Origin of the sequence: Rhizobium oryziradicis (genome assembly GCF_001939045.1) — a bacterium.
GTDB lineage: Bacteria > Pseudomonadota > Alphaproteobacteria > Rhizobiales > Rhizobiaceae > Allorhizobium > Allorhizobium oryziradicis.
The window spans coordinates 57,672-228,706 of sequence record NZ_MKIM01000020.1 but is presented as its reverse complement, the minus strand read 5'-3'; the positions used below and the strand labels follow the sequence as shown (position 1 = coordinate 228,706).

Annotated in this window: 151 protein-coding genes and 1 riboswitch (1 of these 152 only partly in view); of the genes, 76 read left to right on the top strand and 75 right to left on the bottom strand. The window is 55.5% G+C overall.

Annotated features, from left to right (window positions below; translation table 11 throughout):
- Window positions 1–172: 172 nt before the first annotated feature.
- The 7 genes from BJF95_RS02855 to efp form a co-directional block, all read right to left on the bottom strand.
- Window positions 173–1,627, bottom strand: coding sequence for an efflux transporter outer membrane subunit (locus tag BJF95_RS02855; RefSeq protein ID WP_075637916.1), 1,455 nt, complete (start codon window positions 1,625–1,627; stop codon window positions 173–175).
- A gap of 105 nt (window positions 1,628–1,732) precedes the next feature.
- On the bottom strand, window positions 1,733–4,873 hold the full coding sequence (locus BJF95_RS02850; RefSeq protein ID WP_075637915.1) for an efflux RND transporter permease subunit: 3,141 nt from the start codon (window positions 4,871–4,873) through the stop codon (window positions 1,733–1,735).
- 44 nt (window positions 4,874–4,917) lie between these two features.
- Window positions 4,918–6,120, bottom strand: a complete 1,203-nt coding sequence (locus tag BJF95_RS02845) for an efflux RND transporter periplasmic adaptor subunit (protein ID WP_083638668.1) — start codon at window positions 6,118–6,120, stop codon at window positions 4,918–4,920.
- A 177-nt stretch (window positions 6,121–6,297) separates the two neighbouring features.
- A complete protein-coding gene (locus tag BJF95_RS02840) occupies window positions 6,298–6,966 on the bottom strand; it encodes a TetR/AcrR family transcriptional regulator (RefSeq protein WP_083638667.1) in 669 nt (222 codons plus the stop codon).
- A 5-nt stretch (window positions 6,967–6,971) separates the two neighbouring features.
- Window positions 6,972–7,922, bottom strand: a complete 951-nt coding sequence (locus BJF95_RS02835; protein WP_075637951.1) for a phosphoribosylaminoimidazolesuccinocarboxamide synthase — start codon at window positions 7,920–7,922, stop codon at window positions 6,972–6,974.
- Between the two features lie 241 nt (window positions 7,923–8,163).
- Window positions 8,164–8,817, bottom strand: a complete 654-nt coding sequence (locus BJF95_RS02830) for an energy-coupling factor ABC transporter permease (RefSeq protein WP_075637914.1) — start codon at window positions 8,815–8,817, stop codon at window positions 8,164–8,166.
- A gap of 56 nt (window positions 8,818–8,873) precedes the next feature.
- Window positions 8,874–9,085: riboswitch (cobalamin riboswitch) on the bottom strand.
- A gap of 121 nt (window positions 9,086–9,206) precedes the next feature.
- Window positions 9,207–9,776 carry an elongation factor P gene (gene efp / locus BJF95_RS02825; protein WP_075637913.1) on the bottom strand — a complete coding sequence of 190 codons (570 nt, stop codon included), beginning with the start codon at window positions 9,774–9,776 and terminating at the stop codon, window positions 9,207–9,209.
- A gap of 173 nt (window positions 9,777–9,949) precedes the next feature.
- Between efp and epmA the strand changes: the two genes are divergently transcribed.
- From epmA to BJF95_RS02790, 7 genes are all read left to right on the top strand, one after another.
- Entirely contained in the window at window positions 9,950–11,014 is a 1,065-nt protein-coding gene (epmA, locus tag BJF95_RS02820) for an EF-P lysine aminoacylase EpmA (protein WP_075637950.1), read from the top strand.
- Complete coding sequence (locus BJF95_RS02815; RefSeq protein ID WP_075637912.1) at window positions 11,011–12,045, top strand: lysine-2,3-aminomutase-like protein; 1,035 nt, start codon at window positions 11,011–11,013, stop codon at window positions 12,043–12,045. The genes epmA and BJF95_RS02815 overlap by 4 nt, the downstream gene beginning before the upstream one ends.
- Window positions 12,046–12,515: 470 nt before the next feature.
- On the top strand, window positions 12,516–12,767 hold the full coding sequence (locus BJF95_RS02810; RefSeq protein WP_075637911.1) for an acyl carrier protein: 252 nt from the start codon (window positions 12,516–12,518) through the stop codon (window positions 12,765–12,767).
- Window positions 12,767–13,939: an acyl-CoA dehydrogenase family protein gene (locus tag BJF95_RS02805; RefSeq protein WP_075637910.1), complete on the top strand. Its 1,173-nt coding sequence runs from the start codon at window positions 12,767–12,769 to the stop codon at window positions 13,937–13,939. The genes BJF95_RS02810 and BJF95_RS02805 overlap by 1 nt, the downstream gene beginning before the upstream one ends.
- A gap of 4 nt (window positions 13,940–13,943) precedes the next feature.
- A complete protein-coding gene (locus BJF95_RS02800; protein WP_075637909.1) occupies window positions 13,944–14,852 on the top strand; it encodes an amino acid--[acyl-carrier-protein] ligase in 909 nt (302 codons plus the stop codon).
- Entirely contained in the window at window positions 14,816–15,820 is a 1,005-nt protein-coding gene (locus tag BJF95_RS02795; RefSeq protein WP_175577186.1) for a DUF1839 family protein, read from the top strand. Before BJF95_RS02800 ends, BJF95_RS02795 begins: the two co-directional genes overlap by 37 nt.
- 21 nt (window positions 15,821–15,841) lie before the next feature.
- Window positions 15,842–18,292, top strand: coding sequence for a glycosyl hydrolase 2 galactose-binding domain-containing protein (locus BJF95_RS02790; protein WP_075637908.1), 2,451 nt, complete (start codon window positions 15,842–15,844; stop codon window positions 18,290–18,292).
- On the opposite strand, the gene BJF95_RS02785 is transcribed toward BJF95_RS02790, so the two are convergent.
- Together BJF95_RS02785 and BJF95_RS02780 are read right to left on the bottom strand one after the other, a co-directional pair.
- A complete protein-coding gene (locus BJF95_RS02785; RefSeq protein WP_083638665.1) occupies window positions 18,282–20,144 on the bottom strand; it encodes an alpha/beta fold hydrolase in 1,863 nt (620 codons plus the stop codon). The two genes, BJF95_RS02790 and BJF95_RS02785, sit on opposite strands and share 11 nt — an antisense overlap.
- Before the next feature lie 219 nt (window positions 20,145–20,363).
- A complete protein-coding gene (locus tag BJF95_RS02780) occupies window positions 20,364–21,878 on the bottom strand; it encodes an oligosaccharide flippase family protein (protein ID WP_075637907.1) in 1,515 nt (504 codons plus the stop codon).
- Between the two features lie 170 nt (window positions 21,879–22,048).
- On the opposite strand from BJF95_RS02780, the gene BJF95_RS02775 reads away from it, so the two are divergent.
- A complete protein-coding gene (locus tag BJF95_RS02775) occupies window positions 22,049–22,885 on the top strand; it encodes a glycosyltransferase family 2 protein (protein WP_075637947.1) in 837 nt (278 codons plus the stop codon).
- On the opposite strand, the gene BJF95_RS02770 is transcribed toward BJF95_RS02775, so the two are convergent.
- Window positions 22,870–24,060 carry a glycosyltransferase family 4 protein gene (locus tag BJF95_RS02770; protein ID WP_075637906.1) on the bottom strand — a complete coding sequence of 397 codons (1,191 nt, stop codon included), beginning with the start codon at window positions 24,058–24,060 and terminating at the stop codon, window positions 22,870–22,872. The genes BJF95_RS02775 and BJF95_RS02770 overlap by 16 nt on opposite strands.
- Window positions 24,061–24,395: 335 nt before the next feature.
- Here BJF95_RS02770 and BJF95_RS02765 point away from each other — a divergent pair, with 335 nt between their 5' ends.
- On the top strand, window positions 24,396–26,666 hold the full coding sequence (locus tag BJF95_RS02765) for a GumC family protein (protein WP_175577185.1): 2,271 nt from the start codon (window positions 24,396–24,398) through the stop codon (window positions 26,664–26,666).
- Window positions 26,666–27,925, top strand: coding sequence for a hypothetical protein (locus BJF95_RS02760; protein WP_075637904.1), 1,260 nt, complete (start codon window positions 26,666–26,668; stop codon window positions 27,923–27,925). Before BJF95_RS02765 ends, BJF95_RS02760 begins: the two co-directional genes overlap by 1 nt.
- Here the strand turns inward: BJF95_RS02760 and BJF95_RS02755 are convergent.
- Window positions 27,873–28,949 (bottom strand): glycoside hydrolase family 5 protein, encoded by a 1,077-nt coding sequence (locus BJF95_RS02755; RefSeq protein ID WP_075637903.1) that lies wholly within the window; start codon window positions 28,947–28,949, stop codon window positions 27,873–27,875. The two genes, BJF95_RS02760 and BJF95_RS02755, sit on opposite strands and share 53 nt — an antisense overlap.
- A 569-nt stretch (window positions 28,950–29,518) precedes the next feature.
- Here BJF95_RS02755 and purU point away from each other — a divergent pair.
- Complete coding sequence (gene purU / locus BJF95_RS02745) at window positions 29,519–30,403, top strand: formyltetrahydrofolate deformylase (RefSeq protein ID WP_075637901.1); 885 nt, start codon at window positions 29,519–29,521, stop codon at window positions 30,401–30,403.
- A 291-nt stretch (window positions 30,404–30,694) separates the two neighbouring features.
- Window positions 30,695–33,619: an aminotransferase gene (locus BJF95_RS02740; protein ID WP_075637946.1), complete on the top strand. Its 2,925-nt coding sequence runs from the start codon at window positions 30,695–30,697 to the stop codon at window positions 33,617–33,619.
- An 86-nt stretch (window positions 33,620–33,705) separates the two neighbouring features.
- On the opposite strand, the gene BJF95_RS02735 is transcribed toward BJF95_RS02740, so the two are convergent.
- Both BJF95_RS02735 and BJF95_RS02730 read right to left on the bottom strand, forming a co-directional pair.
- Window positions 33,706–33,942: an Lrp/AsnC ligand binding domain-containing protein gene (locus BJF95_RS02735; protein WP_075637900.1), complete on the bottom strand. Its 237-nt coding sequence runs from the start codon at window positions 33,940–33,942 to the stop codon at window positions 33,706–33,708.
- A 550-nt stretch (window positions 33,943–34,492) separates the two neighbouring features.
- On the bottom strand, window positions 34,493–36,328 hold the full coding sequence (locus BJF95_RS02730; RefSeq protein ID WP_075637899.1) for a methyl-accepting chemotaxis protein: 1,836 nt from the start codon (window positions 36,326–36,328) through the stop codon (window positions 34,493–34,495).
- Window positions 36,329–36,665: 337 nt separating this feature from the next.
- Here BJF95_RS02730 and exbB point away from each other — a divergent pair, with 337 nt between their 5' ends.
- The 3 genes from exbB to BJF95_RS02715 are packed head-to-tail and all read left to right on the top strand — an operon-like array spanning window position 36,666 to window position 39,011.
- Complete coding sequence (exbB, locus tag BJF95_RS02725; RefSeq protein WP_425348669.1) at window positions 36,666–37,604, top strand: tonB-system energizer ExbB; 939 nt, start codon at window positions 36,666–36,668, stop codon at window positions 37,602–37,604.
- 4 nt (window positions 37,605–37,608) lie between these two features.
- On the top strand, window positions 37,609–38,082 hold the full coding sequence (gene exbD / locus BJF95_RS02720; RefSeq protein ID WP_075637898.1) for a TonB system transport protein ExbD: 474 nt from the start codon (window positions 37,609–37,611) through the stop codon (window positions 38,080–38,082).
- Window positions 38,079–39,011: an energy transducer TonB family protein gene (locus tag BJF95_RS02715; protein ID WP_075637897.1), complete on the top strand. Its 933-nt coding sequence runs from the start codon at window positions 38,079–38,081 to the stop codon at window positions 39,009–39,011. The genes exbD and BJF95_RS02715 overlap by 4 nt, the downstream gene beginning before the upstream one ends.
- A gap of 49 nt (window positions 39,012–39,060) precedes the next feature.
- Here the strand turns inward: BJF95_RS02715 and BJF95_RS02710 are convergent, their stop codons facing one another.
- The 6 genes from BJF95_RS02710 to BJF95_RS02685 are packed head-to-tail and all read right to left on the bottom strand — an operon-like array spanning window position 39,061 to window position 45,959.
- On the bottom strand, window positions 39,061–40,176 hold the full coding sequence (locus BJF95_RS02710; protein ID WP_075637896.1) for a glycoside hydrolase family 88/105 protein: 1,116 nt from the start codon (window positions 40,174–40,176) through the stop codon (window positions 39,061–39,063).
- Window positions 40,173–41,696, bottom strand: a complete 1,524-nt coding sequence (gene pglA / locus BJF95_RS02705; protein ID WP_083638663.1) for a polygalacturonase PglA — start codon at window positions 41,694–41,696, stop codon at window positions 40,173–40,175. Before pglA ends, BJF95_RS02710 begins: the two co-directional genes overlap by 4 nt.
- Before the next feature lie 56 nt (window positions 41,697–41,752).
- A complete protein-coding gene (locus tag BJF95_RS02700) occupies window positions 41,753–43,015 on the bottom strand; it encodes an ABC transporter substrate-binding protein (protein ID WP_075637894.1) in 1,263 nt (420 codons plus the stop codon).
- A 23-nt stretch (window positions 43,016–43,038) separates the two neighbouring features.
- Window positions 43,039–44,157 carry an ABC transporter ATP-binding protein gene (locus BJF95_RS02695; protein ID WP_075637893.1) on the bottom strand — a complete coding sequence of 373 codons (1,119 nt, stop codon included), beginning with the start codon at window positions 44,155–44,157 and terminating at the stop codon, window positions 43,039–43,041.
- A 4-nt stretch (window positions 44,158–44,161) separates the two neighbouring features.
- Window positions 44,162–45,070, bottom strand: a complete 909-nt coding sequence (locus BJF95_RS02690) for a carbohydrate ABC transporter permease (RefSeq protein WP_075637892.1) — start codon at window positions 45,068–45,070, stop codon at window positions 44,162–44,164.
- Window positions 45,071–45,074: 4 nt separating this feature from the next.
- Window positions 45,075–45,959 carry a carbohydrate ABC transporter permease gene (locus BJF95_RS02685; protein ID WP_075637891.1) on the bottom strand — a complete coding sequence of 295 codons (885 nt, stop codon included), beginning with the start codon at window positions 45,957–45,959 and terminating at the stop codon, window positions 45,075–45,077.
- A gap of 377 nt (window positions 45,960–46,336) precedes the next feature.
- Between BJF95_RS02685 and BJF95_RS02680 the strand changes: the two genes are divergently transcribed.
- Complete coding sequence (locus BJF95_RS02680) at window positions 46,337–47,254, top strand: helix-turn-helix transcriptional regulator (protein ID WP_075637890.1); 918 nt, start codon at window positions 46,337–46,339, stop codon at window positions 47,252–47,254.
- A gap of 18 nt (window positions 47,255–47,272) precedes the next feature.
- Here the strand turns inward: BJF95_RS02680 and BJF95_RS02675 are convergent, their stop codons facing one another.
- Both BJF95_RS02675 and rocF read right to left on the bottom strand, forming a co-directional pair.
- Complete coding sequence (locus BJF95_RS02675) at window positions 47,273–47,431, bottom strand: YqaE/Pmp3 family membrane protein (protein ID WP_075637889.1); 159 nt, start codon at window positions 47,429–47,431, stop codon at window positions 47,273–47,275.
- An 87-nt stretch (window positions 47,432–47,518) separates the two neighbouring features.
- Complete coding sequence (rocF, locus tag BJF95_RS02670) at window positions 47,519–48,454, bottom strand: arginase (protein WP_075637888.1); 936 nt, start codon at window positions 48,452–48,454, stop codon at window positions 47,519–47,521.
- Between the two features lie 257 nt (window positions 48,455–48,711).
- Here rocF and BJF95_RS02665 point away from each other — a divergent pair, with 257 nt between their 5' ends.
- The gene (locus tag BJF95_RS02665) at window positions 48,712–49,479 is read left to right on the top strand and encodes an SDR family NAD(P)-dependent oxidoreductase (RefSeq protein WP_075637945.1); all 768 of its coding nucleotides are present in this window, start codon (window positions 48,712–48,714) and stop codon (window positions 49,477–49,479) included.
- A 134-nt stretch (window positions 49,480–49,613) separates the two neighbouring features.
- Here BJF95_RS02665 and BJF95_RS02660 read toward each other — a convergent pair whose 3' ends face one another.
- Entirely contained in the window at window positions 49,614–50,042 is a 429-nt protein-coding gene (locus BJF95_RS02660; protein WP_075637887.1) for an RbsD/FucU family protein, read from the bottom strand.
- Window positions 50,042–51,271: an ROK family transcriptional regulator gene (locus tag BJF95_RS02655; protein ID WP_139317378.1), complete on the bottom strand. Its 1,230-nt coding sequence runs from the start codon at window positions 51,269–51,271 to the stop codon at window positions 50,042–50,044. The genes BJF95_RS02660 and BJF95_RS02655 overlap by 1 nt, the downstream gene beginning before the upstream one ends.
- Before the next feature lie 273 nt (window positions 51,272–51,544).
- On the opposite strand from BJF95_RS02655, the gene BJF95_RS02650 reads away from it, so the two are divergent.
- From BJF95_RS02650 to BJF95_RS02605, 10 genes are all read left to right on the top strand, one after another.
- A complete protein-coding gene (locus BJF95_RS02650) occupies window positions 51,545–52,570 on the top strand; it encodes a sugar ABC transporter substrate-binding protein (protein ID WP_075637885.1) in 1,026 nt (341 codons plus the stop codon).
- Window positions 52,571–52,767: 197 nt separating this feature from the next.
- Entirely contained in the window at window positions 52,768–53,850 is a 1,083-nt protein-coding gene (locus BJF95_RS02645; RefSeq protein WP_075637884.1) for an ABC transporter permease, read from the top strand.
- Window positions 53,850–54,632, top strand: a complete 783-nt coding sequence (locus BJF95_RS02640) for an ATP-binding cassette domain-containing protein (protein ID WP_075637883.1) — start codon at window positions 53,850–53,852, stop codon at window positions 54,630–54,632. The genes BJF95_RS02645 and BJF95_RS02640 overlap by 1 nt, the downstream gene beginning before the upstream one ends.
- Window positions 54,629–55,264, top strand: a complete 636-nt coding sequence (locus tag BJF95_RS02635; RefSeq protein WP_075637882.1) for a nucleoside triphosphate hydrolase — start codon at window positions 54,629–54,631, stop codon at window positions 55,262–55,264. Before BJF95_RS02640 ends, BJF95_RS02635 begins: the two co-directional genes overlap by 4 nt.
- A 196-nt stretch (window positions 55,265–55,460) precedes the next feature.
- Window positions 55,461–56,288, top strand: a complete 828-nt coding sequence (locus BJF95_RS02630; protein ID WP_075637944.1) for a transporter substrate-binding domain-containing protein — start codon at window positions 55,461–55,463, stop codon at window positions 56,286–56,288.
- 100 nt (window positions 56,289–56,388) lie between these two features.
- Window positions 56,389–57,030, top strand: coding sequence for an amino acid ABC transporter permease (locus BJF95_RS02625; RefSeq protein ID WP_075637881.1), 642 nt, complete (start codon window positions 56,389–56,391; stop codon window positions 57,028–57,030).
- Window positions 57,027–57,695, top strand: coding sequence for an amino acid ABC transporter permease (locus tag BJF95_RS02620; RefSeq protein ID WP_075637880.1), 669 nt, complete (start codon window positions 57,027–57,029; stop codon window positions 57,693–57,695). The genes BJF95_RS02625 and BJF95_RS02620 overlap by 4 nt, the downstream gene beginning before the upstream one ends.
- Window positions 57,692–58,483, top strand: coding sequence for an amino acid ABC transporter ATP-binding protein (locus tag BJF95_RS02615; protein WP_075637879.1), 792 nt, complete (start codon window positions 57,692–57,694; stop codon window positions 58,481–58,483). The genes BJF95_RS02620 and BJF95_RS02615 overlap by 4 nt, the downstream gene beginning before the upstream one ends.
- Window positions 58,480–59,229 (top strand): histidine utilization transcriptional repressor HutC, encoded by a 750-nt coding sequence (hutC, locus tag BJF95_RS02610; RefSeq protein ID WP_075637878.1) that lies wholly within the window; start codon window positions 58,480–58,482, stop codon window positions 59,227–59,229. The genes BJF95_RS02615 and hutC overlap by 4 nt, the downstream gene beginning before the upstream one ends.
- Before the next feature lie 19 nt (window positions 59,230–59,248).
- The gene (locus tag BJF95_RS02605; protein ID WP_075637877.1) at window positions 59,249–60,616 is read left to right on the top strand and encodes an LLM class flavin-dependent oxidoreductase; all 1,368 of its coding nucleotides are present in this window, start codon (window positions 59,249–59,251) and stop codon (window positions 60,614–60,616) included.
- Between the two features lie 104 nt (window positions 60,617–60,720).
- Here the strand turns inward: BJF95_RS02605 and BJF95_RS02600 are convergent, their stop codons facing one another.
- Window positions 60,721–62,070 carry a formimidoylglutamate deiminase gene (locus BJF95_RS02600; RefSeq protein WP_075637876.1) on the bottom strand — a complete coding sequence of 450 codons (1,350 nt, stop codon included), beginning with the start codon at window positions 62,068–62,070 and terminating at the stop codon, window positions 60,721–60,723.
- A gap of 125 nt (window positions 62,071–62,195) precedes the next feature.
- On the opposite strand from BJF95_RS02600, the gene hutI reads away from it, so the two are divergent.
- The 5 genes from hutI to BJF95_RS02575 are packed head-to-tail and all read left to right on the top strand — an operon-like array spanning window position 62,196 to window position 68,042.
- Window positions 62,196–63,443: an imidazolonepropionase gene (hutI, locus tag BJF95_RS02595; protein ID WP_075637943.1), complete on the top strand. Its 1,248-nt coding sequence runs from the start codon at window positions 62,196–62,198 to the stop codon at window positions 63,441–63,443.
- The gene (gene hutH / locus BJF95_RS02590; RefSeq protein ID WP_075637875.1) at window positions 63,440–64,975 is read left to right on the top strand and encodes a histidine ammonia-lyase; all 1,536 of its coding nucleotides are present in this window, start codon (window positions 63,440–63,442) and stop codon (window positions 64,973–64,975) included. Before hutI ends, hutH begins: the two co-directional genes overlap by 4 nt.
- 4 nt (window positions 64,976–64,979) lie before the next feature.
- Window positions 64,980–65,792: an N-formylglutamate deformylase gene (gene hutG / locus BJF95_RS02585; RefSeq protein WP_075637874.1), complete on the top strand. Its 813-nt coding sequence runs from the start codon at window positions 64,980–64,982 to the stop codon at window positions 65,790–65,792.
- Between the two features lie 2 nt (window positions 65,793–65,794).
- Entirely contained in the window at window positions 65,795–67,468 is a 1,674-nt protein-coding gene (gene hutU, locus BJF95_RS02580; RefSeq protein ID WP_075637942.1) for a urocanate hydratase, read from the top strand.
- Between the two features lies 1 nt (window position 67,469).
- A complete protein-coding gene (locus tag BJF95_RS02575; protein WP_075637873.1) occupies window positions 67,470–68,042 on the top strand; it encodes a HutD/Ves family protein in 573 nt (190 codons plus the stop codon).
- Window positions 68,043–68,100: 58 nt separating this feature from the next.
- Here the strand turns inward: BJF95_RS02575 and BJF95_RS02570 are convergent, their stop codons facing one another.
- Entirely contained in the window at window positions 68,101–69,207 is a 1,107-nt protein-coding gene (locus BJF95_RS02570; RefSeq protein WP_075637941.1) for a TRAP transporter substrate-binding protein, read from the bottom strand.
- 203 nt (window positions 69,208–69,410) lie between these two features.
- Between BJF95_RS02570 and BJF95_RS02565 the strand changes: the two genes are divergently transcribed.
- Window positions 69,411–70,175, top strand: coding sequence for a gamma-glutamyl-gamma-aminobutyrate hydrolase family protein (locus BJF95_RS02565; RefSeq protein ID WP_075637872.1), 765 nt, complete (start codon window positions 69,411–69,413; stop codon window positions 70,173–70,175).
- Here the strand turns inward: BJF95_RS02565 and BJF95_RS02560 are convergent.
- The 3 genes from BJF95_RS02560 to BJF95_RS02550 form a co-directional block, all read right to left on the bottom strand.
- Window positions 70,165–71,127: a 2-hydroxyacid dehydrogenase gene (locus BJF95_RS02560; protein WP_075637871.1), complete on the bottom strand. Its 963-nt coding sequence runs from the start codon at window positions 71,125–71,127 to the stop codon at window positions 70,165–70,167. The genes BJF95_RS02565 and BJF95_RS02560 overlap by 11 nt on opposite strands.
- 29 nt (window positions 71,128–71,156) lie before the next feature.
- The gene (locus tag BJF95_RS02555; protein ID WP_075637940.1) at window positions 71,157–72,179 is read right to left on the bottom strand and encodes a LacI family DNA-binding transcriptional regulator; all 1,023 of its coding nucleotides are present in this window, start codon (window positions 72,177–72,179) and stop codon (window positions 71,157–71,159) included.
- A gap of 220 nt (window positions 72,180–72,399) precedes the next feature.
- A complete protein-coding gene (locus BJF95_RS02550; protein ID WP_075637870.1) occupies window positions 72,400–72,936 on the bottom strand; it encodes a MarR family winged helix-turn-helix transcriptional regulator in 537 nt (178 codons plus the stop codon).
- A gap of 92 nt (window positions 72,937–73,028) precedes the next feature.
- Between BJF95_RS02550 and BJF95_RS02545 the strand changes: the two genes are divergently transcribed.
- The 4 genes from BJF95_RS02545 (at window position 73,029) to BJF95_RS02530 (ending at window position 78,092) form a co-directional block, all read left to right on the top strand.
- Entirely contained in the window at window positions 73,029–73,829 is an 801-nt protein-coding gene (locus BJF95_RS02545; RefSeq protein ID WP_075637869.1) for a creatininase family protein, read from the top strand.
- 69 nt (window positions 73,830–73,898) lie between these two features.
- Window positions 73,899–75,008 carry a CobW family GTP-binding protein gene (locus BJF95_RS02540; protein WP_075637868.1) on the top strand — a complete coding sequence of 370 codons (1,110 nt, stop codon included), beginning with the start codon at window positions 73,899–73,901 and terminating at the stop codon, window positions 75,006–75,008.
- Window positions 75,008–75,994 (top strand): WD40 repeat domain-containing protein, encoded by a 987-nt coding sequence (locus BJF95_RS02535; protein ID WP_075637867.1) that lies wholly within the window; start codon window positions 75,008–75,010, stop codon window positions 75,992–75,994. Before BJF95_RS02540 ends, BJF95_RS02535 begins: the two co-directional genes overlap by 1 nt.
- A 283-nt stretch (window positions 75,995–76,277) precedes the next feature.
- Window positions 76,278–78,092, top strand: a complete 1,815-nt coding sequence (locus tag BJF95_RS02530) for a methyl-accepting chemotaxis protein (RefSeq protein WP_075637939.1) — start codon at window positions 76,278–76,280, stop codon at window positions 78,090–78,092.
- 57 nt (window positions 78,093–78,149) lie between these two features.
- On the opposite strand, the gene BJF95_RS02525 is transcribed toward BJF95_RS02530, so the two are convergent.
- The gene (locus BJF95_RS02525; protein ID WP_075637866.1) at window positions 78,150–79,388 is read right to left on the bottom strand and encodes an MFS transporter; all 1,239 of its coding nucleotides are present in this window, start codon (window positions 79,386–79,388) and stop codon (window positions 78,150–78,152) included.
- Window positions 79,389–79,738: 350 nt separating this feature from the next.
- A complete protein-coding gene (locus tag BJF95_RS02520) occupies window positions 79,739–80,431 on the bottom strand; it encodes an OmpW/AlkL family protein (RefSeq protein WP_075637865.1) in 693 nt (230 codons plus the stop codon).
- A gap of 350 nt (window positions 80,432–80,781) precedes the next feature.
- On the opposite strand from BJF95_RS02520, the gene BJF95_RS02515 reads away from it, so the two are divergent.
- Window positions 80,782–82,428, top strand: a complete 1,647-nt coding sequence (locus tag BJF95_RS02515) for a phospholipase C (RefSeq protein WP_075637864.1) — start codon at window positions 80,782–80,784, stop codon at window positions 82,426–82,428.
- 23 nt (window positions 82,429–82,451) lie between these two features.
- The gene (locus tag BJF95_RS02510; protein WP_075637863.1) at window positions 82,452–83,801 is read left to right on the top strand and encodes a cytochrome-c peroxidase; all 1,350 of its coding nucleotides are present in this window, start codon (window positions 82,452–82,454) and stop codon (window positions 83,799–83,801) included.
- Window positions 83,802–83,883: 82 nt separating this feature from the next.
- Here BJF95_RS02510 and BJF95_RS02505 read toward each other — a convergent pair whose 3' ends face one another.
- Window positions 83,884–84,474, bottom strand: a complete 591-nt coding sequence (locus BJF95_RS02505) for a GNAT family N-acetyltransferase (RefSeq protein ID WP_075637862.1) — start codon at window positions 84,472–84,474, stop codon at window positions 83,884–83,886.
- A 75-nt stretch (window positions 84,475–84,549) separates the two neighbouring features.
- Window positions 84,550–85,683: an ornithine/lysine decarboxylase gene (gene odc2 / locus BJF95_RS02500; RefSeq protein ID WP_075637861.1), complete on the bottom strand. Its 1,134-nt coding sequence runs from the start codon at window positions 85,681–85,683 to the stop codon at window positions 84,550–84,552.
- A 566-nt stretch (window positions 85,684–86,249) separates the two neighbouring features.
- Between odc2 and BJF95_RS02495 the strand changes: the two genes are divergently transcribed.
- The 3 genes from BJF95_RS02495 (at window position 86,250) to BJF95_RS02485 (ending at window position 89,031) form a co-directional block, all read left to right on the top strand.
- Window positions 86,250–87,176 (top strand): LysR family transcriptional regulator, encoded by a 927-nt coding sequence (locus BJF95_RS02495; RefSeq protein WP_075637860.1) that lies wholly within the window; start codon window positions 86,250–86,252, stop codon window positions 87,174–87,176.
- A gap of 68 nt (window positions 87,177–87,244) precedes the next feature.
- Window positions 87,245–87,892, top strand: coding sequence for a DUF1007 family protein (locus tag BJF95_RS02490; protein WP_075637859.1), 648 nt, complete (start codon window positions 87,245–87,247; stop codon window positions 87,890–87,892).
- 98 nt (window positions 87,893–87,990) lie between these two features.
- Complete coding sequence (locus BJF95_RS02485) at window positions 87,991–89,031, top strand: nickel/cobalt transporter (RefSeq protein WP_075637858.1); 1,041 nt, start codon at window positions 87,991–87,993, stop codon at window positions 89,029–89,031.
- Here BJF95_RS02485 and BJF95_RS02480 read toward each other — a convergent pair.
- The 4 genes from BJF95_RS02480 to BJF95_RS02465 form a co-directional block, all read right to left on the bottom strand.
- Window positions 89,013–89,225 (bottom strand): hypothetical protein, encoded by a 213-nt coding sequence (locus BJF95_RS02480; protein ID WP_075637857.1) that lies wholly within the window; start codon window positions 89,223–89,225, stop codon window positions 89,013–89,015. The two genes, BJF95_RS02485 and BJF95_RS02480, sit on opposite strands and share 19 nt — an antisense overlap.
- Window positions 89,222–89,917 (bottom strand): GNAT family N-acetyltransferase, encoded by a 696-nt coding sequence (locus tag BJF95_RS02475; protein WP_075637856.1) that lies wholly within the window; start codon window positions 89,915–89,917, stop codon window positions 89,222–89,224. The genes BJF95_RS02480 and BJF95_RS02475 overlap by 4 nt, the downstream gene beginning before the upstream one ends.
- An 87-nt stretch (window positions 89,918–90,004) precedes the next feature.
- Complete coding sequence (locus tag BJF95_RS02470; RefSeq protein WP_075637938.1) at window positions 90,005–90,709, bottom strand: tellurite resistance TerB family protein; 705 nt, start codon at window positions 90,707–90,709, stop codon at window positions 90,005–90,007.
- 94 nt (window positions 90,710–90,803) lie between these two features.
- Window positions 90,804–91,442: a 2-dehydro-3-deoxy-phosphogluconate aldolase gene (locus tag BJF95_RS02465; protein ID WP_075637855.1), complete on the bottom strand. Its 639-nt coding sequence runs from the start codon at window positions 91,440–91,442 to the stop codon at window positions 90,804–90,806.
- Window positions 91,443–91,612: 170 nt separating this feature from the next.
- Between BJF95_RS02465 and BJF95_RS02460 the strand changes: the two genes are divergently transcribed.
- The 5 genes from BJF95_RS02460 to trhO all read left to right on the top strand — a co-directional run bounded on the left by BJF95_RS02460 (window position 91,613) and on the right by trhO (window position 95,182).
- Window positions 91,613–92,107 (top strand): CYTH domain-containing protein, encoded by a 495-nt coding sequence (locus BJF95_RS02460; RefSeq protein WP_075637854.1) that lies wholly within the window; start codon window positions 91,613–91,615, stop codon window positions 92,105–92,107.
- The gene (locus BJF95_RS02455; RefSeq protein WP_075637853.1) at window positions 92,085–93,002 is read left to right on the top strand and encodes a CHAD domain-containing protein; all 918 of its coding nucleotides are present in this window, start codon (window positions 92,085–92,087) and stop codon (window positions 93,000–93,002) included. Before BJF95_RS02460 ends, BJF95_RS02455 begins: the two co-directional genes overlap by 23 nt.
- Window positions 93,003–93,009: 7 nt before the next feature.
- Window positions 93,010–93,720: a helix-turn-helix transcriptional regulator gene (locus BJF95_RS02450; RefSeq protein ID WP_075637852.1), complete on the top strand. Its 711-nt coding sequence runs from the start codon at window positions 93,010–93,012 to the stop codon at window positions 93,718–93,720.
- A 65-nt stretch (window positions 93,721–93,785) separates the two neighbouring features.
- Window positions 93,786–94,151: a VOC family protein gene (locus tag BJF95_RS02445; protein WP_075637851.1), complete on the top strand. Its 366-nt coding sequence runs from the start codon at window positions 93,786–93,788 to the stop codon at window positions 94,149–94,151.
- 86 nt (window positions 94,152–94,237) lie between these two features.
- Window positions 94,238–95,182 carry an oxygen-dependent tRNA uridine(34) hydroxylase TrhO gene (trhO, locus tag BJF95_RS02440; protein WP_075637937.1) on the top strand — a complete coding sequence of 315 codons (945 nt, stop codon included), beginning with the start codon at window positions 94,238–94,240 and terminating at the stop codon, window positions 95,180–95,182.
- A gap of 23 nt (window positions 95,183–95,205) precedes the next feature.
- Here trhO and BJF95_RS02435 read toward each other — a convergent pair whose 3' ends face one another.
- The 12 genes from BJF95_RS02435 to BJF95_RS02380 all read right to left on the bottom strand — a co-directional run bounded on the left by BJF95_RS02435 (window position 95,206) and on the right by BJF95_RS02380 (window position 110,072).
- On the bottom strand, window positions 95,206–95,955 hold the full coding sequence (locus BJF95_RS02435) for an EAL domain-containing protein (RefSeq protein WP_075637850.1): 750 nt from the start codon (window positions 95,953–95,955) through the stop codon (window positions 95,206–95,208).
- Window positions 95,956–96,127: 172 nt separating this feature from the next.
- On the bottom strand, window positions 96,128–96,907 hold the full coding sequence (locus tag BJF95_RS02430) for a MetQ/NlpA family ABC transporter substrate-binding protein (RefSeq protein ID WP_075637849.1): 780 nt from the start codon (window positions 96,905–96,907) through the stop codon (window positions 96,128–96,130).
- 37 nt (window positions 96,908–96,944) lie between these two features.
- Entirely contained in the window at window positions 96,945–97,613 is a 669-nt protein-coding gene (locus BJF95_RS02425) for a methionine ABC transporter permease (protein ID WP_075637848.1), read from the bottom strand.
- Window positions 97,603–98,643, bottom strand: a complete 1,041-nt coding sequence (locus tag BJF95_RS02420; RefSeq protein WP_083638661.1) for a methionine ABC transporter ATP-binding protein — start codon at window positions 98,641–98,643, stop codon at window positions 97,603–97,605. Before BJF95_RS02420 ends, BJF95_RS02425 begins: the two co-directional genes overlap by 11 nt.
- Before the next feature lie 354 nt (window positions 98,644–98,997).
- Window positions 98,998–100,365, bottom strand: coding sequence for a GH1 family beta-glucosidase (locus tag BJF95_RS02415; RefSeq protein WP_075637846.1), 1,368 nt, complete (start codon window positions 100,363–100,365; stop codon window positions 98,998–99,000).
- Between the two features lie 234 nt (window positions 100,366–100,599).
- Complete coding sequence (locus tag BJF95_RS02410; RefSeq protein ID WP_075637845.1) at window positions 100,600–101,772, bottom strand: Gfo/Idh/MocA family protein; 1,173 nt, start codon at window positions 101,770–101,772, stop codon at window positions 100,600–100,602.
- 209 nt (window positions 101,773–101,981) lie between these two features.
- Window positions 101,982–103,034 carry a sugar phosphate isomerase/epimerase family protein gene (locus BJF95_RS02405; protein ID WP_075637844.1) on the bottom strand — a complete coding sequence of 351 codons (1,053 nt, stop codon included), beginning with the start codon at window positions 103,032–103,034 and terminating at the stop codon, window positions 101,982–101,984.
- Window positions 103,035–103,210: 176 nt separating this feature from the next.
- Complete coding sequence (gene xylA, locus BJF95_RS02400) at window positions 103,211–104,518, bottom strand: xylose isomerase (RefSeq protein ID WP_075637843.1); 1,308 nt, start codon at window positions 104,516–104,518, stop codon at window positions 103,211–103,213.
- 88 nt (window positions 104,519–104,606) lie between these two features.
- The gene (gene xylB, locus BJF95_RS02395; protein ID WP_075637842.1) at window positions 104,607–106,061 is read right to left on the bottom strand and encodes a xylulokinase; all 1,455 of its coding nucleotides are present in this window, start codon (window positions 106,059–106,061) and stop codon (window positions 104,607–104,609) included.
- Window positions 106,062–106,089: 28 nt separating this feature from the next.
- Window positions 106,090–107,112 (bottom strand): LacI family DNA-binding transcriptional regulator, encoded by a 1,023-nt coding sequence (locus tag BJF95_RS02390; protein ID WP_075637841.1) that lies wholly within the window; start codon window positions 107,110–107,112, stop codon window positions 106,090–106,092.
- Window positions 107,113–107,261: 149 nt separating this feature from the next.
- Window positions 107,262–108,839: a DHA2 family efflux MFS transporter permease subunit gene (locus BJF95_RS02385; protein ID WP_075637840.1), complete on the bottom strand. Its 1,578-nt coding sequence runs from the start codon at window positions 108,837–108,839 to the stop codon at window positions 107,262–107,264.
- Window positions 108,840–108,863: 24 nt separating this feature from the next.
- Window positions 108,864–110,072 carry an HlyD family secretion protein gene (locus BJF95_RS02380; RefSeq protein WP_075637936.1) on the bottom strand — a complete coding sequence of 403 codons (1,209 nt, stop codon included), beginning with the start codon at window positions 110,070–110,072 and terminating at the stop codon, window positions 108,864–108,866.
- A 138-nt stretch (window positions 110,073–110,210) separates the two neighbouring features.
- On the opposite strand from BJF95_RS02380, the gene BJF95_RS02375 reads away from it, so the two are divergent.
- The 5 genes from BJF95_RS02375 (at window position 110,211) to lysS (ending at window position 117,254) form a co-directional block, all read left to right on the top strand.
- Complete coding sequence (locus BJF95_RS02375; RefSeq protein WP_280950430.1) at window positions 110,211–110,903, top strand: TetR/AcrR family transcriptional regulator; 693 nt, start codon at window positions 110,211–110,213, stop codon at window positions 110,901–110,903.
- Window positions 110,904–110,998: 95 nt separating this feature from the next.
- Window positions 110,999–111,763, top strand: coding sequence for a TerC family protein (locus tag BJF95_RS02370; protein ID WP_075637839.1), 765 nt, complete (start codon window positions 110,999–111,001; stop codon window positions 111,761–111,763).
- 147 nt (window positions 111,764–111,910) lie between these two features.
- Entirely contained in the window at window positions 111,911–113,671 is a 1,761-nt protein-coding gene (locus BJF95_RS02365; RefSeq protein WP_075637838.1) for an SLC13 family permease, read from the top strand.
- A gap of 552 nt (window positions 113,672–114,223) precedes the next feature.
- Window positions 114,224–115,678 (top strand): glutamate--tRNA ligase, encoded by a 1,455-nt coding sequence (gene gltX / locus BJF95_RS02360; protein ID WP_075637837.1) that lies wholly within the window; start codon window positions 114,224–114,226, stop codon window positions 115,676–115,678.
- A gap of 79 nt (window positions 115,679–115,757) precedes the next feature.
- Entirely contained in the window at window positions 115,758–117,254 is a 1,497-nt protein-coding gene (gene lysS / locus BJF95_RS02355; RefSeq protein ID WP_075637836.1) for a lysine--tRNA ligase, read from the top strand.
- A 124-nt stretch (window positions 117,255–117,378) separates the two neighbouring features.
- Here the strand turns inward: lysS and BJF95_RS02350 are convergent, their stop codons facing one another.
- Entirely contained in the window at window positions 117,379–118,458 is a 1,080-nt protein-coding gene (locus tag BJF95_RS02350; protein ID WP_139317377.1) for a prolipoprotein diacylglyceryl transferase, read from the bottom strand.
- 179 nt (window positions 118,459–118,637) lie between these two features.
- Window positions 118,638–119,522: a DMT family transporter gene (locus BJF95_RS02345; protein ID WP_075637834.1), complete on the bottom strand. Its 885-nt coding sequence runs from the start codon at window positions 119,520–119,522 to the stop codon at window positions 118,638–118,640.
- On the opposite strand from BJF95_RS02345, the gene BJF95_RS24000 reads away from it, so the two are divergent.
- Both BJF95_RS24000 and BJF95_RS23995 read left to right on the top strand, forming a co-directional pair.
- Window positions 119,521–119,679: a hypothetical protein gene (locus BJF95_RS24000; RefSeq protein WP_175577184.1), complete on the top strand. Its 159-nt coding sequence runs from the start codon at window positions 119,521–119,523 to the stop codon at window positions 119,677–119,679. The genes BJF95_RS02345 and BJF95_RS24000 overlap by 2 nt on opposite strands.
- A 72-nt stretch (window positions 119,680–119,751) precedes the next feature.
- Window positions 119,752–120,273 (top strand): SH3 domain-containing protein, encoded by a 522-nt coding sequence (locus BJF95_RS23995; RefSeq protein WP_075637833.1) that lies wholly within the window; start codon window positions 119,752–119,754, stop codon window positions 120,271–120,273.
- Between the two features lie 57 nt (window positions 120,274–120,330).
- Here BJF95_RS23995 and tal read toward each other — a convergent pair whose 3' ends face one another.
- A complete protein-coding gene (gene tal, locus BJF95_RS02335; protein WP_075637832.1) occupies window positions 120,331–121,287 on the bottom strand; it encodes a transaldolase in 957 nt (318 codons plus the stop codon).
- A 193-nt stretch (window positions 121,288–121,480) separates the two neighbouring features.
- On the opposite strand from tal, the gene BJF95_RS02330 reads away from it, so the two are divergent.
- Window positions 121,481–122,458, top strand: a complete 978-nt coding sequence (locus BJF95_RS02330; protein ID WP_075637831.1) for a sugar-binding transcriptional regulator — start codon at window positions 121,481–121,483, stop codon at window positions 122,456–122,458.
- A gap of 113 nt (window positions 122,459–122,571) precedes the next feature.
- On the opposite strand, the gene BJF95_RS02325 is transcribed toward BJF95_RS02330, so the two are convergent.
- The 4 genes from BJF95_RS02325 to BJF95_RS02310 form a co-directional block, all read right to left on the bottom strand.
- Window positions 122,572–123,126, bottom strand: coding sequence for a TIR domain-containing protein (locus BJF95_RS02325; protein WP_075637830.1), 555 nt, complete (start codon window positions 123,124–123,126; stop codon window positions 122,572–122,574).
- A 66-nt stretch (window positions 123,127–123,192) separates the two neighbouring features.
- On the bottom strand, window positions 123,193–124,026 hold the full coding sequence (locus tag BJF95_RS02320) for a macro domain-containing protein (RefSeq protein WP_075637829.1): 834 nt from the start codon (window positions 124,024–124,026) through the stop codon (window positions 123,193–123,195).
- A gap of 276 nt (window positions 124,027–124,302) precedes the next feature.
- On the bottom strand, window positions 124,303–125,190 hold the full coding sequence (locus tag BJF95_RS02315; protein ID WP_075637934.1) for a methylated-DNA--[protein]-cysteine S-methyltransferase: 888 nt from the start codon (window positions 125,188–125,190) through the stop codon (window positions 124,303–124,305).
- A gap of 70 nt (window positions 125,191–125,260) precedes the next feature.
- Window positions 125,261–125,743: a DUF2244 domain-containing protein gene (locus BJF95_RS02310; RefSeq protein ID WP_075637828.1), complete on the bottom strand. Its 483-nt coding sequence runs from the start codon at window positions 125,741–125,743 to the stop codon at window positions 125,261–125,263.
- Between the two features lie 37 nt (window positions 125,744–125,780).
- Here BJF95_RS02310 and nth point away from each other — a divergent pair, with 37 nt between their 5' ends.
- Window positions 125,781–126,530, top strand: a complete 750-nt coding sequence (gene nth, locus BJF95_RS02305) for an endonuclease III (RefSeq protein WP_075637827.1) — start codon at window positions 125,781–125,783, stop codon at window positions 126,528–126,530.
- Here the strand turns inward: nth and BJF95_RS02300 are convergent.
- The 5 genes from BJF95_RS02300 to BJF95_RS02275 all read right to left on the bottom strand — a co-directional run bounded on the left by BJF95_RS02300 (window position 126,507) and on the right by BJF95_RS02275 (window position 133,093).
- Window positions 126,507–127,235 (bottom strand): sulfate transporter family protein, encoded by a 729-nt coding sequence (locus BJF95_RS02300; RefSeq protein WP_075637826.1) that lies wholly within the window; start codon window positions 127,233–127,235, stop codon window positions 126,507–126,509. The two genes, nth and BJF95_RS02300, sit on opposite strands and share 24 nt — an antisense overlap.
- Window positions 127,236–127,313: 78 nt before the next feature.
- Window positions 127,314–128,621, bottom strand: a complete 1,308-nt coding sequence (locus BJF95_RS02295) for an SEL1-like repeat protein (protein ID WP_075637825.1) — start codon at window positions 128,619–128,621, stop codon at window positions 127,314–127,316.
- Between the two features lie 504 nt (window positions 128,622–129,125).
- Entirely contained in the window at window positions 129,126–129,797 is a 672-nt protein-coding gene (locus tag BJF95_RS02285; protein ID WP_083638659.1) for an exopolysaccharide biosynthesis protein, read from the bottom strand.
- A 166-nt stretch (window positions 129,798–129,963) separates the two neighbouring features.
- The gene (locus tag BJF95_RS02280; RefSeq protein ID WP_075637823.1) at window positions 129,964–131,796 is read right to left on the bottom strand and encodes an ABC transporter ATP-binding protein; all 1,833 of its coding nucleotides are present in this window, start codon (window positions 131,794–131,796) and stop codon (window positions 129,964–129,966) included.
- Window positions 131,797–131,929: 133 nt separating this feature from the next.
- Window positions 131,930–133,093 carry a M20 aminoacylase family protein gene (locus BJF95_RS02275; protein ID WP_075637822.1) on the bottom strand — a complete coding sequence of 388 codons (1,164 nt, stop codon included), beginning with the start codon at window positions 133,091–133,093 and terminating at the stop codon, window positions 131,930–131,932.
- Window positions 133,094–133,367: 274 nt separating this feature from the next.
- Here BJF95_RS02275 and BJF95_RS02270 point away from each other — a divergent pair, with 274 nt between their 5' ends.
- From BJF95_RS02270 to BJF95_RS02240, 7 genes are all read left to right on the top strand, one after another.
- Complete coding sequence (locus tag BJF95_RS02270; protein ID WP_075637821.1) at window positions 133,368–135,074, top strand: peptide ABC transporter substrate-binding protein; 1,707 nt, start codon at window positions 133,368–133,370, stop codon at window positions 135,072–135,074.
- 438 nt (window positions 135,075–135,512) lie between these two features.
- Entirely contained in the window at window positions 135,513–137,222 is a 1,710-nt protein-coding gene (locus BJF95_RS02265; RefSeq protein WP_075637820.1) for a peptide ABC transporter substrate-binding protein, read from the top strand.
- Window positions 137,223–137,538: 316 nt separating this feature from the next.
- Window positions 137,539–138,549, top strand: a complete 1,011-nt coding sequence (locus BJF95_RS02260) for an ABC transporter permease (protein WP_075637819.1) — start codon at window positions 137,539–137,541, stop codon at window positions 138,547–138,549.
- Window positions 138,542–139,462 carry an ABC transporter permease gene (locus BJF95_RS02255; RefSeq protein ID WP_075637818.1) on the top strand — a complete coding sequence of 307 codons (921 nt, stop codon included), beginning with the start codon at window positions 138,542–138,544 and terminating at the stop codon, window positions 139,460–139,462. The genes BJF95_RS02260 and BJF95_RS02255 overlap by 8 nt, the downstream gene beginning before the upstream one ends.
- A gap of 58 nt (window positions 139,463–139,520) precedes the next feature.
- Window positions 139,521–140,519, top strand: coding sequence for a P1 family peptidase (locus tag BJF95_RS02250; protein WP_075637817.1), 999 nt, complete (start codon window positions 139,521–139,523; stop codon window positions 140,517–140,519).
- Between the two features lie 93 nt (window positions 140,520–140,612).
- A complete protein-coding gene (locus BJF95_RS02245) occupies window positions 140,613–141,770 on the top strand; it encodes an alpha-D-ribose 1-methylphosphonate 5-triphosphate diphosphatase (RefSeq protein ID WP_245297219.1) in 1,158 nt (385 codons plus the stop codon).
- On the top strand, window positions 141,767–142,225 hold the full coding sequence (locus tag BJF95_RS02240; protein WP_075637816.1) for a GNAT family N-acetyltransferase: 459 nt from the start codon (window positions 141,767–141,769) through the stop codon (window positions 142,223–142,225). Before BJF95_RS02245 ends, BJF95_RS02240 begins: the two co-directional genes overlap by 4 nt.
- 6 nt (window positions 142,226–142,231) lie before the next feature.
- Here BJF95_RS02240 and BJF95_RS02235 read toward each other — a convergent pair whose 3' ends face one another.
- From BJF95_RS02235 to BJF95_RS02200, 8 genes are all read right to left on the bottom strand, one after another.
- Window positions 142,232–142,981, bottom strand: coding sequence for an ABC transporter ATP-binding protein (locus BJF95_RS02235; protein ID WP_075637815.1), 750 nt, complete (start codon window positions 142,979–142,981; stop codon window positions 142,232–142,234).
- Window positions 142,978–143,811, bottom strand: coding sequence for an ABC transporter ATP-binding protein (locus BJF95_RS02230; RefSeq protein ID WP_075637814.1), 834 nt, complete (start codon window positions 143,809–143,811; stop codon window positions 142,978–142,980). Before BJF95_RS02230 ends, BJF95_RS02235 begins: the two co-directional genes overlap by 4 nt.
- Window positions 143,808–144,734 carry a nickel transporter permease gene (gene nikC / locus BJF95_RS02225; protein ID WP_075637813.1) on the bottom strand — a complete coding sequence of 309 codons (927 nt, stop codon included), beginning with the start codon at window positions 144,732–144,734 and terminating at the stop codon, window positions 143,808–143,810. Before nikC ends, BJF95_RS02230 begins: the two co-directional genes overlap by 4 nt.
- Window positions 144,731–145,798, bottom strand: a complete 1,068-nt coding sequence (locus BJF95_RS02220) for an ABC transporter permease (protein WP_075637812.1) — start codon at window positions 145,796–145,798, stop codon at window positions 144,731–144,733. Before BJF95_RS02220 ends, nikC begins: the two co-directional genes overlap by 4 nt.
- Before the next feature lie 16 nt (window positions 145,799–145,814).
- On the bottom strand, window positions 145,815–147,455 hold the full coding sequence (locus BJF95_RS02215; protein ID WP_075637811.1) for an ABC transporter substrate-binding protein: 1,641 nt from the start codon (window positions 147,453–147,455) through the stop codon (window positions 145,815–145,817).
- A 43-nt stretch (window positions 147,456–147,498) separates the two neighbouring features.
- A complete protein-coding gene (locus BJF95_RS02210; protein WP_075637810.1) occupies window positions 147,499–148,551 on the bottom strand; it encodes a dipeptidase in 1,053 nt (350 codons plus the stop codon).
- A 225-nt stretch (window positions 148,552–148,776) separates the two neighbouring features.
- Complete coding sequence (locus tag BJF95_RS02205; RefSeq protein ID WP_075637809.1) at window positions 148,777–149,685, bottom strand: sugar kinase; 909 nt, start codon at window positions 149,683–149,685, stop codon at window positions 148,777–148,779.
- A gap of 54 nt (window positions 149,686–149,739) precedes the next feature.
- Window positions 149,740–150,435, bottom strand: a complete 696-nt coding sequence (locus BJF95_RS02200; protein ID WP_075637808.1) for a GntR family transcriptional regulator — start codon at window positions 150,433–150,435, stop codon at window positions 149,740–149,742.
- 179 nt (window positions 150,436–150,614) lie between these two features.
- On the opposite strand from BJF95_RS02200, the gene uxaC reads away from it, so the two are divergent.
- From uxaC to BJF95_RS02150, 10 genes are all read left to right on the top strand, one after another.
- A complete protein-coding gene (gene uxaC, locus BJF95_RS02195; RefSeq protein ID WP_075637807.1) occupies window positions 150,615–152,015 on the top strand; it encodes a glucuronate isomerase in 1,401 nt (466 codons plus the stop codon).
- 64 nt (window positions 152,016–152,079) lie between these two features.
- Complete coding sequence (locus BJF95_RS02190) at window positions 152,080–153,039, top strand: TRAP transporter substrate-binding protein (RefSeq protein WP_075637931.1); 960 nt, start codon at window positions 152,080–152,082, stop codon at window positions 153,037–153,039.
- Window positions 153,040–153,114: 75 nt separating this feature from the next.
- Complete coding sequence (locus BJF95_RS02185; RefSeq protein WP_139317376.1) at window positions 153,115–153,621, top strand: TRAP transporter small permease; 507 nt, start codon at window positions 153,115–153,117, stop codon at window positions 153,619–153,621.
- Window positions 153,622–153,623: 2 nt separating this feature from the next.
- Entirely contained in the window at window positions 153,624–154,904 is a 1,281-nt protein-coding gene (locus tag BJF95_RS02180) for a TRAP transporter large permease (protein ID WP_075637805.1), read from the top strand.
- 8 nt (window positions 154,905–154,912) lie between these two features.
- Window positions 154,913–155,236 carry a cupin domain-containing protein gene (locus BJF95_RS02175; RefSeq protein ID WP_075637804.1) on the top strand — a complete coding sequence of 108 codons (324 nt, stop codon included), beginning with the start codon at window positions 154,913–154,915 and terminating at the stop codon, window positions 155,234–155,236.
- An 18-nt stretch (window positions 155,237–155,254) separates the two neighbouring features.
- Entirely contained in the window at window positions 155,255–156,076 is an 822-nt protein-coding gene (gene kduI / locus BJF95_RS02170; protein ID WP_075637803.1) for a 5-dehydro-4-deoxy-D-glucuronate isomerase, read from the top strand.
- Complete coding sequence (kduD, locus tag BJF95_RS02165; RefSeq protein ID WP_075637802.1) at window positions 156,073–156,819, top strand: 2-dehydro-3-deoxy-D-gluconate 5-dehydrogenase KduD; 747 nt, start codon at window positions 156,073–156,075, stop codon at window positions 156,817–156,819. The genes kduI and kduD overlap by 4 nt, the downstream gene beginning before the upstream one ends.
- Window positions 156,797–158,254 carry a mannitol dehydrogenase family protein gene (locus tag BJF95_RS02160; RefSeq protein WP_075637930.1) on the top strand — a complete coding sequence of 486 codons (1,458 nt, stop codon included), beginning with the start codon at window positions 156,797–156,799 and terminating at the stop codon, window positions 158,252–158,254. The genes kduD and BJF95_RS02160 overlap by 23 nt, the downstream gene beginning before the upstream one ends.
- The gene (gene uxuA / locus BJF95_RS02155; protein WP_075637801.1) at window positions 158,251–159,444 is read left to right on the top strand and encodes a mannonate dehydratase; all 1,194 of its coding nucleotides are present in this window, start codon (window positions 158,251–158,253) and stop codon (window positions 159,442–159,444) included. The genes BJF95_RS02160 and uxuA overlap by 4 nt, the downstream gene beginning before the upstream one ends.
- Complete coding sequence (locus BJF95_RS02150) at window positions 159,437–160,969, top strand: UxaA family hydrolase (protein ID WP_075637800.1); 1,533 nt, start codon at window positions 159,437–159,439, stop codon at window positions 160,967–160,969. The genes uxuA and BJF95_RS02150 overlap by 8 nt, the downstream gene beginning before the upstream one ends.
- A gap of 47 nt (window positions 160,970–161,016) precedes the next feature.
- Here BJF95_RS02150 and BJF95_RS02145 read toward each other — a convergent pair whose 3' ends face one another.
- Window positions 161,017–162,516, bottom strand: a complete 1,500-nt coding sequence (locus BJF95_RS02145) for an MFS transporter (protein ID WP_075637799.1) — start codon at window positions 162,514–162,516, stop codon at window positions 161,017–161,019.
- A gap of 80 nt (window positions 162,517–162,596) precedes the next feature.
- Here BJF95_RS02145 and BJF95_RS02140 point away from each other — a divergent pair, with 80 nt between their 5' ends.
- Window positions 162,597–163,151 carry a TetR/AcrR family transcriptional regulator gene (locus BJF95_RS02140; protein WP_075637798.1) on the top strand — a complete coding sequence of 185 codons (555 nt, stop codon included), beginning with the start codon at window positions 162,597–162,599 and terminating at the stop codon, window positions 163,149–163,151.
- A 146-nt stretch (window positions 163,152–163,297) separates the two neighbouring features.
- Here BJF95_RS02140 and BJF95_RS02135 read toward each other — a convergent pair whose 3' ends face one another.
- Window positions 163,298–163,918 (bottom strand): TetR/AcrR family transcriptional regulator, encoded by a 621-nt coding sequence (locus BJF95_RS02135; protein ID WP_342587937.1) that lies wholly within the window; start codon window positions 163,916–163,918, stop codon window positions 163,298–163,300.
- A gap of 68 nt (window positions 163,919–163,986) precedes the next feature.
- Between BJF95_RS02135 and BJF95_RS02130 the strand changes: the two genes are divergently transcribed.
- Window positions 163,987–164,508: a DinB family protein gene (locus tag BJF95_RS02130; protein WP_075637797.1), complete on the top strand. Its 522-nt coding sequence runs from the start codon at window positions 163,987–163,989 to the stop codon at window positions 164,506–164,508.
- 81 nt (window positions 164,509–164,589) lie between these two features.
- Here BJF95_RS02130 and BJF95_RS02125 read toward each other — a convergent pair whose 3' ends face one another.
- From BJF95_RS02125 to BJF95_RS02105, 5 genes are all read right to left on the bottom strand, one after another.
- The gene (locus tag BJF95_RS02125; protein WP_075637796.1) at window positions 164,590–165,102 is read right to left on the bottom strand and encodes a hypothetical protein; all 513 of its coding nucleotides are present in this window, start codon (window positions 165,100–165,102) and stop codon (window positions 164,590–164,592) included.
- Between the two features lie 67 nt (window positions 165,103–165,169).
- A complete protein-coding gene (locus BJF95_RS02120; RefSeq protein WP_075637795.1) occupies window positions 165,170–165,505 on the bottom strand; it encodes a hypothetical protein in 336 nt (111 codons plus the stop codon).
- Between the two features lie 221 nt (window positions 165,506–165,726).
- Window positions 165,727–167,160, bottom strand: a complete 1,434-nt coding sequence (locus BJF95_RS02115; protein ID WP_075637794.1) for an NAD(P)(+) transhydrogenase (Re/Si-specific) subunit beta — start codon at window positions 167,158–167,160, stop codon at window positions 165,727–165,729.
- A 16-nt stretch (window positions 167,161–167,176) separates the two neighbouring features.
- Complete coding sequence (locus BJF95_RS02110; protein WP_075637793.1) at window positions 167,177–168,778, bottom strand: Re/Si-specific NAD(P)(+) transhydrogenase subunit alpha; 1,602 nt, start codon at window positions 168,776–168,778, stop codon at window positions 167,177–167,179.
- A gap of 195 nt (window positions 168,779–168,973) precedes the next feature.
- Window positions 168,974–169,906: a LysR family transcriptional regulator gene (locus BJF95_RS02105; protein WP_075637792.1), complete on the bottom strand. Its 933-nt coding sequence runs from the start codon at window positions 169,904–169,906 to the stop codon at window positions 168,974–168,976.
- A 225-nt stretch (window positions 169,907–170,131) separates the two neighbouring features.
- Here BJF95_RS02105 and chvE point away from each other — a divergent pair, with 225 nt between their 5' ends.
- Window positions 170,132–171,035: the 5' portion of a multiple monosaccharide ABC transporter substrate-binding protein gene (chvE, locus tag BJF95_RS02100; protein ID WP_139317373.1), read on the top strand. It continues 164 nt past the right edge of the window; only the first 904 of its 1,068 coding nucleotides appear in the window; the start codon lies at window positions 170,132–170,134; the stop codon falls past the right edge of the window.

Below are 171,035 nucleotides of genomic sequence, written 5' to 3'. Positions count from 1 at the left end.
GCCCACCAACACAACAAGTCAACGCTCACCGTTATAAAATTATCATATTTTAGATAACTTACCGGTTTTACTCGAGAAAATTAGGATTCTTATCTGTGCGACAAGCACAAAACAAAAGCGCCCGGCAATCAAAGCTGATTGCCGGGAGCGCGCACGTTCAAAAAAATGCTGTTTAGTTTTTCTTGGCGAGCGTGGCTGGCATTTCGGCAGGCCGCACAGTTGCCGCAATGGCTTCGGCTTTGCCGTTAAAAGCATAGCCGCCGCCGATAGCAATATTGAGCGTCACATAATCGTTGGCCAATTGCTGGATTGCGGTTGCAAGACTTGCCTGCGCTGTTGTCAACTGGCGCTGCGCGTCAAGCACGTCGAGCAGCGAAGACGCACCATCCTTATAGGATGCGGTCGAAAGCTCCAGCGCTTCCTTATAGGACTTCACATAGGCACGGCTTGCTGCAACCGATCGCGCATCGCGATTGTAAGCAGCAAGGGCACTTTGAACTTCCTCAACACCGGTCAGCACGGTTTGCTTCCAGGCAAGGTATGCACCACGAGCAGCCGATTCCTTGCTCTTGACGTTGGCGCGCAGCGCTCCGCCATCAAAAATTGGCAGATTCAATGCGGGGCCAAATGACCATGTGTTCGATGTACCCGCACGGGCGCTGCTGCTGATGTAAGACGGAGAAATCGAACCGCTGAGCGTGATCGATGGGAACAACTGCGCCTTGGCCGTGCTGATGCTATAAACTGCGGAAGCAAGAGTACGCTCTGCCAGACGGATATCTGGACGGTTGCGAATCAAATCGGCAGGAACACCCGTCACGACGGCGCTACGCGGTGTTGGTTGAGCACCACCCTTCTCAAGATCGTGGATGAGTGTCGAGGCAGGCAGGCCCAAAAGGGTCGAAATATGATAAGCATTGGCGTAGAAGCTCGCCTCCAGCCCTGGAATATCGGCCAAAGTTGAGTTTACCAGACCTTCCGACTGCACAACGTCCAAACGCGATGCCGCACCGGCTTCAAGCTGAAGCTTGGTCAACGACAGTGTTTCGCGACGTGACTTTACCGCATCCCTCGCGATCGCCACACGCTTCTGATAATAGCGCGCATTGATGTAGGACTTTGTGAGATCGGAGAGATACGTCAAGCGTGCTGTATCGACACTATCATAGGCACCATCAAGCGAGGCTTTGGCACTGGCAGCAGAACTGCGATATTGCCCCCACAAGTCAACAAGCCATGATACGGAAAGACCGCCGCTGCTGGCCCAGCTTTCCGGCGAAGAATTGATGCTGCCATTTGTCTTGGAGCCTTTTTCGCTGGCAGTGCCCGTCAGACTTGGGAACAAGCTGGCTTGCGCGCTGGTAACGGCCGCCCTTGCCTGATCAATGCGCTCAAGCGACTGCAGAACGCCAAGGTTCTGGTCAATACCCTGTTTGACCAGTTTATTCAGCTGGGCATCGTGAAAGGCTGTCCACCATGCAACGCTTGTTGGATCGCCAGCAGACTTTTGTCCACCTTCGTTGAATTGAGCAGGTAGCGCGGTCTGCGGCGCTGTGTGGTCCGGGCCCATTACGCAGCCCGATAGTAAAAGCAATGCAAGGGGCGTTGCCACGCGAATGGAGAACATCATTTCTATCCCTGTTTAGCACCGAGTCGCGCTGCACATCATCATCATGTAACAACGCCGTTTCTTATGGATACCGCACCCAAAGCAGGGTGCGGTCATTATTTCTTAACTTATCGAGTCCGTCGTCTTTGCAACAGCGTTTCTTTTTGGTTTTGCACGGTTTGAAAACCGCCGCACAATCACGAAAAATGACGGAACGAAGAAAATTCCGAGCACTGTTGCCGCCAACATGCCGCCCAGAACCCCAACACCAATGGCGTTTTGAGCTGCCGATCCCGCACCTGTGGCAATCGCCAACGGCACAACACCGAGAATAAACGCAAGTGATGTCATGATGATTGGGCGCAGGCGCAATTTTGCGGCCTCAAGCGTCGCATCGAACAGGCTAAGCCCATGCTCTTGCCGCTCTTTGGCAAACTCCACAATCAGAATCGCGTTTTTCGCGGCAAGCCCGATTGTCGTCAGCAGGCCCACCTTGAAGTAAACGTCATTTGATTGTCCGAAGACGTGCGCGGCGGCCAGGGCCCCCAAAACGCCAACCGGAACGGCCATGATCACCGAGAACGGGATAGACCAGCTCTCATACAATGCCGACAGGCACAGAAACACGATCAGAATGGACAGGGCATACAGCAGGGGGGCCTGCGATCCGGACAGGCGCTCCTGATAGGAAATGCCCTGCCAGGCAACCGTGTAACCGCCACCCATTTGCGAAACGATGCGCTCGACTTCATTCATCGCATCGCCCGAACTGACGCCCGGTGCCGATGCGCCTTCCATGGAGAAAGCATTCACAGCATTATAGGCTGAGATCGACGGCAAGCCGGAGACCCATTTTGTCTCGGTGAAGGATGAGAAAGGCACCATCTCGTTTTTCGAGTTGCGTGCGTTCCAATACTTCAAATCCTCTGCCTGCATGCGGTACGGTGCATCCGCCTGCACATAGACCTTTTTGATCTTGTTGTTCAGTGTGAAATCGTTGACGTCCGTGCCAGCGAAAATTGTCGTCAGCATGGAGTTGGCCGACGCGATAGCCACACCCATGGCGCTCAATTTTTCCTGATCAAGCATGACCTTGATCTGGTTTTCCTCGTCGCGGTCATTGCTACGCATGGAACTGATGAGGTGGCCGCTGTTGGCCTCGCTGATCAGACGTTTTGATGCAGCAACCAGTGCTTCTGCCCCATGATTTCCGGTATCAACCAGATACATCGAGAAGCCGCTTGAAGTGCCAAGGCCCTGAATGGCCGGAGGCATGAGCGGAAACACCTGCGCTTCACGAATGGTGAAGAAATAACCCATTGCACGCTGAACAATGGCCGCAGCGGCAAGATTTTTTGCCTTGCGATCATCAAAATCTTTCAGTCGAGCGAAAACCAACGCATTGTTCTGGCCAGACCCACTGAAGCTGAAGCCATTGACGGCAAACACATCCTGAACGCCATCTTTTTCCTTATCAAGATAGTAATCTTCGACTTTCTTGATAACAGCGTCCGTTTGTGTCGCCGTCGCGCCATTGGGAAGCTGGATAATCGTCATCAACACGCCCTGATCTTCCTGAGGCAGGAAGGAGGATGGCATGCGCATGAAGAACCAGGCACACCCAACAACAACAATCGCAAACATCAGCAAAACACGCAACGGACGGCCAAGCAGATAGCCGACCGAGCTGACATAGCCCGACGTTGTGCGATCAAAATTGCGATTGAACCAGGCCGCAGGTCCCGTGGTTTTCTTATGGTCCTTGTTAATCGGCTTCAAAAGTGTTGCGCACAATGCAGGTGTCAGCACCAGAGCAACCAGCGCGGAAAGCAACATGGCCGAAACGATGGTCACCGAAAACTGACGGTAGATAATACCGGTTGAACCACCGAAAAACGCCATGGGGATAAACACAGCCGTCAAGACTAGCGCGATACCAACAATGGCACCGGTGATTTCGCCCATGGATTTCTCCGTGGCCTCCAATGGGTCAAGCCCCTCTTCGGACATGATGCGTTCGACGTTTTCAACCACAACAATGGCGTCATCCACCAGAAGGCCGATGGCCAGAACCATGGCGAACATGGTCAATGTGTTGATGGAATATCCGGTTGCGGACAAAATTCCGAATGTACCGAGCAAGACAACCGGCACCGCAATCATCGGGATCAGCGTGGCGCGGAAATTTTGCAGGAAGATCAACAGAACGAAGAACACCAGTACGATGGCTTCGATCAGCGTATGAACAACCTTCTCAATGGAAAGCGACACGAACGGTGTCGTATCATAAGGATAGATAATCTTGATGTCTTGCGGCAAGGATGGCGCAATGGATGCAAGCTTGGCCTTCACGCGGGCTGCCGTGTCCAGGGCGTTGGCACCGGTTGCCAGATTGACGGCAAAGCCTGCAGCGGGGTGGCGGTTGGAGCGCGAGCTTGCAGCATAGCTCTCCTGGCCGATTTCCACCCGGGCAACATCACTCAGGCGCACGGCCGCACCACTTGTATCCACCTTCAAGATGATGCGCTCAAAATCAGGCACCGTGCTCAACTGACTCTGCGCTGTCATGGTCACATTGAGCTGCTGGCCTTCAACGGAGGGCAAGGCACCCATGGAGCCGACAGACACCTGCGTGTTTTGCGCCTGAATGGCCGAGGTTACATCAGCGGGCGTCAGCTGAAACTTGTTGAGTTTGAAGGGATCAAGCCAAATGCGCATGGCATAGGCAGAACCGAACAGATTGATACTGCCAACACCCTCAAGCCGCTTGATCTGGTCTTCAATCTGCGTGGAAAACACATCACCGAGATCGGCAGAGGAGTATTTTTCATTCGAGCCGACCAATGCGCCCACCAGAAGGATACTGGAGGTGGAGCGCGATACGTTCAGCCCCAGAGCCTGCACAACGCTGGGCAGCTGCGATGTCACAAGCTGCAGCTTGTTCTGCACTTGCACCTGCGCAATATCCTTGTCGATATTGCTGTCAAACGTCAGCGACACTGTTGCCTGACCGGTGGACGACGAAGACGTCATATAGGTCAGACCATCAAGACCGGTCATGCCATCTTCAATGATCTGCGTGACCGATTTGCGCACGGTGTCCGCGCTGGCACCACTGTATGTTGCGGTGATGCGCACAGTGGTTGGCGCAATATCCGGATATTGCGAAACAGAGAGCGTGTTGATGGCGAGAATACCGCCGAGCATGATCACGATCGCGATCACCCATGCGAAAATCGGTCGCCTTATGAAAAACTTGGCCATTGTTTACTTCCCAATCACGATGTTGCTGAAGATGTCGTGCGACATCATGATTTTGGTGCTTCGGTCGCCGGGGCCTGGATGACCAGACCCTTGGCATTAACCTCGGAAGGAACAGGCTTGACGGTCGCGCCATCGCCAATCCACTGGAAACCGTCAACAATCAGCTTGTCGCCATCCTTGACATTGTCTGTCACCAGCCAATTGTTGCCGGAAAGCTTGCTGGTGGCGAATGTCCGCGTCTCAACCTTGTTATCAGCATTGACGAATTTGGCCGTAAGAAAGCCGTCTGCATTGCGCGAACCAGCGCGCTGGGGAATGGCAAAGCCATCCTCTTCACCAACCGTGATTGTGGCACGCACATACATGCCAGGCAGAATGAGGTTTTGAGGATTGTCGAACAGGGTACGAATTGAAACGGTGCCTGTTGTGGTGCTGACCGCCATTTCAGACATGTCGATCTTGCCAACGCTTGGGTATTCGGTGCCATCTTCCATCGTCAGACGAATATCGGCTTTATCCACATCGCCTGCGTTGTTTTTGAGATTGCCTGCCGCAATCGCCGCACGCAAGCGCAGCAGATTAACGCTGGATTCATTCAGCTTGATGTAAATCGGATTGATCTTGCGAAGTGTCATCAAGGCATCTGTCTGACCGGCGGTGACCAGATTGCCGATGGAATAATTGGTGGCGGATGTGACACCATCAAACGGCGCATGAATCTCGGTGAAGGCCAGATTGATTTCTGCCGTCTGCAGACTTGCGCGCGCCTGAGCAACAGATGCCTTGGCTTCGAGCAAGGTGGCCTGCGCGGTTTCATAATCTTTTTGCGAGGCACCCGTATTGGCCAGGCGCTCATAGCGTTGCATATTGGCTGTTGCCGATGGCACGCTTGCCTCTGCCTTTTCAAGGGCTGCCTTGGCTTCCTCGACAGCCGCAACATAGGTTGCATCATCGATCTTGTAGAGCAAATCGCCAGCCTTGACGAAGCCACCTTCCTTGAACGACACTTCCTTGATCACACCGCCAATGCGCGGACGAATATCGGCCGATTGCACGGCCTCAGCGCGACCTGACAAAATGGTTGTCAAAGGCTGCACCGACTTCTTCATAATCACGACGCTAACCGGGCTTGGCGGGCGCGCAGCCCCTGCCCCGCCTGCCGCTTGCTGCTTGTCCTGATCACTGCATCCCGCAACAGCAAGCGCCGCAACAAACAAGATGGATGACAGGGTGAAGTACTTCGCCATGCGCTGGTCCTAATTTTTTGCGTCCGGTCTGAGCATAAGAGTTTCAGCACGGAGGCAAGATCACAAGATGATAAACAAATTTTCCTGTGAAGCGCGGCAAGCTGGCGCGTGTGCGTGGCAGCAAAGTCACATTTCAGCAGTTTAATAAGACTGCTATGTGACGTAGTTCAAGAATCGTCACTTTGCAAGCGGATTTTGCAGCGCGGTATTGACCAGTTCGATCACATCGCGGCACCGCGTGTAGAGCGTCTCTGGCTTTTCGCTCGAGACCGACAAGGGGTTGATTACCCCTGCAAGAGCGGTGGTGACCACCGATGCGGTGTGGCGCGGATCACGAACAAAAAATTCGCCCGCTTCGACGCCTTCAAGAATAATCATTTCAAAAATAGCGGAAATGGTTGCCCGATACATATCGCCCGCCCGCAGTTCGAGATCTGCGGTCAGAACAATCATTTCGAACAGATGGCGGTTATCGCGCACATCTGCCAGCAGACTGGTCAGCAGCGCTTCGGCAACCCGCAAGAGCTTTGCCTGCGGCTCACGGGGCATTTCAAGGCCCTTCAGCTGCTCCATCATCTCTTGAACATGCGTACACGCGATCGCATCAACCAGCGCTGTCTTCGCATGAAAATGCTTGAACACGTTGGCGGGCGACATTCCAAGAGCGGCGGCCACATCGGCCATGGCAACCTGCTGATAGCCCCTTTCGCGAAACAGCGTATCCGCCGCAGAGAGAATTTCCCTGCGCGTTTCTGCAGCTGGCCTGCGCGAGCGGCGTTGACGGGGTGTGCACCCGCGGTCGCAGCCGCTTTCCATATCATTTTTGCCGCGTTTTGTGTCTGGCATCGCGTTCAGGGCCCTGCCAGATAAGCTGCAAGGTTTGCTTTCACCCGCGCGAGCGGTGTTTCGCCACTGTCATCTGGTTGAAACGTCAGGCCGGTAATCGCCTCATAGGCCTGAATATACACCTTGGAGGTTGCCGCAATCAGATCCTGCGGAATTTCCGGAATGGCATCCTTGTAGGGGTCACAACGCTCGACCACCCATGAACGGACAAAATCCTTATCGAAGCTTGCAGGACGGCTGCCCTTGGCAAAAGCTTCCTCATAGCTGTTGGCAATCCAGTAACGGCTGCTGTCTGGCGTATGAATTTCATCGGCCAGAATGATATTGCCGTGCTCGTCCGTGCCAAATTCATATTTGGTATCCACCAGAATCAACCCGCGCTCGGCGGCTTTTTGCTGGCCACGCGCAAACAGCGCCAGAGCATAGGCAGACAGCGTCTCCCACTGCGCTTGGGTCAGCAAGCCTTTTTCGATAATTTCCGCAGGCGTCAAAGGCTCATCATGGCCGCCATCAAACTCTTTGCTGGTGGGCGTGATAATCGCCTGTGGCAGCTTTTGATTGTCACGCAGGCCGTCTGGCAGGGTCATGCCATACATGGTGCGCTGGCCATTTTTGTAGAGTGTCAAAATCGACGTGCCGGTGGTGCCAGCAAGATAGCCGCGAACCACAATTTCAACCGGCAGAATATCAAGGCGCTTGCCCACGACCACAGCTGGATCGGGATAGGCAATCACATGATTCGGGCAAATGTCTGCGGTTTCTTCAAACCAGTAGCGGGCCGTCTGCGTCAGCACCTGACCCTTATAGGGTATGCAGGCCAGAATGCGGTCAAAGGCGCTGATACGGTCGGTGGAAATAATGATGCGGCGACCATCGGGCAGATCGTAATTTTCCCGCACCTTGCCACCATAGTAATTCGGCAGATCAGGAAAGAAAGCTTCTGTCAGAATACGCATCACACCAGTTTCCTTTGTGTTGCTCGCCCACACCGGCAAGCCATCTCCACCGCGCAGCCTCTGCATAGTTGATTGAATAGCGATTGATTCAATCAATTATGCAGAGGATTTACGGTGTTACACCGAACCTTTTCGCGCCCTACAGGGTGCAGGGCGCTGTAACGCATCGTTGCGAAAATTTCAAAGAAAAAGCGCGCGCAAGCCAACGCGCGCTCATTTATCGCATCAAATTGCGCTGGATTTACGCAAAGGTCAAACGATCAACATCCGTAAACCGAACCGCCAAGGGATGATTGTGAAAGCGTCGCACCAGATGCACGGCGGCAAATGTAATGCAGGCTTCCACCAAAAACACCGGGGCATAGGCCACAGCCCACTGCGCCCAATCGGCGACCGCAAAGGCATCATTGGAGATCGACAGCCAGAAGCCCACCATCAACGACACCCCGGCATAATAGGTGGCATCCAGCCGTAACACCTTGCCCAGCGTGAAGCGATCTTTCAGCCCGGCTGCAAACAACCGGCGACCAAAGGTGACATGCACCGCGATCATCGGGATCATCAGTGAGAGCGCGTTAACGCCAAGATGGGGAATGTCGCCTGGCTCGAACAGAAATGCCTGCAACACCAGCCCAAGCGCAAAGCCCAGCATGGCCGGGGCAAAGCCAAACAGCAGATAGACGGTGGTTGCGCCGATCAAATGCAGCTCCGATGGCCCGACCGGCAGATGCCACATTTGCATCATGGCGGAAAAGGCAATGGCAGACAGCAGGGTTTTGGCCACAATCATCGGATTGCGCACAACGGCTGGAAGTTGCGACGCCACCACGCTTAGCGCTGCCGCATCGGCAAACACCAGCCGCGCCGGATCAATAATACCGACTTCGATATGCATAGATATGTCCTTTCTTTTGCGCCCTCCGCGCAAAGATCCATAAAATGCCGCCCGTTAGGCGGTGTTATGCGCTGGCAGGTCTCCTGGCTCACGGGTCTTTGCGCCGTCCGCCTTATCGGCATCAGCCAATGGCATTTTGGACTTTGCTCTCCGTTTACAGTTGCGGGGGCAGCCACGGATTCGGTCCCGATTGGGTCGTCCTCACCGTATTCCCTTTTCATCCGCGGGCTTTTGTTGAGCCTGCGAAACCAACACACGAAAACTTTATTCTTTCAACTCTGCGTCTGTCCAGTCGCATCACAAGCGAAAAGCGGCCCCGCACAGAAAAAATCCATAAAAAAACCCGGTGCCTGAGGCACCGGGTTGATCGTTACGCATTGAAGAACCCATCAGTCCTTGGCGCGCTCAACGTAAGAATTGTCTTCCGTGGCAATCACCACGCGGGTGCCGGCATTGATATGCGGCGGAACCAGTGTGCGCAGACCGTTGGAAAGAATGGCTGGCTTGTAGGAAGACGACGCTGTCTGACCCTTCACAACCGGCTCGGTTTCGGTGATTTCCAGCGTCACATGGCGTGGCAATTCGATTGCCAAAGCATTGCCTTCGAAAATCGACAGCACGCAGGTCATGCCTTCCTGAAGATAGGCCTTCTGGTCGCCCATGGTGTCCACATCAACCACCAACTGGTCGTAGTTTTCGGGGTTCATGAAGTGGAAGCCTTCGCCATCTTCGTAGAGGAACTGGTGGTTCACATCTTCCACAAAGGCGCGCTCAACCTGCTCTGTCGTGCGCCAACGTTCCGACACCTTCACGCCATCCACGATGCGGCGCATGTCAACTTGCGTCACGGGCGTGCCCTTGCCTGGATGAAAGTTCTGCGCTGTCAGCACGACATATAGCTTGTTGTCAACTTCGAGAACATTGCCCTTGCGGACCGAAGAGGCGATTACCTTGACCATCGGAATTCCTTGTATCTCTCTAACGCACGTCGTAAAGGACGGCCCGCCGCCCAGAATTAAACGTGTCACAAATTTTCTTTTGGGGGCACCTAACCTAAATTTGTCAAAATAGCCAGCCCGTGTTGCACGCCAATTGTGCAAGGGTGGCAGAAACAAAAGCCGGAGATGCCGCAATGACGCAAGAGCGCAGCACCCCTTCGCCTTGGTGGACACCGACGGTGCATGCCGACCGGCGGCCGTTTTTGCTTGGCCGTAATGCCATTCAGGCAGCGCTACGCGGTTATTTTGCTGCCCGTGACTTTATCGAGGTTGATACCGCAACCTTGCAGATCTCTCCGGGCAATGAAGCCCATCTGCATGCCTTTGCCACGCTTGCCATTGGCAATGATGGCAGCCCGCAGCCGCTCTATCTGCATACATCGCCAGAATTTGCCTGCAAGAAACTGCTGGCGGCAGGCGAGCCGCGCATTGCCTGCTTTGCCCATGTCTATCGCAATCGCGAACGCGGCCCGCTGCATCACCCCGAATTCACCATGCTGGAATGGTATCGCGCCGGCGAAAGCTATGTGCAATTGATGAATGATTGCGCCGATATGCTAAAGCTTGCCGCACAGACGACGGGAACACAGCAGTTTTCTTATCGCGGTGGTGTGTGCGATCCATTTGCCGCCCCGGAAAGGGTAAGCGTTGCGGATGCTTTTCAGCGCTATGCGGGCATTGATCTTCTCGCCTCGGTGAGCGCCAATGGCGACACAGACCGTGATCATCTGGCGTCTGAGCTAACCCGCGCGGGCATCCGCATAGCCGATGATGATGGCTGGGCCGATCTGTTCAGCCGGGTGATTGTCGAAAAAGTCGAGCCAAATCTGGGTTTTGACCGTCCCACCATTCTGGATGAATACCCGGTCCCAGAAGCGGCCCTTGCGAGACCTTGCGCGCGTGATCCGCGTGTGGCCGAGCGGTTTGAGCTTTATGCCTGCGGGGTGGAACTGGCCAACGCCTTTGGCGAATTGACCGACGCCACCGAGCAGCGTCGCCGGTTTCAAATGGAAATGACGGAAAAAGCCCGTATTTATGGCGAGACCTATCCGCTGGATGAGGATTTTCTGAGCGCCCTTGCCATCATGCCACAAGCCTCCGGGGCTGCCCTTGGTTTTGATCGGCTGGTGCTGCTGGCAACCGGCGCCCAGCGCATAGAACAGGTGCTATGGGCACCGGTGGCGGAGCCACACGTATGACGTTGAAAACCGTGAGCGAATTGCTGGATGCCGGATTGATCAAACGTGAGGATGCTGACACGCTCACCCAGGTCGCCGCGCGCTATGCCATTGCCATCACCCCCGCCATGCAGGCTTTGGTGGATGTCCACGACCTCCAAGACCCCATTGCCGCACAATTTGTGCCCCACGCGGATGAGCTGATCCAGGTGCCGCAGGAGTTGGCAGACCCGATTGGCGACCACGCCCACAGCCCGGTTGAGGGCATTGTCCACCGCTATCCCGATCGGGTGTTGCTGAAAGCCGTGCACAGCTGTCCGGTTTATTGCCGCTTTTGTTTTCGCCGCGAAATGGTGGGGCCTGACGGCGATGGCCTTTTGAGTGGTGACGCGCTGGAAAAGGCCATCGACTATATTCGTACCCATGATGAAATCTGGGAGGTGATTTTCACCGGTGGCGACCCGCTGGTTTTGTCGCCACGCCGCCTGAAGGCTATTCTGGACCAATTGGCCCTCATCGACCATGTTAAAATCATCCGTTTTCACACCCGCGTGCCGGTGGTGGACCCGACCCGCATTGATGACGCTCTGTTGGATGCCCTCAAAGCCAGCGGCAAAACCACCTATATCGCCATTCACGCCAACCATGCCCGTGAGCTGACAGATGCGGCAAAAGTGGCGATTGATCGTTTGTTGAAGGATGGAATCGTGCTTGTCAGCCAGACCGTGCTGCTCAAGGGCGTGAATGATGATGCGGCTGTGCTGGCCGCATTGATGCGCAAATTTGTCGAGCTGCGCATTCGGCCCTATTATCTCCACCATCCGGATCTTGCCCCCGGCACCGGCCATTTTCGCCTCAGCCTCAAGCGTGGACAGGAGATTGTTTCGGCATTGCGCGGCCATGTTTCGGGCCTGTGTCAGCCAACCTATGTGCTCGACATTCCCGGTGGCCACGGCAAGGTGCCCATTGGGGCAAGCACCGTCAGCGATGATAGTGACGGCTATCAGATTACCGATTTTCGAGGTGCAAATCACCACTACAAAGATTTGTGAAACAATACTCCCAGTTTTGGTCGCTTTTCTTCATATCCCTTTAATAAATCACGCCATAATAGTCTAAAATGACTGGTGACGATGGTCAGATTGGCACAAAAGCCCATTCGATACCGCTGTTTACGGTATCCTGTCGAAAATGACGGCTGAGAGAGTGTGTCTTTCGTCCGCAATGTCAGCCTTGGCTGACATTGAGAGTTTGTCGTTTCGAGTTTGCCATTCCGAGTTTGTGAGGGAAAGTGGAACCCGGTTTTTCTGATCAGGCAAACTCAAACAAAGGAACGATTGAGTCTGTCGCCACTTTTTTCGAATAAACGCTCATGTGCTAAAATTTGAATACGTGATACACTCTTGGAAATCGACTTATAATTGTTATTCACCAGAGTGTAGTCAGTTTCTGATTGAATTTTCTGCGGTGGTGGAGGCACGGCTTCTGCGCCTTGCGACAGAAACAAAATGAGGGATAAGACATGATTGAAACAATTCGGACGATCCTTGGCAAGGTGGGCGGTTTGGGGACGGCACCTGCGGAGATCGCTACGGATGCCGACCTTTACGCACTGGGTCTGACGTCCTTTGCCTCGGTGCAGCTGATGCTGGCCATTGAAGAGGCTTTCGACATTGAATTTCCCGATCATTTGCTGAACCGCAAATCCTTTGCCAGCATTGACGCGATTGAACGCACCGTCAGCGACATTCTTAAAGATCAGAAAGTGGCGTGATGAACGCCCCCCTCGCCTTGACTTTAAGTGAGCGCGCCAGCTTGGTCGCCAAGGTTGCTGGTCAATTTGCCGATGATGTTGATCGCCAAGGCCGTTTTCCGCAAGAAGCCATAGATACCATGCGCGCGCAAAGGCTTCTGGGCATTCAGATTCCGCTCGATCTGGGCGGAGAAGCGGCAAGCTTTGCCCAAATTGCCGAAATCTGCACCACGCTGGGTCAGGCCTGCGCCTCCTCTGCGATGATTTTTGCCATGCACCACATCAAATGTTCCAGCCTTGTGGAACATGCCGAAGGCAATCCATGGCAAACCGCCTTTATGAAGCGCGTCGCAAGCGAACAATTGCTGCTGGCCTCGGCCACCACAGAGGGCGGCATTGGTGGCAATTTGCGCAATTCCATTTGCGCCATCGAGGTGGATGGCGAAAACTGCAGGCTTGAAAAAGACGCCACTGTTATTTCCTACGCGCAATACGCCGACGCCATCCTGATCACCTCGCGCGCCCACAAGGATGCCGCCCCTTCTGATCAGGTGATGACGGTGTTTGTCAAAGGCCAATATACGCTTGAGAAAACCCAGGATTGGGACACGCTGGGCATGCGCGGCACCCGCTCCGATGGCTTTATCTTCAAGGGCGAGGCTCCGGCCTGCCAGATCCTGCCCAAACCTTTTGCCGAAATTGCCGCCCATTCCATGCTGGCCGCCTCGCATATTTTGTGGAGCGGCGTGTGGTATGGCATCGCCGTGGATGCCGTGGTGCGCGCGCAAAGCTTTGTTCGCGCTGCTGCCCGGAAATCTGCAGGGCAAATGCCACCGGGCGCATTGCGCTTGGCGGAAGTGGCCAATCTGCTGCAATTGGTGCGCTCCAATGTGGTCGCAGCCTTGAGCGCCTATGAAGAGGCCAAACTGGATGGCGACAAGCTATCGAGCTTCGGTTTTTCGGTAACCATGAACAATGTCAAGATTGCCTCCTCCGAGACCATTATCGACATCATCAATCAGGCCATGCTGATCTGCGGCATCATGGGCTATAAAAATGGCACGCCCTACAGTCTGGGCCGCCACCTGCGCGATGCCCATTCGGCCCGGTTGATGATTTCCAATGACCGTATTCTTGGCAATACCTCGACCATGCTTCTCGTCCATAAACTCGACACACGCTTGCTGGGATAATCTGATGACCAATCAAACCAATTTTCTCGACCGGCTGTTTGATGCAGGCCTGTTGATCGACACCGGCGTGGACGGGCTTTATGGCCGAAGCGGCCAGTTTGAAGACGTGATTATTGCGTTTGAGCGCCTGATTGACCGCTTTGGCGGCGCAGATGGGGCCGAGGCCATTCGCTTTCCGCCGGGCATGAACCGCGCCTATTTTGAAACCAGCGGCTATATGAAAAGCTTTCCGCAGCTGGCAGGCACCGTGCACAGCTTTTGCGGCAATGAGCTGGACCATATGAGCCTGCTCAAATGCATGGATGCCGACGAAGACTGGTCGAAAGAGCAAAAGATCACCGATATCGTGCTGACCCCTGCCGCCTGCTATCCGCTCTATCCCACCATTGCCAAGCGCGGCGCGATTGCGGCTTCTGGCGCGCTGTTTGATCTGCAATCCTATTGCTTCCGCCATGAACCATCCAAAGACCCGGCCCGCCAGCAGCTGTTTCGCATGCGTGAATATGTCTGCATGGGCACACAGGATCATGTCACCGATTTTCGCCAGACATGGATGGATCGCGGCTTGAAAATGATGGAAGAGGTTGGCCTCACCGTTGAAATCGACGTTGCCAATGACCCGTTCTTTGGTCGGGCAGGCAAGATGCTGGCCAATAACCAGCGCGACCAGAACCTGAAATTCGAGCTGCTGATTCCCATCACCTCCACCAGCAACCCCACCGCCTGCATGAGCTTCAATTACCATCAGGATGCCTTTGGCGCAAAATGGGGCCTCAACCTTGAAGATGGCGCGGTGGCCCACACGGCTTGCGTCGGCTTTGGTTTGGAGCGCATAGCACTTGCGCTGTTCCACCACCACGGTCTGGATGTGAAGACATGGCCAGAACAGGTACGCAAGGCGCTCTGGGGTTGATGATGAAGACGGTGCTAAAGGTCGATCCGACCCATTACACCCCCCATCCATTGCATTCCATGGAGCGGATGTGGCCGGAAACCAATTGCTATGTGGATCTGTGGATCGAAGTGCTGGCTTCAATGGGCGCAAGCCCCGAGGCTATGCTGGGCTTTACCCTGACACAGGATTTTGAGGGGGATCAATTCACCTTTTTCAAAGTGCCGCTGGAGGATCTCGAAGCGCTTTACGGCATTCGCGTTACCGAGCTTGCCATTTTTGACGACGTTGATGGGCATGTGGTTGAGCAGATCAGCCGGGGCCGCTTGTGTCTGGTGGAAATGGACAGCTTCTATCTGCCCGACACCCAGGGCGTGGGCTATCGCGCAGAGCATGGCAAAACCACGGTGGGCATCAACCGGCTTGATCTGGCGGGGCGCTCCATGGATTATTTCCACAATGGCGGCTTCTTCACCGTATCGGGCGATGACTTTGACGGCGTGTTTCAACACAATCTGCCGAGCAATGCCTTGCCATTTTTGCCCTATACCGAATTTGCCAAATTCCCGGCGACAATCCCCGATGAAAACCACCAGCGGCAGGTGGCGCAACGATTACTGGCCCAACATTTTGCCCGCCGCCCGGCAGATAATCCCCTCAAGGCCTTTGCCTCGGTGTTTCCGCAGCATGTTGAGGGTTTGGCAGAACGCGACTTTGGTTTTTTCCACAAATATGCCTTCAACACGCTGCGGCAATTTGGGGCCAATTTCGAGCTGCTGGCCAGCCATCTTGGCTGGTTACACGGCGACGGGCGCTTTGAACAGGCCATAGCGGATGCGCTGAAAATCTCGGAAGTGGCGAAATCCGCGCAATTCCAGCTGGCCCGCGCCGTCACCCGCAAAAAGTTCGAGCCGTTGAAAACCTCTCTTGATCCGGCGGTTGAAGCGTGGGATCGGTTGATGACTGGCCTGCAATCCAATATGGGCTGAGCGTGAAGGATAAGACCTGCCGTGATCACCTATCTGGATGCTGACACTCGCCCGCTGGAACAAGGCTGGACATTGCTGCTCTGTGAGCCCGGCACCTTTGACGGACCAGACCGTATCAACCGTGCCTTGGCGCGCCTCAGCGCGCCGGTTCCTGGCACCGTGGCGGAAGCCTTGCATGACGCAGGCCTGTTTGATCCGGCCCATCCAACGCCGCTGCATGGCAAAGAAGCATGGTATTTCCGCCCCCTTCTCGGCGAAGCGCCCGGCCCGGCCATCTTACGCTTTGAAGGCTTGGCCACCATTGCCGATGTCTATCTCAACGGCGCTTTGGTTTTGACATGCAAAAGCATGTTCGAAGCCCATGATGTGGCGGTGGAATTGACGGGCGAGGATGAACTCGCCATCTGCTTTCGCGCGCTCACCCCTCACCTGGAAAAGCGTGGGCCGCGGGCAAAATGGCGACCACAGATGATGTCGAGCCAAGGCCTTCGGCTGGTGCGCACCACCCCATTGGGGTCTATGCCCGGTTGGTGCCCGGACATTCACGCCCTTGGCCCCTATCGCCCCATCAGCCTGATCCGCGCACAACAATATGCGCTGAGCGACCTGCGCATCCATGCCGATCTCGATGAAGACGGCACCGGGCTTTTGGATGTGTCCTTCACGCTCAGCACACCGGTGGACAATGCGAGCCTTTCTTGCGCGGGATACAGCACCCCTCTCATGCAGCAGGCCAATGGCCGCTATAATGCGCGATTAGAGCTTCCTGCCATTACCCCATGGTGGCCAGCAACACACGGCAAGCCCACACTCCACGGGGTGACGCTCGCGCTGGATGGCACGACCTATGCGCTTGGCCTCACCGGCTTTCGCCGCATCCGCCTTGATCGCGGCCATGATGGCAAGGATTTTGCGCTGATGGTCAACGGCGTCAAAATCTTCTGCCGTGGTGCCGTGTGGACCAATGCCGACATCACCCGTCTGCCCGGCACCGCCGAAGATTACGCCCCATGGCTGGCGCTGGCGGCAAATTCCGGCATGAACATGATCCGCATTGGTGGCACCATGACCTATGAGAGCGCGGATTTTTTCAAACTCTGCGATCAATTGGGGGTGATGGTCTGGCAGGATTTTATCTTTGCCAATTTTGATTACCCGATCAGTGACGATGATTTCAAAGCCCATGTGCGCTGCGAGGCAGAACAGCTTTTAAGCGCATCGCAGGGCTCTCCCTCCATGGCGGTTTTGTGCGGCGGCAGTGAGGTTTTTCAGCAGGCTGCCATGCTGGGTTTGAAAGAAGAGGTTTGGAAAAGCACGCTTTTCACCTCGCTTCTGAAAGAGATCAGCACAGCACTACGCCCCGACGTGCCGTACATTGACAACACGCCCATGGGTGGAGCCATGCCCTTTGCCCCCAATGAAGGGGTCAGCCATTATTATGGCGTCGGGGCCTATGAGCGTCCGCTGGAAGATGCCCGGCGCGCTAACCTGCGCTTTGCCGCAGAGTGCCTTGCCTTTGCGCAAGTGCCCCAGCAAAAAACACTGGATCACCATCTGCCCGTGCCGCCGGTTCATGACCCCCGCTGGAAAGCCCGCGTGCCGCGTGATCGTCATGCCTCATGGGATTTTGAAGATACCCGCGACCATTATCTCGGCCTGCTCTATGACCTTGATCCCGCCCGGCTGAGGCGAGACAATCCGGCCCGCTATCTGCACTTGTCACGCGCAGTCACAGGCGAAGTGCTGGAAGAAAGCTTTAGCGAATGGCGGAGCAAAGGTTCAAGCTGCAATGGCGCTCTGATCTGGACGTTTCAAGATCTCATGCCCGGCGCAGGCTGGGGCCTGATTGATTCCACCCGATTGCCCAAGCCGGTGTGGTATGCGGCACGCCGCGCCTTTTCCCCGGTTCGCGTGTCCATGACCGATGAAGGCACCAATGGCCTTGATCTGCATCTGCAAAACGATGGGGCACAACCCAAGGCCTTGATGCTGGATCTTGCCTGTTTGAGGGATGGCAAGACAGCCGTGGCAAGCGCCCAACGCACGATGACTTTGGAGCCGCACGCAAGCGTGACCTTAGCCGCCACCACGCTGTTTGGGGCGTTTTTTGACACCACCTATGCCTATCGCTTCGGCCCTGCTGCCCATTCGGTGACAGTGGCAACGTTAAGTGACGCCGATACGGGCGAGGTGGTCAGTCAGGCCTTTCACTTCCCGCAAGGGCGAAAGGCCGCCATGTATGCGGCAGGCATGACCACCACGCTGATGCAAGACGACACGGGCTGGTTTTTAACGTTAGAGACCGACCAACTGGCGCAATCGGTGCATATTGCGCTTGAAACCGGCCGGCCGGAGGATGATTTTTTCCATCTTGCACCCGGCCAACCACGCCGTATCCGTCTTTTCACTGAAGGGCAAAAGCCCCAAGGCGAGATTATCACGGCGGGGTCCGACCAGCGTTTCAGGTTTTAGATTTTGGTTGCGCATCGGATCTGTTCGAAGTGATGCTGAAAGCCAAATCGCGGATCTCTTCAAAATAGCGCTGCTGGGCGGAAGCCGGCGAGAGATTGTGATCCATGCCGGGCAAAATTGCCATTTTGACATTGCTATAGCGCGCCAACCGCCGGCCCTTGGCACCAAAATGTTGATAGAGATGCTCTAAGCCAATATCATTTTCGCTATAGAGCAGCACCAGCTTCACCTTGCGCTTTGCCAGCCTTGCAAAGGCCGAGCGCACCTGGGCGTGGGCCATGCGGGCGCGGGGCGTGAGCCAGTTTCCACATTGCAGGCCGGTCAAAATGCGGCCAGTCATCACGCTGCCAAAGTTGCGAGCGGCGTTCTTCACATCAACCTCGCCCCGAAGCAAGCGCCGGAAGGTGCTGCCCATGAAGATCAACTTTGTGTAGGTATCCAGCGAGCGCGGCACCATGCGCAAAGCCCCATCCACATCGCAGGCGGGATCCCAGTAAAATGCGTAAGCGTTAGCAAGGCATAATCCCGCCAGACGGTGATCCTTTGTGCTGCTGGAAAAGGCCAGATAGCCACCGCTGCACCGGCCTGCCGCCACAGCGGGCAGCAGATGGCGCGCTTCAAACATATTGAGCGCCGATTCCACATCGTCATACTGGGTGTCAGTATACAGCACCTGCTCCGGCAGACCGGGCACCGGCGGGCTATCGCCAACATTGGCAGGATCAAACCGAAAAGATGCAATGCCTGCCTCTGCCAGCCTGCGCGCCATGGCAACGTTGGAACGTCCCCATCCGGCATGGCGATCATAGGCGGTGCCGACCAGCAACACGCTAGCACCACGCCGCTCTGCCTTTGGCTCGCACAAAATGCCATACAGCCTTTTGTTGCGCCCAAAGCGCATCGATGTCTCCCGATATTCATCGGTCTCTAAAGACGCGCTATCGCGCATATCGTCTGCCGCCACTGCCTCAGGCTTGCCCAAAGCGGCGGCACGGCACACCACCCAGCTGACAACAGCCTCCAATGTTTCGGTGGGCATTTGCGCAACCGACGGGTTGGCGACCATGGCTTCAAAGCCCGTGTAATCGCGCATCTCCACGCGCGCGCCCTTATTTGCCAAGGCCTCCGCCAGCAGTTTGTCGCCGGGCCGCTGAGGTCGATTGACAAGCAGATAGGGAATAGAATGATGCGGCACGGCGTTGGCAAAATCGCTTTTCTTCAAGGCAGTCGCAACCGCTTCTGGCATGATGTGGCCGCCAATGGCTGTCACACCATGCAGCCGCAAAGCAGGGTCAAGGCTAAGGCCATCATCAATCACTTGCGCCCAAAACTGCAATTCCCGCAAGTAAGCGCGACCAGACGCGACCGGTGCCATGGCCACCAAACCGCAAAGCCTGTTCTCTTGCCCGGCATCAAGCGCCTGCGCCATCTGAAGCGCCAGCGACGCACCCAGTCCGTGGCCCACCAGCATCACCGGCACGCCACCTGCTTTTTCGCGCAACAGTGTGAGCGCCGCCGTCACGGTTTCTTGCCAGATCTCAAGCGTGATCGCGCCCTTTGGCGCATCCAGTGCATCACCCGTACCCGGATAATCAAACCGCAGGCTGGCAATCCCATCCGCTGCAAACTCCTCTGCCATGATGCGAAAGAGTTTGTGGGTGCACATTTCTTCAAAGCCCCACGGCGGCACAAACAGCACAGCTGCATTGCGCCACGCACCGGAGGAAAAGCCATCGGCGGCTTGAAAGAGGCCAAACGTTCCGGCAAAGCTCACCGGAGCAGCCGCGGCTTTTTGGTGCGGATCGTGCCGCTCGCCAAAGACCAGACCAGCCTTATCGGCTATACTTGCCATCGATACACCCCTCAAACACCAAGCTCGATTGTTATGCCCCTTGGCCGGACATTTTTCCCGTGCCAGACACGTCTCGCAAACGGATCGACTTTATCGCCGTCCAATAAAATTAGTATTAAGTCCTTCTTGCGTCAGTAATTCTTGCAGTTCACAGAGGATTCTGTCCGCCCATACGCGCGTTCAGCACAATTTCCTTGTGCAACATCCAATAGTAAGCGTCTATTCTTTTCCGTTGGAAAGCTGCATCAACACAAAATTGAACGGCCCCACCAATCGGCGCGGCAAGCGACTGGACAGACGCGACATCACCGCCACATCGCCCATTGGCACCACGCGCAACAGTTTGAGCGCCAGAAGATAGGCAACCACCGCCGCAATGATGGCAAGCAGTAAGCCCGCCAAACCCGATACACTTTGAAGCACGGCAAAAGCCGCAGCGGCACAAAGCCCGGATGCAATGGTGACCTTGATCAGGCTGATGCCCAAAGGCGCAAGAGAGCCTTCAAAATTTATCCACCGCAGCATGACAATGCTCATGACCAGAAACACCAGAATGCGCACAAAGGCCGCCCCTTCGCCAGCAAAGCCGGGGATCAACACCACATCACCGCCCACCATGATCACGGCACATCCCAGACCAACGAACAGGCGCTCGCGGATCTTGTCGATGGCAAACATATATTGCGTGCCCACCTGACAGGCCACCACCAGCGGCACGCTGAGGGCCAGAATGGAAAGCACGGATGCGCTGGGCGCAAATGCATCGCCAAACACCATTGTCACCAGCCGGTGAGAAATGGCCGCCAAACCAAAGCTCATCGGCAAGGTGAAATAGGCAAGGCTTCGCACCACCGACGAAAACATGGCAACGGGCAAACGCCCGCTCGGCTCACGCTGCAAATGCTCGGAATAATAGGGCACCAGACTACCTGACAGCTGAATGGGCAATTGCAGTGCCAGATTGGCCAGCGAAAACGCCACCGCATAATAGCCCACCGTTTCCACACCGTGATAGCGCTGCAGGAAAAACAGCTCAATCCGATTGAGAAAAATCGAATCCACCATGAATTCCAGCGATAGAATAAAGGACGATCCTGCAAGATAACGCGGCCCGATACCGCAGGTTTTGACCCGATAGCGCAAAAGCCCCATCGCAAACAGAAATTGCGACACATAGGCCAGCACATAGCCTGCAAGGGCACCGGCCATGCCCCAGATCAAACCGCCCGCCACCACGCCCACCAATTGCAAAAGGCCAGCCGTCAGCGTCATGCGAAAGAATATATCCACCCGTTGCTCGCCAACCAGATAGTTCTTGGTAAACATGCCAATCGATTGGGTGACAAACAAAATGCCGGTGATCACCAGCACCACGGGGCTGGCCTGCGCCCAGTGCTCGTTTTCTGCCACCCAAAAAAACAGAAAATACAGCGCCAGCAGCAAAAATGTCGAGCCCACAACCGGCCACAGCAGATAGGCGGCAAAGCCTTTTCGATCCTGATCGCTATAGCCCTCTGCGCGCAAACGCGGCAGAAGACGCAGCAGGAGAATGCCGGTGCCAAGCTCTGCCACCAGTGCGGCCGTGGCGGCAAGCCACACCGAAAAGGCAATAATGCCGTTCGCCTCCGGCCCAAGCATCCGCGCTATAAAAATAGAACACAGAAAGCCGGTGGCCAGCAAGGTTAATCCCGCTGCCGCATTGAAGGCAGAATTGGCAACAATGCCCTTATTCATTCAAAGTCCCTTAGACAAAGTGCACGTGACGAAGACACATTATAGGAGGTTTAACATCACAGGTATAAACAAGCATTTCTCACTGCGGCGATCAGATGTGTTCTGCATAATGCCGCGAAGACAAAGATGGATCTTTGCGGATCTTCGACACAAAACCAGATGAGGCCCGCGTGTTCAGCCTGATTGTTTGCACCGTAGATCGAAACGACCACATCAAACGTTTGTTTGCATCCTTACAGCAGCAAAGTTTTCGCCAATTCGAGGTGATCTTGGTGGACCAGAACGTGGACGACCGGCTGGTGTCGCTGATCGAGCCCTTTCGCGCCCATTTCCCTATTCGCCATCTTCGCGCCGAGCGAGGCCTGTCAAAAGCACGCAATGTTGGCATAGGTGCTGCGCATACCGAGTTCCTTGCTTTTCCCGATGATGATTGCTGGTATGAGCCTGACACGCTATCCAACGTGCACCGGCTTTTCACCGATGACCAACGACTAGACATTGCCACTGGCCGCACGCTTGATGCGCAAAACAGTCCCTCTGTCAGCCCGACCGGCGAAAGCCAATGCACGGTTACCCGCGACAATTTTCTGAGTTGTGGCAATTCCAACGGCATTTTCATCAAGGCAAGTCTTCTAACCTCCATTGGTGGCTTTGATGAACGGCTTGGCGTTGGTGCGCAAACACCTTTCCAAAGCGGCGAAGAGGCCGATATCCTGTTGCGGGCAATCGCATATGGGGCAAAACTCATGTATTTTCCGCAGCTCATTGTTCATCATGATCAAGTGGTTGCCCATGACAACCCAAAACGGATAGAGCGCGCCGCGAAATATGGCGCAGGCTTTGGTGCCCTTTTGCGCAAGCATCACTTTTCCCTGCCCTATCTCGGCTGGCGCATCGCACGTCCGTTGATTGGCTCCTGTCTGGCGCTGGCCCGGCTGAATATCCGGGAAGCCCGGTATAAATGGGCGTGGTTATCGGGCATCTGGCGTGGTTATTGGGGCTGGTAAACGGGCGAGACAACACGCTCGCCCGAGGCCTTGCGGTAAAGCTCAATATAGCGCTGTGCCACCCGCTCCCACGAATAGCTTTGGGTGGCGGTCTGCACATCGAGCCGCAGATTGGCATTGTTTGAGAGCGCGTCATAGGCACGCAGGATGTCATCGGCGCTGGCCTGCGGATTGGCAAAATCGGCCAGATGAATGTCCTTGTGCTTGGCGGCCAGCGCCGCATAGGCATCATTTTGGTTCAAGACCGGCAAGAGACCGGCACTCATGGCCTCAACAGCCACCAGCCCGAACCCTTCATAGGCGGATGCCGAGGCAAAGAGCGAGGATTGCGAAATCAAGTGCTTGAGCGTGTCATTGTCCGCCGAGACATGCAGGCTGACATGTTGGCGCAAGCCGTTTTTATCAATCAAAGCGTTAACATCGGAGACGGAGAGATCAGACGGCGACCCGGCAATATCCAGCCGCCATTCTGGATCGTGCGCCACCAGCGCCGCCATCATCTCCAGCATGCGATCCAGCCGTTTGTTTTCGGAAAAACGGCCTATGGTGATCATCCGCTTGACGGGGGTGCGCGACGAGAGATTGGCGAATTTTTCGGTATCAACACCGTTTTCCACCAGCACGGAATGCTTTGGCTGGATGGTGCGAAACAAGGCAAGATCAGAGGCGCTGCAACAGGCAATGGCAGCATAGGCGCTGGCCGACAGCCGTGTCAGCGTTTGAAACCAGATTTTCTTGATCCGGGCATATTTGCGGGTGTGAAAAAAGCCGCCATGGGTGGTGGCAACCATGGGCGCACCATGCATGAAACGGCCAAGCGCCAGCGCATCAAAGAAGAAATCCACCCCATGCACATGCACAAGATCGGCATCCGTCAGATGGCGAAACACAGACAAAGCAAGGGGGTAGCGACTGCTGCCGTGATAGGGAATGCGCACAACTTCGACGCCATCAATCACTTCAAATGCCACAAGCTGTCTCACCGGGTTGGAAAACACCCGATCAAGCGTAACAACACGCACGCGAAACCCGCGTGCGCAAAGAGCACGGCTGAGATTGGAGACAACATCTTCCAAGCCGCCCTGCGCGGGCGGGTATTGACGCACCACCTGAACGATCAGCGGTGCCGCAGGTGGTGCTGGCACCTGGACCGATTTACGTGCGCCGATGATCATCCGAACACCTCCGCTGGTTATGTCCCCACCACTTGGTTAGAGTGCCTTGAGAGAATGGTAAAGCAACTTCTGAAAAACCGTTCTAATAATGCACAAACTCGTAAAGAAACGTTATTAACACTTGCCAAAATCACATCTCGTTAACCACAACATGCCATTTTAACGTATCGGACCAAGAAGCGAGAACCGGTTTTTGGACACATCCGATGCGCATACAAAAAGGAAACGATTGTTGGCCTAAGCATGTCCGGCACCGCATGACGTTATAACACGTCTTCAAAAGCGCTTGGCTTTGAGAGACGAACTGGCGGACCTCCTTGGTCCTGAGCATGAAAATGGATATCGACATTTTTCAAATCCCCGGGATCTTGCGACGGCGCTGGCAGTATCTGGCCATCGGTGCCGTGGTGTTTGCAGCACTTGCCCTGGTCTACGCGCTCAGCCTGAAGCCGGTTTACATATCCTCCACCCAGATTTTGCTGGACCCGCGTGGCCTGTCCGCCAGCGCCAGCGACAGCCGCCCGTCGGGCACATCTGTGCAGGTTGATCCCGCCAGTCTGGACAGCCAGATCTATGTGGTGCTTTCAAGTGCCGTGCTCACAGAAGTCATCAATCGGCTGGATTTGACGCAGGATCCGTTTTTCAAGGCTCCCCAGCCGTCTGCGCTTGTGGATAAGGACACCATTTTGGATGCCACCATGGCGGCGCTGATCAAACACATCAAGGTTGAGCGTGAAGGCCAGTCACTGATCATGTCGATCACGGTCGACCATCCTGTGGCCAAAAGTGCCGCCGATATCGCCAATATGGTGGCAACCGTTTATCTGAAACAGCTTGATGAAGCCCGCGCCGACGCCGCACGACGGGCCAGCAACGCGTTTCAGGCACAGGCCAGCGAATTGCGCGACCGTGTCCGCAAGGCTGAAACAGCGGTTGAGACCTTCAGATCCGCCAATGGTTTGGCCAACACCGGCAGTACAGGGCTGGTGATTGATCAGCAATTGGCTGGCCTGAACCAACAGCTGATCGCGGCCCGCGGCGTTGAAGAGCAGCAGCAATCGATTTACGACCAGACCCGCAATCTCACCCTCAGCGCCGTTCAGGCAGGCGGCATTCCCGAGGCCGTGCAATCGAGCACCATGGGCCTGTTGCGCGATCGTTATGTGCAATTGCTGGACCGTCAGGCCGAGGCGCAGACCAGCCTTGGTGCCAACCATCCCCAGCTTAAAGCCATCAATTCACAGGTCGCAGCCATGCAGCGCGCCATTCAGCAAGAACTGGATCGCTTACGCCAATCCGTGAAGGCCAGCTATGAGCGTGCGGTTGCCAATCGCCAATCCCTCGAAGAACGCCTGAAAAGCTTGACGCAGAGCAGTTTTGATAGCGGCGCGCGACAAATCAAGCTGCGGCAACTGGAAAGCGAAGCCGATGCCGTGCGCACCATTTACAAGGCCTTCCTCAACCGCGCCGAAGAGTTGAGCCAGGAGCAGACGATCTCCATCAACAATTCGCGTATTATCACCCCGGCCATCGCCGTCAAAAAGTCGGTCACGGTGCTGAAAATCATGATCCTGGTGGCCGCCACCCTGTTTGGCCTGGCCTTCGGCAGCGCCCTTGCCATCTTGCGCGAAATGCTCTCCTCACACCGCAGCACACCGCAGCAAGCGCTTGCGCAACCAGCGCAGCCGAGGGACACGCCGCAGCCCCAAGCCAAGGCCTTCACCGCACCGGACATCGCACCCGCTTTCGATGAAAGGCCGATCAAAGCGGATGGACCGCCGCCACCTCCTGCTCTGGCAATTTCGGATATTCCCATTATTGCCGATGGGCGCGCGCAGATCCGACCAGAACGCAGTTCGCCGATGACCTGGATCAAAGCCATCGGCAAACGGTTTGTCTCTCCGATTGCGTCTACAGATGGGACGTTGAGGACCAAGCCTACGGGCCATTTTACCCCCGATCATCCGGCCCCCAATCGCCTGGCCTATGACCACGCTGTCGCCAGCACCACGCGCTTTTTGCTCGATTGTGGCGAAGGCCATGGCCGCATCAGCATTGCCTTCATCGCAGCCGGACATCCGGCCGCATCCGCATTCATCGGTGACGTCGTGCAAAAGCTGATTGATCGCGACCGTGGTGTGCTGCTTGCCTCAGGTGCGCTGCAATCTTTGCGCTCATCTGCGCGCGCCACCTCATCAGCCGCCAAAGGCAGGCCAAGCCTGATCACGGCATTGCATCAGGTGGATGGCGACGACGCACCCTATGCGCCTTTGCCGCAGACCCTGCGGTATGAGCGGCTGTCTTTGCCGCGGACGCAATCTGTGCAAACCCGCCCGACCTCAGCTTCCAGCACGCCTTATGCACGCCCCACCTATTCGCGTTTTGTGGAAAAAAACCAGCAGCAACTCACCGATTTCATCATCATCAATGCCTGCGGCACCGAGCCCGCCCTGCACCAGCAGGCAATTGCTGCTGAAACCGACATCATCCTGCTGCTGACCACCGATCACACGGCAGACGTGGCGGCGGCGTTCGACCAAAACCTGAAGACACTGGGCGATGATGCTCATAAAATCCTGGGTCGCATTCTGCTTGAGGCCGCCTGATGACGGCCGGGACGTCGTCAGAGCACGTCGCGCAAACCAGCCTGTTTCAATCAGGTCTTGCGTCTTTTGCCATCATTGGCGGTCTGGTGCTCAATCTGTTTTTGTGCTTCGTCAACACCCGCATCATGCCGGTCAGCGACACCCATGTGATTCTGGGTGAAATGACCATGCTGGGCTCGGCTTTTCTTCTGGCAGCCGATCGGCGCATCGGCGTCTACATCACACTCACCGTTTTCATCACCTATATGCTGATGATTTTTTCCTTGCGCGGCGAGCTTGATCTCAAGGCACTGCGCGATGTGTTCATTCCCATTGGCTTCTATTTCATGGGTCGCAAGCTGGGCGATGTGCGCCTCACCGATCGACTGGTGGTCGCCTCCGCTCTGATCGTGCTGCTCTTTGGCCTTTACGAATACCTGGCACTGGACAGCTACCTCGATTATTTCAACGTGCTTGGCTATTACATTGCGCGTGGCACCGTGAGCCTGCAAGACAGCTTTGGCCAAACCCGTGGCCTGTTCATTTCCGGCATTCGGCCCGAACCCCGCACACTCCTGCCCTTTTTAGGCGCGCATCGCGTTTCCTCGGTGTTTCTGGAGCCGGTCTCTGCCGGCAATTTTGGCGTTATCATTTACGCCTGGGCGCTGTTTCGGCCCGGCATGCGATGGCGTTTTCTGGTCATCGCGCTGGCTGCAATCGGCATTGTGCTGGCCGATGCCCGTTTTGGCTTTTTCACCTGCATTGTCATCACAGCCCTTTTGCCCGTCTATCGTTTCATTCCCAAAACGGTCTGGCTAGTGCTGCCCTTTATCCTGCTGGCCGGCATTGCCGCCTATGGCATGATGATTGGTGCAGCAGGCGGCCCCAATGACGCCTCAGGCCGTCTTAAAGTCACTGCTGCCATTCTCAATCATCTCGATTTTCAGGTGGTGCTGGGCTCAAAGGCCACCGATATTTTCACCGCAGATTCGGGCATTTCCTACACCCTCACCAATTTTGGCCTCTTTGGCTTTATCGGCCTGTGGGCCGCCTTTGTGCTCTCGCCGATGTTCGATGCCAAAGCCTGGGTGTTTCGAGGCATGATGATTGTCTATCTGGTGCTGCTGATGCTGATCAGCAACTCCTTCTACTCCATCAAAACAGCCGCTCTGATGTGGTTTTTAATCGGCACATCCGATGTTGCGGCGTGGGCTACACTGACAAACTCTAGAATTTCTCCAGCGCCGGACACGTCGAGGAAGACGCCGAAAAATCCATGAGATAGGGTTTCAAGCCCGCCAGTTGTGGACGATCGCCCGCAGGGCCTGGCTGAATATTCAACGGCTCTTTTGGCGACCACCAATCCCCCGCCACCCAATAGGCCCAACCAACCCAGAGATCGCGATTGGCCTCCACCACACCGGTCATCTCTTTGATGGCCTTGACGCAGGCGGGATCGCCGCTTGCGCCAAACTCACCGAGATAGCCGCGCTTGCCATTGGCTCTCAGCCATTTGGTGACATTTTCAACACCAGAAATCGCAGCAGCGGCACCGCTGCATTCCGCTTTGGTGCCGGAAAAATCCGCATCGAAATATTGATGAACTTCATAAGCGTAATTGTTATCAGGATCGGCCACACCCAGCATGACCACACTGTTGGCACCGCCGGGCATATCCTTTTGCCAGCTATGAGCACCGGTCCACGAAACACCCGGCACCAGCACCAGATTTTTGGCACCAGCCTTGCGGATCGCGGCAATGGCCGCATTGGCCACCGGCAACCATTGCGTCGCGGGCATATCAAATGGCTCGTTCATCAAACCAAAAACGATAGCCGGGTCATTGGCATAGTGGTGGGCCAACTGGCCCCAGAAATTGGCAAGAACATCCACAGGCACCTCTGCCGTGTTGACGAACTTGCCTCTATATTGGCCAAAATTATGCGGATCGAGCACCACATTCATGCCAGCCGCTTTTATGCGCGACACCGCATCATCCAAAAGCTTAAGCTCATCAGAACGCAACGCGCTCTTGGCGTTTAGCTGAAGACGTTCCCACTTGAAAGGCAGGCGCACCGAGGTGAACCCTTTTTCGGCAAAATACTGGATGGTTGCATCGCCGGGATAGGTGTAATCCTTATTGACCACGCCGCCCAATTTTCCAAACTCGGCACCGGAAAGATTAATGCCCCGAAAGCACCCCTGCCCCGCGTGTGCGGGCAGAACAGACAGCGCCGCCATGCAAGCCCCCGCCATCACCCGACGAAGAAAATGCTTGAGCCGTCGCTTTTTGCTTGTCGCCATAGGCATGCCCTCTTATTGACACGGCACGCTCCAGCGCCAAGCGTCTTATAAAACGCACACACGGCACTGTAAAACTCTAAATTGACTTCACAATTGCTGAACAAGGCGGCGGATTGATCAAGGATACGCGTGTTTTGACGCATTCACGTCCTTTATACTTTCGCACGCCAGTCTTTTGTTCATGCATCGATCCAAACGCGGCTTCAGCCTCCGTTTGAAGCGATGCACGCTGGCGCATGGCGTATAGCGTGCGGGAGAACGAGCGCGAAATTATTTCATCTGCGGCTTGGCGCGCCGCTTTACGAAGCGTGTCAGAGCGCATAGGTGCGCTATTGCGTAGTTCTTCAAACCGGAATCGGCTTAAAGAATGATGCAACATTTATAGAGCGAGAGCGAAACTTTGAGCGCCACATAGAGCCCAGGCCGCTTTGAATGACACGATTGCGCTTTGCAGTTCGATCAGGCTTACATATAAATGTATACATTTCAGGAGAAGTCATGAGATACATGGTTCACTCCTTGAGGAAAGAAGCGGGCCGAAAAACTCGGCTAGAGAGAGGAAACACCAGATGTCGACATATGTTTTGACCGTATCCTGCACATCATCTCGCGGCATTGTTGCCGCCCTTTCCAGCTATCTGGCTGAAAATGGCTGCAATATCATCGATAGTTCGCAGTTCGATGACCTTGGCACCGGAAAATTCTTCATGCGCATCAGCTTCATCTCGGAAGAAGGTGTTCGCCGCGAGCAGCTGGAAGCGGGCTTAACCCCGATTGCCGAGCGCTACAAAATGCATACAGAATTCTACGATGATGCCCAGCGCATGAAAGTGTTGCTGATGGTGTCGCGCTTTGGTCACTGCCTGAACGATTTGCTCTATCGCTGGAAAATCGGCGCTCTGCCCATCGATATTGTTGGTGTTGTTTCCAACCATTTTGATTACCAGAAAGTGGTGGTCAATCATGACATTCCGTTTCACCACATCAAAGTCACCAAGGAAAACAAGCCGGAAGCCGAGGCCAAGCTGCTGGAACTGGTCAAGCAGAGCGGCACCGAGTTGATCGTGCTGGCACGTTACATGCAGGTTTTGTCAGACAATTTGTGCAAGCACATGTCGGGCCGCATCATCAACATCCACCACTCTTTTCTGCCAAGCTTCAAAGGGGCCAACCCTTACAAGCAGGCCTATGAGCGCGGCGTAAAGCTGATCGGCGCAACCGCCCATTACGTCACAGCCGATCTTGATGAAGGTCCGATCATCGAGCAGGACGTTGCCCGAATCACCCACGCACAAAGCGCTGAAGACTATGTTTCCATCGGTCGCGATGTCGAAAGTCAGGTTCTGGCGCGGGCTATTCACGCCCATATCCATCATCGCACCTTTATCAACGGCAATAGAACAGTGGTTTTCCCGGCCAGCCCCGGCTCTTATGCATCTGAAAGAATGGGCTAATAAAGCATAATCTTAGCCGCAGTCACAATTCAGGCGCTTATTGCTGCTGGTATTTCCAGCTCCACCATGCTGTAAGATGGGGTGGGGCAAGACCGGTGCGAGACAGAATAATGCTGAAGTTTTAAAGTGCTACAGCGCGCGCGTGTGCACCATATAAGGTGCATGGCGCTGTAGACGCCTGCTATCACTCTGATACTCTCCCGTGAAATTGATCTCGCGTTTGTCAGAAAAACGGGCACCGGCTTTGCCTGACAAACGACAGCAAAAGAAGCCAGTGTGGAGGCCGCTCTGATGCCGAATACCGTTTTGTTTCAACGCACCGAACTTGCGCGTCCTCTGGCATCACTGAATGATGCCGCCGCTTTGCTCAAACAGCATTATGGCCTTGAAGGCTCCATCAAGGAACTCGGCAGCCAACAGGATCGCAATTTCCGCATTGAAACCGAAGCCGGTCGCTTTGTGCTGAAAATCGCGCGCGTCGAATATGCGACACTTGAGCTGGAAGCACAGAATGCCGCGATGCGTCATCTCGCCAAATCCGAATATCCATGGAAAACACCGCAACCGGTCTGCGCGCTCACCGGTGAAGAGGTGCTTCCAGTCACCTTGGGTGATGAACAGTATAACGCCCGTGTGCTGACCTATCTGGACGGGCTGCCGCTCAGCAGCCGGAACTATTTCTCCCCGACAACCATGCATGCGATTGGTACGCTATCAGCACAGGTCGCACTTGCGCTCAGCAATTTCGAACATGCGGGTCTGGAACGTGATCTGCAATGGGATTTGCGGCGCGCAGGCCCCGTTGCCTTGCATCTTCTGTCGTCGGTAAACGAGCAGAAACGCCGCGACGACGTCGCCAAAGCCATGGTTCTATCCATGCGCTACATCAATCCTCTTATGGACGATTTGCGCGTTCAGGCCGTTCATCACGATCTGACCGACGACAATATTGTCGGGGAATTGGACGCCGAGGGGCGCCTTGTTCCCAATGGCGTGATAGATTTCGGCGATCTTATTTCCGGCTGGCTGATTGGCGATCTGGCTGTGACCTGCTCATCCTTGCTGCATCATACGGATGGCAATGTCTTTGCGATCCTGCCTGCCATACAGGCTTTCCACGCCGTTTTTCCGCTCAACGAGGCCGAGATTAAAGCGCTCTGGCCGCTGGTGGTGGCCCGCGCCGGTGTGCTGGTTGCCAGCAGCGAACAGCAATTGCAAATCGATCCTGACAATGACTATGTTTCCAACAATCTGGAACATGAGCGGGAAATTTTTACCCTCGCAACATCTGTTCCTTTTTCCGTCATGGAAGTGGCCATTCTGTCTGCTCTTGGCCATCAATGGCCAAAGGAACACCCTGTTCTGGGACGGCTTCTGCCGGATATCGCTCCCGAATCCATCAATCTCACCGACCTGTCCACGACAAGCCCCGATCTGGAAGAAGACAATTGGGCTGATCCACAGATCGATTGGAAGTTGCTGGCAAAGGCGGCAAGCGATACCGGCTCGGCCTCGACCCGCTATGGGGAGCACCGCCTCTCCTATACGCGCCTGCTGTCGCCGCGCCCGCCAGCAAATTTTCCGCTGCATATTGATGCCTGCTTGCCAGCCGCCGCCCAGGCCGTCGTACCCTTTGACTGCCTGTTGAAACGCACCAACCAGCACTTCATTCTGGTCGGGGCCGATCTTGCCTTGCATATCCATGGGCTGGAGTGCCAACTGGATGATGGTACCGAGCTCAAGGCAGGCGACGCGCTTGGCCGTATTGCCGGCGCAGAAGGCTCTGTCGGCGGCCTTCGCCTGCAGCTCTGCCGTGATCTTGATCTGATGCCGCCTTTGTTTGCGCGGCCCGATCATGCCTTTGCCTGGCAGCGGATCTGCCCCTCCCCGGCAGCCTTGTTTGGCGTTGATCTTGATGCCGCCCCTGTGCAGACAGACATTGCCCTCAAGCGCCGTCAACGCCATTTTGCCAGCCCGCAAAAGCACTATTATGCCAACCCGCCGCAGATTGAGCGCGGCTATCGCGAGCACTTGTTTGACACAACCGGCCGCGCCTATCTGGACATGGTCAATAATGTCGCAACCGTAGGCCACGGCCACCCTAGGCTTGCCATGGCTGCCAAAAAGCAATGGTCGCTGCTGAACACCAATTCGCGCTTCCACTATCAAGCGGTGGCCGATTTCTCCGAGCAACTCGCAAGTCTTGCCCCGGAAGGATTGGACACTGTTTTTCTGGTCAACAGCGGCTCTGAGGCGGTTGATCTGGCCATCCGGCTTGCCTGGGCAGCAAGCGGCAAGCGCAATATTGTCAGCCTTCTGGAAGCCTATCACGGCTGGACCATGGCCAGCGATGCCGTATCCACCTCGATTGCCGATAACCCCCGCGCACTGGAAACGCGGCCGTCATGGGTGCATCCCGTGACCGCGCCCAACACCTATCGCGGCGAATATCGAGGACCGGAGAGCACCGACGCCTATGTGGCGGCTGTCGAGCGCGCCCTTGTGGCAATGGATGAGCGCGGCGAAGGCCTCGCCGGGTTCATTGCCGAGAGTGTGTTTGGCAATGCCGGTGGCATTTTGCTGCCGCCGGGATACTTGCAAGCGGTTTATGCCATGGTCCGCGCGCGCGGCGGGATTTGCATCGCTGATGAGGTGCAGGTGGGCTATGGCCGCCTGGGCCATTATTTCTGGGGCTTTGAAGAACAAGGCGTGGTGCCGGATATTATCACCATTGCCAAGGGCATGGGCAATGGCCAGCCGCTGGGGGCCGTCATCACCAGCCGGGCCGTGGCCGAAGCCTTTGAACAGGATGGCTATTTCTTCTCGTCTTCCGGCGGCAGCCCCGTGAGCTGCGTCATCGGCATGACGGTGCTGGAGATTATGCGTGATGAAAATCTGATGGAGAATGCCCGCGAGGTCGGCGATTTTCTGAAGGGAAAACTTGAGGATCTTGCAAACCAGCATCCCCTGGTCGGGGTTGTTCACGGCATGGGGCTTTATCTCGGACTGGAATTCGTGCGTGACCGCGACAGCCGCGAGCCTGCCACGCACGAAACTGCTGCCATTTGCGAACGATTGCAGGATCTTGGCATTATCATGCAGCCAACCGGTGACCACTTGAATGTCTTGAAAATCAAGCCGCCCCTTTGCCTGGACTATGAAAGCGCCAACTTTTTTGTCGCCATGCTCGACAAAGTATTGTCAGAAGGGTGGTGACAACGAAGGCCGGTGCCAATCAGAACGGATTGGCACCAACGGGAGCTTTGGTCCGAAAAGTGGAGTCCACTTTTCCCTGACAAACTCTAGAAAGCCGTAAATGTCATGGTGGTCAGCGAACGCACAACACCCGGCACCGACGAGATATACTGGTTGACGAATTTACCAATATCCTGCCCCTCTTCGATATAGACCTTGATCATCAGATCATATTCACCAGAGGTTGAATACAGTTCAGAGACAATCTCGGCCTTGTAAATTGCGTCGGCCACCTCATAGGTCTTGCCAGGAACACATTGCAGCTGAACAAAAATCGGTTTCATAAGATCATTCCTAAAGCATGTCGCATTTCATTGTTCTCAATGACACGCTACTGCATAATTCCTTAAATCGGAATCGATTTAAGGAATTATGCAGCAGATTAAAAGTGTTACAGCGTCCTTTGCGCGCCATATATGGCACACGGCGCTGTAGCGTACATGCTGCACAAGAAAAGATAAAGCGGACTGCAGTGAAGCCGATGACCCGGCCAACATGCGATGCAAATAATCGCGCGGCCAACAAAAACGGCACCGAAACCATCATGGTCAGCAGCGCCGTTACCGCGTAGCGACATCATGTCACCGAAACTGCGGTGTTAGCATGTTAATCAATTATAAACTAATAGTCGACCCATCCCTGAAATTTTTGCGGGTTGCTCACAGATTATCTTACAGCTTTGGTCCGAAAAGTGGGACCCGGCTTTCGGACAAATCCGATGCGAAAACAAAAATCTAGCGCACCGCGCCGATTTCGAAATTCGGCACGGTGCTGTCGTGATCGTTCTTACATTACGGTACCGCTGAATTGCGCGGGCCGTTTTCTTTGGTCTGGTCAGCTTGCCCGGCGCATGGATTGCGCCATGCCGCGCAATTGGTCTTGATGGCTGGCGGTCGAAATCCGAAAGCCCTGAATAAGCTGCAACAGATCGCCAGTGTCATTGGCCAGCACCTCGGCAGAGGCCGTGGTCTCTTCCGCCATGGCAGCATTTTGCTGGGTAGTCGTATCCAGCTGGTTCAGGGATGCAGAAATCGAGCGCATGGTGGTGTTCTGCTCGGCCGCACTGGCGGCAATGCGGGCCACCACGTCATTGGCCTCGGTAATCTGGCCAGAGATGCGTTTTAAGGCTTCGCCGGTTTTGCCCACCAGTTGCACACCCTCATTGACCTGTGCCGAAGAGCGGGCAATCTGATCCTTGATTTCCTTGGCTGCCGCCGCAGAGCGCTGTGCCAGTTCGCGCACTTCTTGCGCCACCACCGCAAAGCCCTTGCCGCTTTCGCCAGCACGCGCTGCTTCAACACCCGCATTGAGCGCCAGAAGGTTGGTCTGGAAGGCAATCTCGTCAATCACGCCAATGATCTTGGTGATCTCTTCCGAGGATTTTTCAATGCCGCTCATGGCCTCAATGGCGTGGGCCACAATGCCATCGCTCTGCTGCGCTTCCTTGCTGACCGACTGCACCCGGTTTGCCGCTTCACGGGCCCCATCGGCAGTTTGGCGAATGGCGACTGTCAATTCATCCAAAGCAGCCGACGTTTCTTCCAGATTGGCAGCCTGCCGCTCGGTGCGCGTTGCCAACTCGCCAGACGCTCTGCGGATTTCTTCCTTGCTGACGGCAATGTCATTGCCTTTGAGGCTCACACGCCCCATCGCTTGCTCCAGCTTGGTCAATGCATCATTGAAATTGTGGCGCAGGTCTTCGTATTTGCGACCAAGATCGTCACAACGCACGGTAAGATCACCATCTGCAAGCCGTTCCAGCGAAACGCCGATGGTGGACACAGCATGGGCTTGCTCACGGGCTTCCAGCGCCTGACGATCGATATTTTGCTGGCGCTCGCTGTCCAGTTCGCGTTGCTGTTCATGCTCACGCAGTGCCATGGCGTGGCGCTCGCGCACTTTTTCCTGCAAAGCCTGCGTGGCCTTTGCCATCATCCCAATTTCATTGCTCATGTCAGCATGAGGGACTTCAAAGCTGGTATTTCCATTGGCAACCTGATCAAGAGCGCTGCGCAACCGATTGAGAGAACCTGTAATGCCCCGAATAAGCCAAAAGGCAATCGCCAGCGAAAAGATCAAGACAATGGCGGCGGCAATAAGCACCTTGTTGGTGCCCGATTGCACATAATTCTGCAAATCATCCAGATAGGCACCTGTGCCAACCATGACACCCCACGGCTCGAAAGCCAGTCCATAGCCGACCTTCGGAAACACCATTTCAGGAGGTTGCGTTGGACGCGTCCAATAATATTTGGTCCAGCCGCCACCCTTGCGGCCGACATCAATCAGATCAGCAATCAGCCGCGTGCCAAATTTGTCCGCGGTGTTGATAAAATTTTTGCCGACGCCTGCCTGATCGGGATAAGCGAGACGTGTCCCGCTGTAATCATAAGCGAATACATAGCCATCAGGATTATAGCGCATGGCCGAAATGGCTTGAAAAGCCAGCGCTTTGGCCTGCTGTGTATCCAGCTCGCCTTTGATCTCTTTTTCGTGGTAAAATTTCAAAACAGACAAGGCGCTTTCCGCCATGATCCGCTGCATGTCATATTTTTGATCATAAATATTCTTGCTGGATGTGCTGATTTGATAAAATAGAACAACGGAAAATCCGAAAACGAGAATTCCAACAACCGAAAAGAGTTGCCAACCAATGCGAATTTTTTTCATGAGCTCCCCTCAATGCACTGGCGAGAGCTATAATTTGACATCGTTAAAAAACACTAATGGCCACAACCAAAAATTTTCTCTACGCTCGCAGCTTGCATGCCCAGATCAAGCCCAGATCCGGCCCAGAGCAAGCATAGAAAAATGTGCATTATTTTCGGGCCATGTTTCCGGCAATGTTTCCGGGCCATATTTTCAGGTTGGATTTTAGGTTGTGCCACGGCAGATTATTACTTGAAATTTTTATTCAAGTTTAATATCGAAGACTGTGTTAATGGCCTCGACCACCCCCATGCCGGTGACGACGCCTGAAATCAATTTTCGTCTGGAAGGATGTCTCATGGCGTCGCGCTGCTCATCTCGGCTCATTCATGCAGGTCTTGCCCTTTTGATCGCGGCTGGCACCCTGTTGCCGCCGCTCACTGTTGCGGCCCAGCAAATGCCTGCCACATCACAAGCGGCAGAAACATCATCCTCCCCTGCGTCGAACGAAACCACACCCGCACAGACCGCAGCGACGGGAATGGAGACAGACGCCACACCGCAGGCACGCGCTGACATTCCGCACAATTTATCGCCCATCGGCATGTTTATGGCCGCAGACTGGATCGTTAAAGGGGTGATGATCTCGCTCGGCCTTGCCTCTGTGGCGACATGGACCATCCTGATTGCCAAAGCCTTGCAACTGACCACCGCCAAGGCGCAGGTGCGTCGCGGCCTTGTGGCTCTTCAGCAGGCGCGGTCGCTGCATCAGGCGGCAATGAGCCTTGAGAAACACCGCGGAACCGTATCGATCATGCTGACCACGGCCGTCCATGAATTAAAACTTTCAGAACCGGCCCTCGATTATGCGGGCAACGACGGGGTAAAGGAGCGACTGTCTTCCGCTCTGTCCCGCATTGAGGTGCGGGCCGGACGCCGCATGACAGCCGGCACGGGCGTCTTGGCCACCATTGGCTCCATTGGTCCTTTTGTCGGTCTGTTCGGCACGGTTTGGGGCATTATGAATGCCTTCATCGGCATTTCCGAATCGCAAACCACCAATCTGGCCGTTGTTGCCCCGGGCATTGCCGAGGCGCTTCTGGCAACGGCCATCGGGCTTGTTGCCGCCATTCCGGCTGTGGTGATTTACAATGTGTTTGCCCGTGCCGTGACCGGTTATCGCCAGCAGCTGGTGGATGCAGGTGCTGCCGTTGAGCGCCTGCTCAGCCGTGATCTCGACTTTCGCAAGGTGCCCGCCGAGGTGCGCGCCGCCCGTCTCAAGGTGGTGACGGAGTAAGACCATGGCAGGCGGAATTCGTGAACAATCCGGTGACGATCTGGTCGAAAACCACGAAATCAATGTCACCCCTTTTATTGACGTCATGCTGGTGCTGATGATCATTTTCATGGTTGCGGCTCCCTTGGCCACGGTTGATGTCAATGTTGATCTTCCAGCCTCGAGTGCAGCACCTGCCAAACGGCCGGACGAGCCGATCTATCTGACATTAAAGCAGGATTTGAGCCTGTCTCTGGGCAATGACGTGATCAGCCGCGAGGGTTTGCCCGGCGCGCTGGAGCGGCTGGCAAAGGGCAACAAGGATGCACGGATTTTCCTGCGCGCCGATAAATCTGTGGGCTACGGCGACTTCATGACCGTGATGAACCTGCTGCGCGATGCCGGTTATTTGAAAATTGCGCTGGTGGGGCTCGAGACAATGCCGCAAGCGACATTCAGCGAGACGACCGCCCCGGCGCAAGCTCCGAGCACTCCATGAAAACCGGCATTGACGCGAAAAGCAGCAACCTTGCTGCAACAGATATCCTGCTGTGGACAGTTGCGGGCGTTCTCGCATTTGCCGCCCATGCCGGTGCTGTCGTGCTTTTGATGCAAGCGCCGGTGGAGGTAGCAGGTGTCAACGAGCCACCAGCCGCCATCATGATTGAAATGGCGGCCGAGCCGGAAGCCACCAATGTCGATGAAAACCAGATTACCCCTGACCAGCACGATGCACAGGAGGTAAAATCGGAAAGCGTGACGCCGCCGGTGGAGCCACCGCCGGAACCAGTGGTTCAACCGCAGCCGCAGCCGGAACCCACGCCGCCCGTGCCGGAAAAAATCGAGGAACCGCCACCGCCGATCACACCGCCGGTGGAGGAAAAGCCCGAACCTGCGCCTGAGCCGCCACCTGTGGAACAACAGGCGACGAAAGAGCTCGACAATGTCGCAGTTCCGCTGCCTCTTGTTCGGCCACCTGAACCGAAGATTGAGCAAAAGCTGGCAGAAAAACCCAAGCCAGCCATCAGAAAAAAAGCGCCACCACCACCAAAGGCCCAAGCCGCCACGCAAGAGGCAAAGGCAGAAGTGAAGCAATCGGACAGAACCGCTGCGAAAACCACCAGTTCTGGTCTGTTTTCATCATCGGTAACGCCTGCAAAATGGCAGGCGCAGTTAAGTTCCTATCTTCAGCGGCGCAAACGCTATCCGCGTGAATCCCAGCGCAACAGAGAAGAAGGCACCGTCTATGCCCGTTTTCAGATCGATGACAGCGGCAACGTCTTGTCGGTTTCCATCACCCGCTCCTCGGGTTTTGCCGCTCTGGATCAGGCCATTCTGGAGATGATCCGTAAGGCATCGCCCGTTCCGGCCCCCCCACCTGAGGCCGGGAAAACCATTACCGTGCCTTTCAAGTTCAATCTGCGATAAACGAAAACGACCTCCATCAGGAGGTCGTGTTTGTTAAAACCTACAGCTTTTACGCCGCCGTGATCAGCGGTTTTTCGGCCTTGCGGCGGTAGCTCTCGGCTTGCGCCATCATCAAAGGGCCAACGCCCTTGATGTCATCATCATTCAGCGCTTCAGAGAGATAATAAGCGGGTGTGCCATCGCGATAGACCCCGCCAAAGCCACCAAGACCCGCAACGCAGCAGATGTTGTGCAGCACCATCCGGCCCGCCTCATTGGTGCGCAGGGCATGGTGCTCCAGACTGTGCAAAGCACCAAGACCAATCTCGGCATAGGCCTGCCCCAACCCCAAGCGAGCCGCCTTGAGAAAGGCATAGGCAAACATCGCCGTTGCCGAGCTCTCGGCATAATTGCCGTTGAGATCAGGTTGATCAATCACCTGCAACCAGCGCCCGTCTTTGGTGCGAAGAGCGCGGAGTCGGTCAAAAAGAGCCGTTAGCCGTTGCTGCAAAACAACCTTGTTGGCACTGTCTAGCAAGAGATCAAACAGATCCACCATCGCCATGGCAAGCCAGCCAAGCGCCCGCGCCCAATGGGCGGGGGACAGCCCGGTTTTTGCATCCGCCCAGCTTTGCAGGCGTTGTTCATCATAGCCGTGGCGATAAAGGCCGCTGGCTTCATCGGCGGTCAGATCCAGCGAAATCAGCAATTCGTCCAAGGCATCCCACATCATCAGGGGCTGATTGACCAGCGCACCATATTCGGCCTTGAACGCCAGCCCCATATAGAGACCGTCCAGCCAGACCTGATGGGGATAACGCAATTTATGCCAATAAGGTCCGGCGGCAATACGCGGGTGGCTTTGCAACTGCCGCGCCAGAAGATCTGCCGCCTTGCGATAGCGCTCATCGCCCGTGTGCTGAAACAGGGTGATCAGGGCGCGGCCCGGCAAGATATTGTCGATATTATATTCGGTCAGAATATAACCACTCAACTGCCCCTCGGCATCCACCTGCGCATCGACGAGGCGTTTCAAATGGTCATACCAGCGTGCCTCGCCAGTAGCATCAAACAGAGCAATCAAACCGCGATAGAGGCAGCCATCTTCATAGCACCAGCTGCCGCCCTTATAGGGGGCGTAATCACGGGCGTAAGCATCGAAATAGTCCATCAACGGATCACTCATACGGCAACACTTTCAGGCAGAGATCGATTGGAGGGGCCAAACACGAGGCCGCTCTGGCTGTCGAATTGCGCATACTCGGCAATGATGCCGCCGTGGCGCACCGGCTCAATGTTGCATGCCATCACCGGCACATCAGCAACGGCCTCGGGATCATAAGTGATATGAATAGTCTCAAGCGTGATACCGGTGATCGGCGCTTCCGGCAGGCCAAAAAAGGCGGCAGCCGCCACCGCCACATTATGAGCCACCAGATTGCGCACCGTGATATTGGCAATATGCGGCGTCGTCTCTGTGACCGGCTGCGGGGTGCGGGTTTGCACCGCATCCGATTTGCCGTCCGCGTCGCAGAAGTAAAAGGCGTTGATAGCCAGCGGCGTCAGCACCGCATCCATCACACAGTCTTCCATCACGATGTTTTCCACCACACCGCCGCGACCCCGCCGGGTCTTGATCCGCAAACCTCGATCCGTCTCGCTCAGGCTACAGCGCCGCACAGTCACATTGCGCACCGAGCCACTCATTTCGCTGCCAATCACAACCCCGCCATGGCCGCGCTCCATGCGGCAATTTTCAATCGAAATATTTTCACAAACCTGATCCAGTCCGCCTTTCGGATCGCGCTTACCCGCCTTGATTGCAATACAATCATCGCCCACCGAGAAGAACACGCCCTTGAGGCTGACATCCACGCAGCATTCGGGATCAAAGCCATCGGTGTTGGGCGAAAACGGATCGTTGCGCACAAAAATTCCAAAGGCGCTGATCGCGCGCGATAACACCGGGTGAATGGTCCACGACGGTGAATTGCAAACGGTAATGCCCGACAACGTCACCCGCTCACAATGAGAGATAAACACGGTGCGCGGCCGCCTTGCGCCATCACGGGTTTCTTTTGGCCATGTCCACCAATCGCCCCGGTCGCCGCCGCCATCAATCACCCCCTCGCCGGTAATGGCAAGATCGGTGCAATCCACTGCGGTGATCAGGCTGGCGAAACAGGCCTCAGCCACCCCTTCCCACGTGCCCAGCACACGGGCTTTGTCATCACGGGCTGGCAAAATGGCATAACGGCTGCGATCGGCGATCCCCATCAACCGTGCATTTTTCTCCAGCAGCAAGGTCATGCGGCTTTTTAAAAAGAGCGGGCCGCAAGGCCAGTCGCCAGCAGGCACGCGCAATGTGCCATGGTCAGGCAATGCGTTGATGGCAGTCTGGATGGCGGCGGCATTATCCTCTGCATCACAGCGCGCGCCATAATCGGCAATATCAAAAAGAGCGGATTCAACCGGGGTTGCGAACGCACATTCCGCATCGCCAACGCGCAAGTTATAGTCACGGTCTGGCTCAAGATTGCTGAGCATGAAGACGACATTGTCTGTCTCACCCTGCTGCACCAGCGCACTCTCGCCATCAAACAGCGACCAGCTCACCGTATCCTTCAGCGCATATAGATTGTCCGATGCTGAATACGCAAAACACGCGGTTCGCGCAGTCACCGTCAAACACTGTAAGTCAGCCATGGCCTATCCTTTCTGGAACGGATGCCAAACCGATGATCTGGCATCCATTTTACGCCTTAAAGACCTGAAAGCGCGTCATCGACGCTATCAATAATCTCCTGGGCGGCATCATCGGCAGAGATATTGCCGTAAGCATAAGCCTCAAACACCGAGTCAAAGGCTTCGGTGACACGCGGATGCTCATAGAGTGGCGAGATCTTTGGACCCGTCGCATCCATCACAAGCTTATGGGCCAAAATCTGTTCCGGCTTGATTTTGCCTTCCTTTTCCAACACGGCAAGCGCTGCCTTGCTGGACGGAATTCCGCGCGAAGCGCCCAGAATCGTCACTGCCTCAGGATCGTTGAGCAGGCAATTGATAATCTGTGCTGCCGCCTTTGGCTCTTTGCTGTGTTTGGAAATGGCAAACAGCATGGAGGGTTTGCGATAGACACCTTGTGTCTTGGCATCCGCCACCGTCAAAAGCGGCACCGGCACCAGTTCCTGCCCCTTTTGCAGGGGTGTCGCGATTTTGCTGTAAACGCTATCCCATTGATAGGTGCCTGCAATCTTGCCGTCGGCCCAATTGGGGTTTTCATGCAGCAGAATATTGCCCGTACCCGCCACTTGCTTCCATGACATGATGGTGCCCTTATCCACCATGGTCTTGTAGAATTTCAGGCCTTCCGCCAGCTCAGCCGCTGTCCATGCCACCTTGTTGGTGTCTGGATCGATGAAGGATTTGCCGGTTTTTTGCGTCACCCGCAATGTTAGCTGCATGCGCGCATCCAGTGCCGCCCCTTCAAAGGGATAGGCGTCGGCACCGACTTTTTCCTTGATGATCGGCGTGTCTGCCAACAACTCGTCCCAAGTGGTCGGCACTTTCAGACCAGCCTTTTCAAACGTGGTCTTGTTGAAGAAGAAAACCCGGCCCGTCGTTGAGACAGGAATGCCATTCAGCTTGCCTTTGACAGTCCCGCCCTCAAGATCGGCGGCACTCCACTGGCTGAGATCAATAATATCCTTGAACTGGTTGAGATCGGCAAAGCCATCGCCATTCTTGCTGAAAATCGGCAACCACGGCCAATTGATCTGCATGATATCGGCTTCAGTGCCGCCGGCAATCTGGGTGGTGATTTTTTCCTGATGGCCGGTCCAGCCGGTGAATTCAGGATTGATGGTGTGGCCGAATTTTGCACCACAGACTTTCAACGCTTCCTGCGTGGCTTTGTGGCGGTCGTCGCTGCCCCACCACGACATGCGCAAGGTGGCGGCGTGGGCCGCGCCCAGGCTGGTGGCGGCCATAGCAAGGCCCAAAAATGCTGCTGTGATCTTTCTCATGTCGCTCCTCCCAGAACCCATTGTCATGACTGTATATTTGCCAGCGAGACGTTCTCGCCCGATGCGCGATCAAAAATGTGTGCCGCCCCCGGCTGCGGCACAAGGCGGATCATATCGCCGCTGATTTTGCCGCGCTCATAACGGCTGGCCTCGGTCACCGCGATCAAAGCGCGGCCTTCGACCTTTACGTGCAGATAGACCTCGTGGCCCATGAATTCGACATGCGACACCCGGCCGTTCAAACCGTTTTCTGTTGCCTGATCAACCATGGTAAAATGCTGTGGGCGTACCCCCAGCGTCACCTGACCACCCGCTTTGGGTTTCAGGCGGCTCATCATTTCCGGAGCAAGCTGCAACACCTGCTCACCGATTTTGACCCGGTCTCCGCTCAGCTCACAGTCCATCAGGTTCATTTCCGGGCTGCCGATAAAGCCTGCAACAAAGGCATTGGCCGGACGATTGTACAGCGTCACCGGATCGGCCACCTGCATGATCACGCCTTCCTTCATCACGCAGATGCGGTCGCCCATGGTCATGGCTTCCGTCTGGTCGTGGGTGACATAAACCACGGTGGATTGCAGGCCATTGGCCTTCAACTGCTTGTGCAGATCGGTGATGCGCACCCGCATCGAGGCCCGCAATTTCGCATCCAGATTGGAAAGCGGCTCGTCAAACAAAAACACCTGCGGCTTTTTGATCAAGGCACGGCCCACCGCCACGCGCTGGGCCTGACCGCCGGAAAGCTGCTTGGGCAGGCGCTCCAGATAATCACCAATTTCCAAAATGCCTGCTACTTCCTGCGTGGAGGCCTCGATCTCATCCTTGGGGCGGCGCTTGAGCCGCAGGCCAAAGGACAGGTTTTTGCGCACTTTCATATGCGGATAGAGGGCATAATTTTGAAACACCATGGCAATGCCGCGCTCGCCGGGGGCTTTGTCATTGACAAGACTGTCACCAATGCGGATTTCACCGCCACTCACCTGCTCCAGCCCGGCAATCATGCGCAGCGTCGTGGATTTGGCGCAGCCAGACGGCCCCACCAGCACCATGAACTCGCCATCTGCGACATCCAGATTGATGCCATGCACCGCCTTGAAGCCACCATAGGTCTTTTCGAGATTTTTCAGTTGCAAACGTGCCATTGTTTTATCCTTTGACCCCGCCCGACGAGATGCCTTCGATGAAATATTTCTGCGAAATGAAAAACACGATCAGGGCTGGCATGATGGTGACGACGGACATCGCCAGAATGCGGTTCCACTCAAATGCTTCGGTGGTGTCGATGGAAAGTTTCAGCGCCAGCGAGACGGGGAATTTATCGACCGACGAGATGTAAATCAGCGGGCCGAGGAAGTCGTTCATGCTCCACATGAACTGAAACAGGCAAACCGAAATCAAGGCTGGTGCCAGCATGGGCACAACAATGAAAATCAACACCTGCCAGCTGTTGGCACCATCAACGCGGGCCGCCTCTTCCATATCGCGCGGTATGGCGCGCAAGAACTGCACCAGCATGAACACGAAGAAAGCGTCACCGGCCAAGGCGGATGGCACCCAGAGCGGCAGAAAACTATCGAGCCAGCCCATGTCACGAAACAGCAGATATTGCGGAATGCGGGTGACAACATTGGGCAAAAGCAGTGTGGCAATCAGCGAGCCAAACAGAATTTTCTTGCCCGGAAAGTCAAACCTTGCGAAGCCATAGGCCACCGCTGTGCAGGAAATGGCCGTGCCAATCACCTTGGGCACAATGATATAGGCAGTGTTAAGAAAGAAATGGCCGAAGGTGTAAGCCGTGGATGTCTGCCAGCCCTTGATATAGCCATCCAGCGTTGGCGAATTGGGCCAAAAGCCCGGATTGGCAAACATTTCTGCATTGGTTTTAAACGATGCGCCAATCAGCCAGATCAGCGGATAGAGCATCAAAAGGCCAACAGCTGTGAGAATGCCATAGCGAACAACCGCACCGATCACCTGACGGCGGGCCTGTTTGCGGCGAATGACGTCGGCATCTTCAATGCTCGCCATTGAATTGTGAAGAACATGGTCGGTCATGAGATCAGCTCCTCTTGTCGCCAGCGTAATAGACCCAGTGGCGCGACGACCAGAAGGCAATAACGGTGAGCACCATGATGATGGCAAACAGCACCCAGGCGATGGCCGAGGCATAGCCCATGTCAAAGCGCTTGAAGGCCTCGTCATAAATATACAGCGGCAACAGATAGGTGGATTTCAACGGCCCGCCCTGGGTGATGATGTAAGGGCCGTTAAACTCTTGAAATGCCTGCACCATCTGCATGATCAGATTGAAGAAAATCACCGGCGTGATCAAAGGCAGGGTGATGTGCACAAAAGCACGCCAGCGATTGGCCCCATCAATGGCGGCGGCCTCATAGAGCGATTTATCAACGCTTTGCAGGGCAGCCAGAAAGATCACCATGGCCGAGCCAAACTGCCACAATCTAAGCAGAGTAATGGTAAACAGCGCGTTGGTGGGATCGCCAAACCAGTTGACCGCCTCAAAGCCCATTGAGGTCAGCGCCATATTGACGATGCCGGTATCGGCAAAAATATAGCGCCACATCACCGCAATGGCGATAGAGCCACCCAGAATCGAGGGCACATAAAAAGCGGTGCGGAAAAAATTGATGAATTTCAGCCGGTAATTGAGAATAACCGCGATAAACAATGCAAAAATCAGCTTCAGCGGTACCGTCAGCAGCACATAAAACAAGGTGACGGAAAGCGATTTGCGAAAGGTGCGGTCTGCCGTGAACAGCTTGATATAATTGGCAAGACCCGTGAACACCGGTGCACTCATCAAATTATAATCGGTAAAGCTGAGATAAAACGACACCACAAACGGAAGCGCGGTGAACACCAACAGGCCGACAATATAGGGCGACAGATAAACCAGCCCCATGAAACGGTTCTCGCCACTCATGCGGCAAACCTCCCGGCTATACGCTCACCAGCGATGGCTGAGCCGATCTGCGCTGCAAAGTTGCGCAAGATACGGCCCCTCACGCCTGTGACAGCAGAAAACATGTTTTCAACTTTGTGCATTCATTCAACCGGGAAAACATCAGCCGCACGATCTATACGGGTGGCCTTGTCCTCTTGTCCCGCTCCTTCCAGTGGCCAGACTCCACACTTCTTTTCAATCTGCAAGGCTTGAAATCAATTTAATGTATTGATTTAATGTATGTTATTGCCAGAGCTCCAAAATGGCAGGATCAATACACCTCAGCAGATTTTCATCGTATTGAAGTAGTATACTAGCATACCCGTTTGCGAGAATAGAGAATATGGGACAAAAAGATGGATAAAACTGAACAGACAGTTTTGGCAGGCATTCCCGTCAATGCGGTGAGCCTGACCCTGACGCGCTCGGCCATCAAGATGCAGCATACGCCGCGCTGGAGTGTTGATAAGGTCAACACGGTGCATGATCTGGCCATCTGCCTGACGGGTCGCGCACGCTATGTTATTGACGGGGAAGAGATTATCATGGAGCCCGGCTGCGCCATGCTGATTGAGGCCAATATGCCGTTTCGCGGACAGTCCATCTCGCAAGAGCCCTATACCGGCCTCGCCCAGCATTTCACCCTTGAGGTGTTTGGCCAGATGGATCTGATTTCGCAAATGAAAGTCCGTCGCAGTGTCGCCCTGCCGCGCTGGACGATGCTGGAACCGCTGGTGCGCTATTATCGCGAGAGCGTGCCTTTGTCATCGACCACGCTGATCCAGCATCATATGTTCATGGTGTTGCTGATCCAGTTTATGGAAGCGGCCTTTGAAGGCTGGCGACCGCAACAAGAGGCGGCCCTCGACAATCCCGATCAGCTCTCGCTTGCCGTCATGGTTGCCTCCAGCCGCATTGCGGCCGATCCACTCGATGACAGCATTGTCGAGCAGGTTTTGGAGAACATTCCCTATAACCGCGATTATTTCCGCCGTATTTTTCGACGTCAAGTGGGATTTACGCCGCTGAAATATCAGGAATTCAAGCGCATGGAACGCGCCATGGGCCTGTTGGCGGGGGGATTGTCAGTCAAAAAATCCTCAGAGCTCAGCGGCTTTAGCGATCCCTATTATTTCTCGCGTATGTTCAAGCATTATATTGGCGTGAGCCCCGCAGGCTATAAAGCCGCCGAGCGCCGCCATCGGGATGGCCAGTTTCCGCGCGGAGAAGAAGATGGCAAGGTCATCTATCCACTACAACGCCGCCCATCCTGACCGACGATCAACAGAGGATCACTTGCGCAGAATGACCCAGATCGCATGAATAATGCCTGGCACGTAACCGCAAAGCGTCAACAAAATATTGAGCCAGAATTGCAAGCCCAAGCCGACTTGCAAAAACACGCCCACTGGCGGCAACAGAATAGCGAAAAGAATACGAACAACGTCCATGGGACCTCCAAACAACACCAACTGAACAGACAACGCGCAAACCTCGCAAGAGTTCACTTACTGCTGCGATTTTAATTGCCGCTGCGATTATGCGATGCCGCCCGCATAATCGGGCGTCGGCCGGTCCATCACCTGCCGACCCATTAGGCTTGCCGTCAGATCGGCCATCAACATTGCCGTGCGTCCGCGCTCATCTAAAAATGGATTCAGCTCCACCAGATCCAGGCTGGTCACCAGACCGCTATCATGCAGCATTTCCATCACCAGATGCGCTTCACGAAAGGTGGCTCCGCCCGGCACGGTGGTTCCAACCGCTGGCGCAATTGACGGGTCCAGAAAATCGACATCAAAGCTGACGTGCAACAACCCGTTGGCCGCTTTGACCTTTTCCAGGAATGGGCGCAGCAACACGCCCACGCCATGCTCATCAATCATGCGCATGTCATGCACGGTAATGCCGGTTTCCCGCAAGGCCGCTCTTTCTGCCGGATCAACGCTGCGGATGCCAATCATCGCGACATTGGCTGGGTCCACCGCATGGGTCAGCTTGGGGTAATAGCCCTGAAAACCCGAGCGGCCGGTAAAATAAGCCACCGGCGTGCCATGCAGATTGCCGCTTTGGGTGGTGTCCAGCGTATGAAAATCGGTGTGCGCATCCAGCCACAACACAAACAGCGGACGGCCAAGCTCTTTTGCGCGCCGCGCCAGACCCGGCACGGTGCCCGCCGACAAAGCATGGTCCCCGCCCAAAAAAATCGGCATGACTGATTCGCTTTCCCGGTAGGCGCATTGCTCAAGCGCTTCAATCCAGCCCACCGTTTCCGGCAGATGGTGAATGGCCGGATTGGGATGCAGCAGAGGCTTGAGCGGCGTTGGGGCAATATTGCCAATATCGCCAACCTCGTGACCAAGCTCAGTCAGCATGGAAGCCAGACCCGCAATGCGCAAAGCACTTGGTCCCATTTCGCATCCAAGACGGCCTGCACCAATCTGCACAGGCGCACCAATCAATGTACATTTCATCGCCAACTCCCTCTGATGACACAATTACAGCACAGAGAACCGCGAGTTTGAACCGTGCATTTTGCGCATTATGTCCAATAAATGTGACATTTCGTCATCGGATTGATCTAAAATGCCAGATAAAATCACAATGCCAACAAAGAGGTGAGCATTTTTGCTGCACAGCCACACGGCACTTGAAAAGTGCATCGCATGCGGCATCCTCGCACAATCAGATCAAGATCAATCAAATCAAAACAAACACGACAAGGGGCAACATGACAGACCGATTGAAGGGAAAAATCGCCATCATCTCTGGTGGCGCGACAGGCATGGGCGGCGCAGCTTCAAAGCTGTTTGCAGCCGAAGGCGCAAAAGTCGCGATTATTGATCGCAACGAAGCGGAAGCGGCAAAAACCGTTGCAGACATCCGAGCAGACGGCGGCACCGCAGACTTCTGGACCGCCGATGTCTCGCAGGAAGATGCCGTGAAAGCAGCAGTCAAGGGCGTGGAAGACACCTTTGGCCCGGCAACCGTGCTGTTCAATCACGCCGGTACCATTGTCATCAAACCCTTTCTGGAAACGACGCTGGAGGAATGGGACTGGCTGCATGCCGTCAACGTGCGTTCCATGTTTTTGATGACCAAGGCTGTTCTGCCCGGCATGATTTCAGCCGGCGGCGGCTCTATCGTCTGCACATCGTCGATTTCGGCTGTGGCGGCAACGCCGATGGAAGTGCTCTATGACACGACAAAGGGTGCGGTGCATATGTTTGCCCGCGCTATTGGCGTCGAATTCCGAGATCGCAACATCCGCTGCAACGCTGTTTGCCCTGGCTTTATTCGCACCCCACATGGCTTGCGCGAGGTGGAAGAGTTGCAACGCTTGGGCGTTGACGTGTCCGATGCCGCCATTGCCGCTGCCCAAGGCCGCATTGGCGAGCCGGAAGATGTAGCGCGCGCCGCCCTTTATCTCGCCAGCGATGAGTCCATGTTCGTCAATGGTGCCCATCTGTTTGTTGACAATGGCTTTACCGCCATATGATAAAAAGGCCGTGCGGATCGCTCCGCACGGCCAAGTCTCGATTGCCACCACCCGGAAGGGTTTCTTCGACACCATTGCAAGTCCGCCTTTGCTCTGGCATCTTGTTTTTTAGTTAATTCTAATTTAAAAAGAAGTCAAGGATAAATCACGCCTTTGCGCAAGATAACATTGGCGTAGAGGCGCGGCTCACCCGTCTGCACCACAGTATGGGCGGCTTTGACACGTGGATAGAAATCCGGCCCCAGCAATGGTACCACCGACTGCTTGGGCTCATGGGCTTTGCAGCAATCGATGATCTCCTGATGAACCGGATCCAGCGCATCGCGATCCTTGCCAACCGTGGAGCGGAAGATGGCCTCGGGCACAAAATCATCAATCGGCAGCACCGACAAAATGGCATCCAGAACAGGAATGAGGCCCAAGCCATCCAGACGCACCAGGCGGCGCGCATGCTCAAGACCGGGATAATTGCCGTCGACAATCGCAATTTCATCGCCGTGTCCCATGGCACGCAACGTGGCCAAAAGGTCGGGGTTAAGAATGGGGTTGAGACCCTTCAGCATTACACAAGCTCCTTGAACAAAACATTCTGATCCAAAAGATAGCGGGAAAACAGCGGCAGGCTGGCACCGCCAACCGACCGGGCCTGATGCCCGACAATCCCTTCCACAATCTCGGGCATCAACACACCCTGCAGATCCAGTTCACGCGCGGCGTCGCGCGTTGCCGCAACCAGACGCTGGCGCACCCAATCGGGAAAACCGCCATCAATCACCGCTGCCGAAAAGTCAATAACCGAAGCGGATGCGACAATGGCCTGCGCCAGGGCCGCTGCCGAATCCCTTATCCAGATCTCCAGCGGTTCGCCGTAATCAATCCAATCGTTTGGCGAATACCACAATGCTTTCGGGTCATGGCCATATTCGCGCAACAGATTCTCAAGCACAAAAATCGAGGCAATTTTCAACAATTGCACCGTCTTGCCGTCGCGTCTTTGCACCGGCAAAGGCCCTAGAGCACCCGCCGTGCCAGAGCGGCCAGAAAACAGCGAGGCATTGAGCACAATGCCGCCGCCAATAAATGAGCCAACAAAAAAGTAAATAAAATCAGGATACTGCGGACCAACACCAAACACCAACTCGGCCGCACAGGCCGAGGTGGCGTCATTTTGCAAAAACACCGGATACGCCACTCTCGCCGCCGCATCGGCATGAAGATCAGCTTTACGCCAGGCGTCCATGTCCTTGGCGGGCGCACCTGTTTCTTCCGCCCAGTTCCACAATTCAAACGGTGCTGCAATGCCCACCCCGGCAATGCGCGCACGCTCTGCATGATCCAGACGCGCCTCGATCTCGGCAATGCCCTCGACGATAAAATCCAAAAGCACATCGGGCATGGGATAAGCATAGGTGCGGCGCACTTCGTGGCGGATTTTGCCAACAAAATCCATCAACACCAGATTCGCACTGCGACGGCCAATCTTGACACCAAACGAATAGGCCCCATCGGGATTGAGCCGCATCGGCACGGAGGGCTGCCCCACCCGTCCGCGCACGGGCTCGCCGCGGATCAGCAAGCCCTCGCGTTCCAGCACGCGCATGATCACGGTGACGGTTTGCGCAGAAAGACCGCTGCGCCGTGCAATTTCAGCCTTGGACAAACTGCCATGGCGGCGCACCAGCGACATCACCAGCCGCTCGTTGTAAGCGCGCACGCCAACCTGGTTGGCACCACCGCTTGTCTCGAGGATCGCGGCAGGCACAGCCTCGCTCGCATACATCCTCTCTGCCATTTCCATTCCTCCCACCCTCTTCATAGGGGTTTTTTCTTAACGCAAATCTCAAACGGTGCCAGCTTGGCACGCGCTCCTCCGCTTCGCCTGAGACTTTCCTTAGCATGGCACAAGGAATTAATAATTCAATTCGATTTATTTATTGACAGCGATTTCTTTTAGTGGTTTTTTCATGTCGGAAGCATGGACGACCTTCAAAAGACGTGTTGAGCCATGTGAACCGAACGGCCCTGAGGAGGGCAGTTCATTATTTATCCTTGGGAGGGATCCTTTATGAAGACCAATTTGATCGGTGCCACGCTTGGTGCCTTGGCTCTCGGTGTCGTTTTTTCATCTGGCGCACATGCTGCCGGCGTTTCTGCCTGCTTGATCACCAAGACCGATACAAACCCATTTTTCGTCAAGATGAAGGAAGGCGCTGAAGCCAAGGCCAAAGAACTTGGCGTAACGCTGAAGTCCTATGCCGGCAAGATCGACGGCGACAGCGAAAGCCAGGTTGCAGCGATTGAGACCTGCATTGCCGACGGCGCAAAGGGTATCCTCATCACTGCATCCGACACCAAGGGCATCGTGCCTGCTGTCAAGGAAGCCCGCGACGCTGGCCTTCTGGTGATTGCACTTGATACCCCGCTTGACCCGATTGATGCAGCTGACGCAACCTTTGCAACCGACAACCTGCTGGCTGGCAAGTTGATTGGCCAGTGGGCTGCCGCAACGCTGGGTGACAAGGCAAAGGATGCCAAGGTTGCCTTCCTCGACCTGACCCCTGCACAGCCATCGGTTGACGTTATGCGTGACCAGGGCTTCATGATGGGCTTCGGCATTGACCCGAAGGACCCAACCAAGATTGGCGATGAAACCGATCCACGCATCGTGGGCCACGACATCACCAACGGCAATGAAGAAGGTGGCCGTACAGCCATGGAAAACCTTCTCCAGAAGAACCCGAACATCAACGTTGTTCACACCATCAACGAGCCTGCCGCTGCTGGCGCTTATGAAGCGCTGAAGTCTGTTGGCAAGGAAAAGGGCGTGTTGATCGTTTCCGTTGACGGCGGCTGCCCAGGCGTGAAAAACGTTCAGGAAGGCGTGATCGGCGCAACATCGCAGCAATACCCGCTGATGATGGCGGCCCTCGGCATCGAGGCCATCAAGAAGTTTGCTGACACTGGCGAAAAGCCAAAGCCAACCGAAGGCAAGAACTTCTTTGACACCGGCGTGTCGCTGGTCACAGACAAGCCTGCCAAGGGCGTTCCATCCATCAGCGTTGCTGACGGCCTGAAGAAGTGCTGGGGCTAATGCCTACCCGCTCAGTTTAAGCATCGAAGGGCGGCTCAGGCCGCCTTTCTCACACCACGGCGACCCAACCTGCGGTCGTAACAGCGACAAAGATTAAATAGAGACTATCTTAAAAGCCGAAGGCCGCCGCAGGCAAATTGTTGCAGCAGGCTGGCCCGGCCCTCATACCTCAATAGAGGCCGACGGGAGGAAAACCGATGAGCGAGCCGAAAGCCGCCACAAAACCCCATCTTGAATATGAAAATGTGTTGTCCGGCAGTTCAAAACAGGTCGCGCAATTCGATTCAGATAAAAAAACACCCGTGCAGAAGTTTCAGTATTTTCTGCACTCAAGCCCGGCCGCCGTGCCCTTGATCGTTCTGATCCTGTCGCTTGCCGTCTTTGCATCCATTTTGGGGTCCAAGTTTTTCTCCCCCTTCGCATTGACGCTGATTTTGCAGCAGGTGGCCATTACCGGCGTTATCGGGGCCGCCCAGACCCTGGTTATTCTCACCGCAGGCATCGACCTTTCGGTTGGTGCCATCATGGTTCTGTCATCCGTGGTGATGGGTCAGGTTGCGGTACACTATGGTGTTCCTGCGCCGCTGGCTGTTCTCTGTGGGTTTGTCGTTGGTGCCGTATGCGGCTTTATCAACGGCTTTCTCATTGCCCGCGTCAAGCTGCCGCCCTTTATCGTGACACTCGGCATGTGGCAGATCGTTCTGGCCACCAACTTCCTCTATTCTGCCAATGAAACCATCCGCTCGCAGGATCTTGGCGACAGTGCTGCACTGTTGCAGATTTTCGGCCAGAGCGTCAAACTGGGCGGTGCCGTGTTTACCTATGGCGTCATTGCCTTGGCTGTGCTGGTAGCCGTGCTTTGGTACGTGCTCAACAACACCGCCTGGGGCCGCCATCTCTATGCCGTGGGCGATGATCCCGATGCGGCTGAACTGTCTGGTGTCAACGTCAAGCGTATGTTGATTTCGGTCTACACCTTGGCAGGCCTGATCTGCGCGCTGGGTGGCTGGGTGATGATTGGTCGTATCGGCTCGGTCTCGCCAACGGCTGGCCAGTTTGCCAATATTGAATCCATCACGGCTGTGGTGATTGGCGGCATGTCGCTGTTTGGCGGTCGCGGCTCCATCCTCGGCATGCTGTTTGGCGCGCTGATTGTTGGCGTGTTCCAGCTTGGCTTGCGCATGGCAGGCACCGACCCACAATGGACCTATATGCTGATTGGTGTGCTGATCATTGCCGCCGTCGCAATTGACCAATGGATCAGAAAGGTAGCAGGCTAATGGCACAAGAACCCATCCTCACCGCTCGCGGTCTCATCAAGCGCTACGGCCGTGTTACCGCCCTCGACAAAGCCGATTTCGATCTCTATCCGGGCGAAATTCTAGCCGTGATTGGTGATAACGGCGCTGGCAAATCCTCACTGATCAAGGCTATTTCCGGTGCTGTGACACCGGATGAAGGCGAGATCAAGCTGGAAGGTCAAACGATCCATTTCCGCTCTCCTATCGATGCGCGCAAGGCAGGTATTGAGACGGTGTATCAAAACCTTGCTCTGTCGCCTGCGTTGTCCATCTCTGACAACATGTTTCTGGGCCGCGAGTTGCGCAAGCCCGGCATCATGGGCAGCCTGTTTCGCTCGCTCGACAAGGCTGCCATGGACAAATTCTCCCGTGACAAGCTGTCCGAGCTTGGCCTGATGACCATTCAAAACATCAATCAAGCCGTGGAAACCCTCTCGGGCGGTCAGCGTCAGGGTGTGGCCGTGGCGCGCGCTGCTGCCTTTGGCTCAAAGGTGGTTATTCTCGATGAGCCAACAGCCGCACTCGGCGTCAAGGAAAGCCGCCGCGTGCTGGAGCTTATTCAGGACGTGCGCTCGCGCGGCATGCCGATTGTGTTGATTTCGCACAATATGCCGCATGTGTTTGAGGTTGCCGATCGCATCCACATTCACCGCCTGGGCAAGCGTCTGTGCGTGATCAATCCGAAGGATTACACCATGTCGGATGCCGTGGCCTTCATGACCGGAGCGAAAGAGCCGCCCGTGGAAGCGATTGCCGCATGACAACATCCATTTCCTCCCTTCTTGAGGAAATCATACGGCTGGCAACAAATGCCAGCCGTTTCATGATTGGTATTGCCGGCCCACCAGGTGCTGGCAAATCTACCCTGTCGGACGCTTTGCGCGATGCGCTGATTGCCCATGGTGAGACGGCTGAGATCCTGCCCATGGATGGCTTTCACATGGACAATGGCATTCTGGAGGAGCGCGGCCTCTTGCCCCGCAAGGGATCACCAGAAACCTTTGATGTTCGTGGCTTTCTCGACATTGTCACCGCCGTGAAGCGCGGCGATGAAGAGGTGCTGGTGCCGGTGTTTGACCGCTCCCGCGAACTGGCCATTGCATCTGCCCGTGCTATTTCGCCCGACACCCGCTTTATTCTGGTTGAAGGCAATTACCTTTTGCTGGATCAGGCACCCTGGAACCGGCTTGCACCTTGCTTTGATCTCACCCTGTTTGTCGGCCCTCCGCTGGATGTGCTGGAACAGCGCCTTCGGGAGCGCTGGGTGCATTTTGGGCTGGATGAGGCCGCAATCGCCTGGAAACTCAACGGCAACGACCTGCCCAATGGCCGCTTGGTGATTGAAAAATCACGCCCCGCGAACATTAGCGTGGATGTGATTGATCTGAAATAACGAGAATTCTCCTCTCGACAAAATCCATAGCCGTGCTTACAAAATAAGCACGGCTTTTTTTTGCACAATTTTGTTGACAGCAGCCTTGAACCCCGCTCTATTTGTATAGTCAAAAAGCCAAAACAATTGGCAACAAACGGGGAATGGCGCAGCCTGACAGCTCATTGCGGGCGCGGGTAAAACTGGAGAGATCATGATGCAGAAAAGACTGTTGCTCAAGGCGGCGCTGGGTGCTGCCCTGTTGTTTGGCGCAAGCGTTTCGGCCCATGCCGAAGATGCGCTCGCCAAGATCAAAGCCGCTGGCACCTTGAAAGTTGGCACCGAAACCGCTTTTGCCCCCTTCGATTTCATTGACGCTGGCGATCACGTTGGTCTCAACGTGGATCTCTTTGCCGAAATCGGCAAGGAACTCGGCGTGAAGATCGAGTGGGTTGCCCTGCCATGGGATGGCGTTTTGCCAGCCTTGGAAGCCGGCAAGTTTGATATGGTCGCTGGCCCCGCCACGATCACCAAGGCCCGCATGGAGCGTTACCGCTTCACGGCACCGATCGCCGAAGCCACGGTTGCCATCCTGAAAAAGGCAAGCGACAAGGCCATTACCAAGCCCGAAGATCTGGCAGGCAAAGCCGTCGGCGTTGGCAAGGCCACATCACAGCTGGCCCAGCTTCAGGAATTCTCGGCTACATTGCCCAAGAAAATTGATGTCCACGAATACGTGTCCTTCAACGATGCCTATGCCGATATGGCCGCTGGCCGCGTTGTGGCTGTTGCCAATTCGCTGCCCAACATTGCTTTCGTGGCCAAGCAGCGCAATGGTGTCTTTGAAGTGGTTCTGCCTCCCTTTGGCAAGAAGAGCTATTTCGGCTTTATCGGCACCAAGGATGCAGACCACGCCAGCCTGATTGATGCCGTCGATGCCGCGCTGATCAAGATGAAGGGCGATGGCCGCATGGCAAAATTGCAGGAAAAATGGTTCGGCACCAAGTTTGATACGCCAGACAGCGTCAAAGACCCGGCATTTTGAGATGTGCCAATTGGGAGGGCGTGAAAGCGCCCTTCTTTCTTTGCCACACTGAACGATCCATGCTCATTGATGGCCACAAAATCGCAAAGACCGGAGAGCCATGTCTTTCAAACTCTTCTTCCTGCTGGTCAAGGCTGCTGGGTGGACACTGGGCATCAGCGTGATTTCCATCGTCTTTGGTTTTCTGCTGGCCGTTGTCCTGTCCGCTGCCATGCTTTCCGGTAAGCCGCTCTATACGATGCCGACCAAGCTGTTCATCAGCTTCTTTCGCGGCGTGCCACTGCTGGTGCAATTGCTGCTGATCTACAATCTCCTCCCCTTCATTGGTATCAACGTGCCAAGTGTGGTGGCCGCCATCATTGGCCTGTCGCTCTGCACAGCCGCCTATCAGGCCGAAAACCTGCGGGGCGGATTTGAGAGCGTGCCGCGCGGCTTGATTGAAGCCGCTGATATGGCCGGATTTTCGCAAAGGCAGACATTCTTGCGCATCAAACTGCCCATTGCACTTCGGCTGACGTTTCCGGCTCTGGTCAATGAAGCGATCATGATCCTCAAATCCTCCTCGCTGGTGTCGGTGGTGGGCATTGTCGAGCTGACCCGCATGGCACAAGATCTGGCTGCCTCCACCTATCTGCCGCTGGAACTGTTTTCAGCAGCCGGGCTGATTTACCTGATCATCTGCTGGAGCGTGGCGCTGTTGAGCAGCACAGTTGAACGTGCGCTTCCGGGAGCCATCAAATGATGTTTGATCCCAAAGTCATTCTTGATCACCTGCCGGAGATTGCCAGTGGTGCCCTCACCACGCTGTGGATCTGGATTGTCGGCATGGTGCTGGGCATCTTTGTTGGCTTTCTGGTGGCAACAGGGCGTCGCTATGGCGGCAGATTTCTGGATATTCCGCTGGGGCTGGTGGTGGAAGTGCTGCGCGGCACTCCGTTTCTGATCCAGATTTTCCTCGTTTATTATGGCGGCCCCTATGTGGGCGTGTCGCTGGACCCGATCCCCTGCGGGTTGATTGGCCTCACCGTCTATTCCGCCGCCTATTATTCGGAAATTTTCCGCGCAGGCTATGGCTCGGTTCCCCATGGCCATGTGGAAGCGGCGGAATGCCTCGGCTTGACGCGCTTTCAAACCATCCGCCGCATTCTGCTGCCGGAAATGGCGCTGATTGTGCTACCGCCTTGCGTCAATCTCGCCATCATTCTTTTGAAAGAATCGGCCGTGTTGTCGATCATCACCGTTCCCGAACTCACCGCCACCGTCAGCGCCATTGGCTCGGCCCAATATGCCTTTCTGGAGGCGATTTTTGTGCTGGCGGTGATTTACTGGGTCATTGTGGAGGCCACCGCCTGGGCGGCCCGCAAGACTGAAGCCCGTTTGAGCAGATTGAGGTTTTCCGCGCCATGACGCTTCCCGCCATTTCCATATCCAAGCTCGTCAAGCGTTTTGGCCCCAACACCGTGTTGAGTGACATCAATCTGGAGATCCCGGAAGGTAAAGTTTCCTGCCTGATCGGCCCTTCCGGCTCCGGCAAAAGCACGCTGCTCCGCTGCATGGCCTTTCTGGAAGAGGCCAGCGAAGGCATGATCACCATCAGCGGCGAGGCGCTTGGCTATTTTGAGCGCCCTGATGGTCAGCGCGAACGCCTGCCCGCCGCCCAGATCCGCACTGTGCGCTCCAAAATCGGCATGGTGTTTCAGCAGTTCAATCTCTGGCCGCATATGACGGCGCTTGGCAATGTATCAGAAGCGTTGAAGACCGTGCACAAAGTGCCAAAGCGCGAGGCCGAAGACCGCGCCATGGTGCAGCTGAAAAAGGTGGGGCTGGAAAACCGCGCAGGCCACTATCCCTCCCAACTCTCCGGTGGTCAGCAGCAACGCGTGGCCATTGCCCGCGCACTCGCCTTGCAGCCCAAAATCATGCTGTTTGATGAGCCCACCTCGGCACTCGACCCCGAATTGACCGGCGAAGTCCTGACCGTGATGCGCGACTTGGCAGCGGAGGGCATGACCATGGTGGTGGTCAGCCACGAGATTGGCTTTGCCGCCACAGTGGGCCAGCAGATCAGCTTTCTCGATCACGGCAAGCTGTTGTTCACCGGCGCACCATCGGATGTTTTTGCCAAGCCGCGCCATCCAAGGTTGGAGCAGTTCCTTGACACCTATCTGGATCGCGGTGCATCGATGCTGGCATGATGACAGACGAGATCGACACACGCGGCAAATCGCTGCACCAGCGCATTCTGGATGATATTGAGAGCAATATCCTCTCAGGGACATGGCCGCCGGGCTATAAAATCCCCTCTGAACAGGTGCTAACCGAGAAATATGCCTGCTCACGTATGACGGTGAACAAGGTGCTGACCCAGCTTGCCCGTGCAGGGCTGGTGCTGCGCAAGCGCAAAACCGGTAGCATTGTCATGCCGCAGAATTCGCAAAGCGCCATTCTGGAAATTTACGACATTCGCGATGAAGTCATCGCACTGGACAAGACCTATCATCACGGCATTCTCGCACGCACCATCCGCGCTCCCACCAAGGCTGAATCTGACAACCTGTCTCTTGCACCCCGCCGCAAGCTGCTGGCCCTCACCTGCCTGCATTATGCCAATGACAAACCCTTTTGTCTGGAAGAGCGCATTATCAATCTCGGCGTCGTACCGCAGGCGCTTGATGCTGATTTTGCCGATCTGGCCCCCGGCCCGTGGCTTTTGGACCACATTCCGTGGAACGCTGCCGAACACCGCATTGCCGCCGAAGCCGCCAATGATGCGGCGGCCAAAACCTTAGACATTGCCGCCAACAGCCCGGTTCTGGTGGTGGAGCGCCAGACCTGGCGGCTGGATGAGACCGTCACTCAAGTGCGCCTCACCTACCCCGGTGCCAGCCACGCCGTCACCGCCCGCTTCACCCCCTCGCAACGTCTTTTAACCCCTGCCTGAGCACAGAGAAGAGATCGCCATGGCCCGCACCGACACACTAAAGCTTGGAACCTTTGTCTACACCTTCGGTTTCAACCCGGCAGCGTGGCGGCACCCGGATGCCGATGTGCAGGGGGCCAACAAGATTGATCACCTGCTCAACGTTGCAAAAATCTCGGAAGCGGCCAAATTCGACTTTATGTTTTTAGCCGACTCCCCCGCCGCCGCCATTGGCGATGCCGATGCGCTGGCCCGCTCGCCCACCAAGATGAACCGGTTTGAACCGCTGTCGCTGATTTCGGCGCTGTCGGTGCTGACGGAAAAACTCGGCTTTGTCGCCACCGCCTCCACCAGCTATTACGAGCCTTACAACATTGCTCGCCTGTTCGCCTCGATTGATCATCTCAGCGGTGGCCGCGCTTGCTGGAATGTTGTCACCTCCGACCATGATGAAACCGGCTATAATTACGGTTTTGAAGGCCTGCCACCCCATGCGGAGCGCTATGAGCGCGGCTCGGAATTCGTCGATGTGGTGTTTGGCCTATGGGATAGTTTCGAGCCGGATGCATTGGTGCTGGACAAGGCAAAGGGGCTTTACCACGACAAGGATAAGCTGCACACGCTGAACCACAAGGGCAAGCATTTTCAGGTGCGGGGGCCGCTCAACATTGCAGCAAGCCCGCAAGGCCGCCCGGTGATTGCGCAGGCTGGCGGATCTGAAGCTGGCATGGAACTGGCCGCCCGCACCGCCGAAATTGTCTTCAGCCTTGCCTCCAATTTGGAGCGCAACAAGGCTTTCGCTGATAATATCAAGAGCCGCATGGCCAAATATGGCCGCTCTACCAATGATTTGAAATTGATGCCGGGCTTGGTGGTCAATGTCGGTGAAACCAAAGCCGAGGCCCAGGCCAAGGTGGATTTCCTGATCGATAATCTACACCCCGACGTGGGCCGCTGGATGCTGGGGGAATTTCTGGAAGCCGATCTCTCCGGCGTGGCGCTCGATCAGCCCTTCCCGCTGGAGCGCCTGCCCACAGAGCCAAAAGGCTCAAAAGCCATGTTTGAATGGTTGCGCGATTTCATCATGGAAGGCCACACTGTTGGCGAGTTGATCCGCTTTTACGCAGAAAAAAGTACCGGCAACGGCATCACCGGCACCCCCACCGAGATCGCCGATTTCATGGAAGAATGGTTTCAGGCCGGAGCCGCCGATGGCTTTATTCTGATGCTACCCACTCTGCCCGCCAGCTTGAATGATTTCGTAAAGCTGGTGCTGCCGGAACTGCGCAGGCGCGGGCTGTTCCGGGAAGAGTATGAGGGCAAGACCTTGCGGGAAAATTTGGGCTTGTCGATGCCGGTCAATCGGTATGCGGCGGCGCGGAATGGTGGGATTGCCAAAGAGACCTGAGCAAGATCGCCCCCCTCTGGTCTGCCGACCATCTCCCCCTCAAGGGGGGAGATGGCTGGCAAGCCAGAGGGGGGTGACTTGCGCCAACGCCAACCATTGCCGCCTCAAAACGATGTCATCAAATCCCGCATCACGCCCGCAAACCGTGCCGCAATTCGCTCCCGCGCAATGTGCCGCCCAGCTTCCACCTGCTTAGCACCACCGACCCAAACGCAATCCACCATAGCGCCATTGGCAAAGATGAAACTATCCAAAATCTGATCCCCACTCAAACCAAGGTCAGGTCGTGGCTTGAGACTGACAACATCAGCCGACTTGCCCACCGCCAAGCCATCGTCAGCCATCAAGGCCGCAGCCCCACCCACAACGGCACCGTCAAACAAATACCGCCCGGTCGATCCACCGGGCACAGCCATGACGTTACGGGCGCGATGCGCCAGACGCTGCGAATATTCCAGCTGACGCAGCTCATCGGCAATGCCAATCAGGATGTTGGAATCGGAGCCGACCCCAAAACGTCCGCCCTGCTCCAAAAACACCGACGCGTTAAACGTGCCATCACCCAAATTGGCCTCGGTGATCGGGCAAAGACCGGCAATCGCACCGCTTTTTGCCATCCGTACAGTCTCATCTTCTGTCATATGGGTGGCATGGATCAAGCACCAGCGCTGGGTGAGATCGGCATTGTCCAGCAGCCATTGCACCGGGCGCTTTCCAGACCACGCCACGCAATCTTCCACTTCCTTTACCTGCTCGGCCACGTGAATATGGATGGGGCCATCGAAAGAAAGCTGTTGTAGGGCGGATAGTTCTGCCGGGGTCACGGCCCGCAGGCTGTGGGGTGCAATGCCTGTGACGCTACCGGGTAAACGGGAGGACGCTTTTTTCGCCCCCTCCAGCAAATCCGCAAAGCCATCAAGATCATTGATAAACCGCCGCTGGCCCTCGTTGGGAGCCAGACCCCCGAAGCCGGAATGGGCATAAAACACCGGCAATAAGGTGAGGCCAATGCCGGTCTCTTCCGCCGCCCCCACAATGCGCTCGGCCATCTCGGCACGGTTGGCGAAAGCACTGCCATCGCGGTCATGATGCAGATAGTGGAACTCGCCCACCCGGCCAAAGCCTGCTTCCAGCATTTCCACATACAACTGCGCGGCAATGGCCTGCATCTGGTCCGGGCTCATCGTCAGGGCAAAGCGATACATTACCGTGCGCCAGCTCCAGAAACTATCACTGTCCGGCCCGCGCAGCTCTGCCAAGCCTGCCATGCCGCGCTGAAAGGCATGACTGTGCAAATTGGCAATGGCGGGCAGCAAAATCTCGTGCCGCTCATCACCCGCTTGCGCCTCAACATCCTGCTCAATGGCAAAAATGGAGCGGTCTTTCAGCGTCAGCCGTACATCCTTGACCCAACCATCTGGCAACAGTGCCTGTTTTGCGTAGAGTGTCGTCATGGCTTTCCCCTCTCATTTTCTGGCTTGCGCCTTTTCTGTCTTGCGCATGGGCTCATTAAGTATATACATAATAGGAAAATCGATCAGGCGCAATGCAGCCTGAGCCGCAAAAACAAGGGATCAGCATGACAGATCGGGATCGCATTTTCACCAATGCGCGGTTGGCAACGCTCAATCCGCATCTCTCAGGCCTCGGCATTATCGAGGATGCCGCGCTTATGGTGCGCGGCGGGCAGATTGTTTACGCTGGACCCATGGGCGAACTGCCAATCAGCCTGCTGAATGCTGCTGATGTAACCGATTGCGAGGGCCGCTGGATCACCCCCGGCCTCGTGGATTGCCACACTCATCTGGTGCACGCCGGCAATCGCGCCCATGAATTTGAAATGCGGTTGGCAGGTGCCAGCTACGAGGAGATTGCCCGGGCAGGTGGTGGTATTGTCTCATCCGTATCCAAGATCCGTACGGCCAGCGAAGCGGATTTGCTGCGCGAAACCCTGCCGCGTCTAGACGCGCTGATGGCAGAAGGTGTGACCACCATCGAGGTCAAATCCGGCTATGGCTTGACCGTGGAAGACGAGCTGAAAATGTTGCGCGCGGCGCGCAAACTTGGCGATACCCGCCCTGTGTCCATCACCACCACCTATCTCGGAGCCCATGCCACGCCTGCCGAATACAAGGGCCGCAATGGCGATTTTATCCGCGAGGTGGTACTTCCCGGGCTGAAAGCGGCCCATACTGAGCGGCTTGTGGATGCCGTGGATGGGTTTTGCGAGGGCATTGCCTTCTCACCCGCTGAAATGCGCGTGGTTTTTGATGCGGCACACGCACTGGGCCTGCCGGTGAAACTTCACGCCGATCAGCTTTCCAATCTTTCCGGTGCTGCTCTTGCTGCTGACTATGGCGCACTCTCGGCCGATCATCTGGAATATACCGATGCGGCAGGGGCGAAAGCCATGGCGGAAGCAGGAACCGTGGCAGTGCTGCTGCCGGGTGCCTTTTACTTTATCCGCGAGACGAAAAAGCCGCCGATTGATCTCTTTCGCCAGCACGGCACAAAAATGGCGCTGGCCACCGACAACAACCCCGGCACCTCACCGCTCACCTCGCTGCTGCTGACCATGAACATGGGTGCTACCCTGTTTGGCATGACGGTGGAAGAATGCATAGCAGGCGTCACCCGCGAGGCCGCCCGCGCACTGGGTCGGCTGGATGAGATTGGCACGCTGGAGGCCGGAAAATCGGCTGATCTGGCCATATGGGACATTTCTGAACTGTCTGAGCTTGTCTACCGCATGGGCTTTAACCCGCTTTACGCGCGGGTATGGCGCGGTGAGGACACGACAACACCTTTCAACAAGGGGGCACTATGACCATTACCCTTCACCCTGGCTCCGTGCCGCTGGCTGATCTGGCTAAGATTTATTGGCAGGGCGAACCAGCTGTGCTGGATCGCAGCTTTGATGCGGGCATTGAGAGGGCAGCAGCCCGGATTGCCGCGATTGCGGCAGGCAATGAGCCAGTGTACGGCGTCAACACCGGCTTTGGCAAACTGGCCTCCATCAAGATTGATGCCGCCGATACCGCCACGCTTCAGCGTAATCTCATTCTCTCCCATTGCTGCGGCGTCGGTGCGCCGCTGGCTGAGAATATCGTGCGACTGATCCTGTCGCTTAAGCTGATTTCGCTGGGCCGTGGCGCTTCGGGCGTGCGGCTGGAGCTGGTGCGGTTGCTTGAGGCCATGCTGGAAAAGGGCGTTATTCCGCTGATCCCGGAAAAGGGGTCTGTGGGAGCGTCGGGCGATCTCGCGCCGCTGGCCCACATGGCGGCAGTGATGATGGGCGAGGCAGAAGCCTTCTATCAAGGCGAAAAACTGCCGGGCAAACTTGCGCTGGAACGGGCTGGCCTAACGCCCGTGACGCTCGCTGCAAAAGAAGGGCTGGCGCTGATCAATGGCACGCAGGCCTCCACCGCCTTGGCCTTGGCCGGGCTTTTCCGCGCCCATCGCGCCGCTCAAGCCGCACTTATTACAGGGGCGATGTCCACCGATGCGGCCATGGGCTCCTCGGCACCGTTTACCGCCGATATTCACACCCTTCGCGGCCATAAGGGCCAGATCGATACGGCTGCCAGCTTGCGGGCCTTGCTGGATGGCTCCGTCATCCGCCAAAGCCATCTGGATGGCGATGAGCGCGTGCAAGACCCCTATTGCATCCGCTGCCAGCCGCAGGTGGATGGAGCTTGCCTCGATCTGCTGCGGATGACCGCTCGCACCTTGGAAATCGAGGCCAATGCGGTGACCGATAATCCGCTGGTGCTCTCCGATGACAGCGTAGTGTCTGGCGGCAATTTCCATGCCGAGCCGGTGGCGTTTGCTGCCGATCAGATTGCCATTGCTGTGTGCGAAATCGGAGCCATTTCACAAAGACGCATTGCGCTTTTGGTCGATCCGGCCTTGTCCTATGGTTTGCCAGCGTTTTTGGCCAAGAAACCGGGCCTGAATTCCGGTCTTATGATTGCCGAAGTCACCTCTGCCGCCCTGATGAGTGAAAACAAGCAGATGGCCCATCCGGCCTCGGTGGATAGTACACCAACATCGGCCAATCAGGAGGACCATGTGTCCATGGCCTGCCACGGCGCGCGGCGGCTTTTGCAAATGACCGAAAACCTGTTTGCCATCATTGGCATTGAGGCTTTGACGGCAGCGCAAGGCGTGGAATTTCGCGCGCCCCTGACCACCAGCCCGGAGCTGCAAAAGGCCATCGATACGCTGCGCACCGTGGTGCCAACGCTGGAAGTCGATCGGTTTATGGCCCCGGATTTGGCTGCGGCTTCCACGCTGGTGGCCGATGGGGCTTTGGTGGGCAGTGTATCGGCCGGGATTTTGCCGGGGTTGGAGGGGTAAGGTGATGACCACATTATTCGAAATAACCCAAGGCACCTCCCCCGTCATTCTCGCCTTCCCGCACACGGGAACCGATGTGCCGCCTGCCATCTGGGAGCGCCTCAACGATAACGGCAAACTGCTGGCCGATACCGATTGGCATATCCACAATCTCTATGCTGGCCTGCTGCCAAACATCACCACGGTGCGTGCCACGTTCCATCGCTATGTGATTGATGCCAATCGTGATCCGGCGGGGGTGAGCCTCTATCCGGGGCAGAACACCACGGGGCTTATTCCAGAGACGGATTTTGACGGACAAGCGATCTGGATTGATGGGCAGGAACCGACCGAGGCAGATATTGCTGAGCGTTTGAGCGCCTTTCACGCACCCTATCACGCAGCCCTTCTGGCGGAGATTGAGCGCGTCAAAGCCATTCATGGCGTAGCGGTGCTGTATGACTGCCACTCCATCCGGGGCGATATTCCATTCCTGTTTGAAGGCCGCCTGCCGGATTTCAACATTGGCACCGATATGGGCCGCACCTGCGATCCAGCCATTGAAGCCGCAACGGTGGAGATTGCAGCGTCAGCCACGGATTACACATCCATCCTCAACGGCCGCTTCAAGGGCGGCTGGACCACGCGCCATTATGGCAAACCAGACACCGGCATTCACGCCATTCAGATGGAGCTGGCGCAAGGCTCACATCTCGCCACAGAGGCCCCGCCCTTTGCCTATGACGAGGAAAAGGCAGAGCGCTTACGGGTGCATCTCAAAGCCATTCTGGAACGGATCGAGCAAATCGCATTTCAGCTAAAACAAAAGGGGGAATGATCATGACCAACCCACGCCACAATATCCGCGATGTGCGGGCTGCAACCGGCACGGAACTGTCCGCCAAGAGCTGGATGACCGAAGCCCCCTTGCGCATGTTGATGAACAACCTCGACCCCGACGTGGCCGAGCGCCCGCATGAGCTGGTCGTCTATGGCGGCATTGGCCGTGCCGCCCGCACCTGGGAGGATTTTGACCGCATTGTTGCCACGCTGAAAACCCTGACGGAAGAAGAAACGCTGATTGTGCAATCGGGCAAGCCGGTGGGTGTGTTCAAAACCCATAAAGACGCGCCGCGAGTGCTGATTGCCAATTCCAACCTCGTGCCCCATTGGGCCACATGGGATCACTTCAACGAGCTGGATAAAAAGGGTCTGGCCATGTATGGCCAGATGACCGCAGGCTCGTGGATCTACATTGGCACGCAAGGCATTGTGCAGGGCACCTATGAAACCTTCGTGGAAGCCGGTCGCCAGCACTATAACGGTAATCTTAAAGGTAAGTGGATACTTACGGGCGGTCTCGGCGGCATGGGTGGCGCACAGCCGCTGGCTGCCGTGATGGCCGGGGCCTGCTGCCTTGCGGTGGAATGCGATGAAACCCGCGTGGATTTCCGTCTGCGCACCCGCTACGTCGATGCCAAAGCCCACACGCTGGATGAGGCGCTGGCCCTGATTGACCAATGGACCAAGGCGGGCGAAGCCAAATCCGTGGGCCTGATTGGCAATGCTGCCGATATTTTCCCGGAACTGGTGAAGCGCGGTATCCGCCCCGATATTGTCACCGACCAGACCTCGGCCCATGACCCGATCAACGGCTATCTGCCGTCTGGCTGGACGGTGGCCGAATGGCGCGCCAAGCAAGAGAGCGATCCGAAAGCGGTGGAGCTTGCTGCCCGCGCCTCGATGAAAGTGCATGTCGCCGCCATGGTGGATTTCTGGAACATGGGCGTGCCGACGCTGGATTATGGCAACAATATTCGCCAAGTTGCCAAGGAAGAAGGGCTGGAAAATGCCTTTGCCTTCCCCGGCTTTGTGCCTGCCTATATCCGCCCGCTGTTTTGCCGGGGCATTGGTCCGTTCCGCTGGGCGGCTCTGTCAGGCGATCCAGAGGATATTTACAAGACCGATGCCAAGGTAAAGGAATTGCTGCCCGACAACAAACACCTGCACAATTGGCTGGATATGGCCCGCGAACGTATTGCCTTTCAGGGCCTGCCCGCCCGCATCTGCTGGGTGGGTCTGGGCGATCGCCACAAGCTCGGTCTGGCCTTCAACGAGATGGTGCGCAGCGGCGAGTTGAAAGCGCCGGTGGTGATTGGTCGTGACCATCTGGATTCTGGCTCCGTCGCCTCGCCCAACCGCGAGACTGAGGCGATGAAAGATGGCTCGGATGCCGTGTCTGATTGGCCGCTCCTGAACGCGCTGCTCAATTGCGCCTCGGGTGCCACATGGGTGTCGTTGCACCATGGCGGTGGGGTTGGCATGGGCTTTAGCCAGCATTCGGGCATGGTCATCTGCGCCGATGGCACCGATGATGCCGCCCGGCGCTTGGAGCGGGTGTTGTGGAATGACCCGGCCACAGGCGTCATGCGCCATGCCGATGCGGGCTATGACATTGCCCTCGATTGCGCCAAGGAAAAAGGCCTGCGTCTTCCGGGCATTTTGGGCAACTGACATGCGCATCATCCAGCGCGAAGACTACACGCGGATGCCATGGAAAAACGGCAAGGGCCTGACTGAAGAGATCATGGCCTTTCCCGTTGGCAGCACGATGGAGACGTTTGACTGGCGCCTCTCCATCGCCCATGTCGGAGAGGATGGACCATTTTCCCTCTTTCCCGGCGTGGATCGCAGCATTGCGCTTTTGGATGGCGAAGGCTTGCGCCTCGATCTGCCAGACGGAGATAGCATGGTGCTGGCACCCTATGGGCAGCCCTTCGCCTTTGCGGGCGAATGGGCCATTTCCTCCACCAATCTCGGCGGGCCGACCATCGATCTCAACATCATGACCCGACGCGGGCGCTATCAACATAGCATGCGCCGCCATCATGGTGCAGGACCGCTCAATGTCAGCGCCAAGACAGAAATGATATTGGTGTTCGAAACGGCAGCAGTGGTTGAAGCCAGCGAGAGAGCAATCGACATCCCTGCCTTCTCAAGCGTCATGCTGAACGCGGGTGAGCACATCAGCATAATCGCCGATGACATGCTTCATCTGCTGATGATTGAGCTGCAACCAATCGGTTAAACAGAAAACAGTCCGCCTTTTCTGACGGACTGCAAAGCCTTACAACATCAAGATCGAATTACAGCTTGCCGCCGCGCTGTTGGATCATCATAAACGTATCATAGGTATATTCTGACAGCTGCATCCACAGATAGGCCTCGCGCTTGAAAGCGTTCTGGTCATCATAGATCTTCTTGAAGTCAGGGTTTTTCGCATTGATCTCGGCATAGACTTCCATGGAAGCCTTGAAGCAGGCGTCAAGAATATCCTGGCTGAAGGGTTTGAGCACCGCCCCTTCCGAGACGATCTGTTTGATGGCCACGGGGTTTTTAAGGTCGTATTTTGCCATCATATTGGTGTTGGCAAAAGCGCAGGCATCTTCCAAAGCGGTCTTGTAGGCAGGGGGAAGATCGTTCCATTTGTCGAGATTGACAAAGGCGTGGATGGCAAGACCACCTTCCCAGAATGCTGGGTAGTAATAATATTTTGCCACCTTATAGAAGCCCAGCTTGTGGTCGTCATAAGGGCCAATCCACTCGGCGGCATCAATCGTGCCTTTTTCCAGCGCTGGATAAATATCGCCACCGGCAATCTGCTGCGGCACGCCGCCCAGCTTTTCGATCACCTTGCCAGCCAGGCCGGCAATGCGCATTTTTACGCCCTTGATGTCATCCACCGTGTTGATTTCGCGGCGGAACCATCCCCCCATCTGCGCACCGGTGTTGCCAGCCACAATGCCGTAAATCTTGTGCTTGGCCCAGAATTCATTCATCAATTTATTGCCATTGCCCTGATAAAACCAGGCATTGGTCAAACGCGCATTGAGGCCAAAAGGAATGGCCGAGCCAATGGCAAAGGTTGGGTCTTTGCCCACGTAATAATAGGAGCAGGTGTGGCACATTTCGACTGTGCCAGCGCCCACCGCATCAGCGGCCTGCAAACCCGGCACCACTTCGCCTGCGGCAAACACCTGAATTTGGAAATTGCCATCGGTTGCCGCAGAAACGCGCGCGGCAATATCTTCCGCGCCGCCATAAATCGTATCCAGCGATTTTGGGAAGGAAGACGTCAAACGCCAGGTGATTTTAGGCAATGATTGCGCAATTGCCGGTGCTGCAAGTGTGGCTGCAGCCACTGTCCCCACAGTGCCAACGCCAGCATTTTTCAAAAATCCACGACGATCCATCAGACCCTCCCCATTGCGGTTAAACTCACGCGTCATCTCCCCTCCGAGAGACCATGCAAGGAAGTAATCATGTTGCGAGGGGCAACGCAAGCAAGCACACCCCCTTGTTACAACTAAAGTTGATGCCCATTTCTCATCATCGTTGACTTCATTTTCAAACAGGTCAAAAACAGCATCACTCCATCGATTTTCGAAAGCATCCCATGTCCAAGCCTCTTGTTGCGATTCCTGCCGATTTTAAAGACATCAACGGATCAAACTGGCATTGCGTGCTGGATCAATATGTCAATGCCACGCTGAAAGTGGCAGGGGCTATGCCCGTGCTCATCCCTGCCCTCGAAACCGGTGCCGATATCGACGCCGTTCTTGATCGCGTTGATGGCGTGGTGATTTCCGGCTCACCCAGCAATGTGCATCCCTCGCTTTATGGCGTAGAAGCCACCGAGAGCCACGGCCCGTTTGATCCCGCCCGTGATGCAACATCACTGCCACTGATTCGTCGCGCCATTGAACGCGGGGTGCCACTTCTGGCCATTTGCCGCGGCATTCAGGAATTGAATGTGGCGCTGGGCGGCACGCTGGCCACCGAAATTCAAGACCAACCGGGCAATTGGGATCACCGCAAACCACCTACGGAAGATCGGGATGCGGCCTATGCCATCCGCCAGCTTGTGAACATCAGGCAAGGCTCCTGCATTGCCCGCTATCTCGGCACGGAGGGTAGCATTCAGATCAATTCGCTGCACCGGCAGGCCATTTCCACCATTGCCCCGCGTTTGCAGGCCGAAGCGCTGGCCGAAGATGGCACCGTTGAAGCCGTCTCAGTCATTGATGCAAAGGGCTTTGCTGTCGGCGTGCAATGGCATCCGGAATATTGGGCCGAGAGCGATGCCCCCTCCCGCGCCTTGTTTGAAGCCTTTGGGGCGGCAGCGCGAGAGTATGCGGCATCGAAAGCCGTTAAGCCTTAACAGGGGTTTCTGGAACTGGCGTTTTCACCACGCCATTTTCAAACCAGCCGATCAGGTTATCCGCCACCAGATCGGCCATAGCATTGCGCGTGTGCACAGAGGCTGATGCCACATGCGGCAGCAGTGAGACATTGGGCAGATCCAAAAGCTCAGATGGCACTTTTGGCTCGTCGTAGAACACGTCAAGACCGGCTGCCGCAATCGTGCCGTCCTTCAGGGCGGCAATCAGCGCCTCTTCATCCATGCTCCAGCCGCGACCTACATTGATCACCACGCCATTGGCGCCGAGCGCTTTCAAAATATCAGCGTCAATGGCCTTATGGGTTTCAGCCGTTTTCGGCACAATACAGATCAGCGTATCCACCGCTTCTGCCAAAGCTTTCAGCGATGGCTGATAGCCATAAGACACGCCCGGCTTTGGATTGCGCGTGTGATAGCTGATCTTGACCTTGAACGGCTCGAGGCGACTGGCAATCTCACCACCAATTCGGCCAAGACCGTAGAGCCCCACGTGACGGCCCCGCAGAGACAAAGGTGTCAGCGCAAATGCACCTTCCTTTTCCCAACGGCCCGCGCGCAAATAGCTTTCTGCTGCATAAAACTGGCGCAATGTGTTGAGCAGCAGGGCAATGGTGGTATCGGCCACTTCATCATCCAGCACGTCAGGCGTATTGGTCACAATCACACCGCGCTTGGCGGCAGCCGCCACATCAACACCATCATAGCCGACGCCGAAGTTGGCGATCACTTGCAGGTTTGGCAATTTCTCCATCAAGGCAGCGGGCACTGATCCGGCAATGGCAATGCCACGCACGCGGGCAGCATCGGCCTCGCTCAGCTCTACCGGCTGACCAACGGGCGTTTGCAACACGTCAAAAACAGGGGTGAGACGCTCCAGCACCCGTGGATGAATTTTCCCAGGAATCAAAATAACAGGTCTACCAGCAATCATATCGCTCTCTATCAATCTATGAATCTGCATCAATCTCGGTGTTTAATCGGCCCGGTGGATTGGCGAATGCGCATTTCCGGCTTGATCAGGTGCATGCCATCCGGCTCGTGGCTACCCGCCAGCTTATCCAGAAGCGCGCGCGCTGCAAGCCTTCCCACTTCCGCCTGGCCGTTCCACACCGTGGTGAGCGAAGGCGTTGCAATCGAGGCTTCCTCAAGATCATCATAGCCGGTCACCGAAATATCGCGCCCCGGCACCAAACCGGCACGCGACACACCATTCATCAGGCCAATCGCCACCAGATCGTTCCAACAAACGGCGGCTGTCGGCTTTTGCGGCAAGGAAAGAAAATTCACCGCCGCTTCAAAACCGCCCTGCTTGGTGCGCGGGCCGGGAATGCGCAATTCGGGGTCCACCTCAATGCCAGCCTTGCGCAGCGCATTGACATAGCCCTGATAACGGTCGCGCCCGGTGGATGTCTGGTCGGTGCCGCCGACCATGGCAATCACCCGGTGGCCAAGGCCAATCAAATGGTTGGTGGCCAGCGAAATGCCGTAGGTGTCATCACCGCGATAGGTCGGCAGCGCGAGGCCTTCCATGGAGCGGGCGATCAAAATGGCGGGCATGCCATTGTCTTCGGCCAGCATCACATCTTCCGGCGGCGAGCCGATGGCAGGCGACATGATCACCCCATCCCCACCCAGCTGCAGCAGCGTTTCAATAAAGTTGCGCTGCTTTTCCACCGAGTCATAATGGTTGGACAGAATAAAGGTCTGGCGGCTGCGGTCCAACTCGCTCTCAATGGCTTTGAGAATTTCGCCGTAAAACGGGTTCATGATGTCATGCACCACAACACCGATAATGCCTGAGCGCGACGTGCGCAGGCTGGCCGCACGGCGATTGTAGATATAACCCAGCGCGCGGGCCTGATCCTTGATCTTTTCGCGCGTTTCAGCCGCCACCAGCGGACTATCGCGCAAGGCCAGAGATACCGTCGCTGTCGACAGACCCAAACTGTCCGCAATGGTCGAGAGTTTAATTTTTTGCGCCACGTTTCCCCTCCCAACAGCGTCCTTTGTGCGCCATATATGGCGCACAAAGGACGCTGTAACACTTTTGATCTGCTGCATAATTCCTTAAATCGATTCCGATTTAAGGAATTATGCAATAGGCATCGGACCGCGTTGCGAAGCCTCTCCGACACCCCAATTAAAATTTTTAATTAAAGTGTTGAATAGCAGAAGGCAATAATTTTCAGAAGTAAAAACCGGCTCACTCGATGTGTTCTTCAATATTTTCCTCAATCTCCGCCCCGCTGCCATGAAGATTGCGGTCCATCAAGGCCAGTAGTTTTAAAAGTTGCTTGACATCTTTGCCGCTCATGCCGTGTGTCGCTTGCCCTACAACAGCCTCATTGGCGGCAAAAATCCGCTCCACCGTCGCCTGCCCCATCGGAGTCAAATACACTTTTGTCAGCCGGGCATCGGTATCCGATCCCTTACGCTCGAGAAATCCTTGCGCCTCCATGCGGCCAATGGTGCGGGTCATGGTTGGCGCTTTCACGCCCAGCTTTTGCGCCAAATGGCCGGTGGTCAAACCATTTTCGCTGGCCAGCAACAGCACAACACCTTCCTGCCCGGCATAAAGGCCACATTGCGCCAGCTTACGCGTTTGCACGGTGCGAAAGCTGCGTGCCGCCTGTGTCATCGCCATGCCCAGATCGCCATGGGCAAGAAGCATATCGTCTTTGGCCGCTGTTTTCAGCTTGCCAGACTTTTTCTTCTTTTCGGACTTGTCCTTTTTGGCCATTTTTCCTCTACAGTCGCAAGCGTGAGTGCTGGTATCACTGTCAGTTCTCTCAATCACCTTGATCCATAGCCAAAAACCGACCGGGAAACCAGATGCTTAGCCCCAACCCGCGCTTTGAAATGAACGATCCTGATCTCACGCCATCGGATCGCGCCCATTGGATCGCCGTTTTGCCTCTCGGAGCCCATGAGCAACACGGGCCGCACCTGCCGTTTGAAACCGACACGATTATCGCCCAAGGCGTGGTTGAACGCCTGATCAAGGCATTACCGGACACATTGCCCGTGACATTTCTGCCCGTTGAACCGATTGGCTATTCCATCGAACATATGGACGTGGCGGGCACCAAAACCCTGACCTATCAACAGGCCATCACCCGCTGGCTCGGCATTACTGAGCGCCTGCACGCCATGGGCATCCGCAAATTTCTCATGCTCAATGCCCATGGGGGCAATGCGCCGCTGATGACCATTATTGCCACCGAAGCCCGTGTGCGCTTCAACATGCTGGCGGTGGCCACCAGCTGGACCCGCTTTGGTCAGCCCGCTGGCTGGATTGATCCCAAAGACAAGGCCATCGACATTCATGGTGGTGATATTGAAACCTCCGTGATGCTGGCACTGCGGCCCGATCTGGTTGCCATGAACAAGGCAGAGAATTTTTCCTCACAACAATCCACCTTTACTGAGCGCTTCAAGCATCTGCGCGCCTATGGTCCGCATGCCTTTGGCTGGAAAATGTCAGACCTCAATCCTCTCGGCGTTGCGGGCAATGCAAGCGCTGCCACCGCTGAAAAAGGCGAAGCGCTGCTTTCGCATGCCATTCAGGGTCTTGTGGAACTGCTTCACGATATCGACAGCTTCAATATTGAGAAAGCCTTTGAACTGACATGAAACAGCCCCTATATGAGGTAACACCATAACAATTGGGCACCCCTGCCCCTATCATCTATCGAGGTTCGAATGAGCGAAGCTGCCGTAAAACCCACACCCGTCACCGTGCTGACCGGCTATCTTGGCTCGGGCAAAACCACGCTGTTGAACCGGATTTTGACCGAGAGCCATGGCAAGAAATATGCCGTCATCGTCAATGAATTTGGCGAAATCGGCATTGATAATGATCTGATCGTCGAATCAGACGAAGAAATCTATGAAATGAACAATGGCTGCGTCTGCTGCACCGTGCGCGGCGATTTGATCCGCGTTGTCGAAGGCCTGATGCGCCGCCCTGGCCGTTTTGACGGGATTATTGTGGAGACCACCGGCCTTGCCGATCCGGTTCCTGTCGCACAGACCTTCTTCATGGATGATGATGTGCGCACCAAGACCGAGCTGGATGCCGTAATTGCCCTGGTGGATGCCAAGCATCTGCCTTTGCGCCTGAAAGACAGCCGCGAAGCCGAAGACCAGATCGCCTTTGCCGATGTGGTTGTCGTCAACAAGGCCGATCTCGTCACCCATGACGAGTTGCACCAGATTGAAGACATTGTGCGCGCCATCAATCCATCGGCTCGGATCTACACCACCACCCGCTCCGGCGTTGATCTTTCCAAAGTGCTCAACCAGGGTGCGTTCAACCTTGAGCGTGCTTTGGAAAATGATCCGCATTTCCTTGATCACGATGACCCGGACCATGTGTGTGGCCCAGATTGCGATCATGATCACGGCCACGACCACCATGATCATGACCACCATCATCACGACCATGGACATGATCATCATCACCATGACCACGGGCATGGGCATGGCCACGCCCCATCTGCCATCCATGATGTGACAGTGACATCCGTTTCCCTGCGCGGTGGCGAAATGAATCCAGAGCGGTTCTTCCCATGGATTCAGAAGGTCACACAGACCGATGGTCCGAAAATTTTGCGCCTCAAAGGCATTATTGCCTTCAAGGGAGATGCTGAGCGCTACGTGGTGCAGGGTGTGCACATGATTATCGAAGGTGATCACCAGCGTCCCTGGAAAGACGGCGAAAAGCACGAAAGCCGCCTTGTGTTCATTGGTCGCGATCTTGATCGCGAAAAGCTGGAAAACAGCTTTAAGGCTTGTGAGGCAACCGCCTGATGCCAACAGTTGCTCCGCTTGATCTGGAAGGCCACGTTTTATTCGCGGCCTTCCTTGGGGATATTCCCGTTTTCGCCACGGCTGCTGGCGCGCTTCACCGTCTCGATGGTGGTGAGAAGATCACAGACGTTCATGCTGGCCTGTTGGTGGCCATCAAGGATGACCATAACCAGACCCTGATCACCGGCGGTGAAGACGGCAAGGTGTTGCGCATCGCCCATGATGGCACCACAACAGAACTGGCCCATGTGCCGCGCAAGTGGATTTCGGTGCTGGCGGCAGGTCCGCAAGGTGCTGTGGCTTATGCCCATGGCAAGTCGGCCTTTGTGCGCCTGGCCAGTGGCGTGGTGCATGAATATCAGGAAGAGCGCAGTGTCGAAGGTCTGGCCTTTGCGCCCAAGGGTCTTCGTCTTGCAATCTCGCGCTACAATGGCGTCACCCTTCGCTTTGTCGGAGCAGAGAGCAAGCCGCTGGATCTGGAATGGAAAGGCGCTCACACCGGCGTCAGCTTTTCACCCGACAACCGCTTTGTCGTCACCTCCATGCAGGAAAATGCGTTGCATGGCTGGAAACTGGATGGTGCTGGCACCGATACGCGCCACATGCGCATGACCGGTTATCCCGCCAAGGTCAAATCCACCTCCTGGACGGCCAAAGGCAAATGGCTTGCATCGTCTGGCGCGCCTGCCGCCATTGTCTGGCCCTTTGCCGGTAAAGATGGCCCGATGGGCAAGGCACCGCAAGAGCTGGGCACGCGTGCCAATATCATGGTGACGCAAGTGGCCTTTCATCCGGCCGAAGAGGTGCTGGCCATCGGCTTTATCGATGGCATGATTTTGGCTGTGCGCCTCGCCGATGGCAAAGAAGCGCTTTTGCGCCGCCCCGGCAAGGGTGCCATCACCAGCATGGGCTGGAGCGCCAGCGGCAAAATGCTCTGCTTTGCCTCTGAGGCAGGTGATTGCGGTGTGATAGACATCAGCAGTTAAACTTGATGCAAGTGACACAAAAACCAGAGCTCTCGCTCTGGTTTTTTTCTATGCAAATAACAACTTATTTCGAATTTAATAAAAAATAAACCTGAGTTATAATAACGTTTTTGTGTCGCGTTCTGGAAAATAACGAAGCGAGTTGTATACGCAAGTATAGATATCCAGAAAAGATACAACCACTTGCATTCAAATCATCTTATATTAAACAGTCGTCGCAATGCAAAGAGCCTGAAGCGCGATGACGTGGCCAGATTTTCGACCATCGGTAAGGGACACGACCTTGAAGTTCAGTATTTCATCAGCAGTCACAGCCAGCGGCATTCTCTTGGCACTCGGTATTGTTCTTGCTCTGACAATGGATATGAGAACTCTTCAGCATTTGAAGGTCAATGGTCCCGTCTACAATCAGATCGTTGATAGCAAAGACCTGATTGCCGATATTTTGCCGCCGCCGCTCTATGTGGTTGAGGCCTATTCTCTGGTGAGCGAAGCAGCACTGCATCCTGATACAGTGGCCCATAATGTTGAACGCCTGAGTGTATTGCGCGGCCAATATCAAGAACGTCGTGAATACTGGAAAACATCGACCCTGCCTGACAGTATAAAGCAAAAGCTGCAATCAGATGTGCTGGTGAAAGGCGATGCCTTTTGGGCTATCCTCGATGGTATTGATCTGCACACTCTTGCCGGTCGCGATGTATCCACGGTCATAACCCCGCTTAAAATAGCGTTTCACGTTCATGAGACGGCTGTGAACGAGCTGGTTGCCATGGGCGATGCTTATGGCAAGCAAAAAGAAAGCGAAGCGGCAGACGTATCCAAAAGACTGGAGACCATGAGCTATGCGCTGGGTGGCGCGCTCATTTTGCTGTCTCTCGGCTCTCTGTTGTTTGTTCGCCGCCGTGCGCTTCGGCCATTGCGCAGCATCACCACGGCCATGACAACAATGGCCATGGGCGATTTGCAAAAAGAGCCGCCGTATCTCAACCGCCATGACGAAATTGGTGATATTGCCAAGGCCCTCGCCGTTTTTCGCAATGCAGGTCTGGAAAAACGCCAGATGGAAGAGGACGCAGAACTCTCGCGGGCAGCCGCCAATGAACAACGCCGCGTGCGCGAGCATGAGCGCATGGTTGAGGCCGATACGTTGCGGTCTGTGGTCGAGGAATTGGGCGCTGGTCTGAATTGCCTTGCGGATTGCAACATGCGCATGACCATCGACAACCCATTTGACCCGCGTTTCGAGGGATTGCGCACCGATTTTAACAAGACCATCGCTATTTTCCGAGCAACGCTTGAGAAAGTTCAGACAGAAACCGTGCATTTGCAAACCAACAGCCGTGAAATGCGCGATGCCTCTGACAATCTCGCCCGGCGCACCGAGCAACAGGCGGCAGCCCTTGAACAAACCGCAGCAGCCTTGGAGCAGGTGGCATCCACCGTCGCCACCTCGGTCAACCGCACCCGCGAGACCCGCAATCTGGTCAAGGAAGCCCGCCAGTCGGCAACAGCATCAAGCGGCGTGGTCAAAGACGCTGTCACAGCCATGGAACGGATCGAAGCGGCATCCTCGGAAATCGGCTCCATCATCAGCGTGATTGACGAGATTGCCTTTCAAACCAATCTTTTGGCCCTCAACGCCGGTGTTGAGGCGGCCCGCGCCGGGGAAGCCGGAAAAGGCTTTGCCGTGGTGGCGCAGGAAGTGCGCGAACTGGCGCAGCGTTCGGCAGGTGCCGCCCGGCAAATCAAGGGGCTGATTGAGCGCTCCGGCCAGGAAGTTGCCACCGGCGTGCAGCTGGTGGGGGCAACGGGCAGCGCACTTGAGCAAATTGGCCAGTTTGTGGCCCAGATTGATGAGAATGTTGACAGAATGTCGAGTGTTGCTGAAGAACAGGCCAGTGGCCTTCAACAAATCAGCAGCTCTGTTCACAGTCTGGACCAGATGACCCAGCAAAATGCCGCCATGGTCGAAGAAACCAATGCGATAAGCCAGACCATTGCCGATGGCGCGGTGACGCTGACCGTGCTGATCAACCGGTTTCAATTGCCAGGCAGTGAAAAACATCAGCCGCCAAGCCATCACCGGGCGGCATGACAATCGTCTTCAGCACAAAGGCCAGAACAGATGTTCTGGCCTTTGTGCATGTTCAGATCAGGCAGGTCTTGCGCCACTGTCACCCGCTTCAAAATCAACGCCTTTGCGCTCATAGCCGAATCCGGCAAGAACAGCCACCGCCACGGCAACAATCACGGCCACAACCAAAAGAGCAAGGGCGTAATCGCCGTTCCAGTGTTGGGCTAGCGTTGCCTGCAGCGTGGCATTGCCCGATGCCAGCAGATTGCCGAGCTGGTAGATAAAGCCCGGAAAGGTGCTGCGCACTTCATCCGGCGACAGCTCGTTGAGATGAGCTGGAATGATACCCCAAGCCCCTTGCACAAAAAACTGCACAAGAAAGGCTCCGATCGCCAGCAGGATGGGCGTTGACGCATAGACCCACAAAGGGGCGACGGGAAGAACCAGCAGCGCCGCAATCACAATGCCTTTGCGCCGCCCGATTTTTTGCGAAAGTGCGCCAAAAAACAGCCCGCCAAGGATGGCCCCGACATTGTAGAACATGGCGATAGCACCCACAGTATGGGCCGAGTAATTGCGCTGAACCTCTAGAAATGTCGGATAGATATCCTGCGTGCCGTGGCTGAGAAAATTGAAGGCGGTCATCAGCACCACTGCCCAGATGAACAGCTTCATATTGCCTTTCAACACCGCCATGAAAGGCTGCCGCACACGGTTTCGGCTGGCAAGAAAGGCAGGCGATTCCTCGACATTGCGACGAATATAGAGCACCAACAGTGCAGGTGCCACGCCCACGAAGAACATGCCCCGCCAGCCAATCAGCGGATAGAGAAAGAAGAAGACCAGCGAGGCCAGCAGATAGCCGCTGGGATAGCCCGCCTGCAACAGGCCCGAGACAATACCGCGTGTACGCTCAGGAATGGTCTCCATGGTCAGCGAGGCTCCCACGCCCCACTCGCCGCCCATGGCAATGCCATAGAGCATGCGCAAGACAATCAGCATGGTCAGCCCGGTTGAAAAGCCGGATAGCAGCTCAAACAGCGAGTAGAGCAAAACATCAACCATCAAAGTGTTGCGCCGACCAAATTTCTCCGCCGCAAGCCCAAACAGCAAGGCCCCGAGCGGTCGCATGGCGAGCGTGAGAAACACCGCCAAGGACACCGCCGAGACATCGGTGTTGAATTCCTTGGCAATGTCCTTGAGAACAAAAACAAGAATGAAAAAATCAAAGGCATCAAGGGTCCAGCCAAGATAGCTGGCGATGATGGTGTTGCGTTGCTGGGGTGTTAATCCGCGAAGATCTGCAAGAACAGACATATGGCCTCCTCCATCAAGAAAGGAACGAAGAGGGGCTGCGCCACGACACCGTTCCCTAGCGGCGCGAGCGAACGAGCCGTGTGGCCAATGTTCTCTGCGTCTGACTGTATTGCTGCGCTGTTTTCTGGTGGCATGCACCAGAATTCGCAACAATGCGCTTACCCGATTTATAATTGCGCTTGCCCGAAATGGTTCAAGGCGCACACAATAAACCTTTCGTGACTGAAGCGGATTCGGGGCAGAAATTTGCGGCTGAACACGGAGTGTTGAAGAAAACACCACGTTCATCACGCAAAAAACCCTCGCCGAAAACGACGAGGGTGCTGGTATGGATAAACAGAATAGTTTGATTAGAAGCGATAGGTCACACCTGTGCCGATCAGCCATGGATCGAGCTTGGCAGATCCCTTGACGCGGGCACCGCCCACTGTGGCTTCAAAATCGGGCCGCAAGTAAAGTTTCTTGACGTCGAAGTTCAAACCCCAATGCTGGTCGATCATATAGTCGAAACCGACCTGCAAGGCCGCACCAAAGGTGTTTTTCACGTCGAGATCCGTGGCAGCACCACGGGCAGACTGATTGTAGAACACAGTGTAGTTGATGCCGGCACCAACGTAGGGCTTGAATGCACCAAGATCGGTGAAATGATATTGCAAGGTCAGTGTTGGCGGCAGAAGCCATGTTTTGCCAATATTGCCAAGACCTGCAATCGAACCCTTGCCATCAATCCGCGACGAGGTTGTGCCCAGAATCAGTTCTGCGGCAATATTGTCGGTGAAGTAATAGCTGAAGTCCAATTCTGGTGTCACACTATCGCTGGACGACAAGCCAGAGCCAGCAATGCCGTCAACCTTGCCGTTGTTTCTGGTGACCACACCCAGCGCACGGGCGCGGATTTGCCAAGGGCTATGGGGTGTCAAAGCCGATTCAGCTTCCGGGGCCTTTGTCACTGGTGCAAGATCAGCCGCCGACACAATAGGGGCCGCGCAAGCCAAGGCTGCAAAGGCAACTGCCGTCAGGCTCAAAGTCCGGTTCAATGACATATCGTCTCTCCTGATTGTCGAATAGGCGACAGGGTCCCCCGCCGCGTCATGGCAGGACTATTCACAACCGGAGCACTCTTTCCCTTGAGATAAATCAATATTTTACGCTTCTCCGAAGGAAGGCAAGCATCAGCCGCCCGCCTGTTGCTGCTTTGCATCAGTTCATTTGACAAGCGTCAAATCCGTCGCCTGCCGTGCACAGGATCAACCACTTGTGATGAGCAAAGGGCATCAGGAACGTTCCGCCCGATCAGACTGTCATGGAACTGATAAAAACCAGACCTAGCGTCAGCGCCAGATCCAGCCGCATCCTGTCCACCAAACTGGACGTTTCAAAAAGGGAAACCACCATGGCACCTCACTCACGCCGCACGGCTCTGCGCGCGGCCACAGCATTTCTGTCGGCATCACTCTGTCTTGGCCCATTCTCTCTGGCCACGCCTGGCTTTGCCGCCGAACCAATGGTCAACACGGCAACGCCCATCAAACATCTCGTGGTGATTTTCCAGGAGAACGTGTCGTTTGATCATTATTTTGCCACCTACCCCAAAGCGTCCAATATCGAAGGTGAGCCCGCCTTTGCGGCCGCCAAAGACACGCCAAAGGATATTGATACGCTGGCCAATGCTGGCCTTTTGGATAGCAACCCAAACAAGACCAATGCGGCCAACGGGGCCGATGCGGCTGCCCCTTTCCGGCTTGATCGCACACAGGCCGCCACCAATTCACAAAACCACGGCTACACGGCTGAACAGGCCGCCTACAACAATTTTGCCATGGATCTCTTCCCGGCCAACACCGGACGTGGCACCAAGGGTGCGGCGGGAGCTTTTGGCACCAAGGGCCAAGTGATGGGCTATTATGATGGCAACACTGTCACAGCCTTCTGGAACTATGCCCAGCATTTTGCCCTCAACGACCATTCGTTTTCGACCAATTTTGGCCCCTCGACACCGGGTGCCATCAATCTGGTCTCCGGCCAGACCAACGGCATCAGCCTGCCGCCCGGCTACACGCTGGAAAAGGATGGCACCTATTCCAAAGGCCGTATTGTGCCCGATGGCAATGGCAACTGGACGCTGATCAGCGATCTTGATCCCACCGGCGACATCTGTTCCGAAGGCAAGACCGCGCTGATGACCGGTCGCAACATTGGCGATCTGCTCAATGACAAGGGGATCACCTGGGGCTTTTTCGAGGGCGGTTTTGATCTCACCGTCAAGAACCCCAACGGCACCACCGCCTGCAAGCGCTCAACCACATCGGCCATTACCAAGGTCGATCAGGTCGATTACATCCCCCACCACCAGCCGTTTCAATACTATCCCTCGACCGCCAATCCGCAGCATATTCGCCCCAGTTCGGTGGATATGATTGGCACCAGCCATGATGGCGGAGCCAACCACCAGTATGATATCAATGATTTCTATGCCGTGCTGAAAAACGGTACCATGCCAGCGGTCAGCTTCCTTAAAGCGCCTGCCTATCAGGATGGCCATGCCGGCTATTCCGACCCGCTGGACGAGCAGGAATTTGTGGCAAATGTCATCAACAAGCTGCAACAGTCGAAAGATTGGAACAATACGGCGGTTATCATTCTCTATGACGATTCGGATGGCTGGTATGATCACGCCCACCACGTCATCAATCCTTCCAACATTCCGGTCAAAGGCTATGATGTGTTGAACGGTGCTGCCTGCGGCACCGGCACGCCCATGCCGGGTGTGGATGGTCTGCCTGCGGAAGGTCGTTGTGGTTATGGCACACGCCAGCCACTGCTGGTGATTTCACCTTATGCCAAGCAGAATTTTGTCGATCATACCGTGACCGATCAAACCTCCGTCATGCGCTTTATCGAAGACAACTGGATGGGCGGCCAACGTCTGGGCGGTGGCTCATTTGATGCCGTTGCAGGCTCTTTGAACAATATGTTCGATTGGTCCAAGGCACGCACCGACACTTTGATCCTTGACCCCAAAACCGGCCTCAAAGGTTGATTTTCTCAAACGGGACCGGGTGCATGATAGAGACTTATAAAACGTCCGGCCTGACGCTGTTGGCACTCGCGGGGCTTTGCCTCGCGGGGGTTGGCCTTGGCATTGCCGCACAAAACGATGAAGCAGCAGCCCCTCAAGCCGCGCCACTGAGCGCTTTGGCAAAGCTTGGCAAGGCCATTTTTTACGATCAATCCCTTTCCGGCAGCGGCACCATGTCCTGTGCCAGCTGTCATGATCCAGCCAACCATTATTCCCCTGCCAATGCCCTGGCCGTTCAGTTTGGCGGCCCGCATCTCCATCAGCCGGGCTTTCGCCCGCCGCCAAGCCTTGCCTATAAAATGGCAACGCCTTCTTTTTCCGTTGGCCCGGAAAACTCTGCCGAAGAAGCGGCCGAGGCCGCACCCATGGCCGAAGCCTCTGGCGTGGCACTGGCCAACCAGAGCGCACCGGCTGGTGGTCCTGTTGCTGGGCAACCTGTGGTGAAGGCGGTGGCCAGCGCCGACAATGCCGTGCCGCAGGGCGGTATGTTTTGGGATGGCCGGGTCGATAGCCTGCAAGAACAGGCCCTTGGCCCGCTGCTGTCGCCTTTCGAGATGGCCAATCGCGATGAGGCCGATCTCTATCGCAAAATCAAAACCACCTATGGTGCGCGCCTTGAAGCGTTGTTTGGCAAGCAGGTGCTGGACGATCCATCCATGGCCCTTTCAGAAGTTGGCTTTGCTCTGGCGCGCTATCAGGTGGAAGATGTCGATTTCCATCCCTATTCCAGCAAATACGACGCTTACTTACGCGGCAAGGCGGTACTGAGCCCGCAAGAAGCCCGCGGGCTGGAACTGTTTGATGATCCCAAGAAAGGCAATTGCGCCTCCTGTCATCTGGACAAGATGACCGGCGATGGCCAGATGCCCAATTTTACCGATTACGAATATGAAGCGCTCGGCGTGCCGCGCAACCCCGCCATTCCTGCCAATGCTGATCCGACATTTTTCGATCGTGGCATTTGTGGACCCTTTCGCAAGGACGAATTTTCCAAACAGCCACAAAATTGTGGCCTGTTCAAAACCCCCACCTTGCGCAATGTCGCAACCCGCAAGGTCTATTTCCACAATGGCGTCTACACCACACTGGAAGATGCCACCCGCTTTTACGTCATCCGCGACACCAATCCGGGCCGCATTTATCCCAAAAAGCCGGATGGAACCGTCGACAAGTTCAACGATATGCCCGACAGCGACAAAGCCAATATTGACGTGATTGATGCGCCCATGGATCGCAAACCCGGCCAGGAGCCAGCCCTCAACGAGGCTGAAATCAACGACATTGTGGCCTTTTTGAAAACGCTCACCGACGGCTGGGATGAGAAAAAGCCGTAAAACAAAAAGCCCCTCACCGTTGCCGGGAGGGGCTTTTTTGGGCCGATGATCCGCCTATCATCGGACCGCTTTATCGCAAACTTTATGCCGCCTTACGCATCGAAGGCTGTGTCAACCGGCGCCCAGACGCTGTGATCATGCCAGCCGCCCCATCCAGCCAGCCGGGAACGAGCTCCAGCGCCAAAAACCGATCACGGGCAAAAGGACCGGGCATCACCAGATGCGCGGTTTTGGTGGCAAAAAAGCCAAACCGCTCATAGTAAGGCGCATCGCCCACCAAAAGCACCGCACCATGGCCACGGTTTTTGGCTTCCATCAGCGCCGCCCGCATCAAGGCGGAGCCAATGCCTTTGCCTTCATGGGCGCAATCGACTGCCAAGGGGCCAAGCAACAGCGCATCCACGATGTGGCCTTCAGCATTGACGCCCGCTTCAATATTCCACAGACGCACAGTGCCAATCACGTGGCCTTTGCGATCACGTGCCACCAGCGCCAAACCTTCCGCAGGAATGCGACCACGGCGGATTTTTTCCGACGACTTTTTGGTGCGATCTGCGCCCATGACGCGATCCAGCAGCGTTTCGCGCGCCACAACATCGGCTGCGTTCTCTGCGTCGATTTTAAAGGTTGGCTGCGCAAAAAAAGCGCGCACGGCATTCAGAACAGCGGCCATAGTGACCTCCTATCCAAGGGAGTTTCCAATATTTTGTTGTTTTTCCGTGCCGGGATCAGACCGGCACGGTTTGGATCAGATAATATAGGCCTTCAACGGATCAAAGCCGTTAAATGCGACCGCTGAATAGGTCGTGGTGTAAGCACCCGTGCCTTCAATCAACACTTCATCGCCAATGGTCAGCGACAAAGGCAGCGGATACATGTTCTTCTCGTACAGAACATCTGCGCTGTCGCATGTTGGACCTGCCAATACGCAAGGCTCCATCTCGTCGCCATCGCGCTCTGTGCGGATGGGGTAACGGATGGCTTCATCCATGGTTTCCGCCAGGCCACCAAACTTGCCGATGTCGAGAAACACCCAGCGGTGCGCATCGTTGTCGGACTTCTTGGAGATCAGAACCACTTCAGCCTTGATCACACCAGCATTGCCCACCATGCCACGACCGGGTTCAATGATGGTCTGCGGAATGTTGTTGCCGAAATGCTTCTTCAAAGATGCATTGATGGCCTGACCATAGGCTTCTGCCGATGGAATGTCGCGCAGGTACTTGGTTGGGAAACCGCCACCCATGTTGACCATCTTGAGCGTAATGCCCTGCTTGGCCAGCTGCGCGAACACGCGCTTGGCATCGCCAAGAGCGGCATCCCAGGCATCGACCTTGGTCATCTGCGAACCAACGTGGAAGGAAACCCCAAAAGATTCCAGACCCTGCTGGTGAGCATAGACCAGAACGTCAACAGCCATCTGCGGCACACAGCCAAACTTGCGGCTCAAAGGCCATTCAGCGCCTTCACCATCGGTCAGAACGCGGCAGAATACGCGAGCACCGGGAGCGGAGCGGGCAATCTTTTCCACTTCTTCATGGCAATCGACAGCAAACAGGTTGATGCCGAGCGCATGCGCACGGGCCACATCCCGTTCTTTCTTGATGGTGTTGCCAAAAGAAATGCGTGAAGGCGTAGCGCCAGCGGCCAGCGCCATTTCGATTTCAGCCACGGAGGCGCAATCGAAGTTGGAGCCGAGCGATGCCAGCAAAGACAGCACTTCAGGGGCTGGATTGGCCTTCACAGCATAATAAATGGCGCTATCGGGCAGCGCATGACGGAATGCGCCGAAATTGTCACGCACGACATCAAGGTCCACAACAAGGCAAGGGCCTTCTGGACGGTGGGTGTTGATGAAGTCACGGATGCGAGCGGTGGTCATCGGCTGATCCCTTCCATATTCCAAAGGTTACCGGTGCTGTATAACAGCGCCAGATGGACAAAGTGCGACAACTGCTCTCACGGTGCCAGTTGGTGGAGACACTGGCGACGTGTCAGCGATTGAACGCGGAACGGTGGATAAACGCCCTCTTGCCTGAGAGCATGTTATCCGCTTTGTCTGCCATGGATTGGAGGGTGGTCCCTACCGCACTTCCGGCAATGATGGTGTGCCTCTACAGTTAATCCGGCTGATGGAAAGCCGGAAGAGACTAGAAAGGCCCGCACCGTCGTTGCTTCAAGATGTCCTCGCATTTCTCAGTTGGCCGAGATAGCGACTGGAGGGGTTAGTTCCAGGTACCTTACCGATTCCTCACCACATCGAGGGTCGGCGGACACCCACAGGCACGTGCGACTTTGGGCAAGGAGGGATGTATGAAAACACGCCGTCATAATCAAGCGTTTTTTGCAAGCCCGCAGATTTTTTTATTGCCGGTTTTTTTGGGGCGTGAAAGTTGAACGATAACGCGCTATTGTTCACCCGTTGCGCATTGATTTGGAGATAGCCCTTTGGACACCCTCACCCGTATTCGTGCGTTTATTGATGTTGTTGAAGCCGAGGGGTTTTCAGCGGCGGCCCGCAAGACCGGGCGCTCTAAAGCCTTGTTATCCAAATATGTTCGCGAGTTGGAAGATGAATTGGGCGCGCTTTTGCTCAACCGCACCACCCGGCAATTTTCCATGACAGAGGCCGGACACACCTATTTTCGCTCTGCTGCCGACATTTTGAAAGAGATCGATAACCTCGCCGATCTGGTGCGCGAGAACAATGCCGACATTCGCGGCAAGATTCGCATTACCGTGCCGCGCAGCTTCACCGATGCCGAAGTTGGCCAATCCTTGATTGATTTTGCACTGGAGCATCCCGATCTTTCCATCGAAATCGCCGCCGAAGACCGATTCGTCGATTTGATCGAGGAAGGGTTCGATCTTGGCATCCGCGTGACCAAGCTGGATGATTCGGGCATGATTGCCCGCAAGCTGGCCGATTTCAAAATCTATGCCTGTGCAAGCCCAAAGCTTTTGGAAAAATATGGCCCGCTTAATCATCCGCAAGATCTTGCCAATATCCCCATGCTGATTGACACCAACAGCCGCAGCCACAACAGCATTCGCCTGCAGGGGCCAACGGGAGATGCCTTCACGGTCAATATCTCTGGCCCGCTGGTGGTCAACAGCCCACAAACCACCTTGCGCGGTGCGCTGGCTGGCCTGGGTGCTGCCATGCTGCCGGATTTTGTGGCGCGCTCGCATATTGAAAGCGGCGCATTGATCTCCCTGTTTGAAGAATACATGCCCACGGGCCGTGGCATTTATGCCGTTTACCCCCACCGGCGCTATTTGCCTGCCAAGGTGCGCGCGCTGGTGGATTTCATGCACAACTGGTTCAAGCGCAACGGCCCCTGCACGCCCGGAGCCAGCGGCACGGGTTCGTGATCCGAAGTGCCCCATTTCCGTCCGATTGCTGAACCATAGACAGGCAAACCAGCGCCATTGAAAATGAGATGATGCACACCATTCAAAAACTCCTCGTCACTGGCCTGCTGTGTTTCAGCGCCTCGTCTGCTTTCGCCCACCCGCATGTGTTTGTCGATGCGAAGCTGGAGGTGGTGGCTGGCCCCGACAATACCGTCAAGGAACTGCGCAACACCTGGCGATTCGATGAAGTGTTCTCCTCAAGCGTGTTGATGGATTTTGACAAGAACGCCGATTTGAAGCTCGATGCCAGCGAGCTGCACGATATCGCCAACACCATCCGCTCATCCTTGGGCGATTATGGCTATTTCACCTTCATCACGGCCAGCGGTGCCACCATCAAGGCGGCCAAGCCGCAGGTGTTCAACGCCGATTACAAAAACAACCGCTTGCTGGTCTATTTCATCACCAAGCCGGAAAAGCCCATTCCCATCAAGGGGAACTTAAGCTTTGGTGTGCATGACCCAACCCTCTACACGGCCATTGATTTCAAAAACGACAGCGATCTGGTGGCAACCGGCGACGGCTTTAAAAAATGCAAGCACACCGTGGTGCGTCCAAACCCCAATGATGTGATCAAGCAAAATCAAGCCAGCCTGACGGAAGCCTTTTTCAACGATCCCACCGGCACCGATATGGGCAAATTATACGCAACAAGGCTTGATTTGGCATGCTGAGGTTTGGGTTTGATATGATTGGGCGACGGAGCGAGGGGGGTAAACCACAAACTTCTCCATTAAAATATCTTCCCTTCCTGAGCCTGGCACTCATCCTTATGCCCGCTTTCGCGCATGCCGGATCACCGCTTGGCATTGGCACATCCGAGCCATCCTTCCAGATGAACGGCCCCTTGGCACCCGTCATGCTGTGGATCAACATTCATCAGGAAGAGTTTTACCGCACGCTCACAGCCGCCCTTCGCGATATGCGTGAAGATACCCATGCCCTGTGGACGCTGATTGGCCTATCCTTTGCCTATGGTGTGTTTCATGCCGCAGGTCCGGGCCATGGCAAGGCGGTGATTTCATCTTACATGATTGCCAATGAGCTGGAGCTGAAACGCGGCATCAGCATCTCCATTATCTCATCGCTGCTGCAAGGCACTGTCGCCATCGTCACGGTTGGCGTTATTTTTCTCAGCCTGCGCGGCAGCGGCATTACGCTCACGCAAGCCACCAACACCATGGAAACCGCCAGTTTCGCACTGGTGGTGCTGTTTGGCCTTTGGTTGCTGTTTCGAAAGCTGCGCGAGATATGGCAAAAGCCGCGTATGGAAACAGTTTCAGTATCTGGTTCTGCAACCGCCAGCCTGTTTGGCGATGCCACGGCATTTTCGACCGTTGGAAGTGAAAAAACCGGCTTGCGCTTTCAGGCGCAAGCATTAGATCATGACCATACATCGCTGCGCACTGGCGAGATTTGCACAGATTGTGGCCGCAGCCATCTGCCAGACCCCAGCATGGTCAGCGCCGAGAACTTCAACTTGAAAGAAGCGTGGTCGGCGATTATGGCCGTGGGCCTTCGCCCTTGCTCCGGTGCCTTGCTGGTGATGACCTTTTCGATGCTCAACAGCCTTTATCTCGGCGGCATTCTCTCGGTTTTTGCCATGTCGGCAGGCACGGCCATCACCGTGTCAGCGCTTGCCATCATTGCGGTCAGCGCCAAGGGCCTTGCCGTGCGCATTGCCGGTCCCGGCTCCAAAGCAGGGCATCGGGTTGGCGTGGCCATTGAGCTTGGCGGTGCCTTGTTTGTCATTCTGATTGGCAGTCTGCTTTTGGCCGCATCCTTGCAAGGCTATCACATGTCGTCCTTGTGACGCCGCTGGTAGCGCGCGCGCAACCAAAAGATCATGAAGAAGGACAGCAGGATCAACGAGCCAATTGCGGTTGCCAAAAGCGGCGAAAACGCGCCAATCCACAGCACCAGTTTTGGCAAAAAATACATCGCAAAGCCAAAGCCGAGAATAATAATGCCCGCAGCAACAGCCGATTTTTTATCCTTGGGCGTCATTGGGCACCCTTTGCGCTGAGCGCTGCCCGAAGATCTTCCAGCCGCTGTTTTTGCGCACCATTCTCGTCAAAATTCTGCGGATCAAGCCAGGCCTCAAAGGCGGCTTTCAGCACCGGCCACTCCCCATCAATCATCGAAAACCACGCTGTATCGCGGTTTACGCCTTTGGAAATCATATGCTGGCGAAAAACCCCTTCAAAGGTAAAGCCATAGCGGGCAGCCGTGATCTTGCTTGGGGTATTGTCATTGTGGCACTTCCACTCATAGCGGCGATAGCCGAGATCTTCAAACACGTGGCGTGCCAACAGATAATGCACTTCTGTTGACAAAGGCGAGCGCTTCATGGCCGGGCCGTGGGCCACAGATCCCACTTCCACCACGCCGTTTTTCGGATCAGGCCGCATCAGGCTTGCCATGCCGACAATCGTGTCATCGGCTTTGGCGCGAAAAACATGAGTGATCAGACTGCCGCTGGCATTGGCACCTTCCAGCCAATCGCCAAAGTCTTCAACACCCTTGAAATCCTCATTGGGAAAATAGCGGATCAAAGCGTTCACGCCCTGATCGCCGCCCAAGCCGTCCCAGAGGGCCTGCACATGCTGATCTCGCGCAAAGGGCTCAATCACCACGAAACGCCCGGCCAGCGTCACGGGAGCGGGGGCCGGAACCTTGTAATTGCGCAGATCCTGCATGAACACATCCTCTCGATAGAATGATAGAGGAGTAGGACAGCGCGGGCGCGAAGGCAAAGGAAATTCGCGCGCAGCACCCGCGAAATTCTATTCAGCCAGTTGGCCCACTTTGGCCGCTTTAACGGTCGCCTCGATGTGATCCACCAGCCCATCAGCGAGACCCAACCGCCCGGCCAGAAGGTCGAGATAACCGCGCTCTGCCCGTGTGTCAGGCTCAATCGTCAGGCGTGAAGCGGTATAAAGCTCAACCTTTTGCTCTTCGCTGCGTGCCGCATTGACCAGCGCGTCAAGATCGGTCGGGTTTTCCAACTCCTGCGCAATAAAGGCTTCTGCCTCGGCTCCAAGCTCCTCCACATGCAGCTTTTGCATAATGTTGGCGCGCTCATCAGCGTCAATATGGCCATCAGCCTTGGCAGCGGCAATCATCGCTTTGATCAGGGTCAGGGCAAAATCATTGCTCAAGCCGGTATCTGTGTTGAACGCCGAGCCTGCAGGCGGTGCAGGCAGCTCGGGCAGTGATGGAATATTCTCAGGTGCCTGGCCGCTTTTATAGCTGCGATAGGCCTGATAGCCCAAACCGGCAATCAGCGCCAAACCGCCGAGCTTCAAGGCTCCACCGGCCAGCGAGCGTCCGGTTTTGGTGCCCAGCAGCACCGAGGCCAATGCGCCGGTCTTCCATGGATTGGCCTTGGCCATATTAACGGCGTCGCGTCCTTTTCCGCCAACTGAGCCACCAAGCCCCGGAACTTTTGATCCCAAGAACTGCTCCAGCAGCTTTTTTGCGTCCAACATCATTGTCTCCTCGGCCATTGTACTTGACCCAAGACATAGGAACGCCCGCAGCCTCTCCCAAGGTGCGGGCGTCACTTTTTAGCAAAATACGGCTTTAACCTTTCAGCGCGCAAGCCTCAGATGCGAGCTTGGTGATACCAGCCCAATCGCCAGCCGCCACCAGATCCTTCGGCGCAACCCAGGAGCCGCCAACGCAGACCACGTTGGGCAGGCTGAGGTAATCCATGGCGTTTTTGAGCGAAATACCGCCCGTTGGGCAAAACAGCGTGCCAGCCAAAGGCGAGGACAGGGATTTCAGATAGGCCGCACCACCCGCCTGTTCGGCCGGGAAGAATTTCAATACTTCATAGCCTTTTTCGCGCAAGTTCATCACTTCGCTGGCGGTCGCAGCACCGGGCAAAAGCGGAATGTCGGATGCGGCAGCTGCGGCCAAAACTTCAGCCGTGGTGCCGGGGCTGACGATAAACTGCGAACCGGCAGCAACAGCGGCTTCATAATGGGCCGCATTGAGAATAGTGCCCGCACCCACAACCGCACCTTCCACTTCGCCAGCCACACGCTTGACGGCTTCGAGAGCGGCAGATGTGCGCATGGTGATTTCAATAGCCTTGAGACCACCGGCCACCAGCGCTTTGGCCAGCGGCACCGCATGCACCACATCGTCAATGATCAACACCGGCACAACCGGCTGAAGCTTGAGAACAGCCAGCAGTTTATCCGTCTTCGTAGCCATAGGATTTCACCCTTCAAACGATTGAATTCTCCCCTGATTAGCGCGATAGGCCTCTTGTGTCGAGGCAAATGCGCACACCCGCTTGAACAAACCGGCGTGGCAGAAGGGAACTATTGCCAACAGAGTGCAATTCTATAGAGTAAGATTAGGGAAGCGAGAAGAAAGTCGTCATGGCCAAGGAAATTGAACGCAAATTTCTGGTTCGCAGCGATGTCTGGCGCAAACATGTCAGCCAATCCTCACGCCTTGTTCAAGGCTATATCCTGTCGGAAACCGACAGGTCCGTGCGTGTGCGCATCAAAAACGACCGCTCTGCCACGCTCACCATCAAAATCGGCCATGTCGGCCTGACCCGTGATGAATTTGAATATGACATTTCCATGCAAGATGCGCAGGAAATGATCGAAAAGGCGCTTGGCCGCGTGATTGAGAAAACCCGCTATAATGTGGAATACGGCGGCTATCTCTGGGAAGTTGATGTGTTCGAAGGGGCCCACGCAGGTCTTATTGTGGCTGAAGTTGAGCTGGAAGATGCCAGCGACGACCCGGCCCTGCCGCCATGGATTGGCAAGGAAGTGACAGGCGACAAGCGCTATTCCAACCAATGGTTGGCCATGTCGGCTCCCAAGGCGGCAAGGCGCAATGACCTATCAGCTAAGGCCTGAAGATGGGCTGATCATCAGCGCCAAAGCCATCCTGATCGAACAGTTGATGGCAGCAGCCTCTCACTTGGAAAATCCCGTCAATGGCGTTGATGATGCCGTGCACCGGGCAAGGCGGCGGCTGAAACGCGCCCGAGCGCTTTATCGCCTGATTGCCGCTGCGTCACCTGATCTGCGCAGACGTGAAAACATCCGCCTGCGCGATATTGCCAGGCACCTTGCAACCTTGCGCGATGCATCCGCCCTGATCGAATCCCTGCATTATCTGCAATCCTTTGCGGACAATGCGGATGAACAGCAGGCTTTGCATCAGGCCTTATCGATGCTCGATACCCAAAAAGGTGAAAGCACAGACAGCGCCGATCAGACACTTCAGAATGCTGCCACCGCATGCCGCGACGCGGCCGATCTGTTGAATTCCACCGACATTCCCCTTCGCCGCGCAAAAGCCGCCCGCATTGTGCAAAAAGCATGGAAGAAGCTGCTGGCAAAAGCGCACCATGCCATTTTGGCCTGCGAAGAGGGCTTTGAACCGGAAAGCTTTCATACCTTGCGAAAAGCCACGCAGACCTATTGGATGTATCTGTCGTTGCTGCGCGACCTGTGGCCCAGCGCGTTTGCGCTCAAACGCCAAAGTGCCAAACAACTGGCTGATGTGCTCGGCCATGAAAACGATCTTGCCATGCTGTCCGCGGCCATTGATGCTCAGGCGGCACGCTTTGACAGCGCCGAAACCCTTTCGCATCTGCTGGGCCTGATTATCCGCAGACAGCAAGCCCTGCGCGAGGAGGCGCTGGTTGCGGCCAAGGCCCTGTTTGGCGATGACATAGGGCTGGAACCTGTGATTATCGCTCAGCTTTGGCGCTTGAGAGTGGATGAAGCCGCTGTAACGGAATGACTGCCCGATGAGCCGCTCTGAACGTCTTCTCACCCTTTTGCAGGTCTTACGTCGTTACCGCCAGCCGGTGCGTGGCCAGACGCTGGCCGATGAATTGGGCATTTCCATCCGCACGCTGTATCGTGATATTGCCAGCTTGCAGGCGCAAGGCGCTGATATTGAAGGTGAGCCGGGCCTCGGCTATGTGTTGCGCCCGGGCTATATGCTGCCGCCCTTGATGTTCAGCCGGGATGAAATCGAGGCACTGGTGCTTGGCTCGCGCTTCGTTGCCCAACGCACGGACGACCAATTGGCCCATGCGGCCCGCGATGCCCTGGCAAAAATCACCGCCGTTCTGCCACAGGATTTGCGGCAAGCCTTGCAAGACACCGCGATGATTGTTGGCCCCAGTATTATTGGCAAAAATGCGGCACCCACACAACAACCAGTCCCGCTTGCCGATTTGCGCGAAGCCATCCGTCTGGAGCGGGTTTTGCGCATTTCCTATCAAGATGGCAGCGGCATGCAAACTCTGCGAGAGATCTGGCCCTTTGCGCTCAGTTTCTTTGAGGGCGCGCGGGTGCTGATGGCTTGGTGCTGCTTGCGACAAAGCTTTCGCCATTTTCGCACGGACCGCATTCTGCAATGTGACATGCTGGAGAGCCGCAGCCCCAAGCGACGGGCGGCACTTTTGAAACAATGGCGTTTGGAGAATGCAATACCAGAGCGGCTCTTCTAAACACTCCTGCCAGTTTTTGGCAGGAGTGTGGGTTACACCTTGGGCGTCAACCAAGGAGAGATACCATGACACCGACAATGACCATTCTCTACGTCAACAGCCCAGAAGCCAGCGCTGCATTTTATCAAAAGCTCTTCAATCTCGCGCCGGTCGAACTCTCACCCACTTTTGCGATGTTTGTTTTGCCAAGCGGTCTGGTGTTTGGCCTGTGGTCGCGCCACACGGTGGAGCCCGCGGCAACAGTGACCGGCGGCGGCTGTGAAATTGCCATTCGTGCACCAGCAGCAGCCGAAGTGGACGCCCTCCATGCAAGTTGGAAAGCGTTGGATGTTTCCATTCTCCAGTCCCCGACCGATGCCGAGTTTGGCCGCACCTTTCTGGCCGTCGATCTGGACGGCCACCGGATCCGGGTTTTCACCCCGCCTGCCTGATCACGATCGACTTGACAAAACTCAAAGCAACGTCGGCACGCTAAAATCAATTGATTCTGAGCGAAAGAGGCAGTATTTCGCAGATCATGACAGATGATCTTCAAATCCCACGCCATGAAGAGGGCGGCACCTTTTGCGTAGCCGCACTCTATCATTTTGCCGCCTTCCCACGGTTCGAAAGTTTCCGTGAACCTCTGCTTGCGCTGTGCAAGGCGCAAGGCATCATGGGCACGCTGCTGATTGCCCGTGAGGGCATTAATGGCACGGTGGCGGGCACCGATGCGGGCATTGCCGCCATGCTGGCATTCTTGCGCGCCCAGCCGGAATTTGCCAATCTTGAGCACAAGGAAAGCCGGGCATCCAAAATGCCGTTCCTGCGCATGAAAGTGAAGCTGAAAAAAGAGATCGTCACCATGGGTGTCGAGGATATCGACCCCAACAAAATCGTCGGCACCTATGTGGACCCGAAGGATTGGAACGAGCTGATTTCTGATCCGGATACCATTCTGATCGACACCCGCAACGATTATGAAACGGCGATTGGCATTTTCCGCGGTGCGGTTGACCCCAACACCAAAACGTTTCGCGAGTTTCCCGATTGGGTGAAAAACAATCCCGGCCTGCACAACAAGCCGAAGATTGCCATGTATTGCACCGGCGGCATTCGCTGCGAAAAGGCAACCGCGTTTATGAAGCAGCAGGGCTTTGAGGATGTTTACCACCTCAAGGGAGGCATTTTGAAATATCTGGAAAACGTGCCGGAAGAAGAAAGCCTATGGGATGGGGCCTGCTTTGTGTTTGACGAGCGCGTCTCGGTCACCCACGGCTTGAAGGAAGGCAACCATCTGCTCTGCCACGCCTGCCGCCATCCGATTACGCAGGAAGACCTCGCCTCGCCCCATTATGAGCCCGGCGTTTCCTGCCCCAATTGCTATGAGACCCGCACACAAGCAGACCGTGATCGCTATCGCCAGCGCCAAAAGCAGATTGCCTTGGCAAAAGAGCGTGGCGAAAAGCATATCGGCAGCTAATATCAAAGACCAAGCCGTGGCGTTCAGGCCACGGCTGCCATATTGGGCAGCTCAAAACGCTCAAAGGCCGGGCGGGCCAGCAGATAGCCCTGAATATGATGCACACCCATGTCTTTGAGCACGGCCAGCTCTTCGCTGGTCTCCACCCCTTCACACAGCGGTAAAATTTCAAATTCACGCAGCATGGCCAGCGTGTGGCGCAGCACAATTCGCTTGTCGCGGCTTTGATCAATCCCGCGCACCAGATCCATATCCAGCTTGACAATGTCTGGCTGAAATTTTGCAAGCAGCGTTAAGCCCGCATAGCCTGCGCCAAAATCATCAATCGCTGTCTTGAAACCCATAGCGCGATAGGCGGTTAGAATTTTGAGCAAATGGTCCGTATCAATCTGCTCACTCTCGGTAAACTCAAACAAAATACGATCCAGTGGAAAGCCGACGCGCTCGGCGGTTTCCAATGTCGAGCGAATGCAGGCACGCGGCTCATAGACGGCATTGGGCATGAAATTGATCGAAAGTTTGGCCTTTGATTGCTTCGGCAATCCAGAAGCCGCCAATTCCAAGGCTTTCACCCGGCAGCCTTGATCAAAGGCATAGCGATTTTCCATCGTCACAGTGGCGAGGATATCGGCCGCACTTGCGCCATCTGTGCCCCGAACCAAGGCTTCATAGGCAAAAACATCGCCATCGCGCAGATCAACGATCGGCTGAAATGCCATAGAAAAGGGCGTGGCAAAACCTGCGCCATCCCGACAACCTGCGCATGCTCTCATAGAACGGTCCCGCCTGAAACAAGAGAAAGCCTATGCGAAAATACTGAAAAAATCATTTCAAAGGCTACGAATATTGAAGGCAATACGCCTTTACATACGGAAACCCAAGGCATGCTCCACACAAAAAGACCGGCACGTGGCCGGTCTCATCTCTCGCGACAATTATTGCGCTTTACCAGGCCGGAACAACCGCACCCTTGAACTTAGCAACGATAAAGGCCTTCACATCGGCACTGTGGTAGGCTTCCACCAGGGTCTTGGCCCAAGGCTGATCCTTATCCTGTTCGCGCACGGCGATGACATTGATATAAGGGGCCTTTTCACCTTCGCGGGCAATCGGGTCCTTGGCAGGATCAAGCCCTGCTTCCAGCGCGTAATTGGTGTTGATCACCGCTGCATCCACATCATCCAGCGAGCGCGGCAATTGGGCGGCATCCAGCTCGGCAAAGGAGAGGTGCTTTGGATTTTCCACCACGTCGGCGGGTGTTACTTTCAAGCCGGCACCATCCTTGAACTTGATCAAACCCTTATCGGCCAGGATCAGCAGGGCGCGACCGCCATTGGTCGGATCGTTTGGAATGGCAACCGAAGCGCCGTCCTTCAAAGCATCCAGTGTTTTGACCTTCTTGGAATAGATCCCCATGGGAAAGTTCACGGTCTTGGCAATGCTGACCAGCTTGAAGCCGCGATCCTTGACCTGATTATCGAGATAGGGCTGGTGCTGGAAGGAGTTGGCCTGCAAATCGCCATCGGCCAGAGCCTGATTGGGAATGACGTAATCGGTGAATTCGAGGATCTCGATATCAAGGCCCTTGGTCTTGGCGACCTTTTTGACCTCTTCCATGATCTGAGCGTGTGGACCGGCACTGACACCCACTTTAATAGTTTCAGCAAAAGCGGCACCGGCCGATAAAAGCGCAGCAATAGATGCTGCCAACAGCAATGTTTTCATGGTCTTCTCTCCTTTAAACGTATCTCATTGAATGCCATCAGCCTTCGCGATGGCGTTTGTCAAAGCGTCTGGCAAGCGCATCGCCAATACTCTGCACCACCTGCACCAGCACGATCAGCAAGATCACCACCGCTGCCATGACCTCTGGCATAAAGCGCTGATAACCATAGCGAATGCCCAGATCCCCCAAGCCGCCGCCGCCAACCGCGCCCACCATGGCCGAATAGCCAATCAGGCTCACCGTCGTCATGGTCAGCGCCATGATGATGGCGGGCAAGGCTTCGGCGATCAGCACCTTGGTAACAATCTGCCAGCGCGTCGCCCCCATGGCGCGGGCCGCCTCAATCAGGCCGCGATCCACCTCGCGGATGGCGGCCTCGATCAGCCGCGCCACAAACGGGATGGTGGCAATGGTCAGCGGCACAATGGCAGCATTGGTACCAATCGACGTGCCTGCCACCAGCCGGGTAAATGGAATAATCGCCACCACCAGAATGATAAACGGCGTGGAGCGGGTGGCGTTGACAATCAAGCCCACCACACGATTGGTCACAGGGGCTGCAAACAATTCGCCCTTGGCGCTGTTGGCCAGAAACACGCCGATGGGCAGGCCAATCACCGTGCCAATAACACCGGCCAGCGCCACCATTTGCAGCGTCTGCCACAGGGCCTTGGACAGCAGCGACAACAACATATCAAGCGCCATAGCCAAGCACCTCCGTTTTCAAACCGGTGCGCGCAAAAAATTGCTCGGCCCGCGCCAAAATATCAGCCGTTGCCGGATAGGACACCACCAGCGCGCCATAGGGCTCGCCGGCAATTTCATCAATCGTACCTGCGAGAATATTGACCTCGACGCCAAGCTCATTGATCAACCCGGACACCAAAGGCTGTTCCGATGTTGCACCAAAGAAAATCAGGCGAACATAGACCCGCTCGGCCCCCTGCTGGCTATCATGCAGGCGACTGGTAATCCAGATGGGCAGTTTTGAGCCGGTCAAGCCCGCCAGCATAGCCTGCGTGGTGGCGTGTTGCGGTTGGGTGAACACATCAAAGGTGCGGCCATTTTCGACAATCCGGCCCTTGTCAATCACCGCCACATGCGACGCAATGGCCTTCACCACCTCCATCTCATGGGTGATCAGCAGCACGGTCAAATCCAGATCGCGATTGATGGTTTTGAGCAGATCCAGAATCGACTGGGTGGTTTCCGGGTCCAGTGCCGATGTTGCCTCATCGGAGAGCAACAGTTTTGGCTCGGTGGCCAGCGCCCGCGCAATGCCAACGCGCTGTTTTTGCCCGCCCGACAATTCGGCCGGATAGCGGCCCGCCTTATCGCCAAGGCCAACAAGGTCCATCAAGGGTGCCACCCGCGCCTTGATCGCGGCCCTATCCAAGCCCGCAATTTCCAAGGGCAGGGCAATATTGTCATAGACGGTGCGCGAGGCGAGCAGATTGAAATGCTGGAAAATCATGCCAATCGAGCGGCGCAGCGTGCGAAGACCGGCATCGCTCAACCCTGCCACATCGACATCATCCACCAGCACTTTGCCGGTGGAGGGCAATTCCAAGCCATTGACCAGACGGATCAGCGTCGATTTCCCGGCACCGGAGCGACCAATAATGCCGGTAATCGCCCCTTTGGGAACGGTGAGATCAACGCCATCCAGCGCCGTGAAGGTGGACTGGCCATCACGCCCGCCAAATTGCTTGGTGACACCTTCAAAGGCCACCATGCTGTGAGAAGTTGAGGTGTGCGGATTTGATGCGACAGCAAGCGTCATCGAACAGACTCCCTTGGGGAGCGTTGCGGCTCAAAAGTCAAAGACATGGCATTCTCTCGGATAAATGCGCCACAGAACGTGGCTTTCAGGGATGAGACAGGCGCGGCTTTTCGGCGATGGTCAGCGACACATTCGACGATTTCCAATCCGCAATACCATTGTTCATCTCGCTTTTTTCAAATCAGGCTCAAACAGCCATTTGAGGGATAACGCTAAACAACCGGATTTTTCAACCAAAGCCGAGGGATAATTTTCCCCCTCGGCCCATTTTTCTGCAAAATCTATCTTTTAAACTCGCATTTTCGCTCAGACCTGGTTGCCAATTGGAAAAAGCGCCGCCAAAGCGCCATACCATTGGCCGCTTTTCTTCACCGTGCGCACTTGGGTTTCATAATCCACATGCACGAGGCCAAAGCGCATGCGATAGCCCTCCGCCCATTCAAAATTATCCATCAGGCTCCAGGCAAAATAGCCCTTCATCGGAAAACCATCGGCAATCAGATCTGCGATAATGCCGATATGGTCTTTGTAATAATCCAGCCGGGGCTGATCATCCACTTCGCCATCTTCCACGCCCATGTTGTAGCAGGCACCATTTTCGGTGATGTAGCAGACTGGCAAAGTGTAGCGATCGTAGAGATTTTCCACCAAAGATTTCAACGCGGGCGCATAGACCTCCCAGCCAATATCGGTTTTCACATCCGACACCGGCGGTGCATCGACGGTTGCCGGAAACTCGGCACCCTTGGTTGGATCATCCGCAACCCGCATTGGCGTGTAATAATTCAGGCCCCACCAATCGAGCGGCTGCGAGATGATCTCCATATCGCCCTCTTCGATTTTTGGCATACGCTCACCAAGCGCCGTCAAAAATTCGGCCGGGTATTCGCCCTTGAACACCGAATCAAAGAAAACGCCATTGTGAAATTGATGGGCGCGCTCTGCCGCCGCCTTATCGGCTGCACTCTCAGAGCCGGGAATAACAGAATGGGCATTCAGCACCAGCCCGGCAGGCACCTGCGGCGCCACCTGGCGAATGGCATCAATGCCCAGACCATGGGCCAGATTGGTATAGTGCAGCGCATGCAGTGCTGCATCCATATTGCGCTCGCCCGGCGCATGAACACCATAGAGGTGCGACAGCCACACCGAACACCATGGCTCATTAAAGGTCGCCACCGCATCCAGCCGATCACCCAGTCGCGCCATCACCAATTTCGCATAGCGCTGAAACGCGTAAGCCGTGGAACGTGCCGCCCAGCCGCCATCGCCCATCAGCGCCAGCGGCAGATCCCAATGATACAGCGTGGCATAGGCCTTGATGCCGCGATCTTTAAGACCGTCCACCAGCTTGTCGTAGAAATCCAGACCCGTTTCATTCACCCGGCCTGTGCCATCCGGGATAATGCGCGGCCATGCGATTGAGAACCGATAGGCCGAAACACCCATCTCCTTGATCAGATCAAGATCCGCTTCCCAACGATTGTAATGATCACAAGCCACATCGCCATTATGCCCTTGATACACCCGGCCCGGCATATTGGAAAACGCATCCCAGATGCAGGCTTTGCGGCCATCGGCTTTGGTGGCTCCTTCGATCTGGTAGGAGGCGGTGGCGACGCCAAACAAGAAGTCTTTGGGAAAACGAGCAGCGAGAAGCTTGGGATCGGTCATCTGGAACTCCCGTTAAAGCATGTCGCGTTTCATTGTCCTCAATGAAACAACAACGCACATGCAACACAATAAGACCTAAAGCCTGTCGCAGTTAATCCTATTCACTGCGACAGGCTTTAGGGTCAATCAACAGGTGCAAATTTATACTGAAAGCTGTTTAGACCAATGTGGTGGCACGGGAAAGGAAAAACCGTAACCACTTCCATTCCCATTCGCGATCTCGAAGTCTGGGCCTCAAACTTTTACCCAAGCCCCGTTCTGCTTCGATGATTCAATACAGGCCGTGACAAACGCCACACCCTTCACCCCATCGTCAACCGTTGGATACACCACCGCCGGGTCAACCGCCACGCCAGCCTTGGCGGCGTTAATGGCTTGCGCCGCCTCGCTGTAGATGGTGGCAAAGGCTTCGAGGTAGCCTTCCGGATGACCGCCGGGGATGCGGGTGACGCGGGCGCTCGCCGCGCCTGCTCCGGCACCGCCACGGGTGATAAGCTGTTTTGGCTCGCCCAGCTTGGTGAACCACAGGTAATTCGGATCAGCCTGCGTCCATTCAATCCCGGCTTTGGTGCCGTAGATACGCACTTTCAACCCGTTTTCATTGCCGGTTGCCACCTGGCTGCACCACAAAAGACCTTTGGCACCACCTTCAAAGCGGAGCATCACATGGGCATTGTCATCCAGCCTGCGGCCTTCCACGAAGGTATGCACATCGGCTGAGAGTTCATGCAGGGTCAAACCCGAAATGAAACTGCCAAGGTTATAGGCGTGGGTGCCGATGTCGCCGGTTGAGCCGCCAACGCCCGATTGCGCCGGATCGGTGCGCCAGACGGCTTGCTTGGCACCAGATTGCTCCACCGGTTCCGCCAGCCAATCTTGTGGGTATTCCATTTGCACCAGACGGATTTCACCCAATGCACCACTTTGTACCAGTTCGCGGGCATGGCGCACCATGGGATAGCCCGTGTAATTGTGGGTGAGGATGAACAGCGCCTTGGCTTTGTCCGCCGCCGCTTTGAGCGCCTTGGCATCCTCCAGATTGGAGGTAAGCGGTTTGTCGCAGATCACGTGAATACCGCGTTCCAGAAAGGCTTTAGCGGCGGCAAAATGCACGTGGTTTGGCGTGACGATGGAAACCGCCTCGATACCATCCGGGCGGGCCGCTTCGCTTGCAGCCATTTCTTCAAATGAGCCATAGCAGCGGGCCGGGTCCAGCCCCAGATCGCGGCCCGAGGCCTGAGATTTTTCTGGCGTGGACGAGAGCGCACCTGCCTCCAGATCATAATGATCATCCAGCCGGGCAGCCATGCGATGCACTGCGCCAATAAATGCCCCCTGCCCGCCACCAACCATGCCAAGGCGGATTTTAGGGGCGCGTTGCTCGGATTTGCTTGCTTCAATTGTCATTGGAATTTCCTCCTAAAATGCAGAGAACGCGGGGCACCCCCCTCTGTCACTCTCGTGACATCTCCCCCTCAAGGGGGGAGATTGACCGCAAACCTTGCTATTCAGACCATTCAATATAAATCGCCAACCTATCTGCTTTCTATCTCCCCCCCGTGAGGGGGAGATGCCCGGCAGGGTAGAGGGGGGTAGGCCATGCATGGAACGTTTCGTTACAGCCCCAACATCCGCCGGTTGGCGGCATCATCGGTGCCGCTCGATGCAAAATCATCAAAGGCGTGTTCTGTCACCCGGATAATATGCGCCTTGACGAATTCTGCTCCTTCACGGGCACCGTCTTCTGGATGTTTCAGCGCGCATTCCCATTCCACCACAGCCCAGCCGTCGAAATCATTAGCGGCCATTTTGGAAAAGATCGCGCCAAAATCCACCTGGCCATCGCCCGGTGAGCGGAAGCGGCCAGCGCGATTGACCCAGCCCTGATAGCCGCCATAGACGCCTTGACGGCCGGTGGGGTTAAACTCGGCATCCTTGACGTGGAACATCTTGATGCGGTCTTTGTAGATATAGATGTTGTCGAGATAATCGAGGCATTGCAGCACATAATGCGATGGATCGTAGAGCATGTTGGCGCGGGCATGGTTGCCCACGCGCTCCAGAAACATCTCGAACGTCACGCCATCATGAAGATCTTCACCCGGGTGAATTTCATAACACACATCCACGCCCTGCTCATCGGCATAGTTGAGGATCGGCAACCAGCGTTTGGCCAGTTCATCAAAAGCGGTTTCCACCAGCCCTGCTGGGCGCTGCGGCCATGGGTAAATATAGGGCCAGGCGAGTGCGCCTGAAAACGTGGCATGGGCCTTGATACCCAGATGGTTTGAGGCTTTCAGCGCATATTTGACCTGTTCCACCGCCCACGCTTGCCGCGCTTTCGGGTTGCCGCGCACTTCGGGGGCCGCGAAACCATCAAAGGCTTCATCGTAGACGGGATTGACGGCCACCAGTTGGCCTTGCAAATGGGTGGACAGTTCGGTGATTTCCACACCGTTCTGGCGGGCAATACCGGCCAGTTCATCACAATAATCTTTGGATTCAGCCGCTTTTTTCAAATCGATAAGCTGGCCAGCCCATGTAGGCACCTGCACGCCTAGATAGCCCTTTTCAGCGGCCCATTTGGTAATAGCATCCCAGGAATTAAACGGAGCAGTATCGCCCGCAAACTGGCCCAAAAACAGAGCAGGCCCCTTGATCGTCTTCATATGCATCTCCTCCAAAATGATACTGAAACGTTACAGGTGGTGTATTCAATTCTCTCGACGCTGTGAAGCGCTTTTGTGTTTGCAACAGTGAAAAAGAAAAAATCGCCCCTGAAAATCAGGCAGGCGCGCAAAGCTGGCGGGGAAAGCACCTTTCCCCGCCAGCCACTGCAAGTTGATTAAACGTAGCGATTGACCACGTTTTCCAGCCACTCTTGCTGGCCGGACACAGGCTTTGGATTGATGTTGTCTTGTTCTACGCGGGCTGCGATGCTTTCCAGCGTGCCGCTGGCCAGCATGGCCTTGGCGCTGTCGCTGTTCCAGCCGCTGTAGCGCTTCTCTAGCGGACCCAAGAGAGCCTTGTCTTCCACCATTTTCGCAGCAGCCTTCAGGCCACGAGCGCAGCAATCCATACCACCGATATGGCCGATCAACAGGTCTGCCGGGTCAATTGACTGGCGGCGCAGCTTACTGTCGAAATTGGTGCCGCCCGTGGTGAAGCCACCGGCTTGCAGCACTTGATAATAGGCCAGCGCCATTTCCGGTACATTGTTGGGGAACTGGTCGGTGTCCCAACCGGACTGGTAATCGTTGCGGTTCATATCAATCGAGCCGAAAATGCCAAGCGCATTGGCCAAAGCCAGCTCATGCTCAAAGGTATGACCGGCCAAAATGGCGTGGCCCTGCTCGATATTGACCTTCACTTCTTTCTCAAGACCGTAATTCTTGAGGAAGCCGTAAACGGTGGCAACATCATAATCATACTGATGCTTGGAGGGCTCTTGCGGCTTTGGCTCAATCAGGATGGCACCCTTGAAGCCGATCTTGTGCTTATATTCCACGACCATGTTGAGGAAACGACCCATATGGTCGAGTTCCTGTTTCAGATCGGTGTTGAGCAGGGTTTCATAGCCTTCGCGACCGCCCCACAGCACATAGTTTTCGCCGCCGAGTTTTTGGGTCGCATCAAGGCAGGTCTTCACCGTGGCGGCTGCAAAAGCAAACACATCGGGATCAGGATTGGTGGCGGCACCCGACATATAGCGGCGGTGCGAGAACATGTTGGCTGTGCCCCACAGCAGCTTGACGCCTGTGTCGGCCTGCTTTTGGGCAAAGTAATCGACGATTTCGTTGAGGTTCTTGGTGTTCTCAGCAAAGTTTGCGCCTTCGGGGCGCACATCGGCATCGTGGAAGCAATAGTAAGGCGTGCCAAGCAGCTGGAAGAATTCAAATGCCACATCGGCCTTCAATTTCGCAGCCTGCATGCTGTCTTCAAACCATGGACGCTCAAAGGTGTTGCCGCCAAACGGGTCCGTGCCCGGCCAGACAAATGTGTGCCAATAGGCAATGGCAAAGCGAAGATGGTCTTCCATCCGCTTGCCCATCACCACTTCATCGGGGTTATAATGGCGAAAAGCCAGCGGATTGGTGCTGCCTTCACCTTCATATTTAATTTTGGTGATATCGCCGAAAAAGCCTGTGCTCATGGGTATTCCTCCTGATTTAAAGATCTGTGTCGTATGTTCTCATCCCGCTTTTGCGCATTCCGTCAAAAGCAGGATGACTGTTATGGTTTTAATGCTGGATTGACTTGATGGCCGGATAAAGCGCGCGATAGCGCTGATAGGCCGCCTCATAACCGTCTTGCAAAGCGGATACGGGCTCCACCACCGCTTCCGTCGCGGGTGCCGAGCAAACGGAGACAGGATCAGCCCCCGTCGCTGCAATCAGCCCCAGACGGGCCGCACCAAAGGCTGCACCAAAATCGCCGTCGGCTGGCACATCCACCGGAATGCCAAGGGCTGTGGCAATGGATGCCAGCCAATAGCGCGAGCGCGAGCCGCCACCGATGGCGGTAACGCGTGACAAAGACGTGCCTGCGGATTTCAGCGCTTCAAGACTATCGCGAATGGCAAAGCTGACCCCTTCCAACACCGCTTGGGTCAGCACGGCACGAGAGGAGTCATGGCCAAGACCAATGAAAGCACCCCGGATTGCCGCATCATTATGAGGTGTGCGCTCACCGGAGAGATAAGGCAGGAAGGTCACGCCAGTTGGCGCTTGCAACTCATTGCCCAGCTCTGCGGTGAGATTGCCCGCCGATTGGCCGCTGATGCCAGAATACCAGTTCAGCGCATCCGTTGCCGACAAGATCACGCCCATCTGGTGCCAGGTGTTGGGCAGCGCATGGCAAAAGGCATGCACGGCACTTTCCGGCTTAGGCAGATAGGAGCCATTGGCGGCAAACAGCACGCCGGATGTGCCCAGCGACACAAAGGCATGGCCTTCCGCCACGGTGCCCATGCCGCAAGCAGACGCCGCGTTGTCGCCAGCGCCACCGGCCACCACAACATTGGCACCAAGGCCCCATTTGCTCGCAAGCTCGGCACGCAACGTCCCGGCCTGTTCGGTGCCTTCAACAAGACCCGGCATTTGCCGCTCGGAAAGGCCTGTTGCGTCCAGAAGGTCAGACGACCAAGCCCGTTTGCCCGTATCCAGCCAGGATGTACCCGCCGAATCCGACATGTCAGAGAGATATTCTCCCGTCAGCCATAGCCGCAGATAATCCTTGGGCAGCAGCACCTTGGCCACTTTGCCAAACACCTCAGGCTCATTGTTTTTCACCCAAACCAGCTTGGGCGCGGTAAAGCCCGGAAATACGATATTGCCGGTCAGCGCACGAAAGCGTGGATCGGCGTCCAGCGTTGCGGCTTCCTGATGGGAGCGTGTGTCATTCCACAAAATGCAGGGTCGCAGCACCTTGTCTTCGGCATCGATCAAGGTTGCGCCATGCATATGGCCCGATAGGCCAATGCCTTTCACGGCAGCAAGCTCTTTGGGAAACTGCGCTTTGAGACCGGAGATTGCCTCTTCACAGGCCGAAATCCAATCCTGAGGTGCCTGCTCCGACCAGCCAGAATGCGGCCGTGAGACGTTAAGCGCGCCATGGCCAGAGCCGATCACCTTTTGATCGCCGTCCATTAACATGGCTTTGACACCAGACGTGCCGAGATCCAAACCGAGATACATGATCTATTCCTCCATCACCTGCCAAACGTTAAGGCAGGTTATCCTTCAAAAATATGTCGAGCCGAATACGCTCTTGCGCTGCCACCACGGCTGCGCCATCGGCCTTGGCTTTCAACACCCGAATAGTACTTCTTACCTCATGGCCTGCATCCTGATTGAGCACCGCATCCACCAAGCCCACCTCCAGCGCTGCCCGCGTCGTCTGGGTCAGCTCATGGGCAATCACCGAAGGCCGCTTGCTTACCTCCAACGTCTCCAGCGCCCGCACCAGACCGCGGTTACCGGCACCCAGACTGTAAAGCCCAAGAATGTCGTGGCTTGCGAATTGCTCCCGCAACAGCACCTCCACCCGGAGTGGATCATCCAGCCCTTCCAGCACGGGCAATAATGTTAATGAGGGAAACTCGGTTGCCATCACCGCGCAAAAACCCTCAAAGCGCTCGCGATGGTCGCGCACCAGCATGGAGCCCGCCAAAATCGCAACAGAGCCTGAGCGCCCGCTGAGAAAACGCCCCAGCAAGCTTGCCGCCGTGCGGCCCGCTGCAATATTATCAATGCCGGCAAAATGATCGCGCTCGGTGCTGGAGAGATCAGACACCAGTGTCACCACCGGCACGCCTGATTGGCGAAGCTGTGCAACCGCCTCCGCCACTTCAGGTGCGTCCACCGCTACCAGCGCCACACCAGCGGGGCCGGTTTCAGCAACCTGTTGGAGTGCAGCCACAAGCGCTGCCCCATCAAAGGCAGGCACATCCACAATATCAATACGGGTCCGCTCCACCCCTGCCCGGCTGGCCGCATCCAAGACCTGTCGGCGCAATTCACGCATGAAGGAATTGTCGTTGGCGGGCAAAATGAAGGTGAAAGGATAAATGCGGCTCTTGGCCAGATTGGCCGCCGCCACATCGCGCACAAAGCCCAAGGCTTCGACTGCCGCTTCCACCCGCGCCCGTGTTGCAGCACGAACGCCGGGGCGCGCGTTTAACACACGATCCACCGTGGCGAGGCTGACACCGGCATGAGCGGCAATGCTGTGAACGGTCGGTTTCATCACCCCTCCTTGAGCGCGTCACCTCCTTTAAAGGAGAACGCAAACCACGTAAACGGTTTTTTGATGTACGTACCTCAAATTCATAAAAAAAGAAACCGCCGCATCGGGGGGAATGCGACGGTCTCTCCACGGCGGTGGATTTCGAAAAATCAGTGGCCCGCGTCTGCGGGCACCACCGCAGAAGGCTTTTTGATCAGGCTCGTCATCACGGTCAGAATGCAAAAAAGCACGGTAAGCCCAAGAAAAACATCAATAAACGCCATGATCCACGCCTGCTGATTGACCATGCCTGCCAGCTTTTTCAACGCTGCCGCATCGCCGTCCAAACCGAACATGCCAAGCCGACCGGACACTTGCGCAAGCCAGCTCATGGCAGCCGGATTGCTAGGGTTCACATGTTCGACCAATCGGGCGTAATGCTCATCGGTGCGCTGGGTCAGCATGGTGTTGATGATGGCGAGGCCAACAGCACCACCCAGATTACGGGTGAGGTTATAGAGCCCGGACGCATTCTTGATGCGCTCTGGCGGCAAGGTGCCCAGCGCAATATTGTTGATCGGCACCATGCAAATCATCAGGCCACAGCCGCGCAAAATCTGTGGAATCAGCAGCTCATAAAAATCCCAATCAGCCGTCAATCCGGTGACCATATAAGTGCCGACGCCAAAGCTGATAAAGCCAGTGGCCATCATGATGCGCGGGTCCATCTTGACCGACAGTTTACCGGCGATCGGTGCCGTCATAAACATCGCAAGACCGGATACAAACATGGTCTCGCCGATGGCCAAACTGTCGTAGCCACGCACACGCGCAAGATAGAGCGGGTAAAGATAGGTCAAGCCGTAAAGGCCAATGCCCATCACGAATGAAAACAACGAACCAAAGGCAAAATTGCGATTGGTGAATGCCTTCAGGTCAACAATCGGCAACTCCTGGGTGAAGGCTCGGTAGAAAAACACCACACCACCAACAGACATGACAATCGTGCCCCAGATGATCCGCTGATCACTGAACCAGTCTTTGCTGTTGCCCTCTTCCAGCACATATTCCATGGCACCCAAAAACAGTGCCATTGCCAACAGGCCCCACCAATCGAATTTCTTCAACAGCGAGCGGTCTGGCTTGTCAAAATCCACAAAGGACCAAACGGTCAAAGACACGATGATGCCGGGAATGACATTGATCAGAAACAGCCAGTGCCACGACATGGCGTGGCTGATATAGCCGCCAACTGTTGGGCCGATGGTGGGGGCAAGGGTTGCCACAAGACCAATCAATGGCGATACAAAGCTGCGTTTTGAAGGCGGGAAAATCGTAAACGCTGCGGCAAACACCGAGGGAATCATGCCACCGCCGATAAAGCCCTGAATGGCGCGATAGGCGATCATCTGATTGATATCGGTGGCCGTGGCCGCCAGCGCGCTCGACAGCGTAAAGCCTGCCGCAGCCAAGGTGAACAACACCCGCGTTGACAAGATCCGCGCCAGAATGCCCGACAGCGGAATCATGATCACTTCGGCAATCAGATAAGCCGTCTGCACCCACGCGACCTCTTCCGTGCCAGCCCCAAGGCCAGCCTGAATTTCGGAAAGAGAAGCCGAGACGATCTGGATATCCAGGATCGCCATGAACATGCCGAACACCATGGCAATAAAGCCAATCATGACCCGCGGATCGATGGTGTCAGATGGAGCCGCATGCGCGGATGGTGTCACTGTCGTTGCCATGGCCTTCGCCTCGCACTCCGCGTCTTACTTCACGCCATCTTCTTTAGGAGCCGTGCGCGTATCCACTTCAACCACAACGCTCAGACCTGCTTTCAGAAAACCCTTGTCCAGCACATCTTGCGGAATGGCGATCCGAACAGGAACGCGCTGAATGATCTTGGTGAAATTGCCTGTGGCGTTTTCAGGTGGCAGCATGGAAAACACGGAACCAGATCCCGCAGCCAGAGACACAACAGTGCCTTCGATCGGCGTCTTGCCATAGGCATCGACGTGAAGCTTGACCTTTGAGCCTGGAACAATATCGGAAATCTGCGTTTCCTTGAAATTCGCGTCAATATAGAGCTTATCCACCGGCACCAGCGACGCCAAACGCGCACCGCTCGACACCAGATTGCCCTCTTGGACACCCAGATTACCAATCACGCCATCATAAGGTGCGCGCAAAATCGTGAAATCCAGATTGCGCTGGGCCTGCGCAACCGCCAGCTCTTCCGTTTTCACGCCAGCTTCGGCCTCAGCCTTTTGCGCCTTCAGCACTGAAATATTGGCGTTGGCCGATGCAACAGCCGCAACGGCCGCAGCAACATTGGCTTTGCCCGTCTCAAGCGCGGAGGTTGCTGTGTCCAGCTCGGCCTGCGACATGACAGACTGAGCACGAAGATCGGTCACACGCTTGAAGGTCAATTCTGCCGAATGCAGGGTTGCCTGCGCCGCCAGAAGCTGCGCCTGCGCCTGCTGAACAGCCGCTTCGCCACCGATCACTTGTGCGGCCATGCGGTCAACGGTCAGTTTCTGCGTGGCAAGCTGGCTCTGGGCCTGCTCGAGCGCAATGCGATAATCACCATCATCGAGGGTAACCATCACGTCGCCCGCTTTCACGCGCTGGTTATTAGCAATCAAAACAGTTTTTACGTAGCCGGTCACCTTTGGCGAAATGGTTGCGATGTCTCCGGCAATGTAGGCATCATCGGTTTCCACCATGAACCGGCCTTCGGTCCACCAATTGTAGCCGAAATATCCGCCCCCAGCCAGAATCCCAAGCAGGATCACAGGCAAGACGGGGCTACGCTTTTTGGCAGGCTTTGCAACAACCTTGGCAGCTGGTGCTACAGCCTCGCCAGACGTGCCCGCCTGCTTGCTCACGACCTCTTCATGTCCATTGTCAGGGTGCTGTGCAGCATCATCAGAAACACCCGCAGCGCGAACTGCGCCCTTTATTGGAGAGACAGACATCAAAATCACCATCAATGGAACGAAGTAAAATTTAATCGAACGGAACCGTTCGGTTCGATTTGACATAAAGCGTTTTTTACCACATATCAAGTCGCGATCAGGATTTATTGAGCCGATTACACATCTTGAGGTTAATTTTTGGAACACGAAGCCAATATTGCTACGGACAACCAGGAAGAGCAGGACGCCGAAAAGCGCTGTCAGCCCGGCGCAGGTCGCTTCGCAGCGGGAGCAGACCCGGCCAAGCGCGAGCAAATTCTTGAGGGCGCAAGACGGGCATTCATGACCTATGGTTTTGATGCAACCAGCATGAACCACATCACCCGCGAGGCCGGCGTTTCAAAAGGAACGCTCTATGTGTATTTCGAGAATAAGGAAGACCTGTTCTCGGCTTTGATTGAAACCAACAAGCAGAAATTTGCAGCCACTTTGCGCGACATTTTGGCCGAAGAAGGCGATGTCCGCGATCTTCTGCGAAAATATGGCAAGACATTTGCCATCTATATTTTGACAAGCGAGATGACCGGAGCCATCCGCATCCTGCTGGGCGTGATTGATCGCATGCCCAACCTCTGTCGCAGTTTCATGCAATTTGGGCCAGAAAATGCCCGTTCTGTTCTGGAAGCCTTTTTGCAAAAACAGGTCAATCTGGGCAATCTGCACATTGACAATGTGCAACTGGCAGCACGGCAGTTCATTGAACTGGCCACGGGCACGTTTTTCAAAGAAAGGCTGTTTGGCCAGCCCAACGCAGAGGATCTCGAAAAAGAGGTCGACATGGTGATCGACAGTGCTTTGCACCTGTTTCTGCTCGGCTATGGGCCAAAATAAAGCCTCGCTATGGCTCTACTCAAGTGCATGTTCTTGCTTATATAGGCCTCACACCCCGCACACCTTAACAGGCGGGGTCGCGACCGGGGACATAAATGCAAGACATTATCACTTTAGCCAGCAGCCCAGCGGCGTGGATCGCCCTTATCAGCCTCATCGCCATGGAGGTTGTGCTTGGCATCGACAATCTGGTTTTTATTTCCATTCTCTCCAACAAGCTTCCTGCCCAACAGCGGGAAAAAGCAAGACGGATCGGCATTGGCCTTGCCCTTGTCATGCGATTGGCCCTGCTGGGCACGGTGGCCTGGATCGTCAAACTCACCAATCCTGTCTTTACACTGTTTGACCACGGCTTTTCATGGAAAGACATGATCCTGATTGCAGGCGGTCTGTTTCTTGTCTGGAAGGCCACCAAGGAAATTCACCATACCGTAGATCCGGTTGACAAGGACAGCGACTTTCTCACAACCTCAACCACGGCGACAATGGGGGCTGTGGTTGGTCAGATTTTGCTGCTTGATCTGGTGTTTTCGGTGGATAGTATCATCACCGCCGTTGGCATGACAGAGCATGTCATCATCATGGTCATTGCGGTCATTGTTGCCGTCACCGCCATGTTGCTGGCCGCCAATCCACTTGGACGGTTCATCGAGAAAAACCCCACCGTTGTCATGCTGGCTTTGGGCTTTCTGATGATGATCGGCATGACCCTGATTGCCGATGGCATGGGCTTCCATGTGCCAAAGGGCTATATTTATGCAGCCATGGCTTTCTCGGCTCTGGTCGAAGGGCTCAACATGATGGCGCGCCGCAGAAACAAGCGCAAAAGCCCCAAATCAGACGAGCATACGCTGCATTAAAAACTGTCAGCCTGAAGACGCCTGACAGGCGCATCCGCAGCACGCCGTCATCCGCATGGTCGCTATATAAGCGACCATGCAAAAGGCACTGGAACAAATGCACTGTGTGATGCATTCTGCACAAGACCTCGCACCATCAGGACATTCATGACACATCAACAGATATTGGCCTTTATCGTTATCGGCGTGATGATGGTCGCATTCATGTGGGACAAGATACGCTATGATGTGGTTGCGGGCTTGACCCTGCTGGCAGCCGTTGCTCTTGGCCTTGTGCCATCAGACAAGGCCTTTTCCGGCTTTTCGGATGACATTGTCATCATTGTGGGCAGCGCACTGGTGGTCAGCGCCGGTGTTGCCCGCTCCGGCCTTGTTGATGCCGCTATCAAGAAATTCTTTCCCAATCTCGTCTCGCTACGCGCCCAGATGCTGCTTCTGGTGCTGACGGTGACGGTGCTCTCAGCCTTCATCAAAAACATTGGCGCTCTGGCAATCATGATGCCGGTTGCCTTTCAGTTTGCCCGCAAATCCAGCAGAGCGCCCTCCACATTTTTGATGCCCATGGCCTTTGGTGCCCTGCTGGGCGGGTTGATGACGCAAATTGGCACCTCACCCAATATCGTCGTCTCAAGGCTGCGGGGCGAGTTGACCGGCACGCCCTTCACCATGTTTGATTTCACCCCGGTGGGTGCCACGCTTGCCGTGGCCGGTGTGTTGTTCCTGATGTTTTTCTATTGGCTGGTGCCCCAGCGGCAAAACCAGAATCCAACCGTGCAAGAAGCCTTGGGCACTTCAAATTTTGTCACCGAGGCCGCCGTGCCGGAAGGTTCCAGCCTCAAGGGAAAGCCGTTGCGTGATTTGCTGAGCCCTGCCTCGGGCGAGGTCATTGCCACTGCCATCATGCGTGGCCACAGCCGCATCTCGCCCTTTCCCGATATTGTGCTGCAAGCCAATGATACTCTGCTGTTGGAAGGTCCATCCGAGGCACTTGATAGGGTGGTCAGTCAATCGGCCCTCAAGCTATCTGGCAAGAAGGCTGGCTCGAGCAGCGAAATGACCGCCATTGAGGCTGTGGTCGGCCCGACATCCCCGCTGAAAGGCCTGTCTGCGCGGGATGTTTCGCTGTTCAACACCTATGGCATCAACCTTCTTGCCGTCAGCCGCAAAGGCAAGCGCATCAAGGAGCGCCTGGCCGAAGTGATGCTGAAAACCGGTGACGTTGTGGTGTTGCAAGGCCATCGCAAGGCTCTGCCTGCCGTGCTCAAGGAATTGGGATGTCTTCCCTTGGCCGAGCGCGAAATTCTGCTCGGCACCACCCGCAGCATGCTCATCCCCATCTTGATCCTGATTGCTGCCATGGGCTCGACAGCAATCGGCATTGCGCCGGTGGCGGTTGCCTTTTTTGCCGCAGCGGTTGCCATGGTCATTTTCCGCGTCATTCCGCTCAATGATCTCTATCAATCGGTGGACGGCCCTATTCTGGTGATGCTGGCCGCCCTTATTCCGGTCAGTGATACCTTGCGCACCACAGGAGCCAGCGACGTGATTGCGGGCTGGCTTGGCAACGTTGCCCATAATCTGCCGCCTTATGGAGCGTTGACGCTGATTTTGGTGACGGCCATGGCCGTGACACCCTTTCTCAACAATGCCGCCACCGTGTTGGTCATGGCACCGATTGCGGCAAGCTTTGCACATAATCTGGGCTACCGGCCCGACGCATTCTTGATGGCCGTGGCCATTGGTGCTGGCTGCGACTTTCTCACCCCCATTGGCCACCAGTGCAATACGCTGGTAATGGGACCGGGCGGTTACCGCTTTAGCGACTATCCCCGTCTGGGCCTGCCTCTGTCGTTCTTGATTATTGTGGTTGCCATCCCCACACTCATTCTGTTCTGGCCGATAAAATAGCCCCCAAAGCGTGGGGCATGGATTTGTGCCAAAAAAAAAGCCCGCGTCAGAGACGCGGGCTTCAAAGGGGGAGGTTTACAATAATAAAGCTTGACCGGTTAGTGCGGAACCGTTGCCCGATACACATGACGTCAAAAGCGGTAAGGCGGCCGCAGCTGGTATCGTCATATATAAAGGGCACAATCTTTATTATGAGCCTATAACGTCGGTGATAGAGAATGGTTCCACGCTGGGTGCATTTTTTATTATTTTAACGTTTTGAGACCGCGACATTCCCAACGCAGGCCCATAGATTGGGTTTTCCTTGACGCTTGGCGCTGAATATGGCCTAAGGCAAGCACAAGGAAATTTGCTGAAAAATGCGCCTGCTAGAGTTTGTCAGGGAAAGGTGGAACCCGGTTTTACCGATCAGACAAACTCAAACAAAAATCTAGAATCTGTCTTGTTCACATTGAACCAGACAGATTCTAGGAGCATTTCTGCATTTTTTAACATCATCATTCTCAAGGCGAACCTTCGCTTGGCCGCCTGCACGCGAATACGAGAAAAACCATGACCACTTCCGGCGTCCGCGTCCGCATTGCCCCTTCCCCCACTGGCGAGCCCCATGTTGGCACAGCCTATATCGCGCTGTTCAACTATCTGTTTGCCAAAAAACACGGCGGCGAGTTCATCTTGCGCATCGAAGATACCGATGCCACTCGCTCCACCGCAGAGTTTGAGCAGAAAGTGCTGGACGCGCTGAAATGGACCGGGTTGACCTGGGCTGAAGGCCCGGATGTTGGCGGCCCTTATGGTCCGTACCGCCAGTCTGAGCGCAAGGATACCTATCGTCCGTTTGTCGATAAGATGGTCAATGAAGGCAATGCCTTTCGCTGTTTCTGCACGCCGGAGCGGCTGGAGCAGATGCGTGAAAGCCAGCGCGCTGCGGGCAAGCCTCCGGGTTATGATGGTCTGTGCCTGCACCTCAAAGCAGAAGAAGTCACCGCCCGTATGGAAGCCGGCGAGCCTTCGGTTGTGCGCCTTAAAATCCCCACCTCCGGCTCGTGTGACTTCCACGATGGCGTCTATGGCGACGTGTCGATTCCATGGGAAAGCGTAGACATGCAGGTTCTGCTCAAGGCAGACGGCATGCCAACCTACCATATGGCCAATGTGGTGGATGACCACCTGATGAAAATCACCCACGTCGCGCGCGGCGAAGAGTGGTTGGCATCGGTGCCAAAGCACATCCTGATCTACAAATACCTCGGCCTTGAGCCGCCGGTGTTCATGCATCTCAGCCTGATGCGCAATGCCGACAAATCGAAGCTTTCGAAGCGCAAGAACCCAACGTCGATCTCCTATTATTCGGCGCTGGGCTATCTGCCGGAAGCGCTGATGAACTTCCTCGGCCTGTTCTTCATGCAGATCGCGGAAGGCGAGGAACTGCTGGACATGGAGCAGTTGATTGCCAATTTCGATCCTGACAATCTCTCAAAGGCAGGTGCGATTTTCGATATTCAAAAGCTGGATTGGCTGAACGGTCGCTGGCTGCGTGAAAAGCTGACGCCGGAAGAGTATCTGGCCCGCGTGTTTGAATGGGCATCGGAAAACGACCGCCTGACCGAAGCGCTGAAACTGGCGCAGAGCCGCGTGACCAAGCTGGGGGAATTGCCAAACCTTGCAGGCTTCATGCTGTCCAATGATGTGGGCCTGACACCTGCCTCGTTTGCGGGCCTTAAGACCACGCCTGCCGATACGCTGGAAATCGTCACCACCGTTCAAGCCGATCTGGAAAAGATTCTGGAATGGAATGTGGCGACCATTGAAGAAGAGCTGCGCGCCATTTCCGAGCGCATGGGCAAGAAGCTGCGCGTGGTAACACCGCCGCTGTTTGTCGCCGTGTCTGGCAGCCAGCGCTCGCTGCCGCTGTTCGACAGCATGGCGCTTCTGGGTCGTTCTGTGGTGCGCCAGCGCCTTAAAGTGGCCATTCAAGTATTGACGACTATGGCAGGTGCCGTCTGATTGGCAAATCCGATCCCTCCCCATTGCGGGAGGGGTTCCCTTCATTGATTTCAAATTTCGTGCCCGATAGGCGACCAAGATGACCGAAGCAAACACCGAAACCGCCCTCTCCTCCGACGCCGCTGAAGTGCGCCGCCAGAAACTGGCGCTGCTGCGCGAGCAGATTGGCGATGTTTATCCAGCCCATTTCCACCGCACCACCACCACGGCGGAATTGGCTGAGAAATATGCCGAGCTGGAGCCGGACACAGAAGCGGGCGAGACCGTCACGGTTGCTGGCCGCATCTATTCTTCGCGCAATTCCGGCATGTTCATGGACCTGCGCGATGCATCTGGCAAAATCCAGATCTTTTCCCATAAGGACACGACGCCTGAAGAGGCGCGCAGCCTTCTGCCGATGATTGATCTGGGCGATATTATTGGCGTCACCGGTCCTGTTCGCCGCACCAAGCGCGGCGAGCTGACCATCAACGCCGAAACCATCACCATGTTGACCAAGACGCTTCTGCCCATGCCGGAAAAATACCACGGCGTGACCGACATTGAAGTGCGCTACCGCAAGCGCCACCTCGACATTCTGACCAATGACGAATCCAAGCTGCGCTTTCAGCAGCGCTCCAAGATCGTCTCCGGCATTCGCCGCTTTATGGAAAACGATGGCTTCATGGAGGTCGAAACCCCCATGCTGCAATCCATCTATGGCGGCGCGTCTGCCGATCCGTTCAAGACCCATCACAACACGCTGAAGCAGGACATGTATCTGCGCATTGCGCCGGAACTCTTCCTCAAGCGCACGCTGGTGTCTGGCCTGTCCGACAAGATCTTTGAAATCAACCGCAACTTCCGCAACGAAGGCGTCTCCACCCGGCACAATCCAGAATTCACCATGATGGAGTGCTACTGGGCCTATGCCGATTACGAAGACATGATGGATCTGGTGGAGCGCCTGTTTGGCGAGCTGGCCATGCGCATTCATGGCTCCACGGAATTTGCCTTTGGCGACAAGGAAATCTCCTTCAAGGGTCCGTTCAAGCGCGTGCCGATGCCAGATGCTGTCAAGGAAGCCACGGGGATAGACTTCCTGTCCATCAAGACCGACGAAGAAGCCCGCGCAGCCTCAGAGGCAGCTGGCTTTGCCGTTGAGAAAGATTGGACATGGGGCGAATGCCTGTCCTTCATCTTTGAAGAAAAGGTCGAAGGCACGCTGATTCAACCAAGCCATGTGACGCACTTCCCCAAAGACATTTCGCCTTTCGCCAAGGAAGTGCCCGGCGAGCCGCGTCTGGTGGAGCGGTTTGAGACCTATTGCAACGCCTGGGAAATCGGCAATGCGTTTTCCGAGTTGAACGACCCGGAAGAGCAGCGCAAGCGCATGGTCGAGCAGCTGGAACAGGCCCATGCCCGTGGCGAAAAAGACAAGCAGCTGGACGATGAATTCCTCGATGCCATCGATCAGGGCATGCCACCGGCTGGCGGCCTTGGTATTGGTGTAGACCGCTTGATCATGCTGCTGACCAACGCACCATCGATCCGCGACATCATTCTGTTCCCGGCGCGGCGCGCCAAGGCGGATTGATCAGAACACACAGGCTTCCTCTTCTTATCTGCGAGAAGCCTGAGACACGCATGAAAAAGCCCGCCGCGATCCTCTCGCGGCGGGCTTTTTCATGCTGTCGTGTTCAATCCGGATCTGGCAGAAATCAATGCGACTTTTCGTCAACCACCACTGGCTTCTTGCTGTCTTCAGGCTCTTTGGCACCGAAGACCATCGATTTCACCGAGGTCAGTAAGCTTTGATCTTCGACGGGCTCCACAGCGGCCACAATCTCGGCTGGCTTTGTCACGACGGCAGGCATTGTCACAGGCTCAGACGTTGCGTGATCCTCCGGCTTTTGGGCAGCCGCCTTATCGCCACCGTGGGCATCCGCGCTGGGCTTGGCCTCGGTTTTTGGACCTTCAATGCTTGGAACAACAGGTTGCGCTTCGCTATGGGCATCAGCCGCAGGCTTTTCTGGGGCGCCAAAGATCATGCTCTTGATGGAGGCAATCATCCCTGGCTTTTCTTCAGCCGGGGCGGCAGCTTCGCCGCCATGCTCAGCGGCTGGCTTCTCGACGGCCTTCTCCTCACCACCACCGTGGGCGCTTTCGGCAGGTGCTGCATGTTCGCCTTCTTTGGCCTTTGCTTTCAATTCACCTTCCGGCAGAACGGGAACAGGCTTATCGCAGTCAACCTTATCGGTCATTTTGGCCATGATGGCAGCTGCATTGTTGGTTGGCAGGTTAACCGTGGTACCATAGAAATCGCCGGTGCTGTTGGCTCTAGCATCCACGTACCGCGCTGTCAGCTTTGCGCGGGTTACACCAGCAGGCAGCGTTTCAGGGTCGCGAATATAGACAACATCAGCGCCAATGGCACGGCCACGAATGCCTGAGCGGTCGGTTGGGCCGTTTTTATCCACCACCACCACCTGCACCAGATCTACTTTGCGGCTATCGGCAACGGCTTTTGCCACCCGCAATGCGGTTTTGATGCGGCTTACACCATCGGCATGATCAACAGAGACGTATTTGCGCACCCAGACCTGATCTTTGTGATGAATATCAACCGAGCCAACCTCCATGCATGAAAGACCATTCAAATCGGCATAGGAAGGGCCGATCAGTCTATCACGTCCAATAAAGACGGCAGCCGCACCCGTGGCATTGCACACCACGCATACGCCGATAAATATCCATAACATTTTCCGCGTCAGGCGGATCTTGCCAAATAGTTTCTTCATGAGGATACCCATGTCCCGCGAAAAAGGCGCATTGCCCCACGCCTTTCCAACTTCTATTGAGAAGAGAATTGGCGGTATTGCATTGCAGAACACTTAATTTCGGCGGTAACCGGCCACAACAGGCGGTGGAATTTAACAGCGTAGTTAACGCGCCGTTACATCTAAAAATTGAATAAAATTCAGGTTTTAGCGTTTTTCGCCGCGCGCGACACAACATGTTCGCGCCAAACAGTGAAGAGACCAGCCCCCACAACGATGATGGAGCCAAACACCATATTGACTTTTAGCGTCTCTTGGAAAACAACCACTGCGATTATGGATCCCAGCACCAGCTGGAAATATCCTATGGGTTGCAACACGACGGCATCCAGCTTTTCATAGGCCTTGATCAGGCAAAGGTGGCCAACAATTCCCGTGCAACACAGGGCCGCCAGCCAGAACCAATCGGCGCGCGCAACTGGCGTGAAGTAAAACGGTGCCAGGCAATTGGCCCCGACAAAGCCCACCATGCACATGTAGAAAAAGCTGGTAACAGGCGGGTCAGTCCGGCTGACCAGCCGTGTCAATATGCCATAAAACGCGCCAGATACGGCACAAATCAAGGGCAAAATCATCATCGGGTTAAAGCTTCCCGATCGCGGTGACAAAATCAGCAGAACGCCAACCAGCCCCACACAAATCGCCGTCCAGCGCCGCCAGCCCACTTTTTCGCCCAGCATCGGAACCGACAAGAGAGCGATGAAAATCGGCCCTGAGGCAAAAATCGCCTGCGACTGACCAAGCCCGACATAATAAAAGGCCAATATGGACACAATAATCTGCACACCCAGCAGCAAGCCGCGCACAATCTGCAAAACGGGACGTGTGCTTTTCAGCGCAACCTTAAAGCCATGTTTGGAGCGTGCGGCCATAACAAGCGCAAAGGCGGCAAACGCCCAATAGCGCACCGTGGCCACCACAATGGGCGAATAACTATCACCCAGATGTTTTGAAATACCATCCTGAATGGAAAATACCGTGAAAGCGATGAACGCAAAGAGATAGCCAAGCGGGTTCGATTTCATGCACGCCATCAAGATCTGGAGTTCGCCCTCGAGAGATGAAAATCTTTTCGAGAAGGAGAAGAAGCGCCTGCTTCGTTTTCAGATATATCAGCTTTTTCCAGCAAAAGAACTGCCGATCGGCGGGGCAGAACGTGAAAATACACGCAGGCTGGCCTAAAAAGAAAGTCCACCCGGATTTAACCAATAGACCCTATCATGCATGCAGCGTGCGAATTTTGAGGAGAAGACAATGCGTATCATAATCAAAACGGGGCTGATGGTTACAAGTCTCGGATGGATGCTCATGACCTCTCCTGCCATGAGCCAATCTGTCATCGAAGCGCCGCCCATGGATGGCAGTGACACCCAAAGCCGCACGCCCACCACCGGCATGCCCGATCCTTATCTATGGCACGTCACCGGCCTGCCGAAAGGCTCTGATTTGCCGGTGCTGTCTGGTGCCGGGCCCAATTTTCGCATTATCAACACGTTGAATGAAGGCACCCCGGTGGACCGGCAAAACTGCATGGAAAGCCGCGGCGGCTATTGGTGCCGCATTGCCACCTATGATCGTCCGCGCATCAGCGGCTGGGTGGATGGCCGGTTTTTGAAGAAAACCGGCGGCGAACCGGATGATAGCCCCGATGACACCATTGGCGGCGTGCCCGGCGGCCCCTATCTCGATATGCCGATCAGGCCAAAGCGCGACAAATATGGCAATTGGCAGGTTCCAAATGCCTTTGGCTCCGATAAAAACAGCGGCAACGAATAAGCACAAACAACAAGGGCGCGGTTTGCACCACGCCCTTTCATGTGCTCATTCTGCTTTTTACGCAGCCAGCTTCTTGGCCACCAGACCACGCAATGTACCAAGATCCTTGGCAAAAGCGCGAATGCCTTCAGCAAGCTTTTCCGTTGCCATGGCGTCTTCGTTCATCGCCCAGCGGAAGGCCTTTTCATCCAGCGTCACGCGCGGATCAGGCGTCGTCTTGGATGGCGACAGAATACGCGGCAGATCCCCCTTGGCAGCATCCAGCTCGTCCAAAAGCGCGGGGCTGATGGTCAGGCGGTCGCAACCGGCCAGAGCTTCAATCTCGCCAGCGTTGCGGAAAGAGGCTCCCATAACAATGGTCTCAATGCCATTGACCTTGTAATAATTGTAGATCGAGCGCACCGAAACCACGCCCGGATCGGTCTCGGATGTGTAGTTTTCGCCGGTCGATTTTTTATACCAGTCGAGAATACGGCCCACGAAGGGCGAAATCAGAAATGCCTTGGCATCGGCGCAGGCAACGGCCTGAGCCTTGGAAAACAGCAGGGTCAGATTGCAATCAATGCCCTCCTTCTGCAACACTTCGGCGGCGCGAATGCCTTCCCATGTGGAGGCCAGCTTGATCAGGATGCGATCCTTTTCAATGCCACGTTCCTTGTACTGAGCAATGATTGAGCGCGCCTTGGTCAGAGAAGCATGTGTGTCAAAAGAAAGGTCAGCATCCACTTCGGTCGAAACCCGGCCGGGCACCAGTTTGGCCAGCGCCGCACCCACAGAAATCGCCAAACGGTCGGCAACCGCCTCTGTCACGGCCTCCGATGCGCCGCCTTTCGCCTTGCCCCACTTGACCGCTTCGTCAAACGCATCGGCAAACATCTCGGTGCCAAGCGCTTTCAGAACAATCGAGGGGTTGGTGGTGCAATCCACCGGCTTGATGCGCGCCACCGCTTCGATATCGCCGGTGTCGGCAACAACGGTGGTCATGGCGCGAAGTTGTTCAAGTTTCGAAGTCATCCGTTCATTCCTTCAGGTCATTCGCGTGAATGCTGATCGGGCATTTGGTTTCGCAAAACAAACGAAACTGCCTCCTCTTTGTTCCAAATATCCGCAGTTATTAGCGCGAAGTCAAGACATTTGTCTTGTCGATTTGACAAATGTTTCACATGTTGCGATAGTGAACCATCACGAACGAGGATGAAGTGACACCGTGGCCAGACTGCGACGCGATAGCCAAAGCACCCAATCTGAAGCCTCATCGCAGCGGCTTCGCGCCGCTTGGCTTTATTACAATCAGGGCCTGACGCAAAAGGACGTGGCCGAAAAGCTCGGCATCAGCCGCTCCACCGTTATTCGCATGTTGGATGAGGCGTTGAAGCGCTCAGAGGTGCAAATCTGGATTGCCGACGGCATTGATGATTGCGTCGAGCTGGCGGTGAAACTGGAAAAAGCTTACGGGCTGGATGAGGCCGTGGTGGTGCCTACCCCGCGCGATCAGGAAGCTGCCTCCATTGCCCGCGCGGTAGGCCTGGCGCTGGGCCAATTTCTCACCGAAGTGATCACCGACAATGCCACCATCGGCGTCGGCTGGGGCCGAACCATGACGGCATCGCTGGCCGGCTTTCGCCCGCCACGGCGCGAAAACTGCAAGGTGGTTTCCCTGCTGGGCGGCGTTGTTGCTGTGCACCAAACCAACCCGCTGGACTATACGTGGCGGCTGGCAAGCCAGTTGGGAGCCGAATGCTATATGTTTTTGGCACCGCTTCTGGTGGATTCCATTGCCACCAAACGGGCATTGATCGAACAATGCGGGTTGAAAACCATCTATGATCTGGCTGAAAACCTCGATCTCGCCGTAGTCTCCTGCGGCGACATTCGCCCGCAATCCACCTCGCTGTCTGAGGGCTTTATCTCGCGTCAAACGCTGGAAGAGCTGATCGAAGCCGGCTGCGTCTGCGACACCATGTTCAACTTTCTCGACGCCGACGGGCGCACCATCAATCACCCGATCAATGAAACGGTGATGTCCGTCGATCTCGACACACTGAAAAAAGCCAAACACATTGTCATCGCCTCCGGCGGTGCCCACCGCGCCCCCGCCATCCGCGCGACTATTAAGCGCATTGGCTGTAATACGTTGATCACCGACGAAGCAGCGGCGCGGGAGATGCTGGGGTTGGTTGGGTGAGTGGGCATCGCCGCTTTTCGGTCATCACTCTGGGCTACGGCTATTGCCTCGAACTGTCTGCAGGCAATTGCAAACTGACGACGGCTGGACTTGGATCAATCGAACCCAAGAAGCTAACTTATGTAACCCCACTGGACATGTGTCTCACGATTATAAAACTGCAAAGACATACTGATCGCTTCGCCGTTCACTGTGAACCTTTTAATCGCATCGAACATTGCCTCCTTCTTAAAGGGAATGTGAATCGCCTGCGCGGCACCACTATTAATACGTTTTTCAAGAGGAGTTGGCCACCGGCTCGAAAGAGCCGCTGGATCGAGGATCGACTGATATCCCGCATAAGCAACAATCAAAGGCAATTCGTAATGATCGACAGCCATTTCAATTTCCCAAGAAAGTAAGCTCCCTGTCTTGCGGGTATCTTTTGAAATGATAACGACCATATTTTTCGAGCCAGCCAGCCGCTGCCGGATACTAGCTTGAAGCGTGCTTAACTTGCTCGTATCTCGAACAGAACTTGCTTTTTCATGGCTGTTTACAAACTTAAAGTCGATGTGTTCAGCTGCGTTCCAGCCTTGCACCGTCGCGTAATATCTAAAATCCGATTTTGCAGGGTCTGTTTGTCCAAGACCATCGAACGCAAAATAAGTTCCAGTTCTATTTGCCATACCTTATGCCCCTACATAAATCAGTCGAACAGCGCCGAATTGTATTTGTTAGATAAATTACGATTTTTATACGCCGTTTCCGAGCAACTTAATATCAAGTAGATTGATTTTATCGATTTTGTCTTTATGTATTACTATAGATAAATTTGCAGGGTACTTAAATCTCATTTCACTTATTCTGAATGTCCATAGCATTATTTTCAGTAAATCTTCGTCGCTGATGTTTTTGTGCCCCTTGATACGGGTAATCCCTGAACCAAAGATAGGTGTGACGACACTCTTTTGCGCGTATACCTTATTTACTCTATCCCAAAACCGAATAAGAAACTCCAAGTATTCCGGCATAGTTAGGACCGCACGGTTGCTATCATCAAATTTTGACATTGCAGTTAAAAGGTAATCCTTGTGAATAAAGATTGTACCAATTCTGTGCTTCCGCAACTTTCCAGTCAACCGCCTATCGTCAGTGCCAATGATTTCGTCCGGCTCAAAACGAAAGTCGTCGATTTTCCTATCTAAATCCGCGACGGAAATATCAAGATAAGATTTGAGAAATATTCCATTTAGAGAGGCTTCACTAATGATCTGATTATCAACTTGAGTGTCGAAGTACTCGTTAAACGCTATAGCTTTTAGGCCTGGCTCCGTGAATATATCACCAACCTTTATCGTCACGTTAGTACCATCGATATTAATTTCAACGTGGTTAAGCCGGTTCGAACCAATCCAAACCACAATGTATACTCCTAAGAGTACAACCGCAAAGACAATTAGCGACAATATTTTAAAATCATCATGTATATCGACAAAGAGAAGAAGAGTTGAGAGCGCAGCGCTAATAACAGAAGTTATCTGAAGGAAAATCTTGAACACTCGTTTGTCAAGAAATCGAACTTTCATCGTGCCTCATCCCCTAGTAGTGGAGAATCGTGAATACTATCTTCTGATTTCGATGTCACGCCTTAGTTGCATTTTAGCTTACCCATTGCCCATGGACAGAGCGGAGTTCCGTAGATGGGTTTTAGTCATATAAAGTTTGAGTATGAAGCTTAGCGTATAATGCTTTTGCGACTTCGAATTGCTATTATGCAGATGCCCCCAGAAGCTCCGTTCGAACCGGCAAAGTCCGCATCGGGCCTAAAGCATCCAGCCACTAACCACGACCCCATCCACCAATCACCCCACCTTCCCGGCTTCCCAGCCCAACATCGCCCGCTTGCGCGTCAGCCCCCAATGATACCCCGTCAAAGCCCCACTCTTACCCAACGCGCGATGACACGGCACCACAAAGGAAATGGGGTTGCGGCCCACGGCGGCACCCACGGCGCGGCTGGCGGTGGGTTGGCCGATCTTTTGGGCAATATTGGAATAGGTGACGGCTTTGCCCATGGGGATGGTCAGCAGGTTTTGCCACACGCGCACTTGAAAATCTGTGCCAATCAGCACCACCCGCAAGGGCTGCTCCGCCTGCCAGCAGGCGGGATCGAAAATGCGGCGCAGATAGGGAGCGATGGCGGCGTGATCTTCCACAAATTGCGCCATGGGCCAGCGACTTGCCATATCTTGATAACAGGCCTGTTCTTCGCCGAAATCGCAAAAGCCAAGGCCTGCCAGTCCCCGATCTGTGACCATCACCAGCGCCTGCCCAAAGGGTGATGGGTGAAAGCCGTAGCGGATGGTGAGGCCGCAGCCTTTTGCTTTCCATTCGCCCGGCGACATGGCCTCGTGGGTGACAAACAAATCATGCAGCCGCCCCGGACCCGACAGACCAAGCTCGAACGATGCCTCCAGCAGCGGCAGACCTTCCTGACCCAGCAAGCGTTTGGCGTGGTCCAGCGTCACCGCCTGCAAAAAGGCTTTGGGCGAGAGGCCCGCCCAGCGGGTAAATGTTTTTTGCAATTGGGTGGGCGATTGGCCAAGCTTTTCCGCAATGCTCTCCAACGGCGGCTGATCGCGGTAATCCAGCGTCAACATTTCAATCACCCGGCGCACGGTTTCGTAATCGCTGCCCTCAGGCGTAATATCCTGTGCCGTGGTCAGATCAATATGGTTTGCAAGTGTCATGGTTATGCCCTTCTCTTGCAACAGCTTGACCATGGGTTGGATAAAAGCGCCACCCGTTTCTTGCCATACCTTACAGGCGGCGCGTGACCGTTGCCAAAGCGCCGCGAAAGGCTTTGGCAAAGCTTTCCCGATCATCGGGGTTGAGAAAGGAGCCAATATCGGTGGAGCGGCCTTGGCCGTAGACCGACATGGATAGAATCCCGAATTCTTCATGGCGGCGCACAAAGAAGCGCGCCCAGAAGGGATGCCAGTGGAATTCTGTCATTTTGCCAGCCGGGGTGAATTTTCGAACCATCACTTCGCTGCGCGATACCGTGACTTCCTCACGCGCTTTGGCGGCATAGTAATTCATGCGGAACGCGCCATAGAGCAGCAGAAAATCCAGCCCGAAGAAAAAGCCAATCGGCCACGCCCCGGTGGCGAGGAAAAAACCACCGTAGCCGAAGCAAATCAGGCCGGAAAGCATCAGCATGATGCGAAAGCCCTTTCGGCCAAGCGAGCGATAGGGTACGAGTTCGGCAGCGAAAATCGGTTGATCGGCAGTCTCGTTCATCAACGTCCCCTCCCACAAACCTTTTTGTGACGATAGCATGAAATCAAGCAGCCAAAGTTTGAAAAAGTCAATTTCAAAACCCGCCACCAAACGGGCGACCCGCAGCGCCTATAGCAAGGCCGAGCTGGAAGAGATGTTTCGTCGCCTTTCAGTGCAAAGACCGGAGCCGAAGGGCGAGCTGGAGCACGTCAATCCGTTTACGCTGGTGGTAGCCGTGGCGCTTTCGGCACAAGCCACTGATGCAGGCGTCAACAAGGCCACGCGCGCGCTGTTTGCCATTGCCGACACGCCCGAAAAAATGGTGGCGCTGGGCGAAGAGAAAATTCAGCACTACATCAAAACCATTGGCCTTTATCGCAACAAGGCCAAGAATGTGATGTTGCTCAGCCAGAGGCTGATTGATGATTTTGGCAGTGAAGTGCCCAAAACCCGCGAAGAGCTGATGACGCTGCCCGGCGTGGGCCGCAAGACCGCCAATGTGGTAATGTCCATGGCCTTTGGCATTCCCACCATGGCGGTGGACACGCATATTTTGCGCATTGGTAATCGCATCAAGCTTGCACCGGGCAAAACGCCGGATGAGATTGAAGAGATATTGATGCGGATTATCCCGAAGCAGTATCTCTTTCACGCCCACCATTGGCTGATCTTGCTGGGGCGCTACTGTTGCAAGGCACGCAGGCCCGAATGCGAAAACTGCGTGCTTGCTGATCTGTGCAAATCGCCGGAAAAGACCTGCGATGTGCCCGCCCCGCTGGTGGAGTTACCGCCGCAGCTCATCGGCTGAAAACAGCGGATCTTTTTGCGATAGCTTTTTATGGATATGCACCATGAAGCCTGCGGCAAACAAAGGTGTGAGCAGGTTTAATATCGGGATGGCCAGAAAACCGGCAATCACCAACCCGGCAAGAAACACCGTACCTGAATGCTTACGGCGAAAATCCATGGCTTCGCGCCTTGATCTGAAGCGCATGGCGGCGAATTCAAAAAACTCCCGCCCCAGCAGATAGCCATTCACCAAGAAAAACGCGGCAATATTGATGCCCGGCACAAACAAAAGCATCAAGGCAATCAGATTGCCGACAATGACAATACCAAAAAACTGGAGCGATTGCACAAGGGCTTCACCGATTGGCATGGCCGTGCCTGCCGGATCAGAGCGATAATCGCGCCGCTCCACCACCTCGGCCACATCATCCAGAAACAGACCAGCAATAATGGCGGTGACTGGTGCGAGCAAAAGCGCCAGCACCAAGGCCAGCCCAACGCTGGCAAACAGCCCCATCACAAACACCATCCACCCGGCCCAATCGGGCATGGCTGGAAAGAAACTCGCAAACCACGGCCAAAGATAGAAGACAAATGCCTCGCGCAGGGCAAACCACAAGGCGGCCAGCACCACCAGGGTCAGGCCTAACACTTTCCAGAAAACCGACCGCGTTTCTGGCGCAAACAAATTCCGAAAGGACAAGGCCGCAGCATCAAGTATCATCAGGCTCTCCATAAAATCGGACCTGATGTGGGAATGCCCTTGCCCACCGGCAAGGGGAAATCTTCAGGCAAAGGCCGTTCAGGCCACTTTGGTCGCCAGCTCGTCTTGCAATTGCAACAAAAGATTGCGGCAAACGGGATCGTCGCGCTCTACGCCATGCATGAGAATGTCCTGAGCAGCAATCATATCCGCTGGCTCGGCATAAAATGCATAGAACTCGCCCAAAACGGCATAGGCTGCCATTTCGCCAGCTTCCACGGCAATCTCCAGGATCTCGCGTGCGCCTTCCAGATCAATGTGGCCGCCGACGCCCTTCATGCGGAAGCGTCCCAGATTGACCATGGCAATGGTGTGGCCATTGTCTGAGGCCATTTCAAACCACAGTTTGGCCTGCGCATAGTCCGGCTCTGCCTCACCACCGCCGGTGGCTGCCAGCACCGCCATTTGAAACTGGGCTGCGACATCACCCTTCAATGCCGCTTTTTCAAGCCATGTTACGGCTTCAATGCCGTTGACCGGCACATCAATGCCGTTCCGGTAGCGCCGCTCCAGCTCGCGGCATGCCTTTTGATCACCCATGCGCCCCAAGGCTGTAAGCCAGCGCATACCACGGAGGCGATCACGCTCTGGATAGGCCTCGTCCAGATAATAGGCCGCCAATTCTTCAATGGAGGCGCGGTAGCCCTTGGCAGCCGCTGCACTCAACAAGCGCAGCGCCCGCTCCTCATCCACATCCGTGCCAAGGCCTTTGAGAAACTGCAAAGCAAGATAGTGACGGGCCGTATTGTTGCTCGCCGCCGCCGCATATTTAAAATACGGCAGCGCCCGTGCATAATCCACCACGCCCAGATGGCCGCCAGCATACAGCGTGCCCATGCCCAGAAAGGCGCGCACATGCCCAACTTTTACCGCTGGCTCATAGCAGGTCAGAGCGGTCTGGGCATCCACATCACCACCAATGCCTGAGGCCAGCAGATACCCCGCCAGAGCAGAGCCATCAACATTGCCATGATGGTGCGCCAGCAGGGCATAATGGCGGGCCAATTCCGGCTCGCAGAACAATTCCATCGGGGCATTGTGGGATGTCGGATGGCGGCGTTCCGGCGAGATCAAAAACAGTCTGGCGGCCAGCGACATCGAGGGCACATGGCCTGCGTCGGCCGCAAATTGCGCCAGATGGCGGGCCTGCTCAAGATCGCAAATCACCCCGCGGCCCATTTCATACAGCCGCGCCATTTCATAGCAGGCACCGACATGGCCACCCTTTGCAGCGCGTTTCAGCGCGGCTGCCGCCAAGGGCATATGGCCATTGGCCAGCTTTTTCATGCCAAAATGATAGGCTCGCGTGACAGAAAAACCCCGCACAAAATTGAGCAATGACGTCATGATAACCGCATTCCTTCCCTCATCACCGACAATTCTCCTTGCAAAAAGCCAGGCCATTGCGGTCTGGTGCAAGGAGGAGGCCTCGACGTTCCCGGCGCAAACACCAAACCCGATTCATCGTTTCGAAATGTCCTCGTGCCGTTGCCGGTCTGCGGACGGTGCAAAAGCGGAATATGCGGTCGGCGTCATTGCTGCCTCGACACTCTGGCAGGCTCAACGCGCACCAGACGGCCTCTCTATTCTCATGTTTCAGTTTGTCTGCGCGGCAAAAGCGGCTTCCACCGCTCCCTGACAAACTCCAGTATTCAAAAAACACAATGCGTTCTTCATCGCCTAAAAACCAAGGGCGATGCCAAATGGCAGCCAGCGCGCGCACTCGCTCAGCTCCATTTGGAACCACCCTAGGAGCCCAAGCTTTCGCCATGCTGGAGAAAAAATCGTTTTTATCGGGATGCGATTTGGGTTTGCGATTTGAAAGCGCAAAACCCGCCTGTTATCTCAGCCTCAAAAGGAGCTGTGAAGCAGCAACAGCGCCGCTTTGGCAAGCGCGAGTACAACGCCGCCAACGACGACAACAGAGATGACAAAAACAGCGCTGCCCGCAAGGGCATAGATGCCGTCCTTCTCAAGCAAGGCAAATGCAAACAGCGATAGCGCCAAAGCGGGCAACATATTGCCCAAGGGGATGGGCAGTGCCAAGAGGATTGCCAGAATAAAGGCCATCAAGCCCAGGCCATATTCAGCCGGGGGGCGCACCAAACCTTCCCATCGCGGTTTCAAAAAGCGTTCGCCACGCGCCAGCCAGGGTGTGATCCGGGCGATAATCGCTTTGAAATCGCCATGGCTCATGGAGCGATTGGCGATAAATTTCGGCAACCACGGCTGCATTCCCAGCATCAGCTGAAAACACAAAAACACCAGAGGTGCCCCGGTGATGGCCGAGGTGCCGGGTGGCGTGGGCACAATATTGGGCAGGGCAAAAATCAGGATCAACGCGCCAAAAGCGCGATCACCCATGGCTGTAAACAGGTCGGCAACGGAGACCCGTTCACGGGCGTCATCCTTGGCAATGTGATTGAGGATTTCCGAGAGCCGGTTGGCGTGAACGGCATGGGCATGATCTTTATGGCTATGACCTGCGTGCTGTTCACCCGCGCTGCTTTCAGACTCCACCATCACGTCTCCAATCTTTATCGTTGCAGTGCACTGCACCGGCCCTGATATGGAAAGGCCAGCACAAGACTACAATGATGAAGCCAAAACTTTCACAAGTCTGACAAAAGAAAAGCTGGCAGCCTTCATCAGGATGCCAGCTCATAACACGTTGCACTGCAATAGGTTCTTACTCGGAAACCTGCACCAGATGGCCGGCAGAAATTTCGCGATACTCCCGCTTTGGTGGCTCAAAACCCAAGGGCCGCACCGGACTTTTGATCTCATCGCTGGAAATATTGCGGGCAATATGGCGACGCGCCGGATCGGGCACGGGCACCGCTGCCATCAGCTTCTTGGTATAAGGATGCTGCGGATTTTCAAACACGGCCTGACGCGGACCAATTTCAACAATCTCGCCCAGATACATCACCGCCACACGATGGCTGACCCGCTCGACGACGGCCATATCATGGGAGATAAACAGATAGGCGAGATTGAAGCTCTGCTGCAAATCCAACAAAAGATTACACACCTGCGCCTTGATCGACACATCCAGCGCTGAGACGGCTTCATCGGCCACGATAACCTTGGGGTCCAGCATCAAGGTGCGGGCGATGGCCACACGCTGGCGCTGACCACCGGAAAACTCATGCGGATAGCGGCGCATCATATCCGCGCTCAAGCCAACTCGATCCAGCAGATCGGCTGCTTTTTCGCGGGCCTGCTGCTTGGTGCCGAGGTTATGTTCGAGGTAAGGCTCCATCACGGCAGCGCCCACCGACATGCGCGGGTCAAGGCTGGCAAACGGGTCTTGAAACACCATCTGAATCGTGCGGCGCATTCTGCGCAAATCACCATTATCCAACCCCATGACATTGTAGCCATCCAGCGCGATGCTGCCGCTGGTGGGCTGCACAAGGCGGGTAATCGAGCGGCCCGTGGTGGATTTTCCGCAACCGGATTCGCCAACCAGCGACAATGTTTCGCCGGGGCGCAAATCGAAGCTGACATTTTCCACCGCATGAACGGCACCGGCTTTACGGCCAAGAATGCCTGCGCGAATGTCAAACCGGGTGGTGAGGTTCTTGACCTCCAGAATAGGACGGCTGGAGCCGACCGTATCGGTCACTTCCTCTTCTTCCGTGATGGTATCTCCGGTCTTGATGTCAATCACCGGAAAACGCAGCGGGCAATCATGTCCCTTCATGGAGCCAAGCTTGGGCACAGCCGACAAAAGTGCGCGGGTATAAGGGTGCTTGCCACGGTTGAAAATATCATCCGTGGTGCCGCTTTCCACCATCTCGCCACGCAGCATCACCAATGTGCGATCAGCAATCTCGGCCACAACACCCATGTCATGGGTGATGAACAGAACCGACATGCCCTCTTCATCCTGCAACATCTTGATCAGATCAAGAATCTGGCCCTGAATAGTCACATCCAGCGCTGTGGTCGGCTCATCGGCAATCAGCAATTTCGGCTTGGCGGCCAGCGCCATGGCAATCATCACACGCTGGCGCATACCGCCGGAAAACTGGTGCGGAAATTCGTCAAACCGGCCCTTGGCATTGGGGATGCGAACTTTATCCAGCAGGCGCAAAACCTCGGCCTTTGCCTCGGCTTTTGAAACATTCTGATGGCAGAGAATGGCTTCAGAGATCTGCTTTCCAATCGGAAAGATCGGATTGAGGCTGGTCATTGGCTCTTGAAAAATCATCGCCACTTCATTGCCGCGCACCTGCCGCATCTGCTCAGGCTCCAGCGTCAGCAGCTCACGGCCGTTGAGCTTGATGCTGCCTTCAATGCGGCTGAAGTTTTTCTGCAACAATTGCATGATGGACAGCGATGTCACACTCTTGCCCGAGCCAGACTCGCCCACAATAGCCACCGTTTCGCGCGGCGCGACATCAAAACTCATGTCCCGGACAACAGATTTCCAGCTATCGCCGATGCGAAAAGATGTTGTCAGATTGCGAACCGAAAGAACGGGTGCCGTCCCCTGCATTGTGTCTTCAGCCATCGGCTGGTGTTCCCCTTTATTGAGACGCTCCGGTCAACCACATGGCATGTCCCGGAGCGTTATAGTGTGGCAGCCGGATGCTCCTGCTGCAAGATTGTTTTAACCCCTCAGGCCGCAAGGCCGGTTTCGGCCCCTAGGCCGCAAGGCCGGTTTCAGCCAATGTCACCCAATAGCTGATACCATAGGGAATGACCTCATCATTAAAATCATAGGCCGGATGATGCAGCCCCGCCGTATCGCCAACGCCCAGGAACATGAAAGCGCCGGGACGGCTTTCCAACATGTAGGAAAAGTCTTCCGCACCCATTTTCGGTGCTGCATTGGTTTCAACGCGATTTTCGCCCGAAATTTTCCTGGCAATATTGATGGCAAAATCCGTCTCATTGTCATGATTGAAGGTCACCGGATAGCCGCGGTGGTAAGACACTTCAGCCACAGCTCCATGGGCGCTTGCCGTTGCGGTTGCCACTTCGCTCAGGCGCTTTTCAGCAAAATCGCGAATTTCGGGCAGCAGCGTGCGCACGGTGCCGGTCAATGTCACATCCATTGGAATGACATTGTAAGCATCACCGCCATGGGTGGTTGTCACCGAGATCACCAGCGATTCCAGTGGATCGGTGCCGCGCGACACAATAGATTGCAGCGCCAGAATCACATGCGCCGACACCAGAACCGGATCGACCGACAAATGCGGAGCCGCCGCATGGCTGCCCTTGCCCTTGATGACAATCTCGAACGTATCGGAGGCCGCCATGGTCGAGCCCTTGCGGGTGGAGAAATTGCCCAGCGGAATACCCGGCGAATTGTGCATGCCATAGACTTGCGAAATGCCGAATTTGTCCATCATGCCGTCTTGCACCATGGCAAGGCCGCCGCCACCGCCTTCTTCCGCTGGCTGAAAAATCACCGCAACAGATCCGGCAAAATTGCGGGTCTCAGCCAGATATTTGGCAGCGCCCAACAGCATGGCCGTATGGCCATCATGGCCGCAAGCATGCATTTTGCCCGGCACTTTCGATGCCCATTCAGCGCCGGTGATCTCATTGATCGGCAGCGCATCCATATCGGCGCGCATACCAATGGTTTTGCCCTCACCGCGATTGCCTTTGATGATACCGACAACGCCAGTGCGGCCAATGCCGGTTTCGACGATGTCGCAGCCGAATTCCTTCAGCTTTTCCGTCACAAATGCTGCGGTGTTATGCACATCGTAGAGAAGCTCAGGATTCTGGTGCAAATGCCGACGCCAACCGGTCACTTCGTCCTGCAATTCGCTGGCGCGGTTCAAAATGGGCATGAATAACCTCTTTTTATGCTGTTCCCATCGATATTCGGTGGCATACTGTTCATCAACGATTGAGTTTTGCAAGCTCGAAATTCATCAATTGACCAAAAAATAGCCTTGAACACATGGGGTTTAATTTTTAAGCATTGGCATCCATGACGAGACAACCTGTCCTCACAACGGGTTGATTGAGCTGCACATTTTGACACGCGCAATAGCAGTATTTCCGTAAAATCAGGACCACCACCCGGTCCAGGGCAAACAACAACAGGGCAAGACCACACCGATGAAACACCTGAAAGCCATTGCGGCAGCCTCCACCACAGCGCTCATTCTTGCCGCAACGCCCACCATGGCTGCTCGCGGCACCGATGGCAATGTGAAAATCCTGTTCTGGCAGGCCGTGTCCAACCTCAACCCTTATCTTTCTGGCGGCAGCAAGGAAGTCTATGCGGCATCCATGGTGATCGAGCCTTTGGCGGGCTTTGATGAAAATGGCAACCTGATACCGCGGCTCGTGACCGACATCCCCACCATCGACAATGGCGGCATTTCCAAAGACATGACCACCATCACATGGAAGCTGAAACCGGACGTCACATGGTCGGATGGCAGCCCGGTAACGGCCGATGATGTGATTTTCACCTGGCAATATTGCATGGCACCCGGCGGTGGCTGTGCACAGCGCGCCAAGTTTGATGGCATTTCCACCATCACCGCGCCCGATCCACACACGGTTAAAATCACCTTTACAACGCCGCGTCCTTATCCTTACACGGCCTTTGTCGGTGCCCTCGCCCCGGTTTTGCAGCACGCGCAATTTAAGGATTGCCTTGGAGCCTTGGCGGCGCAATGCACGGCAGCCAATTTTGGCCCGATTGGCACAGGGCCGTTCGTCGTGACCGATTTCAAGGCCAACGATGTCATCAATTTCAAGGCAAATCCCCATTATCGTGATGCATCCAAGCCGGCCTTTGCCACGGTCACTCTCAAGGGCGGCGGCGATGCGCTGTCGGCTGCAAGGGCCGTGCTGGAAACCGGCGAATATGACTTTGCCTGGAACACGGTGATTGAGCCGGAAGTTGTGGAGGCCATGACCCAAAAAGGCAAAGGCACCCTGACCTCCGCCTTCAGCTCGACCGTTGAGCGCATTCTGCTCAATCCTTATGCGGTCGACGCATCACTGGGCGACAAGCGCTCCACCAAGGAGGCGGGGCCTCATCCCTCCCTCTCCGATCCCAATGTTCGGCGCGCGCTGGCGCTGGCTATTGATCGCGATGTGATTGTTGAAGCTGGCTACGGCAAGGCGGGCACGCCCACCTGCAACATTATTCCAGCGCCCGAAATCTATGCCTCGACCGCAAAGACATGGTGCGAGAAACAGGACATTCCCAAAGCCAATGCCTTGTTGGATGAAGCTGGCTGGAAGCGCGGCGCAGATGGTATTCGCGCTAAAAACGGGGTAAAACTCTCGCTGCTGTTCCAAACCTCAACCAATTCCGTGCGCCAGACCACCCAATTGCTGGTCAAGGACATGTGGCAGCAAATCGGTGCCGAGGTGGAACTGCGCAATGTGAGCGCCTCGGTATTTTTCGGCGGCGATGTGGCAAGCCCTGACACCTATCAGAAATTTTACGCAGACGCCGAAATGTACGCCAGCGGCTTTGAAAGCACCGATCCTGAAAAATTCATGACCGACTTCAGATGCGACAAAATCCCAACCCCGCAAAACAACTGGCAGGGTCAAAACCCGGCGCGCTATTGCAACCCGGACTATGACGCTTTGGTGGACAAACTGCGCACCACCGCCGGCATTGATAACCGGGCCGCCATCATCCGCACGCTCAATGACATGATTGTCAATGACGGACTGGTGATCCCGCTGGTTAATCGCGGCGAACCTTCGGCTATTTCCAACACGTTGAAAGATGCCAAACTCAACCCATGGGATTCACAGTTGTGGAATGTTGCAGACTGGAGCAGAGCCAAGTAACATCTGCCGTCATGCTAAAACAGGTCGCAGCAAAGAGTGTGCTGCGACCCTCAAACAAAAGAAGAAATAAATCATTATTTTTTCATTCAAAAACAATGATTTATCAGTATACGACAGAGCACTGACACCCAGGAGAAAGCCGCGTGCAAATGCGCAGAGCGCAGAGCGGCGACAAACATTAACCACTCAAAAAATTTTCTTCTTGAACAAAAAATAACCTTGTGCTTTGTTAGCGTAAAATTTGGGCAATCCAATAAATATCAACGGAAATGTCACGCACGGAGCGCCCGGGGGAGCGCGAGAGAGCATCACACACAATTGAATTTTGCGCCGATCCGGCACAAGACACGACAGGGCACAACAGGGCGGCCATGGCGAAGCAGCAAAGCTGCAAACCCCGCCCTTCAGCAGTTATACAAAACAAGGGGATACCATAATATGCGTAACGTAAGGCTCATTTTGGCGGCGTCTGTCGCGTCACTCGTGTTGACGAGCGCGCCTGCCATGGCCCAGCGCGGCAGCGATGGCGAATTGAAAATGCTGTTCTGGCAGGCGGTTTCGACGCTTAATCCTTATCTTTCTGGCGGCACCAAAGAAGTCTACAGCTCATCCATGGTGATCGAGCCTCTGGCTGGCTTTGACGAAAAGGGAAATATCATTCCCAAGCTGGTTGACACTATTCCAACCGTTGAAAACGGTGGCGTGTCTGCTGACCTCACGACCATCACATGGAAGCTCTCAAAGGGCATCAAGTGGTCTGACGGCACACCGGTAACCCCGGAAGACGTGATCTTCACCTGGCAGTATTGCAAAGCCCCCGGCGGCGGTTGCGCCCAGGCATCAAAATTTGAAGGCGTGAAAAACGTAGAAGCTGTGGATGCAGACACCATCAAGGTAACCTTTGATGCGCCGAAGCCTTACCCATACACAGCCTTCGTTGGCTCGCAGTCTCCGATCATTCAAAAAGCCCAGTTCAAGGATTGCCTTGGCCCCAAGGCACCTGAGTGCACGGCCGCCAACTTTGGCCCGATCGGCACAGGCCCGTTCAAGGTCAAGCAATTCAAGCCAAACGACGTTGTCACCTTCGTTGCCAATGAGAACTACCGTGATGCAGCAAAGCCAGCCTTTGCGTCTGTCACGTTGAAGGGCGGCGGCGATGCGCTATCTGCAGCCCGTGCGGTTCTTGAAACCGGCGAATATGACTACGCCTGGAATATGCAGGTTGAACCTGAAGTGCTTGCCACCATGGAAGCAGCCGGCAAGGGCAAGATCATCACCGCCTTTGGTAGTCAGGTTGAACGTATCGACCTCAACCACTATGCCGTAGACCCATCGCTGGGCGACAAGCGCTCCACCAAGGAAGCTGGCCCGCATCCAGCCCTGTCTGATCCAGCCGTGCGCAAGGCGCTGTCCATGGCAATCGACCGCGATGTGATTGTTGAAGCTGGCTATGGCCTCGCAGGCAAGCCGACATGCAATATCATTCCCGGTCCGGACGCCTATGTTTCGACCAAGAATGACAGCTGGTGCCTGAAGCAGGACATCGAGGGTGCCAACAAGCTCCTCGACGAAGCAGGCTGGAAAAAGGGCTCTGACGGCATTCGCGCCAAGAATGGCGTCAAGCTGAACTTCCTTTACCAGACATCGACCAACTCTGTTCGTCAGGGCACACAGGCTCTGGTGAAGGATATGTGGTCGCAGATTGGTGTGAGCGTTGAGCTGCGCAACATTGCAGCCTCGGTGTTCTTCGGTGGCGATCCAGCCAGCCCGGACACATTCCAGAAGTTCTATGCTGACGTGCAGATGTACACCAACAACTTCGACGGCACCGATCCGGAAGCCTATCTGGCTGGCTGGCGTTGCGACAAGATCCCAACACCGCAGAATGGCTGGCAAGGTGAAAACATGCCACGTTTCTGCAATGCGGATTACGACAAGCTGTCTCAGAAGCTGTCTGCAACCTCGAAGCTTGAAGACCGCATCGCCATCGTGAAGCAGTTGAACGACATTCTGACAGACGAAGGTGTTCAAATCCCGATCGTCTATCGTGGTCAGCCTTCGGCTTTCGCCAGCACCCTTCAGGGCATCAAAATGACCGGCTGGGACAGCGAACTTTGGAACGTCGCTGACTGGTCGCGCAAGAAATAAGTGGCGGATCTGGCCCTGCAGTGTTGCAGGGCCAGTCTTTTTCTTGCATGGACATCAAGAGGGCCGCACGCCATCGTGAATGCCTTCAAGATTGCTCCAATCATGCGGTCCGATAGATTTGCTTGACGCATTCGCCCTGCCGAAAACCGCTTAACATTTTTCGGTCTGATACAGATTTGCTTGGCGCATTCGTTCAGCCGCAAACCGCTTAACACTTTTCGGTCCGATATAGATTTGCTTGGCGCATCGGATAGACCGAAAACCGCTTAACACTTTTCGGTCCGATGCTTGGGACGCGACCGGAGACAGGAAAAAAATGTTTACCTACACACTTCGGCGATTGATGTTTGCAGTCCCGACCCTGCTGGTCATCAGCTTCATCATTTTCGCCCTTTTGGCGATGGCACCCAACAATCCCCTTGGCGAACTTCCCTTGACCATTTCCCCGGAAGTGCGTGAGCAGATGAAGGCAGCACTTGGCCTTGATCAGCCCATGTACATTCAGTTTGTTAAATGGCTCAATCAGTTCTTCATCAATGAGCCTTTGAACATTCTGCAACAGATGACCGGCTGGACCATCGGCGATGGCAATCGCCTGCGCGTGTTGTCTTGGACCACCCGCAGTCCTGTTGTTGACCTGATCGTGCAGCGCATGCCGCAAACGCTCTGGGTTGTCGGGCTTTCCTATCTGTTTGGCGTCATGCTGGCCATTCCGCTGGGTGTGATCTCGGCCTACAAGCAATATTCCTTCTTTGACCAGATCGGCACCTTCATCTCGATGGTCGGCTATTCGGTGCCCACCTTCTTCACCGGGGTGTTGCTGATTGTGGTGTTCAGTTCCACGCTGCACTGGTTTCCCTCTGTTTATGACACCAGTTTGCGCGTGACAGACTGGAATTCTTTTGTGTTGCAAATCAAGCAGATGTTCCTGCCTGTCTTGGTGCTGACACTCTATAACACCTCTCAAATCAGCAGGTTTGTACGCGCCTCGATGCTGGATAACCTGCATCAGGACTATGTGCGCACGGCCCGTGCCAAGGGCGTGAAAGAAAAGACCGTGCTTTTGGTGCATGTGCTGCGCAACAGCATGATTCCGGTGATCACCGTGATTGCGCTGGGCGTTCCCACCATTTTCTCCGGTGCCATCATCACCGAGCAGATTTTCCGCGTGAACGGCCTCGGCCAATTGCTGATTACCGCCATTCAGAGCGGTGACCTGCCGCTGGTGCAAACGCTGACCTTTATCTTTGCCGTGTTGATCGTGCTGTTCAATCTTATTGCCGACGTGCTGTACGGCATTCTCGATCCGAGGATCCGCTATGACTGATGTAACCACACTCGAAACCGCCGCCCCTGTTGCCCGCTCGCAGTCTTTTGCTGCACAGCTCTGGGGTCAGTTCCGGCGGCACACCGGCGGTGTTATCGGCCTGATTGTGTTTGTTTTCATCGTCGCTGCGGTCTATCTCGGCCCGCTGATCCATACGGTTGATCCGAACAAGCTGAATATCCGCGACAAGAACCAGGGACCGTCCTGGGTTCACCCCTTTGGCACCGACAATCTCGGCCATGACCTGTTTGCCCAAGTGCTTGCTGGCGGGCAGATTTCGCTGGCCGTTGGCATCACCGCCATGTTGATCGCGCTGGTTGTTGGCACAGTGGTTGGCATGCTGGCAGGCTATTTCAAGGGCATTGATGGCATCTTGATGCGCATTACCGATCTGTTTCTGGCGCTGCCCATTCTGCCCTTGCTTTTGGTCATCACCATGCTGTTTCGCGATACGCTGCGCTCGGCCTTTGGTCCCAACACCGGTATTTTCCTGCTGATCGTGGTGGTGATTGGCATCACCAGCTGGATGCACACAGCCCGCATTGTACGCGGCGATGTGTTGACCATCAAAAGTCAGGAATTTGTGCTGGCCGCCAAATCCAGCGGCATGCGCGAATACCGCATCTTGCTCAAACATATCCTGCCAAACGTGCTCAGCTCCGTTATGGTGTCGGCCACATTGGGTATTGCCTCGGCGATCATCACCGAGTCTGCGCTCAGCTTCTTGGGTCTTGGCTTTCCATCAGACTTTCCCACCTGGGGCCGCCTGCTCTATGATGGCGTGAACTTCTTGCAGATCACCCCTGCTCGCGCCATCTGGCCGGGGCTTGCCATTTCGCTGACCGTGCTCAGCGTCAATTATATTGGCGATGGCATTCGCGATGCACTCGATCCGCGCTCTTTGAAGCGGTAGAGTACAGCTCAAAGCGCCCTTCGGGGCGCTTTTTTTTGACCGACACGGGAGTGACACCATGAGACCCGGCCCGCTTAATCTGCTGACAGACATTGCCGGTCTGTCTGTTGGTAACGCAACAGACCTTGTCCTTGGATCAGGCGTCACTGTCATTGTCTTTGATCAGCCCACGACTGCCTCCGGGACGGTGCTGGGTGGCGCACCCGGCGGGCGTGACACCGCTTTGCTGGACCCCGCCATGAGCGTTACCCAGGTCGATGGACTGGTGCTATCGGGCGGCTCTGCCTTCGGACTGGATGCGGCAGGCGGCGTGCAAGCGGGTTTGAGAGCACTTGGCCGCGGTTATCCCGTTGGCCCGACTTTTGTTCCTATCGTGCCGCAAGCAATTTTGATGGACCTTCTCAATGGCGGCAACAAGGATTGGGGCCTGCACTCTCCCTACCGCGACATGGGCTATGAAGCCTTCAGCGCTGCCCAAAAAGGTTCCTTCAAACTCGGCACGATCGGTGCTGGCACTGGGGCCACGACTGCAACCTTCAAAGGCGGGCTCGGCTCGGCAAGTGCTGTAAGCGCCTCTGGCCATACGGTTGCAGCCCTTGTTGCAGTCAATGCCATGGGCACGGCAACGGTTGGCAGATCAAAGCATTTCTGGGCAGCACCCTTTGAGCAAAATGGCGAGTTTGGCAATTTTGGTCTGCCCAGCCAATTCAGCAGTGATGACGTGGCATTGCGCGCCAAAGGGCTTGATCCGACCGCCACCACCATTGGCGCGGTTGTCACCAATGCTGATTTAAGCAAGGCGCAGGCCCATCGCCTTTCCATCATGGCGCAAGATGGTTTGGCACGGGCTGTCCTGCCAGCCCATCTGCCCGCAGATGGCGATACGATTTTTGCAGCATCCACCGGAGAGATGCCACTCACAAAGCCATCCGACTTTATGGAGCTTTGCCATCTGGCAACACTGGTCACGGCCCGCGCCATTGCACGCGGCGTCTATGAGGCCACCGCCCTCCCTTGTGAAAATGCACAGCCAGCATGGCGAGATCAGTTCATCTGACATAGAACAGTCATCACAGAGCGCTAAAGCCTAAGCACGATTTGGCAAAGCTTTGAGTCGCAGAAACAAAAGATGGAGACGATGGACATGGACATGCGTGCACACATAGAAAAACGCCTGATCCTCACCAATGCCCGTCTGGTGCTGGCCGACAAAATCATCAACGGCACAGTGGAAATTGAAGACGGACACATCGTTTCCATCGGCCCCGTTACGCGGGCCAGCGACGCGATTGATCTGGGTGATGATCTGCTGTTGCCCGGCCTTGTGGACATTCACACCGACCATTTTGAAAAGCACGTCTACCCGCGCACCTCTGTGCGCTGGAATTTCACGCAGGCCGCTCTGGCCCATGATGCGCAGATCATTGGTGCTGGCATCACCACCGTGTTTGACAGCCTGTGCGTGGGTGCAGCCCATGACGACAGTGAGCGGGCGGAAATTCTGGCCCCGATGATCGAGGCGCTGGAAAAATGCCAGACGGCGGGCATGTTTCGGGCTGAACACCTCATTCATCTGCGCTGCGAGGTGATTGATCCCCTCACCCCAGCCTTGATGGAAGCCAATATCAGCCATGATCTGGTGCGGGTGATCTCGGTGATGGAGCATCTGCCCGGCATCCGCCAAACCCGTAATCTGGATGATTACATCATCAAACTGCAAAAGGCCTGGGGGCAAAGTGAAGCCCTGGTTCGCGCCCATCTGGCCGATCTGATTGAGCGCAAGAAGGCCATTGGTGCAGATGTGCGACCACAGGTGGTGGAGATTGCCAAGCGCCACAACAAACCGATGCTCAGCCACGACGATACCGACATTGAGCATGTGGATCTGGCCGCCGATGAAGGCGTCAGCATTTCAGAATTTCCCTGCACACTGGAAGCCGCCCGCGAAGCGCAACGGCGCGGCATGCAAATTGTCGGCGGTGCACCCAATATTGTGCGCGGCGGCTCACAATCGGGCAATATCGCGGTGCGGGATCTGATGCTGGAAGGGCTGTGCGATATTCTCGCATCCGATTATGTGCCACGCGCCCTGCTTGACGCGCCTTTCATGATCGCCACTGATCATGATCTTCGCTATGATCTGCCTGCCGCTGTACGCATGGTGAGCAAAACACCGGCCGAAGCCGCAGGGTTGATGGATCGCGGCGAAATTGCAGAAGGTAAACGCGCTGATTTGCTGCATGTTGGCAACCAGCATGACCACCCCTTCATCAAGCAAATCTGGCGTGAAGGACGGCGGGTGGCATGAGCCAAACCATGATATCAATCCAGTTGGCGAGCCACGAACACGGCGATGCCATTGCTAATATCTTCACCCAATCTCGAAAACTGCTCACATTTCTGCCAGAACTCCACACCGCAGCGGAAGACAAGGCATTTATTAAAAATAGTGTTTTACTTGAGAAAACGGTCCATGTTGCCATCATCGACAATGAAATTGTTGGTTTCATTGCCTGGGGTGATGGCTGGATCGATCATCTCTATGTCGCTCCTGCCTTCACCGACCGACAGATCGGCAGCCGGCTGCTTCAACAAGCGCTAGAAGATACGGCATCTTTGCGCCTCTGGACATTTCAGAAAAATCACGGTGCGCAGCGCTTCTACGAACGGTTTGGCTTCACCGTCGAAACGCAGACAGATGGTGCGGACAATGAAGAGAAAGAGCCAGACATGCTATATATCTGGAACCGTCCGTCTGATTAAGGATGCTCACTTCCGCCGAAAGCCCTCACTGGCCAGCATGAGTTCGCGGGTATAATCTGCTTTCACCTCGCGGCGGCGCAAGGCGTCCACCGGCATGGTTTCCACCATTTTGCCCATGCGCATCACAGCGAGACGGTCACACATATGGCTGATGACGGCCAGATCATGGCTGACCATGATAAATGTCAGGCCGCGATCCTTGCGGGCCTGCTCCAGCAGATTGAGCACTTCGGCTTGAATGGATGCATCCAGCGCGGAGGTTGGCTCATCCAGCAGCAGAATTTTAGGCTCGACAATCAAAGCCCTCGCAATGGCAATGCGCTGGCGTTGACCGCCAGACAATTGATGCGAAAACCGAAACCGAAAGCCAGACCCAAGCCCCACTTCATCCAGAGCACGGGCAATGCGCTGGTCAACATCGCCAAAGCCATGGATAACCAAGGGCTCCAACAGCAGCCGATCCACCGTCTGGCGCGGATGAAGCGAGCCATAGGGGTCTTGAAACACCATTTGCACGGTGCGGTAAAAATCCTGATCGCGGCGTTTGCCCGTGTAGTCTTTGCCATCCACCGCCAAGCGGCCGGATTCAAACGCATTCAAACCTGCCACCGCCCGCAGCAGGGTCGATTTTCCAGAGCCGGACTCGCCCACCAGACCAAAGCTCTCGCCCTGTTGCACATCGAGACTGACATCATCCAGCGCCAGAAATTCATCAAAGCGCACCGACATGTTTTGAACAGACAGCACAGTGCTCATAGTGCCCACTCCGCTTTGCGCTGCAAGGTCGGCAGCGGGTGTTGATCGCCTTCAAGCCGCGGCAGACAACTGAGCAGGCCTTGCGTGTAAGGATGCTTGGCCTCGGATAATTTCGCGGCATCCAGCTCTTCCACCACCCGGCCTGCATACATCACCAACACGCGATCACAAAAGGAGGTCACCAGGCGCAAATCATGGGAGACAAAAATCAACCCCATGCCGCGCTCGCGCACCAGCCGATCGAGAATATCCAGCACTTCCAGCTGCACCGTCACATCCAGCGCAGAGGTTGGCTCATCCGCAATCAACAATTCCGGGCCGCATATCAGCATCATCGCGATCATCACGCGCTGGCCCATGCCGCCCGACACCTCATGGGGATAGAGCGTAAACACCCGCTCAGGATCATGGATTTGCACCGCCTCCAGCATGTCCAGCGTGCGTGTTTTTGCATCAAGCTTGGAAAGGCGCTCATGGGTCAACAGTGTTTCGACAATCTGGCGACCAATGGTCATCACCGGATTGAGGGAATATTTCGGATCTTGCAAAATCATCGCCATGCGTTTGCCACGTAACGCGCGCCGTTTGGACGCCGACAGGCTCAAAAGATCAGTGTCCCCAAACGTCAGTCGATCTGCTGTAATCCGTGCATGCGAGGGTGTAAGGTCCATGATGGCCCGGCCCGTTTGGGACTTGCCAGAACCGGACTCCCCCACAATGCCAAGACGCTCCTTGCCCAATGTGAAGGACACGCCGCGCACCGCCTCTACCAGCCCGGTGCGGGTGGGAAAGCTGACTTTAAGATTTTCAACCGTCAACAGCGGCGTCATTGGCCAGCCTCCTTGGGGTCCAGCGCATCGCGCAGGCCATCGCCCAGCAGGTTAAAGCCAAGGCTGACCAGCAAAATGGCAAAGCCCGGCATGGCGGCAACCCACCATTGATCAAGAATGAAACGGCGGCCATCAGCAATCATGGCACCCCATTCCGGCAAGGGCGGCTGGGCACCAAGGCCGAGAAAGCCAAGGCCCGCAGCCGTGAGAATGATGCCTGCCATATCCAGCGTGACACGCACGATCAGCGAGGACAGACAGAGCGGCATGATATGGCGCAACACGATGCGAAACGGCGAGGCCCCCATCAATTTGACCGCAGAAATATAGTCAGAATTGCGAAAGGTCATGGTTTCAGCCCGCGCAATGCGCGCGTAAGGCGGCCAAGACGTGACGGCGATGGCCAAAATGGCATTTTCAATGCCCGGACCTAACGCTGCCACCAGCGCCAAGGCCAGAACCAGTTTTGGAAAGGCCAGAAAGATATCGGTGATGCGCATCAGGACGGCATCAACCCAGCCACCCGCATAGCCAGAGACCGTGCCAACAATCAGCCCAATGGGTGCCGCAATGATGGCCACCAGCACCACCACCAGCAGCGTCAGACGCGAGCCGTAAATCAGGCGGGAATAAATGTCGCGGCCTTGATCATCGGTGCCAAGCCAAAAGCCATTTGATCCCGGCGGCAAAAGTCGTGCACCGGCCAGATCACCCTGCACCGGATTATGGGTGGCCAGAAGATTGGCAAAAATTGCGACAAACACCAGCGAGAGGATCAAGCCCAGGCCCAGCAAAGCCAGCCGATTTGCCGAAAATTGCCGCCAGATCACATAGGCGCGGCCAAGCCGTGCCTGACGGCGCGATTGCGGGCGATCAGACAACAGCCATTGACGCAAAGGGATTTTTGAGGCCGTTAAAGTCATCGGCTGCGCGTCCTCGGATCCAGGGTTTTATAAAGAACATCCGACAGAAGATTAATGCCAATGAAGACAGAACCAATGATAATGGTTCCACCCAGCACCGCATTCATATCGGCGTTCTGCAAGGAGTTGGTGATGTAAAGCCCAATGCCCGGCCACGAGAAGATTGATTCCGTCAGCACAGAGCCTTCAAGCAGGCCAGCATAGGACAAAGCAATCACCGTTAGCAGCGGCACCGCGGCATTGCGAAGCGCGTGAAACCAGATGATCCGCATCTCCGACAAGCCCTTGGCGCGGGCAGCCACAATATATTCCTGCGACAATTCAGCGATCATGAACGAGCGCGTCATGCGGCTGATGTAAGCCAAAGAGAAATAGCCGAGCAGACCGCCGGGCAAGATGATGTGGCGAAACAGATCCCACAGCACATCCCATTGCTGCTGGATCAGCGCATCCAGCAGGAAAAAGCCGGTGATGGGCGTGAAGCTATATTCATAAACCACATCCATCCGCCCCGGATAGGCAACCCATTGCAGCTTGGCGTAAAACACCAACAGTGCCAAAAGCCCGAGCCAGAAAATGGGAACCGAATACCCCACAAGACCAATCACCCGCACCAGCTGATCGGCGAGACTGCCACGCTTTACCGCCGCCAACACGCCCAATGGAATACCCACCACGGCGCCAATGATGGTGCCGACCGTGGCAAGCTCAATGGTGGCTGGAAAAAACCGGGCAATATCCGTCATCACCGGATTGGATGTCAGCACGGATGTGCCAAAATCACCCTCCAGAATGTTCTTGATGTAGAGGTAAAACTGATAATAGAGCGGCTGATCCAGCCCCATGGTGCGGCGCAATTGCTCGACTGCGGCTTGCGGTGCCCGATCGCCCAAAATCGTCAGGGCGGGATCGATCGGGATGACCCGACCGATAAAAAACGTCACCGCCAGCAGGCCGAGATAGGTCGTCAGAACGGTGACGACAAAGCCAAGCACTGCGCGAATGCGTCGGCGAGACCGAGCGCGCGCGCGCCCGGCACCACCGGTAAGGTCCACAGAAGCCAATCCGGCACCCTTTCAATCAGTCTTTCGAGACCGTATTCATGAAGTTGGAATCGAAGGTTGGACCCAGCTTGAAGCCCTGCAAATTGTTGCGATAGCCTGCAACTTCGGTCTTCTGATAGATCACCACGAATGGGCCTTCTGCCAGCACCTTCTTTTGCAGATCAACATACATCGCTTTGCGCTTGTCGGTATCGCGCTCCAGAAGGGCCGCTGCCGTTTCCTTGGTCAGCTCAGGCGCATCCCAGGCATTGCGCCAGGCCAGCGTTTTTGACTTTGGCGTGTCGGAATTGTCCGGATTGCTGGTGAAGGTTTCGGCATTGGAGTTTGGATCCCAATAATCCGAGCCCCAATCACCAATGTAGATGTCGTGGTTGCGGGCGCGGTATTTGGTCAGTACCTGCTTACCATCACCGGGGATAAGCTCCAGCTTGATACCGGCCTGGGCAAAGGTTTGCTGCATGGATTGTGCCAGACTGGTGATCGGCTCAATGGAGCGCACATCCATGGTCACGGTGAAGCCGTCTTTCAAACCGGCTTTCGCCAGCAATTCCTTGGCCTTGGCCACGTCCAGTTTGTAGGGATTGTCATCAACCGCGCCAAGAATGCCTTTGGGCAGGAAGCTTTGATGAATGGTGCCAATGCCCTTGATCAGCGTTCCGCCAATCGCATCATAATTGACCAGATATTTCAGCGCTTCGCGCACTTCCGGCTTGGCAAGATTGGGGTTTTTCTGGTTCAGGCCCAGATAGTAAACCGTGCCTTTGGGAGCCGAATCCAGCTTGATGGTCTTGGAGGTCGACATGGCGGTAATGTCGTTGGGCGAGACATTGCGCGCAACATCCACATCACCGGCTTCCAGCGCCAGCCGCTGACCGGAGCTTTCCTTCATGAATCGATAGATAACGCGGGCAACCTTGGCCTTTTCACCATAATAATTATCATTGCGCTCCAGCACAATAATTTCATTGGCCCGCCAGTCGCGCAGCTTGAAAGCGCCCGATCCGGCATAATGGGTTTTTAGCCAGGCATTGCCAAAATCGGTATCATATTTGTAATCCGCCGATGGGGTTACAGCCGCGGCGTGGCTTTCAACCAGTTTCTTGTCCACCACAGCGCCCACGGTTGCGGTGAGGCAGTTGAGCACAAAGCTGGTGGCATAGGGCTTATCAACTTTGAGCTGGAAGGTTGAGGCATCCACGGCCTTGGCATTATCAGCAACATTGTCGCCGGTCAGGCCAAATTGCTGAAGAATGAAGGCTGGATTTTTGTTGAGCTTGACAGCACGCTCAATCGAATAGGCAACATCAGATGCCGTGATCGGATTACCAGAGGCAAACTTGATGCCGGACTTGATCTTGAACGTATAGGTCAGGCCATCTTCCGAAACCGTCCAGCTTTCGGCAATGCCCGGCACCACTTCGGACGTGTTCTTGATATTCAGCTTCACCAGATTGTCGTAGGTGTTGCCGGTCACTTCGGCTGCCGAAATTTCAAAAGCCTCACCCGGATCCAGCGTGATAATGTCGTCAAAAGCCCAGGCCTCAACCACCGTGTCCTTGGGTGTGGCCGCAAACACATTGGGTGCGCTTGCCAGCATCAGGGCCATCGCCGCACTGGTGCTCAGCAGGCGGATGGAATTGCCGAATGTCATCTTCATAAGCCGGTCCCCTCGTTTACCTTGTCGTTTTTTAAAGAAAAAATCATTCGTGCCAGGCACCGCCCAGCACCCGCAGCCAGTTTTCGCGGGCGATCTTGGCAAGATCCGTTTCACTGTAGCCAGCCGCTTTAAGCGCCTTGATCAGGTTTTGATTGCCACTGGCATCGGCAATGTCGGCTGGCACCGTCGCACCATCGAAATCAGAGCCAAGTGCCACGCAATCAATCCCCATGCGCTCCACCATATAATCAATGTGGCGCACCATATCAGACAGTGGTGTTTCGGCAAAATCACGCGCATCATCGCGCAGCATGGTGACGGCATAGTTCAGCCCCACCAGACCCTTGCTCTCCTTGATCGCATCCATCTGCTTATCGGTGAGATTACGGGCCACAGGCGTCAGCGCATGGACATTGGAATGGCTGGCAATCAGAGGCTGGTCGGTGGTTTTTGCCACATCCCAAAAGCCTTTTTCGGTGATATGGGCCAGATCAATGGCAATGCCAAGTTTGTTGCAGGTCTTTATCAGCTCAAACCCCAAAGGCGTCAGCCCCGGCCCCGTATCGGGCGACATGGGATAGGCAAAGGGCACGCCATGGCCGAAAATATTATGGCGGCTCCACACCGGCCCAAGCGAGCGCAAGCCCGCAGCATACAATGTTTCCAGCGTGGCGAGATCGGCATCCAGCGCCTCGCAGCCTTCCATATGCAACACAGACGCAAAAACGCCGTCATCCATAGCCTTGCGAATGTCGCTGGTTGAGCGACACAGCCGCCAGCCACCCGCGCGCTCCAGCCGAAAGGCGATGCCCGCCATTTGCAAGGCAATATCCAATGAGCTGGCACGCGGCAGCGGCGTATCCATCGGCGTGTTGTAGTGGCCACGCGCGTCAGGCTCGGTCAGGACAAAATCATGCATGGAGGGAATGTAAATCGCGCAAAGTCCGCCCGCCAACCCGCCGGCCTTGGCGCGCGGGGCATCAATATGCCCATCGGTGGTTCCGTTGATGAACTGCTCGATCGGGTTAACACCCGCCGAATGCGCCCTCCAAAGCCGCAGAAGGACATCATTATGCCCATCAAAAACCAATTGCATGGCGAATCCTATGAAGACCTGACATTTGTCAGCAAATGGATCAAACCAATCACAAATCGCTGACAAACAAAGAAAAACCGGCTTTCAAACCGATTAGCGGGCATGGTAGAATCAAACCAAGCGATGGTTCAAGTGAAAAGAAATTGCCTCGCCACAAAATATGCAGAAAATTATTCTGCATATAGGGCGTTTCAATCGCCTTTCACAACTCAAAATAGACATGCCTTATATTTGAAGAGGCACCAAAGCGCCCCGGCTTTTGATCACCTGCGCTGAAACAAAGGCACCCCGCGTCATGGCATCCACCATGGATGCACCAGACAGGCGGGCCGCCAGAAAACCGGCATTGAAGCTATCACCCGCCGCTGTGGTATCCACCACAGTCTCCACCGGCACCGGATCAAACACCACCGAGCCTTCATCCTTTGAGAAAGCATGAACGCGACCGGGTCCATTTTTGACCACAACACAGGTGGCACCGCTCGCTTTGTAACGCTCAATCGTGGCTTGTGGCGTTTCATCACGATAATTTGGTCCATCTTCATCAAAAGACGGCAAAACGATATCAGCAACCATGGCGGCCTTGGCCACCGCATCGCACATGGTCTGCTGATCCGGCCACAGCCGAAGCCGCATATTCGGATCAAAGGCGATTGTGGTGCCGCTCGCGCGCGCGTCACGCAACACGTCAAGCAATTGCTGGCGATGTGGCTCAGACAAAATCGCAAGTGTGATGCCGGAAAACAGCACCAGATTCTGGCCCGCGACGGCCTGGCTCAAAAATGCCCGATCTTCGGCCAAAAGCTTCGCTGCCGACTCCCCGCGCCAATAACTAAAGCTGCGCTCGCCATTGGCAAGCTCAATCATGTAAAGGCCAACAGTGCGGCTTGGAATGCGGCGCACGGCCTGCGTGGCAATGCCAGCCGCCTGCATGAACGCCAGCATCGCATTGGAAATGCCATCCGTGCCAACGGCAGAGCAATAGCCGACCTGATCATCGCTTGGCAGCAATTGGCGCAAATACCAGGCCGTGTTGAAGCTATCACCAGCGAAATTACGGTTATAGGCCTCGTCCTGTCGCGGGGCCATTTCCACCATGCATTCGCCGATGGTCAAAATCTGATGTTTGCGCATGAGATACTCAATTGTTTGAAGGCGAAAAGATCACGAAAGCCAATTCCAAAACATCTATTCAAGAGCAAAATACTGGCCGTGGGTTTCACGAATACGACTGATAATCGACAAAATACCGGACAGGTGAATGCGCATATGCGCCGCCGCCGCATCACCATCGCGCGCCTTGAGGGCTGCCATGATGTGCTTATGCTCATCGATTGCGCTTTGAGCGCCAAAAGACAGGCTTAAATAGCGCACGCGGTCCATATGCGCCTTACTATCGCGGATCAAAGCCCAGGCAAACTCATGATCGGACATGATGCAAATCTGGCGATGGAACTCATCATCCAGCCCGTGGAACAACATTTTATCGCCACTGTCGATGGCGCTGATCTGCCGTGATACCAAATCATCAAGGGCGGCAATGTGGTCATCATTCAGCCGTTCAGCCGCCGCCCGCACGGTTTCCATTTCCAGGGCAGTGCGAATAAAGCGCGCCTGCAGCACCCCTTGCTCGGAAATATGGGTGACCACGGTGGCCCGCTGCGGGCGAATTTGCAAAAAACCTTGCTGGGAGAGCCGATAGAACGCATCGCGCACCGGCTGGCGCGACACACCCATCTGCTTGGCCACTTCGACCTCGGAGAGCTTTGTGCCCGGCGGCAACAGAAGCTCCACCACCTGTGCATACAGCAACTCGAAAACCTGCTCTGTCACCGAAGGGGCGCGCTGCGTATCCAGAATTCGCAAACTCACAGGTTCCACCATGAAAGCTCCATTGACTCACTTTGCATACTAACATATTAGATTGGCGACGAAATGCAATTGCCGTTTCGTGACGGCCTGACAACACATGCCAGAAAAGGCGTGTTTCGCAAGGCAGATGATCATCTTGATAGCGCCCTTTGCGCATTCTGTGAAAATGCAAAGGCGAGGAGGCCAAGGCATTGCTGCATCCCGACAGACTTTTTCCCATTGATGAAACAACCCGCAGCATTGCTCGCACCTTGTATGAGCATGTCAAATCTCTGCCAATCGTCAGCCCTCATGGCCACACCGATCCGCGCTGGTTTGCTGAAAATGCCGCTTTTCCTGACCCCGCCCAGCTTTTTGTGGTGCCGGATCATTATGTGTTTCGCATGCTGTGCTCGCAAGGCATTGATCTGACTCAGCTTGGCGTGCCTCGCATGGATGGCGGCCTGACGGAAACCGATGGTCGCAAAATCTGGAAGCTGTTTGCCTCAAACTTTCACCTGCTGCGGGCAACCCCCAGCCGCATGTGGCTGGAACATGCTTTCCACGATGTGTTTGGCATCACCAAGCGTCTCTCGTCCGCAACCGCCGATGAGACCTATGACCACATTGCCGAATGCCTGCAAAAGCCGGAGTTTCGGCCTCGCTCGCTGTTTGAGCGTTTCAACATCGAGGTGATTGCCACCACCGAAAGCCCGCTGGATGAGCTGAAATGGCATGAGATGATCCGCGCCTCCGGCTGGAGCGGCCGCGTTGTCACCGCCTACCGACCCGATTCGGTGGTTGATCCCGAATTTGAAGGCTTTGCTGAGAATATCGAAAAATTTGGGGCGCTGGCTGGCACCAATGCCACGACATGGGAGGGCTATCTTGACGCCCACCGCAATCGTCGCGCCTTTTTCAAATCCTATGGTGCCACAAGCTCCGACCATGGCCATCCAACCGCCCGCACAGAAGATCTGCCCCAAGAGCAGGCAAAGGCGCTGTTTGAAAAGGCCTTGAGCGGCAAGATTACCCCCGAAGAGGCCGATGCTTTCCGCGGCCATATGCTGACCGAAATGGCCCGCATGAGCCTGGACGACGGTTTGGTGCTGCAAATTCATCCCGGCTCCTATCGCAATCATTCCGCGGGCATCATGGCCAAGCATGGCCGCGACAAGGGCTTTGATATTCCAACTCGCACCGATTATGTGCGCGCGCTGAAACCGATGCTGGATGCCGTTGGCATGAACCCGGATCTCACCATCATTCTGTTTACGCTGGATGAAACCAGCTATTCGCGCGAACTGGCCCCGCTGGCCGGTGCCTATCCGGCGCTGAAGCTTGGTCCGGCCTGGTGGTTCTTTGACAGCCCGGAGGGCATGCGCCGGTTCCGCGAAAACACAACGGAAACTGCGGGCTTTTACAACACCGTTGGTTTCAACGATGACACACGCGCATTTTGCTCGATCCCGGCCCGCCATGACGTGGCCCGGCGGGTGGACTGCGCCTATCTTGCCAACCTCGTGGTGACGGGACGTCTGGATGAGGACGAAGCACCTGAGGTGGCAAATGATCTGGCCTACGGGCTGGCGAAGAAGGCCTACCGGCTCTGATTGAGCCTTAATTTCCAAACGGGAGGATATGGAAATGAACGTGCTGACAAACTGGGGACGATTGATGATGACCACCGTGGCGCTGGCCGCCACGCTGGCAACCGCCCATGCAGCTGACATCAAGCTGCGCTCATCGGACACTCATCCGGATGGCTATCCGACCGTGGAGGCGGTCAAGGCCATGGGCAAGATTTTGTCCGACAAGACCAATGGACGCATCAGCATTGAAGTGTTCGCATCCGCTCAGCTGGGCGAGGAAAAGGACACGATTGAACAGACGCAATACGGCGTCATCGACCTCAACCGCGTATCACTTGGGCCGTTCAACAATATTGTTGAAGAAACGCAAGTGCCATCGCTGCCTTATATTTTCCGCTCTGTCGATCACATGCACGCAGTGATGGATGGACCGATTGGTCAGGAAATTCTGGATGCTTTCAAAGCCCATGACCTGATCGGTCTTGCCTTTTACGATGGCGGCTCGCGCAGCTTCTACAACACCAAAAAGCCAATCAAATCCATTGAGGATTTGAAGGGCATGAAGTTTCGCGTCATCCAGTCCGACATGTTTGTCGATATGGTCTCGGCACTCGGTGCCAATGCAACGCCAATGGCGTATGGCGAAGTCTATTCAGCATTGCAAACCGGCGTTATCGACGGCGCTGAAAACAACTGGCCATCCTATGACAGCTCCGGCCATTATGAAGTGGCAAAATATTACACGCTTGATCAGCATTTGATCGTGCCGGAAGTGTTGGTGATGTCCAAGAAGTCCTGGGACAAGCTGACACCGGAAGATCAGGCCACCGTCAAGGAGGCCGCCAAGGCCTCTGTTTCGATCATGCGCGATCTTTGGACCAAGCAGGAAAAAGTCTCGGAAGCCAAGGTCCGTGCGGCTGGCGTGCAAGTGGTTGATACCATCGACAAGGAACCCTTCATCAAGGCAATGCAGCCGATTTACGCAAAATATATCAAGTCCGAAAAGTTGAAGGACATGGTCTCGCGTATTCAAGCCACCAAGTAACGCAACGCTCCGGCCTACGGATTTTATCCGTAGGCCATTTTCAATGGTGTCGGAGTATCTGCCTTGCAAACTCTTATGAAATCTCTTGAACCCGTGACAGGTGCGTTGGCGCGGGTCGCACTCTGGGTGGCAGGTCTTGGCCTTGTGCTGATGACAACCATCATCGCCGCGCAAGTGTTCTGGCGCTACGTGCTGGGCAGCAGCATTATATGGAGCGAGCCTTCTGCCGTGATGATCATGGGTTGGTTCATTTTCCTCGGTGCCGCCGTTGGCATCAAGGAGGGCTATCACCTGTCGTTTGACGTCTTGCTCTACGTGATTCCAGATCGCGGCAAGCTATTGCTTTACTCCCTGTCGGATCTGGCTGTCGCCGCCTTTGGTGGCGGCATGGTCTGGTATGGCTGGTCGCTGGCGGCCAATGTCGCAGATAATATCATTCCAAGCCTTGGCATTTCCGGCCTTTTTGATTTCTTGCCGGTGATTTTGGGCGGCATACTGGTCGTTTTGTTTTCTTTTGAGCGTATAGCGCGCCGCTTGGCAGGATTGCCAACCGCCCGCTTCGGTGAAGCGGTGGAGGAATAATCATGGAACTTTGGGTTCTGTTTGGAAGCTTTGTCTTCCTGTTGCTGATCGGCACGCCCGTTGCTTTCTGCCTTGGCATTTCCAGCTTTGCCACCGTGCTTTATCTCGGCCTGCCCCCCGTTGTGGTGTTTCAGCGGCTGAATTCCGGCGTGTCGGTGTTTGCGCTGATGGCCATTCCCTTCTTTATCTACGCTGGCGATTTGATGGTGCGCGGCGATATTGCCCGCAGGCTTGTAGCGCTGGCAGGCGCTTTGGTCGGCCATCTTCGCGGCGGCTTGGGTCAGGTCAATGTGCTGGCCTCGGTGATGTTTGGTGGCGTTTCCGGCTCGGCGGCCGCAGATGCATCCGCCGTTGGCGGGTTGATGGTGCCGCAGATGAAGGCGCGCGGCTATGATGTGGATTATGCCGTCAACATCACCGTAGTCGGCTCCATCATCGCCCTGATGATCCCGCCATCGCACAACATGATCATCTATTCGATCTCGGCGGGTGGGCGTATTTCCATTGCCGATCTGTTTACCGCAGGCATCATTCCCGGTCTGGTTCTGGCGCTGTCGCTGATGGTGGCTGCCTGGTTTGTGGCCAAGCGTCGCGGGTATCCCACTGAGCCGTTTCCCGGCCTGAAAGCGCTGGGCAATCTGTTTGTCTCCGCAGTACCCGGCCTGATCCTGGTGGCGATTATTTTTGGTGGCGTTCGCTCTGGCGTTTTCACCGCCTCCGAGTCCTCAAACATCGCCGTGGTCTATGCTCTGGCCATCACGTTTTTCGTCTATCGCACTTTGAGCTGGCACGATTTTCTGGAAGCCACCAAAGGTGCCGTGCGCACCACAGCCATGGTGCTGATGGTGATTGGCTGCGCATCATCCTTTGGCTGGCTTTTGGCCTATACCCGCGTTCCGGCCTCCATGGTGGCTTTGCTGAAAGGCGTCTCCGACAATCCAATCATCATTCTGCTGTTGCTGAATGTGGTTTTGCTGATCCTTGGCACATTCATGGATATGTCGCCGCTGATCGTGATCACCACGCCAATCTTCCTGCCTGTGGCAACAGCCTTCGGCGTCGATCCGGTGCATTTTGGTGTGATCCTTATTCTCAACCTAGGCATTGGGCTTTGCACACCGCCGGTGGGGGCCGTGCTATTTGTTGGCTGCGCCGTTGGTAAGATACCGATTACCCATGCCATGCGCACCATCTGGCCGTTTTATGGTGCGGCTTTCGCCACCTTGATGCTGGTAACCTACATTCCTGCATTGTCCTTGTGGCTGCCAAAACTGTTTCATTAGGAGTGACAATGACCAATCCGTTCGTCAAAACATTTCCTGCCGTGGATGCGGGCAACCATGTCACCCGGCAGGTGTTGTCCGATAGTCCGGAGTTGATGGTGGTCAGCTTCACCTTTGCTGAAGGTGGAGTGGGTTCTCGCCATAATCATCCCCACATTCAGTCTACCTATGTGCAATCGGGACGGTTTGAGTTTTTCATCGGTGACGACACGTTTGAGGTCGGCCCTGGTGACAGTTTTGTCATTCCCTCTCTCGCTTTCCACGGCTGCCGGGTTCTGGAACCCGGCGTCTTGATTGATACCTTCACGCCTCGGCGTGATGACTTTCTCTAATTTTTAAGGAGTGCTCCAATGCTCAGCGTTGAAACCCGCCACGCCATTCACCCGGAAACGGCCAAGACATTCGACACCACCAATTTGCGCAAGCACTTTCATGTTGGTGATATTTTCAAAGATGGCGAGATCAAGCTAATCTACACCCATTATGATCGCATGATTGTGGGTGGTGCGGTGCCCGCAGGCAACACGCTGGTTTTGGACCACGTGAAGGAATGCGGTACCGCCTCCATTCTGGATCGGCGCGAGCTGGTGGTGGTCAATATTGGCGGTGAAGGCACCGTGGAAGCAGACGCGACTTACGCAATGGGCAAGGGTGACATGCTTTATCTGGGCATGGGTGCCGGCAAAATCACCTTCTCAGGCGCTGGCCGTTTTTATATTCTCTCTGCTCCGGCCCACCACACCTATCCGTCGCGGCTGATCAAGATCGAAGAGGCGGCCAATGTCACCCTTGGCTCCCAGGCCACCTCGAATGAGCGCACCATCTACCAGTTTGTCCACCCGGATGTGATGAAGGCCTGCCAGCTTGTCGTCGGCATGACCAAGCTTGCCCCCGGATCAGTCTGGAACACCATGCCCGCCCATGTGCATGACCGGCGCATGGAAGCCTATCTTTATTTCGACCTGCCGGAAGGCCAGCGCGCCTTTCACATGATGGGTGAACCGGACGAGACCCGCCATCTGGTGCTGAAAAACGAAGAAGGCGCGATTTCGCCGCCATGGTCGATCCATTCGGGTGCAGGCACCGCCAATTACACCTTCATCTGGGCCATGGCTGGCGACAATGTCGATTACAAGGACGTGGAAATGGTGTCGATGGAGACGCTGAAGTGAGCGATCTGTTTTCATTAAATGGCAAAACCGCGCTGGTGACCGGTTCCAACACCGGCATTGGCCAGGCGATTGCCATTTCACTTGCCAAGGCCGGTGCCAGCGTCATTTGCGCTGGCCGCTCCTCCGTAGACGAGACCATTGCCTTGATCACCAAGGCTGGCGGCAAGGCCACCGGCCTTGCGCTTGACCTCTCCGACCCCATGGCCGGAAAGGGTATCTTTGATCATCTCGGCCCGGTTGATATTCTGGTCAACAATGCAGGCATTATCCGCCGCAATGATGCTGTGGATTTTACCGAGGAAGACTGGGATGCAGTGATGGATGTGAACCTGAAAGCGGTTTTCTTCCTCACCCAGGCTTTTGCCAAGGCGGTGTTTGCCCGCAATGGCACCGGCAAGGTGGTCAATATCGCCTCCATGCTGTCGTTTCAGGGCGGTATTCGCGTGCCATCCTACACCGCATCCAAAAGCGGTGTTGCGGGTCTGACCAAGCTGCTGGCCAATGAATGGGCGGCCAAGGGCATCAACGTCAATGCCATTGCACCCGGCTATATCGAGACCAACAACACAGAAGCGCTGCGCAATGATGCCGCCCGCAACAAGTCCATTCTGGAGCGCATTCCCGCCGGTCGCTGGGGTGATGCCGAAGACATTGGCGGGGCTGCGGTGTTTCTTGCATCCCCTGCTGCCAAATATATCCATGGTGCGATTTTGAATGTTGATGGAGGCTGGCTTGCCCGCTAATTCCCCCCGCCTCACCCGCCCCAACAGTAAAAGACCCGAAACCGGGATTATCCATCTGGGTCTCGGTGCCTTTTACCGCGCCCATGGAGCTGTCTACATTGAAGAAGCCATGCAAAAATCCGGTGGCGATTGGGGCATTATCGGCGTCAGCCTGATGCGGCCCGATCAGCGCGATGCGCTGGCCCCGCAGGATTTTGCCTATACCCCTGTTGAACTTGGCCCCGAGGGTGAAACCGCCCGCGTGATTGGCGTGCTGAACGGCGTGCTGGTGGCGCGTGAAAATCCGGCGGCCGTTCTGGACGCTATGAGTGCTGAGTCGGTGAAAATCGTCAGCCTGACAGTGACCGAAAAGGGCTATTGCCACGAACCCTCCAGCGGCAAGCTCAACCAGAGTCACCCGGATATTGTTCATGATCTGGCAAACCCGGAAAAGCCAACATCCGCCATCGGCTTTCTGGTGCAGGCGCTGGAAAAGCGCCGAACCGCAGGGCTTCGCCCCTTCACCGTGCTGTGCTGCGATAACCTGCCGGAAAACGGCAAGGTGGTGCGCGGCGTGGTGCTGGAATTTGCAGGCCTGATTTCTGCTGAGTTGAGAGACTGGATTGCCGCAGAAGGCGCTTTCCCCTCCACCATGGTGGATCGCATTGTGCCCGCCACCAAGCCAGAGGATATTACAACCCTCACCGCAAAAACCGGCACCTATGACGCATCCCCCGTGATGCACGAGCCTTTCCGCCAATGGGTTGTGGAAGATGTGTTCGTCGATGGGGCGCGGCCCGATCTGGGCGCGGTTGGCGTGCAATTGGTCGAGAATGTCACGCCGTTTGAGCATATGAAGCTGCGCTGCCTCAACGGCACCCATTCATCGCTGGCCTATCTCGGCTATCTTGCTGGGCATGAAACCATTTCGGACACTGTGGCTGACCCGGTTTTTGCGACCTTCTGCAAAGCGCTGTGGAACACTGAAATCACACCCGGCCTGCATGCGCCAAAGGGCGTGAGCCTTGCCGATTATACCTCTGCCCTGTTTGCGCGCTATTCCAACCCGGCCATTCGCCATCGCACTTGGCAGATTGCCATGGATGGCTCACAAAAACTGCCGCAGCGTATTTTAGGCACGATTACTGAGAACCTCGCTGCCAACCGTTCCATCAAGGGCCTTGCCTTGGCCGTGGCTGCATGGATGCGCTACGTGGGCGGTGTTGATGAAAAGGGCGAGGCCATTGATGTGCGCGATCCGCTGGCAGCGCGGCTGAAAACTTTAAGTGATGCAGCGGCAAGCTCGAAAGAAAAGGTCACGGCACTGCTCTCGGTTCGTGAGATTTTCCCGGCAACATTGGCGGAAAACCCGACATTTACATCCGCTTTGATGGAAAGCTATGAAAGCCTTGCCACCAAGGGCGCAAGAAAGACGATAGAGGAATTGCAAGCATGAAAGAGAGCTGGCGCTGGTATGGCCCGTTCGACAAGATCGCGCTGAGCGAAATTGCTCAGACGGGCGCAAGCGGCATTGTCAACGCGCTGCATGAAGTGCCCTATGGCGAAATCTGGCAGAGCGATGCCATTGCCGCCCGCCGGGATGAAATTGCAGGAACCAATCTCGATCTGACATGGAATGTGGTGGAAAGCCTGCCGATTCATGAAAACATCAAGCGCGGCGAAGGCGATCTGGATCAGTTGTTTGCCAATTATCGCCAGTCGATGAAGAACCTGGCAGACAATGGCATTCACACCATCTGCTACAATTTCATGCCGCTGCTGGATTGGACCCGCACCCATCTTTATGCCCCCGTCCATCGCGGCGGCACGGCTTTGCGATTTTCATCGCCGCATATGGCGGCGTTTGAAATCCACATGCTGGAGCGCGAAGGGGCGGAGGCCGATTACAGCGAAGAGGTGCGCGCGCGAGCCAAAATCTGGTTTGATGCATCGACTGAAGACGACCGCCAGACCTTGCTCAACAGCATTATGTCGGGACTGCCGGGTGCGTTTGATCGCTATGATATCAACGGTTTGCGCGAAGCGCTGAAGCGCTACAAAGGTATTGGCCGCGCGGAGATTCGGGCAAACTATGCGCGTTTTCTGGCAGAGGTTATTCCTACCGCCGAAGAGCTTGGCATGCGCTTTTGCGTACACCCGGATGATCCGCCACGCGATATTCTGGGCCTGCCGCGCATCGTGTCCAGCGAAGACGATATTGCATGGATCATGGCGCAACAGGACAGCCGCGCCAATGGCTTGACGCTCTGCTCAGGTTCACTTGGGGCCAACCCTGTCAATGATGTGCCTGCCATTGCAAGGCGGTTTGCGGATCGCATCCACTTTGCCCATTTGCGCAATGTGGCCAAAGAGCCGGATGGCTCCTTCCAGGAAGCCGCCCATCTGGATGGCGACACCGATATGGTGGCGCTGATTGCAGCACTGGTGGCGGAAGAAGCGCGCCGCAAGGCCGAAGGCCGTGCAGATTGGGAAATTCCCTTCCGCCCAGACCATGGGCACGAACTGCTCTCGGATATCGGCAGTGGCACAGTTGTCGGCTATCCGCTGATTGGCCGTTTGCGCGGCTTGGCAGAATTGCGCGGCGTGATCCGCGCCCTTGAACATGGAAATGTAACCTATGGCTGACATTGCCCGCACCGTGCTGCTGCACCCCGATGATAATGTTGCAATTCTCACCAATCCGGTGAAGGCGGGGGAGCAGCCGCTCGGCTTTGGTGCAGCGCTTGATCATCCTGTGGCGCGCGGCCACAAGATTGCCAAAACCGATATTGCTGAAGGCGGCAATATCACCAAATTCGGTCAGGTGATTGGCTATGCCAGTCGCCCGATCAAGGCGGGGGAGCATGTCCATACCGACAATTGCGCCTTTGGAGCCCATGATCAACACTATGAGATCGGCGCGGATTACCCAAAGGCGCTAGCCGCCATTCCCAAAGTTGAAACCCCAACTTTCATGGGCTATCGCCGCGCCAATGGGCAGGCGGGCACGCGCAATTTCATTGCCATCTGTGCCACGGTGAACTGTTCCGCCACGGTGATCCGTCGGGCTGCCGACGAGATCAATCGTTCTGGTATTCTGGCCGATTATCCCAATATCGACGGCGTCGCCGCCTTTGCCCACGGCACCGGCTGTGGCATGGACGGCGGCGGCGAAGGGGCGGATCTTTTGCAGCGCGTGCTGTGGGGCTATGCCACCCACCCCAATGTCGGGGCAGCCGTTTTCGTGGGCCTTGGCTGCGAAGTGATGCAATTGGGGCGGATGAAAATGCTCTATGGCGGAGCCGATGACAGCCGCTTCTTTGGCCTCACCATTCAAGACAGCGGCGGCACAGCCGCCACCATTCGCCAGCTTGTGGATCATATCAAAAGCATTCTGCCCACCGTGAATGCCGTGCAGAGAGAACCCATCCCGGCCTCAGAGCTGAAACTGGCGTTGCAATGCGGCGGCTCCGATGGCTTTTCCGGCATCACCGCCAATCCCGCACTCGGCGTGGCCTCTGACCTGCTGGTCGGCATGGGCGGCACGGTTATTCTCTCGGAAACACCGGAAATCTATGGCGCAGAACAATTGTTGTTGCGCCGTGCGGCATCAAGTGAGATCGGCGAAAAGCTGATAGAGCGTATCCGCTGGTGGGAAGACTACACAAAAATGAACCGCGGCTCGATGGACAACAACCCCAGCCCCGGCAACAAACTGGGCGGGCTGACCACGATTTTGGAAAAATCGCTGGGTGCATCGGCCAAGGCGGGCAGCACCCCCCTCACCGGCGTGCTGAACTATGCCGAGCGCATCGACATCCCAGGCTTTATCTTCATGGACACCCCCGGCTATGATCCCGTCTCGGCCACTGGCCAGATTGCGGGCGGCGCGCAAATGCTGGTGTTCACCACCGGTCGCGGCTCAGCCTTTGGCTCCAAGCCCACCCCCACCATCAAGCTTGCCACCAACAGCAAACTGTTCGAAGACATGCCCGACGACATGGACCTCAACTGCGGTGATATCATCAGCGCCGGGGTTTCTATTGAGCAAAAGGGACGAGAGATTTTGGATCTCGTGTTGGCCTCAGCATCAGGCCAAAAGACCAAGTCAGAGATTTTGGGCTTGGGCGACAATGAATTCGTGCCATGGCAGGTTGGGGCAGTTATGTAAGCAACACCCCCTGCATCATGGCTGATCCAGGGGGGATGTTATGTTGATCAATGGCCAGACGAAGGCTGGTCTTTGTGGTTGCGCAGAGAGAAAAACACGACGAAGGTCAGCACAAACAGCAGGGCTGACGTTGTTGTCAGCACCACTCCATGCGCACTGGAAAAGGCAGCACGCGCCGTCTCTGCAATGGCTTCGCCACGCTCCCCACCAATCTGGCGGGCAATATGCATTGCTTCACCGATTGAATGCGAGGCCACCGCTTCGGCACCACTCAAAGACAGGCCGAACGATGATTGATAATGCGATGTCAGCAAGACACCGAAAAAGGTGATGCCCAATCCCGCGCCCAGCTCATAACCAGTCGATTCAAGCGCGCCCGCCGAGCCGCCTTTGCTGGCATCAACCGCGCCCATAATGGCGACCGACGACGCCAAAAGACTGACACCCATCGAAAATCCGAACACGGCGAGCAGCACTTCGATCAGGATAACATCCTGACGCAAATCCAGCATCGCGATTCCGAATAACGAAATGGATGCGCCCAAAAGCCCTGTCACTGCCAAAGGACGAAGGCCAAATCGACCACTCAGCTTGCCAGCGATTGGCCCGGAAAGAGCAGACGCAATCACCAGAGGCATCATGAACAAACCGGCACTCAGGGGGCTGAAACCGGCGACATATTGCAATTCCTGCGCCAAAATCAGCTCAAAGCCGGAAAACGCGCCTGACGCCACAAACGCCATGAGCAAACCAACGGCAACAGCCGGATTGGTGAACAGGCTTAGGTCCAGCATCGGCTGACTGGATATCACTTGTAGACGACCAAACCAGGTCAGTAAGCCAACACCAACAATAAACAGCAGCACCATCATCATCGTCGATGAATCGACCTTAACGGCCGACTTGATCGCGTAAACAGTCGCCAGAAGACCTGCAATCAGCAAAATAGCCTGACTGATTTTCCACGGCGCTTTCGACTGCGGCACAATCCTTGGCAAAACAAAATAGGCCATTGGCAAGACGACTGCCATGATGGGTACGTTGATCAAAAAGACCGAACCCCACCAGAAATGCTCCAGCAAAAAGCCACCCGCAAGCGGGCCGATGGCAGCTCCTGCGGAACCAACCACGGTCCACAAACCCAGTGCAAATGCGCGCTCCTGCGGGTCTTCAAAGGTCTGGCGGATCAAAGCCAAAACGCAGGGCATGACCATTGCCGCCCCAATCGCCAGCAGCACACGCGCGGCAATCAGCATAGGCGCACTGATGGAAAAAGCAGCCAATACAGACGCGATCGTGAAGACAACCAGGCCAATCAACATCAAACGCCGATAGCCCATCCGATCACCCAAAGTGCCCATTGGCACAAGCAAGCCAGCCATGATCAGCGGATAAATATCGATAATCCAGAGCACTTCCGTTGATGATGCTCCAAGGGCTTCCGTCAATGACGGCACAGCAATATGCAAAATCGTCATATCAACGATAATCGGCACGAAGGCCAGAATAACAGCTGTCAGAATGAGCCACCTGTTTAGCGCGGGCATTGCACTCTCCAATTCACATGGTTTACATCCACTTCGAGACGCTATATATATCCGTCCAGACGGTTTTAAAAGAGGAAAAGATGGGCAGACATCAAACAATCGACCGCACCCGCATCCTGGATGCAGCCTCCCGCGTTATTGAAACCGTGGGCATCGGAAAACTCACGATAGACGCGGTGGCGAAAGAGGCCGAGGTCAGCAAGGGCGGTGTTCTCTATGCCTATGGCACCAAGGATGCGTTGATTGAGGCCATGGTGGACCGAGTGAATTCGGAGTTTGACACGCTGTGCGCCACCGCCATCGCCGAAAACGAAGGCCACCCCCAAATCGCGGCCCTGGCCCATATCGAGGCCTATCGCAAAAGCGATGCCAAAATGGGCGGTCGCGCAGCCGCCCTTATGAGCAGCCTTGTGCGCGAGCCGCACTACAAAGCCCCAATCCAAGACTATTACCGCGATCTAATGGCGAAAATTGATAGCACGACACCAGAAGGACGCCGCGCCCGCCTCACGGTCCTGGCCGCCGAAGGGCTATTTTGGCTCCGGGGACTGGATCTGATGAACATCAGCGAAAATGAATGGCAAGAGATCTGTACCGATCTTCGTTTGCTCCTGGACGACAGCGAGAGCACGTAGGGTGGCGCAAGAAGAATAAAGCGAGCGGACCAAGAGATTGTTGATCTGGTGATGACCGCGGCAACGGGACAAAGAACCGGATCAGAGCTTTTGGGCTTGGGTGATAATGAATTTGTGTCGTGGCAGGTTGGGGCGGCGATGTAAGTTCAAGCTGCGGATAGGTAGGATTGGACTATCCGCACAAGCCCATTTCTGACGTCGAATGTCTGCAATGTTCCTCGACGTGCAGCATTATGCACAATGCCGTCAATCGCGTCTGACAAAACGATCCCGGCTGTCTGATTGTCGATGCCATTTTTGCCTGAACGATACTTGGCAACAATGGCACGATAGCAGTCAAGATACTCTATCTCAAAAACACTGTTAGGGTTTCTGAATGCTTCAGCAACTGGTGCCTCGTCGAGCAAAACCCTGTGCAGACCCGGATGAATACTATGAATAGCGATAATTCCATCCACCAATTCCTCGATAAACTCCTGAAGTGGTAGCGTGCGTTCCAGAACACGCTTCAATACAGTGCGACAATCCTCCAGATGACGCTCCCGGATCGCGTCAACCAACGCATGCTTATCGGGGAAATATTGATAGTATGAGCCTATGCTCACACCTGCGGCCTCAGCAACTTTATTGGTGGTGAATCCAGTCCAGCCGTGATCGCTCAAAATACGAGCAGCTGCCTCAATGATCGCATCCACCGTCACCTTGGAACGCGCCTGCGTCGGCCGCTTGCGCATCATAGGTTTCGATTTTTCGATGCGAGTAGACAAACTTACCTCTCCGGACAAGAATGTGAATAAATTACTCGCATTTTTTCAAAATGCAAAGGAGACGCACGATGACAGCGCAACTCAGCCGTTTTTTCAGCTATCAGGCATGGGCCAACGAGGCGTTTTTCGACAAGCTCGCAATTATGGACCGGGGGCGACATGAACACGCCTATTATCAAGCGATACGGCTGTTGAACCACACCTATGTCGTTGCCCAGATATTTGCTGGCCACCTTATCGGTCGTCCCCATGGATACACGTCAGACAACACAGATGAGATGCCAGAGTTGGAAGACTTACGCAAAGCAGTCATTGCATCAGACCAATGGTATCTTGATTATGCAAAGAGTGTTGCACCCGATCGTCTCAGTGAGAAAATCGCATTTACCTTCACAGACGGTGACAAAGGCACCATGACACGAGAAGAAATGCTGACCCATGTTGTCACCCATAGCTGTTATCACAGAGGTGAAGTCGGTCACATTCTGGCCCAGGCCTCAGCTCAATTGCCGTGGGATACGTTTGCCGTGTTTTTACATCAAACCGAACCAGACCGGCGACAACATGGCAAACTCGAAATGGCTGTTTGATCTCCCTTAATCATCAGCAGAAAATCAATGGTCAACGACCACGCATTGCTATGGCCGGAATCGTGATGGCGCATCCAGCCTTTACAACGCCCCAAAAGCAACCGATCTCCAGCCCCAGCCAACCGCGAACACAGCGGCTTGCAACGGCTTTTTGATCTCACTGCTTTTGAAAGCGTATTCATAAACCTTGCCGTAGGACAGATCCTCGCGAAAGGCGGTAACACTTTCAAAGCTCATTTCCCATTTTCGTCCGAGAAAGGCTTCTGTGTTTAACGTCAATTGCGGCTCACCTGCGCGCCATTCGACCTGCCATTCCTGATCCAGCGCCCGCACTTCGCCGCTGGCTTCATCGAATTTCAGCAGCACACGGAAGGCTTTTTGCAGTCCTGCTTTGGCGAAAATCTCGTACCAACGGGCATCGGCGATTTTCCATTCGGCAACGAGGTCAACACCCTCTGCTTTACCATCCCGAATGACAAATGGCGCGCTATCGCGATTGATGGAGAGAAGCGCTGCGCGCAGATCAGCCGGGGTCTGGCGCATGACGCCCGCTTTGGGGCGCTGCCGTCCCATAAGCCAATCGAACAATCCCATGCGCCACCATCTCTCGTGTTCTCGTCACCCAAGGAATAAGGGGAGCATAGCCCCCCTTTTGCATGCCTCACTCGTGGATCGTGTAGGAGCCTGTTTTGCAAAGATCCTGTGTATCCGTTGTGGTATCGAGATTGGAACCTTCTTCGAACTCGAACTTCATGTCGTATTTGCAAGTCCTGCGACCATCGGCAATGGTGATCTCAATGCTCTCACCAGGCCCGAGTACATCTTTACCAAAAACATCATCTTCCCAATCATTGACGCCAACGGGTGATGTATAAAAATTGGTCAAAACTGATTTTGTGCCGTTTTTGAGCGTGAAAACGAGATCGTCAGCATGAGCGATTGTACCCGCTGCAAAAAATGCAACGGAAGCGACCAGCATTACATTGAGCTTTTTCATAGATTAACCCCTACCTTTGCTTTTTGGTGAGAGATTTCTATGAGCAGCGATAGACAAAGTCACGATATATCACAAATTTGAGATCACCATTCTTGGGAGCATCAAGATAGGACGGCACTTAAAACACAAGCCTGAGACCTTACTGCTTGTAGAAGCACCCTTATTGACAAAAAAACCGGGCGTTTCCGCCCGGCTTTTTCACTCTGCAAACGTGACCGCTCTTACTTGATCATTGGCAACAGCTCGTTGATCGACTTCTTCGCATCACCATAGAACATCCGGGTGTTTTCCTTGTAAAACAACGGATTTTCGATGCCGGAATAGCCGGTGCCCTGGCCGCGCTTGGACACAAACACCTGCTTGGCCTTCCACACCTGCAACACAGGCATGCCAGCAATCGGGCTGTTTGGATCTTCTTCGGCGGCCGGGTTGACGATATCATTGGAACCGATAACGATGACAACGTCGGTTTCGGGGAAATCGTCGTTGATCTCGTCCATTTCCATCACGATGTCGTAAGGTACCTTGGCTTCGGCCAAAAGCACGTTCATATGCCCCGGCAGACGGCCTGCCACCGGATGGATGGCAAAACGCACGTTCTTGCCCGCATCGCGCAGCTTGCGGGTGAGTTCAGACACCGCCTGCTGGGCCTGCGCCACCGCCATGCCATAACCGGGGACGATGATGACGCTATCGGCTTCGTTGAGCGCCGATGCAACACCTTCCGCATCAATGGCAATCTGTTCGCCGGTGATTTCCATCGCCGGACCCGTGGTTGTGCCAAAGCCGCCAAGGATAACCGAGACAAACGAGCGGTTCATCGCCTTACACATAATGTAGGAGAGAATGGCACCGGAAGAACCAACCAGCGCACCCGTGACAATCAACAGGTCATTGCCGAGTGTGAAGCCAATGGCTGCTGCCGCCCAGCCGGAATAGCTGTTGAGCATCGACACCACCACCGGCATATCAGCACCGCCAATACCCATGATCAGGTGATAGCCAATGAAGAAGGCCAAAAGCGTCATCAGCACCAGCGACCATGCGCCCGCACCGTTGAAATAGGCGATCAACAGAATGAGCGACAGAGCCGCCGCACCCGCATTGAGCATATGGCCGCCGGGCAGTTTTTTGGCCTTGCCATCCACCTTGCCTGCCAGTTTGCCAAAGGCAATCACAGAGCCAGTAAAGGTGACAGCACCGATGAACACGCCGAGAAACACTTCGACCTTCATGATCGCCAGTTCGACCGGCAATTTGTGGGCCAAAATGGCCGCAAAGCCGGTGAGCGAGGCACGCGCTGCCTCATCCAGACGCGCCACATGCGCTTCTTCGATATGGGCGTTATAACCGATGAAAACGGCGGCAAGCCCCACAAAGCTATGCAGAGCCGCCACAAGCTGCGGCATTTCGGTCATCTGCACGCGCGAGGCGACGTAATAACCCAGCACCGAGCCACCAGCGATCATCAACACGATGATGAACCAATGGCCAACATCCGGGCCAAACACGGTGGCAATCACCGCCAGACCCATGCCGACAATGCCGTACCAGACGGCGCGCTTGGCGCTTTCCTGGCCCGACAAGCCACCCAGCGAGAGAATAAACAGCACAGCAGCCGCAATATAGGCCGCAGAAACAATACCAATTGCCATGTTAATCCCCTCTCCCTCAGGACTTCTGGAACATGGCGAGCATGCGCCGTGTCACGAGGAAGCCGCCGACGATATTGATCGTCGCAATCAGCACCGACAGTGCCGCAAGCGTTACCACCAGCCAATTGCTGGACCCGATTTGCAGCAATGCGCCCAGAATGACGATGCCGGAAATGGCATTGGTCACCGCCATCAAAGGCGTATGCAGCGAGTGGCTGACATTCCAGATCACCGAGAAACCAATGAAACAGGCCAGCACGAACACAATAAAGTGACTCATGAAGCTGGCCGGGGCAAAAGCGCCCACCAGCAGCATGACAGCCGTGCCAATGGCCAGCAGTTTCACCTGATTGGTGGTCTGCGCCTTGAACTCGGCTGCTTCCTTGGCCCGTTTTTCATCGTGGGTCAGTTCCTTGACTTTTTCCTTGGGCTTGGCCGCTGCAATAGCTTGCACCTTCGGTGGTGGTGGCGGGAAGGTGATCGCACCCTCAAACGTCACCGTGGCACCACGAATAACGTCATCTTCCATATTGTGGACCAGCTTGCCATCCTTGGCAGGCGTCAGATCGGTCATCATATGGCGGATATTGGTGGAATAGAGCGTCGAGGATTGCGCCGCCATCCGGCTTGGAAAATCCGTGTAGCCAACAACAATCACGCCATTATCCGACACCACGCGCTGATCTGCGACGGTGAGATCGCAATTGCCGCCGCGCTCGGCGGCAAGGTCAATAATCACCGAGCCCGGCTTCATGGCCGAGACCATATCGGCCAGCCACAGCTTTGGCGCATCGCGGCCCGGAATAAGGGCCGTGGTGATGACAATGTCAATGTCCGGCGCTAGCTCGCGGAATTTCGCGAGCTGCTTTTCACGGAATTCGGGCGAAGAAGGCGCGGCATAACCGCCCGTGGCAGCGCCATCCTGCGTGGCTTCAAATTCGAGATAAACGAATTGCGCGCCCATGCTTTCGATCTGTTCGGCCACTTCGGGGCGAACGTCAAAAGCATAAACAATCGCACCCAGAGAGGTGGCCGTGCCAATGGCGGCCAGACCCGCAACACCGGCACCAATCACCAGCACTTTGGCAGGCGGCACTTTGCCCGCCGCTGTCACCTGCCCGGTGAAGAAGCGGCCAAAATTGTTACCCGCCTCAATGACGGCACGGTAACCGGCAATATTGGCCATGGAAGACAGGGCATCCATTTTCTGGGCGCGCGAGATGCGCGGCACCATGTCCATGGCAATCACATTGGCACCCGTGGCCTTGGCGTCTTCCAAAAGTGCTGCGTTTTGGGCAGGATAGAAAAAGGAGATCAGGGTTTTGCCAGGGGTGAGTTGTTCCACCTCCGACGTCTCAGGCGGGCGAACCTTGGCGATCACATCGGCACTCGCATAAAGCTCGTTTGCCGTGTCCAGCACTGTCACGCCCGCCGCGCGATAAGCGTCGTCTGAAAATCCGGCGGCTTTGCCAGCGCCCGTCTCGACAACGCAATCATATCCCAGTTTCTGCAAAGCTTGCGCGCTGTCTGGCGTCATCGCGACGCGCGCCTCGCCAACAAATAATTCCTTAGGCGACCCAATTTTTAATTTCAAAACGCACCTCCTGACCCTCACCATGTGGGTACGCTGAAACGCTATGGTCTCTCGCCGCCCACGTCTCCGTGACATGATGTCCTGATCACCTCACAGTCACGTTATTAAAGAGAGTTAACACTGCCAACACAAGCCTTTGTTAAGGATTTCGGTACGTTCCGAAAGAGCAAATGACGCATTCATCATGAGAGAGGCGTTGCGCGAAAAACCCGCTCGGTCCTAGCGGGCCACAAACTCCTGCAACACCAGATCTTGCAGCCGTGATGCCAATGTTGACATGCTGCGGCTTCGCAGACTGATCATGTGATAAGGCAGAACGATAATGGGCATTTTGATCGCAAGACGGCTCAGCCCGGCACCTGTGGTTTGTCGACACAGCAGATCTGACACTTCCTGCGACAGCGGCGCAATGGCATTGGAGGTGGCAATCATCGCAATCATCACCAGGAGCGACGTGGTGTTCACCACATCAACCGGCAAGCTGGTGCCCGCCTGAATGAAGGCATTTTCCACCGCCTGCCGCACCGGCGCGCCCGGTCCCTGCATGACCCAGGGAAAGTGCAATAAATCTGCCATGCCAAGACTGGTGGCATTGGCCAGCGGATGGGTCTGATGCACAATCAGATCCACTTCCTCGGTGCGCGCGTGGCGAATATCAAACTGCCGCGCGTCAACACCCACCGGAATGCGCCCCAGCACAAAATCAAACTGACCAGACACAAGATTGGAAATCAGCGCCCCACTGGGCGCAACATCCACATGAATATCAGCCGTGCGCGCCTCGATTTTCAAGGCGCGAATGGCTGGCACCAGATAGCCCAGCGCCCCGCCGGTGACAGCCCCCACGCGCACGGTGCCGGTGGCACCGCGCTTGATGGCGTCCACCTCGCGCATGGCTTCGCGCATTTCTTCCAGCAAAATTTCCGCCCGGCGCGCTAAAGCCTGCCCAAGCTCGGTTGGCTCCATGCCTTTGGGGGTGCGCACAAAGATCTCGGCCCCGACAATACGCTCGGTTTCTGCCAAAAGGCGTGATGCCGCTGGCTGCGTCATGGAGAGTTGAACGGCAGCGAGATTGAGCTGTCCAAGCTCAAAAATGGCGCGAACCAGATTGAAGTGCTTGGGTTGAAGGCGGGTGAGAAGTGGAGTAGCCATGAATGATATATCAACTTTGGTATGTGGATTGTCAAATAAATCATTTGAAAGACATACAATCGGCTATAAGAGTCCAGTATGGATCATGTGCGCTGAAAAAGCCTACCGGATTCTTTCGCGGCGAACAGACGGAGCTGGGGCCGCTACTGCATTTTCCAACACCTTCAAAGGAGCGAGGGTGAAAGGATGCAGCAGTTGAAATTTGGAAACCAAGGGAGGTTCCACGTGAATAAAATCGTAAAGCTTTTTGCGTCCGTAGCTTTGGGCGCGGCTGTTTTGTCGTCGTCTGCTTTTGCAGCAGATAAGGGCACAGTTGGTATTGCTATGCCAACAAAGTCCTCGGCTCGCTGGATCGATGACGGCAACAACATCGTCAAGCAGCTTGAAGCAGCTGGCTACAAGACAGACCTGCAGTATGCTGACGACGACATTCCAAACCAGCTCTCGCAGATCGAGAACATGGTCACCAAGGGCGACAAGGTTCTGGTGATTGCATCCATCGATGGCACGACGCTGTCGGACGTTCTGAAGCAGGCTCACGATGCAGGCGTCAAGGTTATCGCTTATGACCGTCTGATCCGTGACACACCAAATGTTGACTACTATGCAACATTCGACAACTTCCAGGTTGGCGTGTTGCAGGCTGGCACATTGGTTGACGGCCTCGGCCTGAAGGACGGCAAGAAGGGCCCATTCAACATTGAATTGTTCGGCGGCTCGCCAGACGATAACAATGCCTTCTTCTTCTACAACGGCGCGATGTCGGTTCTTCAGCCTTACATCGACAGCGGCGTTCTGGTTGTAAAGTCTGGCCAGACCGGCATGGACAAGGTTGGTACGCTGCGTTGGGACGGTGCTGTTGCACAGGCCCGTATGGATAACCTGCTGTCGGCTTACTACACCGATGCCAAGGTCAACGCTGTTCTGTCGCCTTACGATGGTATTTCCATCGGCATCATCTCCTCGCTCAAGGGCGTAGGCTACGGCACGAAGGATCTGCCATTGCCATACATCTCGGGTCAGGATGCTGAAGTGCCTTCCGTGAAGTCGATCATTGCTGGCGAACAGTATTCGACGATCTTCAAGGACACCCGCGACCTCGCAAAGGTTACCGTCAACATGGTCAACG

What these genes read in the sequence shown, in the direction of transcription:
- BJF95_RS02855 (WP_075637916.1), bottom strand. Translation starts at nt 1,627, where the DNA reads ATGTTCTCCATTCGCGTGGCAACGCCCCTTGCATTGCTTTTACTATCG.
- BJF95_RS02850 (WP_075637915.1), bottom strand. Translation starts at nt 4,873, where the DNA reads ATGGCCAAGTTTTTCATAAGGCGACCGATTTTCGCATGGGTGATCGCG.
- BJF95_RS02845 (WP_083638668.1), bottom strand. Translation starts at nt 6,120, where the DNA reads ATGGCGAAGTACTTCACCCTGTCATCCATCTTGTTTGTTGCGGCGCTT.
- BJF95_RS02840 (WP_083638667.1), bottom strand. Translation starts at nt 6,966, where the DNA reads ATGCCAGACACAAAACGCGGCAAAAATGATATGGAAAGCGGCTGCGAC.
- BJF95_RS02835 (WP_075637951.1), bottom strand. Translation starts at nt 7,922, where the DNA reads ATGCGTATTCTGACAGAAGCTTTCTTTCCTGATCTGCCGAATTACTAT.
- BJF95_RS02830 (WP_075637914.1), bottom strand. Translation starts at nt 8,817, where the DNA reads ATGCATATCGAAGTCGGTATTATTGATCCGGCGCGGCTGGTGTTTGCC.
- efp (WP_075637913.1), bottom strand. Translation starts at nt 9,776, where the DNA reads ATGGTCAAGGTAATCGCCTCTTCGGTCCGCAAGGGCAATGTTCTCGAA.
- epmA (WP_075637950.1), top strand. Translation starts at nt 9,950, where the DNA reads ATGACGCAAGAGCGCAGCACCCCTTCGCCTTGGTGGACACCGACGGTG.
- BJF95_RS02815 (WP_075637912.1), top strand. Translation starts at nt 11,011, where the DNA reads ATGACGTTGAAAACCGTGAGCGAATTGCTGGATGCCGGATTGATCAAA.
- BJF95_RS02810 (WP_075637911.1), top strand. Translation starts at nt 12,516, where the DNA reads ATGATTGAAACAATTCGGACGATCCTTGGCAAGGTGGGCGGTTTGGGG.
- BJF95_RS02805 (WP_075637910.1), top strand. Translation starts at nt 12,767, where the DNA reads ATGAACGCCCCCCTCGCCTTGACTTTAAGTGAGCGCGCCAGCTTGGTC.
- BJF95_RS02800 (WP_075637909.1), top strand. Translation starts at nt 13,944, where the DNA reads ATGACCAATCAAACCAATTTTCTCGACCGGCTGTTTGATGCAGGCCTG.
- BJF95_RS02795 (WP_175577186.1), top strand. Translation starts at nt 14,816, where the DNA reads ATGGCCAGAACAGGTACGCAAGGCGCTCTGGGGTTGATGATGAAGACG.
- BJF95_RS02785 (WP_083638665.1), bottom strand. Translation starts at nt 20,144, where the DNA reads ATGGCAAGTATAGCCGATAAGGCTGGTCTGGTCTTTGGCGAGCGGCAC.
- BJF95_RS02780 (WP_075637907.1), bottom strand. Translation starts at nt 21,878, where the DNA reads ATGAATAAGGGCATTGTTGCCAATTCTGCCTTCAATGCGGCAGCGGGA.
- BJF95_RS02770 (WP_075637906.1), bottom strand. Translation starts at nt 24,060, where the DNA reads ATGATCATCGGCGCACGTAAATCGGTCCAGGTGCCAGCACCACCTGCG.
- BJF95_RS02765 (WP_175577185.1), top strand. Translation starts at nt 24,396, where the DNA reads ATGGATATCGACATTTTTCAAATCCCCGGGATCTTGCGACGGCGCTGG.
- BJF95_RS02760 (WP_075637904.1), top strand. Translation starts at nt 26,666, where the DNA reads ATGACGGCCGGGACGTCGTCAGAGCACGTCGCGCAAACCAGCCTGTTT.
- BJF95_RS02755 (WP_075637903.1), bottom strand. Translation starts at nt 28,949, where the DNA reads ATGGCGACAAGCAAAAAGCGACGGCTCAAGCATTTTCTTCGTCGGGTG.
- purU (WP_075637901.1), top strand. Translation starts at nt 29,519, where the DNA reads ATGTCGACATATGTTTTGACCGTATCCTGCACATCATCTCGCGGCATT.
- BJF95_RS02740 (WP_075637946.1), top strand. Translation starts at nt 30,695, where the DNA reads ATGCCGAATACCGTTTTGTTTCAACGCACCGAACTTGCGCGTCCTCTG.
- BJF95_RS02735 (WP_075637900.1), bottom strand. Translation starts at nt 33,942, where the DNA reads ATGAAACCGATTTTTGTTCAGCTGCAATGTGTTCCTGGCAAGACCTAT.
- BJF95_RS02730 (WP_075637899.1), bottom strand. Translation starts at nt 36,328, where the DNA reads ATGAAAAAAATTCGCATTGGTTGGCAACTCTTTTCGGTTGTTGGAATT.
- exbB (WP_425348669.1), top strand. Translation starts at nt 36,666, where the DNA reads ATGGCGTCGCGCTGCTCATCTCGGCTCATTCATGCAGGTCTTGCCCTT.
- exbD (WP_075637898.1), top strand. Translation starts at nt 37,609, where the DNA reads ATGGCAGGCGGAATTCGTGAACAATCCGGTGACGATCTGGTCGAAAAC.
- BJF95_RS02715 (WP_075637897.1), top strand. Translation starts at nt 38,079, where the DNA reads ATGAAAACCGGCATTGACGCGAAAAGCAGCAACCTTGCTGCAACAGAT.
- BJF95_RS02710 (WP_075637896.1), bottom strand. Translation starts at nt 40,176, where the DNA reads ATGAGTGATCCGTTGATGGACTATTTCGATGCTTACGCCCGTGATTAC.
- pglA (WP_083638663.1), bottom strand. Translation starts at nt 41,696, where the DNA reads ATGGCTGACTTACAGTGTTTGACGGTGACTGCGCGAACCGCGTGTTTT.
- BJF95_RS02700 (WP_075637894.1), bottom strand. Translation starts at nt 43,015, where the DNA reads ATGAGAAAGATCACAGCAGCATTTTTGGGCCTTGCTATGGCCGCCACC.
- BJF95_RS02695 (WP_075637893.1), bottom strand. Translation starts at nt 44,157, where the DNA reads ATGGCACGTTTGCAACTGAAAAATCTCGAAAAGACCTATGGTGGCTTC.
- BJF95_RS02690 (WP_075637892.1), bottom strand. Translation starts at nt 45,070, where the DNA reads ATGACCGACCATGTTCTTCACAATTCAATGGCGAGCATTGAAGATGCC.
- BJF95_RS02685 (WP_075637891.1), bottom strand. Translation starts at nt 45,959, where the DNA reads ATGAGTGGCGAGAACCGTTTCATGGGGCTGGTTTATCTGTCGCCCTAT.
- BJF95_RS02680 (WP_075637890.1), top strand. Translation starts at nt 46,337, where the DNA reads ATGGATAAAACTGAACAGACAGTTTTGGCAGGCATTCCCGTCAATGCG.
- BJF95_RS02675 (WP_075637889.1), bottom strand. Translation starts at nt 47,431, where the DNA reads ATGGACGTTGTTCGTATTCTTTTCGCTATTCTGTTGCCGCCAGTGGGC.
- rocF (WP_075637888.1), bottom strand. Translation starts at nt 48,454, where the DNA reads ATGAAATGTACATTGATTGGTGCGCCTGTGCAGATTGGTGCAGGCCGT.
- BJF95_RS02665 (WP_075637945.1), top strand. Translation starts at nt 48,712, where the DNA reads ATGACAGACCGATTGAAGGGAAAAATCGCCATCATCTCTGGTGGCGCG.
- BJF95_RS02660 (WP_075637887.1), bottom strand. Translation starts at nt 50,042, where the DNA reads ATGCTGAAGGGTCTCAACCCCATTCTTAACCCCGACCTTTTGGCCACG.
- BJF95_RS02655 (WP_139317378.1), bottom strand. Translation starts at nt 51,271, where the DNA reads ATGGCAGAGAGGATGTATGCGAGCGAGGCTGTGCCTGCCGCGATCCTC.
- BJF95_RS02650 (WP_075637885.1), top strand. Translation starts at nt 51,545, where the DNA reads ATGAAGACCAATTTGATCGGTGCCACGCTTGGTGCCTTGGCTCTCGGT.
- BJF95_RS02645 (WP_075637884.1), top strand. Translation starts at nt 52,768, where the DNA reads ATGAGCGAGCCGAAAGCCGCCACAAAACCCCATCTTGAATATGAAAAT.
- BJF95_RS02640 (WP_075637883.1), top strand. Translation starts at nt 53,850, where the DNA reads ATGGCACAAGAACCCATCCTCACCGCTCGCGGTCTCATCAAGCGCTAC.
- BJF95_RS02635 (WP_075637882.1), top strand. Translation starts at nt 54,629, where the DNA reads ATGACAACATCCATTTCCTCCCTTCTTGAGGAAATCATACGGCTGGCA.
- BJF95_RS02630 (WP_075637944.1), top strand. Translation starts at nt 55,461, where the DNA reads ATGCAGAAAAGACTGTTGCTCAAGGCGGCGCTGGGTGCTGCCCTGTTG.
- BJF95_RS02625 (WP_075637881.1), top strand. Translation starts at nt 56,389, where the DNA reads ATGTCTTTCAAACTCTTCTTCCTGCTGGTCAAGGCTGCTGGGTGGACA.
- BJF95_RS02620 (WP_075637880.1), top strand. Translation starts at nt 57,027, where the DNA reads ATGATGTTTGATCCCAAAGTCATTCTTGATCACCTGCCGGAGATTGCC.
- BJF95_RS02615 (WP_075637879.1), top strand. Translation starts at nt 57,692, where the DNA reads ATGACGCTTCCCGCCATTTCCATATCCAAGCTCGTCAAGCGTTTTGGC.
- hutC (WP_075637878.1), top strand. Translation starts at nt 58,480, where the DNA reads ATGATGACAGACGAGATCGACACACGCGGCAAATCGCTGCACCAGCGC.
- BJF95_RS02605 (WP_075637877.1), top strand. Translation starts at nt 59,249, where the DNA reads ATGGCCCGCACCGACACACTAAAGCTTGGAACCTTTGTCTACACCTTC.
- BJF95_RS02600 (WP_075637876.1), bottom strand. Translation starts at nt 62,070, where the DNA reads ATGACGACACTCTACGCAAAACAGGCACTGTTGCCAGATGGTTGGGTC.
- hutI (WP_075637943.1), top strand. Translation starts at nt 62,196, where the DNA reads ATGACAGATCGGGATCGCATTTTCACCAATGCGCGGTTGGCAACGCTC.
- hutH (WP_075637875.1), top strand. Translation starts at nt 63,440, where the DNA reads ATGACCATTACCCTTCACCCTGGCTCCGTGCCGCTGGCTGATCTGGCT.
- hutG (WP_075637874.1), top strand. Translation starts at nt 64,980, where the DNA reads ATGACCACATTATTCGAAATAACCCAAGGCACCTCCCCCGTCATTCTC.
- hutU (WP_075637942.1), top strand. Translation starts at nt 65,795, where the DNA reads ATGACCAACCCACGCCACAATATCCGCGATGTGCGGGCTGCAACCGGC.
- BJF95_RS02575 (WP_075637873.1), top strand. Translation starts at nt 67,470, where the DNA reads ATGCGCATCATCCAGCGCGAAGACTACACGCGGATGCCATGGAAAAAC.
- BJF95_RS02570 (WP_075637941.1), bottom strand. Translation starts at nt 69,207, where the DNA reads ATGGATCGTCGTGGATTTTTGAAAAATGCTGGCGTTGGCACTGTGGGG.
- BJF95_RS02565 (WP_075637872.1), top strand. Translation starts at nt 69,411, where the DNA reads ATGTCCAAGCCTCTTGTTGCGATTCCTGCCGATTTTAAAGACATCAAC.
- BJF95_RS02560 (WP_075637871.1), bottom strand. Translation starts at nt 71,127, where the DNA reads ATGATTGCTGGTAGACCTGTTATTTTGATTCCTGGGAAAATTCATCCA.
- BJF95_RS02550 (WP_075637870.1), bottom strand. Translation starts at nt 72,936, where the DNA reads ATGGCCAAAAAGGACAAGTCCGAAAAGAAGAAAAAGTCTGGCAAGCTG.
- BJF95_RS02545 (WP_075637869.1), top strand. Translation starts at nt 73,029, where the DNA reads ATGCTTAGCCCCAACCCGCGCTTTGAAATGAACGATCCTGATCTCACG.
- BJF95_RS02540 (WP_075637868.1), top strand. Translation starts at nt 73,899, where the DNA reads ATGAGCGAAGCTGCCGTAAAACCCACACCCGTCACCGTGCTGACCGGC.
- BJF95_RS02535 (WP_075637867.1), top strand. Translation starts at nt 75,008, where the DNA reads ATGCCAACAGTTGCTCCGCTTGATCTGGAAGGCCACGTTTTATTCGCG.
- BJF95_RS02525 (WP_075637866.1), bottom strand. Translation starts at nt 79,388, where the DNA reads ATGTCTGTTCTTGCAGATCTTCGCGGATTAACACCCCAGCAACGCAAC.
- BJF95_RS02520 (WP_075637865.1), bottom strand. Translation starts at nt 80,431, where the DNA reads ATGTCATTGAACCGGACTTTGAGCCTGACGGCAGTTGCCTTTGCAGCC.
- BJF95_RS02515 (WP_075637864.1), top strand. Translation starts at nt 80,782, where the DNA reads ATGGCACCTCACTCACGCCGCACGGCTCTGCGCGCGGCCACAGCATTT.
- BJF95_RS02510 (WP_075637863.1), top strand. Translation starts at nt 82,452, where the DNA reads ATGATAGAGACTTATAAAACGTCCGGCCTGACGCTGTTGGCACTCGCG.
- BJF95_RS02505 (WP_075637862.1), bottom strand. Translation starts at nt 84,474, where the DNA reads ATGGCCGCTGTTCTGAATGCCGTGCGCGCTTTTTTTGCGCAGCCAACC.
- odc2 (WP_075637861.1), bottom strand. Translation starts at nt 85,683, where the DNA reads ATGACCACCGCTCGCATCCGTGACTTCATCAACACCCACCGTCCAGAA.
- BJF95_RS02490 (WP_075637859.1), top strand. Translation starts at nt 87,245, where the DNA reads ATGATGCACACCATTCAAAAACTCCTCGTCACTGGCCTGCTGTGTTTC.
- BJF95_RS02485 (WP_075637858.1), top strand. Translation starts at nt 87,991, where the DNA reads ATGCCCGCTTTCGCGCATGCCGGATCACCGCTTGGCATTGGCACATCC.
- BJF95_RS02480 (WP_075637857.1), bottom strand. Translation starts at nt 89,225, where the DNA reads ATGACGCCCAAGGATAAAAAATCGGCTGTTGCTGCGGGCATTATTATT.
- BJF95_RS02475 (WP_075637856.1), bottom strand. Translation starts at nt 89,917, where the DNA reads ATGCAGGATCTGCGCAATTACAAGGTTCCGGCCCCCGCTCCCGTGACG.
- BJF95_RS02470 (WP_075637938.1), bottom strand. Translation starts at nt 90,709, where the DNA reads ATGTTGGACGCAAAAAAGCTGCTGGAGCAGTTCTTGGGATCAAAAGTT.
- BJF95_RS02465 (WP_075637855.1), bottom strand. Translation starts at nt 91,442, where the DNA reads ATGGCTACGAAGACGGATAAACTGCTGGCTGTTCTCAAGCTTCAGCCG.
- BJF95_RS02460 (WP_075637854.1), top strand. Translation starts at nt 91,613, where the DNA reads ATGGCCAAGGAAATTGAACGCAAATTTCTGGTTCGCAGCGATGTCTGG.
- BJF95_RS02455 (WP_075637853.1), top strand. Translation starts at nt 92,085, where the DNA reads ATGACCTATCAGCTAAGGCCTGAAGATGGGCTGATCATCAGCGCCAAA.
- BJF95_RS02450 (WP_075637852.1), top strand. Translation starts at nt 93,010, where the DNA reads ATGAGCCGCTCTGAACGTCTTCTCACCCTTTTGCAGGTCTTACGTCGT.
- BJF95_RS02445 (WP_075637851.1), top strand. Translation starts at nt 93,786, where the DNA reads ATGACACCGACAATGACCATTCTCTACGTCAACAGCCCAGAAGCCAGC.
- trhO (WP_075637937.1), top strand. Translation starts at nt 94,238, where the DNA reads ATGACAGATGATCTTCAAATCCCACGCCATGAAGAGGGCGGCACCTTT.
- BJF95_RS02435 (WP_075637850.1), bottom strand. Translation starts at nt 95,955, where the DNA reads ATGAGAGCATGCGCAGGTTGTCGGGATGGCGCAGGTTTTGCCACGCCC.
- BJF95_RS02430 (WP_075637849.1), bottom strand. Translation starts at nt 96,907, where the DNA reads ATGAAAACATTGCTGTTGGCAGCATCTATTGCTGCGCTTTTATCGGCC.
- BJF95_RS02425 (WP_075637848.1), bottom strand. Translation starts at nt 97,613, where the DNA reads ATGGCGCTTGATATGTTGTTGTCGCTGCTGTCCAAGGCCCTGTGGCAG.
- BJF95_RS02420 (WP_083638661.1), bottom strand. Translation starts at nt 98,643, where the DNA reads ATGGTGGCCTTTGAAGGTGTCACCAAGCAATTTGGCGGGCGTGATGGC.
- BJF95_RS02415 (WP_075637846.1), bottom strand. Translation starts at nt 100,365, where the DNA reads ATGACCGATCCCAAGCTTCTCGCTGCTCGTTTTCCCAAAGACTTCTTG.
- BJF95_RS02410 (WP_075637845.1), bottom strand. Translation starts at nt 101,772, where the DNA reads ATGACAATTGAAGCAAGCAAATCCGAGCAACGCGCCCCTAAAATCCGC.
- BJF95_RS02405 (WP_075637844.1), bottom strand. Translation starts at nt 103,034, where the DNA reads ATGAAGACGATCAAGGGGCCTGCTCTGTTTTTGGGCCAGTTTGCGGGC.
- xylA (WP_075637843.1), bottom strand. Translation starts at nt 104,518, where the DNA reads ATGAGCACAGGCTTTTTCGGCGATATCACCAAAATTAAATATGAAGGT.
- xylB (WP_075637842.1), bottom strand. Translation starts at nt 106,061, where the DNA reads ATGTATCTCGGTTTGGATCTCGGCACGTCTGGTGTCAAAGCCATGTTA.
- BJF95_RS02390 (WP_075637841.1), bottom strand. Translation starts at nt 107,112, where the DNA reads ATGAAACCGACCGTTCACAGCATTGCCGCTCATGCCGGTGTCAGCCTC.
- BJF95_RS02385 (WP_075637840.1), bottom strand. Translation starts at nt 108,839, where the DNA reads ATGGCAACGACAGTGACACCATCCGCGCATGCGGCTCCATCTGACACC.
- BJF95_RS02380 (WP_075637936.1), bottom strand. Translation starts at nt 110,072, where the DNA reads ATGTCTGTCTCTCCAATAAAGGGCGCAGTTCGCGCTGCGGGTGTTTCT.
- BJF95_RS02370 (WP_075637839.1), top strand. Translation starts at nt 110,999, where the DNA reads ATGCAAGACATTATCACTTTAGCCAGCAGCCCAGCGGCGTGGATCGCC.
- BJF95_RS02365 (WP_075637838.1), top strand. Translation starts at nt 111,911, where the DNA reads ATGACACATCAACAGATATTGGCCTTTATCGTTATCGGCGTGATGATG.
- gltX (WP_075637837.1), top strand. Translation starts at nt 114,224, where the DNA reads ATGACCACTTCCGGCGTCCGCGTCCGCATTGCCCCTTCCCCCACTGGC.
- lysS (WP_075637836.1), top strand. Translation starts at nt 115,758, where the DNA reads ATGACCGAAGCAAACACCGAAACCGCCCTCTCCTCCGACGCCGCTGAA.
- BJF95_RS02350 (WP_139317377.1), bottom strand. Translation starts at nt 118,458, where the DNA reads ATGAAGAAACTATTTGGCAAGATCCGCCTGACGCGGAAAATGTTATGG.
- BJF95_RS24000 (WP_175577184.1), top strand. Translation starts at nt 119,521, where the DNA reads ATGCACGCCATCAAGATCTGGAGTTCGCCCTCGAGAGATGAAAATCTT.
- BJF95_RS02345 (WP_075637834.1), bottom strand. Translation starts at nt 119,522, where the DNA reads ATGAAATCGAACCCGCTTGGCTATCTCTTTGCGTTCATCGCTTTCACG.
- BJF95_RS23995 (WP_075637833.1), top strand. Translation starts at nt 119,752, where the DNA reads ATGCGTATCATAATCAAAACGGGGCTGATGGTTACAAGTCTCGGATGG.
- tal (WP_075637832.1), bottom strand. Translation starts at nt 121,287, where the DNA reads ATGACTTCGAAACTTGAACAACTTCGCGCCATGACCACCGTTGTTGCC.
- BJF95_RS02325 (WP_075637830.1), bottom strand. Translation starts at nt 123,126, where the DNA reads ATGGCAAATAGAACTGGAACTTATTTTGCGTTCGATGGTCTTGGACAA.
- BJF95_RS02320 (WP_075637829.1), bottom strand. Translation starts at nt 124,026, where the DNA reads ATGAAAGTTCGATTTCTTGACAAACGAGTGTTCAAGATTTTCCTTCAG.
- BJF95_RS02315 (WP_075637934.1), bottom strand. Translation starts at nt 125,190, where the DNA reads ATGACACTTGCAAACCATATTGATCTGACCACGGCACAGGATATTACG.
- BJF95_RS02310 (WP_075637828.1), bottom strand. Translation starts at nt 125,743, where the DNA reads ATGAACGAGACTGCCGATCAACCGATTTTCGCTGCCGAACTCGTACCC.
- nth (WP_075637827.1), top strand. Translation starts at nt 125,781, where the DNA reads ATGAAATCAAGCAGCCAAAGTTTGAAAAAGTCAATTTCAAAACCCGCC.
- BJF95_RS02300 (WP_075637826.1), bottom strand. Translation starts at nt 127,235, where the DNA reads ATGATACTTGATGCTGCGGCCTTGTCCTTTCGGAATTTGTTTGCGCCA.
- BJF95_RS02295 (WP_075637825.1), bottom strand. Translation starts at nt 128,621, where the DNA reads ATGACGTCATTGCTCAATTTTGTGCGGGGTTTTTCTGTCACGCGAGCC.
- BJF95_RS02285 (WP_083638659.1), bottom strand. Translation starts at nt 129,797, where the DNA reads ATGGTGGAGTCTGAAAGCAGCGCGGGTGAACAGCACGCAGGTCATAGC.
- BJF95_RS02280 (WP_075637823.1), bottom strand. Translation starts at nt 131,796, where the DNA reads ATGGCTGAAGACACAATGCAGGGGACGGCACCCGTTCTTTCGGTTCGC.
- BJF95_RS02275 (WP_075637822.1), bottom strand. Translation starts at nt 133,093, where the DNA reads ATGCCCATTTTGAACCGCGCCAGCGAATTGCAGGACGAAGTGACCGGT.
- BJF95_RS02270 (WP_075637821.1), top strand. Translation starts at nt 133,368, where the DNA reads ATGAAACACCTGAAAGCCATTGCGGCAGCCTCCACCACAGCGCTCATT.
- BJF95_RS02265 (WP_075637820.1), top strand. Translation starts at nt 135,513, where the DNA reads ATGCGTAACGTAAGGCTCATTTTGGCGGCGTCTGTCGCGTCACTCGTG.
- BJF95_RS02260 (WP_075637819.1), top strand. Translation starts at nt 137,539, where the DNA reads ATGTTTACCTACACACTTCGGCGATTGATGTTTGCAGTCCCGACCCTG.
- BJF95_RS02255 (WP_075637818.1), top strand. Translation starts at nt 138,542, where the DNA reads ATGACTGATGTAACCACACTCGAAACCGCCGCCCCTGTTGCCCGCTCG.
- BJF95_RS02250 (WP_075637817.1), top strand. Translation starts at nt 139,521, where the DNA reads ATGAGACCCGGCCCGCTTAATCTGCTGACAGACATTGCCGGTCTGTCT.
- BJF95_RS02245 (WP_245297219.1), top strand. Translation starts at nt 140,613, where the DNA reads ATGCGTGCACACATAGAAAAACGCCTGATCCTCACCAATGCCCGTCTG.
- BJF95_RS02240 (WP_075637816.1), top strand. Translation starts at nt 141,767, where the DNA reads ATGAGCCAAACCATGATATCAATCCAGTTGGCGAGCCACGAACACGGC.
- BJF95_RS02235 (WP_075637815.1), bottom strand. Translation starts at nt 142,981, where the DNA reads ATGAGCACTGTGCTGTCTGTTCAAAACATGTCGGTGCGCTTTGATGAA.
- BJF95_RS02230 (WP_075637814.1), bottom strand. Translation starts at nt 143,811, where the DNA reads ATGACGCCGCTGTTGACGGTTGAAAATCTTAAAGTCAGCTTTCCCACC.
- nikC (WP_075637813.1), bottom strand. Translation starts at nt 144,734, where the DNA reads ATGACTTTAACGGCCTCAAAAATCCCTTTGCGTCAATGGCTGTTGTCT.
- BJF95_RS02215 (WP_075637811.1), bottom strand. Translation starts at nt 147,455, where the DNA reads ATGAAGATGACATTCGGCAATTCCATCCGCCTGCTGAGCACCAGTGCG.
- BJF95_RS02210 (WP_075637810.1), bottom strand. Translation starts at nt 148,551, where the DNA reads ATGCAATTGGTTTTTGATGGGCATAATGATGTCCTTCTGCGGCTTTGG.
- BJF95_RS02205 (WP_075637809.1), bottom strand. Translation starts at nt 149,685, where the DNA reads ATGCGCAAACATCAGATTTTGACCATCGGCGAATGCATGGTGGAAATG.
- BJF95_RS02200 (WP_075637808.1), bottom strand. Translation starts at nt 150,435, where the DNA reads ATGGTGGAACCTGTGAGTTTGCGAATTCTGGATACGCAGCGCGCCCCT.
- BJF95_RS02190 (WP_075637931.1), top strand. Translation starts at nt 152,080, where the DNA reads ATGATGACCACCGTGGCGCTGGCCGCCACGCTGGCAACCGCCCATGCA.
- BJF95_RS02185 (WP_139317376.1), top strand. Translation starts at nt 153,115, where the DNA reads ATGAAATCTCTTGAACCCGTGACAGGTGCGTTGGCGCGGGTCGCACTC.
- BJF95_RS02180 (WP_075637805.1), top strand. Translation starts at nt 153,624, where the DNA reads ATGGAACTTTGGGTTCTGTTTGGAAGCTTTGTCTTCCTGTTGCTGATC.
- BJF95_RS02175 (WP_075637804.1), top strand. Translation starts at nt 154,913, where the DNA reads ATGACCAATCCGTTCGTCAAAACATTTCCTGCCGTGGATGCGGGCAAC.
- kduI (WP_075637803.1), top strand. Translation starts at nt 155,255, where the DNA reads ATGCTCAGCGTTGAAACCCGCCACGCCATTCACCCGGAAACGGCCAAG.
- BJF95_RS02160 (WP_075637930.1), top strand. Translation starts at nt 156,797, where the DNA reads ATGGAGGCTGGCTTGCCCGCTAATTCCCCCCGCCTCACCCGCCCCAAC.
- uxuA (WP_075637801.1), top strand. Translation starts at nt 158,251, where the DNA reads ATGAAAGAGAGCTGGCGCTGGTATGGCCCGTTCGACAAGATCGCGCTG.
- BJF95_RS02150 (WP_075637800.1), top strand. Translation starts at nt 159,437, where the DNA reads ATGGCTGACATTGCCCGCACCGTGCTGCTGCACCCCGATGATAATGTT.
- BJF95_RS02145 (WP_075637799.1), bottom strand. Translation starts at nt 162,516, where the DNA reads ATGCCCGCGCTAAACAGGTGGCTCATTCTGACAGCTGTTATTCTGGCC.
- BJF95_RS02140 (WP_075637798.1), top strand. Translation starts at nt 162,597, where the DNA reads ATGGGCAGACATCAAACAATCGACCGCACCCGCATCCTGGATGCAGCC.
- BJF95_RS02130 (WP_075637797.1), top strand. Translation starts at nt 163,987, where the DNA reads ATGACAGCGCAACTCAGCCGTTTTTTCAGCTATCAGGCATGGGCCAAC.
- BJF95_RS02125 (WP_075637796.1), bottom strand. Translation starts at nt 165,102, where the DNA reads ATGGGATTGTTCGATTGGCTTATGGGACGGCAGCGCCCCAAAGCGGGC.
- BJF95_RS02120 (WP_075637795.1), bottom strand. Translation starts at nt 165,505, where the DNA reads ATGAAAAAGCTCAATGTAATGCTGGTCGCTTCCGTTGCATTTTTTGCA.
- BJF95_RS02115 (WP_075637794.1), bottom strand. Translation starts at nt 167,160, where the DNA reads ATGGCAATTGGTATTGTTTCTGCGGCCTATATTGCGGCTGCTGTGCTG.
- BJF95_RS02110 (WP_075637793.1), bottom strand. Translation starts at nt 168,778, where the DNA reads ATGGTGAGGGTCAGGAGGTGCGTTTTGAAATTAAAAATTGGGTCGCCT.
- BJF95_RS02105 (WP_075637792.1), bottom strand. Translation starts at nt 169,906, where the DNA reads ATGGCTACTCCACTTCTCACCCGCCTTCAACCCAAGCACTTCAATCTG.